Raw genomic sequence first — 226,880 nt, forward strand, 5'->3', positions numbered from 1 at the left:
TCCCTTATCGGCTCTTGTGGGGCGAGCGCAGCGTGCGCTCGGTGGCCAACCTGACCCGAGAAGACGGCACCGCGTTTTTCGAAGAGCTGCAACACACGCCGGTGCATTGCGACGTCACCCGTTTTGCCCTGGAGGATGCCAATCAGGCCTTGACGTGTTTGAGGGCCGGCCAGTTCAAGGGCGCAATTGTCCTCACGCCCTGACGTTTGACCTGACCGCCACAATGCTGCCCGGCACCGAGTACAGCGCACGCTCCGTGTTACTGCCGATCAATCGGTCGATGCCCACCCGGTGCACGGTGCCCATCACGACCACATCCGCCAGGTATTGCTCGACGAATTCACTGATCACCGGCACAGGCAGGCCCATGACAAAGTGCCGTCGCTCAGGTGGCACACCGTAGCGATCCGCCAGGGTGACAAAAGCCTGGTGCAAGGATTGGCGCAGCTCCTCGATATAATCCACGCCCCAGCCACCCCCGGCCAGCGGCGCGTCGCCGTTGAAGGCTGGCGACAAGTCATAGGCGTAAAGCAGATGCAGCGGAGCGTCGCATTGCAGCGCGAGGGCGTTAGCGGTCTGGATGATGGTGTCATTCAAGCCATTGATTTGAGTTAAAGGGTCGAACGGGTCCACCGCCGCCACGACCCGGTGCGGCAAGCCGTAACGCGTCTGGTTGACCAGGTGCACGGGGACCGGACTCTCGCGCAGCAAGTGGCAATCGAGCGGCGTGATGAATACCCGTTTGAGCAGCGGTTCGAGGGTGACGTCCTTGATCAGCAGATCCGGTTTGAAGTCTTCGATCGTTTTCAGAATATCCAGCAGCGGATGGGTGGTGAACACCACGTCAACCGTCACCTTCAGCCCCATCTCGTCAAGCCGGTCGCCCTCGTCGGCTGCCCAGCGACGAAAGCGGCGCAAATAGCCCTGATACCTCGCATCGTCGATCTTGTCTTCCCACAAATGCACCACCGGTGCCGGCTCGACAAAGGCCCGCACCGCCAGCTCGGCGCCGCTCGCCCTGGCCAGCGCGACGGCCCGCAGCATGGCGGGGGACTGATGCAGGGTTTGGTCGGCGATCAGCAACAGACGTTGATATTGGCCCATCACACACCTCGGCTCGACACCGGTCGTTGAACGCCGGCAGGTGTCCAAGACTGCGCTCGTTACGCCCTCCTCCAGGTTGATTTACATCAAACATGAGCCAATGAATGCCTGCCGTCGCGAGTCTCTGATCCAGATCAGGTTCTGGCACCGCCAACGGCGTAGAAAGGAAGTAACCGAACGGCTCGTCACCGTGCGCCCACCTTTCAAACCAGATGGAGGATCACACCATGCTGACTGTCAAAGACCACAATGACCGAGCCGCTGCTGCCTACGCCGCAGTCACCGGTAAATACTGGATTGAAGCACTCAAGGATGGACGTCATGTGCTGATCCGGCCGCTGGCGGAAAAAGACCGCGAGCGCGAACTCGCCTTTATCAAGCGGCTGTCGCCCGAGTCCCGGCACATGCGCTTTCTCGCGCAGATCAACGAGCCCGGTGCGGCGATGCTCAACCAACTGATGGACACCGATAACAAACAGCGCACGGCCTACATTGCGCTGGTCCACGAAAATGGCCAACTGATCGAGATCGGTGTCAGCCGTTACGCCGCCACGGGCGAGCATGAATGTGAATGCGCCGTGACCGTCGCTGATGAATGGACGCACCTGGGTCTGGGCTCTTTGTTGATGGAGCATTTGATCAAGGCCGCGCGCAAGAACGGTTTCCGCCAGATGTATTCGGTGGACGCCTCCAGCAATGCGCCGATGCGCGACCTGGCCAAAGCGCTGGGTTTCGAGACGCACAATGATCCCGATGACACCCGTCAGGTCATTCATCGTCTTTCCCTGTAAAAAATTGCCCCGCGATGTTCCGGCCAACGGTTCATCGCGGGGCGATCCAGCCTTCAGGATTGCAGGACCCTGCCCGGTTTGATGGCCAGCACGCTGCAAGGCGCCCGATGCAACAATTGCTCGGCCGTGGTCCCCAACAGTTTGTTCAGCCCCTTGTGCTGCACCGTCCCCATCACGATGACATCGGTGTGGTGATCAGCGGCAAACTCACAAATGCTCGTCAGCGGCACGCCTTCGATGAAGTGACGATTCTGCGGCGCTATGCCGTGGCGCTCGGCCACTGCCGCAAACGCTTCGTGCTGGGTCGTTCCCAGGGTTTCGTATATCCCGACGGCCAATGGCAGCGCACCGAAGCCAATGTCCTGGGCGTACACGGCCGTCCAGTCATATACATGCACCAGCTCAAGCGCCGCACCACATACACTGGCCAGCTTCGCCGCGGCGTCGATAATCTGGTCGTTGAACACGTGGTCCTGATCCTTGCTGCGTAACACATCGATGATGGCCAGCACGTTGCGCGGCCTAGGGTTGAGGGCGTTGGTCACCAGGTGCACCGGCACCGGGCAATCGCGCAACAACTGCCAGTCCAGCGGGGTAAAAAAGACCCGCTTCAACGCCGACTCTTCCTGCGCATCCTTGATGATCAACGCCAAGGGCATCTCGTTGACGAAGTGCATGATCTCCTCGTAGGGATGCTGCACCCAGACCACCTCGCTGGTCACCTCGACCCCGTGTTTACTCATCAATCCGGCTTGCTCGGCGAGCCATTGCCGATGGGTTTGCAAATACCCGTCCCGGGCCACGTTGACCTGTTCTGGGGCAAACAGACCGGCCACCGCCAGGGCCTGCAAATAATCGAACGCCACAATGTGCAACGGCATCTGCATGGCGAGCGCCAACGCAGCTGCCCGGTCGAATGCCGGGGTGCGGGTCATGACTGAAGGAGCAATCAACAGTAAACGCTGTGTCTGCGACATGGTGCACCTCGGTACGCGGTCATCTTCATGGAAGGGACAGACCTGCAGAATGTGGCTTCCGGCCCCCCAGCGGCTTGATCTTTATCAATGACCCGGCGCGAAGCACCTTAATGCAGCAACATGCCCGCCCACATAGCCAGCGTCAGCAACACCTGGCCGGGAATCACGTACGCGGCGAATCGCCGCCCGCCGCTGACCCAGGCCACCAGGCATTTGCTCAAGGAGTTGCTGCTGACCGCGATCAGCGCAGGGCCAGCAATGGCGTCGAACGGCAACTGGCCCGATTTGGCCAGGGCGGCAATGGACGCCGTCGAGGCGTGCGCATCGGCGAATCCGGTCAAGGTGGCCGTCAGCATTACCCCCACCTCGCCGAAATGGCTGAGCATCACCGACGACACAAAGGTGATCCCGGTCATCATCAGCGTGACCATCAGGGCCAGCTTGAGGTTGAACGCGCCACCGACCTTGAACGGCTGGTTAGCGCCGCTCGCAGACCTTGGAAACATCAGGCAAACCCCATACAACGCAACGGCGGCGGCCCCGCACAACAGCGGCCCCCACATAGGTCGCAACAGACCGGTGTCAACCGCCCCCAGAATCAGGCCGACCTGCGTGACAGTGGCCAAATTGGACAGAATCGCTGCCGCGCTCAGGACTTTGACATTGTCCGGTTCCTTGCTGACCAGATGCCCCATGGCCGCAATGGTCACGGTGCTGGACGCAAACCCGGAGGCAATCGCACTGACCGCATAGCCGTAGTGCGTACCCAGCGCCCGGACGGCGATATGCCCCACCGCGCCCACCGCCATCAGCAACACGGTCAGGGTGCAAATGGTGCGCGGATTGATGGCGGCGTAAGGACCGATGAAACGGTCTGGCACCAGCGGCAACAGCACCAGCGCAGCAATCAACAGCACCAGGCCGTCGCGCATTTCCGCTTCGGTCAATTGGCTGCGGGCAAAGTGGTGCAACTTTTGACGGTAGGCCAGCAGCCCCGCGATCACCACGCCAATGGCAATCGCCAGCTCCGGCGCGGTGCCACATAACGCGCCCAGTACCAGCACCGCAAGCAATGCCACTTCACTGGTCACGCCAGGATCATTACTCGGACTGCGCCAGTACGCCACGGTGATCAGCAATGCCAGACAGATCGCCATGATTCCCAGCAGCAAGCCACCTCCGACCTGCATCGCCCCATAGCCCAACAGCGCCGTAATGGCGAAAGTGCGCAATCCGGCACAGGCCCGGCTATCCCCTCGTCCCTTGCGCCGTTCACGTTCAAGACCGATGAGCATGCCGATCCCCAGCGCAGCCGCCGCACCGGTCATGCCGAGGGTTTCATTCATTGGACTCTCGATCCGGGGTGAGCCCCGGCCCACCTACGCTCAGTTCACGCCAGATTGCGCCGTACTGATCAAGCATAGATTGATCATGATCAACCCCGTCGAGTATCGACCTTGCGACCGCACGTCCGACCTTCCCGCTTCACAGGCGCCGGCTTGACAAAGATCAAGCTGCAATTCCCGGTCAACGGCAGTATCGGCATCAGGTACACGCGCCAACTAACCTTCGCGGCCTGTTCCGGCCAGCGTCTGAGTGATGACCCTAGGGAGAATTGTCATGTCCGAGCAATCACGTTTCATGCTGGTCGTCTCGCCCCTGATGGAAAACAGCCCCGCGTTCGACCGGGCCGCCGCACTGGCCAAGGCTGAAGACGCAGCGCTGCACATCGTCGCCTTCGATTACCTGGAAGGCTTGGCGACCGCCGGCCTGGTCAACGATCAAGCGCTGGAGCAGATGCGCCTGGGGTACATCGAGCGCCACCGTCAATGGCTGGAAGAACAGGCCCGCCCCCTGCGCCATATTGGCGTGACCGTCACCACAGAAGTGGTCTGGGTCGAAAAACCGCTGCAGGAAATCCTGATCCATCTCAAGGAACAGCCCATGGCCCTGCTGATCAAGGCACTGGAACATGAATCGCTGCTGTCACGGATGATGTTTACGCCCCTGGATATCCATTTGCTGCGCGAATGCCCGGTGCCGCTGCACTTTGTCAGTCATATGCAGCACGCCTTGCCGCGCAGGATCGTCGCGGCGGTCGACCCTTTCCATCGTGACGGTCAGTACGAAGGCTTCAACGACCGGATCCTGCATGAAGCGGTGAAGCTGGCAACGGCGTGCAACGCCCGGCTCGACGTGGTTTACGCCTATGACTTGTCTTCGATCGGCGCCGATGAATTCGGCTTCGACAATGCCTCCGGATTCTTCTCCTCGACCACCGCCAAGACCCTGTTCGACGCCCAGGGCGAAGCCTTCAACGACCTGGCCGAGCGCAATGGTATCCCACCCGGGCAACGACACATGGTCATGGGCAACCCGGCCAAGGTCCTGGCCAGTTATGCCGATGCCTACAACACCGACGTGATCGTCATGGGGCGGGTTGGCCATCGCGGCATAGGCCGGCTGATTGGCAGCACGGTAGAACACTTGCTGTACAAAATGCCATGCAGCGTCTGGGTGGTTTCGCCCGAAGTGCTCAGCGACTGAAACCCTGCGAACCAGGGCTGCCGTGTCCAACGGCAGCCCATTTGTGTAAATCGCCCCAGGCCACTTTGTATTCCATTGGTCGAAACATCCTTGCTCTGTAGATTCAATGTAGATAGTTTTGAGTCTATGGAATCAGAGTGAGGTATCACACATGGCAGTCCCACTCCGGGAACAGGCACTCACCAAAACCCAATGCGTGACAGGCCTGCGTGCAGCCGTCGGCATCCTCGAAAAATGGCGCGCCTCCAGCGAGCAGGCCTGTCGCATCCTGCGCATTTCCCGCAGCACTTATACCCGCGCCCGGCAGCGCGATCCCTCGTGGTCCGTGGCGCTGGATTCAGACCAGATGCAACGCATCAGTTTCGTGCTCAACACCCACGCCGCACTGCGCCTGGTCTTCGATAACCCGGATAACGTCTACGGCTTCGCGTCGATGGCCAACCACAACGAGTTTTTCAATGGCCGCAGTCCGCTGGAGATCATGGCTCAGGGCGACATGATTTCCTTGTATGAAACCTTCAAGCGCATCGACGTGCTGCGCGGTGCGCAATGGTAACGGTGAACGAACTGGCAGAATTGGCCGGCGAGCAGCTGCAGGCTTATCGATTGGTCAATTCGAAGTTTCCACCGATCGCGATGTTCGATGACGTGGCGGATGCGGACGAGTTTGAGGTGCTGTATCAGATTCAAGCGTTGACGAATCCAAGGCTGAAAAATGAAGTGGGTCATCTTGAGTTGATTGCCCGGGATCAGATCCCGTTCGGCATTCCTGGCTGTTCTTACGCGACAGCGCCTTTTACCCACATCAACCCGGCGGGTTCGCGGTTCAGCGATGGCAGTTTTGGGGTGTTGTACCTGGCGGACTCCATGGAAACGGCGTTGGCCGAGGTGCGGCATCACCAGAGCCTGTACTGGTCGAATGTCCCGAGCCTCAACTATGAGCGGTTTGTGTTCCGGGGGCTGTCCTGCTCTTTCGTGGATGCAGCGATGAGAGATGCTGCGTCCATTGCGCTGACCGATCCTGTTTATGACCCTGACGATTACACCGAGTCGCGGCGTTTGGGGAGGTCAGTCAAAGAGGCGCGCTGTCCGGGCATTCGTTACCACTCGGTGCGGATGCAGGGCAGTTATTGCTGGGCGCTGATGACGCCGAGACCGGTTTTATCCATCGTTCAGGCGGCGCATTACGAAATGGTCTGGAATGGTCAGATGACGAGTGTCAATAAGATCAGCGAAGCCTGAGGCGTCTAAACCGGTGCTTTCGCACTCATTACCGGCGTCGATAGTCACCATCGACTCAATGAAGTTCTCATAAAAAATCCGCGGCGTAAGATCGGCTCCATACCAAACAACTACACCCCGGAGCACACCATCATGAAACGCCAAATCCTTCTCAGCATCGCTTTCTCGGTTTTCGCAGTTAACGCTTTCGCCGCTTCTTCTGCTCACCCGGTTGTCGCTGAAGGCGGCTCGGATCGTCTGATTGAAAGTCGTGTTGCCGAAGGTGGCTCCGACCGTCTGATTGAAAACCGCGTTGCTGAAGGTGGTTCTGACCGCCTGATTGAAAGCCGCGTCGCTGAAGGTGGCTCCGACCGTCTGATCGAAAACCGGGTTGCTGAAGGTGGGTCGGATCGTCTGATTGAAAACCGCGTTGCTGAAGGTGGTTCGGATCGTCTGATCGAGAACCGTGTTGCTGAAGGTGGCTCGGATCGTCTGATCGAGAACCGGGTTGCTGAAGGTGGTTCGGACCGCTTGATCGAAAGCCGCGCTGTATAAATGAATGGTTTCACCGAAGTCCTCGACGAAAAGCCCGGCCTCATCAGCCGGGCTTTTTTACGCTCTGGAGCCAGCACTTACCCTGGTGAGGTTTGGCTTCGCGCTGGTGTGTCTCAATACTGCGCTCGTAGCGTTGGGCGCCGGATTGCTGAGTGGATGGGCATTCCAATGAGCAGCGTGCGGATTAGCCTGATTACGCTCTGGACAGGCAGATTGCGCAGCAATCAACCGCTGCGTTAATCCACAATGAACAACTTGGCACCCGTGGTGCTGAAAGATCGATGCCCTTCTGCGTTGTTGCCCACCTGATAGCTCATCCCTGCGGTGAGCGTGAACTGGCGACCGTCCTCCAACTCAGTGTGCAACTCACCTTCCAGACACAACAGGATATGACCTCTCCAGCACCAGTGATCCGCCAGGTAGCCGGGGCTGTATTCGACCATCCGCACACGGGTCGAGCCAAACTGGCAGGTTCGCCAATGGGCGGTACCCGTCTCACCCGCATATTGGACAGGTTCGACAGTCGACCAGTCGGTCGTACCAAAGGGAATAGCCGTCAGATCCATGGTTACCTCATCAATGAAAGAGTGTCTGTAGACCGTACCCATCCAGTGGTACTTTCGATAGACACAGATACCTCGCATTCATGAGATACAGACGTCCGCTTTAGCATGATCGCCAGAGCGGTATCGCGGTTTTGTCATCCCCAAACGGAACGTCGGCGCCTTTTAAAGCGCCGATCTCTCCCGCTACACCGGTTTGTTCAGTGCAGCATCGATCATCAGACGCACGCCCCGCAGCACTTGGGCCGACACTTCAGGCCGCGCCTTCGACGTAGCACGCGCAACCGAGAGGGCGCCCACCATCGCGGCGACGATGCCCATGGCGGTGGCCAGCGCGTCGACGTCAGGATTGTTGGCGGCGACCCTGCGCTCAAATGCCCGCACCAGTACCATGTAACCCTCGGTGAACTTCACGCTGATCGCAACATCCTGACGGCCGATTTCGCTGGCAGACGCGGCCATTGCGCAGCTCTCGGCGTAGTTGTCGAGGCTGTCCACAGCCAGATAGTCGGACAGGAAACGCTCCAGGTCCGGCTCGCCATCGATCGTGCCCGTATAGAGCTTGGCATTGCCCTGCTCCAGGCTCCACGCCAGTGCCTCGGCGGCGAGCGCTTCCTTGGAGGGGAAGTGCGCGTACAGCGCGCCGTGGGTCAGGCCGGCCGATTTGCTGATCTCGGCGACGCCCACACCGTCGATCCCTTTCTCGCGAAACAGACGACTGGCGGTCTCCACCAGCGCGGCGCGATTGGCTTCTGATTTTTCTTTCGAGATTTTCATAATGAGGCTCCTCTGCGCTCATCCTTGCACACTATGATTGCGATCACAATTAACCAATTACCCTTGCCTGACTGGAATATATTACGGACAGAATATTTATGTTGACTTTAATAAATGCGACCACCATTATTAATCCAATGATTGCGAGCGCAATCTTACAGGGCGATAACCGCTCATCCAACCGGAGTACATCTCATGAAAATAAAAAATTCCGTAGCCTTCGTGACCGGCGCCAACCGCGGTCTGGGCCTCGCGTTCGCAAAAGAGCTCGTGGCGCGCGGTGCGAGCAAGGTCTACGCCGGAGTGCGCAACCCTGAAGGCGTCAACATTGCGGGGGTGATTGCCATTCGCCTTGACGTCAGCGACCCGGCATCGGTAGCCGCGGCGGTGGCCCAGGCAGGCGACGTGACGCTGCTGGTGAACAATGCCGGCATCGCCCGCCTTCTGCCATCGATGCTCGATCCTGGCCTGGTGGAAGCCGCTCGCGAAATCTTCGAAACCAACTATTACGGCGTCATGCACGTCAGCCTGGCCTTCGCCCCTGTACTTAAAGCCAACGGCGGCGGCGCGATCGTCAACGTACTGTCGGATGCGGCCTGGGTTGCCGCGCCGTTCCTGTCCGCCTACGCGGCATCGAAAGCGGCTGCATGGAGCTTCACCAACTCGCTGCGCATTGAACTCCAAGGCCAGGGCACCAGCGTGCAAGGCCTGCATGTGGGCTTTATCGACACCGACCTGACCCACGGTTTTGACGTACCGAAAGTCCAGCCATCCGACGTTGTGATCCAGTCGCTGGACGGCGTGGAAGCCGGCGTGAAAGAAGTGCTCGCAGACACAGGCACACGCGCCATAAAGGCCAGCCTGTCGACTGATCAAGCGGCTTACCTGAATCCCGAAACCGTCGCGTAAGGAGCCCACCATGCACCTCTTCCAGCGACTGACCCTCGGGGCTGTCTTTGCCTTCTCGATCAGCGGCGCCATCGCAGCGCCGGCGGCCACACATAACAGCGCACCCAATCAATTCGTCGAAGCTGACGGCGTGCGGTATGCCTATCGCCAGTTCGGCGCGCAGACGGGCGTGCCTGTCATCTTGCTCCAGCACTTTCGCGGCAACATGGATTACTGGGACCCGGCTTTGACCGATGGCCTGGCACAGCAACGGCCGGTCTACCTGTTCGACAATGCCGGCGTGGGCCTCAGTAGCGGCGAAACACCTGATTCGTTCGAAGCCATGGCCGATCACGTCGCTGCCTTTGCTCGCGCACGCGGGTTGACGCAGGTCGATGTGCTTGGCTTCTCAATCGGCGGCATGGTGGCGCAGGAAGTTGCGTTGCGTCATCCGCAACTGGTGCGCCGGCTGATCCTGGCGGGAACGTCGCCGCGTGGCGGGGTCTCGGGACATGATCCCCGGGTTCCCGGTATTGCGTTGCGCGAATCGATCGCCACACAGGAAGAAACTGCTTACCTGTTCTTCGATCCGGCGCCAGCAAGCCAGCAGGCGGCCCGGGATTTCTGGGACCGGCGTCACCAGCGCACGGAAGGCCTCGACAAGCTCAGTTCGATGAAGGTCATCGCGGCCCAAGGCGCGGCGCTGGGCAAGTGGAGCGTTCCCGGTGACGGCACTTTTTCGCAATTGAGCCAGATCACCCAACCGACCCTGGTGGTCAACGGCAGCAAGGACGTGATGGTGCCCACCGAGAACTCCTACACGCTGCAACAGCATATTCCGAACGCCAAGTTGCTGATCTATCCAAGTTCGGGGCACGGCGCATTGTTCCAGTACGCCAACGATTTCGTGCAGCAAGCCAATGCCTTCCTGGACCAGGCCGAATCCCATCGCTTTCGAAAACCCTTGAACGACACGCCGTCGCGCTAAGGAAATCCAATGTAGTCCCTTGTTTTATTGCCCCTAATCCCCCCTGGAGTTACGACCATGTCAGCACTATCGTCTGCGGCGTTCCGTCGCTGCTTGTTAGCTGTTTCAGCAACCGCTGGTGCCTTGGCACTGGTCGCCCTCGTCTCGCCCTCTTACGCCCGGGCCGCAACACCGCCTGTGGCCGCCGCCACCGTTGAGAAGGACAGCGCCATTCGTCCTTTCAAGGTGAACATTCCTGAAGACGCGGTGGCTGATCTGCGCAAACGCGTACTGGCGACCCGTTGGCCCGACCGCGAAACGGTCAATGACCAATCTCAGGGCGTGCAGCTTGAGAAACTGCAGGCACTCGTGGGCTATTGGGGGACGCAATACGACTGGCGAAAAGTTGAAGCCCAACTCAATGCCTTGCCGATGTTCGTGACCAACATCGACGGCCTCGACATCCAGTTCATCCACGTCAAATCGAAACATCCCAACGCCCTGCCGCTGCTGCTCACCCACGGCTGGCCCGGTTCGATTCTGGAACTGACCAAAGCCATCGGCCCGTTGACCGACCCGACGGCCTACGGCGGTCGCGCCGAAGATGCCTTTGACGTGATCATTCCTTCGATGCCCGGCTATGGCTTCTCGCAGAGACCTACCGATGGCGGCTGGGGTCCCGACCGTATCGGCGTGGCGTGGGACGTGTTGGTCAAGCGCCTGGGCTACAAGCGTTACGTGTCGCAAGGTGGCGACTGGGGATCGGTGATCGCCGACGCCATGGGGCGCCAGGCACCGCCCGGCTTGCTGGGGATCCACGTGAACATGCCGGCCACCGTGCCTGCCGATGTCGCCAAGGCAATCAACGACGGCACCTCGCCTCCCGCCGGTCTGTCGGCCAAGGAGACCGCGGCCTATGAGTCGCTGAAAACCTTCTTCGGCAAAAATGCGGCTTACGGCGCCATGATGAGCACCCGGCCACAAACCGTCGGCTACGGTTTGTCGGATTCACCCGCAGGCCTGGCCGCGTGGATGTTCGACAAATTCAACCAGTGGACCTACAGCGGCGGCGATGCAGAAAAATCCCTGACCAAGGACGAGATCCTCGACGGTATTTCACTGTATTGGCTGACCAACAGCGCGATATCCTCCGCTCGCCTGTATTGGGAAAACAACACCAACAACTTCAACGCCGTTGAACAGAAGACCCGGGATATCAAGATCCCTGTCGCGGTGACCGTGTTCCCCGGCGAAATCTATCAGGCGCCGAAAACCTGGACCGAACGCGCCTATCCCAACCTGATCTATTTCAACGAAGTGGATAAGGGCGGCCATTTTGCGGCCTGGGAACAGCCTGAACTGTTCGCCAAAGAACTGCGCGCCGCCTTCCGCTCCTTGCGCTAAATACTACGCTGCACGGGCCTGCCCATCGTCCTGATGGGCAGGCCGCACTATCGATTGGCATCTTAAAAGACATGGATCAGGCCTAATCGGTGTCATTCAGAAGAAGGCCGCGAGCTCGTAGCTTTGCGCTTGCGTCGAGCCTCTTCATCCTCCGCCAGAGCCTGACGAACCAGCGCCCGAGCCGCCCAGGCGGCGGCGTCGAGTGATTCTTCGACACTCGCGCCACTGATATCGCGCACGGCGATCAACGCCTCTGTACCGATGACTATCGACAGCGCCTGCTTCAGCCGCTTGCGCGCCCGGGGTGAGAGCACGTCCTTCAGCGAGTCGACAATCGGCTCGATGTAGCGCTGTTCGCGGTACACGCCCATGTCAATTTGTTGGGATGGGTGTCGATGGCCCTGTTCGGGATCATCGGCACTGCACACCCGTCCATCATCGAGGGACGCATGGCCGCCACGCAGTTCTGGATGTACAACGTTGGCGTCCCGGTGTTGCTCGGCGCACTGACGCTGCGGCTCAAGGGTTTCCCGTCAGTCGAGCCGTTGATTGGCGTCGCCTCAATTCTCATTGGCTGCAGCGTGCTGCTTTTTGTCTGGCTGGTGTTCTCGCGCATCGGTGTGAGGCAGCACCCGAATCGCGCCTGTCTTGACGCACAAAACACGTAGCCGCTTTGGGCAGCGTCGGTGCGCGGTGAATCCGCCCCGGATCGATGGCTGCCCTGAGCTATTGGCAACTGTTCAGGTCTGCACGTCGGGCATCAACTGCCCCACAGCGAACTCATGACCCGCACCGGTGATTGGAAACCGGGAAACTTTCGCACTCAGGATCCACCACTGTGTATCATCGGCGCAGGCCGATGCTGCCCGCCGCTCGCTTCCGAAAGGAAAGGTGAAAGCATTTCTTCTCCCCCCAAATCCTGTCGCAACTCTTGAGAGTCGAGGTTTGGCAACGCGAGCACCAGAATACCTCGGCTACAGGAGGAACGATGTTTTCAATCGAACAAGCCAAACAGATGGCCAAGAGGCTACGTACCTCGCTTGAGGCGCGCAATCAACAGGCGTCTCACTCAACGGCGCTTGAACTGGTAGCGCATCAATTGGGTTTCAAGGACTGGAACACCGCGTCTGCGATGCTCCCCCATGAACCGACCCAACCCGTCATTACATTCGAAAAAGCCGTCCCGATATTGCGGATGTTCGACGAAACCAAGGCGCGCGAGTTTTACCTTGATTTTCTAGGGTTCAGCGTCGAATTCGAGCACCGATTCGAAGCAGATCTGCCGCTATACCTGGGAATCAGCCGCAACGGCCTGCAACTCCATCTTTCCGAACATCATGGCGATGCGAGTCCGGGATCGACCGTCTTTGTCCCGATGCAAAATATCGACCTGCTGCGCGACGAATTGCAGGGCAAGCGCTACGGGTACGGTCGGCCGGATATCGTTCAGCAAGGCTGGGGGCAAGTGCTGGAAGTCTATGACCCATTCGGCAATCGAATCCGGTTCTGCCAAAGCTGATCCTGCCTGGCGGGCTGGGGTGACCCAGCCTGCTTCAAGGTCAGTCGATCTGGGTACTTGTCCTATGCTCTATCTAACCCACAACGCCAGACACTGACATGCCCGCCCCCGAATCCACCCTCCTCGACAGCTGGCACCACAACGCCCATTCCTGGATCGAAGCCATCCGCAGCGGCGCCATCGAAAGTCGCCTCACGGTCACCGACCAGGCGATCCTGCTGGCGGTGCTAGGTCGCCAACCGGAACGCGTGCTCGACCTGGGCTGCGGCGAAGGCTGGCTGTTGCGCGCATTGGCTCAACGGGGCATTGAGGCGATCGGTGTGGATGGCGATGGGACGCTGGTCGAGGCGGCGCGGGCGGCAGGCGCTTCATCGGTGCAGGTGGCGAGCTATGACGAGTTGGTGGAAGCGAAGGTGGACATCGGCCGCGACTACGATCTGATCTGCGCCAACTTCGCCCTGCTGCACCAAGACATTATCCCGCTGCTCGCCGCCATGAACGCCCTGCTCGCCCCAGGCGGCGCGCTGGTGATTCAGACGCTGCATCCGTGGGCCGTGGCGGCGGGTGACTATCAGGACGGTTGGCGAGAGGAGACCTTTGCCGGATTCAAGGGCCAGTGGCGACCGATGCCGTGGTATTTCCGCACTCTGTCCAGTTGGCTGAATGCGCTGGACATGGCCGGTTTTCGTCTGGCCAGCCTGCAAGAACCGCAGCACCCGCAAAGTTCGGTGCCGCAGTCGTTGCTGTTGGTGGCCGAGCCGCGCCAGTGAGTGCGGGTCGGGGCGCTGTTCAGACAGTCGACTGAACAACCGTCGCCTGCCGCCCTTTGAACGCCAGCCCGAAGCAGAAAAATATCACCAGGGCGAACCCGGCCGGGAACAACCAGATGCTCTTCCAGTCATGGCTGCCCGTCAGCGCAAAGTGGTCGGTAACCTGCCCCGCGACCCAGAATCCGATCAGCATGCCCAAGCCGTAGGTCGCCAGGGTAATCAGGCCTTGGGCCGAACTTCTGAAGCGTTCCGGTGCTTTGGCGTCGGTGTAGATCTGGCCGGACACAAAGAAGAAGTCGTAGCAGATGCCGTGCAGGGCAATGCCGGTAAACAGCATGAACGCCAGGTCGCCGTTGTTACCGTAGGCGAACAACAAGTAGCGCAAAGCCCACGCCAGCATGCCCACCAAGAGCGCAAGCTTGATCCCGAAGCGGTGAATGAACAGCGGCAGAAGCAACATGAACAGCACTTCGGAAACCTGCCCGATGGCCATTTTTGCCGTTGGGTTGGTCACGCCGATTTCCGCCAGGAACGGATTGGCATTCTGGTAATAAAACGCCAGCGGAATGCAGATCAGAATGGAGGCGATGAAGAACACCAGATAGCTTCGGTCCTTCAGCAAGCTCAGGGCATCGAGCCCGAGCATTTGCTTGAGGCCGCTGCGGCCCTCTTCGGGTTTCAGTGGCGCGGTGCGCGGCAAGGTGAAGCTGTAGAGGCCGAGCACCAGAGAGGCAATCGCCGACATCAGAAAGGTGTTGCGCAGCCCGCCTGAGGAAATCATCGCCTGGGAATCCCAGGCAAACACAAAACTGATGACCACACCGGCCACGATCCAGCCGATGGTGCCCCACACGCGGATGCGGGAGAACTCGAGAGCCGGGTCACGCATCTGCCGGAACGCCACTGAATTCACCAGTGCCAGAGTCGGCATGTAGATCATCATGTAGGCCAGCACGTACGGGTAAAACGTGCTGAAGTCCGGCGCGCGATACAGCTGATAAAGCAACACGGCGCCCACCAGGTGCAGCACCGCGAGAATGCGTTCGGCATTGAAGAATCGGTCGGCGATCAAGCCGATCACAAAGGGCGCGAGGATCGCGCCCCAGGACTGGGTCGAGAACGCCATGCCGATCTGGCCGCCGCTGGCGCCGAGGTTACTGGCGAGGAACGTACCGAGGGTGACGAACCATCCGCCCCAGATAAAGAATTGCAGGAACATCATGGCGCTCAATCGCGCGGTCATCGTGGACATAACAGTCACCGTCTTATTGTTTTTTTTGTTGGAGAGAGGAGCAAACAACGTTGTGATCAGGCGTCGGGCAACCCCAACAATCGTCGATTGAAAGCTGCGTCCGACTGCACGCTGGCGAAATCATCAAAAGCCTTCTGTGTCTTGGTGATCATGTGCTGCTCGATAAACGCCGCCCCTTGCGCAGCGCCCTGGGCGGAATCCTTGAGGCAACACTCCCACTCGAGCACGGCCCAGCCGCTGAAGTCGTATTGAGTCAATTTGCTGAAGATCGACTTGAAATCGATCTGGCCATCGCCCAGCGAGCGGAAACGCCCCGGCCGCTCGACCCAGCCCTGATAACCGCCGTAGACGCCCGAACGGGCATCGGGCCGGAACTCGGCATCCTTGACGTGGAACATGCGGATCCGCGCGTGGTAGCGATCGATGAAACCGAGGTAGTCCATTTGCTGCAGCAGCAGATGGCTGGGGTCATACAGAATCGCGGCCCGTGGATGGTGATCCACCGCCTCCAGAAAGCGCTCGAACGAGGCGCCGTCGTGCAGGTCTTCGCCGGGGTGGATTTCGTAGCACAGGTCGACACCCGCCTCCTCGAAGCAATCAAGAATCGGCAACCAGCGCTTGGCCAGTTCGGCAAAGCCTTGTTCGACCAACCCGCTCGGGCGTTGCGGCCATGGGTAGACATAGGGCCACAGCAGCGCGCCGGAGAAGGTCGCGTGGGCCTTCAACCCCAAGCGCTGACTGGCGCGGGCGGCGAGTTTCAATTGCTCGATCGCCCACTCGGTGCGCGCTTGGGGCTGGCCGCGTAAATGCGCCGGGGCAAAGTCGTCAAACAAGGTGTCGAACGCCGGATGCACCGCCACCAATTGGCCTTGCAGGTGCGTCGACAACTCGCTGATCTCGACGCCTGCTTTAGCGCAGACGGTTTTCAATTCGTCGCAGTAATCCTGGCTGTCGGCGGCGCGAGCCAAGTCGATGTACTGCGTGCCCAGGGTCGGCAATTGAATGGCTTTGTAGCCTTGGGACGCCGCCCACTGGGCGATATTGGCCAGTGTATCGAACGGCGCTTCGGCGGACATGAACTGCGCGAGGAAGATCCCCGGGCCGCGCAGGCCTGCTTGAGATGAAGGGTTCACGGTTGAGTGCTCCGGGTTCATTGAGGGCAGACCAGTTCGGTCCATTTCGTGTCGCCACGATGATTGGCAATCACCGCTTCGATGAAGGCCATGCCACGCAGCCCGACATCGATGCCCGGTACGCCGGGGGCTTCGTTGCCGTAGACGTTGCTGCGGATCGCGTTGGCGAAATCGCCGTAGAGGTTGGCCATGGCTTCCAGATAGCCCTCGGGATGCCCCGCCGGCAAACGCATGCGCCGAGTCGCGGCGTCGCACAACCAAGGTTGGCCGACACCGGAACGCAGCACGCGCATGGGTTGATCCAGGGAACGATGGATCAGGCTCGCCGGTTCTTCCTGACGCCATTCCAGGCCGCCCTTGTCGCCGTAGATGCGGATCTTAAACGGGTTCTCTTCGCCCGCGCAGACCTGGCTGGCAATCAACACGCCACTCGCGCCGTCGGCCATCTTGAACAGCATCGCGGCGTCATCGTCCAGTTGCCGACTGGCGATATGGGTATTCAACATTGCGCACAGGTGCTGGATGGGTTGGTCCGCGACGAATTCGGCCAATGAAAAGGCATGGGTGCCGATATCGCCGATGCAGCCGCCCAACCCGGACTGCTCGGGCAGATCGCGCCAGCCGGCCTGCTTGTTGCCCTGCCCCGCCACATCCTCGCTCAACCAGCCTTGGGGGTACTCGACAATCACTTTGCGCACGGTGCCGATCACGCCTTCGCGCACCATCTGCCGCGCCTGCCAGACCATCGGATAACCCAGGTACGTGTGGGCCAGGCCATAGAGGCAATCGCTGTGCTCAAGCACAGCCTTGAGCGGCAGCAGCTCGGCCAGATTCAACGCCGCCGGTTTTTCGCTGAACACATGAAACCCCGCGCTCAGCGCCTGGCTGGCAATCGGGGCGTGCAGGTGATTGGGGGTGACAATGATCAGCAGCTCCATGCGCTGGTCGGCGGGCAGCGCGCGCTCGACCTCCAGCATCTGCCGCCAGTCGCTGTAGCAGCGCGATGCGGACAACCCCAGCGCGGCACCGGTGTCCTGATTGTTGCGGGCATCGCGGCTGAACGCGCCACACACCAGTTCAAAACGACCATCGAGCCCGGCAGCCTGGCGGTGGGCCTGCCCGATGAAGGCACCCTCCCCGCCACCGACAAAGCCCATTCTTATTTTTGCCACTGGAACAGTCATCGCAATTCTTCTCTGTTTGAGGCGGCTTCAGACGGCTTTAAAGGGATGAAACCTCAAGCCGATGTAACCGGTTACATCGTGACGGAAATTTAGGCCCTGATTGACGAGGTGTCAAACCCCAAATCAATCGCCAGGAAAATTTCAGGGTGGCCTCGACCTGCGCTAAGCTCGCCGCTGCACAGTTCGATAACGAGGTGGTCTTGTCCAATATCCGCGAAGTAGCCAGGCTGGCCGGTGTTTCCGTCGCCACGGTGTCCAGGACGCTGAAGTCGCCTGAGCGCGTGCTCCCCGACACGCGCGACAAGGTCAACGCCGCCGTGGAAAAAGCCGGTTATCGACCAAACCTCATGGCGGTGCAATTTCGTTCGCGCAGAACCGGCAACCTGGTGATTCTGGTGCCGACTGTCGCCAACACCTTTTTCGCCAAGGTGATCAGCGGCGCGCAACAGGCCGCCCAGCTCGCCGGTTATCGGCTGTTGCTGTGCGACACCCAGGGTCGGGAAGAGATCGAACGGGAATTTGCCGAATTGGTGTACGCCCATCAAGCCGATGGCGTGATCCAGCTGCGCGCCTATGACCCTTTCGAAGCGCCCTTCCCCAGCGCCGAATTGCCGCCAATCGTCAATGCCTGCGAGGTGATTCAGGGCGGCCGTCACCCCACCATCAGCCTCGACAACCGCGCGGCCGCCAAGGCCATGACCGAGCATCTGATCGAACTCGGCCACCGCCGCATCGGCCTGATCAAAGGCCCGAAAAGCAGCCCGCTGACCCGCGATCGCGTGGCCGGTTATCAGGACGCCTTGCATCAGGCCGGGATCGCGTCGGACCCCGCGCTGATCTGCCATGGCGATTTCAGTCTCAAGGCCGGCGATGACGGTGCCGCCGCGATGCTGGACTTGCCCGACCGCCCCACGGCGCTGTTTTGCGAAAACGATGAAATGGCCATCGGAGCATTGAAACGCATCAAGCAACAGGGCCTGCGAGTGCCAGAGGACATTTCATTGGTGGGTTTCGACGACATCCCTTTCGCGGCGTACTGCGATCCGCCCCTGACGACCATCTCGCAACCCGCCGAAACCTTCGGCCAGAAAGCCGTGGAGATGTTGATTGCGCTGATCGAGAAGAAACCGATCGAGCAACGGCATGTGGTGTTGCCGTTTGAATTGACGTTGCGCAACAGCACGGCGGTGGTCAGGGAGCGCTGACACTCGCAGGGTCAGAGCACCGCCGCATGCTCAAAAAAATGGAAACCTCACGCATTCGGTGGAACCTAGCCGGAGCGCCAGCCTCGGATATATAAATCTGCGTGGGTGAACACATGGCTACCGAGGCGACGTTACTGCGCCAACGCAAGGTGCTCGCCGAGTTTGGCGAACTGGCGTTGGTCTCAGACAATCTTGAGCACATCCTCGACGAAGCGTGTCGTTTGGTCGGGGAAGCGCTAGAAACTCATCTGTCCAAGTTCATGTTGCTGCAAGAAGACGGCGTCACGTTCGTGGTGCGAAACGGCGTTGGCTGGACCCCGGACGTGGTCGCAAAGGTACGGGTTCAAGCCTGCGAAGGAAGCCCGGAGCGGTTTTCACTGGACACAGACGCCCCGGTTATTTCGACGGATATTTCGACAGAAACTCGCTTCCGCTATCACGATTTTCAAAAGAAAAACGGGGTAAAAGCCTTCGTAAACGTTCTGGTGTACGGGGCCACGGAGAACCGTCCTTTCGGCATCTTCGAGGTCGACAGTCGAAGCCCTCGCCAGTTTACGGACAGCGACATCGATTTTCTTCGTGTCTACAGCAACCTGCTCGGCGCGGTGTTAAAGCGCTCCAACACCTTGCAGGCCATGCGTTCAACGGAAGAACGATTGCGTGAAAGCGAAAGGCACTACCGGATCGCGGCGGAACTCAATCCGCTCTGGCCCTGGACGGCGGACAAGGGCGGCACACTGACCTCCATTGATCAGCGCTGGTACGAATACACCGGGATGACCTCGGCAGAGACATTAGGGCATCAATGGGCTAAAGCTGCTCACCCTGAGGACCGGGAATCTCTGGAGAACCTCTGGAGTCGTTCCCTGACCACACTGGAGCCGTTCGACACGCAAGTGAGGCTGCAAAAAAACACCGGGGAATATCGCTGGTTCAGAACCCGGGCACTGCGCAGCTTCGACGCTGCCGGACAAAATGAACAGTGGTATGGAACCATCGAGGATATCGACACCCGGGTGCAATTGGAGGGCGCGCTTCGAGACTGGAACGACTTGCTTGAGGACCGAATTGCCCAGCGGACGGCTCAGCTTGAGGCCGAACAGCAAGAACGCGCAATGACCGAATCCAAGCTTCGGCAAAGTCAGAAAATGGAAGCGGTTGGCCAACTGACTGGCGGCATCGCCCATGACTTCAATAACTTGCTGGCGGGCATTATCGGCAGCCTGGAGCTGTTGCAACGACGTATCGATGCGGGTCGCTTCGATGAGCTGACTCGCTATGCCTGCGTGGCGATGACCTCAGCCTCCAGAGCCGCTGCACTAACGCAACGTCTGTTGGCGTTTTCGAGACAGCAATCACTCCAGCCTGAACTGCTCGAACCCCGGACAGTGGTGGCGGGACTCGATGAAATGATTCGGCGCTCAGTCGGCCCCAGCATCATCGTCGAATGCTCCTTTCGCGCAAACGATCGCATCCGCTGTGACCTCAACCAACTGGAAAACGCACTGCTTAACCTCGCGATCAATGCCCGGGATGCCATGCCCAATGGCGGCACCCTGAATCTGGGGGTCGATCGATGCGTCATCGATCAGGCATCGTCTACCGAGAAAATGGTGCCGTCAGGCGCGTATGTCACGATATCGGTGACGGACTCAGGCACGGGCATCAGCGCGGAGAATTTATCGCGCATTTTTGACCCGTTCTTCACCACCAAGAAAATCGGCGAAGGCACGGGCCTGGGCCTCTCGATGATTTACGGCTTCACCCAGCAATCCGGTGGGCAGGTCAGGGTTCACAGCAGCCTGGGTGTGGGTACGACAGTGACGATGTTCTTTCCAGTGGACAACTCGCAGCCTGCCCGGAACACAGCCGACCCGGATGAGACTCAAGCATCGGAGCCATTCGGCCACAATGAAACCATCCTGCTGGTGGACGATGAAACGGCCATTCGGCAAATGGCCTCGGAGTTCTTGTCCGACATGGGCTATCGGGTCATTGAAGCGGTCGACAGCGTCTCAGCCTTCAGACAAGCGGAAAAGCTGGACCACATCGATCTGCTGCTCACGGACATCGGCTTGCCCGGACTGATGAACGGGGTCGCCCTGGCGGCGGAGTTCAAGGCGAAATACCCGAAACTCAAGGTGCTGTTCATCACCGGATTTGCCGGTGGTTCGAACCTGGTTTCCGTTGATTCGACGACCCGGCTACTGACCAAGCCGTTCAGCCTGAACGACCTCGGCCAGCGCGTGCGCTCGCTGGTCAGCGCAGGTGCATAACTGAATGCCAGGCTAAGGAACCGCGGGATTGAGCGCACCGGCTGTCCAGTTTTCCTGTCAGCGAGCGGATATCACGCCAGCTCACCGCGCATAAGACTAGGGTGAATGAGCAGTCCCATTAATGAGCTGGAGTTCTTCGCATGTCTTATGACGCAAGCATCAACCAACGTTTCAAGGATGAAACCGATGGGCTGACCAGCGAATACTGGGTGGAATCCTTGGCGGACGGTACGCCCCTGCTGATTCGCGAATTGGCAGAAACCGATCGAGACCGGGATCTGGCCTTTTTCAACGAGCTCGGCAAAGGCAAACCGCATTTTCATTTTCTGGCCTCGTTCAGCAATCTGGTCGAACCCCACGACCAGCTCATGGATATCAACCTGAACAATCGCATGGCCTACCTTGCGCTGGCATACGAGGGCAATCAGCTCATTGAAGTGGGTACGGCGCGTTACGGGGCGTACGAAGGCGACGCCCATTGCGAGTTCGCTGTGGCGGTGGTTGAACGCTGGCAACGACGAGGCGTCGCCAAGGCGCTGTTGCAACATTTGATGGACACCGCCACACGCCAGGGCTTCAGCAAAATCTCGTCGATGGATTCCTCCGGTAACGAGGCGATGCACGGCCGGGCAGTCCATATGGGATTTACCAGCAAAAACGACGACCAGCACGGGCCGCAGATTTTTCATGAGTACGTTCTGGCGCCTTAGCTTTATCCTGCGATTCGCGCAGCGTGTCCTTTCGCGTGTCGCGCGAATCCGATCCTGATGCCCACCAACATGGCGGCATCGCATTGCTCGACAGGGCACGTTTGCTCATGCCGTTCGCTTGAGTCCGCTGGACCCGGAAATATTCAGGATGCAGGTGGGCACGTCGCTCGCGATTGCCCGAGTGACCGCGGCCCTCTTGCAGCGTTAAAATCCGCCGGGTTTGGTTCCCCTGTTTGAGGAAGACCCCGTTATGTCCAGTCTCGACACCTCCCTGCAAGACAGCGCCGCGCCTGAAGGTGTTTGCTATGGCTGCGGCAGCAGCAACCCGCACGGGCTCCACATCAAGAGTTTCTGGGATGAGGACGGCGTGCATGTCTTGGCTGAGCACGTGCCTGATCCCATGTATTGCGGCTGGCCGGATCTGGTGTACGGCGGGTTGATTGCGATGCTGGTCGACTGCCATTCAAACTGGACAGCGATGGCTTATCACTACCGGACGGAAAACCGCGAAGTGGCCAGCCTCCCTCGCATCAATTGCGTCACCGGCAACCTCGGCATCAAGTTCATCAAACCGACACCGATGGGCGTACCGCTGACCCTGCGTGCCCGGGTGGAAGGCGATGTCGGGCGCAAAACCCGTGTGATCTGCGAGGTCTACGCCGGGGACGTGCTCACGGCGGTTGGCGACTCGGTTTTTGTACGCGTGGATACCGGGCAACTGGCGGCTGCGGCGCATAGTCGGTAGTTGGTTTCTACGCACTAGAGACAGTTCCGTCGCGGACCTCGTCAGAAAATCGGAATCATTGAGCATCCCGTCGCAATCACGAAAGTCGCCCTGATGCTGACGATAAAAGTTATGCGCGGCGCTTCGAATGTGGGCTTTAATGTCCGTGCCTATGGGCAACCACATTAGCTTCGACGCCCTCCGAAAGTGAATGCGCCGAACGGCGGATTCAGGTTGCCATGCATTTGTCTAATCAAGGAAGAAACGACATTGAAAATAGCTTTTGCCGCCCTGCTGTTGACCTCGTTGACGACCATCGCACTCGCTGAAGAGAACCCTGTCGGATTCCACTCCTCCACACTGGCAGACTCGCAGAATAACCGTGCACTGGAGATGGTCGTCTGGTACCCCAGTGCAACGACCGCCGCTACGCAAATGATTGGCGATGATGTGGTGTTCGTCGGGGCTTCTGCCGTTCGTGACGCACCGAGCTGCTGGCAAGCATCCACTGTTGGTGCTCTCCCATGGGTACAGGGGTAACTGGAGTAACCAGGTCTGGCTTGCCAGTGCTCTGGCTCAAAGGGGTTACATCGTCGCCGCCATCAATCACCCTGGCACCACCACTCATGACCGTAGCCCTCAAGCAGCGGCACAGTTATGGCAGCGGCCCGTTGATTTGACTCGAGCCATTGATAGCGTCACGACTCAACCTGAGAAATTCGGCTTGGTCGCCGATGGCCGAATTGCAGTGGTGGGCCATTCACTCGGCGGCTGGACCGCCCTTGAGATCGCCGGATCTCGCTTCGATCCAGACCGCTTCGCCAACGACTGCAAAGCCCACCCACAGTTAGCAAGCTGCACCGTCTATGGAAAGATGAACCCCGCAAGCACCTCAAAATCAAAGGCCGCGTTGACCGCCGATTGGCGCGATAAACGCGTCACCGCTGTGGTTACATTGGACTTGGGCCTTTCACGGGGCATGACCGACGAAAGCCTGGCCGCGCTGTCGGTACCAGTGCTGGTGATCGCTGCCGGCGTACCGTCGCGCGACCTTCCCGCCGAGCTGGAGTCTGCCAACCTGGCCAAACGCCTGCCTGCGGCGTCAAGCCGTTACGTCGAAATCAGTGACGCAAGCCACTTCAGCTTCTTGTCGGTGTGCAAACCTGGCGCAGAGGTACTGCTCGAAGAGGACGTACCCGGCGATGGCATCATTTGCCGGGATGGCGACGGCGCTCGCCCACGTGGGGTGATCCAACAGCAAGTTACATCGCTGATCGACGAGTTTCTTCAGTCCTCAATCTACAAAATAGGGGCTAAATGCAAACGGTGTGATCAAGTGACCAAAAAAGCATCAATGAATCAAGGGTAATGTCACTATAAACTCGCTTCCCTCCCCTTCTCCCGTACTTGTGCCGGTCACCGTACCACCGTGGGCTTCGATCAACTCACGCACCACCGTCAGACCAATGCCCAGGCCTGCTCCATTGAAACCAACCGCGTGAACATCCTGTACAAAGGGTTCAAAGATGAACGGCAGCGCCTTGGAAGTTATACCGATGCCAGTATCGCGGATGCGAATTTCGAGCAGGTCGGCTTCGGCGGTAACTGTAAAGATGACTGCGCCATCCGCCGGCGTGTACTTGGCTGCGTTGCCCAGCAGATTGCCAAGAATTTGAGTGAGGCGTGCCCGATCGCCGTTCACCATCAGTGCGCACTCCGGCAGTTCCGAGCTGAAATGCAAGTTGTGAGCGACCATGACCGGGGTACAGATGTCTATGGCCTCATGGATGATCTGAGCCATATCGACAATGTGGCAATCAAGGCGAAACTTGCCGGTGCTGGCGCGGGCGATGTCGAGCAAGTCTTCCACCAAACGGGACATCTGCTTCACCTGACCTTCGATCAACATCTGCATGCGGGGCAACTCTTCGCTTGGCACACGCACTAGCCTGCCTGCAATCATGCTGATGGGGGTCAGAGGATTTCGCAGTTCGTGGGCCACCATGTTGAGGAAGTTGCGTTGCTGCTCCAGCGCATGTTCCGCTGCAACCTGCAGGTCTTGTGCGCTAAGCGCGGCTATCACCAATTGTTCGTTGGCTTCGCGCATCTCCAGGTACATTTGCTGCTCTGATTGAGCGAATTTCGGACTTTCAGCATCCGACTGCGCCGACAGAATTGCCAGCACCAACTGCTGGTTGGCTTCGATCAGTTGCTCGACCTGCTGGCTATCGACGAGATGGGTACTGGCTTGGTTGAGTTCCTTATGCACTGCCGCGAGCACCGCCCGCGCCGCAACCGTTTTGCGGCCGAGCAGGAACAGTTCGCGTGCTGCAGTGGCTATCGCTTGCTCATTGTTGCCGTCGGCTTCACTCATGTTATTTTGCTCATCCTTCGACTGTGCCCAAACGCTGCTGGGTAGGTCGTCCCCCAAGCAATCCTTCTTTATCCGGCAACATTTCCCCGATCTGCAAACCGTCATTGTCGATGCGATACAGCCGCAGTTCATCGGAGTGAGCGCTGGCCCGAACTTTGACCACGGCCATGATGCGTAACAAGCGACTCTGCACTTCAATATAGCGCTGGACGATGATTGCGTCGGTGAGAAATGCCGTGCCGTAAGGACTGAAGCGCAGGTCGGTGTAGCGGTCTTCCAGCTCTGAGGTCAACAACACGCTGACGCCCACGCTGGTCAGCGCCGTGACCATGCGCGACAACGATTCGCGGAAATCTTCGCGGAAGGTCGGCGCCAGCGCCAGTTCGAAGCCGGACAGCGAATCGATGACCACGCGAGTGGCGTTCAGGCGGCTGATCTCACTCAACAGCAGCTGGACGATTTCGTCGATGGACAAATCCGGTGCACGGCTGTCCACCAGAGCCACCTGCCCGCTCTGAATAAGACCCGCGAGGGTGGCGTTCCGGGAGTGATTGGGTCTTTGTTCGAACACCGCGATGACGCCAGTTTCGCCATTGCGCGCGCCTTCGGCCAGGAAGGTTGACGCCAGGATGCTTTTGCCCGAACCCGACGGCCCGGCCACCAGCAAGGAGTATCCACGGGGCAAGCCACCGCCGAGCATCTCGTCGAGTTGCGGTACGCCCATTTTCAGGCGCTGAATCGGAAACTTCAGTGGCGCTTCAACCCGGTTGAGTGGGGGCGGCGCGAAGACCTTGATGCCGGAGGCGGCGATACGGAAGGTGTGCAGCCCCGGCAGCGTCGGCTGACCGCGCATCTTCATGATCTCCATCTTGCGCACCATGGAGTTGCGCTGGACGCTCTGACGCAGCCAGATCAAGCCATCAGCGACGGTGAAAATCGGATTGGTATCGGTTTCGGTGAAGTATTCGCCGATCAAGAAGGTTGTTGCCTGCCAAGTGGTCATTAACATGCCCAACTGCTGAACGAACTGCGGCAAGTTATTATTGGGGTTGTCCTGGGTCTGGCTCGCCAGCACCACCGAACGGAACGAGTCGACGAACACCAGCGACGGAGAGTACGCCTCAACCTCAGCCACGATGCGCCGTAACACTTCGTCCAAATCCCCAGCCAAGGTGTCATTGGCCAAGTTGATGTAACGGATCGACTGATTGATCGCTTCGTTGTCGAAAAAGTCGAATTGCTGCTGGTAACGCAGCATCTTCAACGGCGGCTCGCCGAGCACGGTGAAGAACAGTGCCGGGCGCTCGGGCGTCGCCAGGGCGAACATCATTTGATGCGCCAGGGTGGTTTTGCCACAGCCAGGCGGGCCGGCGATCAGGTTGAACGAAAACTCCGGCAATCCCCCGCCCAGCACCTCGTCCAGTCCTGGCACTCCGGTGGCCAGACGGTTGATAGTCACTTTGGTGCTCATGGCGAATTTTCCTGCGCAGATGTGTCGCTCAAAGAAGGATTCCACACGTCACGGAGCAAGCGTGCGGTGAGCGAAGGCCCGATCAGCGTAGTCAGCAGTTGGTAGAAGGTGGTGAGCAGCACTTCACCAAAAAACAAGGCATCTTCTTCGCTTTCTGAAACGAGTTCAGAATTTAGAACATTCAGATCCAGCGCGGTTTGCACACGATCAGATATATGAGCCACACACGGGTGTTGGGAGGCGCACAGATGAAGGCTGCGCCGGTAAAGCGCGGCAACCCCTTGCTGGCCAATAATGGGGGTGAGGGCTGCATCCATACTCTGCAAGGTTGAGACAATCGCTTGGGCGATCCTTGCAGTATCAGCATTAGGGCCAACCCGGTGCGCCAGAGAAGCTACGATCTGGCGGCTCTCTTCGTTTAGCGCGGACATGGCTAACTGATTTCTGATGGACAGAGCCCGATGGTACACCCTATAACGAATCAGAGAGACTCAATTGACTAGAGACTATCGTTACTGTCATTTCCAATGATTTATCAGCCGTATGGGATGCCATCAGGTTTACGAGGACGAATTGCTATCGCGGCACAACCACCAGAAGCCTTGCTACTACGAGACGAGTTGGGCGCACGACTGCTGATCAGACCTTCGCCTGCTTCAACCATTGATTGACCCACTCGCAGTCAAACGCCGTCGGATCGAACCCATCATCCTCATACAACTCCGACATTGCCTCGTGCTCAGGGTGATTCGGATCCGCCACTATCACAAAACCCCTTGCACATTTACGCAGCACTGATACCGAATGCACTCTTAGTACTTGCACTCGCTAAGTGATCATTGGAAATGCGCTACATGATTTAACATGGTCAGCGCATCCACTCCCCTTCAGAGCGTCCCGTCCCGCACCCACCGCCTGACCTCGGCTTGTATGGCATAAGCCGGCGCCTCCACCGCATTGAAATCTTGTGTATATCGCTGGGCAAACCCTTCAACCCCCCATTCCTGATACTGCTGCACATGCTTGAGTTCGTGGGCCCAGAGCGCGATGTTCTCTTCAGCGGTTTGCGCATCCCTGAAGAGGATGATGTCAATCAGCGTCACGGCGCCGACATCGGGGTTTTGCAGCACGGCGGTGGCGGCGTTGAATTGTCCGTTGTCGCTGACTTTGTAGCGTGCGGCATCGAGGACGCGGGGGTCGTACCAGCGCAGCAGTTTCTCCCGGATGTGCGGTGGAATGGGTTGAGTTCCGTTGACGGCCGCATCAGCACGAGCTTGGGTCAGCCACATCGCCAGGGCCGGTGACGCGATCTGGTAGATGTCATCAGGCAGAGGGCCCAGCAGCGGCCCCAGATCTGGGAGGCAGATACATTCGTCCAGGCACACTTGTTTCTCGCCAGCAGGGCAGGCGTTGTCCTGGGCTGGCACTTCGAGCGTCAGGTAAAGAACGAACAGCGCCACCAGGCGCGTGGTGATGGGCGGCATTGGGCGCTCCTGGGGCGGACGCTGCGCGAGATAGTTTCAGCGTAGTCCCATTGTTGTCCTCCTTACCTCCGCCTGGAATCGCCGTTGGCCCGCAGTATTGAACTCACACATCATTCGCATCGTCTAGCGCATAAGGAGGGCCAACGCGTACCCCCACACACCCTGTTCATTTCAAGGACATTGCCATGACTGCAACCTTCATGAACAACTCGCCAGTTGCGACCGGTGCCGTGCAAGCCCTGATGTTTGAACGCAACGAATGGGTTCCCAACAACCCGCGCCTGCCGGTACTCATTTACCCCAACGCGATTGCCGTTCAGGGCGATGACCCCGCGGCGCTGTTCGAGCAAACCTTCAGCGCCAATGGCTGGCCACCTCATTGGCGAGACGGGGTTTACAGCTACCACCACTACCATACCGAAGGTCATGAAGTGCTTGGCATCGTCAGCGGCAAGGCCCGGTTAATGCTGGGCGGCCCGGATGGACAGGTACTTGAAGTCAACGCTGGCGACGTATTGCTACTACCGGCCGGCACCGGTCACTGCAATTTGGGTTCCAACGCAGACTTTCTGGTCGTGGGTGCTTATCCGCCGGGTCAGCAGGCCGATATCTGCCGCGAGGCGCCCACCAAGGCTCAACTGACGAGCATCGATACGTTGCCATTTCCCGATCAAGACCCGGTGCAAGGCTCACAGGGCGCAGTGCATCAGTATTGGGCTGGGCAGCGTTGACAGGCCGGGGGCAATCACGAACGGTGCGGACCTTTGCGCTGAAGACTTTGAAGCCGTAGGGGTAAATCCGTTCCGCATGCCACAGTCTCTTAGCAGCCTGCCCTCTATGAAAGCTCAAAAGAGAGTCCACCCCGCCAGCCGCCTCAGGGACGAGCTGATTGGGCGGCAACTGGCGAAGTGAACACATAGACAATAGCTGCCCCTACTGAACCTGCCCCACTCCGTCCATCTAATATCCCTGCTCGACCGCATCGTTTGTACGCTGTCTCTACTACGGTTATTCCACGACCGCTTTGCAACCGAGGAGCGCAGTGCATGTCCAGAATCTTCTCTCTGATGTTCGCCGTCCTGGTCCTCTGCGCCAGCCAGGCGATGGCGGACACCCTCAAGATCAGCGTGATCGGCGCCGGCAAGGTCGGCGGTACGCTGGGCACGCTATGGGTAAAGGCCGGGCATTCGGTGATGTTTTCGTCACGCCACCCCGAGGAGTTGGCGGACCTGGTCAAGGCGGCCGGTCCCAATGCTCAGGCGGGCACGGTCGGCGATGCGGCGACATGGGGCGATGTGATCGTATTGAGTGTTCCCTACGGCGCAATGCCAGTGCTATCCGAACAGCTGAAAGGCAAGCTGGACGGCAAAGTGCTGTTCAGCACCAGCAACCCCTTCAGCGGTCGAGACGGAGACATCGGGCGCAAGGCGCTGGATCTGGGCGTCGCCTCGGCAGACCAGCAATATTTGCCCGGCGTGCACCTGGCGCGAGCGTTCAACGCCATTGGCTCTGCCTCAATGAAAGACCTGTCGGGCAAAGACAAGGCGCTTCCCGTTTTCGCCGACGATGCCCAGGCGCGGGATGTCGGTGCCCGGTTAGTGCGTGATGCTGGATTTGTACCGGTGTTGTTCCCGCTGGCGCGAGCCAATGAAGGTTTGCCGGGCGGCCCGCTCAGCGGAGTCTGGACTGAGGCCGATCTGAAGCAAAAGCTGGGACGTTAGCGCAATGCCGGACTGAAGCTCACTGCATGTTGAAACCGACACAGGCCCGGGCCCAACACCGTCTAATCTCAATAGAGCAGGACCCAGACACGCCTCTTGATACAGGGGAAACGGGATGATCGTTAGAAAAGCAGCACGCCAATGTTCGCCATGGCTCATCCCTTCCCTGCTCGCCATCAGCCTGGCGCTAATCGCAGGATGTTCAGGCAAAGCTTCCACTGCTCACTATTCGGCCTCAAACGTCGGCTCGGCCTGCTATGCCAAAGCGCTCCCCACCGCCGGCGAAGGCGGCCTGGCCTGGGGCTCCACCTTGAGCATGGCGCGCCAAAAATCCCTGAATAATTGCATTCGCTATGCCGGCCGATCCGGCGGCACGCCGAATACCTGCCAAGTGGTGTTGGCGGAGTGCAGGAATTGAAACCTACGCGAACCCGAGGAACGACAGGATTACCACGACGACCACGACTAACCCGACGATGTAGATGATGTTGTTCATGAAACCCACCTCTCAACCAGAATAGGACTGCGGCACGAGGGCTTACACCTACACGGTAGTGCAGCTTTGCCCGCAATGCCATTGAGCTAGGGCCGATGTTGGGCAATCACAGCGGCCTGAAGCTTTCCACGCTGGACCTGGTCACGCAGCGAGTCACTTGGCGCTGTCTTCAACTCCAGCACCACATTGGGCCAGGCGGCGGCGAACGTCGGCAGGATGTCGCGGATGACATGGGCGGCATATTCCTGCGCTGCCGCGCTGCTGAAAAATGCCGGCATCGGTCTTCTGGCCATGGCCGGCTATCTGGCCGGCGTCATACAAGGCATCGCTCTGGGTGTGCCGGCGGGCCTTTCGGCGCTGTTCGCTAACCTGCTGCCGATGGCAAATGGTGTCAGGGATGGCGGTGTCCGGGGTTGGAATCTGGATGGTGGTGCAGTCGGAGGCTCGGCAGGTTCGGCGGCAAAACTGATGGATATTTCGGGTTGGAAATGGCGCTTGCTGACAGGCTGAAAATCGGCCAAAAGCCGACCTTGCAGGCCAGATAGTCACTTTTGCGCTGCTATGCTGACAACACCTGTTTCTGCACTAGAGACGATTAACATGGCAGCACTAGGCAAACACCCCCCGTTCACGTTCAAGGCTATGGCCTGTTCCGCTGGATTTTTCCTTGCCGCTTGGGGCGCCATAAAGCTGCTCGCCCCTTACTACGACCTGCCATGGATGGCAGATACCACGAGCTGGCTGCTACGTTTGCGGGATTGGATTTTACTGGAAACGCCAATGCCGAATTGGTCGCTGCTGATAATTATCGCGATTTTAATCAGCACCCTGTCTGTAGCGATTTACTACGCCCGCCACACTGATGGAGATTACGACGAGTTACATGAAATAGAGCGAAAAGTTTACAAGATGAACAACCCTCAGTTTCCACGACTGACAGATAACCAAACGCTACTGATGGAAGCGTTGGCCTATCATGCAAACTTCAGAAAAATTGCAAACTTAAACTCAATTTGCAAACTTGTCTCACTCAGCACATTAGAAGTTGAAGCCGGGCTGAAACAACTCCAAGCCAAACGTCTCGTAAAGCAAAAAGTGACACGCGGTACGTTTGGTGCCACCACTTTTGAACTTACCTTGGCAGGTAAGGATTATTCGTTAGAGCGATTTGAGCTGACGTAGCATCGACACACGGGACGAAGCCTAGAGGTGAGAATACCGGCAGGTACCTCAGTGGGCAGGCGCAAACTCGCCCCCTCGGGAGGGGATTTAGAGAAACGCTTTGAACGGCGCGCTATTCTTTTATCTGGGGGACACCCTCACCTTCAACACCTTTATCGTGATCGTGGTCCTGATTTCGGCTCTTGGCGTCGAAGGCCCGGCAGTGAACCAACTGTCGACAATCGTCCTGAGCGCTCGTGTGTGCCAGTCTCTGGTTCACGTATGCCATGTGCAAACCGATGCGTTCGTGGCGGTTCGTTTTGCCTTTTTCAGCGTTCAGATGGTGTGTTTTTTCGCGCTGATAGTCATGGCCGCTTACTACGGGATGTGACGAGCATCGCTCTACGATCGCACCGCACCCCAAGCCCTTTGAACTAGTCTGCGCTGTCACCCACGACGGTGGGCGTCGCAGCCGTACCCGCCAATAGGCCGCCATCGATGTTGAACTCACTGCCGGTCATGTACGTCGCTTCATCCGAGGCGAGTAGCAGTGCCAGTGCCGCAACCTCTTCGGGCATCCCGAACCTTCTAAGTGGAGTATCTCGAACCAGTGCGGCCATTCGCTCTTGACGATCGACGCCTGTGCCCAACATGGGCTCCCACATGGGTGTGAGGATGGCCGCTGGATGAATCGAGTTGCACCGAACGTTCAGACCTTGCTCGGCACAGTAGAGCGCCACTGTCTTTGTGTGGTTACGCACTGCGCCTTTGGACGAGGCATAAGCCGCGGCGCCAGGAATGCCGACCAAGCCTGATCGAGAGGAGATGTTGATAATGGACCCTGCCCCATGCTGCCGCATGGAGCGAATGGCGTACTTGCAACCGAGGAATACACCATCGAGATTGGTTTGATGCACTGCGTGCCAGTCCTCCAGACGCGCATGCTCCGGGTCGTGTCGAACGAAGCCTCGCTCAAATCCGGTGATCCCCGCGTTGTTCACCAATACATCCAGCCTGCCGCGCGCCTTCAGGATTTGCGCCGTCACTCGCTGCCAGTCTTCTTCCCGACGCACATCAAGGTGCAGATAGCTGGCGTGATCACCGAGCGAGTCTGCAACGACTTTGCCGAGTTCGTCGTTGATATCAGTGACATAGACAAAGCAATCCTCCTGCGCGAAGAGTCGCGCAATCGCCGCACCAATCCCTTGGGCCGCCCCGGTAACAATCGCAGTCTTGGACGTGAGTTTATTAGCCATAGTAATGCGGTAACTCCCTTGGGTCGTTTTCATGCCCGGCCACCTCAGCCATTTTTGCACTCAGAGCGGCGGGCGATTATGTGCGGGCCAGGAGGTTTAGAAGCCCTCCTCTTCAAGTCCTGTCGTGAGTCAAGACGATCTGCACCGTTCTCAATACGTTCAGAAGCCACGGGCGTGGGATCAAAGGCAACACTGTGTCCACTCCCAACGTAAACCGCGCTGGGTTTGAATCCCCACACTATTGGAAGCCTGAATCATGCCTACCTTGAACATTGAGAACTCCAGAACGAACGGCGTCGCTCAGAAATTTTCGCTCGGGGCTAGAACCACGGCGATCGGTACCTACGGTGCTTACGCTGCACTGGCCATTATTTACTTCTGGTTTGGCGGCATGAAATTTACGCACTATGAAGCCGAGGGCCTGGTGCCGCTGGTGAGCAACAGCCCTTTCCTGGGTTGGGTCTACAACATTTTCAGTGTCGATACGTTCTCCAGTCTGCTCGGCATCCTGGAAGTCTCGATCGGTGTGCTGATTGCAGGCCGCCTTCTGTCACCCAAGCTGTCGTTGATCGGTGGTGCGTTGTCTGCCGGGCTGTTTTTCACCACCTTGAGCTTCATGTTCTCGACACCCGGTGTGATTGAACCCGGCCTCGGTTTCCCGGCCATTTCGGTTGCGCCCGGTCAGTTTCTCCTGAAAGACATCGGGTTGCTTGCCGCCTCTGTGTTCGTGGCCGGCCATTCCCTGACTGCGCTGGAAAACCGATAAAACGATGATGTGTCCTCCCGGAATGGCCTGAAACCGCTCGATGTTTTCAGGCCATTTTCCCTTCACCCTCTCCTGTCGAATCCTTCATCCAGTCCCGGGGGCTGTAGCCCGTCTTGCGCCGAAATGCGCGGGCAAGCGCCGAAGGACTTTCATAACCGACCTCAGCGGCAATCAGCGTAATCGGTCGCCCTTCACGCAAACGCTTCTGCGCCAGACTGATACGCCAACTCAACAGATAATCGGCCGGTGTCTGCCCGATGACGGCCCGAAAATGCACGGCATAGGCCGCTCGCGACATGTTCGACTCGCTCGCGAGTTCGGCAATCGACCAGGGACGATGAGGGGCGTTGTGTATCTGGACCAGCGAGCGCGCCAGGCGCGAATCGGCCAGTCCGGCCATCAATCCGGTGTGCAACTGGTGGTGATCGAGCAGATGCCGAAACAACAAGATGATCAGCAGTTCGAACAAGCGATCCAATGCGGCCTCCCTGCCACAATGTCCGCCCCCAGCCTCAACGAACATCCATTTCAGCGTATCGGCCAGCATCGGTAGCTCATCCAGGGGCAGCACCAACAGATCGGGTAACGAAGCCGACAACGGGTTATCGACACCGCCCTCAAACTCCATTGACGCACACAAAAGTTGAGCCCCCTCGGGTTCACCGGCGAACAGTTGATGGCGGCGCGCGCGTGGCAGAAAAATCAGACTGGGCCGGGTCAGCCGCACGTCCTTGCGATCGAGTCCCAGCAACGTGACGGCACCGGCCTGAAGCAGATGAATATGACCGCGCTGGTCAGCACCATCATATGCCGCCATGCCGCACAGCTTGCCGTTGTAGAAGAGGTTTGCGCGCACGCCGAACTGCGACAACAAGGTAGACAAGCGATCCATGGGCGAACTCTTGGCGAGGTGTAGACGCGAAGTAGCATATCACTGACGGTTTGCACTCCGATTGGGCTCGTTCTCCACTCGACGCTCAATGAAACGACCGGCCTGACTCGCTTAGTGCGGTTCATTTAAGCGCAGACACTCACATTTGTGGCGAGGGGATTTATCCCCGTTCGGCTGCGAAGCAGTCGTAAATCCAGACAACTTGGTCTGTCTGAACGGACGCGGGGGGCCGCTTCGCAGCCCTACGGGGATAAATCCCCTCGCCACAGGTTCTTGCTCGCCTGAAGATTGTCTTAAGTGCACAGCGTTTCGGCCTGACCCTCCGGGCTCTTGTACATCACTTGCAACACCGCTCCCCAACCCGGCAAAAACACGATGCCGTAATCTCCACATCAGCCCGGGCCATGGCCAGGTCAAGCCGGGGCTTGGCCGCCGCGGCTTCAGCGTCCCGCCCCAGGCGTTTCAGGCATTCCACATAACCGTGGAGGCTCCACACATTGTCCAGATGCCAGGACGCACGGCTGAGTGTGTTATCCAGGCCGAGATCGGCCCGATAGGCCTGCAAGGCTTCTTCTACCCTGCCCTGCTCCAGAAGCAGCGCGCCCAGTGCGTGCCGGACCGGTTGCATCCAGCCCCACGGCTCGTCATAAGGAAGGTTGTCGTCCAGCGCCAGCGCCTCGCGCAGGTGGGCGAATGCGCTGTCGTGGTTGCCTTTGCGGTACTCGATTTCGCCGCGCAGCATAGCGCCGGCCACCGCCAGGATATCGAGGCAGGTGTTGTTGAAGATGTAGCGGGTTGGCGGCACTCGGGTCAGTGCATTGATGAACAGCTGCTGTTCGTTTTCTGCCGCGACGACATGCCCGCAAGCCGCGTGCGCCACGCCTCTGGCGTAATGCAGCATCGCGGTGGTCACGCAGTACAGTGCCTGGTCGTTCGGCAGCGGCGTGGCGAGTATGTCCAGCCATTTGCCGAAACGGATCTGTACGTGGACCTTCATCGACACGAAACCTTCCAGCCAGTCAGCCATGGGCGGCTGCTTCACGCGCAGCAGTTCTTCCTTGATGGTCGCGGTCAGTTGATCGGCGGCGTCCGAGGCCGGTTGGTACTGCCCGAGGAACATCGCCGAGTAAAGTTTAAAGTGGTAGTTGTGGCTTCGGTACAGGGTGTAGAAATTGATGGGGCCTTCTTGTTGCAGGTATTTGGTGTCGGCCTGGATCGCCCGGCTGTTGGTGATCATGGCCCCACGGTAATCGCCACAAAGCACGTCGATGTGCGACGGCATGTGACGCAAATGCCCGGCGTCCGGCACCAGGTCGCGCAGGACATCGCCAGCGCGCAACGCCCTCTCCGGGTAAGGCGACATTTCCATGGCATGGACGTACATGTGCAGCACGCCCGGGTGCGGCGCATCGCCGTGCTGCTCCATCCGCCCGAATGCTGTCTCCAATACAGCCACCGCCTCCAGCGTGTCGGCGCCCGGTGCCGGCGTGCCGGTTTTCAGGTCCCATAATTGCCAGGGCGTGCGGTCGATCAGCGCTTCGGCAAACAGCGCAACGACGTCGGGATCATCAGGAAAGGTTTTGTAGACATCGCGCATGGCCGCCGCGTAGGCGTCGTTCCAGGCGAAGAGCTGCTCAAGACTGGCCGCCTCATCCGCCTGGTAGCGCTTTTCCAGCGCCCGGATCAGCGCCTGCTCCACCGGCTTTGCCCCGTCGAGATGCGCCAGCGCGGCGTGCGTCGCCAGCCGGGCGTGGGCCACGGCGTCTTTCAACTCTTGTTCGATGAACGCATCCCAGCGCTTGTTGTAGTTGGGGCCGGAGGCGTAGGCGATGCCCCAGTAGGCCATCGCGCACCCGCTGTCGTTTTCGATGACTTTGTGGAAACAGCGAATGGATTCGTCGTGGTTGTAGCCGTAGCACCAGATCAGACCGCGGTCGAACCAGAGCTGGGCTTGGGGCGAATGGGTAGTTATCGGACGGCTGTAGGTGCCCAAATCGTAATAGTCATGCATCGGTTTATCCTCTCGACCAGAGCATGAAACCTCGCAGGAAATGCTTGTAGACGGGGACGGATGAAGCGGCCTGATTTCCTGGAGACCGTTGATAGCTGAGGAGGTAAAGCATAGCCCTGCGATCGTGGGTGAGTTATGCAGCCGACGACAGGTTTGCGACGGCTGATATTCCGGGTTTGTGGAGTAAATGAAACGGGCTCCGGCTTTTTTGGCTTTTACCAGCTGCCGTAAGGGATGCCGTATTGGCTGATGTAGCGCTTCGCCTTGTCGCTGACGGGATAGGCATATTGCCCTTGGCTTTTGCCTTGGTCCGGGCCCATCGGTTCTATCTCTGCTTGCGCCCGAGCGACCTTGACGGCCTTCATGCATTTATCCGCTACCCACACTTGGACAACTCCACCGGGTGCCACGCCAACATAAACCAGCGCGACATTACCTGCGGGCTCATCCGGTGATGCAGGGCAAGGTTCTTTCCAGGTAGCGCGCATGATTTGTCGGGCCTCTTCTGGAATATCGACCCATACTCGGTACGTTTGGGGTTCGACTATCGACTGCCAGCGAACAAATATACGTTTGGGTAATTCGGCACCAACCACCTCACGAATGCCTCCGGTTATTTCGCCCCACCCTCGAGCGGACTCTGTACTGTTCTCTGGCTCTCCACCCGCTGCCGTACCGCCCCCTGTACGGTGGAACAGCTTACCGTTGATGTCTTCAACCGCGCTGTCTTCGACCCAAGCTTTCATGTAGTACGGCTCGTTGAAGCTGAGGCTCCACCACTTTCTCGTGAGTTCCGTTTCGGGTGATACAAGGTTTGTAGCTTGGCAGCCTGAAACCAATAGCAGTCCCAACAACATTCCCAAGACACGCATCAAAACGTTCTCCAGCTTGAATCCTGCACGTGGGGATGACGCACGCGCACGCCATCTGCGGTGGGCGCATTGGTGTAGCGGAGATCTACGCCACGCTCTCGACTTAATCCTATTGGATTGCTCCAGTTGGCTGACATATGGATGTAATGCAATTTGAGCGCTTGGTCTTCTGTGGCAGTGACTTCGTAGCTACCACCAAGAAATCTGTCTCGGAGAGCTTGGAGCTCCGACGGAACAGAGTACTGAGAGGTTTTTGGTATATCGATGAACTGCACACCCTTCTCCTTCGCCAATTTATGCATCAAATGCAGATACACCACTGACAGCTTGCCACTGACCGAACGCTTTAACTGCAAACCTGCGTACGCTCGGACCTGCTTGAACCCGGTGCTCTGCTCTGCCTTCGGCAAGAGGCTCTGTTTCGGAGTCACAATTTCCAGCATTGTCTCCGGCCAGCCGTTGGCGATCCACTTGGCTTTTTGCTGCTGGGCGTCACGATAAATTGAAGTGGTTCGAATATCTGCTCCCTCTCGTATCGTAAGGGCCTGCATAGGGCTGACCAGCACACACTCCTCCACTTCCTCCCGATAACCTCCACCGATATCCGAATGCACGCCTGGAACAGATATTTCTGTGTGTGCGGGAATGACCGTGCTTAACGCGAAGTTGGCTCGAATTTCATCTCGCGCGGTCAACTGAACAACATCGGTAAAGTATTTTCGATCAAGGTAGAGTTTGATCCCCGGCGCTATCGGGCTCTGGATGCTACCAATGTTTGTGACCCCCGCGATCGAGGGGACGGTATCGAAGAGTCCGATAAACCCCATGATGATTTCGCTGTTGTACTGGCCACCAAAACTGGAGCTGAAGCCCCTAGGGTTGCTACGCAGCACTTCGCCCAAAGGCCCTTGTTTGCAACGTACGATTTCATTGGCGAAATGTCGGGCAGCGGCAGCACCTCGACTGAATCCAAAGGTGTCGAACGTGAGCGATGTGATCTCGCTACCGGGGTTACGATCTGCCACTTCCTTGATCAGTGTTTTCATGGCGACAAACGCTTTTTGCACCTTCCCCGCGACACCGGTATCTCCTCGCCCTGTGGCCGCGGCCCCCATGCTGTCCTCAACGCCTGCATCCGTACCGATCCCATCGACATACAAACTGCGAAGTACGAGTTTGGCTGAAGCATCGCTGCCGGCTACTTCCGATGTCGGATAAAGCTCATAGAGCTTGAAGACATTACTGACATCGTTGCCATAACTGCCTTCAGGATCCGCCATATATGGCTTACAACTCGCATCGACATCCGCTGGCTGGATCGGATGATGTGCGCCGCAAAGCAGCCCCGAGGCCGAATTGCCGGCATTGTTCAGCGTCCCGTCAAAGAACACCCCAATGCGCAACGCGACCCTGATTTTTTCTTTCGCAGGCGCCGGTGCCTTGCCGTGTTTCTCGTATTCCGCCCAGCGCTGGGCATGGATGTCGACGGGTTTGGCTTCGTCGTATCGATAGTTTTTCGGGGGGTTGGGGACGTATCCACTCATTCCTTGATCACCTGGCTCCTTGGTACAGCGGGCGCTGAGGGTGCCACTGTGGATCCAGTGAAGCAATGCATAGCCAGAGGCCATCACCCACTGAAACTGAGTGTTGTCCATACATTGCCGTCGTCGATAGTCACCATCAATTCAATGAAGTTCTCATAAAAAATCCGCGGCGTAAGATCGGCTCCATACCAAACAACTACACCCCGGAGCACAAAATCATGAAACGCCAATTCCTTCTCAGCATCGCTTTCTCGGTTTTTGCAGTTAACGCTTTTGCCGCTTCTTCTGCTCACCCGGTTGTCGCTGAAGGTGGCTCGGATCGTCTGATTGAAAGTCGTGTGGCTGAAGGTGGTTCGGATCGTCTGATCGAAAACCGCGTTGCTGAAGGTGGTTCCGACCGTCTGATCGAAAACCGCGTTGCCGAAGGTGGTTCTGATCGACTGATCGAAAACCGCGTCGCTGAAGGTGGTTCCGACCGTCTGATCGAAAACCGCGTTGCCGAAGGTGGTTCTGATCGACTGATCGAAAACCGCGTCGCTGAAGGTGGTTCTGACCGACTGATTGAAAGCCGCGCCGCATAAATGATTGGTTTCACCGCAGTACTCAACGAAAAGCCCGGCCTAATCAGCCGGGCTTTTTCGTGCACCACGCTATTTCAACTATCCACGCACATGGATAGTCATGACAGCTTTAGCGGCTATTGATCCTCTTTTCAGTCTATTAGCATCAACAGCAGGTAGAAGCCTCTACCTGCCATGAACTTGAACAGAGGATCAAAATGAACAAGCCCGAGTTTTTTGTTACGCCCGGCTATGGGGAAACCCTGCTCAATGCATTGCATTACTCTCAAGCGCTAAGAATCGGCGATCGAGTTGAGACTTCCGGCCAGGGCGGTTGGGATGACGATCTGCAGATCCCCGAATCGATCGAGGACGAGATTGTTCAGGCGTTTCAAAACCTGGAGCGAACCCTGGCGACGGCAGGTGCCGGTTGGGAGCATGTGGTCCACGTCAATTCTTACCATGTCGCAGGTTTCCCTCCGATAGTTAACGAGACGATGGCCAGGCTATATCGGCATTACATGCCCAACCACGCTCCCATCTGGACGCAACTCGGAGTCGCGTCACTTGGACTGCCAACGATGCGCATTGAAATCCGCGTTACCGCCATTGTTCCTTGAGTTTCAATGAGCGGGCGACGCCTCTCGGAATGTCTGAATCACCCAATCGATAAAAACCTTCAGCCGGGCATTTTGATGTCGATTGGGTGGATAGAGGACATGAAACGGCATGGCGGGTCGAGACCAGTCTTCCAAAACGGCCACTAACTCGCCGGCGTCCAGACAAGGCTGAACGATGCGCCTGAAGTGCTGCCCGATACCCAGGCCCGCGAGCATCATTTCTTTAAGGCCATTACCGTCATTCGTCGAGAATTCGCAGTCACCGACTTCATATCGTTGAGTGCCGTTCTCGAAAATCAAGGGTTCCGGTTTCCCCGTCGTGGCAAAGAAGTAGCCTGCCTGAACATGGTTAGTCTGGAGATCATTCGGGGTAGAAGGCATCCCCATGCGTTCGAGGTAAGCGGGGGCCGCGCAGGTGACGTAGTGAAGGTCGACAAGCTTGCGCCCGATCATCGTCATGTCATCCAGTTCACCGGCACGAATCACGCAATCCACGCCCTCGCCGACGATATTCACTGGTCGGTCGCTGATGCCTAAAGCAACGGTGATATCGGGATACTCGCGATGAAAATCAGGCAACGCGGGTATCAGCAGGCAATTGGCGAATGAGGCTGGCGCATCAATCCTCAGATGCCCGCCAGGCTTGAGTTTTTTACCACGGACGGCGGTGTCCACGGAATCTAGTTCTGCAATCAGGCGCATTGAATGACTGTAGTATTCCAGCCCGTCCGATGTGGCGGCGACTGCGCGGGTAGTTCGGTGCATCAGCTTGATGCCAAGGTGCTTTTCGAGGTCGGTGATCAACTTGCTGACCGTCGAACGTGGAAGCGCCAGTTGGTCGGCAGCCCGGCTGAAAGATCCTGTTTCCACAACACGTACAAAAGCACGCATTGCTAAAAGTTGATTCACTGTGGTCTACCCGCTTGATGATGAACATCCAGCCTTACTGTCCATGAATCTGCACATTGATGACTGAAATCAGTAGGTTTGTTCTGCGTTTGAGTCTAACTCAGCAGGCGCTCCAAGCGTTGTATGCTTGGCGTCCGCTTGTGATACACATCACCTGATTGAAAATACGAGTTCTAATGAGGTTTTGCTTATGCCCTGCTCCCCACGCATCCCGCAGCTGCTGACTTGCGCCCTGATCGGTTTACTCGCTGGCGGCGCACAGGCGAGCACGCCCTCCCCGGCACCCGCCAGTTTGCAACCGCTGCTGGTGACGATGAACGAGCGTCTGAACATTGCTGATCTGGTGGCGCTGACCAAGTGGGACAGCGGCAAGGCGATTCAGGACAGTGTCCGCGAAGCACAAGTCATCTCCAATGCCAGGAAGTTGGCCGTTAAACGAAAACTGGACCCGGAACAGGTCGCCGAGTTGATCGCTGCACAGATTGAAGCCAACAAACTGGTGCAGTACGGGCTGCTCGCGAACTGGCGAGCGGCCGGCAAGGCGCCGGACACACCGCGTCCGGACCTCGCCAAGCAGATCAGGCCTCAGCTGGATGAGCTGCAAAGTCGCCTGCTGCAGCAATACGCCGACTTCGCGCCCTTTCGCAAAGACCCGAACTGCCCGGACTGGCTGGGCGAGGCGCGAGCCGGCCTGATCAAGGATCAGCTGCATGGTCAGGCATTGATACGCGCTACCGGGGAGCTGTGTGTCGCGGATCAGTGACAGGGCGATGCCCGTTTCGGTCAGCCATTGACTGCATCAATAGTCACCATTAACTCAATGAAGTTCTCTTAAAAACTCCGGGGCGTAACATCAGCGCCATACCAAACAACTACACCCCGGAGCACAAAATCATGAAACGCCAATTCCTTCTCAGCATCGCTTTCTCGGTTTTTGCAGTTAACGCTTTTGCCGCTACTTCTGCGCACCCGGTTGTCGCTGAAGGCGGCTCCGACCGTCTGATCGAAAACCGCGTTGCCGAAGGTGGCTCCGACCGCTTGATCGAAAACCGCGTTGCTGAAGGTGGTTCCGACCGCTTGATCGAGAACCGCGTCGCTGAAGGTGGCTCCGACCGTCTGATCGAAAATCGCGTTGCCGAAGGTGGCTCCGACCGTTTGATCGAAAACCGCGTCGCTGAAGGTGGCTCTGACCGTTTGATCGAAAACCGCGTCGCTGAAGGTGGTTCTGACCGTCTGCTCGAAAACCGCGTCGCCTGAATGAATGGCTTTACAGCGGTACCCAACAAAAAGCCCGGCCTAACCAGCCGGGCTTTTTCGTGAGCTACTTTTAGTACATTCGCATAGCCTCCAGTCGATCTTCGCGGCACTATTCAAGTCTTGCGGCAAGCCATCAGGCGACACTGCATGTGCCACACCGGAGCGTTTTACAGAACAACAAAAATACAGGAATTGAAAATGTCTGAGCTGAACCTGCATCCCAACGCCGCAAAATCCCTGAGCCAATGGCACGACATGATCCTCAAGGGCGACTTGAGCGCCCTGCCCGAATTGTTGGACCCACAAGCAATATTTCGCTCGCCCATGGCTCACAAGCCCTACCCGGGAGCGCCCGTGGTCTCGATGATTCTCAACACGGTCGTCAAAGTGTTTGAGGATTTTACCTACCACCGCGAACTGTCAACCGCCGACGGCCTGAGCGTCGTTCTGGAATTCAGCGCCAAAGTCAGCGGCAAAGAGCTGAAGGGCATCGACATGATCCGGTTCAATGAACAGGGGAAAATCGTCGAGTTCGAGGTAATGGTCCGCCCATTCAGTGCCTTGCAAGCGTTGGGAGAGCAAATGGGACAACGCCTTGGCGCTTATCTGGCGGCCAGTAAAGCCTGATTGCGTTGCATCGTTCGCAGGGAGGTGCTGCGGCCTGGCACCTCGCTTGCGGGTACCGATCGCGATCAAGGCGCGGCAACCCGGAAGAACTGATTGTCGGGCCGCGCCCTTGGTTCCAGATCCCGGACTATCCTTTCATGCGGTCGCCGCACTTCCCTTGCTCCGCGGCGACGTCTGAGCAGTCCCCTTGTGTCTCCTGATCTGGAGGTCTCCCATGAGCGATAGCACCGAAGTCACGTCCTTCACCGGCTGGGCCGCAATGGTCGCCGGCGCGCCACTGGAGCGTTACAGCTACGACCCCGGTCAATTGGGGGATGAGGAGGTGGAAGTTGCGGTGGAATATTGCGGCGTCTGCCACTCCGACCAGTCGCTGATCGATAACGAATGGGGCGTCAGCAGCTACCCTTTTATCCCTGGCCACGAGGTGGTCGGCAGCATTGTGCGAGTGGGTGCGCAGGTCCGCGGTCTTCAGGTGGGGCAACGGGTGGGCATCGGCTGGTACAAGGGCAGTTGCATGCATTGCTCATCATGCATCGGCGGCGCCCACCATCTGTGCGGCACCGCCAAACCCACCATCATCGGCAGCAACGGCGGTTTTGCCGACCGCGTGCGTTCGCACTGGGCCTGGGCGCTGGCGATACCGGGTGAACTCGACCCGTCGATGGCCGGGCCGCTGTTCTGCGCCGGTTCGACGGTGTTCAACCCGCTGCTGGAATTCGGTGTCAAACCCACTGATCGGGTCGGCGTGGTGGGCATCGGCGGCCTCGGTCATCTGGCGCTTCGCTTTCTCAACGCCTGGGGCTGCGAGGTCACCGCATTTACCTCGTCGTTGAACAAGACCGACGAAGCCCGGCGCCTCGGCGCGCACAACGTCGTCGCCTCGACCGACAGCGACTCGCTGAAAGCCATTGCCGGCACCCTGGATTTCCTGCTGGTGACGGCCAACGCCAACCTCGACTGGACGGCCATGCTCGCCACCCTGCGCGGCAAGGGGCGCCTGCACTTTGTCGGCATCGTGCCCGACGCTATTCCCGTGCATGTGTTCAACCTGATCCCCCAACAAAAGACCCTGTCCGCCTCGCCGGTCGGCTCGCCGAGTACCACGGCGACCATGCTGGAATTCTGCGCACGTCATCAGATCCTGCCGCAGGTCGAGCTTTTTCCCATGAGCCGGGTCAACGAAGCGATCGATCACCTGCGCAGCGGCAAGGCGCGTTACCGCGTGGTGCTGGATGCGAGCAAATGAGGGACTGACGCTGATATGGATAACCAGGCACCCGAGCCTCAATCCATCGACAGCCTCATCCCCAGCAGCACCCGCTAATCACCCCTTGCAGTTCTTACGCAGGAGTTGGCAATGATCCCCAGACATTCGCTTGCAACCCTGATGATCAGCGCAAGCCTGTGCGGCTGCACCATTTCAACCGACCATGGCGTGTCTGTCCCGCTGGTTGCCACCCGACAGAACACCGGGCAGATCGGCAATGTAACGCTGACAAGCTGGGACAAACAAACCGGGCTCAGCTTCTTCATCAGTGGTGCTCCAAGCGGAGCGACCCTGCCCTTGCGTCTCTACAGCTTCATTCATAAAGGCAGCTGCCAGCAACCCGGGCCAGTGGCCTTTGCAATGAACGACAAGGTCAATACCAAGCGCGAAGCGGTACGCGGCTGGTCGTTCTCAAGAAGCGCACCGATCGCCCTGCCGGATCTGCTTGCCGACGAGTATTACATCGTCGTGCGAACGGCTCCGGCGAATGGCAACGTCGATATTTTTTGCGGCGATATCAGGCCGGCTGGCGCAGTGAAGTAGCCACTGGAGAGAATGCGATAACGGGGCGGATTCATTGTTTTGAGTCAGTCGGGGGCGCCTCATCCCCTGCATTCGAAACGGCTTATTCCCTGTCTTTCGTAGTACGGATCAGGTTGTCCCGCAATTTCACAATGGCTTGCTGCATTTGCACGAATTCGTCGGGATCAAGACCGGTTTGCGGGAAGCCTTCTTCCGTAAGGCCTTCACGCAGTTTTCGTCCCTCGTTTGTGAGGCTGATGCGTACCTGGCGCTCGTCTTCCGGGTCGCGCTGGCGTAGCAAGTAACCCATCGCTTCCAGTTTCTTCAGGATTGGCGTGAGGGTGTTGGATTCGAGGAACAGCTTTTCGCCGAGGCTCCCTACAGTCTGGTTGTCTTCTTCCCACAGCACAACGAGGGTGATGTATTGCGTGTAGGTGAGCCCGAGCCGTTCGAGCATTGGCTTGTAAGCCTTGCCGAAAGCGAGGTTGGAGGAATAGACCGCAAAACACAGGAAGTCGGAAAGCTTCAAGTCGAGGGCAGCTGTCTTTTTGGTGGGTTTCATGAGCATTCTCTGTGGCCAAAGACGGATAGACTGCAAGATTCGACTATACATCGCATGCGATGGTATCGGAAGTGCTCGCTGCGTCGTCCGTCCTAAACACTGTGATGGCCGACGACTGGTTCACCGATGCCCCTGGGTTGCTCGGTTCGGATCACTTTCACGTGATCCGAACCGAGCCATTCTGATCATTACAAGATCAGTTCTTCGATGCCTGTGGGTTTGGTACTTACCTCAGCGATTTAAATCCGGCCCGGACTTCCTGCGAGAACAGCGCCGGCTGCTCCCACGCAGCAAAGTGCCCGCCTTTGGAAAGTTCGTTGTAATGCACGAGTTTGGGATACGCCTTCTGCGACCAACTTTTCGGCGCCGTATACAGTTCATCAGGAAACACACTCACCGCGACCGGGATGTTGACGCCCTTGACGGCAAAGAATGTTGACTTGTTTTCCCAATAGAGCCGCCCCGAGGAAACGGCCGTCTGGGTCAGCCAGAACAACGTGATGTTGTCGAGGACGTCATCCGGTGTGAGGCCTTCCGGTTGCCCGTCAATGGATCGCGCAATCATCTCGTAGCTTTTAGGATCATGATCAAGCATGAAGGCCGCCAACCCAACCGGTGAATCATTGAGGCCTGTCAGCGACTGCGGCCGATCCCCCATCATGATGGCGTAACCGATGTGCTTGTACGTATTGGCGAGTTGATCGGCCGCGCGCTTCTCTTCTTCAGAAAGACCATTGGGTACAGGCTCGCCGCGAAATAACGCCGCATCCAGTTCAGGCGGGATGACGCCGGGCATGTTCGAATGAATACCGATCAAGCCAGGTGGCGCCTTTACAGCCATCAGGTCGACAACGATAGAACCCCAGTCGCCACCTTGCGCGCCATACGTTGTGTAGCCGAGACGCTTCATCAACTCGATGTAGGCATCGGCGATACGATCGGGATTCCAACCGGGCCCGGTCGGTTTCTCCGAGAAGCCGTAACCCGGCATCGATGGAATCACCAGGCTGAACGCATCGGAGGCACTGCCGCCATGCGCGGCAGGATCGGTGAGTGGCCCGATGACTTTCATCAACTCGATCACCGACCCGGGCCAGCCGTGCGCCATCAATAGGGGTAGCGCATTCTCGTGTTTTGAGCGGACATGAATGAAGTGGATATCCAGGCCATCAATATGGGTGATGAAGTTTGGAACGGCGTTTATTTTCGATTCGATTACCCGCCAGTCATATTGGGTCGCCCAGTGCCTTGCCAGTTTCTGGATCGTCGCCAGTTGTACACCTTGGGAGGAATCATTGACTGTTTCCTTGTCCGGCCATCTTGTTGCTTCTATCCGTCTACGCAACTCTGCAAGTTCAGACTCTTTGGCGCTGAAATGAAAGGGCCGTATTTCAGCGGAAACACTATCGGCTTTTGTTGGAGTATTGGTCATAGCGTCAGTCCTGGTTGATAAACCGAGTAACCCTAGCGGTGCAGCGGCACAGGCCACTGCAGCAGCGCCGCAGAAGTTACGTCTGGTCAGGGAAAGTAGTTTTAGAGTTTTTGGCATACAGGCTTCTACGTCGCGAAGTCACACGCGGGCCGTATTTTTCAAACACGGGACAATAACGACAAATAGGTATCTATCGCGGGAGCTGTAACAAACCTGAGCGGTGTTTTTTATAGCCTGGGAAACAAAGCAGGAAGTTTAATTACGCCGACTTTTTCAATGTTGCTCATCGATGACTCCTTGAGATTTTTATTGAGATTCAAATAGCAGAAAATCACGTAACTATTTGACAGGACTGATTTTATAGGCGCGATCAAGCGGTCGAGAAGAACGGAAAAAGCGATCACCTTCGGTTTTTCCGCCCACACCGCTCGTCGCCAAGGCGCAACGTCCGCTTTGACATCACCAGGTCTTTGGGAGAATATTTATGCATCGCATGCGATCTAATCGATTACGATAACAAGCCATCACAACATTGCCGTTTGGAGATCCAGCCATGAACACCGGAAGCAGCCGCACCCTGTTGAGCAACACCCATCACGCTTCCCGTGGCCACAACGGCAACAACTGGATCACGGCTTCATGAAGCTGATCCAGCTACGAGCGTTCTGCTCAGTGGTCGACAGGGGCAGCTTTCGTTCCGCGGCGCGAGAACTGGACGTTGCCCAAAGCACGCTGACAGAGTCGGTTCAAAGTCTGGAAAGAGAGCTCGGGGTCACCTTGTTGATGCGCTCCAATCAAGGCATCAGCCTGACCCTGGCCGGCAAGGTTTTCCTGACCCGGGCACGCTCGATCATTCTCGATTGCGATCGCGCGGTACAAGACGTCCGCCAGTGGAATGGAACGCCTGAGGGCCAGATCGCCTTGGGTGTCACAGCGGAACCCATGGCTGCGTGCTTGATGCCGGTCTTCAGCAGTTTTACCCACCGTTTTCCTAACGTGCAGCTGCACGTCGCCAGCGGAAAGACCCGTATGCTGATCGAGATGATTCGCGCTGGCCGGCTCGACTTTGTGATGGGTCCACTGAGTCCCGACGTCTTCGATATAGACCTGAACATCGAGCGGCTCTACAGCTCGAAAACCAGCGTCATTGCGCGTAAGGGCCATCCCTTGGCGAGTGCTCGATCAGTGCGCGATTTGGCCGATTGCCAGTGGATCAGCGTCCGGCCGGCGGGAGTCGTCGGCAGCGCGGAGAACCATCTGATCGAGCGGTTCAAAGCCCACGGCTTACCGCCACCGAAGATCGCGATCACGACCGAATCGCTGCTGGAACTCCTGCACATCATTTCCGAGACGGATTACCTGACCCTGGAGCCCGGCATGCTTCCCGGCATGAAGCTGTTTTCCTCATCGCTTATCAGCATTTCGATTCCGGAGCTGTTGGCGTCGTGTGAGGTGTGTCTGATCAGCCGCCGGGTGTCACCCTTGACCCAAGTCACGCAGGAACTGACCAGCATGCTGATTTCGTACTCGCGCTTGCGTCACCGAGCCAAAGGGTGAGCCGCTTTTCTTATTTACTTTGACGCATGACGAGGATCGTCACGGCTATCAATATACTCAAGCCCCAGCGGACCTGTTCCATAAACCTGAGAGATGTACTCCCCCGACCTGGCCCAATGAAAATGCGGAGTATTGGCCGGGAGCACCACTACACTGCCCGGGCCATAAGCGACCAGTTTGTCCGGATCAAACACAGAACCGAAGCCGATATAAAACACACCGGCCACTACGGTGTAGATACGGTCTTCAGGATGGGTATGGGGCATTAATTTCGTGCCGTTCGGCACTTTGACTCGCACAACGTAGGGGCCTGGCTTGGCAGGATCACCGACCAGGACAGCCAGTTTTACTTCTTTCGGAAACGCCGCAAAACTACGCCACTCCACGTCTTCGTTATACAAAGCGCCGGTTTTACCCAGCGGTAAGGGTTGTGCTTGGACAACCGATATTGCTGCACCCACGACAAGAAGCGTTGTCAGGCAAGCAGTTTTCATCATGCTCTGAATCATGAGAGGCACCCTGAGAAAAAATGTCCTCTCTAATGTAGTTGTCGCCCCCTGTTGTGATAATGCCGCCGATGCGCATTTCAGTTGATACGCTATGTAATCAGTTCAATAACCGGGTCGAGCCATGGCCCCGGTCGCAAGAATTTGAAATGCACGGCATTGCTCGACAGAATGGCGCCCCGATTCGGCCAACGTGCCGGACGCTCGTGGTGAAAAGGGGTTGCGGTTGAACGAACAGACATTGTCCATGCGCCTGGAACGCGTGGCGGCGCATGTACCCGCCGGTGCACGCCTGGCCGATATCGGCTCGGATCACGGCTACCTGCCGGTGGCGTTGATGCGCCGGGGCGCCATCGCGTCGGCAGTGGCCGGCGAAGTGGCGTTGACGCCGTTCCACTCGGCCGAACGCACCGTGCGCGAAAGCGGCCTGGACCCGCACATCACCGTGCGCCTGGCCAATGGCCTGGCGGCCATCGAGCCGGAAGACCGGATCACCGCGATCAGCATCTGCGGCATGGGCGGCGAGACGATCCGCGACATCCTCGACAGCGGCAAGGCGCATCTGAACGGCCAGGAACGCCTGATCCTGCAGCCCAACGGCGGCGAGCAGCCCCTGCGCCAATGGCTGATGGACAACGGCTACCGCATCCTCTGCGAGGAACTGCTGCGGGAAAACCGCTTCTTCTATGAAATCATCGTCGCCGAGTGCGCCGGACCGGTGATATACACCGCCGAGGAACTGTACTTCGGCCCGCTGCAGATGCAGGCACGCAGCCCGGCGTTCCTGGTCAAGTGGCAGCGCATACTGCGCCACAAGCAGCAAACCCTGACCCACTTCGCCCGAGCGCGGCAGGCTGTGCCCGAGGAAAAGGTGCAGGACGTCGCCCGGCAGGCCCGATGGATCACCGAACTGCTGGCGTGAAACGGGTTTAGGGATTGTACGAACAGTCGCCGAGCGTCGATCAGGCAAGGCATTATTCAAGAATTTCAAGCTGAGCGAAAAACATGAATCGTCAGAAAAAAATAAAGCAGTTGTTAAAGGCCCACGCCAAAAAGGCCAGTGCCAAATTGGCACCTCAAAGCAAGTCTAAATACATCAGTAAAGCCGACCGATTGAAACTGGCGGCTGAATCCAGTGACGACTCAATCGTTGTCGCTGAGAGCTGATTGATGTGTCGTAAGTACCACCGGGCCGTCCCCGATCATTACAAATCTGTCGAGAACAAGACTGCAAATTTCCGACGACGGCCCAGTCGCGTTAAAGCCACAAACTTTTAGTACCGGTATTACTCATGCCAACGGCACTGTCAGGGTCATCATGTTCGCCTGTAGCAAAAGCTGCCCCCTCAATGTGATAGACCGTCGGTTCTTCCGAAAAATATTCCTGTAAGCCCATCATGAACACCCGATGGTCTTCACTCTCTTCGAAGCCTGGCGTGTGATCCTCGAGTGAAGCCCAGCGCACGATCAGGTTGAATAGCTGCGGGGTTTCGATGCCTTGCGCGAGCAAGTGGCCGCCGTAACCCTTTGCGCGGGTGAGCAAAGGAGCAACCTCGGCAAATGCACACCTGAACTGTTCAATGCGTTCTTTGTGGACGGGGAGCAAAGCGATCTCATAAATCATGGCGTTCCTCTGATATGACTTAAGCGGTTAAAAGTACGCACTTACGAGATGAGCGATGGCTCGACTGCAATCGCGATTTTTCCTTGAATGCCGTTATTGGGACTCTCCAACCGGGCATGGGCGAGCGCAATGTCGGCAAGCGAATAGACAGCGCCAACGTGTGGCCGCAGCTGACCGCGCTCCACCAATGCGCTCAGCTCATCCAGCTTGCCGCGGTTCTGTCTTGTGAACACGAAGTGATAACTGGCGTTCTTGCCCCAGGCCTGAACGACGTTTTGTGGCTGTGCGATGTCCACAATCGAGACAACGCGGCCAAGTTGTGCGAGCACGTCGGGGCTACGCGACAGTGTGTTGCCGCCAATGGTGTCGAACACGACATCGACTCCACGGCCACTCGTTTCCCGCATGATGGCGTCGACATAATCCTCCTTTTCATAGTCGATGATCACGTCGGCCCCCAAGCTTCGTACAAATTCAATGTTTGCTTCGCGCACGGTCGTGAACACTCTTGCTCCCATGGCTTTTGCCATTTGGATCGCCACATGACCGACGCCTCCCGCGCCGCCATGTATCAGAATGCTTTCCCCCACTCTGAGCGACGCACGCACGATCAGTGCTTCCCACGCGGTACCGCCAACCAAGGTCAGGCTTGCCGCCTCAAGATGGCTTAGCGAGGCAGGCTTCTTCCCGATAATGTTTTCGGCCGCAACGTGGTACTCGGCATAACTTCCTGGCCCGTCGAATATTTGTGGGGTGTACCAGACTTCATCTCCCGGAGCGAAGGACGTCACACCCGGCCCGACTGCTTCGACAACGCCCGATACGTCGTGTCCGGTAATGGCCGGCAGTTGTACCAGGTCGGGATAATCGCCACGTCGAACCTGGTAATCCAACGGATTGATGGAGGTTGCGTGTACCCGCACCAGGACTTGTCCCGCACGCGGCACTGGCTTGGGCACCTCGCGAAGTTCGAACGATTCCGGGCCGCCAAAAGATTTAAGTATCAGCGCTTTCATTTTTGATCCTCGTTTCGACAAAAAGGGATATCGAGATTTCTCGATATCATGTGGTAAAAAAAATAACAGTTCTTTCTCTACGGCGAGAATCCTCACCGATGCTGCGGGTACTCGGACGTGACTCGCCCCGTGTGCTATGTCATTGCAAATCCTCATTTCGATAAAAAGGGATATCGGGATTTTTCGATATCACGTGGCAAAAAATTACAGCTCTTTCCCTATGATCTCCGCTAGAACACGGATGGTTGCTTCATTTCGCTTGTAATAGGTCCACTGACCGATGCGCGTGACGTCGACCAAGCCCACCCGTTGCAGAGTTGCAAGATAATCAGAAACCGTTGACTGCGACAGCCCGACGCCTTCTTGAATACTGCTGACGCAGACTCCCACCGTATGAACGTCCCCTTCATCCTGCGGAGGGAAGTTCTTGGCTGGGTCCTTCAAACCTTTCAGGATTTCAAGGCGCGTACGGTTCGAGAGAGCTTTGAATATTTCGAGTAATTCCATGCCGCGATGATATCGGCATTTCCCGATATGTCAATGTGCGAATGCAGTCTGGATGACAGACGGTTGGCCGCGTTGGTTTGATGGCCGCGCCTGAAGGCCGTCAGCGTCCAGACGTTGAAAGCGAGCGCCTGCATGTTTAACGCCGTTGTTTAACGACACTCCGCGTTACCTCCCAAAGGCTACAAATCCTTGCGCCGTTGCCTACGGTTACGCCAGAATCCGCCGGCTTGTGCGTCCGTGGCCCGGGCCTTATCGTTTCCCTGTCGCTGAAAAACAGCGATCGGGTTTGGTAGCCCGTTGTCCGCATGACGCATAGCTTCACTTTATGCAAATGCCTTTTTGGCATTCGTTTTATGGTGGCCATGCGCAGGGCGCCCTCGGGCGCGCCGGATTTTCCATGTGGGCCGGTCTACCAACCTTCGTATGGCCGCCACCCTTCGTTTGGTAGCGAGGGTGATGGCTCCAATAATCCATATGGAGTTTCATCAATGTTCAAGATCACACCCAACCCACCGGACACCGATCCGGCCTCCCCCTACGAAACCCTCGACTCAAGAAAACTGCACGAAGCCGCCGAACGCGCGCTCGATTTCTACCTCAATCCGGCGGCGCTCATGAACACTCCACGCAAACCCAGCACCATTTTCATGATTGCCCCGGATGTCGACGACGAAACCTTGCTGGTTCAAGCATGTGAGTCGATGGCGTCGGCCAGTGTCATGGCCAGCGATATCGCGGGGTTGGTGGAGGGCTCCCACCGCAACACCTTGCTGGCGCTTCAGCAGGTCATCATGCTCGGGGAATTGGCGGTGAATCGGATGCTGGATAACCTCGTTCCACCGACGTAATCACTGAACCCGGCACAGTGAAGGCATTGCACCTTCACTATGCCGGTGCTGAACGCTGTGCCGACAAACATTCACTTTCTCTCAGAGGCAGGTTCATGACTTCCAACCTGGCAGTCTCGAAACTATCAGGTCCGTGGTGTGGCGATGCTCCCACAGGACTGATGCAGCGTTGCAGGGATGCATGGGGTACACCTCTCGCAAAATTGAATGATCTTATGGTCGCCACTTTTTTGAATCAGGGCATCGCTGTGACACCCATGCTTGCCGAGGCAAAGCGACGCCTGGAAGCACAGGAACGAGATGACACCGAGTATTTCGACGGCCAGCTTCTCGAAGCTATACAACGCGTGGAATCTGGCCAGTGATTCATACCTGCGGGTTAAAGCGGTTGGCATGCAGGGTTGCTTCGGGTCGATAGCGGCACTTCATGACAGGTCGTTCTCGGCCAGAAGCAGCCGGTCGCGAAGGGCTGGCCCAAAGCCAAGCAGCAAACTGGACAGGTACATTTGCCCTGATCGCCAGCTTACGTAAAGCAAGGTAGTGGAGATTATCCATTGATTTTCGCGTTAATTAGCCGCTCCCTTTACCGCCTTGCTGCCGGAAGTAAGCTCCAACCAAACATGCAGTCAGAAACAGGAGAAACTCTTAACTGGACGACATTGCAGATGAACATACCCGCGCCCTGCCCGCGTTCTTCGCTTCGTAGAGTTGCTTGTCCGCAGCTTCTATCAAAGCCTCGAATCCTAGTTCGCCAGTGGGCGTCAATGTTGCGACACCTAGAGAGATTGTCAGCACGCGATCGACATCAGAAGCAGAATGTTCGATGCCCAATATCCGAACACGTTCCTGCATTCTTTCTGCAATCTCGACCGCACCAGAAAGAACTGTATTGGGCAGAACGCAGGCGAACTCTTCGCCACCATACCGAGCGACCAGGTCATAGGGCCGTCTAACCGTTTCAGATAACGTTTGGGCAACGGATTTCAAACAGTCATCTCCAGCCTGGTGTCCGTACCGGTCGTTGTAGCGTTTGAAATAGTCGACATCCACCAAAATGAGCGATAGCGGCTTTTGCTCTCGAAAGCACTGACGCCAATCCGCCAATATGTCCTCATTAAATTTGCGTCGATTGGCCACCCCGGTAAGACCATCTATCAACGCCATGGAACGCAGCAGATCGCTCTGTAGTTTCAGGGTTAGATGTGTTCGCACACGTGCTCTGACAATGGTGGTATTGATGGGTTTGGTGATGAAGTCCACCGCGCCAAGCTCCAGACCCAGCACCTCATCTGACTCCTGCTGCTGTGCGGTAATGAAGATGATGGGGATGCCTTGGGTCGTAGGGTCAACCTTGAGTCGACGGCATACTTCATGCCCATCCATACCCTTCATGACCACGTCCAGCAGAATCAAATCGGGCAGTTGGGCCTGGCATACGCTGATTGCCTGCTCACCGCTGGTGGCCATGAACACATCACAGTCCTCACGAAATAGCTCATGAAGTACCCGGATATTAGTCGGTTGGTCGTCGACAATAAGGAGTTTTGGACGGTTAAAGGAATGTGGCAACCAAGTTTGCATCGATTGTTCCATCAGGCAGATCTCAACAGGTCACGACCAATCGGCATCGCAGCGGAAAAGTCTAGCGACTGCACCTTGGCAACAAGTTCGTCGAACTGTGGGCGCAGGGATTGCGGCGTTTTTGACGCCAATGCGTCTGCCAGCTCTATGGCTTGAAGGTTCCCCGCTTCCAACAACAGCAAAACCTCCTCCAGGGACTCTCTCCATTGCGCCGGTGCCATGGAATCTTCGTCAGTACTGCTTTTTGCACGCGGGCCCTGACCAAAATCGACATTCATTTGCTCCAGGCTTTGTTGCAGCAACCTGCTTAATTCGTCAAACCATGTTGGGTCTACAAAGATGCTCGCTACAGACGCTGCATCTCCGTGTCTTAGTGTGTGTTCCAGGTTGCCGGCCAGGAGCGACACCGCCTTGGCACCCATAGTGCCGCTGCTACCTTTAATGGTATGGAGTACAAACGCGGCCCCTGATGCATCTTGCCGCTGGATCTGATCGCGCAACTGGACAAGCTGTTTTTCCATCTCTGGGCCAAAGGTGCGTAGCACCTTGCGGATCAAATCGAGGTCACCCCCAAAGCGGTCAATAGTTGATGCACGAGACTCTATAACGCCTTCTCCTGTATTGACTTGCCCCAAGGTTAAAGATGCCTGGCTATCTTCACGGCCTGATTGAAAGAGCAGCGTTACGACGAGTTGTTCCAGGTCTATGGGTTTGCCAACATGATCATTCATCCCCGCAGCAAGACAGGCTTCACGGTCGGTATTGGAGACATTTGCGGTCATCGCCACAATCGGCAGTGTTGCAAAGCGTGGGTTCGATCTAATGCAACGAGTCGCCTCCAAGCCATCAATATCTGGCATCTGGATATCCATTAGTACGACGTCGAAGGACACACGCTCATTCATCACCTTGCTCACACCTTCCAGCCCGCCTTCAGCCAGTGTCACCTGCGCACCTTCCCTTGTCAGTAACTCATCGGCTACCTGGCGATTGAGCATGTTGTCTTCCACCACCAATAGCCGTAGCCCGGCCAGACGCTGCGGCCTGTCAAACGTTGATCGAGGTACGAGGGACTGCGGCAAGTTTTTGCCCTCGAGCGCTCGCTGAACAGCGTCGGCTAGCTGCTTGGGAGTGACCGGTTTGGTGAGAAAACCCACGAAGGGGGCGTCTCCCGCCTGGTGGGCGTCGGCCAATACTTCGCGGCCGTAAGCAGTGATCATAATGACCATCGGAGGTGGCACACCGTTACCCTGCTGATGGATCAACTGCGCAGCGCTCAGCCCATCCATATCGGACATCCGCCAGTCCATCAGTACCACGTCGTAGGCTTCGCCTCTCGCCTTGGCGTTTTTCACCCATTCCACTGCTTGCGTGCCACCGCTCACGAGGTCGGCCTGCCACCCTAATGCATGAACGGTTCGCGACAGCAATTCACCCGACATGGCGTTGTCGTCAACGATCAGAATCCGTAAGGACACATCGACTCCAGTACAGGCAGATCTCAGCAGTGACGTCGGCGCTACATCCAGAGTTATATCGAACCAGAAACGACTCCCGACACCTTGCTTGCTCTCCACTTGAAGTTCACCACCCATCAAGGTGACCAACCTTTTGCAGATCACCAGGCCCAGACCTGTACCACCAAAACGCCGGGAAGTTGAAGCCTCGGCCTGAGTGAAACCTTCAAAAATGCGCTGAAGTTGTTCCGGGCTGATACCGATGCCAGTGTCAGAAACGGCGATGCGCAAGCTCACAGCATTTTCCGTGCGCCTCAGTTGTTCAACGCTGACCACGACTTGGCCTTCCAAGGTGAACTTGAGGGCATTACCCGCCAGGTTGATCAGTACCTGTTGCAGTCGCAGGCTATCGCCGATCAGGTCGTTGGGTAAATTGGAGTCCAGGTCGAACATGACCTCAACCTCCTTATCGCCCTGGTTACCTGTCAGCACAACGGCGAGGTCACGCATGAGCGGTTCAAGCTCGAACGGGTGCACATCGAGTTGCAGCTTGCCCGCCTCAATCTTGGAATAATCGAGAATGTCATTGAGCAAGCCCAGCAGTGATTTCGCAGCGGTCTGCGCTTTGGTCACATAATCGAGTTGGCGACCATTCAGGTCAGTGTTCTGCACCAACTGCAACATACCCAACACGGCGTTCATCGGTGTGCGTATTTCATGACTCATGTTGGCCAGGAAGGCAGACTTGGCCGCACTCCCTGCATCGGCCTGTTCCTTGGCGTGAAGCAGATGTGACTCTAGCTCGCGTTGGACAGTGATGTCCCGATTGATCCCGGTCACACGCAATGCCGCACCGTTCGGGCTGCGTTCAATCTGCGCGCCGGCCTGTATAAAGCGAATCTGACCGTCCGGGCGAACGACACGAAAAATCGTGTCATACACATCAGTCCCCTCGACGGCGGCATTCAGTTTTGCAGCCGCTGCAACGACATCCTCAGGGTGAACACGTGAGTACCAGTGCATATAGCTCAGACCCGTATTGCGCAACGTCAGTGGCTGCCCGTAGAACTCGAACATACGGTCATTCCACTGCAAGTTATTGTCCGCCAACGTCCAAGACCAGACGCCCAATTCGGCCACTTCAGCAGCCATCACCAGTTGATCGTGCACCGCCATCAGTTCGCTGCGTTGTTCCAGTGTCGTCTTCAGGCTCGCAGCCAGTTCCTTTTCAGCTGCTTTACGTTCGGTAATGTCTACCGCAATACCCAGGTAACCGCTCAATACCCCATCGGTATCGCGCATGGAGGTGACCACTAGCGTGACAGGAAACCGCGAGCCATCCTTGTGTGCGTAAGTCCACTCTCGGATTTCTGCGCCTTCAAGCTCAGGTTTATGGGTAAGCACACGGAAACCGTCGATAGTCTGAGCGTACTCCTCGCTCAGCTCAACGCCACGTGCAGCGACTTCCTCTGGGACATGGAAGAGCGCCGGGGTGTCTTTGCCTACTAACTCTTCGGCGTCATAACCCAACAAGTGCTCGGCACCTTTGTTGAACACACGGATAACGCCATCGAGATCCGTCGCAATGATCGAAACCTCAGTAGCCGAGCGTAGCACCGTGTCCAACAACAGATTGAGATGCCGCAACTCGGATGTTCGTTGCGCAACCTGCTCTTCCAGGCTGGAGTTGAGTTCAAGAATTCGAGCCTCTGCCACTTTTTTCGCCGAGATATCCCTTAACGTCTTGGACGCCCCAATGACGCGACCACCCTCGCCATAAATGGGGGAGATGCTGACGGAGACATCGATCAGTCGCCTGTCTTTGTGATGGCGTTGCGTATCAAAGCTGCCGATACGCTCACCCGCCCTGATGCGCGCAAGGATACGAGCTTCCTCTGTGACAAGCTCCAGAGGAACAATCAAATTGGCCAGTGTCTGGCCCACGGCCTCCTCGGCGGTAAAACCAAAAAGGTGCTCGGCGCCTTTGTTCCAGTTGGTGACGACGCCATCGAGGTTTTTTCCAATAATGCCATCGCCCGAGCTTTCAACGATGGAAGCCAGCCTTGCCTGCTCGACAAATATCTGCCGCCGACGTTGACGGCTGACACTCACGACACTCGCCAAGGTCGCTAGAAGAAGCGTGAGAAAACCACCGAAAAACAGCACAACTTTTGGTGAAACCTGATGCAGGCGCTGGATGAACAGCGAATTTGCGTCGAGTTCGATTTGCCACCGCCTTCCGTATACCTCGCGCTCCAGCTGATGGGTCATCAGCGTTTCACGGCGAGCCGAGTCGTCGGTGCTTTCATAAAACAGCTTCTCTTGTCCTGGGACGGTGATATCCCTTAATCGCAAATGTACCGTCTCATTTTCTATGCGCAGGCCTTTAAGTACCTCCTCGGTCTGCAACACAACATAGCTCCAGCCAAAAGCAGCTGCCTCTCGTTCAGCAGCGGTCACCGGAGTGACTTCACCGCGAAAGATGGGCATCAATACCAGGAAAGACTGCTGCGGTTTTCCCATGGCCTGTACTAACGTGATGGGCCCACTGATCCGTGCCGCACCGCTTTGTATCGAGGATTGTGCCGCCTCTCGCCGCGATGTTTCTGACGCTATGTCCAAGCCAATGGCAGCCCGGTTACCTTTAGCCGGTTCGACATACTGAATAACGTAGCGCTCGCCTGAGTGCGCTGAGAATTGATGGATGGAGAAGTCAGCAGCGCCGTCGGCTCGAGCGTGCTTGAGAAACTCGCTTTCATCGCGCTCCGGTACACGCCTGATAAAACCAAAAGCACTGGCGCCGGGGAACTCGAAAGCGAGGTCACGGGTTCTGTGATATCGGAGAAACACTTCACTGCTAATGCCATACTCGCCCGCTGTGAGCACAGCGCCACGAGCGCCTCGCAAACCGTATTGGTAAAGATTGAGGCGCGTTAAAACCAACTCTGCGGCGTCTTCGGTTGCCGCTGCAATCGCTTCTTGCGCCTGCTCTTCGTTGTTACGTTCAAGGATCCAGCCACCCAGAAAGCTTGCCCCTAATCCCACGGCCAGAGTGATAGCTACTCCCCAGTTCAATGCAAAAAACCTATGCTTTCTCACCCGCATTGTCCCATCGCAGAAGGCCTTAAAGCCTTCAAGATTAAAGTTCGAACCCAGTTGGGGAACGCGAGATATCCAACCTGCAAGACCCCAATAAGCTAGTTCAGGCCGGCCAATCGTTTAAGCCTTTCAATGTCTGCTTCGGGTTCGCCGTTGTTCACGGCGGCGGCAAGGCGCATCACCACTTGTTCGCGGCGGACTTGCATGGGCGGCAAGGCATAGATAGCACCTACCAGTTCACGTAGAACCATTGGTAGCCTCCAGCTTGCTTTCAAGCGAACGGCAAAAGGCGCTGCAAAATCACGAACAGCGTGCGCGAGCGTTTCTTCGGCCACGCTGTTGCCCCGGTTCTCCCATTTCTGAGTTTGGTACAGCACACAGAGTTCGCCCATGCGGTGCAGAAGGGCGGCACTTTGCAGCGGAGCGGGATCCAGACCACATTGTTGAGCCAGAAGAACAGCCCTTTCAGCTAAACGCTCGGCATCATCCAGATGAGCCTGGATGAAAGTCTTCAGCATGCCGTCAGGTTGAGTATTGGTCTGTCGCAGGGCCTGGCTAATCGCCAGATTCACGCTGGTAAGTCCTCCCAGCCGCGCCAGGGCACTGTTCAAATTCGTGCATGGCTGCCCGAGCCCGAGATATGCGGCACCGTTGGAGGCGGCGATCAAGTGGGCACATAGCGCCGGGTCATACTGCCAATCATTGGCGAGTTCTCTTAAATCCATTGGCGCCCCGCCATAGCCGAGCCGAAGTTTGTCTTTGACCGAGGCCAGTAAAGGTAAGTCCAACTCACCCGCAGACAAACCACTCAGATAACTGATCAGGTCTTCAGTGTTGATAGTGGTGGCTCGTGGGGGCTCATCAAGCGGAAGGAGCGTATCCAGGCATTGTACGACGCGCGAAACCTGAAATGGCTTGGTGAAAAAAGCGCTGATTCTCAGCGATTTTACCGCCAGCACACTGTCTCGATCAGCGCGGCCGGTGATCATGATCAGCGGCGTGTCTTGATCTTTTTCGCGAATTTTCTGCAACAGGTTGACGCCGGGGGCATCCGGTAGATTCCAGTCGGCCATCACCAACTGATAGGTGCCTGGCTGCCAAGCGTCTAAAGCACTAGCGACATCGATAAAGCAATCGACCTGAGCAACCGGACGGATGCTCAACACGAGCTGTTTTAAAAGATCGGATATCCAGGGGTCATCATCCAGAATCATCACTCGCATTCGATAATCCTCACTGGATTGACACGTAACTTAGCAACGCCTTAGTGACTGACTGTCAGCCAACAGCAAACATAGACGTCGTTGAGATCAAGGGGTGAGGTTGTAACCGAGCGATTTTGGGTAAATCACGGCAATTTCCCTTTGGCGGATGGTTAGATGGCATCCTTGAACGGTTGAATCTATTCCTGACCCGCGAACTATACAAGCAAGCAAACAGCTCACAGGTAGTCAGGAGAGCGGGGGTTAGTGCATGAAACGCCGCCATAGCGGAATTGCTTGAGTGATTCCGTCCTGCTGCTCGCTGCCCTAGGCACCCAAAAATGCGCTAACCCCTCTGACTCACGGATCCAAGCAGTCTTGGCTAACGGCTCGAGCGTTTCGGCTGGTTTTACGCCAACATTTATGGACTGTCCTGGCATCTTCCAAGGGAAACACGTCCCGAATGGCTGCAACGGGTCGATATCGGCCCACCACCGACATAACCACTGAACCCGGCGTAACGAAGGCATTGCACCTTCGCCACGCCGGCGCTGAACGCCGCGATGTCAGCTCATCCAGTTACCACCGTCGACATTGTAGGTCTGGGCCACCACATATTCGCTCTCGGGCGATGCGAGGAAAATCGCCATGCCCGTCAGGTCGTCAGCGGTGCCCATCCGCCCAAAGGGCACTTCCTTACCCACGAGTTTTTTCTTCTCACCCAATGGCCGATTTTCATAGCGGGCGAACATTGCATCGACACCGTCCCAATGTTCGCCATCGACGACGCCTGGCGCGATGGCGTTCACATTGATCCCGTGTTTGATCAGGTCCAGGCCTGCGGATTGGGTAAGGCTGATCACGGCCGCTTTGGTCGCGCAATACACACCCACGAGGGCCTCCCCTCTTCGTCCCGCCTGGCTGGCCATGTTGATGATCTTGCCGCCGTGGCCCTGACTGATCATCTGACGTGCCGCTGCCTGCAGGGTGAAAAGCGTTCCAGCGACATTGATCGAAAACAGACGCTCGAAGCTGTCGCGGGTGATCTCGACGATGGGCGCAAGGTCGAACAGTGCGGCGTTGTTGATCAAAATATCGAGTTTGCCTGTCTGCGCGATGACAGCGGCAATGGCCGCATCGATGGACGTCTGGCGGGTAACGTCCATCTCGACAGCGTATGCGTTAGGCCCCAGCTCGGTGGCCGTGGCGTGGGCGCGTTCCAGGTTGATGTCCGCGATAGCGACCGTCGCCCCCTCACGAATGTAAGCCTGAGCAAAAGACCGCCCGATGCCTCGGGCAGATCCGGTGACGAGCGCGCTTTTACCTTCTAGTCGTTTCATTGAGGGTTCATCCGTTTTCTGAAATTCGGTTCGCCCAATCGTGGGCATGGTTGGCGTAGCGGTCAGGCAGCGCGACGCATCAGGGGAGCCAATGCTTTGCCGTGCTCGTCGAACAAGTGGCAATGCAGCACGTCCAGCGCCACCCGGCGCGACTCGCCATAAGCGACCTCGCAGTCGCCATTCACCCGGACTGTGAGCGCTTCACCAGACGTCGCGACGACGTGGCAGAACGTGTCGCTGCCCAGGCGTTCGGTGACGTCGGTGGTGATCGGCAATTGCCCTTGTTCATCCAGACGCAGGTGTTCGGGACGGATACCGACGGTGACTGCGCTGCCCACCATCAAGGTGCTTGCGTCACGGGGGATGAGCAGACGTCGACCGGAGGCCAGCTCGACCTCGACACCCTGATGACTACTGGAAGTCACGGTGGCCTTGAGAAAACCCATTTTCGGCGTGCCCAAAAATCCTGCGACGAACAGGTTGGCCGGTTGGTGATACAGGTCCAGTGGCGAGCCGATCTGCTCGATCCGGCCACCGTTCAGCACCACCACTTTGGTGGCGAGTGTCATGGCTTCAACCTGATCGTGAGTCACGTAGATCATCGTGGCTTGCAGCTCTTTGTGCAGTCGCGACAGCTCCAGGCGCATCTGCACCCGCAGGGCGGCGTCGAGGTTCGACAGCGGTTCGTCGAACAGGAAGATTTTCGGGTTGCGCACGATGGCGCGTCCGATGGCTACGCGCTGACGCTGGCCGCCGGACAACTGTTTCGGTTTACGTTCGAGCATCGGTCCCAGCTCAAGGATGCGTGCCGCTTCGCCGACTTTTTTCTCGACTTCGGCTTTCGGCACGCCGGCCAGGTCGAGGGCAAAGGACATGTTTTTGCGCACGCTCATGTGCGGGTACAAGGCGTAGGTCTGAAACACCATCGCCAGGTCGCGCTTGGCCGGGCTGACTTCGGTGATGTCGCGGCCATCGAGTTCGAGGGTGCCGCCGCTGACTTCTTCCAGCCCGGCGATCAGGCGCAGCAAGGTGGATTTTCCGCAGCCCGACGGGCCGACGAAGACCACGAATTCCTTGTCGTTCACTTCCAGGTCGATGCCCTTGATGATGGAAAAGCCTTCGAAGCCTTTTTGCAGATTCTTGATTTTCAGGTTGGCCATGGTGGCGCTCCTTTGTGCTTATTCTTTGAGGGCTATTTCACGGCGCCAAACGACAGGCCGCGGACCAGTTGTTTCTGACTGATCCAGCCGAAGATCAGGATCGGTGCGCAGGCCAGCGTCGAGACCGCCGACAACTTGGCCCAGAACAGACCTTCGGGACTTGAGTAGGAGGCGATCAGCGCAGTCAGTGGCGCGGCTTTCGATGAGGTCAGGTTCAGCGACCAGAACGCCTCGTTCCAGCACAGGATCAGTGACAGCAGCACCGTGGATGCCAGTCCGCCCTTGGCGATCGGCAGCAGCACGCGGACCATTTCCTGCCACAGGGTCGCGCCGTCCAGGCGTGCGGCTTCGAGGATGTCTTTGGGGATGTCCTTGAAGTAGGTGTAAATCATCCAGACCACGATCGGCAGGTTGATCAGCGTGTAGATCACGATCAGTGCGATGCGCGTGTCAAGCAAACCGAAACTCTTGGCCAGCAGGTAGATCGGCATCAATACGCCCACCGGCGGCAGCATCTTGGTCGAGAGCATCCACAGCAGCGTGCCTTTGGTGCGCTGGGTTTCGTAGAACGCCATCGAGTACGCCGCCGGCACCGCGATCAGCAGGCTCAGGGCCGTGGCGCTGAAGGAAATCACCACCGAGTTCCAGGCGAAGCTGAAGTAATCGCTGCGCTCGTTGATGTGCAGGTAGTTCTCCAAAGTCGGCGTGAAGATGAACTGCGGCGGCGTGGCGAAGGCGTCGATTTCGGTCTTGAAACTGGTCAGCACCATCCAGAAGATCGGGAAGAAGATCAGGATCGCGATGGCCCAGGCCAGGGTGCCGAGCAGCAGGCTTTGCAGACGGCGGGATTGTTGAAGGGTCATGGCGCAGGCCTCAAGTCTTGTCGGTCAGGTTTTTGCCGATCATGCGCACCAGCACGATGGCCGCGATGTTGGCGATCACCACCGCGATCAAGCCGCCGGCGGACGCCATGCCGACGTCGAACTGCACCAGTGCCTGGTTGTAGATCAGGTACGCGAGGTTGGTCGAGGCATAGCCGGGGCCGCCGTTGGTGGTGGTGAAGATTTCGGCGAACACCGAGAGCAGGAAGATGGTTTCGATCATCACCACCACGGCAATCGGGCGGGCCAAGTGCGGCAGGGTCAGGTGCCAGAAAATCGCGATCGGCCCGGCGCCGTCGAGGCGTGCGGCTTCCTTCTGTTCCTGGTCGAGAGACTGCATGGCGGTCATCAGGATCAGGATCGCGAACGGCAGCCATTGCCAGGAGACGATGATGATGATCGACAGCAGCGGGTAATGCGCCAGCCAGTCCACCGGCTGCGCGCCGAACAGTTTCCAGACGTAGGCGAGAATCCCCGACACCGGGTGGAAAATCAGGTTCTTCCAGATCAGCGCGCCGACGGTGGGCATGATGAAAAACGGCGAAATCAGCATCACTCGAACGATGCCGCGGCCGAGGAATTCACTGGCTTCCAGCAGCGCACTGATCAGCACGCCCAGCACCACACTGATCAGCAACACGCTGCCCACCAGCAACAGGGTGTTGGTGGCGCCGGGCATGAACCCGGAGTCGGTCAGGAAGTAGCTGAAGTTCTCCAGCCCGACGAACTCGTTTTCACCGGGATAGAGCAGGTTGTAGCGGATCATCGAAAAGTAAACGGTCATGCCCAGTGGCACGATCATCCACAGCAGCAACAACGCCACCGAGGGACTGACCAGAAACCAGCCGGGATTGGCCAACCGGCTTTTACGCACCGGTTGGGGGATGTCCATGTGAGCTTTGGCAGTTGAAATATTCATGGCATTTAACCGATTAGGACAGACAGACGAAGATCAAAATGTGGGAGCGGGCTTTTGTGGCGAGGGAGCTTGCTCCCGCTCGACTGCGCAGCAGTCGCAAAGCTTTTGGGGGCGCTTCGCACCCCAGCGGGAGCAAGCTCCCTCGCCACAATTTGGATGGCTAGGGGTTATTTGGGATAACCGGCGCGCTTCATCTCGCGTTCGGTGGAGGTCTGTGCGGCAGCGAGTGCTTGATCGACCGACATCTGCCCGGTCAGCGCAGCGGAAAACAGTTTGCCCACGGAAGTGCCTATCGCCTGGAACTCGGGAATGGTGACGTACTGGATGCCGACGTATGGAACCGGCTTGATCGAGGGGTGTGCAGGGTCGGCGTGCTGCATCATCTGCAAGGTCACCTGCGCAAAAGGCGCCGCTTGTAGATAAGCCTCGTTGTACGTGGATTGACGCGTGCCTGGCGGAACATTGGCAATGCCGTCTTTTTCAGCAACCAGTTGAATGTATTCTTTCGACGTGGCCCACGTGATGAACGCCTTGGCAGTCTCTTTATGCTTGGAGGTGGCCGGTATCGCCAACGACCACGCGTACAGCCACGACGAACCCTTGTCGGTCACCTCCGTCGGTGCCGGGGCAAAGCCCACGCTGTCGACGACTTTGCTCTGCTCCTTGTCCGTCGTGAAAGATCCCGCGACGCTGGCATCCACCCAGATCGCGCACTTGCCGCTGTTGAACAATGCGAGGGTCTCGTTGAAGCCATTGCTCGACACACCGGGCGGTCCATACTTTTTCAGGGTATCGACGTAAAAGTGCGCCGCTGCCGTCCACTCCGGGCTGGCAAGTTCAGGCTGCCACTTTTCATCGAACCAGCGAGCACCGAAGGCATTAGCCATAGTGCTCAACAACGCGATGTTCTCGCCCCACCCTGCCTTCCCCCGCAGGCACATGCCGTACTGACCTTTATCAGGTTCGTGCAGCCTGGAGGCAAACTCGCCGAGCTGGGTCCAGGTCGGATGCTCCGGCATGGTCAACCCGGCCCCCTTGAACAGGTCGGTGCGGTAATAAGTGATCGTGCTTTCACCATAGAAAGGCAAGGCGTAGAGCGTGTTGTCGACCGACAAGCCCTGGCGTACCGAGGGAAAGATGTCTTCCAGGTCGTACGCCGGCGGCAGTGCCGTGATCGGCTCAAGCCAATGCTTGGCGCCCCACAGCGGCGTTTCATAGGTACCAATCGTCAGCACGTCGAATTGCCCACCCTGAGTCGCAATATCGGTGGTCAGGCGCTGACGCAGGACATTTTCTTCCAGCACCACCCAATTGAGTTTCACATCAGGGTGCTGCTGTTCAAAAATCTTGGAGAGCCGCTGCATCCGGATCATGTCGCCATTGTTCACAGTGGCGATGGTGACCGTTTCGGCAGCATGACTGACAAGGGCAAAGGACAGGCCGGCGGAAAGGAAAAGCGCTTTCGGGATGTTCATCGTAGTGCTCTCCGCTCCGCGCCTTGGACGACGGGAGCTATTATTTTTGTTGTTAACCATCGCTGGGCAAATACAACTGCGCAGCCAGGGTGGACGGCTTGATTACAACAGCTTGGAAAACCCCGGACAAACGCACAGAGGACGGCAAACCGATACTTTTTTAACCCCGCTTGAAAAACAACCCAACGATCAAAAAAGTATCAGTGCCAGGCAATCCCTGAGCTAGCAAACGCCGGGCATGAAGGCGTATGTTGCTCGCATACGAACAACAAATAACAAAGAAAGAGACCTGCCATGCCTGATAGCCGAGCAGCGCTGTTTGAACAGCGACCCGCCGAACTGGAGGTCATCCTTCCCGAGCCCGATCATTGTTTTCGCTGGTATGAACACGACTACCCCTACTCCCTGGCTCGCTGGAACCATCACCCGGAATTCGAAATCCACCTGATCCGCCAAGGCAGCGGCAAGCTGGTGGCGGGGGATTACATCGGCGCATTCGGCGCCGGTCATGTGGCGCTGATCGGCCCTGACCTGCCCCATGACTGGATAGGCGACCTGGCGCCCGGTGAGTTCCTGGCGGGACGCGATGTCGTGCTGCAATTCGACGGCGCGGCGATTCTGGCCTTGCGTGGGACGATGCCCGAACTGGGCGAGCTTCAGCACCTGTTTGAGCGTGCACGCCGGGGCCTGGAATTCACCGGCGCAACGGCTGTGCAGGCCGCACATCTGCTGGAAGACATTGGCCCTGCTCAAGGGCTCGAGCGCCTGATTCTGTTTCTTCAATTGATCAATGCACTGATGAAAGCGCCCACACAGGACGTCCATTTGCTCGCCAGCGCCTGCTACGCGCCAACCCTGGACGCCCGCGCCTCCGAGCGCATCCACAAGGCTTTTGACTACCTGTTGACTGAGCTCACAGGCGATATTCGCCTGTCGGTGATTGCCCAGCGCCTGGACATGAGCGAACCCGGTTTTTCGCGCTTCTTCAAGCGAGTCACCGGCCACGGTTTCATCGACCTGATGCGCAAGCTCAGGGTTCAACGTGCCTGCCGGCTACTGTTGCAAACCGAGATGTCAGTGGCGGACATCTGCTTTGAAGTGGGCTATGAAAACCTGTCCAACTTCAACCGGCACTTCCGTATCGAAATGGACCAGACCCCGAGTGAATACCGTCGCGGTACGGCGATGACCCTGTTCAATCGCAACGGTCCCCACCCTTCCCTGCCGTTCACCAACGCTCATTGAGTCAGCAATAACAAATAAAAGGAAATGACGATGGTATTGCCTCGCGCAGTCGTATTTGGCGAAGCCCTGACCGACCTTGTCCAGGGCCTTCCCGGGGAGTGGACAGGTTATCCGGGCGGTGCGCCGTGGAACGTCGCCCGAGCGATGAGTCGCCTGGGCGTCAGCACCGCGTTCGCAGGCTCGGTGAGCACGGATTCACTGGGCGATGAAATCGTCCGGCAATCGGCTGCGGCAGGTCTGGATATGCGGTTCCTGCAACGGGCAGACCGCGATCCGCTGGTGGCCATCGTCCCGTCGAGCCGTCCACCACGGTACTTTTTTGCCGGCGACGCCGATCTGTTTTTCGATGCGCAGCAGTTGCCGGACAACTGGATGGTCCACGCTGAAATCTGCCATTTCAGCTGCATCAGCCTGGCCCGCCAACCGCTGGCAGACCAGTTAGTCAACTTGGCCACGCGAGCGAAGGAGGCAGGAAAACGGATCAGCTTCGATCCGAACTGGCGCAACTTGATGGACAGCCACTACCGCGCGCAGACCTTCCCGACGATGACCGCCCTCGCCGACCTGATCAAGCTGTCGGACGAAGACCTTCGGCACCTCTATCCAGGGCTCACCGAAAGCCAGGCCATGGATGAGCTGCGTGGGCTTAACCCGCACGCGCAAATCCTGTTCACCCGCGGTGAGCACGGCATGGTGTTGCACACCCCGGACACTGTTTACGAGCAACCCGCGATTGCGGTGGACGTCGCGGATACGGTGGGGGCAGGCGACGCTTGCATGGCCGGTTGGCTGGCAGCGGACTTGCTGGGCATGGCCGATCCGAGGGAGCGCCTGCAGTTTTCAGCCGCCTGCGCGTCGATATCCTGCCGCCATGCCGGTGCCTATGCGCCTGCGCTGGACGAGGTGAAGCGTTTACTCAACACCTCAGTTTGACGCTCTGACAGAGTTGGCGAAGGCATTGCGCTTTCGCTTCCACCCCGATCAAGTCGCCGGTTGATGACTGGTCCCCGACGCGTCGGCATGTGTGGATCCTTGTCTATAGCACTCATTTTGCAGTGGCCGTCTTGAACTTGGTCCAGGTGCGCATCCGCGCGCGCATGTCGGATTGGGGAATGTCCTTGCCTGGAATCAACCGCGCATAAGTCGCTTCATCGAGGTAGATGTCCGGGTTGTTGCGCATCGTCGCATCGACGTCCTGGCGAGCCTTGGCGTTGGAAGTCGGGTAGCCGGTGAAGTTGCTGATGGCGGCCATGTTTTGCGGGCGCATGACGAAGTTGATGAAGGCGTAGGCGTACTCCGGGTGTCTGGCGTCGACCGGAATCGCCATGGTGTCCATCCACACTGTCGTGCCTTCGCGGGGAACGCGGTACTCGAACCGGGTGTGCTTGCCGGCGCTGTCCGACGTCCGTTGCGCCTGGGTCATGTCGCCGCTGTAGCCGAGGGACAGGCACAGGTTGCCGTTCACCAGATCGGTCACCGGTTGCGACTGGAACTTGCGAATGTACGGTCGCAGTTTCATCAGCAGCTCACTTGCTGCGGCCAGGTCTTCTGGCTTGGCGCTGCGTGGTTCACGCCCCAGGTAATTGAGCACCACCGCCAGCACTTCGTCCGGCGAGTCGATCATCGAGATGCCGCAGTCGGTAAATTTCGCCGCCAGTTCCGGTTTAAACAGCATGTCCAGGCTATTGACCGGGGCGTGGGGCGAACGCTGTTTGATCTGTCCGTCATTGTAGGTCAGGCCGATGGTGCCCCAGGTGTAGGGGACGGTAGCCTGGCTCGACGTTTCATACTGCCTGCGCAGCTTCTGCAAACCGGGTTCGATGTCGTCCATGGCGGTGAGTTTTGAGCGGTCCAGCGTCAGCAGACTGCCGGCGCGCATCAAGCGTTCGGCAACGGTGTCGCCGGGGAAGATCAGGTCATAACCACTGCCGCCGGCGAGCATCTTGGCTTCCAGGGTTTCGCTGCCATCCATGACGTCGTAGATCACCTTGATCCCGGTTTCGGCGGTGAAACTGGCGAGGGTGTCTTCGGCGAAGTAATCGGCCCAGTTGTACAGCCGCAGGGCTTTATCTTCGGCATGCAGCGACGACGAGGCGATTGCCAGTCCCAAGGCGCCGAGCAACAGCTTGTGGGGAATGCGCATGTCAGACTCCTTGAGTGTTCCAGCGTGCATGAAGGTGACGACCGTCCTGACTCAGCAACGCCCCGTACATGTCCGGGCGACGGTCGCGGTAGATGCCCCAGCTCAGGCGCTCTTCGCGCATAGCGGCCAAGTCGAGGCTGTGCACCAGCACGCCACTGCTGTCCCGGTCGGCTTCGGCGAGCAATTTGCCTTTGTGATTGCAGATAAACGACGAGCCGTAAAAGCTCATCTGCAACGCAGGATCTGTGGTCGCCACCTCACGGCCGACGCGATTGGCCGCCACCACCGGCAGGATGTTCGCAGCGGCATGCCCGCGCATGGTCATCTGCCAATGGTCACGGGAATCCAAGGTTTCGCAGCCTGGCTCAGAGCCGATGGCGGTGGGAAACAGCAAGACTTCTGCCCCCATCAACGCCAGGCAGCGCGCGGTCTCGGGGAACCACTGGTCCCAGCAGATCCCCACACCGAGGCGTCCGAACGCCGTGTCCCAGACACGGAAACCGGTGTCGCCTGGGCTGAAGTATTCCTTCTCCTGATACCCGATGGCGTTGGGGATGTGGGTCTTGCGATACACCCCCAGCAAGCGCCCGTCGGCATCGGCCACACTCAGGGAATTGAAGTACGCATTGCCGGCCTTTTCGAACCAGCTCAGCGGCAGCACCACCCCCAATTCTTTGGCCAACGCGGCAAAGCGCTTGAGTACGCCGCTGTATCGATATTCTTCGGCCAACGCCAAATGCTTATGGCTTTGTTCGATGCAGAAATACGGCGTGGCAAACAGCTCCTGCAACAGGATGACCTGGGCACCCTTCGCCGCCGCCTCGCGGACCAATTGCTCAGCCTGATCGAGGTTGTTCGGCAAGTCCCAGGTGCACGGCATCTGGGCGGTGGCAATCGTTAGCAGCGTCATGGCATCACCCCTGCACTGGCCAGGCGGGCTGCTGCTGGGTGATGCAATGCACCCCGCCGCCGCCATGGGCCAAGTGATTGATTCGCACCGGCACCACCTCGCGCCCCGGGAACGCTTGGGCCAACACCTCGGCCGCCGCGTTGTCAGCGTCGATTCCATAGGCCGGCATGATGATTGCGCCGTTGGCGATGTAGAAATTGGTGTAGGAAGCGCAGAACACTTCGGCCTCGGTGTCCACCGCATCAGTGGCTTCATAGAGCTCGATCAGCTCGAACTTGCGGCCTTGGGCATCGGTGGCCAGTTCCAGCGCGCGGCGGTTCTCGCGGGCCACTTCGGCATACACCGACCGCTTGTCGTGGGTGGCATCCACCAGCAACACGCCAGGGCGTGCAAATGCGCAGACGCCATCGACATGGCCGTCCGTCATGTCGCCGGTCACGTAATCCGGATCGCCCGGCAGCCAGATGGTTTTCTTCACGCCCAGCAGACGCTTGAAGATCTCCTCCATTTCAGCCTTGTTCATCCCCGGATTGCGGTTGGGATTGAGCAACACCGACTCGGTGGTGATCAGCGTGCCCTCGCCGTCCACATGAATCGCGCCGCCTTCGTTGCTCAGCGGTGTGCCAAAGCACGGCAAGCCAAGGTGATTGAGTGCGCGGCGTGCCAGGCCTTCATCCAGATCGTGGGCCGACTTGCCGCCCCACGCGTTGAAGCGCCAGCTCACCCCGGCCAGGCCTTGTTGCGGGTGGCAGACGAAGCTTGGGCCGGAGTCACGGCACCAACTGTCGTTCACCGCCAATTCGATCAGCTCGATGTTGGGTCCGCACAGCGCTTGGGCGCTCGCCACGGCCGACGGATCGACCACCATGGTCACCGGTTCGAAACGGGCGATGGCGTTGGCCACCCCGGCAAAATCCTTCTGCACTTGCGCCAGGGTAACGCGCCAACCCGACTCCCAGAGTGCCTGGTTGTGCGGCCAGACCATCCAGGTCGCGGCGTGTTTTACCCATTCTGCCGGCATCCACCAGCCACTGTTTTGAAGTTCGTTCTGCTGCATGACAAGCACCCTTTAGTTAAGTCATTGTGTTCAATGAAAACTGCCTTCGCGGTCTTGGCATGCATGCTACGGCCCTAAAATATGGCCAACAAACGATGGATTTTGTAGAAAAGTGATTAGAGGAACTTATCAATATGCTTAAGCACTGGCCTCCGCTCAGCACCCTTCGCGGCTTTGAAGCCGCCGCCCGCCTGGGCAGTTTTCACAAGGCTGCCGACGAGTTGCACCTGACCCAATCGGCGATCAGCCAGCAGATTCGCACGCTTGAAACGTACCTTGAGCAGCCGTTGTTTTTTCGCAGCGGACGCAGTGTCAGCCTGACCGATGCCGGTCACGATTTGCTCAGCACCACCCAGGCGTTATTGCAGCAACTGGCGGTCGGCATTCGTCGCCTCGGGCAATATCAGAAACCCAATCAACTGGTGCTCAACACCACGCCGACGTTCGCTCGTCATTGGTTGTTGCCACGCCTGGGGGATTTTCGCCGGCAGCATCCGGAGGTCGATCTGTGGATTTTCAGCACCGATGAAGTCCCGGACATGACCACCCAGACCATCGACCTCGCGGTGCGCGACGACATCAGCTCCCAGGCCGAGTGCAGCTTCAAGGTGCTGCACGCCGACCGCCTCTACCCGGCCTGTCACCCGAACCTGTTGGCGGTGCCTGTCGAGCAGCGCACCACCCTTCACGGCGAGCGGGAAATGGACTGGAGTCACTGGGCCGTGGAGGCTGGCATTGATGTCGGACAGAAAGATCAGGGGCTGAATTTCTCCGACCCCGGCCTGCTGCTGGACGCGGCGTGCGCGGGGCTTGGTATTGCGCTGGTCAGCCAACTATTGAGTCGGCCAGCGCGCGATAGCGGACTGTTGCAACCGTTGGTGGAAGGCACCATTCGCGGTCCGAACTGGGCCCTGCTGACTCACCGTGACAGCGAGAACAATCCGTTGGCACGAAGTTTCGTCGAATGGCTGCTGAGTAACCTGGAGGCAGCGAACCAGACGGCGTCCGCACTTGCGACATAAATGGGTGCGCGTCAGTTAGCCAGCCATAAACGTTGGCGAAGTTCCCATTTCACAACAGAACACTCTGCCCACTACTCTTGCGCGACAGCATTTTTAGAAGAAACTTTATTAGTTCAAAAAAAATATTCAGTGTATCGTGACATTATTCAGGCGCCATATAAGTGACTGATGTTTCAGAAAACAACACTGTGAATACGGTCAATCGCGACTGCTATAACCAAACAATAATTCACACGCACCGACGAACGGCGACAAAATAATAAAACACCTATAAATCAATGACTTAAAATACGAACAACAACAAAAAACCAAACTTCTCAAAAAACACAAAACCAAAAAAAGACAGACCATCATTACAAAAGTTTCAAACTTATTTATTAAATAAAAAACCTCATATAACTCTTTAAAACATTCCCCTTCGATGCTAATAATCCCGCCGCTTCCGGGTTTAAAGGCGATACAACCTCTCACATGAAGTGATCATCAGCGCCCACGCTGATCTCCCGGTATTAATCAAAATTCAGATAACACCGCTTGCTCAAGTCTCCATAAAACTTGGGCCTGCATTGTGCTGCGCACTCAAACTGCGCAAGGAAGGCAATCATCGCTCGCCATCATTCAAGGATTAAAATCCTTTCGATCTTCGGTACCCGTCCGGAAGCCATCAAGATGGCGCCGTTAGTCAAAGCCCTCGCTGCGGAACCCGGCATTCATTCGCAGATATGTATCACCGGCCAACATCAAAGCATGTTGAAACAGGTGCTCGATCTGTTCGACCTCAAGGCCGATTACACCCTCGATGTCATGACGCCACAGCAAACGCTCAACTCGTTGACGGCGGCGCTTTACGGGGCGATCGATCCGGTGCTGGAAATGGCCTGCCCGGACCGGGTGCTGGTGCACGGCGACACCACCTCGGCCATGGTCGCCGCGATGGCGGCGTTCCATCGACGCATCCCGGTCGGCCATGTGGAAGCCGGGCTGCGAACCGGTGATATCTACAGCCCGTGGCCGGAAGAAATGAACCGTCGCTGCATCGACCTGGGTGCGGACATGCTGTTTGCGCCGACCCACGAATCGCGCCAGAACCTGCTCGACGAACGCCTGCAGGGTCGCACTTTTGTCACCGGCAATACGGTGATCGATGCGTTGCAGATGACCGCTCGGCGCATTGAGCAGGACGCCGACCTGCGTGCCAGCCTGGACCGGCAGTTCTCGTTCCTGCAGGCCGGCCGCAAGGTCCTGCTGGTCACCGGGCACCGTCGGGAAAATTTCGGCGAAGGCTTCCTGGATATCTGCAAGGCCCTGAGCCATCTGGCCCGGCGCACGGACATCCAGATCGTTTATCCGGTGCACTTGAACCCGAATGTCATGGGCCCGGTCACCGAGCATCTGGGCGACCTGCCCAACGTGCACCTGATCCAGCCGCTGGACTACCTGGCCTTCGTGCGCCTGATGCAACGAGCCCATGTGATCCTCACCGATTCCGGTGGCGTGCAGGAAGAAGCGCCGTCCCTGGGCAAACCGGTGCTGGTCATGCGTGATGTGACCGAACGCCCGGAAGCTGTCGCGGCGGGCACCGTGCGTCTGGTCGGCACTTCGCCGGACTCGATCATCGCCGGCGTCAACGCGCTGTTCGATGACGATCTGCTGTGGCGTCGTTGCTCCCAGGCGGCCAACCCTTACGGCGACGGCAAGGCCAGTGCGCGCATCGTCGATGCCCTGATGGGCCGCCCGGTGGACGATTTCATCGTGGCCAGCCAGTCCTTGCCCAAGTTCCTGCACTACCCGTCAACACAGTCTGTGCCCGAGAAGCATTACCCGGCTTTCACCTCTCGATAAACCAAACCGCTCCTCCCCTTATCAGCTCGAGATCTACCTGAATGAAGTCTTCCGTTGCCATCCATACGGGTGCACTCAGCACCCTTGCCTGTGGTGTGAGCCTGCTCGCGCTCATGCCGACCTTTGCCTTGGCCGCGGACAGTCCGCTCACCCAGGCGATCAACCGGCTCAACGCCGACACCCGGCAAGAGCGTGAGGTGCGCTTGAGCGATCTGGGGATCGACGCACCGATCATCCTCGGCTCCACCGATGCCCGCCGTGAACTGTATCTGCCCGTACCGGCAGGTGTTCCGCTGACGGATGCGACGTTGAACTTCGACGCCAGCTACCTCAATGGCGAAGGTGGCCGCAATACGCTGCTGCTGTCGCTGGACGGTTATCCGGTGCGCGCCGAAGGCCTCAGCGAACCTCAGGGTGACGCCAGCGCCACGCTGGGCGTGGACAAAAAAGCGCGGGACAGCGGCTCTGTGCGCCTGGGCATTGCCTGGTCGTCGATCGTGTCCCGTGTGCTGTGCGAAGACGAACGCGCCATCGGCAACGTCTTGCGCATCGAACCGGACACCCGCCTGACTTACAGCTACGACGCCAGCCAGTTGCGCGACGTCGGCGCAGCGTGGACGGCTTTGCCCGGCAAGCCGGGGATCATGGTCGCGCCCGGCACCTTATCCGCTGAAAGCTACGATTCGGCGTGGCGTCTGGGCGTGGCACTGGAGCGGATTGGCAAGCGCAGTCAAATCCTGCCCTTCCCTGCCGTACAAGACAGCGTCGACCTGAGCGGCCTGCGCATTCCGGCCGAACTGCAAGGTATTCCAGCGTTCGCCAGCCTCAACGGCAAGGGTTCGCACACTTTGGCGAACCCGGCGGAGATTGGCGCATTGCTGGTATTGGGCCAAACGCCGAACGTCCAGGCGGATCTGGCGGTCAACGACCCGCAACTGCTCCAAGCGGTCAATGAATCCCTCGACGCGCTGCAGAGCCAGATCCAGGGCCTCGATGCCACGGCGGCCAACGCGTTCACGCAATGGCGTGAGACGCATATCAATGCCGGCCTTGCTGCCGATGGCACAGACAATGTGCGCCTGGCCTTGGTGGGCACGCGTCCGGTCCTGATGATCGCGCCGCCTGCCACCGGCAAGGCGCTGGCCTTGTTCAGTACCGCCTGGAACAAACTGGCGCGCAGTCGCCAATTGACCATCAGCGAAGCGCTGCTGCCCTTGAGCACCGACGGCCGTGTCGCCCTGTCGCGCCTGGGCGGCAATCCCGGCGCCATCGACGTGCTGGCCAAGTCTGACTGGAGCACGTCATTCCCTCTGGGCAGCGTGGCTTACGACGGGCGCTTGCCGGTCAAGGCTGTGGTCGACGTGTCTGCCGCGCCCGGCGCTTCGGACACTGCGCCGGTGGCCTCGCTGTTTCTCAATGATTACCTGATCGGTGCGCAGCAACTGGTGGCCAACGGTGAAAAACAACGCATCGAAGCGCGCATCCCGCGTTACGCCGTGGGCGCGACCAACGTGCTACGCGTGTCGTTCCAGCGTCAGCCAGTGAGTGATCGCTGCCTGGAAACGCCACAAGCCTTCCCTGTGTCGGTGCTGCCGACCAGCCACATCGTGCTGGAAAAAACCGCGCTGGGTGATGACTTCTCCGGCATGGCCGCGCGCTTTGCCAAGGACACGCAAATCCTGGTGCCGCGGGCCTACCTTGAGCACCCGGCGAGCAGCTTGCCGCAGGTGATTTCGGTCGCCGACGCCGCCGGTGTCTCGCCGCTGCGGGCGCAATTAAAGGTCGTCACTGACCCGAACGCCTCGGTCACGCAGGACAAGGCCTTCCTCGCCTTCGAGCTGCCGATCAAGGACAGCAAGGAGTCGGTGCAGGTCGATGAGCAGGGACGCCTGCGCATCAATCACAAGGATCAGGTGTTGCTTGACGTGCATCCCCTCAACCACTTGGCCTCGCTGCAAGTGGTGGATGCCGGCGGCCAGCGCGGCATGGTTTATCGCGCACTGGGCACCGACACGCCACGCTTCGCCAAACAAATTCTGCTGACCCGCGGCGATGTGGCCATCCTGGGCGACAACGGCGCACTGACCACCTTCGACACTCAAGATCCAAGCGGCAGCCAATTGATCGACAACGAAGAACCCAAAGGCCTCGACGCCTGGCGGACACCGTCGCTGTTGTGGCTGATTCCGGGTGGCATCCTGTTGGTTCTCATCCTGTTGCTGGCTGGCCGTAACGCCCGTCGCAATCGCCAGTAACGGAACCCTTCGATGACGTCGCTTTATTGGCCCTATTGGCTGGCCCACTACTACAGCTTCCTGGAATTCTCGACCATCGTGGTCGCGGTGCTGATCCTGATTTCCAGCCTGGACGATCTGTTCATTGACCTGTGGTACTGGTCTCGCCGTCTGTTTCGCAAGTTCACCGCGGACCGAAAATACCGGCCGCTGACCGCCGAGCAGTTGATGGCCCGGGATGAACAGCCGCTGGCAATCATGGTCCCGGCCTGGCTGGAATATGACGTCATCGCGCCGATGATCGAAAACATGGTGTCGACCCTCGACTACCAGAACTATGTGGTTTTCGTCGGCACCTACATCAACGACCAGCGCACCATTGATGAAGTGGAGCGCATGCGTCGGCGCTACAAGCAGTTGCACCGCGTGGAAGTCCCGCATGCCGGGCCGACCTGCAAGGCCGACTGCCTGAACTGGGTGATCCAGGCGATTTTCCTGCACGAGAAAACCCACGGCATGACCTTCGCCGGTGTCGTGCTGCACGACAGCGAAGACGTGCTGCACCCGATGGAATTGCGCCTGTTCAACTACTTGCTGCCGCGCAAGGACATGATCCAGTTGCCCGTGGTGTCGCTGGAGCGCAACTGGTACGAATGGGTGGCCGGCACCTACATGGACGAGTTCGCCGAATGGCACGGCAAGGACCTGGTGGTGCGTGAAAGCATGACCGACACGGTGCCGTCTGCCGGCGTCGGCACGTGCTTTTCACACCGCGCGTTGCGTGTGCTGGCCGGGGAAACCCAGAACCAGCCGTTCAACACCGACAGCCTCACCGAGGACTACGACGTTGGCGCACGCCTGGCCAAGGTTGGCATGAACGCGATCTTCGTGCGCTTCCCGGTGCAGTTTCGCGTGCTGCGCAAATCCTGGTTTCGCAAGCCTTACGAATCGACGCTGAAGATGCCGTTGTGCGTGCGCGAATTCTTTCCCGATACCTTCCGCACCGCGTTCCGCCAGAAGGCCCGCTGGACACTGGGCATCGGCCTGCAAGGCTGGGAGCAAATGGGCTGGAACGGTTCGCTGGCCAACCGGTATCTGCTGTTTCGTGACCGCAAAGGCGTGGTGACGGCGTTCGTCAGCATCATCGCCTACGTGATTCTGGTACAGCTGCTGGGCCTGATCATCCTGCGCCAGAGCGGCCTGTGGGACGTGAGTTTCCCCACGCCATTCGAAACCAACGGTTTCATCAAATACTTGCTGCTGGCCAACGGTGTCGCGCTGGCCTGGCGCATCGCCCACCGCTGCTATTTCACCACCGTGCTGTACGGTTGGCAGCACGGTTTGCTGTCGATCCCGCGCATGGTCGTGGGCAACTTCGTCAACTTCATGGCTGCGTCACGGGCCTGGCGGATGTTCCTGGTCGGCAAGGTCATGAACCGCAAACTGGTGTGGGACAAGACCATGCACGACTTCCCCTCCACCGACCTGGTCGCTGCCGCACCGCGCAAGCTGGGCAGCGTGTTGCTGTCCTGGCAGGCGATCAACGAAACCGACCTGCAAAACGCCCTCGCCGAACAGAAAACCCGTCACATGCCATTGGGGCGGATCTTGCTTAGCAATGGCTGGCTGGACGACGAGACCCTGGCCGAAGCCATCGCCTTCCAGAACGACCTGCCGCGGGTGTTCGATGTGGCCCACAAGGCACAGGCATCGACCCTTACTTTGGACGATGAATTCGCGCTGCGCTGGCGTGTGGTGCCGGTGGGTTTGAATGCCGACGGCCGAGCACAACTGGCCGTGGCCAGTCCGTTGCCGGCCGAAGGTCTGCAACAGGTCAGCGAAGTACTGGGCAGCGAGCCGTTGCAACTGATTGCCCGGGAAAGCGAAATCGTCGCGCAGTTGCGCCTGATGAACGTGCGCGAAGGCCAGTCGGTACCGGATGCCCGCGCGCCACTGCTGGGTGATCTGTTGATCGAAATGGGCCTGCTGGATCGCGACGTGTTCAACCGCACCATGCTGCAGTACCGCCCGCAGCGTCACGGACGCATCGGCGACTATCTGGTCGACAGCGGCGTGCTGCCCCGCGCCACCATCGAAAAGGCCGTGGCACGTCAGCACAGCCACTACCCTGCGGAGCTACCGGCATGAATCGCCCCTTGCTGACCCTCATGGCTACGGGGCTGAGCCTGATACCTGCGCTGGTTCATGCCCAAACGCTGCCATTGCCGTTGACCGGCCCGGCCTATGTCACCGCCAACGAGGCCTACAGCGCCTACGAGCGCAAAGACTACGACCTGGCCATCGCCAAGGCCCGCGAAGCGTTGCGTCAGCGCGCCGACATCACCCGTTTGAACACGCTGATCGTGCTGGCGCAACGGGACAAGGATCTGCGTGATCATCCCAAACGCTACTCACCGTCACGTCAGGCGCCGGGTTTCGGCGCCGCGGCCCAGGCCTTCAAGGCCTATGATCGCGATGATTTCGGCGCGGCGGCACAGGCTTCGCGCAAAGCCATCGCTCAAGCACCCAAGCGCATGGATTATCGACTGCTGCTGATCGAGTCGTTGCAGCGTCAACAACATCTTCAAGAAGCGGATCAGGCCACCACTCAGGCACTGGCCGTGTTCCCGGACGACGATACGTTGCTGATGCGCCGCGAAGCGATTCGCCGGCAATTGGCGGCGCCGCTGGCCGTCCAAGGTTATCGCGCCCTGGAGCAAGGCCAAGTGCCGTTGGCCGTGGATCAGGCCCGGAAAGCCGTCGCCTGGGCACCGGAAATCGGCGCCAATCAGCAACTGCTGATCAGCGCCCTGCTCGCGGCCAAGGATTACCGAGGGGCCGAGCTGGCCGCCTCCGGCGCACTGGCTCAGGACGATGGCGAAATCGCACCGTGGATTCTGCGCAGCTACGCCCTTGATCGTCAGGGCAAAACAGCGGCGGCCCAGGCTGACCTGAACCAGGCTCTGGCTATCGAGGGTCTGCTGGAAACGGAAACCCGTGACATTCGTTTCTTCGCCGCCGACGCCGCGCTGGCCCATGGCGAGCCTCAGCGGGCGCTCGATCAGCTGCAACCTTTGGCCGACGACGAAAGCGGCGAAGTGGCCCGCCGACGCACGGCCGCCAGAATGGCGCTGCGACAGAAGAACAACGGCTTGAACGCTGTTGCCCAGTTCCCGGCCCCGGCCTTGAACTGTCAGGAAACGGCATTTGGCCTGGTCTGCGATATCTGGCCGGGCAACCAGCGCGACGGCGGAACCGACAAGGCCGGCCAGGCCTACGCCGCACTCGCCAGCAAGGACCCCGCCTCAGCCGTCGTCCTGGCGAATGAAGCCATTGCCCGTGCGCCGCAGAATCCGGCGTATCGGCGGTTGCTCGTCAGCGCCCTGAGTGACCAGAAACGAGTGCCCGAAGCCATTGCGGCAGCCAGTGAGGGCCTCAAGCTCACAGGCGATGACGCGCGGCTGCTGGCCCAACGCGGTCGTCTGCGCCAGCAATCGGGTGACGACGCCGGGGCTCGCGAGGACTTTACCCAGGCCTTGGCGCTAGGCAGCCTGCCTGCTTATGAAGAAGCCAGTTTGTACAGCGCCATCGGCCAGCGTCGAACTGCACGCGAACGGCTGCAACAAGCGCGGGACACGGGCGAACTGGAATCGATGAGCGACCTGCAAATCGCTTACTTGTCGGTCCAGGCTGGCGACGATGACGGCGCCAACGTGTCGTTCCGCAAGGCCGATGTCGACACCCGTCTCACGCCGACCGCCACTCAGGATGCCGCCTATAACGCCATGCGCGTCAGCGAGGACGAGCAAGCCGTCAGCTACTTCAAGCGCGTCATCGACGCAAACAATGCCGGTGAACTGGACCTGTCCCCGCAGCAGCTGTTCGACACCCGTCGCGCCGTGGCCGATGTATCGCGCACCTGGGGTTTGACCAACACCACCAGTTATCGCGGCAACAGCACCAGCAGCGGCCTGAGCTCAGCGCCGAGCGGCGGCAATAGCAGCAATGACAGCCTGCAAAACAGCACCGAACTGTCCTGGCGTCCGTTGGGTTATCGCAACGCACGGTTTGTCGAACTCTACGGACGCGTCACCGACACGCTGTGGAGCAAGAACAGTGATTCGGACACCGGTTTCGATGCACTGCAAGGTGCCGTGGGTGTACGGGTCAAACCCTTTACGTCGCTGAACGTGATGGCCGCCGTCGAGCGCACATTCCCCTTGGGATCGTCGGACGTCGACGGTGACTGGCTGCTGCGTCTGGGCTATGGCGCAAGCGTCGGGACCGATCTGCGGGTCGATGCCTCCAGCTGGTGGACTTCGCAGTTGTTCGCTGAAGCCGGACATTACGTCAACGATTCGCGTGACTATTTCAACAGCGAATGGCAGGTCGGCCGCAGCTATGCCATCGGTGGCGCAGGCTCGCGCTGGGTGACGTTCCCCCATGTAGTCGCCGCGTTCGATTACGACTCGAAGATGAACAGCGGCACCGACGCCGACGGCAAGTCGGACTCATCTTCCGGCAAGGCCGGTGGCATCGGTGTCGGCAACAACGTGCGCTACTGGTTCCGCGAAGATGCGTACAACGCGCCCCGCTCCTATGTCGACTTCTCCCTGCAGTACCGCGTCAAGGTGCTGGGCGATGATCGCGCTCAAGGTGTCTTCGGTCGCCTGACTTACTCCTATTGAGGACTTGCATGAACATTCAATTCTGTTTGTGGCTGGGACTTGGCCTGATCCCGATGGGGGCAAATGCCGCCCCTGAAATTGCCCAGTTGTACGCGCCAAAACTGCCCGAGGGTTCGGCCTGGGTGCGGGTGGTCAACCCCTCCGACACCGCCATGCAGGTCCAGGTGGGCCAGGGCGCGAGTTTCGCCCTTTCCGCCCAGGCCACAGTGGCCAGTCCTTTTCAGGTCGTGGACTCGCGACAGCCGCTGCAAGTGACCGTCAACGGTCGCGAGATACAGGGCCTGAGCACATCGAAAGGTGCATGGGTCACACTGATTCTTGACAGCGACCCGGCACGGACACCCCGCCTGATCATCGATCCACCGCTGCGCGGCAAAGACCTGCGCGCCGAACTCAATATCTACAACCTGGCCAACGGTTGCGAAAAGGCTGGGGTCAAACTGGCTAACCATGCCCCTGTGTTCAATCAGGTGCCGTTCAACGGCCAGGCCCAGCGCACGATCAACCCGGTGCAAGCGACACTGGTTGCCAATTGCGAGCAGAACAGCAGCCTGCCGTTCAAGCTGGCGCCCTTCAAGGCCGGCGATCGTTACAGCCTGTTCCTGGTCGGCTCCCGGCAGGCTCCACGCCTGATCGGCCTTGTCGACCAGACCGCGCCATGACCCTTCAATTGAAATCTCGCTTGCCGGTTCCCGCCATTATTGCCAGTTTGTTATTGAGCCTGTCGGGCTCCGGTGTTGAAGCGGCCTCGGCGGTCATTACCGGGGAAGGTGGCTGGCTGTTCCCGGCCTGGGAAAGCCTGAACAAGGTCGACAACCCCGGCACAGCCCGCAACATTGCGCTGGTGAAACAACTCCAGCAGAACCTTGCCCGGGAACACATCAGCCTGGTCGTATTGGTGGTGCCGATGAAAGCGCCGTTTTATGCCGCGCGCCTGCCCGCCAATCAGCCAATGAGCCCAGCCGTGATGCAGCGCTACGAGCACTTGCAGAGCGACCTGACTCAGGCAGGCCTGACCACGCTGAACATCAAGCCCGTCCTGCAACGCACCGAACACGGCAAACAGACCGCGTTTTACCGCGCCGACTACCACTGGACAGCCTGGAGTGCGGAAAACACCGCTGACGCCACGGCGCAACTGATTACCGAGCGTTACCGCCTGCAAGGCGAACCCGGCGGTGGCGCTGCGCTGGGCGAGTGGTTTGACCGTCGCGCGTTCGGTGACCTGGCGAGCAATTTCCTGCCGGCGATCAAGCGTAAATCGATTGGTCGCGACATTTACACCGTTCGCCATCAGGCCCAGAACGACTTGCTGATCGATGACGCACCGGCACCGGTCCAGGTGATCGGCAACAGCTTCGTCCAGCCTTACCTGGGCTTTACGCAAAAGCTCTCCAATGCCCTGGACCGTCCCGTCGCGCTGACCTGGAATCCTGGCGATGTCGGCCCATGGGCTACGCTGCTGCAATACCTGGAGTCTGCGGATTTCGCCCAACACAAACCGCAAGTGATCGTCTGGCAATTCAACGAGGGCCAATTCCACCTCGGCCCCGATGCCGCAGCTAACTGGAACGCCAAAGGCGTCACCTCGCTGAGCCAATGGCATCAGCGCATCAATAAGGCTCTTCCGTGAACATTCTTGGTTACACCGCCAGTCGCGCGACCGTTGCGGGTCTGTTGTTTGCCGCCATTCTCGGCACCGGGACTGGCGTGCTCTACGTGACGGACAAAAAGGCCCAGACCCCAGGGATCGTCGGCATCGTCTGGCAGCCGGACAACAAGACCGTCGGCATCAACGGCCATTGGGAAAAACTGGGGGCCCGTGAGCTGCTGGTGCAGTGGACCGTCGTCGACGATCAGGCATTCGTTGCCGGTACCGGCCTGCCCAGCGTACCGGTTCTGCCCGATTGGGCACGCATTGCCAAGGCCCCTTGGGCGCAAGACGTCATCCTCGGACTGGCCGGCTATTTCAGCGAAAACCGCTCACGGGACAACATCGAGCAACTGGCGGCAGTCTCGGCACGCATCGCCAAATTGCCGACGCCCTTGCACGTCACCGGCTGGTATTTCCCCGCCGAAGTCGACCCCAGCTGGACCCGCGCCAAAGAGCTGCCCGCCCTGCTGGCCAAGTTACCGCGACCGTTGTGGATCAGCGTGTATGACGGCGCCAACATCGGCCCCGTCGCCACGGCCGAATGGCTCAAGCAGTGGCTGCCGAATGACATTGGCGTGTTCTTCCAGGACGGCGTCGGTGTCTACGCCCGCACCGCACCGGTTGCCAGAACCTACGCCGACGCCTTGCGCCAGCGCCTGGGCAAAGATCGGGTGCGCATCATCGTCGAAGCCTTCCGCCCCAACTTCGGAGGTGGATTCCGCTCCGCGACCGTCGCGGAGCTCAAACCGCAATTGGCGGCCTATGACGGTTATCCGCTGTACCTGTTCGACGGACCGCACTACGTGACGCCTGAGCTGGTGGAGCAACTGGCGCGATAACGTCAGGCCGGGTTAACCCCTGACAGCCGCTTCAATCGCCGCGACGTCGATTTTCCCCATCTGCATCATGGCGTTGAACGCGCGCTTGGCCGCTGCTTGATCAGGGTTGTTGATCGCGTCCGTCAGGACGCGGGGCGTGATCTGCCACGACAGTCCCCATTTGTCCTGGCACCAGCCACAGACGTTTTCCTGGCCGCCGTTTCCGACAATCGCGTTCCACAAGCGGTCCGTTTCGGCCTGGTCGTCGGTCGCCACCTGGAACGAGAACGCCTCGTTATGCTTGACCCCCGAGCCTCCGTTCAAGCCGAGACAAGGAATGCCCATCACCGTGAACTCGACCGTCAACACATCGCCCTGCTTGCCCGCCGGATAGTCGTCAGGCGCGCGAAGAATGGTGTCCACCGCGCTGTCGGGAAACGTCTTGGCGTAGAACGTCGCAGCCTCCAGCGCAGCGCCGTCGTACCAGAGACAAATCGTGTTTTTGCTGACCATTCTGGTTCTCCAGTATTGGGGAGTGAATGATCATTCTAGCTGGCTGATGACTGGAAGCCCGGCTCGGCGCAAACCGCTGACGTGGCGCGAAGTGCAGGTAGCCCCAGAAGCACGACCACCACCATGAAGATCCCCGCGACAATGGCGACACCGAAACCTGCCCGCGCGCCGTAGACATCGATGATAAGACCCGCGGCCACGCCACCGAGCGCTACGCCGATGCTGATGCCCGTCGACATCCACGTCAGACCTTCGGTGATCCGGGACGGTGGAACAATGATCGTACCGAGGTTCATGACCACGACCATCGTTGGCGCAAATGACATGCCGGCCACAAATAGCATCCCCGAGAGGATGTAGACGTTCGGTGAGAAAATCGGCAGTACGCCGGTGACGGCCGTGACCAGTACTCCAACGAAGAACTGTTTTTCAACCGGCAAGGAAAACCTTAACGCGCCGAACGTCAGGCCAGCTATCAGGGAGCCGAGCGCATAGGCGGCCAGAATGAAGCTGGCAGACGCTGGCCAGTCTTGCGCGTTGGCGAAGGCAACCACCGCCACATCGATTGATCCACCAATCGCACCCATCGCCAGCAGCGCCAGGACAATGGTGCGAAGGCCGGGGATCAGCAAAGCCGAGCCTGCGTTCTCCTTGCGGCCCACGACCACCTTCGGTTCTGTCTGCCGTTGCAGCAGAAAAGCTGTCACGCCGATGACCAGCAGCAAGACGGCAACCAGCGGCCCGGCTTCGGCGAAGAAACGGGTGCTCAAACCAATGGCCAGGGGTGGGCCGATAATAAAGGCCATCTCAGTGATAACCGTGTCCAGGGAAAAGGCCGTGTGCAATTGCGGCTTGCCACGGAACAGTTGTGACCAGCGCGCTCTTATCATCGCGGGCATGCTTGGCATCGTGCCCGCCAGTGCAGCAAGGATAAAAAGCAGGACAGGCGGAGCCTTCATATACACCGCAAGTATCAGCGCCAACAACATGCCAACACTGAAAGCAGTCATAAGCGGCAGAACCCGACTTTGACCTCGCCGATCAACGAGTTTCGATACTTGCGGGCCGAACAGCGCATTCGCTAATGTAAAAGTGCCCGCGACTGAACCGGCCAGCCAATAAAGACCCGTCTGCTGCACCAACATGATAATGATGCCGATACCGATCATTGCCTGGGGCAAACGGGCAATGGAGCTCGCGACCACCAACCCCATGACGCCGGGGATTGCGAGCAGTTCGCGGTAGTGATTTGCCATGATGACTCCGTTTTATTATTCAACGTTTATACGTATCCCGCTGCGCGCGATGCAAACCATGAGAGCAGGTTATAGAAAACTGAACGTGCACTTCACCAAGCAGGCAAGCGGCCAGTTACATAACTGTCAACAGAACCCACACGCATGTAGTTGAGCGACGAAGGCAACGTTATTGCAAAATCACGCGAGTGATGCCGCTCGCACAGATGCCGAATAAAACAACGAACTGAAGATAGAGAAATAACTTTTTCCTGCATCCTTGCCTCCCAGAAGTGAGCAACATCACTTCCATTGATTGATTGCCCCTACATCATGTAAGTGCAAACCCATGAACAACTATAAAATCAAACAATAACTGGGGTTTATATTCAGAAAGAACATTCAAGTTACAGCTCTGAAAATCATCGAAACCAAGGGTCTACTCCTGACACATCGAAGTCAACATCGCTTCATCGCGGCACTCAATGAAAGCCCGACCCATCCCGCCGGGCTTTTCATGCGCAAAAATAAATCAGTCCCCGATCAAGGACCGACTGACTTTGTAAACAAGACTCGGCGCCTGCCCCGGTACGTCATCCAGCACGTCGACACGTTGCATGCCGATCTTTTCCAGCACGCCTATCGAGGCGGTGTGGGCAGGCCTGACCAGCGCAAAAACCTCCGGCACCTTCAGCTCATCGAATCCATATTCAAGCGCCGCCCTGCTCAATTCGGTCGCATAGCCTTGCCCCCACGCAGTCACGGCCAATCGATAACCGAGGTTCAGCAGCTCGACTTCACCAAATTTGCGCAGACCCATCCCGCCGAAACCGATAACGCAATCCGGGGAAGCACGGGTGGTAATGGTCCACAGGCCGTAACCGTGTAGGGTCCAGTGGCGAATCCAGTCTTCCAGCAGCGTTTCAGCCTGGTCAATCACAGTCAAAGGCCCGGCCGGGTTGTACTGGTTCGTGGCAGGGTCGCCGTAGATAGCAAACAGGCTGGCCAGGTCTTCGGATCGAGGCGGCCTTAACAGCAATCGCGAGGTGGTTCGTTGCATCGATATTTTTATCCTTGGCGAACGTCGGGACGTCCTACTGCGGCTGAAAGGTCTGAAGATACGCCAACAGGTTTTCGATCTTTTCCGGATCGCTGAGCCCCCAGAAAATCATGCGGGTGCCGGGCACCACTTCCTTTGGATTTTCAAGGTACGCGGTCAGGGTTTCGCGGGTCCAGACGATGCCGGCCGATTTCATGGCGTCGGAATATTGATAATCTGTGCTGCTGCCAGACGGGCGTCCAAAAATGCCATTGAGTTGCGGCCCGAACGAACCACGCGCCGACTCCCCGACCTGATGGCAGCCGCCGCATATTCGCTTGAACAGTGTCGCCCCCGCCTCAGCATCGCCGGCTGCCCGGGCTTGCGCACCGGACAACCCCGCAGTGAGAGCCAGGGCCAGGGCCAGGGTGAGGGCTGCGGCGTTCTTCATGTCCTGCTCCAAATCATCTGTGACCAACCGCTCGGGCATCAGCTCGCACCCGGCTGAAACGTCTTCCTGCAAGCCGGTGGAATATCGAACCGCTACCCGCTGACAGCGGCAAGCGCAGACTCTATCCTGTGCAACCCCGCGATTCCACCGGAGTACCCTTTGCCCCCCCTGACCAACCGCGAGGTTTACCAGCAATTGCGCGATGCCGCGCTGGACGTTCGGCGTCTGATACTCCTTCCCGAACAACCCGAGCCCGGCCACGTGCACGTCGATATCGAAGGCTGGCGCCTGAGCCTCGGTGTCGACGGCACTCGCCTGCTGCATTGCCAACGTTGCCAGAGCCCGGACGGCCGCGAAGGTGAACTGGGCCACTGGCAACGTTACGGCACCGACCCTGTCAGCTTGCTCAGCACTTGGGAACTGGCGCAGATCGAGCGCCTGCTGTGCCTTCGGCACCAGACTTAAAGATCAACAATCACCGTACCGGCAATGCTCTCGGCAAATTCGACACCGAACAGACGACCCGGCGTTTCGAAGCCGGAACGCCGCTCCCCGGCCAACACGCGTCGCGCGGCTTCCACGGCGGCCAACGGTGTGTAGGAGTAGCCGTTTAGGGTCTCGATCCTCGACCGCGCAACCTGCCCATCGGCCCCTGTCACCTCCGCAACCGCACGCGCCCGGTGAGACAAGCGCTCTTGCTCGCTGGGGCCATCGGGAAGCTGTGACAAGTCACCCTCGGGGAAAGCTTCTCCGCTGATGTGAACGAACATGGCGATGTTCGCGATACCCATCGAGCGCCCACCCGTGACCAGATCACCAAACGACAGCGGCGCGCAGAGCACAGGCCCGGCGCCGAAATCGAAGTGACGCGGTTGCGCATCCGGCGCAGGAACGAGTACGCCGTCAACCCGCGCCATCAATCCTGCATCGATGATCTCGCCGACACTGTTGGCCGATCCGCGCGACATGGAGCCTGCAACCTGCAGCGCGATCCGCAGCGACTGCGGATGGTCGACGCGGCGGACAACGTGCATGGCAAGACAGTCCGTGGGGACAACGTCCCAGCCGACGCCGGGCAACAGCATCACGCCGGCTTCCTCACCCAACCGTTCAGCCAGTCGATAAACGTTGATCTCGGCGGTGATGTCGAGATAGTCGACTCCGGCCTCGATACAGGCCCGCATCAAAGGCTCTGCCGTGCGCACAAAAGGGCCGGCGCAGTTCAACAGGACGGTGACGCCGCTCAGTGCTTGCGCCGTTTGAGCGTCTGGCGCGAAGGTGCGATAAGGCACGCTCAGCTGCCGCGCGAGTGCCGCCACCCTTGTCTCGTCGCGACCGGCGATTTCGAAGTCCAGCCCCTCAGCTTTCGCCTGTGCCGCCACCATCCGGCCGGTGTACCCGGTTGCGCCGTAAATCAGCAGCGTGCTCATTGTGGGTGCTGCCAGTTTTTATAGACGAACTCGATGCTGTACCCGTCCGGGTCCAGTACGTTGGCCGCGTAATAGCTCGGGTCGTAATGCAACCGTGCGCCAGGAGCACCGTGATCCGTTGCGCCCGCTTCCATCGCAGCGGCATAGGCTGCATCGACCTCATCCAGGCTGTTCGCAACGAACCCGACATGAGCAGCCCGTCCCTCCACCGCACCTTCACGCAGCCAGAAAAATACGCGGCCCTGTGCGCCGAAACCCTTGAGGTCCGGGTGACCGGGCGGGCCGTCCTTGCCGTCGTAATCCAGCCGGAGAGAGATCCCCAGCGGTGCGAGCGCCGCGATGTAGAAATTGACGGAGCGCCGGGTGTCGCTCACGGAGATAAAAACATGATCAAGCATGGAATGTGCCTCGCTGATTCAAATGACGTAACCGCCGGAAACTTCAATGGACTGCGCGTTGATCCAGCCACTTTCTTCGGACATCAGCGTGGCGATCACACGACCGACATCGTCCGGTTCACCAATGCGACCGAGCGCCGTCTGCGAGGCCAGCAGCGTCTCGAATTCTTCGCTCAAGCCACCCCCCAGTTCGGTGCGAATGGCACCGGGCGAGACGGCGTTGGCACGGATGCGCCTCTCGCCAAACTCCTTGGCCATGTAACGTGTAAGGATTTCCAGCCCACCCTTGAACGCGGCATAGGGCGCCACGCCCGGGGTGACCACGCGTGTCGTCGCGCTGGTCAGGTTGACGATGCTCGCGCCCTCCTCCATCAGCGGCAACAAGGCCTGGGTCAGGAAAAACGGGCCCTTGAGGTGAACATTCATGAGGTCGTCGAACTGCGTCTCGGTGACCGTCTCAATCGGATTGAACAGACCGTGGCCGGCATTGTTGACCAGACCGCCCAGGGTCGTGGCTTGCCAGTTCGATTGCAGCGCCTGCCGTACCGCAGCGACGAACACGCCGAACGTTCCGGCATCGCTGACATCGAGTTCGAGGGCAACAGCTTTGCCACCCTCGGACTGGATGCGTTGAACAACCGAATCGGCCGCTTTCTGGTTGTTCTTGTAGGTCAGGATGACGCCCATTCCGCGCCGGGCACATTGCATTGCGGTGCTGGCGCCGATGCCTCGGCTGCCGCCGGTGATGACGATGACGCTCATGGCTTGCTCCACTGTTAATCAGGTGAGCCACCACGGTAACCACAGAACAACTGGCGGGCGCAGCCGTTACTACTGCAATCCTGCCTGTTTCTGCTTTTTGCTTGCGTCGTGCGTCCCCCTGCTGTCAGATGTCTCCCCATGGAAAATCAACTGAATGAACTCAGGGCTCTTGCCGCAAGGGCCGAAAACAGGCGTACAGAGACTGGAATTCCGCGCGTGGCCATGGTCCAGGGTGCGATCCCCGAACATCAGCTGGCGGCGGTCTATGAACCGATGATCAACCTGATCCTGCAGGGCAGTAAGTCCATGACCGTCGGCGATCGTACGTTGCGGTATGACCCGGCAACCTATTTCGTGATGTCGATCGAACTGCCGGCGGTCGGCAGTGTGCATCCGGCCACAACCGGCGAACCGTATCTCGCCGTCGCCTTGACGCTGGACCCTGTCGTTCTGGCGACGTTGCTGACGGACCTGCCAAAACCTGCCGCACCGCCTGAACAGGAGGCCGGTTTTTCCGTGGCTGCGGTCACGCCCGAGCTGATGGATGCCTGGGTGCGCATGCTGCGATTGATGGACCGGCCGGCGGACATCGCGGCGCTGAGTCCGGTGTACGAGCGGGAGATTCTCTATCGGGTTTTGCAAGGGCCCCACGGCTGGATGCTGCGCGAAATTGCTGCGCCCGATACGGCCATGGCTCGCGTGAGCCTGGCCATCCAGTGGATCCGCCGCGCCTTCGCCGAGCCGCTGCGGGTCGATGAAATGGCCCGGAAAGCGTCGATGAGCGTGTCTGCGTTTCATCGCCATTTCAAAGCCGTCACCACGCTCAGCCCCTTGCAGTATCAAAAACGCGTGAGGCTGCTTCAGGCAAGGACACTGTTGTTGGCGAACGCTAAAAGCGTCACCAGCGCCGCTTTCGACGTCGGCTATGAAAGCGCCACTCAGTTCAGCCGCGACTACGCTCGCGTCTTTGGCTTGCCTCCGGCACGGGATGCCGCGCGGATTCTCGCGCAAATGCGCGGTCTTGCCGAATGAGGGCGCTTGAGCGCCGACGTGTACCACTGACTCTGTTTTACGTCATCGCGCTGGCGAATGCGGGTACCGATCAAAATGGCCATGAAAGCGCCGCCACTGGCACCCACCCGACCATTGCGCATACCATGCGGCGACTTCAAACCGTCAGGTATCGCCCATGATCAAAGCCAGTTTGCGAAGCCACCTGACACTCTGGTTTGCCGGTTTGTCCCTGCTCACGCTGGTGAGTGTGGGTTTCTACGTGGGCCACATCGCCACCGAGCAGATGAAGCAGGCGAGCGGCAATGCGTTGTTGAGCACGGCAAGGTCCGCCGCCGAGCTGTTAGGCGCGCAACTGCATGAACGTCAGCTCGAAGTGTTCCTGCTCAGTCGAGCCCCGCTGTTCAAACATGGCGACCTGGACGATCCGGACATCTTGTCGTCGATGGAGCTGCGTTCGCAGTCCCGCGCCGAGTACGCCTGGATGGGCGTGGCCGACGCCGACGGGCGTGTACGGCAAGCCGTGAACGGCCTTCTGGTGAATCAATCGGTGAAGGAGCGCCCCTGGTTTCAGGCCGGGATGCGCGGTGCCTACACCGGCGATCCGCACGAAGCCGTCTTGCTGGCCAAATTGCTGCCGGGAACCGCCACTGGCGAGCCGTTGCGCTTCATCGATTTCGCCGCACCGATCCGCAATGCCAATGGCCAGGTGATCGGTGTGCTGGGCGCGCATGCCCATTGGAGCTGGGTGACACGGATTGTGGACGCTGCGGTGCTGCGCAAGGACATGACGCCTGAAGTGGAGGCGCTGATCGTCGACCACGACGGCAAAGTACTCTACCCGGAAGCGCTCATGGGGCAACACGTGCCGAACATGCCGCAGGCCCGGGAAAACCATTCCGACACCGCTGGCTGGTCAGTGGGCAATGGTTACCTGACCAGCGTTGTCGCGGTGCCTACCCCTTCAAGCACCGACCTGACGTGGTACATCGCCGTACGGCAACCACTGGATATTGCGCTTCAGCCGGCACGTATCCTGTTCTACAAGTTGCTGCTGTTGGGCGTGATTGCCGCGATCGTATTCGCTTTGGTTGCTTATTACCTGGCGCTGTACCTCAGTCGCCCGATCGAGTTGTTGGCCAAATCGGCCAAACGGGTACAGAACCAACAGCCAGGTGCAACGTTCCCCCAAGACCATCCGGTGCGGGAAATTGCCCAGCTGGGTCAATCCCTTCAGGGCATGACACAGTCCTTGCTCGGCAAGGAACGCGAGTTGCAGGAGGCCAATGCGTCGCTGGAAGCCACCGTCGCGCAACGCACCGCTGCCCTCACCCGGGCCAATGCCGATCTGTTGAAACTGGCCACCCACGATGCGCTGACCGGCGTGTACAACCGGCGGCGATTTGACGAAAAACTGGACGAGTGCAACCTGCTGTTCCAACGCACTGGACGACCGTTTGCGTTGCTGTTCATCGACGCCGACCACTTCAAGCAAATCAACGACACCCACGGCCATGCGATTGGCGATGAGGTGTTGCACCAGCTCGCCCGGCTGATTCAGGACAACACCCGCGCCACTGATTTCGTGGCCCGTTACGGCGGTGAGGAGTTTGCGGTGCTGTTGCCGGAAATCGAGGAGCCGGAGAGCCCCGAGGTCGTTGCCGAGAAGATCCGCGCCGCGATTGCCGCGGCTAGCTTTGCCACGGTCGGGCACGTCACGGTGAGTATCGGCATCGGGCTGGCCGAGTCATCGGACAGCAATACCACCTCACTGATCAAACGTGCTGATCAGCAGCTCTATCAGGCGAAGTGGTCGGGAAGGAACCGGGTGGCTGCGCAGTCCCGCGTGACGGAACGCCACTGACCAAGCAACTCGCTCACCCTGTGGCGAGGGGGTTTAACCCCCGTTGGGTTGCGAATCAGCCCCAAGATCTCGGCACTGTCGAAGATGTTGGGAGCGCTTCGCACTCCAACGGGGATAAATCCACTCGCCACAATTGCGCATCCGCAATCAAGATCGGGTATTGGGCTTACTGAACGTTTTTCAGCTTGACCACATCACCGGAGATTTTGGTGGTGTAACCGGTCAGGACCCAGGCCCAGAACCAGTTTTCCTGCACTTGGGTGTTGATCATTGCGTCGCCGCCCTTGGCTTTGATCGCCGCGTTCTGAGCGCGAACAAAACGGTTGTTCTGCTGGATCGGGATCACGCCGAACAGCAACAGGCCAGTGGCGCTCGCTTCACTGTGACCCAGGACGGTGTATTGGCTGCTTTCATAATGCTGGGTGTTCATCGGTGTGCCGGTGCAACCCGCCAGAACCAGACCGAACAAGGCTACCGCGGCAACTTTACTGAGGTACTTCACTGAAAAACTCCATGAGATGTTGCCCGGGATCCATCTCTCGGGCGGCGCACACTCTAATGGATTAGATGGCCAATTGGTATCAGCTAAAACAGACGATAGCCGCCACATGGGAGACGGCGGCTATCGGTCAGGGAGGATCAAACCGTTTCGGCTCAGCCCTGAGTCACCGCAGCTTGTGGATGCGAAGATGAAACGGGCTCGGGTGCAGGTTCGTCATCCAGCGTGATAAACATCGCCAACACTGGCCCCATCAGCACCACGGCGATGGAAGCACCGAACGCCACCGCCCAGTTGTTCCCCGTGATGTCCAGCAACCAACCGATCACCACCGGCGACACGGCACCGGCCAGGGCCATGCCCGTGAACGTGCATGCGCTGGAGGTCGCGGAATGTTCGTGGGACACCTCGGTGCCGATGACCCAGAGCGGCGAGTCCGCCAATTCCGAGCAAAAGAACGAGAAGCTCAGGCCGCAGGCGCAGATCATCAGGTCGTGGGTGAACAACAGCGGAATCAGGCCAATGATCGAGGCCAGGAAGCCGAAGATGATCAAGTCGCGACGCGAGCGCAGACGGTTGCCGGTGACCTTGAAGCGCCAGTCTGAGAGCATGCCGCCGACTGCGGTGCCGACGGTGCCGCCCAGCAGCACAAAGGTCGAAAACAACGCGGTGTGGGTCAGGTCCATGCCGTAGCGTTGGGTGAAGAACGATGGAATCCAGTTCAAGAAGAACCACAGCACCCAACCATGGCAAAAACAGGTGGCAGCAGCGGGCCAGACTTTACGCAGCATCTGCGGCCAGTTGACCGGTTTGGCCGCCACGGGTGGCAACGGCACAGCGGCAGTGGCTTCGACCAGTTTCTTCGATTCGCTCAGGCTGAAATACATGATGAACATGTAGATCAACGTCACCACGCCGAGAATGACGAAGGTCAGGCGCCACGAGAACTGGATGATCATGAACGTCACGATCAACGGCGCCAGTGCGTTGGCCAGGCGTCCTGACGCATGCATCATGCCTTGGGCCGTGCCGCGCTGGGTGATGGGAATGGCGCGGGCGATCATGCGCGCCGCTGTCGGGTAGATCGGTGCTTCGCCGATCCCGACCACGAAGCGTGCAATCACCAGCACCACCAGACCACTGACCAGCCCCGTGGCAATGGTCGCGGCCGACCAAATGATGCCGTACAGCAACATCGCCTTGCGTGAGCCGATACGGTCACTGAACCAGCCGCCGGGAATCATGAAGCAGCTGTAGGCGATGGCGAAGGCGGAAAACATCATGCCCAGGTTGGTGTTGCTGAAACCCAGCTCCTTACTGATCGTCGGTGCGGCGACGGCCAGGTTGGTGCGGTCCACGTACATGATGAAAGCCATGATGCACAGCAACACGAACGTCAGCGTTGCCCTGCGTTTTTGCGCGAGCGTAGTCGGAATCATTTTTTCCACCTTTTTTATAGTTCTAGTGGGCAGGCGGTCATCCCGGACCGCCTGTCATTGCGTTACTTGAAGAAACCGTGCAGCACCTCGTAGGTCTCGTCCGGGCATTCTTCCTGCAGGTAATGGCCCGAGGGCACAGTGGCGGTCTGAACGATGTTGGTGGCGTAGCGGCTCCAGATTTCTGCGGCGTTATGGTTGCGGCCCACGCCGCCCTTTTCGCCCCAGAGAATCAGCGCCGGGTTGTCAATCCGGCGGCCCGCCTCGAAGTCGGCGGTGTCCATGTCCAGGTCGATGCCGAAGGTCGCGCGGTAGTCTTCGCACATGGCGTGGGTGGTGGCAGGGTTCTTGATGCAGCGGATGTAGTCGGCCAGCGCTTCGGGCCCGAAGAAACTGGTGCCTTGGTCTGTCTTCGACAGTTTGCGGCGGATGAAAAACTCCGGATCGGCGTCCATCATTCGCTCTGGCGTCGGGGCGTCCTGGGTCATGAAGAACCAGTGCCAGGAAAATTTGCCCCACTGGCGCGTGACGTTGTTCAGCAAATAATGCTGCGGCAGCATGTCGACGAAACCGGCCTTGAGCACCTTGTCGCCGTGGTCCAGGCACATGCGATGCAGCACCCGCGCGCCGCGGTCGTGACCGGCGGCATAGAACTGCTCGAAACCCAACGACTGCATCACTTCAACCTGATCCTGGGCCATGGCGCGGAAGGAATAATCCGAGTGATCGCCACCGCCCTCGGGCTTGGAGCTGTCGCCGTAACCGCGCAAATCGGTGCAGACGACGGTGAAATCCCTGGCCAGGCGCGGAGCAATCTTGTGCCAGGACAGGTGATTGAACGGGTTGCCGTGCATCAACAGCAACGGCGGGCCTTCACCACCGACGACGGTGACAATCTCGGCGCCGCTGGTTTTGGTGATGGTCTTGGTGAAATTCTCGAACATGGTGTCAGCCTCGATTCTTTTCTCGATCACGTGGCGGGTATTTAGCGTTTGGCTTTGCGCGCGGCAGCGTTGTCGGCGGCGACACGGAACGCCGCCGCCATGGCGCCAACGTCAGCGATGCCTTTGCCGACGATGTCGTACGCCACGCCATGCGCCGGGGTTGCGTAAACAGTCTTGAGGCCACCGGTCAGGGTCACGCCGGATGAGAAGCCCAGCAGCTTGGTCGCGATCTGGCCCTGGTCGTGATACATGATCACCACCGCATCGAAATCGCCGTTGCGCGCCTTGATAAACACCGTGTCCGACGGGAACGGCCCTTCGCAGGCCAGGCCTTTGAGGCGCAGGGCTTCGAGCGTCGGGCGGATGATCGTGATCTCTTCGTCGCCGAACAGACCGTTCTCGCCGCCATGGGGATTGAGTGCCGCGACGCCGATGCGCGGTGCGTTGTTGCCCAGTGCACGCAACGTGTCGTGGGCCAGTTGCAACGCCCCTTCGATGCGGTCCGGTTGCACCATGTCGACAGCTTTGCGCAGCGCCACATGGGAGGTCACGCGAAAGGTCGAGAACTGCGGGATGATGTTCACTTCGCCGAAGTAACCGACATGTTCGGTCCAGGCCGCAAACATCTGGTGTTCGTCGTGGTACTTCCAGCCACCGCGATGCAGCCCGGCCTTGTTGAGCGGCGCGAAGCAGATGCCATCGAGCTCTCCGGCCAGGGCCATGTCGGTCATGATCTTCAGGGTTTCGCCGGTCAGACGACCCGACTCCGCGTTGACCAGGCCGCGCTCATACAGCGCAGGATCCACGTTGTGTAAATCGATCAAGGGCACGGCCGCCTGGGAATGGTCGGCCTCGCGCAGGTGCACAATCTTCTGGTAGGGAATGCGCTGACCGGCGTCACGCATGCCGAGCTCGAGCACACGCTCGTCACCAATGATCACCACATCCGCCCGCTCACGTGCCTCAGGCGTCGCCAACAGCTTGACGACCAACTCGGGGCCAATGCCGGTGACATCGCCCAGCATAAGTCCAATCAGGGGTTTCATCAGTTTCTCTCCAGTCCAGGCAAGGTGTGTCTTTTATTGTTATGGGCAGCGCCGATGGCGGAACGCAGGCCAACAGTCCGGTGCAACCACTGAGGCCCATCCTAGGCCGACGGGCTGGGGCTTCAAGGTGCGAAACGTGGGGTGGGGGTTCACAGATTGTGGTTTGAGCGGGGGGTGGCCGGAGGTGGCGAAGAAAGATCTTCGGATAGCACCTACGGATGCCGAGGAAGTGTCCCACAAGCGCCTGACACCAAAACGAGGAATATCCTACTTTTGACAGCTTTACAGAGACAAAAAAAGCCCGTTTCAGCCGAAACTAAAACGGGCTTTTCCCCACATCAACGGCCGTTACTTCAGGTCGTCAAAGTGGTCTCGCAGGAACTCGTAAAAGCGAAACGCTTTAAACAATCTCCATACGAGGCTCAGCGTACGCAGCAATAGCTTCATACGTTTTGGCCTCCAGGTTGGGGGCCAAACCTCCAGCGCACTTACCGGATCACGCGTACCTTCGGATATACACGCTAATGTTGTCCGTGAGGCGGCCGGTTGAGTTCCCCCCGAACCATCATTCCGGCACGGGTGCAAAACCGTGTCAGAGGGCGTGAAACCGTTATGTAACTGGCCAAACCTCACAGCCGCATTAGCATGTGAGCGCCGGCATATTAACCTAGAATCTTCAGCGCAGCGGCTGGTCTTTGACGTTCCAAGGCAAAGTGATGACGTGTTTTTGTAAAACGTTATTTCTGTCAGGTTATTTCTATCGCTTAGAACACCGAAATTCTCTAGTGATGCCTGCATATGACGTAAATCAATCAATGCAAAATAACGTTGCAAGGATAAGCAAAGCTTAATACCATGCCCCCACGCTAGTGTTGTCCGTGAGATGCACCAAGCCTCAGCCGCAAACTGGGGCTTACAAAAGAACCGCCCCGCAAAGGCGGTTTTTTTTCGCCTGTCGTTTTTGGACCTTGGCCATGCTGGCTGCGATTCGACCCGCCATATCGCGCGCAGTGGGATCACGATGAATAACCCCACCTCCTTTGCTCTCATTTCACCGTTTTGGCACGCTAGGTCGTTCGCGAAGTGTTGAAGGTGACGGCGGCGTTAATCAGCACCTTCAACGCCTCTTCATCAATCTCATCGCCTTCATGCACATCAATCGCACGTCGGGTATTACCTTCAAGACTGGCATTGAACAACCTTGAAGGATCCTCCAGCGAAGCCCCCTTGGCGAAGGTCATCTTCACGGCGTTCTTGTACGTCTCACCGGTGCAGATGATGCCCGCGTGCGACCACACCGGAACCCGCCACTTCCATTCTTCGACCACGTCAGGGTCGGCCTGCCGGATGAGTGCCCGGACCTTGGCGAGGGTCTCGCCTCGCCAATCACTCAACTCCTTGATTCTCGCGTCTATCAGCGAAGATGCCTCTTCAATCTCTCCGTCATTTGCGCCGATCGCTTCCTTCTTCATCGAGTTGCCGCTCCTTCAGGATGGTTTTCGCCCGCTTCAAGATAGTTGCCGTTTGCCCGCCGTCCAGTGTCGCTGACTGACGGTTTGCGCCCAGGCAATCACCGCCATGCAGAAGAAAAGGGGACGTCTCTATTTTCCGTCCGATCCTGAAGGCGAAGTCCAATTAAACATCGGTGTTTAATCGACATCTCCAGACACTCTCTCAGGCTACACATCCTTGCGCCGTTACCTACGACTGCGCCAGAATCCGCCGGCTTGTGCGCCTTGGACTTGGGACTTATCGTTTCCCCGTCGCTGAAAAACAGCGATGGGGGTTTGGTAGCCCCGGGGTATACGTAAGGTGCTAAGCATCATGATTCGCAGCGTTTGTTCGACTCTGCTTTATGGTGGTCATGCACAGGGCGCTTTCGGGCGCGCCGGTTTCTTACGTCCCGGTCTACCAACCTGAGCATGGCCGCCACCCCTCGTTTGGTAGCGAGAGTGATGGCCTTCATTTAAACGACGTAAGAGGTTTCATCCATGTTCAAACCTACGCCAAATCCACCCGAAACGGACGACGTTTCCCCCTACGAATCCACCGATTCCAAAAAACTCAACGAGGCCGCCGAACGCGCTCTCGACTTTCACTTCCCGTCAAACGCCGACATCAAAGCCACCCCGAGAACGCGCAGTACCCTGTTTTCCGTAGACCCCGAGGCCACGGCCGAAACACTGAGTGTCTACCTGGTCGAGACCCTGGCCTCGGTCGACGTGATGGTGCACCAGTTGGTGGATCACCTGGAGGGCGAGTCGCGCTACGCCCTGCTGGGCATTTCCAACAGCATCATGATGGCGGAGATCACCGCAAACCGGGTGCTGGATAAAATTGATCTACCCAAGTAAGTGCCACTCGCTGTGGTGAATGCGTAACTGACGGTGAGCTGTGCAGCGGTCCCTTTCGGGGTCGCTCACAGCTCCGAGGGATCAACGATGTCGAAACCTTTGCCCCAAGCAGTCAGTGCCTGGCCATCAACCCATGAAGCACCCCGAGCCTCAAACCCGCCTCGGACGGTGTCATCTGGGAGATACCAAAGACCTTGAACGCAGCCAGCATGACCATCAGCCCACCCGGCAAGCTACTCAGGCGATGGGGTTGCAAACCCGCCAACCCGAGCTGATTGACATGCCCCGCTTCAAGCAGGCGTAACGACAAGCGCAGCAGGCCGCCGTAAGTGATTCCGCCTTGGCCTTCGTCATTCAAGCCGTTGGCCTTGAGGACTTTGGCGAGCATCCGCGCGGTGCCTGAAGAACCGATGGACTGCTGCCAACCCAGCGCCCGGTAACGACGTGCGACTTTTTCAAACTGCACAGTGGCGACACGCTCGGCTTCCAGCAGGGCTTGGGCCGTGATGCACCCTCCCTGAAAGTACCGCGCGCCAAAGGTGCCGCTGCCAATGGCAATGCTTTCGGTCAACAGCGGCTGAGTGCCCTGCCCCAGAATCAACTCGGTGGAGCCACCGCCAATGTCCACGACAAGTCGCATACTCGCGGCACTCGGTATCGTGTGGGCAACCCCGGCGTACACCAGCCGCGCTTCTTCATGCCCGGAGATCACGTCGATCCGGAAACCCAGGTGGCGCTCGGCGCTGGTCAAAAACAGCTGCGCATTGTCGGCTTCGCGCACCGCGCTGGTCGCCACGGCCCGCACGCGTCCGGCCTCAAAGCCGCGCAGTTTTTTGCCAAATCGCGCGAGCGCCTGCCATCCCCGATCCAACGCCAGCTCATCCAGCGCGCCGCCCTGGAAGCCTTCTGACAAACGGACGGGCTCGCGCAGGGTTTTGACTTCATGGATCACGATCTGCTGGTTGCGTCTGACCGACTGGCCAATCATCAGGCGAAACGCATTGGAGCCCAGGTCAATGGCCGCAAACAGAGGGGCATCTCCTTTCATGGTGGCGATTCCTGGCAAATTCATCAGCCCTTGGGCGGGGTATTCAAGATGGTTTGTGATGATCCTGCCATGCCTTGGGTGACGCCAAGATGACAGCGCGCTTTATTGACCCCGCCCCTTCATCGTCACTTCTTCGTCATATCCCCCGGCCTAGCATGACCACTTCCACCATCGTCCGGAGTCCTCGCCATGCTTTTAACCAATGACACCCTGGTGCAACGCATTCATCGCGAGCTGCTCGATCACAGTGACGAAGAGCTGGAACTGGAATTACTCGAGGACGGGCACGACCTCAATTCGCTGTTCGAAGAACACGTCGGCGACAACAGCGAAAAGGAAGAAAGACGCCGCTACTTCAGTGAACTGTTTCGCCTGCAAGGCGAACTGGTGAAGCTGCAGAGTTGGGTGGTCAAGACCGGGCACAAAGTGGTGATCCTGTTCGAAGGACGCGACGCGGCGGGGAAAGGTGGGGTGATCAAGCGCATCACCCAGCGGCTCAATCCCCGGGTCTGCCGGGTCGCCGCCCTGCCCGCGCCCAATGATCGCGAGCGCACGCAATGGTATTTCCAGCGCTACGTTTCACACCTGCCGGCCGCGGGTGAAATCGTCCTGTTCGACCGCAGCTGGTACAACCGCGCGGGTGTCGAGCAGGTCATGGGGTTTTGCAATGCCGATCAATATGAAGAGTTCTTCCGCACCGTGCCGGAGTTCGAACGGATGCTCGCCCGCTCCGGCATTCAGTTGATCAAATACTGGTTCTCCATCTCCGATCAGGAACAGCACCTGCGCTTTCTCAGCCGTATTCACGACCCGCTCAAACAATGGAAACTCAGCCCCATGGACCTCGAGTCCCGTCGGCGCTGGGAAGCCTACACCAAGGCCAAGGAAATCATGCTCGAACGCACCCACATCGCCGAAGCGCCGTGGTGGGTGGTGCAGGCCGACGACAAGAAAAAGGCCCGGCTCAACTGCATCAATCACCTGCTCAAGCAGATGCCTTATGAAGAGGTGGAACAGGCGGTGATCCAGTTGCCGGAACGCGAACGTCAAGAAGACTATTCGCGCAATCCGACGCCACCGGAAATCATCGTGCCTCAGGTTTATTGAAACCGGTCAGGCTGCACTGCAGACCCATCGTGCAGCGACAGTCTCTATAGAGGCTGCCGCTTGCGTAAAGACTTTCGCCCTGGCACGCGGGTATGATCCGGGATACCTCCCATGGACCTTCTCTATGCCAGCGTCCACCATTCGCCCCTCCCCCGCGCCCTTGCTCCAGCCAGGCGAAACCGTGGTCTTGTTCGACGGCGTGTGCAAGTTGTGCAACGGCTGGGCAAGGTTCCTGATCCGCCACGACCACGACCGACGCGTGCGGCTGGCCGCAGTGCAATCGCCCGAGGGGCAGGCGCTGCTGGCGTGGGCAGGTTTGGCGCTGGATCAATTCGATACCATGGCGGTGATCCGCGACCGGCACTATTGGGTGCGTTCGGATGCCGTCTTCGAAGTCATTGCCCGGTTGCCCCGCGCCTGGCGCCCGTTAGGACTGTTGCGCGCCTGCCCACGCAGGCTGCGCGACTGGGCCTACGATCGCATTGCGCTGAATCGATACCGGCTCTTTGGGAAGTACGACACGTGCCTATTGCCCAACCCCGACCATGAACGTCGATTCTTGAAAACGCCCACGTGAGCCCCTTGAAACGCACCCACTGGATCGCCCGGGGAAGCCTGGCGTTCATGTTTGCCTATCACGGTCTGGTGCCCAAGTTGCTGTGGCTGAGCCCCGGCGAGCGGACCATGATTCAAGCCCATGGCATCGATCAGGTGGAGTTGTTTGCCTATGCGGCCGGGGTCGTGGAGATTGTCCTGGCCTTATGGTTACTGCTCGCGTCACGCATTGCGTGGCCATTGATCGTTGCCTCGACGGCGTTGGCTGGCTTGCTGCTGGATGTCGCGATTTTCAATCCTTCCCTGCTCAGGGATGCCTTCAATCCCGTCACCCTCAATGTGGCCGGACTGGCGCTGTGTGCGGTGACCTGGAATAGCAGGGGTTGAGCCGTTGTGTGAACCGATCCGCGCGCGGGCCATCTCCCGACCAAAGAATCTTCGGCGCTGAGTGGAAAACTCACCGCTCCCAACGCGAACTCAAGATGACGCTGCAAAGATTCACTCGCTGGAAACCCGGATCCTTGCAGGCAAGGAAATCATCGTTAAAGGTCCCGAACGTGCTGTGGGGCCGATGCTGCAGACCGTGATAAAACGCGTCGATCATCTGATGGGCAAAATCGGTATCGCGAGGATAGGCGGCGATCACCGCTTCGCGTTGCGCGTCTGTGAACAGTTCAAAACCACGCCCCGCTACGTCCATCCCCGCGCCAGCCTGAACCAGGGCGATTTCTGAATGCATGTGCTCTGGAATGCCCGGCGTCGTATGGAGCGCGACGGCGTTCCAGACTTTCTCGATGTCCGCTTCGGCGATGTGATGACCGCGCAAAAAGTCACGCGCGGCATTCGCGCTGTCGACCTCGAAGCGAAGCTGGCTTTCGTGATAGATCGAGGTCAGGCCGAGGTCATGGAACATGGCCGCGACGTAGAGTAACTCCGGATCGAAGGCCAGGCCTTTGCGTTCCCCGAGCAAAGCGCCCCAGAAGTAGACGCGGGTGGAGTGGGAAAACAGCAACTCGCTTTCGGTATCGCGAATGAGCTGCGTCACCTCGCGGGCCATTTTGCTGTCAGGGATTTTCACGCTGAAAATGTCGTTCGTCGCCACGGTTTAACCTCTGTCAGATCGGCCCGGTGATCTTGAAAAGGGTACGCGTCGCTCGGGTTGCAACCCAGCGCCAATGTCGCGAATTTCCAATGCGCCAATCACAGCTTTTTTTGCTGCGCCGCTGTGTATCACAGTGTGTCTGGCTATCCTCTTGATACATCTGTTTTCACCCGGCCCGGGATTCGACACAGGCCAGATACGTCACCGCGTTGAAATGCATTCAAGGTTTCAAGGGGCTCAGCCAGATCCCCTGGCCAACGGCTTGCAACGGAGACATCACCATGAAGATGGCAATGCACAACAAAATCGGCAACACCCGCCGCCGCTTGGTCAGCTCGTCGATCCTGGCGTTCGCCCTGTTCGGCGCGCTCGGCGTGGCCCACGCGCAAACACCTGCCGCCGCACAGCCGGCTGCAACCAAGGCCGAGGCCACTTATTCAACACCCTCTCCGTTCGGCCCGCTGAAGCACATCAAGGCAGGCCTGCTAAATGTGGCCTACGCCGAAACCGGTCCGGCCGACGGGCCGGTGGTGATTCTCCTGCACGGCTGGCCGTATGACATTCACAGCTATGACGAAGTCGCCCCTCTGCTTGCAGCGAAGGGTTATCGCGTCTTGATGCCGTACGCGCGTGGCTACGGCGATACACATTTCCTGTCCGATAAAACCCTTCGCAATGGCCAACCGGCCGCGCTGGCCAGTGACGTCATCGACTTCATGGATGCGCTGAAGATCAAGCAAGCGGTGCTCGGTGGTTACGACTGGGGCGCGCGCTCTGCTGGCATCGTCTCGGCGCTGTGGCCAGAACGGGTCAAGGCGCTGGTGTCGGTCAGCGGCTATCTGATCGGTAATCAGGCGGCCGGCAAGAACCCGCTGCCACCCAAGGCTGAATTGCAGTGGTGGTACCAGTTTTACTTTGCCACCGACCGCGGTCGCGCCGGGTACGAGAAAAACACCCACGACTTCGCCAAGCTGATCTGGCAACTGGCCTCGCCAAAATGGGCGTTCGACGACGCGACGTTCGACCGCAGCGCCAAGGCGCTGGACAACCCGGACCATGTCGAGATCACCGTCTTCAACTACCGCTGGCGTCTGGGCATGGTCCAGGGCGAGCCGCAATACGAGGCGCTCGAACAGAAACTGGCCACCGCGCCATCCATCAGCGTCCCGACCATCACCCTTGAAGGCGATGCCAACGGCGCACCGCACCCTGCCCCCGAGGATTACGCCAAGCGCTTCACCGGCAAATATGAGTTCCGGCTGATCAGCGGCGGCATCGGTCACAACTTGCCGCAGGAAGATCCGCAGGCGTTCGCCAAGGCGGTAATTGATGCGGATCACCTGTGAGGCCGATCTGAACCAGCACCTTTACAGCGACGGCCCGTTTTATTGAACGGGCCGTTTTTTTTGCGCAAGCATTCGCCGGTGGCTCTCTCACTTTTAGATCATTCCAGCAGCGAGATCAGGCGCGGCTCTATGGAGGTTTCAAGCACCTCCAGCAGCGCCAGCGACACCGGCAACTTGAAGCGCCGCCGTCCCGCGCTGCCGGGATTGAGGTAAAGCCGTTCACCGAGCCACTCGATGCGTGGCTTGTGCGAATGGCCGGTGATCACCAGCTTGATGGCTGAATCGAGCAAGGCGGGGACATCGGCGATGTCATGCACCAGCAGCGCCTCCCATCCGTTGAGATCGAAACGAAGAAGGTCGGGGATATTTTCTGCCCAAGGGGCGTCCAGGTCATTGTTCCCACGGACGATGTGCAGCGGCGCGATCGCTCTTAGCTGATCGAGAATGTCAGCGTTGCCGATGTCGCCCGCGTGAATGATCCGCTCGCAACCCGCCAGGGCAGCAAGGGCTTCGGCGCGGAGCAAGCCATGGGTATCGGAAATCACGCCAACTTTCATGTGTGGCTCCGCAGCAGGATCAGGAATCGGAACAGAGTGTAACCCGGTGAGGGCTGCCCCTTGCGTGATCCGAGCCGCCGGCAACGCCTGCTCTACCCACCATCGCTATCAACCTGCCCGGCGTGAACCACTGCCGAGGGAATAGGCAGGGAAATCCGTATAACCCACCTCCCCGCATCGAGTGTAATAAGTGGATCGGTCCGCTTCGGCCAACGGCCAGTCCTGCTTGAAACGCTCAACCAGATCCGGGTTTGCGATGTAGGGCCTGCCGAAGGCGATCAAATCCACCAACCCGGTATCAAGCGCAGCCTGAGCGCTGTTGCGATCAGTAAAGCCGCCGCACCAGATGATTGCGCCAGGAAACACAGCCCGAACCTTGGCCAGCAGTGCGTGGTCGAGGTGGTTCGATTTGAACTCGGCGACCTCCATGTTTTCCTCAGGCATCAGCTCGTAGACCAAGTGCAGATAGGCGACGCCGAGTCGACCCAGACGCTCGGCAACGTACAACAAGGTTTCCTCGGTGCGAGGGTCCGCCGGAATGCCGTTGAACTTGCCGAACGGCGACAGGCGCACACCCACGCGTCCCGGGCCCAATTCACGCACCGCCGCTTCAACCACTTCCAGCAGGAACCGTGTGCGGTTTTCTACGCTTGCGCCTCCATATAAATCGGTGCGCGTGTTGAGCACCGAGTTCATGAACTGCTCGAACAGATAGCCGTTAGCTCCGTGAATTTCGACGCCGTCAAATCCGGCCTCCCGTGCGTGGATGCAGCCTCGGGTGAAGGTGTCGACCAAAGCCATCACTTCCTCAGGCCTCAGACGCCGGGGCTTGCCTGCCGGGATATGGGCCAACTTGCCGTCCGGGCCGTGGGCAAACACTTGCGAGTCAGCCCTTTCCTCGGTCACACCCCATGGCGCCTCGCCGTTCGGCATGAGCGATGGATGGGCCATCCGGCCGACGTGCCACAGTTGCAGAAATATCGTGCCGCCGTTGCGGTGAACCTCATCGGTCACCAGGCGCCAGCCCTGCTGCTGGGCTGGCGTGTAGATGCCGGGGGTCATGGCGTAGCCGTTGCTGGACGGCGCAATGTCCGTTGCCTCGGCGACGATCAGGCCGGCACTGGCGCGCTGCCCGTAGTAGGCGGCCATCAATTCGTTCGGAACATCACCCTGGGACGTGCGCGTGCGTGTCATGGGGGCCATGACCATACGGTTCGTCAGCGCAACGGTGCCTCCAACCAAATGGGATTCAAACAGGTCTATCATGGGTCTTCCTTCGGGTCGGACTGGATCGGAAGGAAAGCGTACTTTTCGGAAGTCGCGCCCATCTACACACCGTTTTGTCAGTGGTGCCAAATGAAGACAATCAATAGACTGCCGGGCTTGCCGATCGAGCGCACGCTGGCAGTGCTCTCCGGCCGCTGGAAGGGGGTCATCCTTCATGTGCTGCTGGACGGACCGCAACGCACCTGTGATCTGGAGAAGCGCATTGTCGGCGTTTCACAGAAGGTGTTGATCGAGCAACTGCGAGCGCTTGAGGAACATGGGATGGTGAGTCGGCAGCCCAGTGCCGAGGATCGTCAGGGGATCGAATACCTGCTCACCCCGCTGGGCGAAAGCCTGCGGCCCATCCTGGAAACGCTGATCGAATGGGGCGTCCATCACGCCACGGAACTCGATGAGGCCCATCGGCTGCTGCCATGTGAGGCGGTTGTTCGGGATCGCACCCACTGACACGTATTTCATTTCAGCGTCTGAGGCTGTTCCTGATCACTGCCTCTGCTAGTCTGCCGGATCCCATAGTTATCAACGCCAGGCTCAAGCAATGTTCAACATCCGTGTTATGACCATGGACGACTATGACGCGGTCATCGACCTCATGAGGCGTACCCCGGGCGTTTCCTTGCGTGATGCCGACTCTCGTGAATCGACCTCGAGGTATCTGGAACGAAACCCCGGAATGAGCTTCGTGGCTGAAGCCGGAGCCGATCTGTGTGGATGCGTCTTGTGCGGACACGACGGCCGCAGAGGCTATTTGCAGCATCTGGTTGTCCGTCCTCAATATCGGCGCCAAGGCATCGCCAATGCGCTGGTAGAGCGCTGTCTTTCGAGTCTTGAAAAACTCGGAATACTTAAATGTCATCTCGACGTTTTCAAGACCAATGGAACAGCTGCCAGCTATTGGCAAAGCCAGGGTTGGCAGCTCAGGTCTGATATCGATCGGTATTCGTTTACCCGATCGGATAATGAGAACGTATGACCGAGTGACACCATTCAATCCCGTGCGCGGTCGCGCGCGCCATCAGCCTTTAACTGGCCCTCCAAAACCTGCACAATCGCCGGCTTTTTTCGCGACAGGAAGTCCCCATGCAACGGATTGTAATTCTGGGCAATGCCGGCAGCGGCAAATCCACCCTCGCCCGCGCCCTCGGCGAACGCATGGGCCTGCCCGTGGTGCATCTCGACACATTGTTCTGGGAACCCGACTGGGTCGAACCCGATGCTGAGCAATTCCGCGCGCGGGTCCGCGAAGCGATCGCACCGGATGCCTGGGTGTGTGAGGGCAACTATGCGCGGCGAACATTCGACCTTCGCCTGCCCCGTACCGACCTGATCATCTGGCTCGATACATCGCGGCTCACCTGTCTCGCCAGGGTAATCATACGCAGCATCATGAACCGCCCTCGCGCTGACCTGCCTGCAGGCTGCACGGAGAAGCTCGACCGGGCATTCCTGACCTTTCTGAACTTCGTGTGGAATTACGATCGTGGCTATCGCCCAGGTATCGAGGCAGTACGACTGGCCATAGGCCCGCAAATTCCTACGGTGCACTTGCGCGGTAACCGGCAGATTGCTGCGTTTCTCGATGACTTGCCCGCAATGTCTGTAACCTCCGTCCCGCCTGAACACCCCGCGCGAACGGGCTGCCTTGACCTGAACGGAGGTCCGGACCAAACAAGCAGTCAGTAATCCCAGAAAGCCGCGACCCAGCGAAAAGCGTTGCCGTCGATGGCCACTCGGCCAACGGAGGGGAATGGCAGGTGCGTGGCGACAAACAGCTCACCGCTCGCCGCCGCCTCTTGCATCAGGCGCACCCGAACGCGGAACGACTCTTCAGGCAGCGTCGACGAGTATGGTCTGGTCGCCGCTGCGCAGCACCAGCACGTTCAGCGGCCAATCGAATGCGTCCGGCCCCAGGTACTGATCCTTGAACCAGGCCGCGCGATCGGCCGGGTCGACATTGGTGGACATCGTCGAGGTCGGCAGAGGCAGCACGCCATCGCTGATCACCAGCACGTCGATCTCGCCGACCCGCAGCGCATAGCGCGAAGAAACCAGCTCCTCGACTCCCGACCCACCCGGGTGTGAGGTGCTTTGCAAGCTTAGGTTTGGCTCCTGCAGGCCGCTGCTTTCCTGATGGGCTCCATCCTTTGTGACGGGGAAGTTCAGATGCGTCGTCATGGTCGTTCTCCGATTGCCTGGCTCAAGAAATCTCGAGCGAAAGCCGCTCTCTCGACGTGAGAGGGACGGATCGCCCAGAAACCGAGTCTGCATCGCGACGCACCGCGCCAGCTACCATACCTGGGTATGGTGCGCTTGCACCTTAGCGTGATCGCTTCATGCAAAAGGGTAGGAGGATGCCTCTACGAAGTTACACGCACTAAGCCGCCGTTTCGCCGCCTTGCGGTTTACCCACGCCATACCTCACGCCCGCCCGAAGCGCATGACGGAGTTTCAGGGCCGGCCGTTCGATGCAGTAGTACGAAACGCAGCTCAACCCGAACGACAGGATCAGAACGGCGGCAACGATAGGCGCGTCGTAGGCAACGGGCCAGAAAGCGCGCAGGAAGTACATCACCACAAAGTGATTCAAAAACACGCCATAGCTGATGTCCCCGAGGAACTCGTCAACCCGGTGAAACTTGAGTTTCGTCAGCACGTACACCGCCGGGATGCCTAACGCGATGCCCGCAGTCACTTCCGCGTTAAATGGCCGACGCTCAATCAGCCCCGCTTCGATCGCCGCAAACATCAAGGCTGCCACCACGGCGGTGCCGGCAGCGATCGCCAGACCCTTCGCTCGCGGTTTGTACAGGTAGCTGCCGCACAGGAACATGAACAAGACGCCCGGCAACAGGCGATAGCCGTACACATCGGTGTTGATGAAACCAAGACAGGCCGTCATGAAAACCGCAACAGACAAGGCAAACGCAATGCCCCGCGCCTTGTAGATAATCAAGAAAGGGATCACGAGGTAGAAACACATTTCAAGCCCCAGCGACCAGCCCGGCGGCAAGATCAGCGACCCTGCAACCCCGAACATGTAGAAACCGAGGGGCACCATGGCAAGACTCTGCGCGATGGTTTTGAAGGTCAGCTCGGCGGCTTGGGGCGTGCCGGGCAGCAGGAAATAGATCACGGCGCAGGATGCCAGGAAGTAGAACAGGAACTGCGGGTAAAGCCGCAAGGCCCGGTCCATGTAGAACAGGCCGATTTTCTCCGGCGCCTTGTAATTGCGCTCGATGAGCGAGGTCATTACGAAGCCGCTGATGATCAGAAAGGAAATCACGGCAACCACGCCAGGGTTAAGCCCCACGAACGTCTTGCCCATATGAGAAACGGCCACCAGAACGGCCAACAACAGACGATAAGCTCCCACCCGGTTCTCCAGACATCCTTATATTTATGGCGCGTAAGCTACGATGCTTTCAGTCCTGAGAACAGGCTTTTTTCGTGGCGCCGGAACCTTCCTTCATCTGCGCGAATCGATCCGGCGATCTCTGCCGTGTGGGACTATTCAGATTCCCCCGGGCAAAAAAAAGCCCCGCAACCGAAACGCGGTGCGGGGCAAAAAATTGGTTGGTTGCGGCCAACCAAAGGAGCGCTTGAAAAACGTTACGGGCCGGGGTCAGATGCAATCCTGGGCGGCGCGTCCAAAACTCGACGGCAGGAAGTTCGAAGCCAGCAAGTGCCGCTCGTAGATGAACACCTTGCCGCCACTGCCGGCCTTGTAGGCTTCCAGCACGTTGTCAGCGGAAATTTTGCTCGGCACCACAATCCGATAGCTGCGCTGGGTCTGCGAGACGGTCGGGTTCAACGCACTTCCCTGCAATTTCGGTACGACGCAGTCGGCGTATTGCGCAGGTGTCTTACGGGTCTGCAGGGTCAGCGTCGGGTCATTCGGTGCAGAAGCGCAGCCGACGAGCAATAAAGAGGCAAACGCCATGGCAGGCACAAATAACGGGCGCATGGATGTCATCCTGAAAATAAAAAGTCCGGTTCATCACGCGTCGGGACAGCATCACCGGCGGTGTTCGATGGGGGGGATTTTCCGGTGATTGCCGACAAAGCAGAAACTGTGTTTCGTGATTGTCACTATTACTTCACGCAATAGTTGCGCGCCGTGCAGACTCGTACACACTCAATCACAACCAAAAATATTGATGAGGCCGCTCCTTGAGAACGTTTGACCTGATCCGCGACGCCGTCCTGCCCGATTTCCGTGACCGGGTGGCCGAGTATCTGATCGAGTACGAAACCGTACTGCTGTGCGAGAACCCGTCCGCCCCGGAGTTAACCCGTGCCACCGCCAATCAGCTGCGCGGTTATTTGCGCGGGTTGAACACCACGCGGGTGTTGGGCATGGCGGAGTGGGAAGAGCTGGATCGGCGGGTGGTGGATACGTGGCTTTTGCCTGACCAATGACAGCTTCGGGGGAGTCGCTTTACTGGCCGGAACGGGTCCTTGATTAGCCCGCCTCAAGACGTGCGCGCACGCGGGTTAAACAGTCTCGGCGTCGTGGTTGCGGCCAGGAATGTGCCCCGGTCATTTGAAAGAACAGTGATGAATCGGCATTAATCCGATGCGAAGAGCGCATGGACACAGAAGTGCCCTTCACAACAGCCGATGCCTTGATACTCTGTGTGCCCCTGATCATGGATCATCAGCACATGGAAGTAGCAGCCCACTTCATCATTCTTGAAACGGAGCATTGGCTGCTCAATCACCACCTGTCGTCGGCGCTTCCCGGCTATCTGATGCTGGGGGCGAAGAATCACGTCAACTCGCTGGCTGAACTTCCCGACGCTGCGCTGGCTGAGTTGGGTGGGCTGATGGCCAACATCCAGAAAACCCTCGAGTTGCAGCTGAAGCCGAAGTGGCTCTACATCAGTCGATTCGGTCACGACCCTCGCTATCCCATCCACTTTCACTTCATTCCGGTGTACGCCTGGGTCGAAGATCTTTTCTGGAAAGATGCCAGGTACCGGCTTTTGCAGACATTCGCCAGCCTCGAAAACGCCCAGTCACTGACGGATGGAGCGGAACTGACACTGTTCATCTGGCGCGAGTTTGGAGAGAGCCTAGAGCCGCCGGAAGCTCAAGGGCCGTCAATCAATCAGCTCATTGATGATTTGCGCCAATCCTTCAATTAGGGGCAGCCCTGTCCGGAAAAAGGCCGGACGCCATCGCATTTGATAAATACTCTCAAATGAGAGTACGACGTATTCCAGAATGTATTGCGTTTGCGTATGATACGAATTCTCAATAACATCAAAATCAAATGTGAGCTCGCATGACCGCCCCCCTCTCTCTGCGTATTCAAAACTCCGTGACGCCGCGCTCGCCTTCGACCCTGCGCCCCCTGGCTCTCGCAGTGCACATGCTGGCAGCCGGTATCGCCATCACTGCGCCCTCCGTGCAAGCGGCGGAACAGACTGAGCAGACAGAGACTGGAAGTGCTGTGACCCTGGCGCCTATCGCGATCACGGAGACGGCCACTCGCGAGCGCAGCGCCGTCACCGAAGATACCCACTCATACACAACTGACGCTGCGCGCACGGCCACGCCGTTGAGCATGTCCCTGCGGGAGACGCCGCAGTCGGTGAGCGTCATCACCCAGCAACGCATACAGGACCAGGATCTGCATACGATCCTCGACGTGGTCAACAATGCCACCGGTGTGTCGGTCAACCGCTACGAGACCAGCCGGGCGCAGTTCAACGCCCGTGGTTTTGAACTCAACTCGTTGATGATCGATGGCGTGCCCACCATTTACGAGCAGCCATGGAGTTCGGGGGAAATTTTCAGCAGCCTGGCCATGTATGACCGCGTTGAAGTCGTACGCGGCGCCAATGGTCTGATGACCGGTGCCGGCGACCCTTCGGCGTCCATCAACATGGTGCGCAAGCGCGCTAACAGCAAAGACCTGAAGGGGTCTGTAGAACTGAGCGCCGGCACGTGGGACACCTATGGCGTCGAGGCCGACGTATCCACGGCGCTGAACGAGGAAGGCACTGTCCGCGCGCGGCTGGTCGGTGAGACCAACGAAGGCGATACGTGGATCGACATGAACTCGAACAAGCGCCAGACCCTCTACGGCACGATGGATATCGACCTGACGCCCGACACCACGCTCTGGTTCGGCTTGAGCCGGCAAGAAAGCAACGCCGACTCGCCGATGTGGGGAGGCCTGCCCGTCTGGTACGCAGACGGCAGCCGTACCAACTGGAGCCGCTCGAAGTCAACCTCCGCCAAGTGGAGCAAGTGGGACACGACCTACGAGACCTACTTCGTCAATCTTGATCACACCTTTGCCAACGACTGGCAAGTCAACCTCAGCTACAACCGTGGCGAGCGCACCGGCGACTCTTCCCTGCTGTACCTGTCCGGCAATCCAGGCAGGAACGGCAGCGCCGGGATGTCTTCGTTCCCGGCGACCTACAAGACCGAAACCACCCAGGACGACTATGGCATCCGCTTCAACGGCCCGTTCTCATTCCTGGGTCGTGAGCACGAATTGGCCTTCGGTTATGTGGACAGCAAGCAGAAGTTCGACGCCGACTCACTCGACGCGCAAACAGGTTTTGACGGCGTTGCCGATTTCGATGCCTACAACGGCAATTTCGCAGAGCCGGTATGGGGCCCGAGGACCGACTACGGCTACAGCGAGACACGCCAAAAAGGACTGTACGCCGCCACCCGCCTGAACGTGACCGACGATTTGAAAGTGATTCTTGGCGCGCGTGAGAGCTGGTACGAGAAGACCAGTGATGACATCTTCTCGGAAGTCAGCAAGACCGATGTCGATCATGAGCTGACGCCCTATGCCGGTATTGTCTACGACCTCACCGACAACCTCTCGGCGTATGCCAGCTACACGGAAATCTTCCTGCCGCAATCGGTACGCGACCGCAGTGGCCAGGAACTGGAACCGATTGTTGGCGAAAGCACTGAATTGGGCCTCAAGGGTGAATACTTCGGTGGCCGCTTGAACGCCTCTGCTGCGATTTTCCAGATCAAGCAGGACAATCTGGGCCAGAACACCGGCGCGCTGATCGATCCTTCAAACCCGGTCGGCGGCTTCGCCTACGAGGCAAGCGAAGGCGCGACCAGCAAGGGTTTCGAACTGGAAGTTTCCGGCGAACTCGCAACGGACTGGAATGCCTCGGTGGGTTACACCCAGTTCACGGCCGAAGATGCCAAGGGCGACGACGTCAACACGCTGTACCCGACCAAGTTGCTGCGCACCTTTACCACCTACCGTCTGCCAGGTGCTTTCAACAAGCTGACCATTGGCGGCGGGGTTAACTGGCAGGACTCGATCTACACCTACGCCGTCAACCCGGCCGGCAATTCCGAGAAGATCCAGCAGGATGCCTATGCCCTGGTCAACCTGATGGCGCGCTACGAATTCACCGACAACCTCTCGGGCCAGCTGAATGCCAACAACGTCACCGACGAGAAGTATTTCGACATCTTCGATGCCTATGGAGCCCTGACGTACGGCGCACCGCGCAGCATTACCGCTTCGGCGAAGTACCGCTTTTAAGGCAGGCTCTCTGCTACCCGAGGCGTGCACCACGAAGAAGACACAACACCGGCCTTGCGCCGGTGTTTGCTTTTTTGATGACAGGCAACCCTGGATTCAGCCGGCCAGTTACACTGACGCTCATGCCAATGTTCGGACTTAAGGGATAGTCAGCTTCATGTGGAAAAGTTGGTTGCAAAGACTCACCGGCAAAACATCCGCCACCGCAGTTGCCCCACGCCTACCAGAGCCACCAGAGACCTCACCCACACGTGATTGGAAGTCGCTTGTCGCGTCATGGAATGGATTCGACCGGGAGGCAGGCTTGCGGGCAGTCAGGTCTTCTCAGTCGGCCGAACGGCTGGCGGCTATTATCGTGCGTATCAACGACTGGGTACCTCAAGTTCGCGAGGCTGCCAGATGCGCTTTCGAAGACTACTTAACGCCAGAATATTCCGCTTCGCTGATCGCTCAAATTCCCGCCATTCTTGCACTTGAACATCGCCAGCGCGAAGATCACAGCGTGACGATAAATAAGCTTGAATCGTTGCTGGCAACACCTGATTGCCTGGTTCAAAGCATGGCAGCCTTCGAAGCTAGCCGTGGCTCCTGCGCGCGGTTGCTTTTCAGGGTGCTCACCAAGACAATGGTTGAAGATGAACTGGAGGCGTTTCTTGTAACGAGCCTTCACCACGTGGATTTCAGCGTGCGTCGGTTAGCGCTTGGCAAGGCAATGGAGCTTCCGCACACATTGGCTCAAAAAGCCATCGCCTTCGGGCTTGGCAGCAACAGCAGCATTCTCAGGAGACTGTCGTTTCTAGAAGCGATCCGATTGCAAACGGACCGAACACAACTGATCAAAGACTTTTTGACGGACCCATCGTCGGCGGCGAGGTCGACTGCGCTATGGGCAGCCAAAAAGTATGACGTCGACCCATTGTCAGTTCTTCAGGCGCATCTGGCTGGCGAGATACCCAGTAAAAAAGCCCAGTGGCTCGGCGTACTCGGGTTGGCGCAATACCTGAACGTGCGTATCCCTGAAGGGTGGATGAGAGCAGCCCTAAGCCAAAACAGTGGTGCAGTTCGTTCGCTCGTCTTGATCCTCGAGGGGGAAGACAGGCCTGCGTTGCTTATCGCTGCGATCGCAGATCCGTCCCGGCCCGTCTTTGAAGCCGGCGTCCACGGCTTGCGCCCTCAACCTTGGAGCATCGTCGAATCGGCATTTACCCACCAGCTCGAAACACTTTGGGTAACGCTGTCCCCCTCTCGACGCCAGGCTCTCCTCGAACTGATGCCCAAATGGACCCAGGCAGGGTTTCTTCTTTATCAGCTTCACCGCAGCCCTTATGAGCCGTCTTCGCTTGAGCAGATAAGGAAGTGGGTCGACGCCCAGCCCTACTCCATCACCGACCGAGAAACTCCGAAAAGAGAGTGTGACCGGATCATTGAACAACTGCGTGCGCTGGAGACAGATCGGAGATTACCTGCAGGGTCCATTGCCAGGCTGACATGAGGGGGGGCTGATGGGCGCTACTGTGAATGCAGGTATTGCGTCCACCTGGGACCAAGACAATAAGTCCTCGTAAAAATGAGCTCGACGGTCCCGAGCCGTTGCTCACGAGCAGACGTCAGTCATCCACTTGGACCTCCATCTGCGACCGACAGTTATGGGCCAGAAGCGAACAACGATCGGTACTACGATCAGTCTTCACGCTCGTGACGCTGACTTGCCAACCCAGTACCGCGCAGCTACTGTCAGCCCTATGAATCAACCACCTATCGCCTTGACCACAACTACCACGACCGCCAAAGGCGGTGCGTGAGAGGTGTCGTGAGCCGATAAGCACGAACTTCAAAGGCCCGCCAGTGATGGACAGGGCCCTTTCTTTTGCCCTTGTGTCGCTGGCTAAAACGCAAGGAAAAGCACTATGTATGCACTGTTGATTCTCGATATGCAGGTTGGATTGTTTCATGGCGCGGATACGCCATGGGCAGGCGAAGCGCTGGTAGACACGTTGAACAATCTATTGAATAAAGCCCGGAGTGCGGGCGCCCCCATTTTTCTCGCCCGCCATATTGGCCCACCTGGTTCGCCAATCGAGCCTGGAAGCCCGTTGACGCAGTTGGTGCAGGAACTGGTGCTGCAGGGCGACGAAGTGATTTTCGAAAAAAGTCGACCCAACGCCTTCACCAAGACAGTTCTTGCCGATCACCTGTGGGCTTGTGGTGCTCAGGGTGTGGTCATTGCCGGAATGAAGACCCAATACTGTGTCGACAGCACCTGCCGCGCCGCACGAGACCATGGTTTCGATGCGGTGCTGATCGCCGATGGTCATACCTGCACGGACACCTTTGCGCTGAAGGCCGAAGAGATTGTCGCTCATCACAATGCGACCCTCGCGGGTCCATTCTGTCGTGTCGTAAACGCTGAGGACTGGTGTTTCTAACCGCCATCGACGGACCGGTCCACGTCAGGGCCGATCCGTCCACGCTGGGTCGTTTTCAGCCCTTTGTGAAAGGCAGAAATCGGCCAAAAGCGGTCAATCGGATTAAACTACACCGAAGTCCTGTCAGAGATTATTTACATGCTGATTGAGTGCCAAAGGTGCGGCCAAGGTTACGTTCGAGCAATGCGGGTTCGCTCTACAAAAATTTTGCTGTGGGTGTGCGAAGAGTGTGAGGCAACGTGGACGAGCCAGACTGAGGTGAATGTCTGTAAATTTGAAGATTACGGAACGTTAATGGCCGGCATTGGCCGCAGTTGTTTATGGTCAGAATTGGAGCCACAGTGAAAAGTTAGTTATCGAGTACTTAATGTCAAATGCCCGCTTTGAGTCGTTTGCGGCCTGTCGCGATGGGCAGAAAACGACCCCTAGGAGACGTTCATACCAGAGATGACAGATCCGTCTCCGCTGGGGGATTGCTCGTGAATCTAAGCGTCAGATTCTTTTTTTGCCAGCCTGATGGCTGTAGTCATATGCGGTACAGCGTAGGCCTTGTACCAATGATTCATTCCTGCAATAGCTTTCTGAGCGGGTGCCGTGTCGGCTGCTCCGACCAATTCCGCACAAGCCTGCGCCATTGAGACAAGAATGCGGGCTGCTTCGGGAACGTAGGGAAGGTCATTTCCAGCCTCATGACGCTCACGAATGATCTGGTAACGAATGTTTTCCGGGAGCGTCCAGGCACTGATTAAAAACTCCTGAACGGAGTAATCAACGCCTTTGATTTCCACGGTCGCGGAGCGATGTACTTCATTGAATCCAGCCGTTTCGATCTGCTCACAGCTATCAATGACAGTGTTCATCATTTCTCGAATTTGTTGCCAATCAGTTTTCATTCGAACTCCTTTTCAATGTTGTCTTTTCAGCAGGATACGTTGAGTGTGTTTCTGTGCACAGGTGAATGGCAGCTTCTGGTCCAGGCCGTGTAAAAACGCATTCGTCACTTTGAAGTCAGCGTTGCTACGTGAAATCTGGCGTCGACCATTTGGTAAGTAGACCTGAAATTTGCATAGGGACGCGATTTTTAGGCTGTTTTCGTCTGCCTACACAGATCGAAAACGTTTTTACACAGCCTCGGCCGATAGCTGCCCGTCATCAGTGGTGCTATCGGGTAATGCTAGATATCAGAATGGGGGCTAGAATGAGCCGAACGGCTTGCGTTGATCTCGCCAAGCTTGAGTAGACGCTGATCGAAGGCGTGCATATTTCAACCATTCGCCCGCAACCAACACGCTTCGTCTCACCCGTACATGTACAAAAGGTCGTCGATCAGCTCTAGCTCCTGCTGCGTGTACTGGACCTTGTTGTACCGTCTAATGTTCTCAAGCACACCTCTGATCGGAACCTGCCGCGAAGGATCCTGTAGTGGTCTAATGAAACCGGACACCCATTTAGGCGAGAATGCTCGCCAGATCGAGGTGTCAGATGACCAAACAACGCCGCTCCTTTACTCCTGAATTCAAGCGCGAGGCTGCCGACCTTGTGCTCAAACAAAACTACAGCTACATCGAAGCCAGCCGTTCACTCGGCATTGGTGAATCGGCATTACGCCGCTGGGTTGACCAGATTCAGAAAGAACATAAAGGCGTCACCCCGCAGAGCAAGGCACTGACTCCGGAACAGCAAAAAATTCAGGAGCTGGAAGCCCGGATTGCTCGGCTTGAGCGAGAGAAATCAATACTAAAAAAGGCTACCGCGCTCTTGATGTCGGAAGATCACGAGCGTTCGCGCTGATTGACCAGTTGAGGGCACATGAGCCGGTTGATTGGCTGTGCAAGGTGTTTGATGTCACTCGCTCGTGTTACTACGCCCAGCGCCTGCGGCGCCGCACGCCGGATGTTGAACGGCTTCGATTGCGTAGTCGCGTAAGTGAGCTGTTCTCGCAAAGTCGCAGCTCTGCGGGCAGTCGCAGCATCCTGTCACTGATGCGTGAAGACGGTGAGCAACTCGGTCGATTCAAAGTGCGTAGCTTGATGCGCGAGCTTGATTTAGTCAGCAAACAACCCGGCTCCCATGCCTACAAACGAGCAACAGTAGAAAGACTGGATATCCCGAACACATTGAACCGCGAGTTCGACGTGCCTGCGCCCAATCAAGTCTGGTGCGGCGATATCACCTACATTTGGGCGCAAGGAAAGTGGCATTACCTGGCTGTCGTCCTGGATCTTTGTACGCGTCGGATCGTGGGCTGGGCGCTGTCGGAAAAGCCAGACGCTGAGCTGGTGATCAAAGCGCTGGATATGGCTTACGAGCAGCGTGGCAGGCCTTCGGATCTGCTATTCCACTCAGACCAGGGATCGCAATATGCAAGCCGACTCTTTCGCCAGCGGTTGTGGCGATACCGCATGCGCCAAAGCATGAGTCGACGAGGAAACTGCTGGGATAACGCACCGATGGAGCGCGTATTTCGCAGCTTGAAAACAGAATGGATACCGACCGTGGGCTATCGAACTGCGCAGGAAGCACAGCGCGATATCAGCCATTTTTTGATGCATCGCTACAACTGGATTCGGCCTCATCAATTCAACGATGGGTTGGCTCCAGCGCGGGCCGAGGAAAAACTTAACGTCGTGTCCGGGATTAGTTGACCACTACAATCCTGAACAATTTCGATCAGACGGTCGTAATCGGGGTCGTTTCCCTTGAGGTATTTTTCAATCGGTTCTTTGAGCGCTACGCGCGCCTCTAGATCGGTTAGCACTGTTACTTCTCCGGCAAGACAGTGACCTCATCCACTTTGATGATAGTGGTAGTTCCTGGTTTCGGAATGAGTCATCGCGCACCACCTGTACCTTAGCCAGCATACGCTTTCGTGAAGCGTTCCAGGTTCGGACTTTTACCATCAAGCTAATATGGGACTTTTACGGTTGGCTCGTCGTCCTTATAGAGTTGCAGCGTGTCGAACTTCAATCGCAGGCAACCATCACTCCATGCAGGGGCGGGGGCAGCACTACGGCCATCAAGCAGATTTGGTATCCATGTGGCGATTCAGTGGTTGCAGAAAACTCTGAATAATAGGGTAAAGGTAGGGAGCCATTCCGGTCTGTGAGATTGTTTCAATCCCCGCGTGTGCTGCGGTGATTACTTTCCATAAGCTAGGAGCTACTGATAAAGTCCCGCAGAAGAATCCAGGGCGTTCAACAATTCCTGAGTTGGAATAGCGTACTGACCGAGGTTCGCCATATCCAGATCCCCCCAGTCTTGATCATCATCAATTTCCAATATCAGCAAATCGATTTTTTTGAGCTGGAAGAAACTAATGATGTCGCGAATCTCTTTCTCGCGTTGCACCTGATCATTTCCATAAAGCCCACCGGCATAGAAGAAGCCCTTATCACCCATGGCAAGTTTCTTCTGAGAGCCAATAAGGGACATTTTGAAGCGTTGGTGAAGAAATGTCGTGGCTTCCACATCACTCGTCGGTGATGCCGCTGCAATGCTTATTTTGGTCATGGTTTAAAAGTCCTCAGAGAACAGAGGGTTAAGGGGTTTGCCCATGGTGTCTTTCTGGTAGTTACCATCGTGCCACCTGTAGAGGTGTCATCGGCGACGTCGCGCACGCGGAGCGTGGTTAGCCCTGACCTATTTTATTTGTTTTTATTTATTTAAATCTTTAAAGGGATTCGAGCTCGGTAGTGCAACCAAGTTTTTTCAGCCTTTGGATTTCTTGTTCGAATGTGTAGTTTGGCAGGTCTTTATTTTGTTTGTCATACTCGTTCCTTAGAAGTCTAAATAGCTTGCCTGTTTTTTCTTTTGTTTTGCTGTCGAGACTGTTAATAAGGTCATAGTTGTCGGCAGATAAAAACTCAAACTTGTGCTTTATTACGTAATAGGCTGTGATGTTCGAAAGTAATCCTGCCGCGTCTTCGTAATTTTCGCCGAGGTACTTTGCATACTCTTCAAATATATTTGTCAGTAAGCTTCGTGCTGCGCTTTGCGTTTTAAGTACGCCGCACATTTCCTGCCAGTTGCTGACATAAAGATGATCGCCCCAATCAGATCCCCTCGCGAAGTAAATGCCGTTTCCCTTGAAAAAATCGGCGATTTCATGCTGATCTAGAGCCGTTTCGAAAGTGGTTTTCATTGAAGCTTTTCCCAGTCATCAAAATTTTTCAACAGCGTTCCCACGTCACTATTATGGGAAACGCTCTCTGATCCGATCAGAGCAGCTTCTTTTGTCCCATTTTTGGTTGCCCCGCCAGGAACCCATTCGTTCGGGTACGCACCATTTTCTTTTCCATTAGGCATTTCATAGCGGAATCTTGGGTCGTCAGGCTTGATTTTAACGATATATATGCCCTCGCCCTCTAGAGTTTTTGCGCCAAGGTTTAGCTCGCTATTTAGCACCCGCCAATCGTTGCCGGCAGCTCGGTATTTCGCGACGACATTTTCCATCTCAGAGGACAGCCCTACAAATTTTCGTTGTGGGAAGCCTGGGAATTTTGAGCCTGTGATCCAGCTTTCGACTACCACGAAGGATCCTCCCTCTTTCGCGAAAAGCTCTCGGTGAGCGCTTATATAATCGTCAGGAAGGTAGTCCCCTGGATTTGGCGGCCGATCCGCTTTGTTCATGTCGATGATTTCGTCGAATTTTTCCTGACTCATTGGCAAATGCTCAGGTTTCTTCGCGTTCGCAGAATTAGTAGGTAGCTTGCAGTCAGGCCCTGGGCAGGTATCACTCAACCCTAACGGATCCACCCACCCGGTAGGGTTAGGCACGTACCGATAGTTGTTCAACCCGCCCGCAAGCTTGATCGGGTCCGGTGTCAAATACCGTCCAGTGCCCGGATTGTAGTAGCGATGCCGGTTGTAATGTAAGCCCGTTTCCGCATCGAAGTACTGACCCTGGAAGCGCAGCGGGTTGTCGATTTCGGCAACGTCGAGGGTGGCGAGGTTGCCATAGGCACGGTATTTCGCCGACCACATGATCTCGCCGCTGTAGTCGGTGAGTTCCTGCGGGGTGCCGAGGTGGTCGAGCTGGTAGTAGAACGGCTCGGCTTTGAGCGGGCCTTCGCCGTCGAGCATTGCCAATGGGCGGAATGACCCCGGTTCGTAGATGTAGCTGCGATAACGGTTGTCGGCGCTTTCGGCGATTAGGCGTTCGCCTTGCCACAGGAATTCTGTGGCGTGGCCATCGACGGCTTTGGCGATACGGCGGCCGAAGGCGTCGTACTTGTAACTTGCGATACTGCCCCCGGGAAGGCTGACACCGACCAACCGATGCTGGCAGTCGTAGCGGTATTCGGTGACGAGCTTTTGCCCGGTTCCGCGGCGCTCACGGCTCAAATTGCCAAAGGCGTCGTAGTCGTAATGGCGATCGCCCTGCATCAGCAGGCGGTTGCCTTTGACGTTGGCCAGGTTCGCGGTCGTCTGGTCGCCCTGACCGAGGAGGTTACCTGCCGGGTCGTGGGCAAAGCTTTCTGGTGTCGTGCCGCGTACGTTGATCAGTCGGTCGAGTGGGTCGTAGTGATAGCTACGATTGCCTTTCCGGCTGTCGTCGATGCCGGCGAGGTTGCCGTTTGCATCGTAAGCGTAGCGACGCTGGAAAAGGTTGCGATCCTGCTGGCTGACGCTGTGAGCTTGCAGTCGGCCTTGTTCGTCGTACTGGTATTGGCTGAGCAACAGCCCTTGTTGGCGCTGCTGTTCGCGACCGGCGCTGAACTGGTGGGTGGTCAAACGCGAGCCATTGAGGTCAATGCTGCTCAGGCGACCGCCGGTTTGGTGGCGATAGTCGAGTTTGCTGCCGTCGGGTAAGCGGCAGTGGCTGAGTTGGCCGAGTTGGTCGTACTCATAACGCAGGGTTCCCCAACCTTGGTGCTCGGTGATCAGGCGGTCTTGCAGGTCGTATTCGTAGGCCAGCGGCCAGTTTCCGTCATCGACGTTAACCAGGCGCCCGAGGGCGTCGTAGCTGTAGTGAATTTCCTCGCCATCGGCCAGGGTTTTCACCAGCAGGCGGCCAGCGGCATCGCGCTGGTACTCGGTAATCAGTTCGCTACCGTCGTCGCCGAACTCCGTTTTCTTTAGCAACTGGCCTTTGAGGTCGTATTCATAAGCGGTACGACGACCGTCGAAGCCGGTTTCCTGCTGGATTAGGCCGTTAGAGTAGTAATCGAGTTGGTAGTGTTCGCCACGTTCGTTTTCGATCTCACTGAGCAGTAGGCGCGCATTGTCGTAGCGATAGCGCAGTTGGCTACCATCCGGATTGATACGACGGCTGACTAGATGCAGGTTATCGGCATATTCGTAGCGGGTGATGCGACCCAGTTCATCGCGCTCGGCAGTGACTTTTCCGTAAGCGTTGTAAGTGAACGCACGGGTTGCGCCGCCTGGCAGAGTGATTTGGGCGAGACGGTTGGCAGCATCCCACTGATACTGGGTGATCGCCCCGTTTTCGTCTTGTCGGGTAATTTGTCGACCCAACGCGTCGTAGCGATACTTGCGCTGCCCACCGTCAGGCAGTTGCTCTTCGAGCAGTTGGCCGAGGTTGTTCCAGCCCAACTGGTGGCGACTGCCGTCAGGGTGACGGATTTCCAGAAGGCGGCCCTGGCGATTGTAGCTGTAGTGGGTCGAGTTGCCGTTCGGGTCGACTTGTTCAGTGATGTCGCCCTGATCGTTACGCCAGTATTTCCAAGTCGCCGGCCCACGGTTCACGACTCGAACAAAACCGTTGTAGTACTCGTAAGTGGTCGGTGCGTCTTCCGGCGGAATAACCGCTACCAAACGGCCTGCTTCGTTGTATCGGTACTCAGTGACGGCTCCGAGTGGGTCTTTTTCCGCAATCAGCCGGCCATTATCGTCATAGATCTTGAGGTGCTCGGCACCACCCGGATCAACCTTGGCAACCAGTCGAGCCTTATCGTCGTGGGCGTAGACCTCCTCGCTGCCATCAGCATTGGTAACCGTGACGCTGCCTTTATCATCCCAAGCATAATGCGCGTCCATCTGAGAGAAGCTTGCCCAGTGGTGGATACAGCGCGCCGATTTACCTTCTTTTTCCCATTCCCAGTAGAAACTTGCGCCACCAGCCAGTTGCCGCTCGAGAATTACGTGTTGGTCGTTGTAGGCATAACGCTCGGCTTCGCCGGCGGCGTTTTTGGCTTCGATCAGGCGGTGCTGAGCATCATAGCTGTAGGTGACCAACGTCTGGACGGTACTCCATGCATCTTCCAGGTTGTCCGCTGGGCTGAACTGCTGATACTCAATGGCGACTATGTGCTTGCGGTCGTAACGGACAAGGAGGCCGCGACCTGCACCGTTATCGACGCGTTTGATTCGCCCGTGAATATCACGGGTGATGTGCAGGCGATTACCGTAATCGTCGCTGATGGCGATCAGCGTGGCGCCTTTACTGTTGTAGCGGAAGTGGTAGAACTGGGTGCGTTCGCCGGCTTGAGTGAGTATCAGCTCTGAGGGCTCATCACCAATAAAAATAGCCGCTTCTGACAGGCTATTGGTGATGGCCGGGCGTTGCGCACTCGGCAACGGAAATGTCGTGACACGGCTCTCGTGGTCGGTCCACACCACCTCGTCGTTGTTGATGTCGACCCGTTGCGCGAGGGCATGGCTCCAGCCGTAGCCGAGACCACAATCGATTTCTGCCGCACTGGTGCGATAGAGTCGTGTCCAACTGAAAGGCAACAGACCGCCGAGTTCACCGTCGGTCAGCGTCAGTAGCTCTTCACCAGTGACCATCGATACAGGGCAACCGTTTGTGCACGTTTTTCTGGTGCAGACGGCACTTTTATCGTCCGGAGTTTTGGACTGAGTCGAAACGTCATCGATCTTCTCTTTTGGCTCCAGAACGTAGTGTTTTTCTACTTTCTTACGGGCAAATACGGAGGCGTTTTTTTCCAGCAGGGTAGGCGTGTCACTGGTGATCGGCACCGGACCCTTGGTGGTTGCCGCAGTCGCCTGTTCGATTTTCAACGCGGCCTTTTTGGCGGCGTTCATCGGTACACCTTGCGCGCTAGCAACAAGAGGTTTCACGGTTTCACCGTGAGCCTTCAACGCGTGCCCTTTGCTCACGGCCAAAAGTCTTTCGCCGAGCTCTTCCAGCATTTTTACCGCTGTGCCGGATTTGACTTTAGCCAGGGTTTGGGTCCCGACACGAATCGCTAGACCGACACCGCCGGTAAGGCAGATCCCTAACACCACGTTGATGAGGAAGGAACTACTGATGGCGGTAATCACTTCTACAAAGACTTGCGGTGGCAACATGCCGACCCACGCGACAATCGCCGAGAGATAGATGAACATCAGCGGTTCGTCGCTGAGAATCAGCAGCCCGGTAGCGATGGCCTCTTTCGACGCTGAATAGAGTTTTTTTACCTCATCTTCAGTCAGGTACTGGGCAAGTTGTTTGGCATATTTAAGGGGATCGGCTAGCAGTTCAAACAGGCTCTTGATGTCATCCCATAAACCTAAAAGCGCTTTCTCGAGACTATCGAGTGCTGACTTCACCAGGATTACCGAACGACCCATGCGGTCAGCTGCCGAGTAGCTCGCCCATTGCGGCTGGAACTTGCCCGACCACTCGCTTTTCAACCAGCCGTCGAGATTGCCGATAACACCCTGGTACGAGGCATACAGCGCCTTGACGTTGCTTTCAGAAACGTCGGGGAAAAAAGTGATTCGGTACATCTGACCCGGCTTACAGCCTTTGATGACTTCGATGCCGCTTGGGCCGATAGTCGTAGTAATTACGGGACCGACGACGTCGTATCCGAACATCGTTTTCTTTACCGGTTCCAGCTTGACCGGTGTATTGCCGATGGGCACGTACCGCGCGCTTTCAAACATATGGATCAGCGTGAAATCGCCCATCAGCGGACAGGTGGCGTAGGTTTCAACCGGTCCCGTCTTGGTCTTGCGCTCAGTGACGCTGACTTCGATCCCCACCTTGAACTTCTGATCGACATCCATTGCCCAGCCTGTCCAGAAGCTGTCAGCCCAGGTCTTGTAGTCACTCAGACAATTATTGAAATCCTTGAGAATGATACTCACGTCAGGCGTCTTGGCATCCAGAACTTGAAGGACCAATTTACCGATGGGATCAATCATGACGTGACTTCCTTTGTCAGCTGAGCAGCAAGACGCTCTGCCATATCTTCTGTGTTGGGTTGTTGGCGCACGAAGCGCTCGACCTTGTGACGCAGGTTACTTTCGGGGAAGGCAAAGAACAGTTCCGGGCAATCCTCTCCCAACCACTGCATCAAGTTGTCGACGACGGTGGTGTGGTCTTTCTCTGCCAGGGTGTCGACTAACGCCTGCGGCACCTCCCACCACGGCCAGGCCTTCGCCGGTGGCACGCCCCTCGGTCCCACGTCCAGTTTCTGGCCATTGATCAGGTAGCGGTCGAACACTGGCAAAACCCCACCAGCCCCGGCACCGAGTCCCTCAAGGATCGGAAGAATATGGCGTCCATCCCAGAACCGAAAAAACACCTCGGTTCCGTCAGGCATGAACACCTGAGTCAAGCTGCGAAGGTGTTCGAACACTACGTCCGGAGTGCTGGTGGACACCGCCAACCAGCCCCAGTCCTGGGCATCGGTTTCAGCAATCCACTGAAGAAAACCCGCGTCGGGTTTCAGCTCGGCGAGGTAGGGCATGACGGGCTGCCAATCGGCGTAAGGCGTGCCACCCCAGATGGGTATCAGTTCCGGTGCCATCTCTTGCTGGTAAAAGGCCTTGAGCGGTTCGGCATCGCTCGCAGCACTGACAATCAGATAGAGACGCTCATCGGCTTGCAACGGCCGTTCAGCCAACCACGCTTGCGGAGTCAACAGATCAGATCGCACAAGCACCTGCCTTACACTTCTCGCACTCTTCACAAAACGGCGCATTGCGCTTCAACGTATTGATCTGCGCCGGCGTCAACACCGCCCCCGCCTTATCCGCATCCGCCTGCTTCAACACCCCCGGCAACAACGGCGCCGCCCCCGTCCCGCTACCCGGCCCGCCCCCGGAGTTCATATTGATCACCGGCCCGCTCATGGTCACGCCGCTGGCGTCGATCTTGATGAAGCTGCCACCGCCCTTGAGGGTCAGTTCACTGCCCGCTTCGAGCACGACCTTCATGCCGCTGCTCAGGTGGATTTCCTGGCCCGCGTCGATGAATTGCCCGGTGCCGATCTTGATGTGCTGGTTCACGCCCACGGTCAGGTGGTCGTTGGCGCGCGCCTCGACTTTGCGGTCGGCGTAGACGGTGTGGTGTTCTTCGGCCTTGAATTCGCTGTAGCTGTTTTGCTCGACGGTGTCGTGGCGTTCGTTGCCGACGCGGATTTTCTGGTCGTGTTCGACGTTTTCGTCCCAGTCGCGCTGGGCGTGCAGGAAGATTTGTTCCTGGCCTTTTTTGTCTTCGATGCGCAGTTCGTTGAAGCCGCCGCCACCCTTGGAGCTGAGGGTTTTGAAGGTGCTGCGGGTTTTGTTCGCCGGCAGCGGGTACGGGACGACGTTTTCCTTGTGGTACAGGCAGCCGCTGATCAGCGGTTGGTCGGGGTCGCCTTCGAGGAAGGTGACGAGCACTTCCATGCCGATCCGCGGGATGGCGATGCCGCCGTAGTGGGCGCCGGCCCAGGCGGAGGAGACACGCAGCCAGCAGCTGGTCTTGTCGTCGGCCTGGCCTTCGCGGTCCCAGTGGAATTGCACTTTGACGCGGCCGTACTGGTCGCAGTGGATCTCTTCACCCTTGGGCCCGGTGACCACGGCGCTTTGGCTGCCGAGGATGCGCGGCTTCCTCTGCGTCAGCGGCGGGCGGTTCGGCACGTCCCACGGCGTGGCCTGGAAGCGGTTGCGGTAACCCTGGTGGAAATCACCCTTGAGGCGGGTGGTGTCGCTGGTCACCGACTCTTCCAGCACTTGCGGCTGTTTGCCTTCGTGCAGGACTTCGGTCAGCAGCCACAGGTCGTTCCATTTGGCTTTCGGGTGTTGGGTCAGGGCCAGGAAGTGGCCGCTGACCAGCAACGGTTGATCGCTTTTGCCTTCGGCGAGTTGGAAGTCGCTACGGTGGCGTTCCAGGTTGCGCTTGGCCAGGTGTTTGCCGCGCTCGCGGTCGATGAAGCGACCGGGGTAGTCGTAGTCTTCGAGGTCGGGCAGGGCGTCGCCGCGGTTTTCGCTTTCCAGCGTCAGGCGCGGTTTTTCGAAGTCGTAGTCGCGGCGGGTGGTGCGGCTGGTGCGGGTTTCCAGGCGCAGGTCGAAGCGCTTGATTACCGGGTTGTTGGCCACCATGCCTGAGTCTTGCTGGTAGGCCACGGGTGCGAGTTTCGGGAACACCGTCTGGTCATCGCCGAACACCAGTTTGTGGGCCATGGCGCTGTGCTGGAAGTGGTAGTGGATACCTTCTTCCTCGCACAGGCGCTGGACAAATTGCAGGTCCGACTCATCGTACTGAACGCAGTAGATGCGCTCGGGATAGATCGCCCCGACTTTGAATTCATAGGCGTTGCTTTGGATGCCGTGCTCTTCAAGGACCATGCCGATGATTTTCGGCACCGTAAGGTTCTGGAAGATGCGTTGGTTGATGCGGTGTGCGAGGTAGGACAGTTGCGGGCGCAGGGTCACCGCGTAGCGGGTCAGGCGTTTACCGGAATCACCCTGGGCGGCGCGATAGATCTGGCCATGGATGCCGCTGCCGTCAGGCGAGAGCTGCAAAAAGGCCGGTTTGTGCAGCAGGGTCTCGAGGTCCAGGGACGGCTGTTCACTGACCAGCTCCACCTCAAACACAAAAGGCTGGCTGATGGCTTCCCGACCTTGCAGAGCAAGCACCTGGAAATCGTTGTCCAGACCTTCAATAGTCAGGGCAAAGTGAGTTTGATTGGCCGGCGCGAACATCCCTTGTTCCTCTTGCAGTGCTGCGGCGTAAACCAATACCCGATCAAAGGATCAGCAGACGCAAATTCTGGAAAGGCGGAAACAACATCGACCAGCAGAGCTGGCCGATGCGTGGAGCGGTCAGCCGCGATTAAGCGACTGGCTGACGCCAGTCATCGGAACCCGAAGTACCGGATACTTCGTGGGTCCAGGTGATTTTGCGGTAGGTGAACTGTACTTCTTCCAGGTGCGTGAAGTGGGAGTTCGACGGATCCTGGCAGTTGTGCATTTTGTTGTTGATGGCGACGATGATCGCGTCTTCCAGTTTGGTGGTGTAGTAGTGCTCTTGGGTCCCTTGGGCCGAAGTACGGAACCACTGGATAACGATTTCGCTCATGCGCTCGCCCGAGGTCAGAGCCGCTTGCAGCAGTGGCGAAGACTTGTCGTAGACCTTGGTGATCACGACTGGCTTGTGAACGCGCTGACCGGTTGGCTGGCCGGACTGTGGGTCACGCGGGATGATTACATCGTGGTTGAAAGCCTGAACCATGACCTGGTCTTCGTGACCTTCCTGGTAGGTGTTGCCAACCGAGTCGGCGGTGAATGCGCCGGCGGTGATCAGACCTTGTTTTTCGCCAGTGACGGACATGTACGCTGGAGTAGCCATGGATGTGCTCCTTGCTGAATAAAGTAAGAGTGCCCGGGAGGCGGTATCGCCCGGTGGGTGCCTGACTGTTATCAAGGTCCGTGCCAGAAATATTGAGGGCTATGTAAACCGGGGGGATGGCCGAAGTTTTCAATCGCTTAAGTGATTTTGAAGGGAAAAGCCCCCTCAAAGTGCGCAAGAAGTTGCGCAGTAGTGCGCAACTTCTTGCGCACCTGGCTGGAGGCCTTGGCGGGCTTGTCGCTCAGCGATGCAGTAGGTTTTTTTGCGAAATAACTGCGCAACTTCTTGCGCATAATGGCGATTAGTCATCAGTGGGTGATGATGGTAGCCAAGCTGTTGCCGCTGGCCGTGCATTGACTTGATAACGGCTGTCCTGCCGGCTGAAAACTGTCCCAAGTATTCAATTTGTGCCCACTAGCTTTCGAGTAGGAGGACACGGCTCACCGGACTCGAAATCAGCAACCTGTCCTAGATCAAATCACGATCGACAGGGTCGGTCAGTTTCAATCCGTGCCGAGCCCCTCACCACAGACAGCAATCGGCCAGAAGCGGTCATTGCGCCCCGAGATTCAGGCATCGGATGATCCAGCACGCCTACACAGCAAATGCCTCAAAATAAATAAAGTCGGACGTCGGCTTGGACAGCGTGGATCAATTTCATAAATACCCTACCGCTCCCAGAGCCTCAATCAAACGCAACAATGCTGGTTTTCGGCTGGTTTTTCGCCGATGCAACACACTTCTGGGTTGCTGAGAGAGCACCAAACCGACACCGGGTCGCCTACCTTCAGCCCGTATGAGGCTTTACGGAGAGTTGCAGTTGACCAAGCGTCAATGGTTTCGTTGAGAGACTTGTGAAACCGCTTCCCATTGGCGCTATAGCTGAAGCTCATGAACTGCGCTCCCTCACTCCCTACAAAGGTTACGTAGCCTCGTACCACTTGGTCCACAGGTATGTCGCCAGCGCTCATAAATTACCTTCTGAGAATGTGCCCGAAATGCAGGGACGACGCGGTCATCCATGTTCCGCTGCCAACATTGATCTGAACTGAGAAATGATCTCTGAAGATAGCCCGGCACTTTCGAATACTGCGCAGGTGAAGCTAACGGGGGCGGCCCCTGGAGCAGTAATGATGCGGTCTGTAATCACAGCTACTGAACTGCTTCGATAAAGTGTGCGGCCTTCATAACTTACGGCATTCTGTTGTAAGAAATCAGCGCTGTTCGAGGTATGAGGAACCGTGTCTAGAAGCCCGGCCCTCGCAAGTGCCAGCGTTCCCCCACAGATACCGGCAATTGCCGCTCCACTTGAACGACTAGCATGAAGAAAGTCTCGAATATCCGGGGCTTCGGCACGTTCCCAGATCATTCCTCCAATGACGACGACAACATCCGGTTTCCAGTCCAGACATTGTTGCAAGCTGCTATCGACAGTTACAGCCAATCCACCCTGCGAACGAAACTGCCCCGTAGCAGAAGCGAAAAACCTGACGTCGATCCCGTAAAACGGGTACGCAGTTCCAGCAATGAAAGCATATTCCCAGTCCGCAAAACCGGGTGTCAGTATCAAACCCACGCGTGCCATCAGTCAGAATCCTCCATGAATGCCAGTAACATATGACGACAACCAATAGACATCAAGGCTGCTTCGGGCCGAGGCTGTGTAAAAACGTTTTCGATCTGTGTAGGCAGACGAAAACAGCCCAAAAATCGCGTCCCTATGCAAATTTCAGGTCTACTTACCAAACGGTCGACGCCAGATTTCACGTAGCAACGCTGACTTCAAAGTGACGAATGCGTTTTTACACGGCCTGGGTCGATTGCAGCCCTTCACGACACATATTGATCAGTCAAAAGCGGTTAATATCGCTCCGCTTCGTCTACCCTCTCAAAGCGCCACGCAGCAATCAGCCTGCGCCCGGCGCATCGTTATTCTTTTGTTCATTCACCGGAGAGCTTCCATGCTCAAGCGTACCCTGGCATTGGCCGTCGGCTTTACCCTGTCTTTTGGCAGCTTGTTGGCGCAAGCCGCCGACACTCTGAAAGTCAGTGCGATTCCCGATGAAGCCCCGACTGAACTGCTGCGCAAGTTCAAGCCGCTAGGCGTTTATCTGGAGCAAAAACTGGGCATGAAGGTCGAGTTCGTGCCCGTGAGCGACTACCCGGCCGTGGTCGAGGCGCTGGCGACCGACCGCATCGATATGGCCTGGCTCGGCGGTTTCACATTTGTGCAGGCGCGCCTGAAGACCGGTAATGCGATTCCGTTGGTGCAGCGCGAACAGGACGCCCAGTTCACCAGCAAATTCATCACCGCCGACCCGAACGTCAAATCCCTCGCCGACCTCAGGGGCAAGACCTTTGCCTTCGGCTCGGTATCCTCCACTTCGGGCAGTCTCATGCCGCGTTATTTCATGCTGAAGGACGGCATCAAGCCGGAAACCTATTTCAGCCGCGTGGGTTACTCCGGCGCTCATGACGCCACCGTTGCCTGGGTCCAGGCCGGTAAGGTGGACGCCGGGGTCCTGAACGCCAGCGTCTGGGAAAAACTGGTCGCCGCCGGCAAGGTCGATACCAGCAAGGTCAAAGTATTTGCGACCACCCCGGCCTACTTTGACTACAACTGGACAGTGCGCGGGACCCTCGACCCGGCGCTGGCGGCGAAGATCAAGGCAGCCTTCCTTGCACTCGATCCGGCGAACCCGAAGGACAAGGAAATCCTCGATTTGCAGGCTGCCAGCCGCTTCATCGAGACCAGTCCTGACAATTACAAAGGCATCGAGGAAGCCGCTCGCGCCGCCGAACTGCTGAAATGACATTGCGTCTGACCCAGGCCAGCCTGACCCACGTCAACGGCGTCCAAGCGTTGCGCGGCGTGAATCTGCACATCGGTGCAGGCGAACAGGTTGCCATTATCGGCCCTTCCGGTGCCGGCAAGTCGAGCCTGCTCAACGTGCTGGCCACCGCGTTGCGACCGGACAACGGCGAACTGCAGGTGCTCGGCGAGCGCGCATGGCATCTGTCTGCCCGGCAGCGCCAGCGTCTGCGCGCGCGCATCGGGCTGATTCATCAATCGCCGCCTCTGCCACCGCGCCAGCGTGTGGTCACTGCGGTGCTGGCCGGTAAACTGGGTCAGTGGGGTTTGGGCAAGAGCTTGCTGAACCTGGTCCATCCGCTGGACATTCCGGGCGCACGCGCGGCGTTGGCCAGGCTCGACCTGGGCGACAAGTTATTCGCGCAATGCCAGCAACTGTCCGGCGGACAGCTTCAGCGAGTGGGCATTGCCCGCGTCTTGTATCAAGCGCCCGAAGTGTTGCTGGCCGATGAGCCGGTTTCGGCGATGGACCCGGTGCTGGCCGAACACACGCTGTCGGTACTCTGCCGCCATGCCCGGGAAAACCAGGTCACCCTGGTCGCCAGCCTGCATGCGGTGGAGCTGGCCCTGGCGCACTTTTCGCGGATCATCGGCCTGCGTGACGGGCAGATCCTGTTTGACCTGGCGGCCAGCGACGTCGACCGCGAGTTGCTCGACAAGCTCTACGCCAACGAGCAACTGCAATCCTCGCCGGTGCCCCCAGTGTCCTTGAGTGTGCAGATCCCCCGATGCTGACGTCTGCCACCCGCGACCCCGCCGCCCTGCCCCGTTTGCTCCTCAGCCTGCTGGCGATTGCCCTGTTGTGGCCAGGCATCCACTTCAGCGAGTTGGACCTCAGCGTTTTAGTGGCGAGTGACAGTCAGAGCGAGATGGGCCGGTTTGTCTCGGCCTTCTGGCCGCCAGCCCATGGCGCGGAATTCATCGAACTGCTGTTGCAAGCCACCCTGCAGACCCTGGCCATCGCCACGGCTGGCATGGCGCTGGCGCTGTTGTTGGCCGTTCCCGCCAGCCTGCTGGCCAGTCGCGCCCTGTCGCTGTCGGCAGCCTCCCGCGCCGGCCGCCCAAACTTCGGCGGCCAGCTGCTGCGTTGGCCGGTACGCGGGTTGTTGATCTTCCTGCGCAGCGTGCCGGAAATCGTCTGGGCCTTGTTGTTCGTGCGCGCCGTCGGCCTCGGCCCCACCGCTGGGGTGCTGGCCATTGCGATTACCTACAGCGGCATGTTGGGCAAGGTCTATGCGGAAATTTTCGAGTCGGTGGACCAGCGCCCGGCCCACGCGTTACTGCGCTCAGGCAGCGGTCGGCTCGCGGCGTTTTGCTACGGGATTCTGCCGAATGTCGCAGCGGAGCTGATGTCGTACACGGTGTATCGCTGGGAATGCGCGATCCGCGCCTCGGTGGTTATGGGTTTCGTCGGTGCCGGCGGTCTGGGACAGCAGATGGATTTGTCGTTGCGCATGTTCGCGGGCGGTGAAGTGGCCAGTCTGTTGCTGACCTTCCTTGTCCTGGTGTTGCTCGCCGATCAACTCAGCCGTCTGCTGCGCTGGAGGCTGACATGAATCGCCTGATCAACCTGGCCCTGCTCCTGTTCATCGGCGCAGCGGTGGTCGGTTCGTTCATCTATCTGGGTATCGACCTCAGCGAGCTCGGCGGCGCCGGCAACCTGAAGCAGATGGGGGCCTATGCACAGCGTTTTCTCAGCCCGGACCTGAGCGCGGGTCATCTGCAAGCCATCGGCCACGGCGCGTTGGAAACCATTGCGATGTCCGCCCTGGGCACCCTGCTCGCGGCAGTATTCGGTTTGCTGTTGGCATTGCCCGCGGCCGGGCGTTTCGGCTGGCCTTTTCAGAGTGCGTCGCGTCTGGTGCTCAATGCCTTGCGCGCGGTGCCGGAACTGGTGTGGGCTGCGCTGATGGTGCTGGCCGCCGGACTCGGTCCCAATGCCGGCACGCTGGCATTGGCCCTGCACACCACTGGCGTGCTCGGCCGGCTGTTTGCCGAAGCGCTGGAAAACACCCCGTCGGAACCGGCCGAAGCCATTCGCCTGCAGGGTGGCAACGCCGTCTGGGCGTTCTGTTACGGCACACTGCCCAACCTGTTGCCGCAGCTGCTGGCCTACACCCTGTACCGCTGGGAAAACAACATCCGCATGGCCAGCGTGCTCGGTTTCGTCGGCGCCGGTGGTTTGGGGCAAATGCTCTATGTCAGCCTCAGCCTGTTTCAGGAAGCTCAAGCCAGCACGGTGATCCTGGCCATGTTGCTGCTGGTGTTTGCCGTCGATTCATTGAGCAGCTGGAGCCGTCAACGCTGGGTCAAGGCCTGATAGCGGGTCTACTCCTCCAAGCGCCCCGTACCCTCACGATCGTTCTCGTAATGTCTCGCGAGCGCAAACGCCGGCAACCAGGACTCGCGACGCACAATCCAGCTTTCGTAGGTTGGCCTCAGTTGGTCAGGGGCATCGAGAGATCCCAGGTTCACTTCGATTTCGTCGTCGGTGCGCGCGAAAACGGACGAGCCGCAGCGCGGACAAAAATGCCGCCCGGCGTAGTCACGTGTTTCGCCCGCGATCTTCACCGCCTCCTGAGGGAATATCGCGCTGGCGTTGAAAAGCGCCCCGTGATGCTTGCGGCAGTCCAGACAGTGACAGAGGCCGACCCGGTAGGGCCGCCCTGACGCCTCGATTCGAACATTGCCGCACACGCAGCCACCGGTGAATCGGTCCATGTTGCGTCTCCTCTGAATCAAGCGGTCGAGTCAGTGAAAATAGCATCTGAACGAATGCAGTGGTCCAGAGACCCTAGCCGCAGGTAAAAGCCGGACACACGCCATCACCCGCGCATAAACCGTTTCACTGTTTCCCTCCGTGCCCGCCTTGGTGCTAAATAGACCACCCAGATGATAAGTCCAGCCCCTGTCGTATTGCCGTGCAACGAGAAATCGATATGAACACCCGTTTTGAGACAAGTGCTGCCCCTGCGCCCAACACCCGGCAAGGCGCAAACACTCACCCCCTTCCCCATCAGCCGTCGGTGGTAACAGCATGATCGAAGTCACCGAAGTGTCCATCGCCCAACTGCGTGCCGCATTGGAGTCTGGTCAAACCACAGCGGTGGAACTGGTCCAGGCCTATCTTGCCAGGATCGACGCCTACGACGGCCCCGACACGCTGACCGCGCTCAACGCGGTGGTGGTGCGCAACCCCGAGGCACTCAACGAAGCGCAGGCCTCAGATGCCCGTCGGGCCAAGGGCCAGACGCTCGGCCCGCTGGATGGCATTCCCTACACGGCCAAGGACAGTTATCTGGTGAAAGGCCTCACCGCGGCCTCAGGAAGTCCGGCCTTCAAGGACCTGATTGCCTATCGCGATGCGTTCACCATCGAACGGCTGCGCGCCGCCGGTGCGATCTGCCTGGGCAAGACCAATATGCCGCCGATGGCCAATGGCGGCATGCAGCGCGGGGTCTATGGCCGTGCCGAGAGCCCGTACAACGCTGACTACCTGACGGCTCCTTTTGCCTCGGGCTCATCGAACGGCGCCGGGACGGCCACCGCCGCCAGTTTCGCGGCCTTCGGGCTTGCTGAAGAAACCTGGTCGAGCGGGCGCGGTCCGGCCTCGAACAATGGCTTGTGCGCCTATACGCCTTCGCGCGGGGTGATCTCGGTGCGCGGCAATTGGCCGCTGACGCCGACGATGGACGTGGTCGTGCCGTACGCCCGAACCATGGCCGACCTGCTCGAAGTGCTCGACGTGGTGGTGGCGGATGATCCCGACACCCGGGGCGATCTGTGGCGGATGCAACCGTGGGTGCCGATTCCGAGCGTCGCTTCGGTGCGCCCCGCTTCTTACGCCGAACTGGCCGTAAAGACCGATGTGCTTGCCGGAAAACGCTTCGGCGTTCCGCGCATGTACATCAACGCCGATCCTGAAGCGGGCACCAGCGAGTCGCCGGGCATCGGTGGCCCGACGGGGCAGAAAATCAACACCCGTCCTAGCGTGATCGGCCTCTGGGAAGAGGCTCGCAAGGCACTAGAAGCGGCGGGCGCCGAAGTGGTCGAGGTCGATTTCCCGTTGGTCTCCAATTGCGAAGGTGATCGTCCGGGCGCGCCGACCGTGTTCACCCGTGGGCTGGTGTCGAAGGAGTTCCTGCACCATGAGTTGTGGGACCTGTCGGCTTGGGCGTTCGATGATTTCCTGCGGGCCAACGGTGATCCGAAACTGAATCGCCTGGCCGACGTCGACGGGCCGCTGATTTTCCCGCACGACCCGGGCACCCTGCCCAATCGCGAAGACGACCTTGCCGCGGGCATGGACGAATACGTGAAGATGGCCGAACGCGGCATCACCCCCTGGGACCAGATCACCACCGTGCCGAACGGTCTGCGTGGATTGGAAGAGACACGTCGGATCGACCTTGAAGACTGGATGGATCGACTGAACCTTGATGCGGTGCTGTTTCCGACAGTGGCTGACGTCGGGCCGGCGAATGCCGATGTCGATCTGCAGTCGGCGGACATCGCGTGGAGCAACGGCGTGTGGGTGGCCAACGGCAACCTCGCCATCCGGCATCTGGGTGTTCCGACGGTGACGGTGCCGATGGGCGTGATGCCCGATATCGACATGCCAGTGGGGCTGACCTTCGCCGGTCGTGCCTATGACGATTCAGCGCTGCTGCGCTTTGCTTCGGCGTTTGAATCGGTCGGCAACAAACGAGTAGTCCCGCCCCGGACTCCGCCGTTGCAGGGCTGAAAAAGCTGCGCATTGGACCTCAGCCGAACAAGCCCCCTCTGGTGAGGGGGAGTTACCCCTGTTGGGTCGCGAAACAGCCCCCTGTGGCGAGGGGATTTATCCCCGTTCGGCTGCGAAGCAGTCGTAAATCCCGACAACTCGGTTTGTCTGGGCGGACGCTGGGGCTGCTTCGCAACCCAACGGGGATAAATCCCCTCACCACAAAAGCCCCTCTCGCCACATAAGTGTGGTGACCGCGCTTAAATGAGCGCCATTTCACTGATGCACGGCGCTTGTGACGTTTCCATCAGCAACTGATCGACAACGTCCGACAGAGCGCTTGGCACATCCTCTCCCCCGCGCAAGGCTCGCGCATAGACGCTGCGCTGCCGGTCTGCACTGGTGCCGTCCTGTAGAATTCGGCGCCCCTGGGCAAACACGTTCTCCACTCCCAACTTCTGCGCCGTATCTCCAAGAATCTGTTGCGCCCTGAACAGCCATTGCCCGGCAGAGAATGGCCGGTCGTAACCTTCCATGATGAATGATGCGTGGATCCCGGACCGTTTCGCCCGCCACCGGTTTTCCTTGAGAATCCACTGCGACGCTTGCGAATAACTCGACCCCGGGCGAGGTTGCTCAATGGCATGGGCCACCAGCAATCGAAACAACGAGACCACGCACAAGACGTCATCCAGGCGCGGACAGGCATCGGTCATGCGCATCTCCAGCGTCGGGTATTTCGCGGCGGGCCGCAGACCCCACCAGCAGTCGCCCGCCTGTTTGATCGTGCCAGTGCGGATCAGCAAGGCGACGTAGGCGTCATAGGCACGTTGATCTTCGAAGAACTCCGGAATGCCCATCCGCGGCCACTCATCACACGCGGTCTGCCGGTAGCTCATGAAGCCGCTGTCGGCGCCGTCCCAGAAAGGTGAAGAAGTGCTGAGTGCCAACAACAACGGCATCCACGGCAAGACTTCGTTCATCACCTGAATACGGTCCACGTGCGCCGGCACTTCAACATGCACGTGCAGGCCGGACAGCAAGCTGCGCCTTGCCACGCGCTGGTAGTCTTCAAACAGTTGAAGAAAGTGCGGATGGTCCGTGGCCTGTTGCAAACGCCAATCCGCCAACGGATGGCTACCGGCACTGAGCAATCCCAGACCGTACAATTCGAGCGTTTGCCGCAACCTGGTGCGCGCCGAAAACAGGTACTCGGTTGCTTGTGCGATGCTGGTAAAGATCGGGGACGCGACTTCGATTTGGGCCTTGAACATCTCATGGGCAAAACACTCGCCCAACACCGCCTGGCACGCCTCAATCGAAGCGTCAGAAGGGTTCTCGGCCATGCGCCGGGTGTCGAGGTTGGTGATGAAGTATTCCTCTTCAATGCCAAACTTCAGGTGTCTGTTCATCGCTTCACCCCTCGCCTTGCGCCCTTGAATATAAGCCTAGCCCAACGCCGTATCGAGAAACATCATGAGCCCGAAACCCAGCATCAGGCCCAGCGTCGCCGGGGTTTCGTGACCGTTACGGTGTGTCTCGGGAATCACTTCATGGGAGACGACGAAGATCATCGCGCCCGCCGCCAGGCCCAGGGCAATCGGGTAACCCAGCGCGAAGCCCGTGGAAATGCCGAGGCCCACGACCGCCCCTAACGGCTCCATCAGCCCTGAGCCGACCGCGATCAGCGCCGCTCGCAATGTCGAGATCCCAGTCACTCGCAGCGCCAATGCAACGGCCAATCCCTCGGGGATGTCCTGGATGGCAATCGCCGTGGTCAATGGCAAACCTACCTTCATGTCGCCATTGGCAAAACTGACGCCGATGGCCATGCCTTCCGGCAAGTTATGCAGCGTGATAGCCAACACGAACAGCCAGACCCGATTGATGCGCTGCGCTTGCGGCCCTCTGCGCCCGATCTTCTGGTGCTCATGGGGGACAAAGCGATCCAGCCCGATCATCAGTGCCACACCCAGGCCCAACCCCAGGACCACGACACACGCCGCCAGCAGCTTGTTACCGCAAATGGCCAGCGCCGCCGCGATGCCCGGCAGGATGAGCGAGAAAGAACTGGCGGCGAGCATCATGCCGGCGGCGAACCCCAGCATGATGTCCTGGGTCCGTGCGGCAATGTCGCGCAAGACCACGGCTAACACCGCGCCGAGCGCGGTCGCGGCGAAACCCGAGACGCCGCCCAGGAACGCATACTTCAGGTTGACGCTGTCCGCCCCGGTCAAGGCGCTGTACCCGCTGACCAGCAGCAAAATGGTGACCCCCACCAAGGTCGACCAGAACAGAATACTCGGCCAACGGCTGCTTTTTCCTGGGTCAAACCAGGCACGCCATGGTGCTTTCACGGGCGAAGAATGTTCCGACATAAGGACACCTATTTTCCGTTGGAACGCTACGCCACACAAAAACCACGCCGAGAGGGACACTCACCCGGTGAAAGCCCCAATGCGCCGCCCACAGTTATCTGAAGGTGCCGCGCCTGAGAAAATTTTAAAAAGATTGATCGCTCGCGACGGGCGGCATCGGAGAGGTGTTTTTGCGCGGTTTTATCACCAGTCGTCGGCGCTCAATCAATCGATTCAAACTTTTGTCTGCCGGCAGATCTCCACTGCAGTCACGAGCGTTTTCATCGTACAGCGGTCTGTGCAAATCGAAAGAAAACGGGAGGCCTGTGTCAGACCTCCCGCTGTTTTTTGCCGCCCTTTATGAAGCACCTGATTACGATGTGCCCAAACCTCGGGACAGATCGGCTGGCGTATCTGAAGCTGCGCGGTACTCCCCTTGCGGTTTCGCTTCTACGTCCGAGTGATCGGTGGTTTTGGTCACGGTATCGCGCACGGCTTCGAACCCTTCCCTTGCCTGCTGCTTTACCTTGTCGGTCAGCCCGGCGCTGGTTTTGCCCATGTAGCGTTGCTCGGTCGCTGTCGAAGGCAATGCCGCGCCCAGCATGGCGCCCAAGGCGATCCCTGCTGCGGCGACCATCAGCGGTTGTTCCTTCAACAACTGACTGAACTGAGTGCCCAGCACCTGTGTACTGCGCACCAATCGGTCACTGGCGTCATGCACGGCATGACTGATGTTGTCGGTGGCAGCCCCCAGGTTGTCGCCCAGATGTGCTGCCTTGCCTTTGACGTTCTCATAACTCTCCTTGAGTGTGTCCGCCGTCTGGTGCAAATGGTCACGCGCACTGTCGATGCCGTCAGCCAGACCGTCGGCCCATTCTCCGACGGTGTTCTGATCCGGGCCCACGCGATAGCCTGGGCGCGGTGACGGTGGCCGATTCTGGCTCATCATCAACCACAGCAAACCGACAGATGTCAGCACGGCGGGAACCGGATTATTACGAACGCTGGTTCCCAGATTGCTCAGGAAGGTGGTGCCGTTGCTCTGCATCAGCGACAGCGCCTGATCGAACATCTGACCTGGGGTGAACTTGCTTTCCAGCGCATCGACGATGTTGCCGATACTCGCCCGCTGCGCATCGATTTCACGCTCGATGGTTTCCGGGCTTTTTGCCGCTTCGGTGTCGAATTCACTGTTCATGAGACTTTCCTCCGCAACGCTTCCTGGTCTTTGTTCAAGGCATCCAGCGTGCGATCAGGCTTGAAGTGGGACGGCTCGAACTGTTTTTTCCCGGACTGCAGCATGGCGTAACCGACGATCATCACCACCACGCCGACAATCAGCGCCGCCAGCCACGGCGCCATCACGGTGCTAAGGCCGTAGACCGCAGACATCAACAAGATGATGAACCCCGCCAACAGGACAATTGCACCTCCCGCAACCCCGGCAATGCCGGCTTTCAGCGTCGTGAGACTGGCTTGAAGTTCGGCTTTGGCCAGCGCCAGTTCCTTGGTGAACAGCGCGGGCACTTCACGGGATAACTGACGTAACAGGCCGACGACCGAAGCGTCATGTTCAGGTGCGGGCACCGGTCTTGAGCCTGGAAAATCCGGATCTTCTCTGTTCATCACAGTGCTCCGTTGAAGGTTGTCGAACCCGGTGTCGAGGTCGTCGCGAAGTTCGAAGGGTGGTCTTGCTCGCTCGGTGTCGCCGGTGTATTGCCGGGGCTTTGATCGGTGCGTGGCGCCACGGAGGTTTCATAGGGGCGTTGCGCACCAAAGCCGCCTGACGGTGGCATCGAGTGGCCGGCTGCCGGGTTGTCGGCATCGGTGAATGTGGCCGCTGGAGAACTGCCAGCTTTGAGGAACCGCGACAGGCCGAAGCCCAGCGCGATGCTGCCGGCGATGAACAGCCCTGGATTGCTGCGGGCCAGCTCGGCGCCGTCATGGAGCAGTTGCTCGGCACTTTTGCCGCGCAGGTTTCCGGCCAGGCCGCTCATGGATTCCGCCATGTCGGCCAGGTAGTCGGACATGCCAAGGGTGTCCTTGCTTTCGAGTTCGGAGACGACTGATTTCGCGCCCTTGGCCAAGGCCTCGATCTGATCGGCGGCGGTGTCGCGGTATTGTCCGAACTGTGCATCCGCTTGTTGTCGGGCACCCTCAATTGCCTCCGTCACGTCCTCCTTCAAGTGCTGGTAGCCTGGCTCCGGCCCTGGGGAGTTGGGCTGGTCTGGCTGACTCCCGGTGGTGCTGTCTGAAGTATTCATGTCGTCCCTCGCCTTCTGTTTTTTAGTCAAGCGTTCCGGGAGTTCGCAGTGAGTGCCAGGCTCCCTCACTGCAGATGACGAAGGGGGGTGATTCGGAGTTCCAATGGAATGATGAGTGATGTGTTCAGTTCGTCGGCTGGCAACTTTTGATGTGAACCTGAGGGGGCATATCCGTTATTTCGGTAACGGCGGCTTAGGGTTCCGCCCTTACGGCGGGCTGCCCACTGCGCAGAACCTCCACTCGGCCTCTCGAGGGGCGACTACCGCCACAGCACCGCGAGGCGGCCTTCGGGCCGACCTGGCTCTTCGTGCGTATGCATTTCCCTGTGGGAGCTAGCCTGCTAGCGATGGACGTTAACGATTATGCGTGCGGTCTGAATGAACGCGGTGTCTGGACATCCATCGCTAGCAGGCTAGCTCCCACAGGGGATTTTTGGCGGGCATGACATGAGTGTTCACCGCCGATGACCGGGACGGACAACAGGTCGGCTATCAGGCCGCCTCGCTTTGGTTTTTGATCCTGATCTGCCCCGTCGGAAGGCCGAGCGGAGGTTCTGCGCAGTGGGCACCGCGGCAGGGATGCCGCGGTAGCCGCCCCCGGCCATGGATGGCCGATGGCGGCGGGCCCACGGAGCAGGACCGGAGCGAGGGCATGCCGAGCCTAGGCGAGGCACCGTACGTCAGGGGCGAAAGCGTTTGGTTACTTTGCGCTCTTCAAAGTGACCCGCCGTAAGGGCGGAACAAATAGCCGCCATTACTCCAAAAACGGATATGCCCACCACCCAAAACCGTCACAACAACGAAAGCGTGTAGTTAATGATGAACCGATTCTGATCCACATTCCGCCCCGCATCCGTATTCGACTTGCCATTACGCAAACTGAACCCAAGCCCCTTGAGCGACCCCGATTGCAGCACGTAATCAAGCGTCATATCACGCTCCCACTCAGACTGATCCCCCGCATTTTGCGCCTTGATCCCCGTCCCCTTCAGATACGCGATCGTAGCCTTCAACCCCGGCACCCCCAACGGCGCGAAATCATAGCTGTACTGCCCAAAATTGGTCTCCTCACCCGCCCGGGCAAAGCTCTGGATCATCCGGTCCGTAGGCAGATAAACGCTACCACCACCCGCCCCCTTATCAATCAGGCTGCCCTGGTTCGGCTGTACAAAGTTGCTGCCATCACCCACCCGCTGATGCCCCACCGACACCGCATGACCACTGTTCGCATAGGTAACCATCGCCACCCAGGTGTTGTTGTCGATCTCACCGTTGTTATCCTCGGTAAAACCCGACACCCGATACCCTTGCGCCCTGCCCGCCGCAGAACTGTTGGCACCGGTCGACGTGGTACGGAAATAACGTAAGTCAGTGGTAAAGGAGCTTTTGCCATCGATCGGCAGCACATGGGTCAGGCCGAAGAAGTTCTGGTTGTAGAAGTCTTCCATCTGCGCAAAGTAATACTGCGCCTTCAAGTCCTTAGTGACGTTGTAGTCACCCCCGGCGAAATAGAACTTGTTGCTGTCCTGAGTGCTGCCCGCCACCGACAGTCCAGTGCGGTCAGTCGAAGCACGACCGACCGCGTGTTCAAGCACACCACTGGTCAACATCAGGCCATCGATGTCGTTCGAAGTGACCTGCGCACCCGTGAACGATTGCGGCAACACCCGGGCATCGTTCGAGATCAGGATCGGCAACTTCGGCAGCAGCGTGCCATAGCGAAATTCGGTTTTTGAAATGCGCATCTTCGCCGTCGGGCCAAAGCTGCTCCAGGCATCCGCTGCACCGTCGCCATCGGACGGGATCATGCCGCTGCCGTTGTGGCGCCTGGTGCCACTGTCCAGGGTAACGCCGAGCAACGCCTGGGCATCGACCCCGAACCCGACCCGGCCTTGAGTAAACCCGGACTCGTAACGCAAGACAAAACCCTGCGCCGCCTCCTCGGTTTTCGAAGGCTCGGCCGCGCCGTCGCGGTTGTCGCTGTTGAAATACAAGGTGCGCATCGACAGGCTGGCTTTGCTGTCTTCGAGAAAACCATGGCCGGCAGAGTCGGCTGCCTGTGCGCACATCGAACCGGTGGCCAACAAAAGTGCGGTGGGGATTGCTCGCTTGAACATACGGTGCTCCAGGGTGATTTTTTATTTTTTTGAGTTCTTATGCGACCGCGATCCACCCCTGGCACCCAACAGCGGCGCGCACAATCACGCGCTCCATGGGTGACCATGAGCCTTGAGGGAAGCGATCGGAGTGTTCGAGTTAGATCAAGTAAGAGAGACCCACGGTCAGCGCAAACGCCACCACCGAAATAATGGTCTCAAGCACGGTCCAGGTCTTGAACGTCTGGGCAACGGTCATGTTGAAGTATTCCTTGATCAACCAGAAGCCGCCGTCGTTGACGTGGGAAAAAATTACCGAGCCGGCGCCGGTCGCCAGCACCAGCAGCTCCGGATGCGGATAACCCAGACCGATGGCCACCGGCGCCACGATCCCCGAGGCGGTGGTCATCGCCACCGTGGCAGACCCGGTGGCAATGCGCATCAACGCCGCAAACAGCCAGCCCATGATCAGCGGCGACAAGTGAAACTCATCGGCCAGGCTGACGATCTGGTTGGTGACGCCGGCATCCACCAGAATCCGGTTCAAGCCACCGCCGGCACCGACCAGCAAGGTGATGCTGGCGGTCGGTGCCAGGCATTCGTTGGTGAACTTGAGGATCGATTCGCGGTTGAAACCCTGGGCGATGCCGAGGGTCCAGAAACTCAGCAGTGTCGCCAGCAGCAGCGCGATCACCGAGTTGCCGATGAACAGCAGAAACTGGTTGAAACCGCTGCCTGGTGTGGAAATCAGGTTGGCCCAGCCACCGATCAGCATCAGCACCACCGGCAACAGAATGGTCGCCATGGTGATGCCGAACCCCGGCAGGCTGTCACGCGGTTCGCGGTCGAGAAACTGGCGTTCCAGCGGGTTCTCCGCCGGCAGTTGAATGCGCGGCACGATGAATTTGGCGTACAGCGGACCGGCAATGATCGCGGTCGGAATGCCGATCAGAATCGCGTACATCAACGTCTGCCCGACCGACGCCCCATACACCTGCACCGCCAGCATTGCCGCCGGGTGCGGCGGCACCAGCGCATGCACCACCGACAAGCCGGCGACCATCGGCAAGCCGACCATCAGGATCGACACGCCGACCCGGCGCGCCACGGTAAAGGCGATCGGCACCAACAACACAAAACCGACCTCGAAGAACAGCGGCAGCCCGACCAGAAACGCGATGCAGACCATGGCCCAGTGCGCATTCTTCTCGCCGAACCGGTCGATCAAGGTGCGCGCCACCTGCTCGGCACCGCCGGACTCGGCCATCATCTTGCCGAGCATGGTGCCCAGCGCCACCACCAGCGCGATGTGTCCCAGGGTCTTGCCGACCCCGGCCTCGTAGGCGCCGACCACGCCGGACGGCGGCATGCCCGCCAGCAAGGCGAGGCCGATGGACACGAGGGTGATGACAATGAACGGATTAAGTCGGTAACGGGCGATCAGAACGATCAGGGCAATGATGGCGATGGCGGCATACACCAGCAGCCAATAGCCGAAGGACAGGGTCATGCGGTACTCCTCGAAAGGGTCACGTCGAATGGGTTGTGAAACTCATAAAACATTTCGAGGCGTGATTTTCAAACGAGGCGAAACTAATTTTCGTAGAGGGATAAGGGTTGTCGCGCAGAGGCATGAAGCCTCGGTGTTTTTGAAACTGGGTCAGGCGGATTTTCATCACGCCTGACCCAAAACGTCAGGCTTTGGCGGCCATCGCGGTGACTTCCACGCGCATGCCTTCGACCGCCAGCGCGGCCACACCGACGGCGGCACGAACCGGCCACGGCTTGGCGAAAAAGCGTTTGTAGACTTCGTTGAACGCCGCGCGGTCGGCCATGTCGGTGAGGTAGATGGTCAGGTGCAGAACCCGGTCCATGGAACTGCCGGCGCCTTCTAGCGCGACCTTCAGCGCCTGCAACGTGCATTCGCTCTGCAGCGTGATGTCGCCCAGTTCCAGGCTGCCGTCGGCGCGGGTGGGAATCTGCGTGGAGACCAGAATGCCGCCGAAGCCGGTGACGTCGGAGGAGATGGAATCCGCGTCAGGATCAGGAGTAAACGCGATGTCTTGGTTTGCCATGGGGGATCTCGTGCTTGAGGAGGTAAAGAGGCGGTCGATGCCTTTTGCGCGGACAGTTTACAGCCCGCAGGCTGGAATGCGTGCGCGGCGGCCCCCAGGAAAAAATCTCGAACTCCCTCCCAGGTGCTGCATCCAATGTGTAGGTCAACGGAGGTACGCACGATGAACAACGATGACAGTGTCAGTGACACCGAAAGGGATCGCAAAGACAGGGACGCCGAAGAGGTCGATGAAACAACGCCTCCCGAAGAGAATGAAGCCGAGGCGCTCCAACGGAAAATAGACGAGATAGAACGCAAAGTCGCGGATGGGAACTAGCGTGAAGGCCATCCCCGCGTGTGTTCAGCGGGGATGGCCGCATGCTCCGCACCTAGTTCGGGTCCAGCAACCCGCCACTCCAGTTGCGCGAAATCCGGCTTCCGGTGAATTTCGCGACCACCATGCCCTGTGACACCAGCCGGTCCCGATAGCGAGTGACCATCCGCCCCGCTTGCTCGGCCACCAGCACCACTTCGGAAGACGGATCACCGGGCCGTCGCAGAATCCGCGCAAACCGTTGCCCTTCCTCGACGAAATCACCCAGTTCCTTTTCAAAGATCAGCACCCCGGGTTGCGGCGCGAGGATAGTTTCCATCTGCCCCATTTGCATCACTTCGACGGGCCAGTCAGCGGGTGACAGCGCTTCGTCGATGACCCCGTAACTGCACAGCCAAGCGTACAGTCCCGCGGCATCCTGCTCGGCCAATCGATCGCTGACATCGCCCTGCCCGCGCAACTCCAGGGTCGCGGCCATGCGCTGGTCGGTGACGCCATCGCGCAACCAGGGCGCAATGATGGTTTCTTCGAAGGAGCCGTCGCCGCCGTCCTCCCAGATGATCGCCACGTCCATTTTCATCGCCGCTGCCAGTTCGCGGCCACGGGGCCAGAAACGGCGGTGCACGTAGAGGTACGGCAAGGCTTCGTCATCGGTGTGCAGGTCGAGCATCACATCCGCCGTGGCCGCCAGTTGCACCAGTTTTTTCTGCCATTCCTGGACGTTGGTCGAGGGTTGTTCCATCGCGGCTGAAAGGTCGAATGCGCGGTTGAAGTTATGCCCGGTCGCGTCGTGAAAGCGACCGAGAATCCGCCCTTGGCGAAACTGCCCGATGCCCAGTGGATTGGCTTGCGGCACCACGGTCACACGGCCCTTGAGCCGGCCCTCCGCCTCGGCGACCTGAAGCCGTTGCATCAACAGATGCAGCACCAGCATCCCGGCGATTTCGTCGGCATGCACCCCCGCCTGTAAATGCACCGTCGGCCCGCTGCCGTCGCCCTCGAAGCGCCAGGCGCCGACTTGCACCGCGTCGCCGTTGTTGTTGCGAACACCGAACGAAATATCCTGCGCCATCTGCTTGTCCTCCCCCGTCTTGACCGTTAAAAACCGATGCATCGCTGCCGACACTGGAGATTGAACGCACGTTCAACTAAGCTCGCCAGCCTGGCACTGCACCCAAGGATTCCCTTGTGACCACCCCCCCTCCTAAAAACCGTCGCGCAGAACCCGATGAGCGTCGCGAAATGCTGGTGGCCGCCACCTTGCGTTGCCTGGTCCGTGACGGGCATGCCGGCATTTCCGTGCGCCGCATTGCCACGGAGGCCGGGGTGTCCGTCGGACTGCTCAATCACCATTTCGGCAGCATCGATGCGCTGATCGCCGACACTTATCAGAAGATCGCCAGCGAACTGACCACCGCCCTGCTCCAGGAAATCCAGCAGGCCGGCACGCCCGCCGAAAAGATGGACGCGTTCCTCAGCGGCTCTTTTTCGCCTCGGGTCATGGACCCTCAGTTGTTGGGCGCCTGGGTGGTGTTCTGGAGCCTGATTCGTCACTCCGAACACGTCAGCCAGTCCCACGAAAAAAGCTACAGCGCGTATCTCGATCTGCTGCGCCAGTTGCTGGATGACATGGCCGCCAGCGAAGGTTTTGTGATCCACGACACCCGTCTGGCCGCCATCGGTTTATCGGCGATGCTCGACGGACTCTGGATCGAGTGGTGCCTCAACCCCGAAACCTTCAGCCCCGCCAACGGCCTCCACATCTGTCGTTGCTGGATAAAGGGGCTGCGTCACGGAGCATTCAGCACCGACGACGTCCTGTGACGGGTGACGTCCGAAGATCATCGCCAGGGTGCCGCTGACCGCGATCAGCCCGGCACCGATCATCAGCGACACATCCATCAGCGTGCCCCAGATCAGGCTTGACAGCAGGAACGCCCAGATCAATCCGGTGTATTCGAACGGCGCCAGCAAAGTGGCGGTAGCTCGCTGAAAACTGGCGAACAGCAGGAACTGACCGATGCCGCCCACCAGCCCAGCAACCAGCATGCCCAGCCACGCCGGGGTCGGTGCCGGGGTAAATGTCCAGGGCAATGCGACGGTCATGCACAGCACAAACACCACGTTGGTGATCAGCATCTGCTCCAACACTGATGTCTGGTCATCCACCTGGCGCAACTGAATGTAAGTGAACGCCCAGCACATCGCCGCCAGCAGCGTCAGCACGATCGGCCACGGATCGGCGATGTTGCTCGGGCGACAGGCGATGATCACCCCGACAAACCCGAGGATCAGGGAAAACCACTGCCAGCCGCTGGCCCGTTCCTTGAGAATCACCGCCGCCAGCACCGTGACCATGATCGGCGCGGAAAAATACAGGGTGGTCATTTCCGCCAGCGACAGGTCCCGGGCGGCCGTGTAATACAGCAGCCAGGCGACAATCGACAGCAAACCGCGCACCACCAGCAAGCGTCGGCTCGGCGAACGCCAGGCCCGCTGGACCAGGCGCAGACGCCCCGCCAACAGACACGCGACGACCACCACCAGGCTGCGCCAGAACAGGATGGTGACCACCGAATAATCGGCCACCAGCCACTTGATGACCGCGTCCTGCAACGTCAGGAACGCGTACCCCAGGGTGCACAGGCCAATGCCCTGCAGCGACCGGTCGACGACCTGCGACGTGCTCATTACACCGACCTGCGCACGGGCGTCCCGCGCCGTTCGGCCAAGGCAAACAGCGCCTCGATCAGGAACGTCAGGCAGACATAGACCCCGGCCACCAGCAACAGCGGCTCATAAACCTGCAGGGTTTGCGCCCGCACCACGTTGGCGGCGCCCAGCAGATCGACAATCGCAATCGTCGAGGCCAGGGCTGTGGATTTCAGCAACATCACGGTCTCCCCGGCCAGTGTCGGCAACAGCAACCGCAGCGCCCGAGGCAGGCGCACCCGCAGCAGCGATTGACGCGGGGTCATGCCAAACGCCGAGGCCGCTTCCATCTCGCCTTTGGGCACCGCCAACAGACCGCCGCGAATCACTTCGCCGACATAGGCCCCCACCGATACCACCAGGGCGAACACGATGTACCAGTAGCCATCACGCAAATATGGCCAGAGAAAACTGCCGCGTATCAGCGGGAACTGCGCAAACAGGCTGCCGAGACCGTAGTAGAAAATGTAGATCTGGATCAGCAACGGCGTGCCGCGGGTCACGCTGGTGTAGAACAGGCTGACCTTGGCGATCACTTTGTTTTTCGAGATCCGCGCCAGCGCCACCAGCACCGCCAGCGCAAAACCGAACACGCTGGAAATCAACAGGATGGTGATGGTCGTTTGCAGCCCCCGGCCCAACAGCGCCGCGTATTCAACTATCCACGCTGGAATCATTTCATTCACTCAGCCAAAGGCATCCAGCGACGAATACGCCGCTCGAGCCGTCCAGACAGGTAGTTGGACACCAACGTCACCGCGTAATACAACGCTGCAGCCGTGAGGTAGAACAACAAGTAATGACGCGTCGAACCCGCCCCTTGCTTGGCGGTGTACAACAGCTCATTGGTGCCGACCACGCTGATCAAGGCGCTGTCCTTGATCAGGTTGATCCACAGGTTGGCCATCCCGGCCATGGCATACGGCGCCATGATCGGCAGCGTGACGCGGCGGAACAGGCCGAAACCGCTCAGGCCGAACGCCTTCGCCGCCTCGATCTGGCCGAAGGGAATCGCCTGGATCGCCGCGCGGAAAATCTCCGAGGCGTAGGCGCCCTGCACCAGTCCCAGCACCACGATGGCGGCCAGCGGACCGCTGACATTCACGGTGCCGTAGCCCATCTGGGTCATCAGCGAATTGAGGAGCATGGAGCCGACGTAGTACAGCAACAGGATCAGCAGCAACTCCGGAATCGCGCGGAACAAGGTGGTGTAACCGCGCATCAGCGCAGCAATTGGTTTTGGCGCGCCGAGCTTCAGGCAGGCCACCACCAGACCGATGAACAGCCCGAGCACAAAGGCCCCGGCCGATATTTGCAGGGTCATCCAGAGCCCCTTCAACAGCGCACCGCCCCATCCTGTTTCGCTGAAGTTGATCAATTCGAACATGGCTGGCATTTCAGTCTCCGGTTAGCGCAATCACTGTCTGACGCAATCCCCTGTGGGAGCGGGTTTGCTCGCGAAGGCGGCCTGACATTCAGCAAAAATGTCGACTGACCCACCGCTTTCGCGAGCAAGCCCGCTCCCACAGGGATCTGTGTTCAGATCAGAACGCGGGTTTCACGCTGGTACCGAAGTAGTGCTGGGACAGGTCGTCATAGTCTTTGCTGGCCAGTAAAGAGGAGATGGCCTTGTCGAGTTTGGCCTTGAGTTCGGCGTCATCCTTGCGCAGACCGGCGCCCACGCCCTTGCCGAAGATCGGGTCATACGGCACGGCGCCCAGGTACTCGAGGTTGCTGTTGCGGGCATCCAGGGTCTGGACGAAAGCCGCCATGGCCGTACCGTCCGCCATCATCAGGTCGATGCGCCCGGCAATCAGATCGGCGTTGGCCGAGTCTTGGGTGTCGTAATACTTCACGTCAGCGATTTTTTCGTAGTACTGCTTGAGGTAGCTGGCGCTCACCGTCGAGTTCTGCACACCGATGATCTTGCCCTTGAGGTCATCCGGATACTTTTTCACCGACGCGCCTTTGGGCCCGACAATCGCAATCACAGAGTCGTAATACGCTTTGCTGAAGGCGATCTGTTTTTCCCGTTCTTCTGTCACCGACATCGAAGAGAAAATCACGTCGATCTTCTTCGCCAGCAACGACGGAATGATCCCGTCCCACGCCACTTCCTTGATCTCGCACTCGGCTTTCATTTCGCTGCACAGCTTGTGGATCAGGTCGACTTCAAAACCTTTCCATTCACCGTTGGCCTGCTTCTCGGTGTACGGCGGATAGGGTTCCGCTGCGACCGCGAACCTGATCGGCTGCGGCTGAGTTTGAGCTTGGGCCGCGCTCATACCAGCCAGCAACACGCAGGCCACGCCCGTCATCCAGTTTGCCAAACGTCGATTTCCCATGATTTTGCCCCGTCTTTTTATGATGTTTTCAGCGAGTCTGATGAGCGTTGACGAACTGCCGGCAACGCTCGCTGCGTGGGTGTACGAACACTTCGTCCGGCGAACCGGTTTCCTCGATCAGCCCTTGGTGCAAGTAGGCGACTTTGGAAGATACATCGCGGGCAAACGCCATTTCATGAGTCACCAGAATCATGGTCCGGCCTTCTTCCGCGAGGGAGCGGATCACCCGCAGCACTTCGCCGACCAGTTCCGGGTCGAGTGCCGAGGTGGGTTCATCGAACAGCATGACCTTGGGCCGCATGGCCAAGGCCCGGGCGATGGCCACCCGTTGTTGCTGTCCCCCGGAAAGAAACGCCGGGTACTCGTTGCGCTTGGCTGATAGCCCCACGCGTTCGAGCAAGGCTTCAGCCCGCTCGGTGGCCTCCGCACGGCTTTCACGCAGGACCTGGGTCGGCGCTTCGATGAGGTTTTCCAGCACCGTGCGATGGGGCCAGAGGTTGAAGTTCTGGAACACCATGCCCAGGCTGGAACGGATGCGCACCAGTTGCTTGGCATCCTTCACCAGCGGTGCACCGGGACGGTCGAAGTTCAGGTGGATGCTTTCGCCATCCACCAGAATGCGCCCCTGGTCCGGCACTTCGAGCATGTTGATGCAGCGCAGCAAAGTACTTTTGCCCGAGCCGCTGGCACCGATCAGCGAGATCACATCGCCTTCACGGGCCGTCAGGGAAACGCCTTTGAGCACCTCGATATTGCCGAAGCGTTTGTGCAGGCCATCGACCTCAATCATGGTCTTGGCCTTGACCGGTTCAGCAATCGCTTCGCAGGTGACACGGCTGATCACCGGGCGCGGCGCTTCACCTTTCAACACCAGGACAAAATCGCGGATGCGCTGGCAGGCTTGGGCCAGTCGTTCTTCACCCAGGGTGAATGAGAGCCGCACAAAGCCTTGGGCCGGCTCGCCGAAAGCGGCCGCGTCCAACACCGAGACGCGCGCCTCACGCAACAGCCGCCAGGCGAACTCCAGAGAAGTCAGGCCGGTTTCTCGCACGTCCACCAGCACGAACATGCCGGCATCGGGGTTGAGCACTGAAATGCCCGGGCACTCCGACAGGCTGGTCACCACCAGATCGCGGCGACGCCGATAGATGTCGCGCATGCCGTGGGTCACGTCTTCATGGGCCTGAACCGCCTTGAGCGCGGCCTCCATGACAAAGCCCGGCAAGCCGTAAAGCATGCTCAACACCAGGGTTTCGGCATGCGCCACGAGGGCTTCATCGGCGACGATCCAGCCGGTACGCCAGCCGGTCATGGCGTGGGATTTCGACAGACTGCCGACCACCACGCAGCGCTCGGCCATGCCCGGCAATGCCGCCAGGCTGAGGTGTTCGCGTTCGAAGGTCAGGCTCTCATAGACCTCGTCCACCACGACCCACAGGTCATGCTGGATGGCGAGGTCGGCAATGGCTTGCAGCTCTTCGCGGTTGAGCACCACGCCGGTGGGGTTATTTGGATTGGAGAAGAACAGCGCCCGGGTGCGCGGGGTGATGGCCTTGGCCAGCACGGCGGCATCGAGGCGAAAACCTGAATCCGCCGCGCACGGCACCCGAACCAGCGTGGCGCCGGAAGCCTTGAGCGTCGCCTCGTAGGTCACGTACATCGGGTCCAGGGCAATCACTTCGTCGCCGGTATTGAGCAGGCACATCGAGGTGATGAACAGCGCGTTCTGTGCCCCCGCCGCGATGATCACGTTGGGTGCCGTCACCTCGCGGTCGAACAGCAAGCTGTATCGGGTGGCGATGGCTTCTCGCAACGCCTGGCGCCCGGCGATTTCGGTGTAGTGCGTGTCCCCTTCGCGCAACGCATGAATCGCGGCATCAGTGATGAAGTCGGGGGTGGGAAAATCCGGATCGCCAACGCTGAGAATGATCACATCCTCACCACGGCGTTGGGCTTCAAAGGCCGCATTGTGAATATCCCAGGCGGCAACGCCGTCGCCTGAAATCCGCTCAACAAAGGGTGAAAACCGCATGCCAGTGCCTCGTTCGAATAGAAGAAACGCAAGCCCGCGCTACCAGCCGGGGAGGTGGAACGAACATAGTCGAAGCTGAACACTCGTTCAACAGAAAAGTGACCAGGGTTCGCGTTCAGCGTAAACAGGTCGTTTTTACGACAGTCGTGCCGTTTCCAGGCCGACAAAACGAAAGGCTTCGACAAGCGGCTCGCCGCCGTCGACAAGACGTTTAAAAGCCAGTTGCTAGCCATCTGCCATCAACCGATAATCCTGCCCCCGCAAACACTCACGCAAGGAAACGCCGTGAAAAAGTCCCTACTGTTAGTCCCCCTGTTCGCCCTGCTGCTGCAAGGTTGTGGCGTGACCATGACCCGTTATGAGCCGAGCTTCGAAAACGTCCAACAGCTCAAGCAGACACCACCCCTGCAATCGATCAGCAATGCTCAGGTCAAGGCAGATGCCGGTCAGGGCTCGTTGACTGTCCGGGCCAACCCGATCAGCTCGCCGAGTGGCAGCATCACGCAACATATACAGGATGCCATTACCGAAGAGCTGGGCCGGGCGGGCCTGCTGAACCCGCAAGCTCAGCGACATCTGGATGTGTTGGTGGTCAAGAATGAGCTGACTGCAGGCATGGGCACCGGAACGGGCCAGCTTGCGGCGCGCTTTACGTTGCTCAAGGGTAATGAGGTGGTTTACGACGCGACCAAGGATGTCAGCCGCCAGTGGGACAGTAGCTTTTTCGGCGCCATCGCGATTCCCAATGCCGCCAATGCCTACAACCCGATGGTTCGTGATTTGCTGAAGACGTTGTACAGCGACCCGCAGTTCATTCAAGCCCTCAAGTAAGGGCAAAAAAAGAGCCGCTCATGCGGCTCTTGTTTTTTGTCAGGCTCGCGGCACGTTTGCATCGAGTGCCGAGTACTTCAGGCTTTTGCTCTCGACCACCTGCTTGAGCAACGCATTGACCTGGCGGCTGAAGGTATCGGTGATTGCCTCTTTCGGGGTGTTGGCCATCAACGGCACAAACCAGATGCCCATCCAGGTGTTGATCCCGTCATGGTTGCTCGCGTTGGTCAGCGTTTGCCCTTGCGAGTCGAGTGTCTCCAGGCTCATGGTGTATTGGTCGGTCGCCATGGTCGGAATGACGGTAAACGTCAGGCCGCTGATAAAGGCCATGACCAGCTGACCACCGCCCGGTGGATGGTTGTAAACCTTCAAGCGCAGGTTGTAATCACCCGGCTGTTTCTGGAACTCGTCCAGCGTGACACGGCCGAACAGACCGGAATCGCTCAGCACTTTTTGCAGTTCGGGTTTTAGCATGTCGCGTGCTTGCGGCATTTCGACGGCTGAAGCGCTTTTCGGCTCGCCTTGATAGAAATCGAAGTCTACATAGACGTTCGGTTTGTTCGAATAACTGGACATCGACGGCAGGTTGACCGGAGCGACTTCGTCTTTGGTGAAGCTGGCGCAACCACTTAGCCCGAGCACCAAGGCCAACCCTAGAACTTTCCCAAATTGCATGACAACTCCCTTAAATGATGGCATAGCGCCTCCATGCGGGAGGCTGGCCGCGATTCTAGAGCGTTGTCAGCGATTGTAAAAGGCCATCACTTAAAAACGAGCTGCCTCACGCCCACCCTTCCAGCCGCAACGTGGCCCTGACCAGACGCTGCTCTTCGCTTTCGATTTCCCTGAGGTTCTCGCAGATGCTCTGGATGTGCGCGATGGCGGCCTTGCGCGCCTGCTCGGGCATGCGACCGGTCACGGCGTTGTAGAGCCGGGCGTGCTGCCGGTCGATCTGGCGCTTTTGCGGTGCGCGGTGGTAGAGGTTGTTGACCGAGGCGAACACCGTGTTGAGCAGCAAGTCCGTCAGCGAGCGCAAGGTTTGCACCAGCACCGGGTTGTGCGAGGCCTCGCAAATCGCCAAGTGAAAGGCATGATCGAGCCGCGCGTGTTCGCTCGCTTCCATCGACCGCGTGTGAGCATCGAGCAAGGCTTCATAGCTGCGGGTGATGAGGACAAAATCCGCCTCGGTGCCCCGTAAGGCGGCCAGCCGAGCGGACTCGCCTTCCAGCAGGCTGCGCACCTCGAACAAATCGTAGAGCGTGCGCGGTTGCGAGCTGAACAAATGCATCAGCGGCGATGCGGCGCCCTGACCCGACAGATCCGCGACAAACGATCCCTTGCCCTGCTCCGTCTTGATAATCCCCCGGGCACGCAGCAATTTCAGGCCCTCGCGCAGCGCTGTGCGCGAGACGCCGAGCTTTTCGGTCAGGCGCCGTTCCGAGGGCAACAGCTGCCCGGTCTTGAGGACCCCGTCCACGATCAGGCGCTCTATGCGTTCACAGACCACGTCTGCGACTTGAGGATTGCGGGTCACTTGCGCACTGTCCATCGAGCCTCCAACTGGTATGACCAGCGTTGCCGGCAAAACCCGACACGTTCGAATACAACTCTAACTGCCTGTTTAGACGCTTATTTTTTCCATGAACTCGGAAATCACCGCCAAGGAACTGGTTCGACCACTCAAACAACCCATGGACAGTAGGACGCGTCAGGCCAATGATGCAAGCGAGCTTTCACCGGAAACAGGCCTCTAATAAAAACAACGGAGGGTCGTGAACTGCCTATGAACATCCTCTACGATGAGCGCGTCGACGGCGTTCTGCCTGATGTCGACCGAGCGGCACTGCTCCAGGCACTGCGCGCTCGCTTGCCAGGCCTGGAAGTCCTGCATCAGCAGGAAGAACTCAAGCCGTACGAATGCGACGGACTTTCCGCTTACCGCACCACGCCGATGCTGGTGGTGCTGCCGCGCCATCTCGACGAAGTCCAGGGCGTGCTTAAACTCTGCCATGAATTTCACGTCCCGGTGGTCGCTCGCGGCGCCGGCACCGGGTTGTCCGGCGGTGCGTTACCGCTGGAGAAAGGCGTGCTGCTGGTGATGGCGCGCTTCAATAACATCCTGCACATCGACCCCGCTGCCCGTACCGCACGGGTCCAGCCGGGTGTGCGCAACCTGGCAATTTCCCAGGCCGCCGCGCCGTTCGGCTTGTACTACGCGCCGGATCCCTCCTCGCAGATCGCCTGTTCCATCGGCGGCAACGTCGCCGAAAACGCCGGCGGCGTGCATTGCCTGAAATACGGCCTGACCGTGCACAACCTGCTCAAAGTCGACATCCTCACCGTCGATGGCGAACACCTGAGCCTGGGCTCCGAAGCGCTCGACTCCCCGGGTTTTGATCTGCTGGCGTTGTTCACCGGTTCCGAAGGCATGCTCGGGGTGATCACCGAAGTCACGGTCAAACTGCTGCCCAAACCGCAAACCGCCAAGGTGCTGCTGGCGGCGTTCGATTCCGTTGAAAAAGCCGGTCGCGCCGTGGGCGATATTATTGCCGCCGGCATCATTCCCGGTGGCCTGGAGATGATGGACAACCTGGCGATTCGCGCCGCCGAAGACTTTATCCACGCGGGGTATCCGGTCGACGCCGAAGCCATTCTGCTGTGCGAACTCGATGGCGTCGAAGCCGACGTTCACGATGACTGCGACCGCGTGCGCCAAGTGCTGGAACAGGCCGGCGCCACCGAAGTGCGCCAGGCAAAAGATGAAGCCGAACGCGTGCGCTTCTGGGCCGGGCGCAAGAATGCGTTCCCGGCGGTGGGTCGCCTCTCGCCGGATTATTACTGCATGGACGGGACGATTCCGCGCCGCGAGCTGCCCGGCGTGCTGCAGGCGATTGCCGCACTGTCGGCCGAATACGACCTGCGCGTGGCCAACGTTTTCCACGCCGGCGACGGCAACATGCACCCGCTGATTCTGTTCGATGCCAACCAGCCCGGCGAACTCGATCGCGCCGAAGCCCTGGGCGGCAAGATCCTCGAATTGTGCGTGAAAGTCGGCGGCAGTATCACCGGCGAACACGGGGTCGGCCGCGAGAAAATCAATCAAATGTGCGCGCAGTTCAACAGTGATGAGTTGACCCTGTTTCATGCCGTCAAAGCCGCGTTCGATCCGGGCGGTCTGCTCAATCCGGGCAAGAACATTCCAACCTTGCACCGCTGCGCCGAGTTCGGCGCGATGCATGTCCACATGGGTCAGTTGCCCTTCCCGGACCTGGAGCGCTTCTGATGCGCAGCGAACACGATATCGATGACAGCGCCAGCCTGCTGGAGCAGGTCAACCTGGCTCTGCAAAACGCCATCCCGTTGCGCATCCAGGGCTCCAACAGCAAAGCGTTCCTGGGCAGGATCGCGGCGGGAGAAGTCCTCGACACGCGCAGCCACCGCGGCATCGTCAGCTACGACCCGACCGAACTGGTAATCACCGCACGCTGCGGCACGCCACTGTCTGAATTGGCCGTGGTGTTGGACGCGGCGCAGCAGATGCTGCCGTGCGAACCGCCCTCCTTCGGTGACGGCGCTACCGTGGGCGGAATGATTGCCAGCGGGTTGTCGGGACCGCGGCGTCCGTGGTCAGGATCGGTCCGGGACTTCGTCCTCGGGACACGGGTCATCACCGGCCACGGCAAGCATCTGCGCTTCGGCGGCGAAGTCATGAAAAACGTCGCCGGCTACGACCTGTCGCGCTTGATGGCCGGCAGCTATGGTTCGCTGGGTGTCATTACCGAAGTCTCGCTCAAGGTCCTGCCCAAACCTCGGCAATGCTTGAGCATCAGTCTGGAAATGGACAGTGATCGTGCCTTGCTGCGCCTCGCCGAATGGGGCCAGCAACCGCTGCCGATCAGCGCTGCGTGTCACGACGGTCAGCGCCTGCACCTGCGGCTTGAAGGTGGCGAAGGCTCGGTGAAAGCAGCGCATGACCGCTTGGGTGGCGAGTTGCTGGAGGGTTCGTATTGGGCGGATCTCAACGAACATCGGTTGAGTTTCTTTGATGAAGACCAGCCGCTCTGGCGCTTGTCCGTCCCGCACAACACCCCTCGGCTTTCCCTGCCCGGCCTGCAAATGATCGACTGGGGCGGCGCCCAGCGCTGGCTCAAATCAGATGCAGAAGCGGCGTTCATTCGCAAGGTCGTCGATGAAGTCGGCGGGCATGTGACCTGTTACAGCCACGGTCTGATCGACAGCCCGTTCCAACCGCTGCCCGCAGCACTGATGCGCTACCACCGCAACTTGAAGGACCAACTTGATCCCCGGGGCCTCTTCAACCCCGGTCGCCTGTACGCGGAGCTTTGACCCATGCAGACCACCTTGAGCGAACAGGCCCGCCAACTGCCCCGCGCCGAAGAAGCCGAGAGCATTCTGCGCACCTGCGTGCATTGCGGCTTCTGCAATGCCACCTGCCCGACCTATCAACTGCTCGGCGATGAACTGGACGGACCGCGCGGGCGCATCTACCTGATCAAGCAAGTGTTGGAAGGCAACGAGGTCACCCAGAAGACTCAACAACATCTGGATCGCTGCCTGTCATGCCGTAATTGCGAAACCACCTGCCCCTCGGGCGTCGACTATCACAACTTGCTCGACATCGGCCGCGCGGTGGTCGATGCAGCGGTGCCGCGCTCACTCGACCAGCGCTTGTTGCGCGAAGGCCTGCGCGGCATCGTGCCCAATCCGGGGCTGTTCAAAGCATTGGTCAGCAGCGGCCAGGTGTTCCGTGCGCTGCTGCCCAACACGCTGCGAGCCAAGTTGCCGCGCCATGTGTATCCGGCCAAACAACATCCGACCGCCCGCCACGCGCGGCAAGTGCTGATGCTTGAAGGCTGCGTGCAGCCGAGTCTGTCGCCGAACACCAACGCGGCCACCGCGCGTGTCCTGGATCGACTGGGGATCAGCGTTATGCCGGCTCGCGAGGCCGGGTGCTGCGGCGCGGTCGATTATCACCTGGACGCGCAAGCGGCCGGCCTTGATCGCGCGCGCCGCAATATCGACGCGTGGTGGCCGAGCATTGAGCAAGGCGCCGAGGCAATTGTGCAAACCGCCAGCGGTTGCGGCGCCTTCATCAAGGACTACGGCCACCTGCTTAGCGCCGATCCGGCGTATGCCGAGAAGGCCAGGAAGGTCAGTGCGTTGGCCAGGGATCTGGTTGAAGTACTGCGCGACGAGCCGTTGGAAAAGCTCGGCATACACAGCGATCAGCGCCTGGCATTTCATTGCCCCTGTACCTTGCAGCACGCACAAAAGCTCGGCGGAGCGGTTGAAGCGCTGCTGACGAGGCTGGGTTTCAACCTGACGTTCGTTCCTGATGGTCATCTGTGTTGCGGCTCGGCGGGCACCTATTCGTTGACCCAACCGGAGCTGTCCCGGCAACTGCGCGACAACAAACTCAATGCGCTGGAAAGCGGTCATCCCGAAGTCATTGTCACGGCCAATATCGGCTGTCAGTCGCACCTCGACGGGGCGGGCCGAACCCCGGTCCGGCACTGGATCGAGCTGGTCGAAGCCGCGTTGCCCCCATCGAGCCCCGGAGTATTCCCATGAAAAGCAAAGCCGTACTGAGCCAGACCGAAGTCAGCCGGATTCTCAGCGCCGCCCGCAGTGAAGCGCAGAACAATCAATGGGCCGTGACCATCGTGATTGTCGACGATGGAGGCCATCCTCTGGCCCTGGAACGCCTTGACGGTTGCGCGCCGATCGGCGCCTACATCGCCACCGAAAAGGCCCGCACTTCCGCCCTTGGCCGGCGTGAATCAAAGGGTTATGAAGAGATGGTCAACGGAGGACGGTCCGCGTTTTTGTCGGCGCCGTTGCTGACTTCCCTTGAAGGTGGCGTGCCTATTATTGTCGACGGTCAGGTGATTGGCGCAGTGGGTGTGTCTGGCGTGAAAGCCGAGCAGGATGCGCAAGTGGCCAAGGCCGGGGCGCAGTGCCTGAACTGAGAAAACCAGATCACACCGCAGAACCCTGTGGGAGCGGGCTTGCTCGCGAAGGCGGCAGCACAGTCAACATTGATGTCGACTGATACACCGCTTTCGCGAGCAAGCCCGCTCCCACAGGAGGTTACGCTTAACTGACCGATATCGAACTATTCGCTTGTCTATTTACGCGCCAACTTGTACCGCACGCACTCCTCATAAAAACTCTGCCGGACATCCGCCGGCTTGAATCGCGACTTGCTGTCGTAGGTCTGCTCGGTGATGCCCATCGCCATCATGCGCATCCACGCCTTGTTGAATTTGTACGCCTGAATCTTCTGCCGGGCGGCATACAGCGAGACCCCGGCCAGCTTCAGTTCCTGGGCCCTCGCTGCCGTTCCCGCTCCCCAGCTGCACATATACCGATCATTGGAGGCCAGTTCCTTGGCCTGGGCAGTGGCTGCAACGCTGGCCAGGGCAAACGAGATCATCGTGACAAATACACTTCGCAATTGCATTCCGCCTAACCACCTGAAAATGAAGTGATTTTGGCGACAACTTTGAAGCTGCGGGGCCAGCAAAATGCCTCTTTTGCCCGTTAACGGTGGATCGCTTCACACGGTTGCCTGGCTGCCTGAACCCTGTGACGCCGACAAACTGCTGGACTGCATCAAGACCACCCTCCTCCCGCTAATACCTTGGTATATCTTCCGCGCACTGAAGTATGACTTTGCTGAACCGATGTAGAAGTGCGCCCAGCAGACTCCGTCAATACCCTGCACTCACAGCGGACGACTGCCGTCCCGCCAACTTGAAAAACACCTTCAAGACTATTGACCACTCTTTTCAGGAACAAATCATGAAACAGCAAATTCTGGTTATCGGTGCGGGGTTCGGTGGTGTATGGAGTGCATTGAGCGCCGCACGTCTGCTGGACATGCACGACCATAACGACGTGGACATCACCTTACTGGCGCCTCAGGCGGAATTGCGCATCCGTCCCCGCTTCTACGAACCCGACGTGCACAAGATGTTCGCCCCGCTGGACGCACTGTTCGACTCGGTCGGCGTACGTTTCGTCAAAGGCATGGCCGAGCGCATCGACGAGCAGGCAAAGACCGTCAGCTACCGCGATGAAGCGGGTCGCGAGGGAGCGTTGAGCTACGACCGTCTGGTGCTGGCGGCCGGCAGCCAGTTGGCCCGTCCGAAAGCAGTGCCAGGCCTTGCCGAGCACGCCTTCGACGTGGACCAGATCGAAGCCGCCGTGCGTTTGGAAAACCACATCAAATCCCTCAAGGACAAGCCGTACAACGTTGCCCGCAACACGGTGGTGGTCGCCGGTGGCGGCTTTACCGGAATCGAGACCGGCACCGAGATGCCGGCACGCCTGCGGGCTGTGCTGGGCGATGACCAGGACGTACGCGTGATCATCGTCGACCGCGCGCCGCAGATCGGTGCGACGTTGGGTGACGGCATTCGTCCGTCGCTCATCGAGGCCTCCGAACACCTGGGCGTCGAATGGATCGTCAACGCGAGTGTTGCTGCGGTGGACGCCAACGGCGTTACCCTCGCCGATGGCCGCCACATCGAGGCGCAAACGGTGATCTGGACCGTCGGTTTCCGCGCCAGTCCGCTGACCGAACATCTGACCAGCGATCGCGATCCGCAAGGACGCCTGCACGTCGATGAAAACCTGAAAGTGTTGGGCCAGAAGCATGTCTATGCCGCCGGCGACGTCGCCTATGCCGCCACCGACGACCTTGGCAATTTCGCCGCCATGTCGTGCCAGCATGCGATCGCCCTGGGCCGTCACGCCGGGAACAACGTTGCTGCGGATCTGCTGGGCGTCGCGCCAACCCCTTACCGTCAACCGAAATACGTGACCTGCCTCGACCTGGGTGCCTGGGGCGCGGTGTTCACCGAAGGCTGGGATCGCCAGCTCAAACTGGTCAAGGACGAAGCCAAGGAGCTCAAGACGCAGATCAACACCCAGTGGATCTACCCGCCAGCCGCTGATCGGGCCATTGCTTTGGCAGCGGCTGACCCGATGATTCCGGTGGCCTGAAGACCTGGCCTGAACCTGGCGCCCGCGACAACATCGCGGGCGTCTTCGTTTTTGCACCGTAAAGCCTGCTGCCGGACATGAATCGGCCATACACGGGCAGTCATGGTTTAAGCTCCGTTTGAAGTGTTCTCCGGACAAAAACTTCATGCGCTTAAACCTGAAGGTTCGTATGCCCTCCTTGCTACCATTCCCGAATCAATCGCGCCGCCGCCCGTGCCTGCGATCGCTGCTGTTGCTGAGCTTCATCGTTCCTGGCATGGCCAGTGCCGAGCCAAAGCCGGAACACATGGTCTATCTGCGCACGATTGACCCCACCATCGAGCAAGACATCCGCTACGCCAGCGCCCACAACTTCACCGGACACCCACTCGACGGTTACACCGCTGCCGAATGCCTGCTGTCGCTGGACACCGCCCAGGCCCTCGCCCGGGTGCAACAGGCACTTCAAAAGCAAGGCTACGGTTTGAAGGTGTTCGACTGCTATCGACCCAGCCGTGCGGTGGCCGATATGGGCCGCTTCGCGACTGAGCCGGGAGACCCGCGCAAGGCCGAGTTCTATCCGCGCGTGGACAAGCAGGACTTCTGGCGACTGGGGTATGTGGCGCGGGTGTCGAATCACTCCAGAGGCTCAACCGTCGACCTGACGCTGACCGGCCCCAAGGCACCATCCGCCGACACCTGGACACCCTCGGCCGCACAAGTCGATTGCACCGCGCCGTATGCCCAACGCTGGCACGACGGCGCACTCGACATGGGCACCGGGTACGATTGCTTTGATGAGCGCGCGCATACCGCCAACCCGACCATCAATGCGACCGCAAAGGAAAACCGTCAGCGACTCAGCAGCGCCATGGAAAAAGAGGGATTTGCCGGGTACTCGAAAGAGTGGTGGCACTTCACTTTTGGTGGCGAGGGAGCGACGAAGAACGTGATGGATTTTCCCATTACGCCGCTGAGTGCCAGCGAAGTGCTGGACACCAGCCGCCAACTGATTGTGGTCACCACAAAAAACTGGGATGACATTCAGGGCAATGCCCAGCGTTATGAGCGGGTTGGGGGAAGCTTTCGAAAAGTCGGTGACGGGTTTGCGGTGGTGGTCGGCAAGAACGGAATGGCCTGGGGCAAGGGTCTGGGCAACGTTGAGCCCGGTGAAGGACCGGTCAAACGTGAAGGAGACGGGAAAGCGCCTGCGGGGATATTCAAGCTTGGAACGGCGTTCGGCTACGACACGACGGGCAATACAAAACTGCCTTATCTCGCGCTGACATCAACCACTGAATGCGTGGATGACAGCAAATCCGCACGTTACAACGAACTGGTAGACGGCGCGGCGACAGCCAAGGACTGGAACAGCTCTGAGCGGATGCGCAAAGAGGATGGCTACCGCAAAGGCATCTTTATCGAGCACAACACGCCGGCGTCACCCGGTGGCGGTTCGTGCATTTTTTTCCATATCTGGCGCGGTCCTGACTCACCTACGTTGGGGTGTACGGCGATGGGTCAGGGGGATATTTCGCGGTTGTTCGAGTGGCTGGATCCTCGTGAGTCTCCGGTGTTGGTGCAAATGCCTGAGGGGCAGTATGAGCAATGGCGTGGACGCTGGAAGTTGCCGCAGCATTGATAGAACAGGTGAATCGAGTGCTGAGTAACCACGTCCCAGTCGAGTAAGCGCGGAGCCCCTGCAGCTGCCGTTGTAGCGAGGAGGCTTGCCCCCGTTGGGCTGCGAAGCGGCCCCCTGTATTCCTTCAGGCGCACGCAGCTTGAAGGATTGACGACTGCTGCGTAGACGAACGCAGCCTCGCAAGCTCGGCAGCTGCTACAGGTCAAGGGCGTTCGGGATTACATCACTTATGCCACACCACGCTTGGCCTGCTGCTCCAGATGCACTTGCAGCTGCGGATCAATCTTCAGTGCAGCCGCCAGCTCATCCAGATAGTTGCGCTCGGCATCCTGCTGATCGTCCACCAGCATCACACTGGCCAGGTACATCTCTGATGCCATGCCAGGATCCGTTGCCGACTGCGCCACATCGGCAGCATCCAGCGGCCGGGCAACTTCGTCATCCAGCCATTGCTGCAGCTGCGGGTCGTCGGTGTGGCGGCCAATTTCGGTGCTGATCATCTGCTTCTCGGATTCATCGATCCGGCCATCAGCCTTGGCCGCCGCAATCAACGCGCGCAGGATCGCATGGCTGTGGTCCTCGACTTCCGGGCCGGACAACAAGTCGACCGTGCGCGGTGCCTGTTGCGGCGCAGCCGCCTGACTGCGTTGCCACGCCTGATACGCCTGGAAGGCCATCATCCCGAGGGAAGCCAGGGCCGCATAGTTGGTGCCGCCACCCGCGCGGGTCCGGGTCGCACCGCCCATGGGCGAAGCGCCTCCCAGCAGGCCACCGAGCAATCCACCCAGTCCGCCGCCACCCATGGCTGAACCGCCGCCACCGCCCAACAGGCCGCCCAGCAACCCGCCAAGCCCGCCGCCGATGCCGCCCTGAGCGGATGCGCCACCCTGTTGCGCCCCGGAGCCCTGGCCGGCCCGCAGGAGTTGTTCGAGCAAATCGCTGGTGTTCATGACGACGTCCTCATCGATGGGAGTGACCCGGTCTGGCAACAATAGTCCTCGCTACTGAATGCGCCACCACCGTTTGGCTGACATGACACAGACCCGACTGGCGAAGAAAACGAAACCATCCTCAGCCGAGCAAGAACCCTGTGGTGAGGGAATTTATCCCCGTTGGGTCGCGAAGCGGCCCCCAGCGTCCTTTCAAAGAGACTCAATTGTCCGGATTTACGACTGCTTCGCAGCCGAACGGGGATAAATCCCCTCACCACAAAGGCAGATGTGCCTGAAGCGCCGTGTTTAAGTGGAAAGCCTTGCGGATTAATCCGAAGTATTTCTTGCCGGCCCAGCTAAGATTCACTGACGGTGAACCTTATTCCCGGATTTCCGGTCGATACCTGCAACCGAACCGGTTTGCCGCCGCCCTTGATAACGAGGGTGATGACTGGCTTGCTTCACTTTCTGGAGAACGCCCCCGTGATATCCACCCTACACATCGCCAGGCTCAAAGCATGGGGCGCCCATGGTTTTACCGCCACCGGCGTGGTCACTGCCTTCCTCGCCACCCTCGCCCTGCTGGAGAACCAGGCCACCAACTGCCTGCTGTGGCTGGGCGTGGCCCTGATCGTCGACGGGCTGGACGGTGCCCTGGCACGCAAGGTCAATGTGCAGTCGGTGCTGCCGAGCTTCGATGGGTCGATCCTCGATCTGGTGATCGACTACCTGACGTATGTGTTCATCCCTGCATTATTCATCTATCGCTACATCCCGTTGCCGGACTACACGCTGCTGCTGACCGTGTCGCTGATTCTGGTTTCGTCGCTGTTTTGCTTCTGCAACGTCAACATGAAAAGCAAGGACAACTACTTCCAGGGCTTCCCCGCCGCGTGGAACGTCGTGGCCCTGTGCCTGTACATCATCGCCCCGTCGCCGTGGATTACCTTCCTGACCGTCATCGGCCTGGCCTTGCTGACCGTAACGCGGATGAAATTCCTGCACCCGTTCCGCGTGCGCAAGTTCATGCCGATCAACATCGCCGTGACCGCCATCTGGTTGCTGTGCAGCTTGTCGCTGGTGGTGAACCATCCGGTGGTCAACCCGATGGTGATGGGGCTTTGGCTGCTGATGTCGGCTTACTTTCTCGGCATCTGCATCTGGCGCACCGCCATGGAGTGGTTTGACGGATCGCGTCACAAGTAACGCGGTATGGCGATCCATATCGTAAGACTTGGCTCACCCCGCCTGCCTGATGAAGGGCTGCGGATCGGCACGGTACGCCGCCCACCTCGCGGGGTACCGAAGGCCGAGTTTGCCAGTCGGGATTTTTATGATGTGTGGCAGCCGCTGCTGTCGCCCAGCGCCGAACTGGTTGCAGAAGCCAAAGCCGCCGAGGATAAGAAAGCCTGGGAGGCCTTTCGGCGCAAGTTCAAGGCCGAAATGAACCACTCGGCGCCCAGTCAGTTGCTGGATCTGCTGGCCGCCCTCTCCCATCAAACCTCACTGGCGGTCGGGTGTTATTGCGAGGAAGAGGCGCATTGCCACCGTTCCGTATTGCGCGAGCTGCTTGAAGCGCGCGGCGCCAAGATTGCCTAGCTCCCCCTGTGGGAGCGGGCTTGCTCGCGAAGGCGGCGTGTCCGATACATCGTTGTAGACTGATGCACCGCTTTCGCGAGCAAGCCCGCTCCCACAGGGGGAATTGAGTGTTCAAGGGATTGAGATACCACTATGAGACCGCAAATACGGCCCGCCACCCCAGCAGACGCACCCGCCATCAGCCAGGTCATCATCCAGTCGCTACGCCAGTCCAACGCCCAGGACTACTCCCCCGACATCATCGCGCAGGTGGAAAAGAGCTTTTCCATCGAATCCGTTCGCACGTTGTTGAGCCAACGACAGGTCTTCGTCGCAACGATCGAAAATCGTGTCGTGGCCACGGCCAGCCTTGATCGCGATGTGGTGCGCAGCGTATTTGTCGACCCCGCCCATCAAGGACGCGGCCTCGGAAGGCAATTGATGGCAACCATAGAGTGCATCGCCACCGAAGCGAAAATCGAGGTCTTGCGCGTCCCCTCCTCCATCACCGCAGAAGCCTTTTACTTCAAGCTGGGCTTTCGCAAGGTCCGCGATGAATTCCACGGTGCCGAGCGCACCCTAATAATGGAAAGGCGCCTCCCCGCCCTGCGACCGTCATAAACCCCAACCTGCGCCGCGCTGACGGACGGGATCTCGATCATGGTCAATACTCAAGGATTGAATGACTGCTGTCTCTTCGTTCATCCACGGGAGGTTCGCCATGTCTGGTCAATCACGCTTCATGCTGGTCGCCTCGCCACTGATGGAACACAGCCCCGCCTTCGACAGGGCCGCGGCGCTGGCCAAGGCTGAAGACGCGGCGTTGCACATCGTGGCTTTCGATTACCTGGAAGGTTTGGCCACGGCGAGCCTGGTCAACGAAAAGGCCTTGGAACAGATTCGCCTGGGCTACGTCGATCGACACCGCCAATGGCTCGAAGAGCAGGCCCGCCCCTTGCGCAAGATCGGGGTCCACGTCACCACCGAGGTGGCATGGGTCGAAAAGCCGCTGGAAGAAATCCTGATTCACCTCAAAGAGCAGCCGATGGATGTGCTGATCAAGGCACTGGAGCACGAATCGCTGCTGTCGCGGCTGATGTTCACTCCGCTCGATGTGCATTTGCTGCGTGAATGCCCGGTGCCGCTGCATTTCGTCAGCCATGCCATTCACGCCCTGCCACGCCGGATCGTCGCAGCGGTCGATCCTTTCCATCGCGATGATCACTACAAAACCTTCAATGACCGGATCCTTCACGAAGCGGCGAAACTGGCGAGTGCCTGCAACGCCGAGCTGGACGTGGTGTACGCCTATGACTTGTCATCCATCAGCGCCGACGAATTCGGCTTCGACAACGGTTCGGCATTTTTCAATTCGGGCAAGGCCAAGACCCTGTTCGACTACCAGGAAGACGCCTTCAACGAATTGGCCGAGCGCAACGGCATCGCGCCCGAGCAGCGGCACATGATCATGGGCAATCCGGCCAAGGTATTGACTCGTTATGCCGATGCCTATGACGTCGATGTGATTGTCATGGGCCGGGTCGGCCATCGCGGCTTGGGTCGGTTGATCGGCAGCACGGTGGAGCACCTGCTGTACAAAATGCCGTGCAGCGTGTGGGTGGTGTACACCGAGCGGGTGGATGAGTGAGCCCTTGAACACACCACATATCCCTGTGGGAGCTAGCCCGCTAGCGATGGCGGAGTGCCAGGCAACATCATTGTCGATTGACACTCCGCCATCGCTAGCAGGCTAGCTCCCACAGAGGTTGTGTGTGCTGCCGGGTCAGCGCCGGGTGATCACCACTTCGAGGTATTCACTCGGCACCACCAGCGATTTCTCTCCCGCCCTGTTCATCTTGTTGATCAGTCCGGCAAGGTCGCTTTCCAAGGCCTGGCCACTTTCGGGAGGCAGCGCCGCGAAGGCTTTGTGGACCGGGCCGTACCAGGTGCGGAAAGTGTCGATGAAGTGCGCCGCCGAGCGATAGCGGAAGTTGAAAGTACGGCGCGTCACCTGGACCTGGAAGTCGCGCTCATCGAAGTGCGTGTGCAACCAGGCTTCGGTTCCCCAGTTTGAAGGCGGTTGCGCGCCTGCTGGTGGCGGCAGATGCCGACCCAGGGTCTTGAACATCTGGCCGACGAAGCCTTCCGGCGTCCAGTTGGCCAAACCGATGCGGCCGCCGGGGCGACACACTCTGGCCAGTTCCGAAGCCGCTTTGGCCTGGTCCGGCGTAAACATCACACCGAAGGTCGAGAGCACGGCATCGAAGCTGGCGTCTTCGAACGGCAGCGCCTCGGCGTCGGCGACCTGAAAGGTCACCTCCAGGCGTTCGGCCCGGGCCCGGTCTTCGCCGCGCTCCAGCAGCGCCGCCACGTAGTCGGTCGAGGTGACGTTGCAGCCCCGGCGTGCAGCAGCGAGCGTCGCATTGCCGTTACCGGCGGCCACGTCCAGCACACGCTCGTCGCAGAGCAAGTCACAGGCTTCGGCCAGTTGCTCGCCGACAATCTGCAAGGTGGTGCCGATCACGGCATAGTCACCGCTGGCCCAAGAGGCCATCTGGCGGTTTTTCAGGGCAATGAGATCAAGGGGGGTACTCATTAATTCTGCTCCGTAAGGATTGGAACGCTGTCCCGGCTTATTCCGCCGTGGTCGGATCGATAATGTTGGTGACCTGGGAAATTCGGTTGGCCGGGAATCCGCTCTGCCTGGCGTGCTCCTGGATCAGCGCTTCGCTCGGCGAGATGTACACGCAGTACAACTTGTCGCCCGTGACATAACTCTGAAGCCACTGCACCTCTGGCAAATCGCGCAACGCCCGGCAGGACCTTTGCGAAGCCGCTTTCAAATCCCTTTCTGACAGTGTTCCAGCACCTGGAATCTCGCGTTCTATGACGAACTTCGGCATGGCAACCTCTCATTCTTGTTATTGATGACAGGGTCGGCAGTGGCCCTGTAGGCAAACTATCGCTCTGCGCCACGCTGGCGTCCTGCCCGATCGTCGGGCAACTCTGTCCGATCGTCCGGAGAATGCACGTTCGAAGGCGACACGCTCACAATCAGGAAGCCCCAGCCGCACGGAAAACCACCATGGACGCCCTGTCCCAAACCCTGCGCGTCGTCCGCCTGGTCGGTGCGATTTTCATCAATGCCAGGTTCACGGCGCCCTGGTGCTACCAGTCGCCCAGTGCCGACACCGCTGCCCCGTTTCTGGAGCCCGGCGCCGAGCGGGTGGTGATCTTTCACTTGATCACCGAAGGCGAATGCTACGTCGAGATGGGCAACGCTCCGCCGCTGCGGCTGACCGCTGGCGATGTGGTGGTATTCCCTCAGGGCGACGCCCATCGCATGAGTTCGCAACCCGGGCTGACGCCGGTCGCCGGCAAGCGCCTGGACGTGGTGCTGGCGCGCCGTCCACGACAATTGAGCTACGGCGGTGGAGGCGCGGTGACGCGTCTGGTGTGCGGTTATCTGGCGTGCGATACGCGGTTGGCGGGCATGTTGCTGACCGGGTTGCCGGCCGTGGTCCGGGTCAATGTGCGTGGCTCGAATGCGGGTATCTGGCTGGAATCTTCCGTCCGTTATGCACTGGCCGAAGCACGCTCACCCAGGCCCGGCGGCGAAGGTGTGCTGGCGAAACTGGCCGAGGTGCTGTTCATCGAAGTGCTGCGCCTGTACATGAACGAGCACGGTGAAGGCCGGACCGGATGGCTGGCGGGTGTGAGCGACCGGATTGTCGGTGCCGCCCTGAACGCATTGCACAAAAAACCCTGTCACGCCTGGACCCTGGATGAACTGGCGCGGACCGCCGGCACGTCCAGGTCGGTATTGGCGGAGCGCTTTGCGCAATTGGTGGGGAGTTCGCCGATGCAGTATTTGACGCAATGGCGGATGTTGCTCGCGGCCAACCTGTTACGCAGCAGTAACAGTTCGTTGATGCGGATTGCCGAAGAGGTGGGGTACCAGACCGACACGGCGTTCAGCCGGGCCTTTCGTCGAGAGTACGGAGCACCACCGGCAGCCTGGCGGCGCAATCAGGAGAAAAAACCAATGGCCCACGGCGCGCAGCCTGTGAGCCATTGATGTCGCGGGTTACGCGGAAGGTGCCTTGGCCTCTTCCAGCAGTTGCTGAATCATTTTCTCCTGGGTTTCGTAGGCGCCTTCACCGAAGTGGGTGTAACGCACCTGGCCCTTGGCGTCGATCAGGTAGTGAGCGGGCCAGTACTGGTTGTCGAAGGCGCGCCAGATCGCGTAGTTGTTGTCGATGGCCACCGGGTAGGTAATGCCGAGCTCTTTGACCTGATCCTTGACGTTGTCGATGATGCGCTCGTAACCGTATTCAGGGGTGTGGACGCCGACGACCACCAGGCCATCCTTCTCGTACTTCTTCGCCCAATCCTTCACGTACGGCAAGGTGCGCTGGCAGTTGATGCAGTCGTAGGTCCAGAAGTCCACCAACACCACTTTGCCTTTGAGCGAGTCATTGCTCAACGCTGGCGAGTTCAGCCATTGCACGGCACCGGACAGTGACGGCATAGGGCCTTGGGCGTTGTCCATGGAGTCGGCCTTGACCTTGCTGACGAAGTAATCGACGACTTTCGGCACGGTTTCCATCACGCCTTTTTCGAGGCTGCTGACGCCTTCGGACGAGGTGCTGGCCAACAGTGTCCGGTCGGCACCGGTGGAAATCACCGCCACGGTGGCCAGCACGGCAACACCGGCACCACGACGCAGCCAACCGGTGACCGGAATCGAGGCTTTCAAGCGATTGACCAGGCCGCGACCGGCGAAGAGCAAGGTGCCCAGCGACAACGCGCTACCCAGGCCGTACGCCAACAGCAACAGGCTGGTCTGGGCGTTGGCGCCTTGCAGCATGGCGCCGGTGAGAATTACGCCGAGGATCGGTCCGGCACACGGTGCCCAGAGCAGGCCGGTAGCGACGCCGATCATGACCGAACCCAGCGGGCCGGACATTTTGCGGGTGTCGGGGTCGAGGCGATTGCCCAGCGCCACGAAGGGACGGGCCATCCAGTCACCGACACGGGCGGAAATCAGCGACAGGGCAAACAACCCCATCACGAAGAGCGCGACGTGGCGACCGGTGTTGTTGGCTTGCACCACCCATTCGCTGCTGACCACGGCCAGGCTCGAGATCAGGGCGAAGGTCAGGACCATGCCGCCAAGGGTGAGCAGGATCGAGGAACGTGTGCGTTTGACACCGGCGAACAGAAACGGCACGACCGGGAGGATGCAGGGACTGAGGACGGTCAATATGCCGCCCAGGAAAGCGATGAGAAACATGGTAATCACCTTGAAAATAGAGAGTGACGACACACCACCCATCCCCTGTGGGAGCGGGCTTGCTCGCGAAGAGGCCAGTACATTCAAAATTAATGTCGACTGACACTCCGCTTTCGCGAGCAAGCCCGCTCCCACAGGGGATTGGCGGTGAGCTCAAAACAGTGTTCGGGCTTCAGGCCGTCTGGTTATCCAGCAAATGCCCTTGCGGCGTCCGGCTGGCGCCGTTCTCTGCAACCAGCTGACCCTGCGGCGTACGGCTTGCACCGTCCTCGGCCAGGAAGGCATGGCCGCCCTGCTCCGCCACCGGCGTCAGCTGGAAGCAGGTCGCGCTGCCGCAGCTTTTCTGTTCAACCGCGGCATTGGCATGGGCCGCCGCACCGGCTACGGAGAAAGCAACAGCGGTCAAATAGCGAGTGACGTTGTTCATGGTGTTCTTCCTGTTTCAAAGGGGATTGGCAATCGGTCAGCGAAGAACTCAGTTGTCCGCGTTGCAGCCGTCAGCAAACTTGCGGTAATCGAGCACCTGGGTGTGCTGCTGGGAATCCAGGTAGGTCAGCTGGGCATTCACAATCCCGCAGGAAGGCGCGGCGTCCTCTTTCAGCGACACTACTTTCTTGATGTCCAGGTGGGTGCCGTAGGTGTAGGTTTTGGCGCTGACATCGGCAGCTTCGGCGCGGGCCGACAAGGTGCAGATGTTCAGGGCGGCAAACAAACAAGCGGCGTAGATGGCTTTGGAGTTCATGGTGATTTCCTCAAGGCTTCAATGGGTAGATCGTTCAATTGAGAAGAGGCGGTGTGGGTTGCCTCGATGGAACCCATTAGAAGCTCGCGAGGTATCTCGTCTGTGTCGAAAACAGACCCGTGTAAATCGGTACGTATCAAAGCCGGCCCCTGATACAGAGCGATACAAAACCCCCGGAAAATCGTATTTTTGCGTTCGCGTGTATCCGCTGCCACGCCAGATACACTGCAATACAAAGGGCTGCGGGCGAGCAGGCAAAGGCTCGATAGACTGCGCAACATCCCCCATTGATAGAGGCTTGGCCCCATGGAACACGTCGATCACATTCTCATCGTGGACGATGACCGCGAGATCCGGGAACTGGTAGGCAACTACCTCAAGAAGAACGGCCTGCGCACCACGGTCGTCGCCGACGGACGTCAGATGCGCACCTTCCTTGAGTCCACGCCGGTGGACCTGATCGTGCTCGACATCATGATGCCGGGCGACGATGGCCTGATGCTCTGCCGCGAGTTGCGCGCCGGCAAACACAAGGCCACGCCGGTGCTTATGCTCACCGCCCGCAACGACGAAACCGACCGCATCATCGGCCTGGAAATGGGCGCCGACGATTACCTGGTCAAGCCATTCGCCGCCCGTGAATTGCTCGCACGGATCAACGCCGTACTGCGCCGCACGCGGATGCTGCCGCCGAACCTGGTAGTCACTGAAAGCGGTCGCCTGCTGGCGTTCGGCCGCTGGCGCCTCGACACCTCGGCCCGGCACTTGCTGGATGAAGACGGCACCATGGTCGCGCTCAGCGGCGCGGAATATCGGTTGCTGCGAGTATTCCTCGATCACCCTCAACGGGTGCTCAATCGTGACCAACTGCTGAATCTGACCCAGGGCCGCGACGCCGATCTGTTTGATCGCTCCATCGACTTGCTGGTCAGCCGTTTGCGCCAGCGCTTGCTGGACGATGCCCGCGAACCGGCCTATATCAAAACCGTGCGCAGTGAGGGCTACGTGTTTTCGCTGCCGGTGGACGTGCTCGGTGCGCCGTCATGAACCTGTCGCTTCGTTGGCCACGCACCCTCGCCTCACGGTTGTCGCTGATCTTCCTGGTCTGCCTGATCCTGGCGCAGGCGCTGTCCTTCGGCGCGCAGTATTACGAGCGTTACGAAAGCGCGAAAAACACCATGCTCGGCAACCTCGAAACCGACGTCTCGACCTCCATTGCCATCCTCGACCGCTTGCCGGCCGAAGAACGCATGAGCTGGCTGCAACAACTGAACCGTCGCAATTACAGTTATCTGCTCAATGAAGGGTCGCCGGGCACCCGCATGGAAGACATGCCCATCGCGATGACCTCGATCAAAGACGCCATCGGCAAGGATTACCCGATGACTGTGACCGACATTCCCGGCCCGCAAAAGCACTTCCAGGTCCACCTTAAACTCGCGGACGGCAGCCCCGTCACCATCGATGTGCGTCCGGCAATGGTGGCGCTGTCGCCGTGGTTACCCATCGTGTTGTTGGGTCAGTTGGCGCTGATGATCGCCTGCACCTGGCTGGCCGTCAGAATCGCTATCCGCCCCCTCACCCGCCTTGCCGAGGCGGTGGACAACCTTGATCCCAACGCCCACGCGGTGCACCTGGACGAAAAAGGCCCGACCGAAGTTGCCCACGCCGCCATCGCCTTCAATTCGATGCAGGCGCGCATCGCCGCGTACCTGAAGGAGCGCATGCAACTGCTGGCGGCGATTTCTCACGACCTGCAAACCCCGATCACCCGCATGAAACTGCGCGCCGAATTCATGGACGACTGCATCGAGAAAGACAAATTGTGGAGTGACCTCGGCGAGATGGAGCACTTGGTGCGCGAAGGCGTGGCGTATGCCCGCAGCGTGCACGGCGCCACCGAAGAAAGCCGCCGCACCGACCTGGATTCGTTCCTCGACAGCCTGGTGTTTGACTACCAGGACGTGGGCAAGGACGTGCAGCTCAGTGGCAAATGTGGCGCGGTAATCGACATCCGGCCGCATGCCTTGCGGCGGGTGCTGGTCAACCTGACGGATAACGCACTGAAGTTCGCCGGGGCCGCTGAACTGAAGGTGGAAGCGAAAAAAGACAGCCTGTCGGTGAAGGTCATGGATCGCGGGCCGGGCATTGCCGAAGAGGAACTGGCCCACGTGATGGAACCGTTTTATCGGGTAGAGAATTCGCGCAACCGCAGCACCGGCGGCACCGGTCTGGGGCTGGCGATTGCACAGCAATTGGCGTTGGCGCTCGGGGGATCGTTGACGTTGAGCAATCGTGAAGGCGGCGGGTTGTGTGCGGAGTTGAAGCTGCCGGTACGACCAGGCAGTCAGTAAACAGACCCAAAGGCCAAGGAAAGCCTTTATATTGTCGGCACCGTCGCGTCACACGCGGCGGTGGCGCACCCGATAGAAACCGACACTTATATGGATATTGGCGAATGGATGACAACAGAAGGCCCATCAAGACGCGCTCTGCGGGCTGGGCGAAACACATCACCGACCTCCTGGTGAAAAGAAACATCTCCCCCAATCAGATCTCCGTCGCCAGCATCGCCTTTGCGCTCGCCGGGGCGGTGGCATTGAATATTGATAACGGGCTCATCGGCTCGATCCTCTGCGCTGTCGGCATTCAATTGCGCCTGCTGTGCAACCTCTTCGACGGGATGGTAGCGATCGAGGGCGGCAAGAAATCCGACATCGGCAGCCTCTACAACGAATTCCCCGACCGCATTGCCGACAGCCTGCTGATCGTCGCGCTGGGGTATGCCATCGGCTACGCCGATCTTGGCTGGTTCGCGGCGCTGGCCGCGGCACTGACGGCGTATGTCAGGGTGTTCGGCGGCTCGATTGGCCTGAAGCAAAGCTTCATCGGCCCCATGGCCAAGCAGCATCGCATGGCCGTGATGACCGTGGCCCTTCTGTTGAATGCCGTCGAAGCCAGCGTTTATGCCACTCACTACGTGCTGTTGATCGCGCTGGTCGTCATCGCTGTCGGTTCAGCCGCGACCTGCGTCACGCGCACGCTGGCCATCTCGCGCCAGCTCAAGGGGAATGCTCATGTGGATCAGTAACGCGCTGATTTCTGTTCTTCGCTTCCTGATCGGCGTCACCGCCCGATGGGAAAGCCCGCCGGACCTGACACGCCAGCGCATCTATTTCGCCAATCACTCCAGTCACATGGACACCCTGGCGATCATCGCCGCCCTGCCACCGGAAGCCCGGGTGAACGTGAAACCGGTCGCCGCCGCTGATTACTGGGGGAAGAACAAATTTCTGTCGTACATCTCGCAGAAAGGCCTGAATGCGGTGCTGATCGAGCGCAATCCGGCGCCCGGCGTCAATGTGCTAGAGCCGATTTTCGATGTGGTGCGTGCCGGCCATTCGATCATCATCTTCCCGGAAGGCACGCGCGGCAGCGAGGCGTTGCCCGGCCCTTTCAAATCGGGTCTGTACCGCTTGGCCGAGACATTCCCCGAGGTCGACCTGGTGCCCATTTACCTGGAAAACCTGCATCGCTCCATGCCAAAAGGCAAACACGTCCCGCTGCCCATCATCTGCACGATCCGTATCGGCGACCCGTTGCCACGGATCAGTGGCGAGGAAAAACAGGTGTTTCTGGATCGGGCGCGTGAAGCGATTGTGAGGTTGGCGGAATGAATCTTGACCAAAAGTTCTTGTGGTTCTTCGGCGCCATTGCCGTCCTGTTGGCGATCGCTTCGATCATCGGCCGGATTCTGGCCAGGCGCGCTAAATCAGAAAGCTCGATGTCGACCATCGAAAACCTCAACCAGCGGGTGAATGCCTGGTGGGGCATGGTCATCATCTTCTTCGTGTCCTACCTGTTGGGCGGCAACGCGACGGTCATCCTGTTTGGTTTCATTTCACTGTTCGCGCTCCGGGAATTCATCACCCTGACGCCGACACGGCTTGGCGACCATAACGCGCTTTTCTCGGCGTTTTTCATTCTGATTCCGCTGCAATACGTGCTGATCGGCACCCACTGGTATTCGCTGTTCACCCTGTTGATTCCGGTGTACGCGTTCCTGCTGTTGCCGGCGATTGCGGTGCTGAGCCAGGACACCGACGCGTTCCTGGAACGGGCAGCCAAGATCCAGTGGGGGGTGATGATTTGCGTCTACTGCATCAGCCACGCACCCGCTCTGTTGCTGCTGGACCTGGAAGGCTTCAAGGGGCAGAACGCGCTGCTGCTGTTCTATCTCGTGTTCGTCGTGCAGTTGAGTGATGTGTTGCAGTACGTATTCGGCAAGCTCTTCGGCAAGCACAAGGTTGCACCGCTGGTGAGTCCGTCGAAAACGGTGGAAGGCTTGGTCGGTGGCGGTCTGTCCGCGACGCTGATTGGCGGGTGCATGTTCTGGATGACCCCGTTCAATTTCTGGCAGTCGCTGCTGATGTCGCTGGTGATCGTGGTGATGGGTTTTCTGGGTGGGTTGGTTATGTCCGCCATTAAACGCAGCCTGAGCGCGAAGGATTGGGGGACCATGATCAAGGGGCATGGCGGCATGCTGGATCGGATGGATTCGATTTGCTTTGCGGCGCCGATCTTCTTTCACCTGACGCGATATTTCTTCTCCGCCACATAAATATCCATTCACACCACTAAACCTGTGGGAGCGGGCTTGCTCGCGAAGGCGGTGTGTCAGTCGACAGTGATGTTGCCTGACACGACGCCTTCGCGAGCAAGCCCGCTCCCACAGGGTCAAGTGGTGTTTGGGGGGATTGCATTCGGTCAGGCAATTACGCCAACAACCCCTTCCCCGTGCATCTGCCGCAACAACGCCGCGCCACTGGCCATAAACTCAGGCGATCCAGCAGCCCCCGCCTCCATCGCCAGCCCTTCCAGCTGCGCCTGCCCGTCCAGCTCGGGAAATTCCTCGACCCGCTGCAACAACCGCCACGCCAACGCGCCCCTCCCATGTCAGATGCCTTAAGTAAGCGTGACTACCGGCCCCGACTAGACCTCCGCGAGTTCCTTTATGCGCGGTAGCAGCCATCAACAGCGCAAGGAAGCAACGGTTGAAAAGCGAATTCGAATAAGTCGACTTCGCACCTACCGTTCGTCGGAACTGTAATTTCTGACAGTTGATACCCCTCAACCAACAAGCAATTCTATTATCGACAAGAGTCAATCGCACCCCCTCTACACTGACATCTTACGCACTTGGTGAAAACAATGAGCAAAAAAATGGAAGTTGTTGCCTCAGCCCAAACCAGCTTTGGTATTTATAATTGGGAATCTAATGAAAAACTCTCCTTAACTCCTCCTCTCTATCAAAAGCTCCTTTTCCCCGAGGGTATTCAATATGAAATTATCGATGAATGGGGCATTGGCGTTGGTGGCGGCCTTCTGAGCACCAGCACTCGCAAGGACAAATATAATGCTCGAATCGGCTACATACCGATATCCCAAAGTATATTATTAGAAGCAACATCAACCAACTGCCAATTCGACTTAGCAAAACAGGGCGACCAAATCACTTACAGCTCTTCGACTCAAGATGGAACGATTAAATGCTCCTATGTCCTTTACGAGGACATCGTCGGCGCCGTAATGCTTATGATTAAAGACTCATCTTTAGAGCATCACGAACAAAAAAAAATCCCGGAAAGCCGACATAGCACGCACTATATAACTGAAAACGAATACGCGATTACAGAAGGAAAATACAGCAAAGGATCAAACTCAATAACAATCCAAAATACAGAAATGTTTTCATTCTTGCAGAATGTAAACTTGTATTTTCCCAACCCCATCTACCAGTTAATAGGAGGCACACTGACGGAGATCAGTAGCTTACCAATTGACAGCATGGGAAAGTTCGGAGGCTTTTTTTCATTAACCAACAATACTGCAAACCTCTACCCCGAGGGAACAACAGTAATTACAGTAGAAGATGGACTCTCCGAAGGTTCTGCGACTATTGAATTCAATCACAACCTTGAAACGAAAACAGTAAAAATTACCGTAATCTCACACACCAGCAAAGTATGCGACTTCAGAGACTTGCGCGAAGTCGGCTATGATTTTCCAAACACGCTGTGTTTCGCTTTGTAAAGCACCGCACACAACCAAAGAACCATATCTACTCTTCAAAAATCTACTGCATGCTTAGAGGCTAAACGAAATATTTAACAACATTAACTTTCCAGTTAATGTTGTTAAATGATCGTTCTCACTCGCGTGAAAACGAGTAACCCAGAACTTCTTCCTCCTGCATCTGCCGCAACAATGCCGCCCCACCCTCCATAAATTCTGGGGACCCAGCGGCCCCCGCTTCCACCGCCAGCCCTTCCAGCTGCGCCCGCCCGTCCAACTCAGGAAATTCCTCGATCCGCTGCAACAACCGCCACGCCAACGGGCTCAGCTCGGAAAATTTCACACTCCAGTCCTCGGCCCGACGCACCAACAATAAGGTGGGTTGAGGCGGTGCAATGTCCGGCTGATGATCCGGCCCCACCAGCTGCACCGGCCACGCATAGGCCAACGGCCAGGCCAGCGGCGACACCTGCAGCGGTCGCTCCAGGATCAACGCCACATCACTCGGCGCCAACGGCTCCGCCTCGGACTGCTGCAATGCCATTTCAACCCACTCGTAATGCGCCAGTTCCACCATGAACGGCGGCCACTCGCGCTCACCTAACGCCTGCGGTCCGGAGGCCAGGAACTCGACAAACTCCTGGGCGATTTCGCCGAATTTCGGGGTGCGCGCGCGGTAGTCGCGCAGAAAGATTCGCACCAGCGAACGCCAGTGCTCATCACCGAGAATCTTGATCAGCACCGGAAAGGTCCCGCTGAGCAACAACGACAGGTTGGAAAAAATCAGGTCGCGGTAAACCTGTGCCCGCGCCACATTCATCCCGGCCGGTGGCGCGCAGTGATCGGGATCGCGCAGGTACTGGCCCAGTGTGGATTGCTGGTGATGCAACGAGTGTTTAACCACGGTTCACCCCCTCAGCCTGCAAACGGCGAATAGTCTGCAATTCAGCCACCAGTTCGGAGAACGCCGGGAAGTTGAAATCCCGCTCCAGCAGCGTCGGTTGTGCGCCAAACCGGGCGTAAGCCTGGGCCAGCAACGACCACACCACTGGTTTCACCGACGCGCCATGGGTGTCGATTTTCAACGTATCGGACTCATCGAAGTGCCCGGCCACGTGCATCGCCACCACCCGGCCCGAATCGATGCCGGCCAGAAAGTCCTGCGGATCGAACCCATGGTTGATCGAGTTGACGTAGACGTTGTTGACGTCCAGCAACAGGTCGCAATCGGCTTCACGCAGGACCGCGTTGGTGAAGGTCACTTCGTCCATGTCCTGCTGGGGTGCGGCATAGTAGGACACGTTTTCCACCGCCAGGCGCCGACCGAGAATGTCCTGGGCCTGGCGAATTCGAGCGGCAACGTGATGCACCGCTTCTTCGGTAAACGGCAACGGCAACAGGTCGTAAAGATGACCGTCATCGCTGCAATAACTCAGGTGCTCGCTGTACAGCGGCACGTTGTAGTGATCGAGGAACCCCCGGACTTCCTGCAAAAACCCGACGTCCAGCGGCGCCGGTCCACCCAGCGACAGCGATAAGCCGTGGCAGGACAACGGAAAACGCTCGGCCAGGGCACGCAACGCATGACCGTGGGCACCGCCGATGCCGATCCAGTTTTCCGGGGCGACTTCCAGAAAATCGAAATCGCCGGTACGGGCGGCCTGGAGGTCTTTCATTAATCCGCGACGCAAGCCAAGCCCGACGGTCGCTTTCGCTGAGGTGATGGAGGTCTGCATGATGTCGATCTCGAAGGTTGCCAGTTCGGAATCACAGTTAACCCAAGCGGTGTATCGGGGCTGTGTTGCGCAGCGGCAGAAAATCGCAGCGCTTGTATCGCCAGCGGGTCTGTACACACTTCGGTACAGACCCTTTGGCAGGCGTTACGCCAGGTCGTATTTCTCGCGCACCAGATGACCGATGCCGATGCGATCGAGCACGTCCATCGGGCACAGGAAGGTCACGCGGACGGTGCCCGGCAAGCGACTGATATCGATCGAGCCGGTGATGGTCGCTCGGTTGAGCACTTCGTCATACGGCAGGCCGGTGACCGAAGCGGCGCGTTTCAAACCGTTCTCGACGGCGACGTTGAGGTTCTCGCCGCTGCCGATAAAGGTGATGGGACCGCTCTGCTCGATGTCGTGCTGCCCCCAACGCTCACCCAGTTCGCGGACTTTCTGCCGCTGTTCGGCATTCATCGGCCGCGCCATGGGCGGCAGATCGTCGAGGTTTTGCAGGAGGATCGGCCCTTCCAGCGTCAGGTTTTTCACCACTTGCACCACCACTTCGGTTTCCCCGGAGCAATCGGTGGCGTGCCCGGCGATTTCGCCGTTGCCCTGCTGGGCGTGCATGTCGCCCATGTACACACCGGCTCCCGGCACTTTCACCGGGCAGATCAGCACGCAGCCTTCACGGATCGAGTTGGTGTCCATGTGGCCGTCAGTCTTGGCCGCGTGCAGCTCTTCGCGGGTCATGCCGAAACGGTGAGGCGCGTTGATCAGGTATTGGCCGAAATCGGCGCAGTTGTGCGAATCGGGCAAGTCACGGGACGGCGTGGTACCGATGTTGCCGAGGAACGGGCGCATGTGCGCGGCAACGCCGGGAATGTCGGCGCGGGCCAGGGACAGGATCGAGTGCTGGGCGGCGAATTCCGGCAGGGCTGACATTTGCGAGGCATTGCCGGCCAATCGGTTGGCGACGTCCTGATTGACGGTCAGGCTGACCTGGTTCTGCGCATCGAACACGATCACGTAGCCATGGCTGAAGCGAAACGCGCTGACTTCGGCGCCGCAGTTGTTACAACGAATCGACTCCTCGCCAATGCCTTCGACATGACTGGCCGGGTGGTCGGTGCCGCACTTGGAGCAGAACTTGGCGACGAACGGGTCGCCGTTGTATCGCCCCTCCACGAAGCTCATCACCCCGGACGAGGTCGCCAGCGAAGTGACGCGCATACTTTTGATTTTGATCGCTACGGCGTCGCCGACTTCGGCTCCGGTGATGGCCACCGGTTGCGTCACTTCGTGGCCCCCCTCAAAGGCCGGCGTGATCATCGGACCCCAGCAGCCCGGCGGCGTGCCGGTGATCAGGGTGCCGCCATCGGCCAGAGGTCCGAGCATCGGTTGGCTGGGGCCGATGAGGCCGTTGGTGTACTGATCGACTCGCAGGTGGTTGACGGCAGTGGGTTTCAGGTCGGTTTCAGGCAGGAGCGTGGTCATTATTGTCCCCTTGGCGGAGTCACGAGCGAAGACGGCCGCCTGGTGCGACGACCCTAAAAGTGCCTCGACAGCCCCGGTATCCGGGCACTGGACAGCCTTTACAGTTCATCGCAGGTTTGTATCTGGTCTGTGTTCGGCAGTGCCGCGGTATTGAGGGGAACTGTATCGGGACGGCGGTTGGATACAGTGCGATACACACCGCAAATCCCTGTGGGAGCGGGCTTGCCCGCGATAGCGGTGTGTCAGGCAACAAATATGCTTGATGTGCCGGCCTCATCGCGGGCAAGCCCGCTCCCACAGGGTTCCGCGTCAAACCAGAGATCGCATACACATGTGGGCTTTCGTCGCTCCAGGCCGCGGCGCACGGGGCTCGGACTAAACTTAATGCACGCAGGACGTGCAGAGCGTCCTGTTCATTCCCACGACCACCGCCCAGGGTGAACGCCTCGAAAAGCAAGGCCTCTGGACCGTGATCCTGCTGAAGGAGCACACGTGATGGACGAGGCCAGACTCAATGATTTCATGGGCAAACTGGTGAACGACATGGGCGGCGCGGCGATGCTTGCCAACGTCATCCTCGGCGAAGAGCTTGGCCTGTACCGGGCCATGGCCGACAGTCAGCCGATCACCCCCGAAGCACTCGCCGACAAGACCGGCTGCAATCCCCGCCTGTTGCGCGAATGGCTCAGCGCCCACGCCGCTTCCGGTTACATGGAGCACGAGAGCGGCCAGTTCCGCCTGCCCGAAGAGCAAGCGCTGGCATTGGCCATCGAAGATTCGCCGGTTTACATCGCAGGCGGTATCGGGGTGGTCGCGTCGTTTTTCCATGACAAGGACAAACTGGTCAACGCCATGCGCGGCAACGGCGCCCTGGCCTGGGGCGATCACCATCCGTGCATGTTCAGCGGCACGGAGCGGTTCTTCCGGCCCGGTTACAAGGCGCACCTGATCGCCGAGTGGCTGCCCGCCCTCGACGGCGTGGTCGCCAAATTGCAGTCCGGCGCCAAAGTGGCGGACATCGGCTGCGGTCACGGTGCATCAACGGTGATCATGGCCCAGGCGTTCCCGGACTCACGGTTCGTCGGTTTCGACTACCACGCACCGTCCGTCACCGTCGCCACCCAACGCGCCGAAGAAGGCGGCGTTTCCGGCCGCGCGCGGTTCTTCCAGGGCACCGCGAAAAGCTTCCCCGGCGACGACTATGACCTGGTCTGCTATTTCGACTGCCTGCACGACATGGGCGACCCGGTGGGTGCGGCAAAACACGCGTATGAGGCGCTGAAACCGGACGGCACGGTGCTGCTGGTGGAACCGTTCGCCAACGACTCGCTCGACGATAACGTCACCCCGGTTGGGCGGCTGTTCTACGCCGCGTCGACCTTCATTTGCACCCCGAACTCGCTGTCTCAGGAAGTCGGCCTCGGGCTCGGCGCTCAGGCGGGTGAGGCACGGTTGCGCAAGGTCTTTACCGAAGCCGGATTCAAGAGTTTCCGGCGGGCGACGGAAACGCCGTTCAACCTGATTCTGGAGGCGCGTAAGTAATCCCTGGACCTGTGGCGCATGGCTTGCGGGTGATGGCGTTTTTGAAATCGCCTTCGCCGGCAAGCCGCGCTCCTACAGGGTGATCGGCAATGCTACTCTGCAGACACTCAAGGCCTTGCGGAGTGTTGAACATGCTCGACGAACAAATCGACCGACTCCAGCGATTGATGGCCGAGCAGCCATTCATGGTGCTGACCGGCGCCGGCATCAGCACCCCGTCGGGCATTCCGGACTACCGCGACAATCAGGGCGTGCGGCGCGGCCGGCAACCGATGATGTATCAGGAGTTCCTGTCGGCCCCGGAATCACGGCGCCGTTACTGGGCGCGGGCGATGCTCGGCTGGCCGCGTGTGCGCCAGGCTCAGCCGAACGTGGCCCACGAAGCCCTGGCCAGTTTGCAAAGCAGCCAGCAGATCAGCGGGCTGATCACCCAGAACGTCGACACCCTGCACGATCAGGCCGGCAGCCATGATGTGATCGAACTTCACGGCAGCCTGCACCGGGTACTGTGCCTGGACTGCGGACAGCGCAGCGAGCGGGATTCGATTCAGCAACTGATGGAAGCGCAGAATCCCTATCTGGCCGGGGTCGATGCGGTGCAGGCACCGGATGGCGACACGTTGCTGGATCCGGCGTTCGAGGCGCGGTTCCAGGTGCCGCATTGTCCGCATTGCGCGGGTGAAAGGATGAAGCCGGACGTGGTGTTTTTTGGCGAGAATGTGGCGCAGGTGACGGCGGCCAAGGCCATGGCGGCAGTGGAACAGGCTGCAGGGTTGTTGGTGGTGGGGTCTTCGTTGATGGCGTACTCGGCGTTTCGCTTGTGCCGGGTGGTGGCGGATCAGGGAAAGCCGTTGATGGCGATCAATCTGGGCAAGACCCGGGCAGATGACCTCCTGGATATGAAGATTGAGGCATCGTGCGAACAGCTGTTGCCCTTGCTGGCTCAGCGCCTGACCACTTAATGACTGACGAAACCCAATCCCTGTGGGAGCGAGCCTGCTCGCGATGAGGCCAGCACCTTCAACATTGATGTCGCCTGATACACCGCCATCGCGAGCAGGCTCGCTCCCACAGGGGATTGTGATCAGGGCATGGACACTTGTTGGCCCAGGTTCTCGGCTTTCAGGATATCGAACAACGCCTGCGCCGCCGCCGACAGCTCCACCCCAGGCTTGGTCAGCACCCCGATCGCCCGTTCCACCACCGGGTCGCGCAAGGTAATGCACCGCGCACCCAATTCGCGCATCTGCCCGGCGCACAACGCCGGCACGGCGCTCACGCCCAATCCGCTGGCGACCATGCGCCCGACCGTCGCCAACTGATGGCTTTCAAATTCCACCGGCAACTTCATCCCCCGGGCCTGCAAGTGTTCTTCCAGCATCACCCGAACCGTCGAGGGGCGCTGCAAGGTAATGAACGGTTCCTTGAGCAAAGTCTGCCAATCAATGTCTTGCCGTTCGGCCAACGGCGAATCGTCCGGCACCACGGCAACAAAACGGTCCATATACAACGGCGTGAACTCCAGGGATGAACTCTGGCTCGGCTCAAACGCCACCCCCAGTTCCACCTGTCGGTCGCGCACCATTTCCAGCACTTGCTCGTTGATCACGTCGTTCACCGTGACGTTGACCTTGGGATACCGGGCGCGAAAGGTCTTGAGGATCGGCGGCAGCAGATTGCCGGCAAACGATGGCATCGCCGCCAGGGTCACGCGTCCGCGCTGCAGGGTGAAACGCTGGCGCAGTTCATCCTCGGCGTTGTCCCAGTCGGCAATCAGCCGGCGCGCCAGCGGCACCAGGGATTCGCCTTCTGCCGTCAACGCCACATTGCGCGTGTTGCGGGTGAATAACCGGCCGCCCAGCCCCTCTTCCAGGGCCTTGATCGTCAGGCTCAAGGCCGATTGCGACAGGTGCAACCGCTCGCAGGCCACGGCGAAACTCAGGCTCTGGGCGACGGCCAGGAATGCGCGGATCTGCTTGACTGTCATGACCGCTGGCTCCAACGTAGTACAGATGACTGATTAGTGAGTTTTATCTATCAATCAACCTTAAAAATCAACTTAACAAATAAATCCTCCAGCGAGACACTCCTACCCCATACGGCTAGCCAGCCGCCCACAAAGAATAAAAGAGGTGCATATGGCAGGTTTCGACAAGCGCGTGAGTTCCTATGAAGAAGCTCTGGCAGGTCTTGAAGACGGCATGACCGTGATCGCCGGCGGCTTCGGCCTGTGCGGGATCCCGGAAAACCTGATCGCCGAGATCAAGCGCAAAGGCACCCGCGACCTCACCGTAGTTTCCAACAACTGTGGCGTCGACGGTTTCGGCCTTGGCGTTCTGCTGGTAGACCGGCAGATCCGCAAGGTGGTGGCCTCCTACGTCGGCGAGAACAAACTGTTCGAAGACCAATTGCTGAAAGGCGAAATCGAAGTCGTCCTGACCCCGCAAGGCACCCTGGCCGAAAAAATGCGCGCAGGCGGTGCCGGCATCCCGGCCTTCTTCACCGCCACCGGCGTCGGCACGCCCGTTGCCGATGGCAAGGAAGTGCGTGAATTCCATGGCCGCAAGTACCTGATGGAAGAATCCATCACCGGTGACTTCGCCATCGTCAAAGGCTGGAAAGCCGACCACTTCGGCAACGTCATCTATCGCCACACCGCCCAGAACTTCAACCCGCTGGCCGCCACCGCCGGCAAGATCACCGTGGTCGAAGTCGAAGAAATCGTCGAACCCGGCGAGCTGGACCCGTCGCAGATCCACACCCCTGGCATCTACGTCGACCGGGTCATTTGCGGCACGTTCGAGAAGCGCATCGAACAGCGCACCGTGCGTAAGTGATCCCCAGCCCCCGGACCTGAAGGAAGAATAACAATGGCACTTTCCCGCGAACAAATGGCTCAACGCGTCGCCCGCGAAATGCAGGACGGCTTTTACGTGAACCTGGGCATCGGCATTCCGACCCTGGTTGCCAACTACATTCCTGAAGGCATGGAAGTCATGCTGCAGTCGGAAAACGGCCTGCTCGGCATGGGTCCTTTTCCTACTGAAGAAACCATCGATGCCGACATGATCAACGCCGGCAAACAAACGGTGACCGCGCGTATCGGCGCTTCGATCTTTTCCTCGGCCGAGTCCTTCGCGATGATTCGCGGGGGTCATGTCGACCTGACCGTGCTGGGTGCTTTCGAAGTCGACGTGGAAGGCAACATCGCCTCGTGGATGATCCCCGGCAAACTGGTCAAGGGCATGGGCGGCGCGATGGACCTGGTGGCCGGCGCAGACAACATCATCGTCATCATGACCCACGCGTCCAAGGACGGTGAGTCCAAGCTTCTGTCCAAATGCAGCCTGCCGCTGACCGGCGCCGGATGCATCAAGCGTGTGCTGACCGACCTGGCTTATCTTGAAATCGAAAACGGCGCGTTCATTCTCAAAGAACGTGCGCCGGGCGTCAGCGTCGAAGAGATTGTCGCCAAGACCGCCGGTAAACTGATCGTGCCGGATCACGTTCCGGAAATGCAGTTCGCTGCTCAGTGAGGAATCATTCCATGCAAGACGTCGTTATTGTTGCCGCCACCCGTACCGCCATTGGCAGTTTCCAGGGGGCCTTGGCGAGCGTTTCCGCCGTTGATCTCGGTGCTGCGGTGATCCGTCAGTTGCTGGCGCAAACCGGTCTGGACGTAGCTGAAGTCGATGAAGTGATTATGGGCCAGGTGTTGACCGCCGGCGCCGGGCAAAACCCTGCGCGCCAGTCCGCGATCAAGGCCGGCCTGCCCTTCACCGTGCCTGCGATGACCCTGAACAAGGTCTGTGGTTCGGGCCTGAAAGCGCTGCACCTGGCCACTCAGGCGATTCGCTGCGGCGATGCCGACGTGATCATTGCCGGCGGCCAGGAAAACATGAGCCTGTCCAATTACGTTATGCCGGGCGCTCGCACCGGTCTGCGCATGGGTCACGCGCAAATCGTCGATACCATGATCAGCGACGGCCTGTGGGATGCGTTCAACGATTACCACATGGGCATTACCGCCGAGAACCTGGCCGAGAAGTACAGCCTGACTCGCGAGCAACAAGACGCCTTCGCCGCGGCCTCCCAGCAGAAAGCCACGGCCGCCATCGAAGCCGGGCGTTTTGCCGACGAGATCACGCCGATCCTGATTCCACAGCGCAAGGGCGATCCGGTCGCCTTTCAGGTTGACGAGCAGCCACGGGCCGGCACCACCGCCGACTCCCTGGGCAAACTGAAATCGGCCTTCAAGAAGGACGGTTCGGTGACGGCCGGCAACGCCTCGTCCCTGAACGACGGCGCCGCCGCCGTGATCCTGATGAGCGCTGAAAAAGCCAAGGCCCTGGGCCTGCCCGTGCTGGCGAAAATCGCCGCTTACGCCAACGCGGGCGTCGATCCGGCGATCATGGGCATCGGCCCGGTCTCGGCGACGCGTCGCTGCCTGAGCAAGGCCGGCTGGTCGATCGACCAACTGGACCTGATTGAAGCCAACGAAGCCTTCGCCGCGCAATCCCTGGCGGTGGCCAAGGACCTGGAATGGGACTTGAACAAGGTCAACGTCAACGGCGGCGCCATCGCCCTCGGTCACCCGATTGGTGCATCGGGCTGCCGTGTGCTGGTGACCTTGCTGCACGAAATGATCAAGCGTGACGCCAAGAAAGGCCTCGCCACCTTGTGCATCGGTGGTGGTCAGGGCGTGGCTTTGGCGATCGAACGGGCGTAAAGCGTTCAACAGACTGCGCGGGGACCCACGAAGAGCCGCGCGGTCTGGTAACACCCCCGGTGCGACTCACGTCGCACCGGGTCCCAAACAAAGCCGCTCCTACAGGGGGTGTTGCGTTGTGTCAGGGGAATTTAACCAGGTTCAGCGTAGGCAACGGTCCACCCGGAAACTGCGCCAGTCGCGCGCCGACACTCAACTCCCCAAGATCAATCCCGAAGAAGCCCAATCGCTCGGTCAACCCGATCACTTGAGCGTTCGCCTCGGCGTCATCGCCCGAAACAAACAGCACCCGCTGCCCGCCCTCCGCTGCCGGATCGCTTTCCAGCAACCGCGCCGCCAGATGATTGAACGCCTTCACCACCCGCGCCCCGGGCACCCATTCGGCAAACACTTCGCTGGACGTACGCCCCTGCAAATCCACGGCTTTGAACGACGGCGCCTCGATCGAGTTGTTGGCGTCGATGACGATCCGCCCGTCAAAATCCGGCAGGCCCGCCAATGCCGTCGGCAATTTCGACCAGTTGACGGCGACCAGCACAATGGCTTGTGCGGCCGCTTCTTCACGGGTTCCTGCACGAGCCGTTGGCCCGAGTTCTTCCACCAGCGAAGCCAGTGTTTCTGGCCCACGGCTGTTGGCGATAACGATCTCAATGCCTTTGCGTGAAAGCGCTCGGGCAAAGGCTGAGCCAATGGCGCCGGCGCCGATGATTCCAATTTTGATCATGAATGGTTCACTCCGAGGGGTTGTCGTTGGAGTGAATACTGAGCTTGCCATTAGGACTTTATTAGACGGTAATGCCTTGAATCATCTTCAAGCATTGCTATCAGGTGCCAGCCATGGAAACCCTTGCCAACCTTGAGTCGTTTGTCCGCAGCGCCGAGACCGGCAGCTTTTCTGCCGCGGCCCGCTTGCTGGCGCTGACGCCCGCCGCCGTCAGTCGAAATGTGGCGATACTCGAACGAAACATCGGTGTGCGGCTGTTCCAGCGCTCGACCCGAAAACTGTCGCTGACCGAGGCTGGCGAGCGTTTTGTGGCGAGCATCGGCGGCAACCTGCAAGCATTACAGTCGGCGATCAGCGCGATGAGCAGCGATCAGGGCGAGCCGGCCGGGGTACTCAAAGTCAGCCTGGCGCCGACGTTTGGCATCGATCATGTGCTACCGCTGTTGCCGGAGTTCCTCAAGCGTTACCCGCTGATCAAACCGGAATGGCACTTCGAAAACCGTCAGGTGGAACTGATTGCCGAGGGCTATGACGCGGCCATCGGCGGTGGTTTCGAGTTGACGCCCGGGGTCATCTCCCGAACCTTGGCGGCGGCGCATGTCGTGGCAGTGGCATCACCGGCCTATATGGCGGGACGCACGCCGCCCGACAGTCCGCCGGACTTGCACCGATTGAACGGCATCGTGATGCGCGGCACCCGCACCGGACGGATTCGGCAGTGGGTCATGCAGGATGGTGCGGGCAATGAGGCGCAGGCGATTTTGACCGAGAACATCGTGCTCAACGACCCGGCCGCCATGCGTGAGGCGGCGATCCTCGGCCTGGGCGTGTCGCTGCTGGTGTTGCCGGACGTCGCGGCGAATATCCAGCGCGGCGAACTGCTGCGCCTGCTGCCCGAGTGGCACGCCGACGCTGGGCCGATCTCGTTGTACTACCCGAGCCGGACGTTGATGCCGGCCAAGACCCGGGTGTTTATTGATTTTGTGGTTGAAGCGTTTCAGAAGTAGACCGCGTTATCGTTCATCGCGGGCAAGCCCGCTCCCACAGTGGATTTGTGTCGTACATCAAACCTGTGGGAGCGGGCTTGCCCGCGATGAGGCCAACCCAGTCACCCGAGAAACTGGAAGATCAACCAGCTATTCGCCCCACTGATCACCACAAACAACCCCCACGCCAACACCCGCGTCGGCCAGCGGTTCACAAACGGCCCCATCAGCTTGTGATCGTTGGTCATGCGAATCAGCGGATACAACGCGAACGGCAACTGCAGACTCAACACCACCTGACTCAACACCAGCAACTTGCCAATCGCGTTATCACCCATCAACCAGACCCCGATGAACGCCGGGATCAACGCCAGCCCGCGCGTAATCAGCCGCCGTTGCCAGCAAGGGAGCCGCAGGTTCAGATAGCCCTCCATGATCACCTGCCCGGCGATGGTTCCGGTAAAGGTCGAACTCTGCCCCGAAGCCAGCAACGCCACCCCGAACAACACGCTGGCCAAGGCGCCGCCCACCAGCGGATCGAGCAAGTGATAGGCGTCCTGGATGTCCACCACATCGGTGTGCCCGCTCTTGTGAAACGCCGCTGCGGCGAGGATCAGGATCGCCGCATTGACCAGCAGCGCCAGCGCCAGGGAGCCAATGGTGTCGATGCGCGCCAGTTTGACCGCGTCCTGCTTGCTGGCCAGGTCCTTGCCGATCATTCGGGTCTGCACGATCGAGGTGTGCAGGTACAAGTTATGCGGCATCACCGTGGCCCCGAGGATGCCGATGGCCAGGTACAGCGGCGCGGCATCGCCGATGGCTGACAGGGACGGTGTAAAACCACGGGCCACGTCCGGCCAGTACGGTTTGATCAGCAGCAACTCGACGAAGAAGCACACGCCGATGGTGCTCACCAGCACCAGCATGATCGCCTCCAGCCGGCGGAAACCACGGTTTTGCAGGGCCAATACCAATAGCGTGTCAAACGCGGTCAGCGCGATGCCGACGGTCAGCGAACAGCCCAGCAGCAGATGGAACGCCAGGGCACAACCGAGTACTTCCGCCAGGTCAGTGGCGATGATCGAGATTTCCGCCAGCACCCATTGGGTCCGCGCGGTCCGCGTGCTGTAGCGCTCCCGGGACAGTTGCGCCAGGTCACGACCCGTGGCGATGCCCAGGCGCGAACACAAACATTGCACCACCATCCCCGCCAGACTCGCCAGCAGCACCACGAACAACAGGCTGTAACCGAACCGCGAACCCGCCTCGATGGCGGTCGCCCAATTGCCCGGGTCCATGTAACCGATGGACACCAGTAAGCCTGGACCGGCAAAGCGCAGCATGCGCTTGAAGAATGAGGCGCTCGGGTCAACGGCAACGCTGCCCGCCACTTCCGGCGGGCAAAACGGCGCAGTGCCGACTTTGGGCAAACTGAATTTCACGCAAACATCCGTCGACAGGTGGAAAAGCGCAGCTTAGACGTTTCAGCCTGTGCGCCCAAGGGCAAAAATGCCCGGGTATCAGGCGCCGTGTCGGCGGAAGAACAACGTCACCTGGCCTAACTCAATGCCGAACTTGGTCATGGCGGAGCGATTGGCCATGGTGTTTGCGTCCAGCAAGTACATCCAGTCATCGAAATGCACCTGGTAGACCTTGTCGTCCACCGGCAGGCTGAGTTCATAGCGCCAGTGCAAAGCGTTGCCGGCCACCTCACCGCGGGACTCGCCGACCACATCGCCGGCCGTGCCGCGCCAACGGCCTGGACCGTCAGGGTACAACGTCCAGACGCGGGTCTGTTTCGTGCCGTCGCTGTAGGTAAAGGCTTCATGCATGATCAGGTTCTGGCCGTCCATTCGACTGTTGATCAGCACATGAAAGCGTTTGATCACCTCGCCCGAGCGTTTCTGGAACATCCCCCAGCCATCCACTCGCCCGACGAAGAACCCAGGCAGATCGAGTTTGGGGGTTTGCTCGCTGTAACGCTGCACATCAACGCTGCAACCGGCCGGGCAGACGAACAACACCAGCAGCAGTTTCTTCAGCATGTCATGCACCTCAAGGAGTAGCGCTGCCCAGCAACTGCTGGCGCAACTCGGGATTACGCGTACGTGGGTCGAGCCAGATAGCGAAAAAGGCCCGAGCGAATTGCGGGTCTTTCACTTCGTGTTGCGGCTGCTGGCCGACATAGAACCGCGCGCCCTGCCCCGGCAAATAAATGCCAGTAATGCGGGTGCCGGCTTTTACATCGACGAACGACTGTTGCATCTGCACCTTCCAGCGCTCGAGCTGCTCGGTGCTGACCGAGGCGCCGGACAATCGCTTGATTTCATTGACACTGGCCTGCACCAGATCATCGCGGGAAATGCTGCGTTGATAGATCAGTTCCAGGGCAAACGGCTGGTCCAGCGCCAATGGCCGTGCCGCACTCCAGAGCCGGGCGTTATAGACATCAAACCCGAACACCCGAAACTCGCCGGCGCCGATGATCTGCGCGCCGGGCAATGCCTCCTGCCAATTGGCCAGGGCCTGGGTGCCTAACAATCCCAGCAACAACACACTGTGGTGCAGGCGAAATCGGGGTCTGTTCATCGCGTTCTATTCACCGTGGGCATCTGCTAAAAACTTATACGCAAAGTATCTATTTGTACAATTATTTGGCCGCACGCTTTGTATACAAACCCCCTTCATTTCTAGAGCAATCCAACGTCCGCGATGCTAACGTTGGCGCCTCACTCAGGTCGGAGACACGTGCGTGCTGATGCTTAAACTGCTGGTGATCCCAGGCTTTCTCTTGTTGATTTCCCTCGCGGGCAAACGCTGGGGCCCAAGCGTGGCCGGTTGGCTGTCGGGTTTACCGGTGGTGGTCGGGCCGATTCTGTTCTTCCTCGCCATCGAGCAAGGCGAAGTGTTCGCCGCGCAGTCAGCGACGGCAGCGTTGTCGGCCATGTTCGCGATGATCGCCTTCTGCGTGACCTACGCCCAGGTCGCTCAACGGGCGGGATGGCCATGGGCGTTGATGATTTCACTGTCGGTCTGGGCCGCCGTGGCCGTGGTGCTGTCGCTGATCCCACCCTCGCTGGTGTTCTCGGTGATCGCGGCCGCCACCGCGCTGCTGGCGGCGCCGTTCCTGTTTCCCAGCGTGCAGCCCATCGTCTCCGGCCCGGCGCCGAAGTCCGACAAACTGCTGCTGCGCATGATTGCCGGCGCCCTGCTCACCCTCGCCGTCACGCTGCTCGCCAGCACCGTCGGCGAAGGCTGGAGCGGTCTGCTCGCAGTGTTCCCGGTGCTCGGCAGCGTGATGGCGGTGTTTTCCCAGCAAACTCGTGGCCCGGCGTTTACGGCCGCGCTGCTGCGGGCGACGGCAACCGGCATGTATTCGTTTGCGGCGTTTTGCCTGGTGTTGGCGCTGGCGTTGCCCGAGATGGGCATGAGCGCCTTTGCGCTGGGGGTTGCGGTGTCCGTGGGAATGCTGGGCATCACCCGGCGCTTGCTGGCGCGACCGGCCAACCCGACGACCGAGGCTGGACGAGCCGCGATCAAACGCTAAGCTCCTTCACATCCCGAGGGCCAGGATGTCGCCCGCTACGTGCTGAAGGAACAGACATGAGTCTCACAACGTCGCTCGTCCGTACTCCTCATTCAGCCACCGCCGTTGGCGTCATCGCGATATTTCTCTGGTCCTGCCTCGCGCTGTTGACCACCCTCACCGAAGGCATTCCACCCTTTGAACTGCTGACGTTGAGCTTTGGCATCGCGTTTGCGGCGAGCCTGGTGATACTGGGTCGACGCGGACTCGCCGGCTTCAGCAGTTGGCGACAACCCTGGGCGGTATGGGTGACCGGCTTCGTGGGCATTTTCGTTTATCACGCGCTGTATTTTTTCGCGCTCAAAGTCGCCCCGGCCGCCGAGGCCAGCCTGATCAATTACCTGTGGCCGCTGTTGCTGGTGCTGCTCTCGGCGTTCTCGGCCGGGGAAAAGCTGCACAAACGGCAAATGCTCGGCGCGCTGCTGGGCCTGGCCGGCACCGCGTTCATCATGCAACAACATGGCCCGGAGACTGGCGCATCGATGCCCATTGCCGGATATCTCGCGGCCTTCGGCTGTGCGGTGATCTGGGCCGGTTACTCGGTGGTCAACCGACAGTTCAACGACGTACCCAGCAGCATCATCGGCGGGATCTGCGGCATGTCGGCCGTGTCCGGCCTGATCTGTCACCTGGCCTTCGAAACCACGGTGCAGCCTGATCTCGGCCAATGGGCCGCGATTGTGGTGCTCGGCCTCGGGCCGGTGGGAATGGCATTTTTTGCCTGGGACCACGCCACCAAACACGGCAGTCTGGCAACGCTGGGAGCGCTTTCCTATCTCGCACCATTGATTTCGACGTTGTTACTGATCGCCGTGGGACGCAGCCATGCCGGTCCGATCCTGATCGTCCCCGCCGTGCTGATTATCGCCGGGGCGGTGATTGCCACGTCGCGAACAAGCGATAAGGCCCCCGCAACGCGTTCGATTGTTCCGAACGAGTAGAGCAACAACCTCGCGCGTCAATCGAACGGGTTTGCTACAGAACCAGGCCTGACACTGCTGTGCTACGAATCGTATTCCATGGGATGATTGCGGCGAATGCGCGATCATCCCTGGAGTTTTCGAATGTCATTGTTGAGTAAAAAAGCCGTTGTCCTGTTACTGACGGCGGCCGCCAGCCTGGGGGCTTTGAATGCCTATGCCGCCAAGGCCACTGCCAGCGACAAAGCGCCTGCACAAGTCGTCTCGATGCTCGGCGGCAAGTTCAAGTTCACCCTGCCCAAGGGCTTCATCGCCAACCCGTTGCCCGCCGGCGACGCGGCGACCGGTACCGCCGGGGCCACGGGCACCATGTACACCAATGAGGCCACCAAAACCGTGGTGATCGCCGCTGAAAACACCATTCCCGGTGGCGCCAACGTCAAGGACAACGACGGTCCGTTCCTCGACTCCGCCGCGGCCGATTTCGCCACCGAACAAGCCAAGGCACTGCCGGACTTCACCAAGCTCAGCGAAAAAAGCCTGACCCAGAAAGGCACCGGCCTGGGGCTGAGGCAGATCGACAGCACCGCCACCCAGGGCGGTGGCAAAACCCTCGACACCACGCTGATGGCCGCGTCCAACACGCGCATGGCGATCGTTCAGGTGATTTCCCGCCTCAGCGACAATGGCGGTCACGAGACGCTGGTCAAACAGATCGTCACCGGCAAATAAGCTTCAAGGGTTAAGACGCTGTAACCAGGCGCTCAAATCCTGCATCTCGGTGGCGCTGATGCTGTGACCGACGCCCGGGTAGGCATGAAACTCAGGCTTGAGTGACAGGCTCTGTAACAGGCTGTTGGCGTCGGTGCCGTCGATGTAGGGCAGGCGTTTGTCTGCCGTGCCGTGACCGATAAAGATCGCCAGTTTCCGGCGTTTTTCATCCGGTTTGAGTTCGGACCTGAGCACCGGCAGAATCCGCCCGCTCAGCGCCGCGATCCCGCCCACAGCCTCGGGATGACGCAACGCCACCTCGTAGGACATGATCGCGCCCTGGCTGAAACCGACCAGGAACACCTTGTCGGGTTCGGTGTGATATTTCTTCGCCGCCTGTGCGATGAACTCCAGCAACACCTGGCCGCTGGCCTTCAGATCATCGGTTTCACCGTTGTAGGCCCCGCTGCCCTTCTCGCGAAACCACTTGTAACTGCCCTCCTCCATCACCATCGGCGCCCGCACCGACAGGTAGTTGTACTGCGTCGGCAATTCATTCTTGATGTCGAACAGATCCTCCTCGTTACTGCCGTAACCGTGGAGGAAAATCACTAGGGGCTGGTGGCGGGATTCGGGGTTGGCCTGCTCAAGATATTTGAGCGGCAGATCGGTGTGCAGCGGGGTTTCAGCGTGGACGTTGGCCGAGGCCAGCAATGTCAGCAGAGCGAGAAACTTCAACATAAACCTTCCTTCACAGAGCGCAGGATTCGGGGGGAGCCTAACACTGTGAAGCTTGCCGGGGGATTTTCGGTGTGGCTGATGCCTTCGCGAGCAAGCCCGCTCGCACAGGGGAATGCATTCCAAATGTGGGTCCGGGCTTGCTCGCGAAGAGGCCCGGCAAGGCACCGAAGATTCTGCAGCTAATCGTTGACCAGTTTCCCCACCCTAATCGGCTCACGCCCCGCCACTTTCGCCTGCCACGTGCCCGGCTGCGTATACCGCCCGCGATCAATCGCGAACAACACACCGCGGGTCCCGGCGCGCACGGTGGTGACGCGGTCGCTCAGCGGATCAACCACCTCAAACAATGCATCGCCCTGCTCCACCCACTCCCCCGAATCACGCAGAAAACTCACCACCCCGTGATGCGGCGCGAACAGGTATTCGGTGCCCTCGAACGGCATGCCTTCGCAGCATTCGCTCGGTGCCTCTGGCCAGGTGCCGGCGATGAAGCCCTGCTCGGCGAGAAACCCGAGAATCGCCTCGCAATTGGCCTGGGCCTGATCCACCCGGGTGTCGCCCATGCTGCCCAGTTCCAGCGTCGTCGCCAGGTTGGCCGGGGGAATCGCCGCCTCGGGGAAAGCCCGCGCCAGGCGCAACCATGGCGAAGAACAGGACTCATCGAATGAACTGCCGCCGGAATCTTCACACAGCAACGCCACCCCGGCCTTCAGGCGCGCCGCCAGTGATTGCCACTGCGGCCAGTGTTGCGGCAAGGCGTAGAGATGAATCGCCGCATCGAAATCGCAATGCAGGTCCAGCGTGATGTCCGCGTCGCACGCGTGGCGCAGCAGCAAGCGGTGCATGGCTTCCAGCTGCGAGGCCGGTGCCGGCAAGTCGTCGAGGACCTGGCCCATGGTCTGGCGAATCAGCGCGATGTTAGCCTGCGCATCGTGACCCAACCGGTCGCCGATCAACGCGGCCACCGGGGTGCTGAGTTCGACGAAGGCGCGGTTGAAGTTCTTGCCGCTGCCCAGCTCGAAGCGGCCCATGTGGCTGCCTTGCAAGTGCTGGTCAAGGCCGATCGGATTGGCCACCGGCACCAGTTCGATCACGCCCTGCAACTGGCCCTGGGTTTCGAGTTCGGACAGACGCTTTTTCAGCTCCCAGGCGGTACGCATCCCGGGCAACTCGTCGGCGTGCAAGCTGGCCTGGATATAGACCTTGCGAGTGCCGGCGCCATAACGAAACACGCTGAGGGTGCGTTCGGTGCCCAGATGGCTCCAGGGCAGAGGATGGTCGATGCGTTGCATGGAGACTCCGATATAAGGGGCACTGAAATACAGGGGATCTCATTTCAACAGAGAGAGCGCATAAAAAAAGTGGCAACCGCGTCAACGGTTGCCACTTTTTTGAACGGCTTGATTAATGGCCGTAAACGTCAAAGTCGAAGTACTTGTCTTGCACTTGCTTGTACTTGCCGTTGGCGCGGATTTCGGTGATGGCGGTGTTGAATTTGTCCGCCAGAGCGGTATCGCCCTTGCGCACAGCGATACCGGCGCCGCCGCCGAAGTACTTGGCGTCTTCGTAGGTCGGGCCAACGAAAGCGAAGCCTTTACCGGCGTCGGTTTTCAGGAAACCGTCGTCCAGGTTGACCGAGTCGGCCAGCAGCGCGTCAACGCGGCCGGAAACCATGTCCAGGTTGGCTTCCTGTTGGGAGCCGTAGCGAACCAGGTTGATACCGGCCGGCACCAGCACTTCAGTGGCGAAGCGGTCGTGGGTACTGGCGCGCAGCACACCGACTTTCTTGCCCTTGAGCTCGGTCAGCGGGTCCTTGATGTCGGTGCCGGCCTTCATCACGAAACGTGCCGGGGTGTGGTAATACTTGATAGTGAAATCGACGTTCTTTTTGCGATCGTCAGTGATGGTCATGGACGACAGGATCGCGTCGATTTTCTTCACTTTCAGTGCCGGGATCAGGCCGTCGAACTCTTGTTCGACCCAGGTGCACTTCACTTTCATCTGCTCGCACAGCGCGTCGCCGATATCGACGTCGAAACCGGTGAGTTTGCCGTCAGGGGTTTTCATCGAGAATGGCGGGTAACCGGCTTCGATACCGATGCGGATCGGCTTGGCGTCATCGGCCACGGCGGTCAGGGACAACATCGACAGTGCCAGGGCACCAAACATCACTAGCTTCTTCATTTATAACTCCTGTGTGCGGAGGCTTTTATTGGCAGCTTTCGAATGACTTTCGGTCGGTGAAGATCGAAGTGGCCGGCAGTCTAGAGCGGCTTTCACAGGGCAAATTGTGTTTAAGCGACAAATACTTATAGAAAAGTGGCCAAGAAATTCAAAGCCCTTGAAGCGTGCGCCAAGGCGGTGCAAGGACTGTAGGACAAGCCCTTTTTTCAGACAAAACCTACACGCAAAAACTACAGAGAGTACCGATGCCAATGTTGAACCTGATCCAGCATCACCCCGCCGAAGGTCCTGGTGCCATTGCTCATTGGGCGAAGTCCCGAGGGGTGACGCTGAACGTCTTTCGCGCCGACCTCGGCCAATTACCGCCAGTGAGTGCGGCGCCCGTGATTGTGTTGGGCGGGCCTTATGAATCCAACGCCGGGCCGGCGTGGCTGGAAGCAGAACGGCAATGGCTGGCGGCGAGCCTGGATCAGGGCACGGCAGTGTTTGCGATTTGTCTGGGGGCGCAGTTGCTGGCGCTGAGTCTGGGCGGGAAAGTGCGGCGGATGGAGCGGACCGAAACCGGCTGGACCACCGTGACGTTCACCGATGGCCAGGCGCTGAAGGTGCTGGAGTGGCACGAAGACGCGATCGACCTGCCGCCCAATGCGCAATTGCTGGCCAGCAGTAATCACTGTGAACAGCAGATATACCGCGTGGGGCCTACGCGGGTGGGTTTGCAGTTTCATCCGGAGTGGAATGCGGAATCGGTGGCGATGCTTAATGCGCACTTTGGAGAAGAGTCGCCGTTGCCTCGCGGGGAACCGGACAGCGCCGCCCATGCAGCCGTGTTCGAGTGGTTGCAGGTGACACTGGATGAGTGGTGGGATTCTGTGGCGAGTAGGCCTTTGTAGCAAAGGAGCTTTTGTGGCGAGGGAGCTTGCTCCCGCTGGAGTGCGGAGCGCTCCCAAAATCTTCGACAATTGCCAAGATTGTGGGGCTGCTGCGCAACCCAGCGGGAGCAAGCTCCCACGCCACAATGTGTTCAGCGGTGTCTGAATGTCAGCATTCGCAACCGATGGCGGTGGTGGCAGGCCGTTGCTCCACAACACTCAATTGCAGCCCTTCATCCAGCCACCCGGTCACGCCGCCAATCATTTCCTTGACCGGGTAACCCAGCGCCGCCAGTTTCACCGCCGCCTTGTGCACGCCGTTACAGTGCGGCCCGGCGCAATAGACCACAAACAAAGTGGAGGTCGGGTAATCCGCCAGGCTCTCGGCGGTGAGCAGTCGTCCTGGAATGTTGATCGCGCCCGGCACATGCCCGCGTTCGAACGCCAACGGTCCACGCACGTCCACCAGGACAAAATCCACTTCGCCGGCCTGTTGGCTGCCGTACACGTCGGAACAATCGGTTTCATAGGTCAGACGGTTGCTGAAGTGCATCAGGGCAATGGCCGAAGGGGCTGCGGGAATGGCGCGGACCAGGCTGGACATGGGGCTGTACTCCAAAGTCTTGAGTGGGTGTGAGAAGACTTTATCCGCCCGACGCTTGCGGCTACAGTGGCGCACAAGACACTCACCGGGAACTTTCCGCCAAATGCAGCCTAACCCTGGATTGGTCGCGATTCTGGCCTACGACGGCCTCTGTACCTTTGAATTCGGCATCGCCGTGGAGATCTTTGGCCTGGCGCGGCCGGAGTTCGATTTCCCTTGGTATGAGCATCGTATCGTCGCGGTGGATCAGGGCCCGATGCGCGCCATGGGCGGCATTCAGGTGCTGGCCGATGGCGGTATGGAACTGCTTGAAAACGCCCGCACCATCATCATTCCCGGTTGGCGCGACCGTACCGAGCCGGTGCCGGAACACTTGCTCGCCGCCCTGCGCCAGGCCCATGGGCGGGGGGCGCGGTTGCTGTCGATCTGCTCCGGCGTGTTTGTGCTGGCGGCGACCGGCCTGCTGGACGGTCACGGCGCCACCACGCATTGGCGCTACACCACCGAGTTGGCCGAACGCTTTCCGAACATTCTGGTGGACCCGGACGTGCTCTACGTCGACTCCGGTCAATTGATCACTTCTGCCGGCAGCGCGGCGGGGATCGATGCATGCCTGCACCTGGTGGCGCGGGATTTCGGCACTCAGGTGGCCAACTCGGTGGCGCGGCGGCTGGTGATGTCGCCGCAACGCACCGGCGGTCAGGCGCAGTTTATTCCTACGCCCGTCAGTCCTACGCCGCGCAGCGATTTGTCTCGCGTCATGCAATGGGCCCGGGAGCGTTTGCATGAACCACTGGAGGTTCGCGAATTGGCGAGCGAGGCGGCCATGAGTGAACGGACCTTTCTGCGCCGGTTTACCGAAGCCACCGGCATGCCGCCCAAGGCATGGTTGCAGCATGAGCGGTTGGCGCGGGCGCGGGAGTTGCTGGAAAGCACCGGGCAAAACACAGACCAGATTGCCGAGCAATGTGGGTATCGGTCGGTGGAGAGTTTTCGGGTGGCGTTTCGTGGGGTGGTGGGTGTGCCGCCGTCGGTGTATCGGGAGCGGTTTGGGCGTGGGGTCAACGCGATTATCTGAGGTGTGTTTTAGGGCCCCTTCGCGAGCAAGCCCAGACACCTCCGTCCTCAAGGCTTACGCAACAGGTACGTATCCATAATCCACCCGTTTGCCACTCGCGCCGCCTTGCGCACTCGCTCGATCTCATCCGCCACATCCTTGAGCTTGCCGCTGATCAAAATCTCATCCGGCGTCCCCAAATAAGCCCCCCAGTAAATCTCCGTCTCCGGGTCCGCCACCCGATGGTAGGAATCCTCGGCATCGAGCATCACCACCAGGCTGTCGGCATCGCTCACCTGCCCCGCCGCCAGGCGTCGGCCGGTGGTGATTTCGATCGAGCGGCCAATGCGATTCAGCGGCACCTTATGCTGCGCCGCCAACGCCTGGACGCTGGTAATGCCGGGGATCACTTCATACTCGAACGCACAGCGGCCCGAGGTCAGGATCGCCTGCAAAATCCGCAGGGTGCTGTCGTACAACGCCGGATCGCCCCACACCAGAAAACCGCCGCACTGGTCGTCGGATATTTCCTCATTGATCAGCCGCTCGAAGGTCTGTTGCTTGGCGAGGTTCAGATCTTCAACGCTGGTCTTGTAGTCCACTTCCCCGCGCTCGCGCTCCGGGCTGTGGGCCTCGACGAAGCGGTAGTTGTGCTCGGTGATGTAGCGCTCGCAGATCTCACGGCGCAGGTCGATCAATTTGTCTTTGCTCTGGCCCTTGTCCATCAGGAAAAACACGTCGACGCGGTTCAGCGCCTTCACGGCCTGCATTGTGATGTAGTCGGGGTTGCCGGCACCGATGCCGATGACCAGAAGCTTTTTCATCAAATGACTCCTTCAAGCAAACGCAGCCGCCAGCGGCCGGTGAACCGCAACTCGATGGCCGATAACGGTTCGACATCGATCAGGTTGAACGCCTTGGCCTGCAACACCTGGGTCAATGCGGCGCGAATGACAAAGGGATGGGTGATGGCAAGGAAATGCCCCGGTGTTGCCTCAAGGGACTTGAGCCACTGCGCCACGCGCACGGTGAGCTGCGCGACCGACTCACCGCCATGGGGCGCCGAGGTCGGGTCATCGAGCCAGGCCTGGAGCGCCTCGGGTTCGGACTTTTGCAGGTCATTGATCCGCGCCCCGCTCCACCGTCCGAAGTCGCAATCCCTCAGTGCCGCGATGATTTCAACATCATTGCCAAACAACTCGGCCGTCTGCTGCGTACGCAACTCCGGCCCGCAGAGCAGCCGTGGCGTCTCCTCGAACTGGCCGCTACGCGATCCCTTCGCCCATTGACCATAAAATTCCAACGGCTCATTCGTAGGAAAACTCGCCAATTTTTGTGCGACGGTTCGCGCGTGGCACATCAGGGTCAAACGGGTTGCCTGCACGGATTATCACCCTGTCGATGAAATGGAAGACGGCACGATGCCGCCGTTAATGACGCAATTGTGCCGCAAGAACCGTGATCCAGGGCGTTTCCTTTGATCCAGCTATCACGGAGATACAACCTCGACCAACCAATGAATTTAGGCAATCTCTGACACGTTTGCGGGCGATGGACTACAACGCCAGTCGACTTCCATGTAGCCCCCAGCGCACAGGCTTTTCGCCTCATTCTGGCCCCTGAAAAACCCATGGAAAAATTCACTAGACATGTAGCGCGCACTACATAAATACTGTTTTAGCAATTTATGAAACAAAACCGACACACCCATCCAGCAGGAGCCCGGATGCCCTCTCTCAGAGACCTGATCACCGATCCCGGCCTGGACCTTACGCCGTCGGAACGCAAAGTCATTCGTGCCTTATTGGACCAGTACCCCCGTAACGGGCTGGGGCCGATGTCACGTTTGGCCGAACATGCCGGTGTCAGCGACCCCACCATCGTGCGGCTGGTGAAAAAACTGGGTTTCAGCGGTTACGCCGATTTTCAGGACGCCCTGCTCAGCGACATGGACCACCGCCTGCGGTCCCCCAGCGCCTTGTTACAGCTTCGCTCTCATCTTCAGAAAGGCGACGCCTGGAGCCATTATCTGGCGGACAGCCATCGGGCGCTGGTGGAAACCCATGCACTGACCCAGCCCGAAGACGTGCGGATTCTGGTGGAATGGCTGCTCGACACCCGCCATCAGGTTCACTGCTTTGGCGGACGCTTCAGCAGTTTCCTCGCCAGCTATCTGCTCAACCATTTGCGCCTGCTGCGCCCGGGCTGCTTCGCCCTGGAAGACAACGCGCAACTGCCGGACCGGCTGTTCGACGTGCAGCGCCAGGACGTGGTTCTGGTGTTCGACTATCGCCGCTACCAATCACAGGCCCTGCGCGTGGCCAACGCGGCGAAAAGCCGAAATGCCCGCGTGGTGTTGTTCACTGATATCTATGCTTCACCGCTGCGAGAAATGGCTGACCTGATTATCAGTGCGCCGGTGGAATCGGTGTCGGCCTTCGACTCCATGGTGCCGGCGCTGGCCCAGGTCGAGGCGCTGATTGCCTGTCTGACCCTGCGCAGCCCGGAGCTGGCCGATCGCCTGGAAGGCATCGATGCCCTGCGGACCGACTTCGACACCCACCTGCTGGAGGATAAATAAGGATGTTCACGCTCCCCCATCACTCGCCCCGCGACTTGCCGTTCACTGCCAACCACACCGCGCTGTTGCTGGTAGACATGCAACGGGCCTGGCTCGAACCGCAGTTCGACCCGCACCTCAACGGACCGGATGGCGAATACTTCCTGACCCGCACCCACATGCAGGTGGTGCCCAATCAACGCCGGTTGCTCAGTGCATTTCGCAGCGCACGGCAAAACGTCCTGCACACGATCATCGAAAGCCTGACCGCCGACGGCCGCGACCGCTCGCTGGACCACAAGCTCTCGGACATGCACTTGCCCAAAGGCAGCGCATCGGCGCGGATCATCGACGACCTGACGCCTGTCGAAAACGAAATCGTTCTGCCCAAGACCTCCTCCGGGGTCTTCAACTCCACCAACATCGACTACGTGCTGCGCAATCTTGAGGCGCGGCACTTGATCATCGCCGGCATCGTCACCGACCAGTGCGTGGACATGGCCGTGCGTGACGCCGCAGACCGCGGCTACCTGGTGACGCTGGTGGAAGATGCCTGTGCGACCTACACGCCGCAGCGTCATCAAGCCTGCCTGAACGCGATCAAGGGTTACTGCTGGATCACCGACACCCAAACCGTGCTCGGCCGATTGCAGGAGATGCCAGCATGAGCGAACGCCTGTCGCCGCTGCCCATGACCACCATCGTCACCACCGACCTGATCGGCGTGACCCGTGGCCGCTCGTTCCCCACCGATGAACTTGAACACTACGTGGCGACGGGTTGCGGCTGGGTGCCGGCCAACAGCGCCCTGACCCCGCAAGACGTCATCGCCTCCACCAACCCGTGGGGCGCCTATGGCGATCTACGCCTGATTCCCGACCTGAGCAGCCGGGTGACGGTGAGCAATGGCCCGGATGCCAAGGCCCCGGCATTGGACTTCATTCACGGCGACATTCGTGAAACCGATGGCCGCCCGTGGGGCGCCTGTCCGCGTACGCTGTTGCGCAATGAAGTGGAGCGTTATCGCGCCGAACAGGGCTTGCAGGTCAACGCCGCGTTCGAACATGAATTCAACCTGGGCAGCGGCAAGGCCGATCAGCTGGCGTTCTCCCTTGAGGCACAGCGTCAGGGCGCCGAGTTCGGTGGCTGGCTGCTCAGCGCCCTGCGCGCCGGCGGCGTCGAACCGGAAATGTTCCTGCCCGAATACGGCAAGCATCAATACGAAATCACCTGCCGCCCCGCCCTCGGTGTAGCGGCGGCGGACCGTGCGGTGAACGTGCGCGAGATTACTCGCGAGATCGCCCGGCAGATGGACCTGGACCTGAGCTTCGCGCCGAAGACGTCCGAGCATGCCGTGTGCAACGGCGTGCACCTGCATGTGAGCCTGCTGGACCTGGACGGCCAACCGCTGATGTACGACGCCGACACGATCAATGGCCTGTCGACTCTCGGCCAGCACTGGGCCGCCGGCATCCTGCATTACTTGCCGGCGCTGTGCGCGTTTACCGCGCCGACACCGGTGTCCTATGAACGATTGCAGCCGCATCACTGGAGCGCGTCCTACGCCTGCCTCGGCCAGCGCAACCGCGAAGCGGCGCTGCGGATCTGCCCGACCGTGAGCCTGGGCGGCAAATCCGTGGCAGCGCAATACAACCTCGAATTTCGCGCCATGGACGCCACGGCTTCGCCGCACCTGGCCATGGCCGCACTGCTGATTGCCGGTCGCCTGGGCATCGAACAACGCCTGGCCTTGAATGCGATTACCGATGAAATCCCCGATTCCCTGAACGAAGAGCAACGCCAGGCCCGCGGCATCGTCACCCTGCCCGCGTCCCTTGCCCAGGCGCTTGAGTGCCTGCGCAACAGCGAAGCGCTGATCGAAGCCCTGCCGAGTGAACTGATGGACACCTGGATCGCCCTTAAAACCGAGGAACTGACGCTGACGGAACAGCTGTCGCCCGCCGAACGCTGTGAGCACTATGCACGCCTGTACTGAATCCGCTGAACTCGGTCTCTTTACCGAGCCCGCGTACACCCTGAGCCGCGAAGACTCGACACACCCGTTGATTCTGGTGTGCGAACACGCCAGCCGTTTTATCCCGGCCAGGTTGAATGACCTGGGCTTGAGTCATGCAGCGGCGCGCGAGCATATCGCCTGGGACATTGGCGCGCTGGCACTGGCGCAAGGTTTGTCCCAGGCACTGGGAGCAACACTGCTGGCGGCCAATTACTCGCGGTTATTGGTTGACCTCAACCGCCCGCGCCATGCCCCGGACAGTATCCCGGCGCACAGCGAGATCTATCAGATACCGGGCAATCAGGATCTGGACGAGGCCACGCGCGAGTACCGCCGCGAATGCCTGTTCAAACCGTTTCATGCCCGGCTGCAAACCTTGATCGACCAGCGTGTCGCGCAAGGGCGGCCGGTTCGGGTGGTCGGCATTCACAGCTTCACCCCGATTTACCACGGCCAGCCACGCGCGCTGGAAGCCGGCGTGCTGTTTGGTGAAGCCAAGGGCTACGCCCAACGATTGATTGACGGGTTGAGCCAGCACCCCTTGAAGGTTGCCGGAAACGAGCCGTACAAAATCAATCCGCTGGGCGACATGACGGTGCCGGTGCATGGCGATGCTCGGGGATTGGAGTCGGTGTTGATCGAAGTGCGCAACGACCTGTTGCGCACCCCTGAAGAGGTCAGTCGCTGGACAGATTACCTGGCGCCACTGCTGTAAAAAATCGCGTAAAACCTGCAGCAAGCAGCTGCTTTCATCCCAAGGAGTAGGGCTTCATGGAAATAGAAGAATTCGGCTACAAGCAAGAGTTGAAACGTAGCCTGTCACTGACCGACCTGGTGGTGTACGGGATGATCTTCATGATCCCCATCGCCCCGTTCGGAGTGTACGGTTATGTCAACGCCGAAGCGCCCGGGATGGTGCCGCTGGCCTACATCATCGGCATGGTCGCGATGCTGTTCACCGCCCTGAGTTACGGCAGCATGGCCCGGGCTTTTCCGATTGCGGGTTCGGTGTATTCCTACGCACAACGCGGCCTCAACCCGCATGTCGGGTTTATCGCCGGATGGCTGATGCTGCTCGATTACCTGCTGATTCCACCGTTGCTCTACGTTTACGCGGCCATGGCGCTGAATCACCTTTATCCGGACATTCCCAAGGTCGGTTTCATCCTGGCGTTTCTGGTCAGCGCGACGTTCGTCAACCTGCGGGGCATCACGTTTACCGCCCGCATGAACATCGTGTTTCTGCTGGCGCAGCTGGTGGTGCTGGGGATCTTCCTGTTCTACGCCTGGAATGCGCTGCATAGCGGCGGCGGTAACGGTCAGCTGACCCTGGCGCCGTTATACAACCCCGACACCTTCAATTTCGCCCTGCTGATGCAAGCGGTATCGATTGCGGTGCTGTCGTTCCTCGGTTTCGATGCGATCTCCACCCTCGCCGAAGAAATCAAGGGCGATCCGGGCCGCAGCGTCGGCAAGGCAGCGTTGATCACCCTGGTGGTGATGGGCGTGATCTTCGTCGTGCAGACCTGGATTGCGACAGATCTTGCGGCCGGCATGGGCTTTACCTCCGCCGACACCGCGTTCTATGAAATCGCCGAAATCGCCGCAGGCAGCTGGCTGGCGACCCTGACGGGCGTGGCCACGGCGCTGGCCTGGGGCGTAGCGGTTGCCATCACCTCGCAAGCGGCGGTATCGCGCCTGCTTTTCGGCATGGCCCGGGACGGCAAACTGCCGAAAGTGCTGGCCAGGGTTCACCCGAAACACAACACCCCGTACCTGAGCATCTACCTGGTGGCCGTGTTGTCTCTGGTGATTTGCTACCTGTTCATCAACTCGGTGGACACCCTCACCTCGCTGGTGAACTTCGGCGCGTTGAGCGGTTTCATGTTGCTGCACCTGACCGTGATCAATTACTACTGGCGTCGGCAGAAGTCCGGCCAGGTGATCCGTCACCTGATCTGCCCGGTGATCGGCTTCATCATCGTCGCGGCCATCATGTACAACATGGGCGTCGATGCACAAAAACTCGGTCTGATCTGGATTGCCCTGGGCCTGGTGTACCTGTTTTTCCTGAACAGGCTCGGCGCCAGCACGGCGTTGCCCGATCCGAGCAACGGCTGACAAGAAAAAGAGCGGCGCCTGACAAGAAATCAGGCGACCGCCGATTTAACGCGTGGAAACCGACAGTGATAGTCAGGTTTGGCACACACCGCCGAACCCTTTGATACAGGAGTACATCCATGCTGGTCTTACGCCCAGTCGAGTTAACCGACCTGCCCCAGTTACAGCAACTGGCGCGCGACAGTCTGGTCGGTGTCACGTCCTTGCCGGACGACACTGAACGCCTGCGACTAAAGATACTCGACTCCTGCGCCTCGTTCGACAAAGACGTCGAGGTGCATGGCCCGGAGAATTATTTCTTCGTACTGGAGGATCTCGCGGCCCGGCGTCTGGTGGGTTGCTCGGAAATCCTTGCCACCGCCGGCTTCAACGAACCGTTCTACAGCTTGCGCAACCGTCACTTCACCAGCGCTTCCCGAGAGCTGAACATCGAACACGGCGTGCCGGCGTTGTCGTTGTGCCAGGACCTCAGCGGCCACACCTTGCTGCGGGGTTTTCATATCGACACGGCACTGGTGCGCACAGCGTTTTCGGAATTGCAGTCCCGGGCGCGCCTGTTGTTCATCGCCGCCCATTCGCAGCGCTTTGCCGAAGCGGTGATCACCGAGATCGTCGGTTTCAGCAGCGAGGAGGCGCAGTCACCGTTCTGGGATGCGCTGGGCAAGCATTTCTTCGATTTGCCCTACGCCGAGGCCGAGCGGCTCTGCGGTCTGGAGAGCCGGACTTTCCTCGCCGAACTGATGCCGCAATACCCGATCTACGTGCCGATGCTGCCCCAGGCTGCACAGGATTGCATCGGCCGGATTCACCCCGACGGCCAGGAGGCCTTCGATATCCTTGAGCGCGAGGGATTTGAAACCAACAGCTACATCGACCTGTTTGACGCAGGCCCGACGCTGTATGCGCGCACCTCGAACATTCTCTCCATCGCGCAAAGCCAGATCGGTACGGTGCAGTCGGCTTCGTCCATTGAGGCGAGCGGCCGTTACCTGGTGAGCAACGATTCGCTGAAGGATTACCGCGCCATCGTCGCCGAGCTGAGTGTCCAGGCTGGGCAACCGGTAGGGTTGAGCGTCGAGATGTGCGCCGCCCTGAGCGTGACCGATGGCAGCCCGATCCGGCTGATTGCCCTGTGAGCATCACCCGGCCTCGTGCCCAACGACAGCGCCCGAACTGGCGCGAAGAAGGAGCTGCATCATGATTGTCCGTCCGGTTCACGTCACCGACCTGCCCGCCTTGATGGACCTGGTGCAACAGGCCGGCCCCGGCTTCACCACCCTGCCGGCCAACGAAGAGCGTCTGGTACACCGGGTGCGCTGGGCCCAACGGACCTTCGCCGAACAGGTCGAGCGTGCGGATGCCGATTACCTGTTCGTGCTGGAAGATGACGATCAGCAAGTGGTCGGCATCAGTGCCTTGGCCGGCGCCGTTGGCCTGCGTGAGCCCTGGTACAACTATCGGGTCGGGCTGACGGTCAGTTCGTCGCCGGACCTGGGTATTCAGCGGCAGATTCCGACGCTGTTCCTGAATAATGAAATGACCGGCCAATCGGAAATCTGCTCCCTGTTTCTGCGTCCCGATCAACGCCATGGCAGCAATGGTCGGCTGCTGTCGCTGGGACGATTGCTGTTCGTGGCCGAGTTCCCGCACCTGTTCGGCGACAAGCTGATTGCCGAACTGCGCGGCAGTGCCGACGAACACGGCTGTTCGCCGTTCTGGGACAGCCTGGGCCGGCACTTCTTCAAGATGGACTTCAGCCACGCCGATCACCTGTCGGGGCTGGGCAGCAAACCGTTCATCGCCGAACTGATGCCACGCCAGCCGCTCTACACCTGCCTGCTCACCGAACAGGCCCAGGCCGTCATCGGCAAGGCACACCCGAACACCGAACCGGCGTTGAAGATCCTCAGCGCCGAAGGATTTGTGCATCAGGGCTACATCGACATCTTCGACGCCGGCCCGGTGATCGAAGCCCCGGTCGCGAAAATCCGCACCGTGCGCGACAGTCAGCCCCTGGTATTGGCCATCGGCACGCCTGACGAACAGGCCCCGGTGTGGCTGATCCACAACCGCCGCCTGGAAAACTGCCGCATCACCACCGCCCAGGCCCGGTTGGTGGGCAACAGCCTGATCGTCGACCGACTCACGGCCAAACGCCTGCAATTGCAACCGGGGAATTCGGTGCGGGCGGTGTTGTTGCCCAATCGACAGCAGCAGGCTGTGGCGGCCTGATCGCCACCACTACTGTGGCGAGGGAGCTTGCTCCCGCTGGGCTGCGAAGCGGCCCCAAAAAACCAGCTCCCCCATTTATCTGGCATACCGCATTCGCCAATTGACGACTGCTGCGCAGCCGAGCGGGAGCAAGCTCCCTCGCCACAGGTAAACCTCCTCGCCACAACCCTCTTCACCACAGACACACCTCCTGGCCACAAAGGGTCCGCGTCTATCTGAGCCACCCCGCAAATTCGTCATCATCTTCCCCTCGTCCGCGTGATAGCCTTTTGTTCCTTCGGCGTTGACACCTTTGCTCAAGCCTTTCCATTCCTTTGTATTGGTGGAACTCATATGTCCAGGCTTTCTCATCAAGATTTGCGCCGTAACTTCCGCGAGCTGTTTGCTTCCAACACCTGCTATCACACGGCGTCGGTTTTCGACCCGATGTCGGCCCGCATTGCCGCTGACCTGGGGTTTGAAGTGGGTATCCTCGGTGGCTCCGTCGCCTCGTTGCAGGTGCTGGGTGCCCCCGACTTCGCCTTGATCACCCTCAGCGAGTTCGCCGAACAGGCCACGCGCATCGGCCGTGTCGCCCAATTGCCGGTCATCGCCGACGCCGACCACGGCTACGGCAACGCGCTCAACGTGATGCGCACCATCGTCGAACTGGAACGCGCCGGCATCGCCGCGCTGACCATCGAAGACACCCTGCTGCCAGCGCAATTCGGCCGCAAATCCACCGACCTGATTGGCGTGGCGGAAGGCGTCGGCAAGATTCGCGCGGCACTGGAAGCCCGGGTCGACTCGGAAATGGCGATCATCGCGCGCACCAACGCCGGGATCCTGCCGGTTCAGGAAGTCATCAGCCGTACCTGCCATTACCAGCAGGCCGGTGCGGACGGGATTTGCATGGTGGGCGTGCGGGACTTCGATCACCTCGAACAGATTGCCGAACACCTGAGCGTGCCACTGATGCTGGTCACCTACGGCAACCCTCTGCTGCGTGACGACAAACGCCTGGCGGAACTGGGCGTGCGGGTGACCATTGATGGTCATGGCGCGTACTTCGCAGCGATCAAGGCGACCTACGACAGCTTGCGCGAACAGCGGCAGATCTTTACCCAGGCGTCGGACTTGAGCGCTACCGAGTTGACTCATACCTATACGCAGCCTGAGGAATACATCCGTTGGGCGGAAGAGTTTATGAGTGTGAAGGAATAGCCCGTTCAGCGCGTCTGACGGTGTGAACCGAGCCGACGCCATCGCGAGCAGGCTCGCTCCCACAGGGGATTTTTAGTGGACGCATGATTTGTGTACGCCTGCAATCCAATGTGGGAGCGAGCCTGCTCGCGATGGTGTCAGTTCAGGCACCGCTATATCGCTGACAACAGTGTCAGTCAGCGCTTGGCCAACTCCATGATCATCCGCGACAACAGATAAATCCGCGGCGCCACGCTTTCTACTTCTGCGTACTCTTCAGGCGTATGAATATTGCCGCCAACAATCCCGAACCCATCCAGCGTCGGCGTGCCCACACCGGCTGAGAGGCTGGCATCCGCTGCCCCGCCACTGCCTTCTTCCGTCAACTTGCGCCCGATCTCACCGTAAATCCCCTGGGCCATGGCCATCAGCCGATCCGATTCCGCCGTCTGCGGCATCGGCGGCAGACCGCGTTGTAGCGTGGTGGTGACTTCGGTGTCCGCAATGAGCTTGTCTTTGGAAACCCGCGCCAGGTCCTTCTCGATCCGGTCAAACTCTTCCGGTACCGCCGCCCGCACGTCAGCCTTGGCGGTGGCCTGATCCGGAATCACGTTGGTGCGGTCGCCCGACTTGATCACCGTGAAGTTGATGGTGGTTTTCTTCTCGGCGTCGCCCAGTTTGCCGAGCTGCAGAATCTGGTGCGCCGCTTCCATCGCCGCGTTGCGGCCCAGTTCCGGCGCGACACCGGCGTGGGCGGCTTTGCCTTTGACTTCCACCACCGCCGTTGCGCTGCCTTTGCGCCACACCACCAGCCCATCCGCCGGGCGGCCCGGTTCGAGGTTGAGGGTCACGTCGTGAGCTTTGGCGGTTTTCTTGATCAGGTCGGTGGCGATGTCCGAGCCGGTTTCTTCGCTGGCGTCAAGCAGGAAGGTAATTTGCGCGTAATCCTTGAAGTGGAGGTTTTTCAGGACTTTCAGCGCGTAGATCCCGGCGACGATGCCGCCCTTGTCGTCCATCACGCCCGGCCCGTAGGCACGGCCATCCTTGATGTGGAACGGGCGCTCGGCGGCCGAGCCTTCCTTGAACACGGTGTCCATGTGCGCCATCAGCAGGATTTTCTCCTTGCCGGTGCCTTTGAGGGTGGCGATCACGTGGCTGCTTTTGTCCGGTGTGTTCGGCACCAGTTCGATGCTGAAGCCGAGTTTTTTCAGCTCGTCGATGGCGATGTCGCGTACTTGCGTCAGACCGGGTTCATAGCCGGAACCGGAGTCGATGTTCACCAGTCGTTCCAGCAATTTCAGGGCTTGCCCCTTGTACTGTTCGGAATCGGCGTGGACTTGTTTGTGGGGTTCGGCAAAGACCGCCGGGGCGAATACGCCGAGGGCGAGGGTCAGGCCAAGGCTGGTGGCCAGCAGGGAACGAGGGAGATTGAGCGTCATGAATCGGTCCTTGTTTCGTGTCGGGGAACCGAAACCCTACCTCACTGAGCTGCTTGGCTCTATGCCGAATGCGACCCCAACAGAACTGGCACACCGCAATTCCCCTGTGGGAGCGGGCCTTTGTGGTGAGGGGATTTATCCCTGTTGGGATGCGAAGCAGCCCCAGTTCTGCCATTGCGTTTTTCAGGCACGCCGCGTTCAGCGGTTTACGACTGCTTCGCAGCCGAACGGGGATAAATCCCCTCGCCACAAAAGCCCTTTAGCCACATAGGTTCGTTCCCACAGGGATGTTTGCGGGCTTTCAGACCGGGTCGAGCAGTTCGTGCTGGGGCTTGCCGCCAGTGCGGCTAATGACGCGATTGCGGCCGGTGCTCTTGGCTTCGTAGAGCGCCTGATCGGCATCGTTGAGCCACAGGGTGGCGTCGGTGTACGCCGGGTTGAAAGCGGCCAGGCCAATGCTCAGGCTGACTTTCAGCGCCGGGTTCTGCTCGTAGCCCAGGGTGGCGAAGCGATCACGCAAGGCGTCCATGGCCGCCACCGCGCTGTTGAGGGGCAAATCCGGGAGCAGCACGCAGAATTCGTCACCGCCATAGCGCCCCGCCACATCAGTCGCCCGCAGGTTCTGCTTGAGCATTTTGCTCAGTTGTCGCAACACGATGTCCCCGGCGACGTGGCCGTAGGTGTCATTGATGGTCTTGAAATGGTCGATGTCGATCAGCGCAATCGCTCCACCCTGCTGCTGGCGTCGGCACCGCTGGAATTCAACTTCCAACTGGTCTTTCCACGCGCCATGGTTCAGCAGGCCGGTGAGGCTGTCGGTCCGGCTCAGGGCCAGCAGTTCGCGTTTTTGCCGGCCAAGGGTGGTGGCCTGGCGGAAGCAGATCCAGCCCAGCGCCAATGGATACAGGATCAGCAGGGGCAGACAAGCGTAAAGCTGCAAAGGACTGGTTTGAGGGACAAAGGCCGGGGTGAACACCAGCATGCCGACACCCATCCCGAGAATCTGCGCGGCCGTGCCCACCAGCAGGAACCGCAAACCGCCGATCGCCACGTTGTTCATGGCCATCATGGACAGCGTCGCCGCGCTCGGCAGGGGATTGAAGTGCATGGCGGCGACCCAGAAGCCACCGAGAAAGGCGTCGACCAGAATGTTGCGATGTTCGGCGTGAAAAGGCACCTTCGCCCGACGCGCCCATTGATAGGCAACATGCGGCCAGAGCACGCCATTGAACAGCATCAGCCCCCAGACCCACGGCGCCGGGCCGAGCGGATACATCGCCGCGCCTACGCACAACAGCCCCAGCACCAGGCCCAGGGTTCGCGATGTATAGAGCCTTCTGGCCAGTGAAAGTCCTTTTCCTCCCGTATTTCCCATAAGGGCCTCTGCGTCACAGAACGGAACCTGACCACACACGGGTTGCGGGTGTGCTAGGAGTCTATCAGGGCAACGTTAAATAGCCATCACCGGCGGGCAGCCTGAATCCTGCGCAGTTTGTGAGAGCGTGGCTTGCCCGCGAAGCTTTTGGCGGCGTTGAGGGCCCCTTCGCGGGCAAGCCACGCTCCCACAGGTGATGTGTGCAATGTTTGGGCTATACATGAAGAGAGGGTTGGATAAACACGGATAAAAAAGGAGGCCCATGCAGACCTTTCAAGTGTTGATCATCGGCAGCGGTTTTGGCGGTCAGTGCGCGGCGATCAATTTGCTCAAGGCAGGCATCGACGATTTTCGCCTGCTGGAACGACGGGACTTTTTTGGCGGCACCTGGTGCCAGAACACCTACCCCGGCGCGGCCGTCGATGTGCCCTCGCCACTCTATTCACTGTCCTTCGCCCCTTACCGCTGGACGCAAATGTTCGCCGATCAGGCTGAACTGCACCACTACACCCAGTACGTGGTGGAGCACTTCGGCTTGCGGGACAAGGTTGAACTGCAAGCCAATGTCGAGCACATCGAATGGGATGCCGACGGCCAACGCTGGGCGGTGCACACCGGCGCCAAAGGCACGTTTTACGCGCAGTTCCTGATCAATGCCACGGGGCCGCTGAGCCAACCCGTTGTCCCGCACTTCGAAGGTCAGGAACGCTTTCAGGGCAAGACGTTTCATACAAACAACTGGGATCACTCCTTCGACTATCGCCATAAACGTGTCGCCATCGTCGGCAGCGGCGCCAGTGCGGCGCAGGTTATTCCGACCATTGCCCCCGACGTCGAGCACCTGCATGTGTTCCAGCGCACGCCGCATTGGGTATTGCCACGGGCCGACCGTACGTTTGGTCCCTTCCAGCGTTGGCTGCTGGGCCTCAAACCGGCGTACAAACTGCTGCGCTGGATGCTCTACTGGCAGTTCGAAACCCGGGTGATTGCCTTCAAATACTCGAAACCGGCGATCCGCATGGTCCAGCAACACGCCCTTCGCTTCCTCAAGCGCCAGGTGCCCGACCCGCAATTGCGCCGAAAACTGACACCGGACTTCACCATCGGCTGCAAGCGCGTGATTGTCTCAAGCACCCTTTACCCGGCGCTAGGCCGCCGCAACGTGACGCTGCACAGCCGCGAACAAGGCATCGCGTCCATCGACGAAACCGGCATCGTCACCCAGGACGGCCAGCACATCGACCTGGACCTGATCGTCTGGTCCACCGGGTACGACGCCACCGACGGGGTGATTTCCTACCCGGTCACCGGCAAAAACGGCACCCGACTCAAAGACGTCTGGGCCCAGTACCCGCGGGCTTATCTGGGCACCAGCCTGCCGGACTTTCCCAACCTGTTTATCGTCACCGGGCCCAACACCGGCATTGGCCACACCTCGGCGCTGTTTATTATCGAATCACAGATGAATTACATCCTCGATTGCATTCGCACGCTCAAGGAACAGGGTTTGCGCAGCATTGAAGTGCGTCCCGAGGCAGAACGTACCTACACTGAGATGATCCACCGCGAAATGGAGCGCACCGTCTGGAAGTCCGGGGGTTGCCACAGCTGGTATCAAAGCAAGAGCGGTCATGTGATTGCCATGTTTCCGGGGTTCAGTTTCAGCTATCACCGGTTGACCCGGACCCTGAAACCCGCTGACCACATTTTGTCCTGAACACGTAAAAGGAAGATGCCTGATGCTTGTGTTGGTTGTCCTTATCGCGGTTTTTGTAGCCTGGAGCTGGCTGAGTTATCCGGCCATCGGTTACTGGCTCTATGACCTGAACATGGCCATGGAGGCCAAGCTGTATCGGCTGCACAAAATCGTCGTACCGATCACGGAAATGACCGTCTCGACCTGGCAAGGCGGGCCGTACGAAGCGTCCAGCAGTGTGCTGATGCTGCACGGCTACAGCGCCGACAAGAACGTCTGGCTGCGCTTCGCCCGGCACTTTGTCGGCAACTATCGAGTCATCATCCCCGACATCGCCGGCCATGGCGAAACCGGGTTCAAGGCCGGTGGCGGCTACGACATTCCGCTGCAGGCCAAGCGGATGATCCAGCTGCTGGACGTGTGCGGGGTCGAGAAAGTCCATGTGATCGGCAACTCGATGGGCGGCTACATCGCCGCGTGGCTGGCGGCGACTTACCCGGACCGGATTGCCTCCGTCGCCCTGATCGACCCGGCTGGCGTCACCGCCCCCGAGGCCAGTGACCTGGAGCGGCATCTGGCCAAGGGGCACAACCCGTTTCTGATTCACTCACGGGAAGAATTCCGGCGTCTCTATGCCATGACCATGGCCGAACCACCGTGGGTGCCCGGCGTGGTGCTGGATGCTATTGCCCAGCGTTATGAACAGAGTCGCGATGAGCTGGAAGAAATCTTCAACGACTTCCGCGCCAGCCCGCCGATGGAGCCCAAACTGCCCGACATCAAGTGCCCGGCGCTGCTGCTGTGGGGGCACAAGGACCGCTTGATCGATGTCAGCAGCGTGGCCGTCTGGAGTAAAGGCATCGCGGATTTGCGCGTGGACATCTGGGACCACATTGGCCATATGCCGATGGTCGAACAACCGGCCAATACGGCGCGGTTGTATGGAGAATTCCTGGGGTCGCTGCGCTCGGAAAGCCGTTCGCACCTGTAACCCCCAGCCTTTAGCAGCTGCCTTGTGGTGAGGGGATTTATCCCCGTTCGGCTGCGAAGCAGTCGTGAATTCAGACAACGCAGTGCATCAGACAGACCGTGCGTTCAGGTTTTGCGACTGCTTCGCAGTCGAACGGGGATAAATCCCCTCGCCACAAGTTGGCAACTGCAGCCAGTTGTGCGTCAGTCCTTGGCAGAATGAAGTCCGTAAGATTCTTCGTTTGTCGGCGTTGCAGAAGGCTGCGATCTTTTCCCACATCCTTCTCGTTACCGCGCCAGGAATTTTTTTCATGAACCACCCAAGCTTCGTCAGCCCTGACCTGATCCGCCAACGCTTCTCTAAAGCGATGTCCGACATGTACCGCGAAGAAGTGCCGCTGTACGGCGCGCTGATGAATCTGGTGGAGCAGACTAACCGCCATGTGCTGGACAGCGATCCGCAGGTGGCCCGTCAACTGAACAGCACCGGCGAAATCGAGCGGCTGGACCTGGAGCGCCACGGCGCGATCCGCGTCGGCACTGCGGGAGAACTGGCCACCCTCGCCCGGCTGTTCGCGGTGATGGGCATGCAACCCGTGGGCTATTACGACCTGACCCCGGCCGGCGTGCCGGTGCACTCCACCGCGTTTCGCGCCGTGCACGAAGCCGCCCTGCAAGTCAGCCCGTTCCGGGTGTTCACCTCACTGCTGCGCCTGGAACTGATCGAAGACCTGGAACTGCGTGCCTTCGCCCAGTCGATGCTGGATAAACGCCAGATCTTCACCCCGACCGCCCTTGCACTGATCGACCGCGCCGAAACCGAGGGCGGTCTGACCGAACAAGAGGCCCAGAACTTCGTCGAACAGGCGCTGGAAACCTTTCGTTGGCACCACAGCGCCACCGTCACCGCCGAGCAGTACCAGAAACTCAGTGCACAGCATCGCCTGATCGCCGACGTGGTGGCGTTCAAAGGCCCGCACATCAATCACCTGACACCGCGCACCCTGGACATCGACATCGTCCAGGCGCAGATGCCCGCCCACGGCATCACGCCCAAAGCCGTCATCGAAGGTCCGCCCCGCCGCCAGTGCCCGATCCTGCTGCGCCAGACCAGTTTCAAGGCGCTCGACGAGCCGATCGCTTTCACCGATCAAGCCGAGACGCGTGGCAGCCACAGCGCGCGATTCGGTGAAATCGAGCAGCGTGGCGCCGCGCTCACTCCAAAAGGCCGGGCGCTTTATGACCGTTTGCTCAACGCTGCCCGCGATGAACTGAAGGACTTTCCCAACGAGGCCAATGCCGCACGCTACAACGCGCTGATGGCGCAGCACTTCAGCGAATTCCCTGACACCTACGAAGGCATGCGCCAACAGGAACTGGCGTACTTTCGCTACTTCCTCACGGAAAAAGGCCAGACGGCAGATGAGCTGAAATCGTTACCGCTGGAAGAACTGCTCAGCGGCGGCTATTTGCGGGTTGAACCGTTGGTGTACGAGGATTTTCTGCCGGTCAGCGCGGCGGGGATTTTTCAGTCGAACCTGGGGGATGCAGCGCAGGTGAATTATGGCGTGCATTCGAACCAGCAGGCGTTTGAACAGGCGCTGGGGCGGCCGACCATTGACGAACTGGGTTTGTATGCCGAGACGCAGCGGCGTTCGATCGAACAGTGTTTTGCCGCGTTGACTCCCGCTATCTAAGGCGCGACACGGACCTGTAGCAGCTGGCGAAGCCTGCGTTCGGCTGCGAAGCAGTCGTAAACCGGTAAACGCGGTTTATCTGACGAACCGCAGCGCCTGATTTCACGACTGCTTCGCAGCCGAACGCAGGCTTCGCCAGCTGCTACAGGTCCGGTGTTTAGGCCAGTTTTGCCAACAACGCCTCAGCCGCAGCCTCGGACGACGCCGGGTTCTGGCCGGTGATCAGCAGGCCATCGGTGAGCACATAACTGGCCCAATCCGCGCCCTTGGAATACTCACCGCCCTTCTCCTTCAGCATGTCCTCCACCAGAAACGGCACGACCTTCGTCAGTTGCACCGCCTCTTCCTCAGAATTGGTGAAACCCGTGACTCGCTTGCCTTTGACCAATGGCTGGCCATCCGCACCTTTGACATCACGCAACACACCCGGCGCATGGCAGACCGCCGCGACCGGTTTGCCCGCCTTGATGAACGCTTCGATCAGCGAGATCGAATAGCTGTCTCCGGCCAAGTCCCACAGTGGACCGTGACCGCCGGGATAAAACACGGCGTCGTAATCCTCGGGTCTGACGGTGCTCAATACAGCCGTCGAAGCCAATGCGGACTGCGCCGCGGAATCTTTGCGAAAGCGATCAGTGGCAGCCGTCTGCGCGTCCGGCTCGTCGCTTTTCGGGTCCAGCGGCGGCTGACCACCCTTGGGCGAGACCAGGGTCAGTTGAGCGCCGGCGTCCTTGAACGCAAAGTACGGTGCGGCGAATTCTTCCAGCCAGAAGCCGGTTTTCTTACCCGTATCACCCAATTGATCGTGGGACGTTAAAACCATCAGGATTTTCATGTCGTTCTCACTCCACTTCCAGGTTGTTCGGACGCTCGACGGCGCTGTTTTTATGGACCACCCAGCCCGTCGATTCGTTGCACCGGATGCCACATGCCTTTCAGTGATGGCGCAAAGCCTTGCTGCGCAAGAAGTTGCGCACCCCTTGTGTCGAATGGCCTTCGCGAGGCGCTGATCGCCCGGCCTGTCAGGCCTTCCAGTCGAGTGCGCAAGAAGTTGCGCAGTGGTGCGCAAGTTCTTGCGCACATTCCTTCGTATTGCTGATTGGCTATCTTTTCAAGGTTCTACAAACAACCACAAACACCTGATTTATATAGCTTTGTTCATTTCTGGCACGGACCTTGATAACAGTCAGGCACCCACCGGGCGATACCGCCTCCCGGGCACTCTTACTTTACTCAGCAAGGAGCACATCCATGGCTACTCCAGCGTACATGTCCGTCACTGGCGAAAAACAAGGTCTGATCACCGCCGGCGCATTCACCGCCGACTCGGTTGGCAACACTTACCAAGAAGGTCACGAAGACCAGGTCATGGTTCAGGCTTTCAGCCACGACGTGATCATCCCGCGTGACCCACAGTCCGGCCAGCCAACCGGTCAGCGCGTACACAAGCCAGTCGTGATCACCAAGGTCTACGACAAGGCTTCGCCACTGCTGCAAGCCGCTCTGACTTCCGGCGAGCGCATGAGCGAAATCGTTATCCAGTGGTACCGCACTTCGGCTCAAGGTACCCAAGAGCATTACTACACCACCAAACTGGAAGACGCGATCATCGTCGCCATCAACAACAAAATGCACAACTGCCAGGATCCGTCGAACTCGCACTTCACTCACCTGGAAGAAGTGCAATTCACCTACCGCAAAATCACCTGGACCCACGAAGTATCCGGTACTTCGGGTTCCGATGACTGGCGTATGCCGGTCGCCTAAGTCAGGCTGACCGTCACAAGCATCGGCCAGCTCTGCTGGTCGATGTTGTTTCCGCCCTTCCAGAATTTCGCGTCCGTTGACCCGGTTTCCGGGTGTCAGCGCATGCCGCAGCACTGCACGAGGAACAAGGGATGTTCGCGCCGGCCAATCAAACCCACTTTGCCCTGACCATCGAAGGTCTTTCCAGCGACTTTCAGGTCTTATCCCTGCAAGGTCGGGAAGCCATCAGCCAGCCTTTTGTGTTTGAGGTGGAGCTGGTCAGTGAACAGCCGTCCCTGGACCTCGAGACCCTGCTGCACAAACCGGCCTTCTTGCAGCTCTCGCCTGACGGCAGCGGCATCCATGGCCAGATCTATCGCGCCGCCCAGGGTGATTCCGGCAAACGCCTGACCCGCTACGCGGTGACCCTGCGCCCGCAACTGTCCTACCTGGCGCACCGCATCAACCAGCGCATCTTCCAGAACCTCAGCGTGCCGAAAATCATCGGCACGGTCCTCGAAGAGCACGGCATCCAAAGCAATGCCTATGAATTCAAAGTCGGGGCGATCTATCCCGAGCGCATTTACTGCGTTCAGTACGATGAGTCGGACCTGCAATTCATCCAGCGCCTGTGCGAGGAGGAAGGTATCCACTACCACTTCCAGCACAGCGCCACGGCCCACAAACTGGTGTTCGGCGATGACCAGACGGTGTTCCCGAAACTCGCACCCGTGGCCTACCAGCAAGACTCCGGCATGGTCGCCAACAACCCGGTGATCAAGCGCTTCGACCTGCGCCTGGAAACCCGCACCAGCCGCACCACCCGCCGCGACTACGACTTCGAAAAGCCGCGCCTGACCCTCGAAAGCGAAAACCGCGGCGACGCCCTGCCCGACCTCGAAGACTACGACTACCCCGGTCGCTTCATCGACCGCGAGCGCGGCAAACACCTGGCCAAGCGCAACCTGGAACGCCACCGCAGCGACTTTCAGCTGGCCGAAGGCAAAAGCGATCAACCGTTGCTGGTCAGCGGCCACTTCCTGGCCCTGACCCAACACCCGAAAGCCAAATGGAACGACCTGTGGCTGCTGACCGAAGTCCTACATGAAGGCAAACAACCGCAGGTGCTGGAAGAGTCGGTGACCAGCGACACCACCCGCCTCAAGGGCGATTTCCACCAGGGTTACCGCAACCGCTTCCAGGCCACGCCATGGGACGTGCCGAACCGCCCGCCGCTGACGCAAAAGAAGCCGCGCATCCTCGGCAGCCAAAGCGCCGTGGTCACCGGACCTAAAGGTGAAGAGATCCACTGCGACCAGTACGGCCGCGTCAAAGTGCAATTCCACTGGGACCGCGAAGGCCAGGCCGACGACAAGACCAGCTGCTGGCTGCGCGTCTCCTCCGCCTGGGCCGGCGCCCACTACGGCGGCATCGCCATCCCGCGGATCGGCATGGAAGTGCTCGTCACCTTCCTCGAAGGCGACCCCGACCAACCGCTGATCAGCGGCTGCCTGTACCACAAGGAAAACGTCGTCCCCTACCCGCTGCCGGCGAACAAAACCCGCAGCACCTTCAAAACCTTGAGTTCCAAGGGTGGTGGCGGCTTCAACGAACTGCGCATCGAAGACAAAAAAGGCCAGGAACAAATCTTCCTGCACGCCCAGCGCGACTGGGACGAAAACATCGAACACGACCAGAAAATCCGCGTCGGCAACGAACGCCACGACACCGTCGAGAAAAACAGCTACAGCGAATTCAAGGCCGAAGAACACCACACCGTCTACGCCGACCGCAAAGTAGAGGCACGCGCCAACGACCACCTGACCGTGGGTGTGAACCAGCACATCAAGATCGGCACCGGTCAGTTCATTGATGCCGGCCAGGAAATCCACCTGAGCAGCGGCATGAAAGTCGTGTTGGAAGCCGGCAGTGAACTGACCCTGATCGGCGGTGGCAGCTTTATCAAGATCGATGCTGGCGGCGTGACGCTGAGTGGGCCGGTGATCAACATGAACTCCGGGGGTGGGCCGGGTAGCGGGACGGGGGCGGCGCCGTTGTTGCCGGGGGTGTTGAAGCAGGCGGATGCGGATAAGCCAGGTATGCCTATCGAGGCATTGGTAAAACAGAACATGGTGTTCAGGCAGACACCGTCGGGGGTTTGTGAAGTCTGCGAGGCAGCAAAAGCAGCACAAGAGGTGCAGAAATGACCAACAGCAATTGCCGCTATGGATTTCTGCTGATGGATGGTGCGCATTTGGAAGATGCTGTGGCTTGGCTCTATCAAAAATACCCAAGCCACCAGCCGATGCCCCTGCTGCTCGGAACGCCTTACGAACCCATTGCCGAAGCTGGGCCCATACTGCTCGACGCCCCGATGGGTAGTCCCGCTTATCAAGCGTGGTCGCATGCGGACGGAAACCTGAGTAACGGGATATGGCTGCAAACTCAGCAATCGGCTAGCCAAGTATTCAATACGTTACAACGGCGCATCCGAATCTACTCACCGGATCGACGAGAATTTTGGCTGCGCTTGGGTGATGCAACGCCGATGCGTCAAGCGTGGCTTGCAGGCGCGGTCTGGCCAATCGGGTTTTGGCATGGGATTGATTGCGTGTGGGTCAATCATGAAGGCAGTGCAAAACGTGCGTGGGCTAATGAAACACCCAAGGAAGATTGTGCCCCCATCGATAGCGGCATCAACGCGCAGATCGTTTTAACCTGGCCGTTGCTTGAGGCATTGGCTTCTGACACCGATACATCACAGGAAGTCGTGTAATGACCCAACCTGCGCCTGCAAAACCAGAATTCAAACCGGCCGGCTGCCCATTACTCACCGCCGTGATACCACTACGTTACGCCATTGGCCCAACGCCCAGCCTTGATGTCAGCGCAATGAATTTGCCGCCGCTCAACGGCAACTTTCCCGAGCTGGGTGACAAGAACGCGGTTACTCGTGGCAAGCCACTGAATTATGTCGCGCGCTTCCTCCGCAACGGTTTCCTCTACGTATGGCAAACCTCCCCGGCAAAGCTCGTCGAGTTCACTGTCGAAAATACGACGCTGCAAGAAACCGTGCGCGGCGGAAAAGTCATCGATAAGAGTAAAAAACCTTATTTGATGCTGCCAGCTGGGACACCGGCGATGCTCGCTTGGTCGCCAACGCAGTGGACCGATCAACAGTTCGCGGCTGCTAAATCAAAAGCCAGCACCCGCACGCGGGTGATGCGTGCGTTTACACCTGGCGCCGCCCCCGCCAGCGGTAAAGCAGAGGGCATCTACGACTTCATTGGCGATTACAAAGAGCCGGAAGGTTTTCAATGGAGTTGTGAGTCCTCTACCAAAAATGCACCCAAATGGCAGCCAACATTGGAGTCGATGAAACGCTGTGAGCAGCAAGCATATGTCATTGCTGATGATGCGTGGGGTGTCTGGCACGACCTGGCTTTGCTAATCCGGACACAGCAAAAAACTTTTGAGGATCTGCGTAAAAAAAGTGCTGAAGACTGGGCCATTGCTGGAACTCTAAAATCAATGGGAGAAAATGATCCAAAGCTCAAACAACTGCTACCCGGTGCAACTCGTTATTCAGAATTGCAAAAAATCTGGACACAGCAAGAATCTGCGGAAAAGCAATTTACCACTGATATAAGACGTCACTCCATACTCTGGGACGACTGGTTCAAAACAAGACGCAGCAAAGGTCCTTCCTCGCTAGATACCGCGGCTGGTCATTACGACATTACTAATCCTGCAAAGCGTGTCGAGCTTGAATTGAACTTTGCATCCGCCTGCTTAGGAGCATCTATTTGCAGCGTCAGCGCTAAATCTATAGGGGAAGCGCTAGACCCTCAAAAGGAGACAACGGGTAGTCCCTGGTTGCTTTGGGCATTGCTAGGATTGGGTCAGCGACTTGGCATTGGAGAAGTGAAATCACTTGTCGATGTATCGGATGGCATAAGAGATAACACCGCCAACATTGGCAAGGTCGCGGCAAGCATGGGCAGAGCACTGGATCTGTCGGCGATGATTAACAATGTGGCGAACAAACTGACGCTTCGAAATCCCGCTCCCGCGACAGAGGCCCTTTTTGTTTCATTGGCACCTGTCGCAGGAATCGAACTGCATAACAATTCCAAACCTCCGAGCAGCGTAGCCAAACTCTTTATGGGAGCAGTTTTAGGCCGAAGCGGTCAGCGAATGGAAACTGCTCAAGTAACGAATAAGCAGATTGGCGAGTGGTTGAGCGACCTGATGGAAACCCGTCCAGCGAAGCCAATCGGCAAACTGAATTTAACGCCAGTAGCGTCTGCCATTCAGGATGCTCTACCCTTTTTTATTTTGGTACCAGCAGCGTCAACCACCACTGGTGGAAGTAAGCTTCCATCCATTTCCGGATTGGTCAACCCGGAAACCAATCTAAAAAGTCTCCTTGATCTGAGTAAGGATGGACTAAACAAGGCACCTGTAAAGTGTGTTGTGGCACTAATGGCTGGTATCAATTTTGGCTGGAGCATAGCAGCGCTTGCCAAAGAACAAACAGCGAAAAACTACATCAGCTTCGCTGGATCTATCGTTGGATCTGGCGCAGCTCTGACCGCAGTCTGGCAACGGGTAGCTGAGGTAAATTGGGAGTCCATTGTGGCGTCAACTGGCAAAGAATCTGTCAGTTCACGCGTGGCTTTGACCAAAGTTATGGGATTGGCTGCGAACGCGGCAATTTTGCAATCAATTGTGTCTGGCCTTGATGTGATCGTATACGGAATCGAAGCTTTGGATGCGTTTCGATCGGGGGATTTTGATACAGCCGGCATCAACGCTGGACTTGGTGTGGCCTCTGGTGCAAATCTTGCGGTGTATGTTCAGACCTTCAGGGCTGTCCGCGCCGCGAGAGCGGCCGTGATCCTAGGTGAAGCAGCGGCAGTTGGTGGCGCTGTAAGCCGAGGCCCCCATCTAGCTCTCACAGCACTTGGGATATCAATTTTAATAATAGGAGGGTTGTGGGCACGTCTTTATACCCAAGACACTCCGTTAGAAAAGTGGATTAAGGGTACAAAATACGGATCAAGTCCTGCAGAATGGTCAAAAAGTTATGAAGAATCCATGTTGGAACTTTACAAAGTCATTTTCCCTATTAGCTTCGACGCTTATCGGCTGAACGAGCTGAATCCGTATAGGGGTATGGTTGAAAGCACCTATTTAATCCTCCGATTGCCTGGTAAAAACACGCTTACCGATGACATGATAATCTTCGAAGGGGAAGAGGTTTGGGGAGGGATTTTCGGCTATGGAGGAAAGCGTGAAAAAGTCAAATGGACCGGAAATAGTTTCGACCGACACGAAGGTACACGTGTAAAAACAGAAGCTGGTGTCGCAACGTACAGACGCGTTTACCATACGGATCAAGAAGGTAGAGCATTGAATAGCATTAGCGGCAAACTGTCCTACTCACCGATGGAGGGGATGACCTTACCCTCCATCGAAATTAAGGATATAGCATGGCTTTGAAAGATATCATTCAAGAAGCGCGTACCAAATATGGCGAAGCGTCCAGTGTCGTTCTGACGGCAAATGAGCCCACCGGGCAAGCTCCGATGGAGCTCTTTATTACAGATGAACATACAGAAAACTATTTATCACTAAAAACCAGCTCCGATACTGATCGTGGTCTGATCACTGGGTTGATGGCCCTAGGAGCTGTTCCTTGCCTACTCATGGCTATTTGGTTTTTTTCTACAGGAAAAATTGAGGGCGGAGTAAACGGCCTTTTAGTTGGTATGCCGATGCTTCTGATTCCATTTTTCTGGGAAATTCTCCGCCCACTCCCTCTACCGGTATTGTTTAACCGACGCACTAAAGAGATTTATTTCGACAATAACGGCGAACTATTTCACTCACCATGGAATGTAGCCCAAGCTGTTGCTTGCGAGTTTCAGATGATCGGCCCTTATACAGCAGGAATAAACAATGCATCTCTTGAAGTGGTCGTCCAACAATTCGACAATCCTCAAAATATGCTCATGGTTAGTCTTGGCAGCCCCACAGGAAAAACACTCGACATGCAAAAAGGATTTTGGGAGTACATCCGATCCTACATGAATAACGGGCCTTGGTTTGACAAAACCGGTACTCACAGCCAGTCTGACGCCTTCGTTAAAAGCCAGCTAGAAGCAAATTTAAAGCAATCTGAATTTCTAAAACACACACGTCAGACTATTGCTGAAAAAAGATCCGCCTCCGCAGGAAGAAACTACCTTAGCGGTATTGATTTTGTAATGCTTTTAGCAAACTTATTCTTTTATCCTTCAAGTCGCATTCAAGATTTCACCTACAGCATTGCCAAACGTAGGTCCCGTAATCGCTGGCCGAAAATCGTACTTGAGCGTTTACAGTCAGATGGGCCAACTACGAAACTGACTGATATTGAGAAGAGGAAATAAAAATTAAGCGACGCTCTGTAGTTATCCGACTTTTCGATTGACTTTGCATGCCATCCAAACCTGAACAGCAGGTCGAACTTGACTTCAGAGATCATCGCCCCATAGCGGGAGATACTCGTCGCTTTGCCACAGGTGAAGCATTATTCCTCTCCCCGCTTCCGGTACCAACGGGCAACGCGCCCATGGATTTTGGCGGAAGTTTTGTTGAGGTGAATGACACATTCCTCGACGTAGGCAGTAGTAATTTCGGCAAGGCTTTCCAAGCTAGGGCAATGATTGGGCTCGGTATGATGTTCATTTTCTCATGCCTGATTGTTCTGCCTTTGCTTGCAGGATCTACTACCTGGGGAAACCCATTTTCCGAGTCCTTTTGGGACAGAACAGCAGGCATGTTCCATTTCGGTGTGACCTTTAGTATTTGGGGAGGAGGAATAGCGGCGCTCTTGGGTACTTACGTTATCTTGAGCACTACCAGAGCGAAGTCGCGCACCCGCCCTATTAGATTCAACCGCCAACGTAGTGAAGTCTGTTTCTTTCCCGAATGAAAAATAGGGGACAGATTTATTTTCTACGCAATCACGAAAATAAATCTGTCCCCTTTTGGTTTTTTCAACCTCGACGACCAACAAAACTGGATGCTGCATAGCTGCTGGGGCAAAGAGAATAAAAACTGGGATATGGATGCCCACAAGCAAGGCCTGGCGGAGTCCAATCTCAGACCAGTTATTACTGACTTAGGTCTTAGCGAAAAAAACAAGGGAACTACTCCCGTACGCACACTGCTCTTGACATTCCCAGGATTAAGCTTAGAAGAACTAAAAGAGCATCCAATTCGGGTTCAAGCTGAGCTATCTGCGCAACTGAATCGTAACGCCGCAGATGTGGGTATTGATGTCAGAGATGGATTAAGCTTAGCAAATATTAACCCCCTTATCGCTCGGCTCGTCGTACCTGAAAACTGGTGCGGTGAGCAATCTCAACTTAAACTGCGATTGAGTGTTCAGCCTGACATTGCGAATGCCCCCCTGAAAGCTACGGACGAATACCTGTATTACCCCGTATCTTTAAGTTTTCTTGGGGCTGGAAAAAATAGCGTCGTTAATGGCGAGCCATCCGTCCAAGCCAGTCGAACACCATTGCAGTGGGTCGACGTGAAACCGGAGCATCTACATGCTTGAAAACAAATATCATCGGCTGCCTCACGCAGGTGATGTCGAGAGAGAACCGGGGACTGAGATAGTCTATTTATCACCAAAACCGGTACCGACCGGAGTGCTACCTTTCAGTGCGCGCCAACTGCACCGCTATGCCAATGAAGTTTTCTTAGACTTTGCCATCTCCCGAGGAAGTTTTGAGTTTATGGCCCGAGCAGGAATTGGGGCGGTGATGTTCCTGTTAATTTTTCTTTTTTTTACAACGGGGTTTGGGTCTTGGATAAGAAGAGATGTAGAGCCGTTTTGGAGTAGTTGGCTTGATTTCTTTACAAGCATTGCGGTTTGGGGTTTTGTGGGAGCACTTGCAACTCTTTACCTTTGCGTATTTTTCTTTGCAATTCGCCAAGCCAGCAATCAACCTCCCATACGCTTCAATCGCCAACGTCGGGAAGTTGTTTATGTTCCCAAGAAGGGAATGTCCCCTCGTTATGTGCCGTGGGAAGAGGTTATCGCGAGCGTTTCAGTTAGCAAGCTGATCACTCAATATGCTGTAATCCCCGAGTTCAAACTAATGATCGGACTTCGCGACAAAAATGGCGATGTGCTTTGGGTCAGTGTTCCAAGTGGAAATTTGAACCAAGCCATAGCTGAGTGGGAGGCCATACGTGTCTATATGGAGGAAGGGCCTCAAGCGTTACCCATGGAGCAATCAGATGAATTCGAAGCAGGATCAGTCGCGTATTTCCATATGTGTAGACAAGGATACCGTTCTCATCATTCATTCCTACGGTATATCTGGGGATTTTTGATTATTCAGTTTTTCAGTGGCTGGACGATACCTTGTTACATCGCAGCCTGGATCAATAACCGCCCCAAAGCCGCCTTCCCTAAAGAAATCCTGGAATGGTCAAGACCTCTCCCCCTCGAGCAACACGCTATGCCAAGCGAAGCGTTGCTCAAGGAGAGCGCCGAAATCAGGAAGGCCTTCGCCAAAGGTCAGAACCTGTTGGATTACTTCAAGGTGAAGTTTGCAGAGCCATCTCGCGAGCCCGAGTCCATCAATTGATGAATAGTGCCTTTGACGATAAATACGACCGACTTCCTCACGCCGGAGACTTCGAAAAAAAATCCGGCATTGAAGTGGTTTATATTTCGCCACGGCCCATCCCCACAGGAATGCCACCGTTTAGTGCACGTCAACTGCATCGTAATGCGAACAAAACTTTTCTGGACTTCGCTATCGGGCAAGGTAATTTTGAATTTATGGCACGAACCGGCATCGGCTCAATAACGCTAATCGTGACATTATTATTCTTTTTCTCGGGATTTGCGTCTTGGATTAGAAGATATGAAGAACCTTTCCTTTATGCTTGGTTGAAATTTTTCTTCAACCCCGTGCTGTGGTCGATTATCGGAGCAATCTCTCTAACATACATTTATTTTTTCTTTCAGGCAGCTCGCCAAGTATCTATTCACCCACCCATCCGTTTCAATCGAGAGCGTCGCGAAGTTGTATTTATCCTAAAAAAAGGCGACAAACCGCGCTTTGTACCTTGGGAGGAAGTCATTGTTTGCGTATCTGTTGGAAAGCTCATTACTCAATATTCAGTAATGCCTGAATTTAAATTACTGATTGGCTTAAGAGATGCCAACACAGGTGATGTGCTGTGGTCTGTGATCCCCAGTAGCAACTTGAGTCTTGCCGTTTCTGAGTGGGAGGCAATTCGTGTCTATATGGAGGAAGGAATGGTTTCCTTACCACCAGATCAATCAGATGAGCTTGAGGAAGGTACTGTCGATTTTTTCCATCTATGCCGTCGCAGCTACCGTGCGGATCACTCCTTCG

The 226,880-nt window shown here is 58.8% G+C and carries 217 protein-coding genes and 9 pseudogenes (2 of these 226 only partly in view); 119 read left to right on the top strand and 107 right to left on the bottom strand.

Annotated features, from left to right (window positions below):
* Nucleotides 1-203, top strand: partial view of a zinc-dependent alcohol dehydrogenase family protein gene (locus tag ACA053_RS16890; RefSeq protein WP_497393165.1) — the 3' portion only. 781 nt of this gene lie to the left of the window's left edge; the window shows 203 of its 984 coding nt (coding positions 782-984); its start codon lies off the left edge, out of view; its stop codon occupies nt 201-203.
* Here ACA053_RS16890 and ACA053_RS16895 read toward each other — a convergent pair.
* Nucleotides 193-1,104 (bottom strand): universal stress protein, encoded by a 912-nt coding sequence (locus ACA053_RS16895; RefSeq protein WP_497393166.1) that lies wholly within the window; start codon nt 1,102-1,104, stop codon nt 193-195. The two genes, ACA053_RS16890 and ACA053_RS16895, sit on opposite strands and share 11 nt — an antisense overlap.
* Nucleotides 1,105-1,331: 227 nt before the next feature.
* Between ACA053_RS16895 and ACA053_RS16900 the strand changes: the two genes are divergently transcribed.
* On the top strand, nt 1,332-1,895 hold the full coding sequence (locus ACA053_RS16900; RefSeq protein ID WP_109632498.1) for a GNAT family N-acetyltransferase: 564 nt from the start codon (nt 1,332-1,334) through the stop codon (nt 1,893-1,895).
* A 53-nt stretch (nt 1,896-1,948) separates the two neighbouring features.
* On the opposite strand, the gene ACA053_RS16905 is transcribed toward ACA053_RS16900, so the two are convergent.
* Nucleotides 1,949-2,872 carry a universal stress protein gene (locus ACA053_RS16905; RefSeq protein ID WP_497393167.1) on the bottom strand — a complete coding sequence of 308 codons (924 nt, stop codon included), beginning with the start codon at nt 2,870-2,872 and terminating at the stop codon, nt 1,949-1,951.
* A gap of 107 nt (nt 2,873-2,979) precedes the next feature.
* Nucleotides 2,980-4,218 carry an MgtC/SapB family protein gene (locus ACA053_RS16910; RefSeq protein ID WP_109632502.1) on the bottom strand — a complete coding sequence of 413 codons (1,239 nt, stop codon included), beginning with the start codon at nt 4,216-4,218 and terminating at the stop codon, nt 2,980-2,982.
* Nucleotides 4,219-4,492: 274 nt separating this feature from the next.
* Between ACA053_RS16910 and ACA053_RS16915 the strand changes: the two genes are divergently transcribed.
* The 4 genes from ACA053_RS16915 (at nt 4,493) to ACA053_RS16930 (ending at nt 7,195) form a co-directional block, all read left to right on the top strand.
* Nucleotides 4,493-5,419 (top strand): universal stress protein, encoded by a 927-nt coding sequence (locus tag ACA053_RS16915; protein ID WP_109632504.1) that lies wholly within the window; start codon nt 4,493-4,495, stop codon nt 5,417-5,419.
* Between the two features lie 151 nt (nt 5,420-5,570).
* Complete coding sequence (locus tag ACA053_RS16920) at nt 5,571-5,975, top strand: antitoxin Xre-like helix-turn-helix domain-containing protein (RefSeq protein ID WP_497311856.1); 405 nt, start codon at nt 5,571-5,573, stop codon at nt 5,973-5,975.
* Nucleotides 5,969-6,661 carry an RES family NAD+ phosphorylase gene (locus ACA053_RS16925; RefSeq protein WP_497393168.1) on the top strand — a complete coding sequence of 231 codons (693 nt, stop codon included), beginning with the start codon at nt 5,969-5,971 and terminating at the stop codon, nt 6,659-6,661. Before ACA053_RS16920 ends, ACA053_RS16925 begins: the two co-directional genes overlap by 7 nt.
* Nucleotides 6,662-6,793: 132 nt before the next feature.
* Nucleotides 6,794-7,195, top strand: a complete 402-nt coding sequence (locus ACA053_RS16930; protein WP_497311858.1) for a hypothetical protein — start codon at nt 6,794-6,796, stop codon at nt 7,193-7,195.
* Between the two features lie 236 nt (nt 7,196-7,431).
* Here the strand turns inward: ACA053_RS16930 and ACA053_RS16935 are convergent, their stop codons facing one another.
* Together ACA053_RS16935 and ACA053_RS16940 are read right to left on the bottom strand one after the other, a co-directional pair.
* A complete protein-coding gene (locus tag ACA053_RS16935; RefSeq protein WP_497393169.1) occupies nt 7,432-7,761 on the bottom strand; it encodes a DHCW motif cupin fold protein in 330 nt (109 codons plus the stop codon).
* 183 nt (nt 7,762-7,944) lie between these two features.
* Nucleotides 7,945-8,535 carry a TetR/AcrR family transcriptional regulator gene (locus ACA053_RS16940; RefSeq protein ID WP_497393170.1) on the bottom strand — a complete coding sequence of 197 codons (591 nt, stop codon included), beginning with the start codon at nt 8,533-8,535 and terminating at the stop codon, nt 7,945-7,947.
* Between the two features lie 195 nt (nt 8,536-8,730).
* Between ACA053_RS16940 and ACA053_RS16945 the strand changes: the two genes are divergently transcribed.
* From ACA053_RS16945 to ACA053_RS16955, 3 genes are read left to right on the top strand one after another with little or no spacing between them, the layout of a single operon-like run.
* The gene (locus ACA053_RS16945) at nt 8,731-9,444 is read left to right on the top strand and encodes an SDR family oxidoreductase (protein ID WP_497393171.1); all 714 of its coding nucleotides are present in this window, start codon (nt 8,731-8,733) and stop codon (nt 9,442-9,444) included.
* Between the two features lie 10 nt (nt 9,445-9,454).
* Nucleotides 9,455-10,411 (top strand): alpha/beta fold hydrolase, encoded by a 957-nt coding sequence (locus ACA053_RS16950; RefSeq protein WP_497393172.1) that lies wholly within the window; start codon nt 9,455-9,457, stop codon nt 10,409-10,411.
* 57 nt (nt 10,412-10,468) lie between these two features.
* Nucleotides 10,469-11,794, top strand: coding sequence for an epoxide hydrolase family protein (locus tag ACA053_RS16955; RefSeq protein ID WP_497311868.1), 1,326 nt, complete (start codon nt 10,469-10,471; stop codon nt 11,792-11,794).
* A gap of 92 nt (nt 11,795-11,886) precedes the next feature.
* On the opposite strand, the pseudogene ACA053_RS16960 reads toward ACA053_RS16955, so the two are convergent.
* Nucleotides 11,887-12,153 (bottom strand): annotated as a pseudogene (locus ACA053_RS16960) (TetR/AcrR family transcriptional regulator); the annotation flags it as partial.
* On the opposite strand from ACA053_RS16960, the pseudogene ACA053_RS16965 reads away from it, so the two are divergent.
* The 3 genes and pseudogenes from ACA053_RS16965 to ACA053_RS16975 all read left to right on the top strand — a co-directional run.
* Nucleotides 12,136-12,462: pseudogene (locus tag ACA053_RS16965) on the top strand (hypothetical protein); the annotation flags it as partial. The pseudogenes ACA053_RS16960 and ACA053_RS16965 sit on opposite strands and share 18 nt — an antisense overlap.
* Nucleotides 12,463-12,782: 320 nt before the next feature.
* Complete coding sequence (locus ACA053_RS16970) at nt 12,783-13,313, top strand: glyoxalase superfamily protein (RefSeq protein ID WP_497393173.1); 531 nt, start codon at nt 12,783-12,785, stop codon at nt 13,311-13,313.
* 98 nt (nt 13,314-13,411) lie between these two features.
* Nucleotides 13,412-14,083 carry a class I SAM-dependent methyltransferase gene (locus ACA053_RS16975; protein WP_497393174.1) on the top strand — a complete coding sequence of 224 codons (672 nt, stop codon included), beginning with the start codon at nt 13,412-13,414 and terminating at the stop codon, nt 14,081-14,083.
* Between the two features lie 19 nt (nt 14,084-14,102).
* Here ACA053_RS16975 and ACA053_RS16980 read toward each other — a convergent pair whose 3' ends face one another.
* From ACA053_RS16980 to ACA053_RS16990, 3 genes are read right to left on the bottom strand one after another with little or no spacing between them, the layout of a single operon-like run.
* On the bottom strand, nt 14,103-15,335 hold the full coding sequence (locus ACA053_RS16980) for a nucleoside permease (protein WP_497393175.1): 1,233 nt from the start codon (nt 15,333-15,335) through the stop codon (nt 14,103-14,105).
* A gap of 56 nt (nt 15,336-15,391) precedes the next feature.
* Complete coding sequence (locus ACA053_RS16985) at nt 15,392-16,489, bottom strand: sugar phosphate isomerase/epimerase family protein (RefSeq protein ID WP_497396190.1); 1,098 nt, start codon at nt 16,487-16,489, stop codon at nt 15,392-15,394.
* Entirely contained in the window at nt 16,486-17,625 is a 1,140-nt protein-coding gene (locus ACA053_RS16990; RefSeq protein ID WP_497396192.1) for a Gfo/Idh/MocA family protein, read from the bottom strand. Before ACA053_RS16990 ends, ACA053_RS16985 begins: the two co-directional genes overlap by 4 nt.
* A 227-nt stretch (nt 17,626-17,852) precedes the next feature.
* Between ACA053_RS16990 and ACA053_RS16995 the strand changes: the two genes are divergently transcribed.
* The 5 genes and pseudogenes from ACA053_RS16995 (at nt 17,853) to ACA053_RS17015 (ending at nt 23,936) form a co-directional block, all read left to right on the top strand.
* Nucleotides 17,853-18,857 carry a LacI family DNA-binding transcriptional regulator gene (locus tag ACA053_RS16995; protein WP_497311876.1) on the top strand — a complete coding sequence of 335 codons (1,005 nt, stop codon included), beginning with the start codon at nt 17,853-17,855 and terminating at the stop codon, nt 18,855-18,857.
* Between the two features lie 113 nt (nt 18,858-18,970).
* Nucleotides 18,971-21,133 carry an ATP-binding protein gene (locus ACA053_RS17000; protein WP_497393176.1) on the top strand — a complete coding sequence of 721 codons (2,163 nt, stop codon included), beginning with the start codon at nt 18,971-18,973 and terminating at the stop codon, nt 21,131-21,133.
* 140 nt (nt 21,134-21,273) lie between these two features.
* Nucleotides 21,274-21,843, top strand: coding sequence for a GNAT family N-acetyltransferase (locus ACA053_RS17005; protein WP_497393177.1), 570 nt, complete (start codon nt 21,274-21,276; stop codon nt 21,841-21,843).
* Nucleotides 21,844-22,093: 250 nt separating this feature from the next.
* Nucleotides 22,094-22,588, top strand: coding sequence for a PaaI family thioesterase (locus ACA053_RS17010; RefSeq protein WP_109632531.1), 495 nt, complete (start codon nt 22,094-22,096; stop codon nt 22,586-22,588).
* Nucleotides 22,589-22,837: 249 nt separating this feature from the next.
* Nucleotides 22,838-23,936, top strand: a pseudogene (locus ACA053_RS17015) (alpha/beta hydrolase family protein).
* On the opposite strand, the gene ACA053_RS17020 reads toward ACA053_RS17015, so the two are convergent.
* The 4 genes from ACA053_RS17020 to ACA053_RS17035 all read right to left on the bottom strand — a co-directional run bounded on the left by ACA053_RS17020 (nt 23,919) and on the right by ACA053_RS17035 (nt 27,896).
* Complete coding sequence (locus ACA053_RS17020) at nt 23,919-24,941, bottom strand: sensor histidine kinase (protein WP_497393178.1); 1,023 nt, start codon at nt 24,939-24,941, stop codon at nt 23,919-23,921. The pseudogene ACA053_RS17015 and the gene ACA053_RS17020 overlap by 18 nt on opposite strands.
* A 10-nt stretch (nt 24,942-24,951) precedes the next feature.
* Complete coding sequence (locus tag ACA053_RS17025; RefSeq protein ID WP_497393179.1) at nt 24,952-26,412, bottom strand: ATPase domain-containing protein; 1,461 nt, start codon at nt 26,410-26,412, stop codon at nt 24,952-24,954.
* Nucleotides 26,409-26,843: a hypothetical protein gene (locus ACA053_RS17030; protein WP_497393180.1), complete on the bottom strand. Its 435-nt coding sequence runs from the start codon at nt 26,841-26,843 to the stop codon at nt 26,409-26,411. Before ACA053_RS17030 ends, ACA053_RS17025 begins: the two co-directional genes overlap by 4 nt.
* A 456-nt stretch (nt 26,844-27,299) precedes the next feature.
* Entirely contained in the window at nt 27,300-27,896 is a 597-nt protein-coding gene (locus ACA053_RS17035) for an eCIS core domain-containing protein (protein ID WP_497393181.1), read from the bottom strand.
* A 185-nt stretch (nt 27,897-28,081) separates the two neighbouring features.
* On the opposite strand from ACA053_RS17035, the gene ACA053_RS17040 reads away from it, so the two are divergent.
* The 3 genes from ACA053_RS17040 (at nt 28,082) to ACA053_RS17050 (ending at nt 30,035) form a co-directional block, all read left to right on the top strand.
* The gene (locus ACA053_RS17040; protein WP_497393182.1) at nt 28,082-28,627 is read left to right on the top strand and encodes a cupin; all 546 of its coding nucleotides are present in this window, start codon (nt 28,082-28,084) and stop codon (nt 28,625-28,627) included.
* 315 nt (nt 28,628-28,942) lie between these two features.
* On the top strand, nt 28,943-29,617 hold the full coding sequence (locus ACA053_RS17045) for an NADPH-dependent F420 reductase (protein WP_497393184.1): 675 nt from the start codon (nt 28,943-28,945) through the stop codon (nt 29,615-29,617).
* Nucleotides 29,618-29,735: 118 nt separating this feature from the next.
* On the top strand, nt 29,736-30,035 hold the full coding sequence (locus ACA053_RS17050; protein ID WP_497396194.1) for a hypothetical protein: 300 nt from the start codon (nt 29,736-29,738) through the stop codon (nt 30,033-30,035).
* Between the two features lie 176 nt (nt 30,036-30,211).
* Here ACA053_RS17050 and ACA053_RS17055 read toward each other — a convergent pair.
* Nucleotides 30,212-30,358 (bottom strand): annotated as a pseudogene (locus tag ACA053_RS17055) (LysR family transcriptional regulator); the annotation flags it as partial.
* Between the two features lie 7 nt (nt 30,359-30,365).
* On the opposite strand from ACA053_RS17055, the pseudogene ACA053_RS17060 reads away from it, so the two are divergent.
* The 3 genes and pseudogenes from ACA053_RS17060 to ACA053_RS17070 all read left to right on the top strand — a co-directional run.
* Nucleotides 30,366-30,498 (top strand): annotated as a pseudogene (locus ACA053_RS17060) (EamA/RhaT family transporter); the annotation flags it as partial.
* 215 nt (nt 30,499-30,713) lie between these two features.
* A complete protein-coding gene (locus tag ACA053_RS17065; protein WP_109632547.1) occupies nt 30,714-31,295 on the top strand; it encodes a hypothetical protein in 582 nt (193 codons plus the stop codon).
* Nucleotides 31,296-31,446: 151 nt separating this feature from the next.
* Nucleotides 31,447-31,665, top strand: a pseudogene (locus tag ACA053_RS17070) (MAPEG family protein); the annotation flags it as partial.
* Between the two features lie 43 nt (nt 31,666-31,708).
* Here the strand turns inward: ACA053_RS17070 and ACA053_RS17075 are convergent.
* Nucleotides 31,709-32,530, bottom strand: coding sequence for an SDR family oxidoreductase (locus ACA053_RS17075; RefSeq protein ID WP_109636116.1), 822 nt, complete (start codon nt 32,528-32,530; stop codon nt 31,709-31,711).
* Between the two features lie 256 nt (nt 32,531-32,786).
* On the opposite strand from ACA053_RS17075, the gene ACA053_RS17080 reads away from it, so the two are divergent.
* The gene (locus ACA053_RS17080) at nt 32,787-33,296 is read left to right on the top strand and encodes a YkgB family protein (protein ID WP_109632549.1); all 510 of its coding nucleotides are present in this window, start codon (nt 32,787-32,789) and stop codon (nt 33,294-33,296) included.
* Nucleotides 33,297-33,342: 46 nt separating this feature from the next.
* Here the strand turns inward: ACA053_RS17080 and ACA053_RS17085 are convergent, their stop codons facing one another.
* From ACA053_RS17085 to ACA053_RS17100, 4 genes are all read right to left on the bottom strand, one after another.
* The gene (locus ACA053_RS17085; RefSeq protein ID WP_497311895.1) at nt 33,343-34,188 is read right to left on the bottom strand and encodes a helix-turn-helix transcriptional regulator; all 846 of its coding nucleotides are present in this window, start codon (nt 34,186-34,188) and stop codon (nt 33,343-33,345) included.
* A gap of 337 nt (nt 34,189-34,525) precedes the next feature.
* Nucleotides 34,526-36,199 carry a tetratricopeptide repeat protein gene (locus tag ACA053_RS17090; protein ID WP_497393186.1) on the bottom strand — a complete coding sequence of 558 codons (1,674 nt, stop codon included), beginning with the start codon at nt 36,197-36,199 and terminating at the stop codon, nt 34,526-34,528.
* Nucleotides 36,200-36,414: 215 nt separating this feature from the next.
* Nucleotides 36,415-37,071 (bottom strand): DUF2931 family protein, encoded by a 657-nt coding sequence (locus ACA053_RS17095; RefSeq protein WP_497393187.1) that lies wholly within the window; start codon nt 37,069-37,071, stop codon nt 36,415-36,417.
* On the bottom strand, nt 37,071-38,615 hold the full coding sequence (locus ACA053_RS17100; RefSeq protein ID WP_497396197.1) for a T6SS phospholipase effector Tle1-like catalytic domain-containing protein: 1,545 nt from the start codon (nt 38,613-38,615) through the stop codon (nt 37,071-37,073). Before ACA053_RS17100 ends, ACA053_RS17095 begins: the two co-directional genes overlap by 1 nt.
* A 218-nt stretch (nt 38,616-38,833) precedes the next feature.
* Between ACA053_RS17100 and ACA053_RS17105 the strand changes: the two genes are divergently transcribed.
* Nucleotides 38,834-39,196, top strand: coding sequence for a hypothetical protein (locus tag ACA053_RS17105; RefSeq protein ID WP_497393188.1), 363 nt, complete (start codon nt 38,834-38,836; stop codon nt 39,194-39,196).
* A 197-nt stretch (nt 39,197-39,393) separates the two neighbouring features.
* Nucleotides 39,394-39,795 carry a RidA family protein gene (locus ACA053_RS17110; protein ID WP_497393189.1) on the top strand — a complete coding sequence of 134 codons (402 nt, stop codon included), beginning with the start codon at nt 39,394-39,396 and terminating at the stop codon, nt 39,793-39,795.
* A gap of 3 nt (nt 39,796-39,798) precedes the next feature.
* Here the strand turns inward: ACA053_RS17110 and ACA053_RS17115 are convergent, their stop codons facing one another.
* Complete coding sequence (locus tag ACA053_RS17115) at nt 39,799-40,704, bottom strand: LysR family transcriptional regulator (protein WP_497393190.1); 906 nt, start codon at nt 40,702-40,704, stop codon at nt 39,799-39,801.
* A gap of 190 nt (nt 40,705-40,894) precedes the next feature.
* Here ACA053_RS17115 and ACA053_RS17120 point away from each other — a divergent pair, with 190 nt between their 5' ends.
* The 5 genes from ACA053_RS17120 to ACA053_RS17140 all read left to right on the top strand — a co-directional run bounded on the left by ACA053_RS17120 (nt 40,895) and on the right by ACA053_RS17140 (nt 44,398).
* Entirely contained in the window at nt 40,895-41,467 is a 573-nt protein-coding gene (locus tag ACA053_RS17120; protein ID WP_497393191.1) for a chorismate mutase, read from the top strand.
* 131 nt (nt 41,468-41,598) lie between these two features.
* The gene (locus ACA053_RS17125; RefSeq protein ID WP_109632563.1) at nt 41,599-41,961 is read left to right on the top strand and encodes a hypothetical protein; all 363 of its coding nucleotides are present in this window, start codon (nt 41,599-41,601) and stop codon (nt 41,959-41,961) included.
* A gap of 198 nt (nt 41,962-42,159) precedes the next feature.
* Nucleotides 42,160-42,588: a nuclear transport factor 2 family protein gene (locus tag ACA053_RS17130; protein WP_109632565.1), complete on the top strand. Its 429-nt coding sequence runs from the start codon at nt 42,160-42,162 to the stop codon at nt 42,586-42,588.
* Nucleotides 42,589-42,802: 214 nt separating this feature from the next.
* Nucleotides 42,803-43,834, top strand: coding sequence for an NADPH-dependent aldehyde reductase Ahr (gene ahr / locus ACA053_RS17135; protein WP_497393192.1), 1,032 nt, complete (start codon nt 42,803-42,805; stop codon nt 43,832-43,834).
* A 141-nt stretch (nt 43,835-43,975) separates the two neighbouring features.
* Nucleotides 43,976-44,398, top strand: a complete 423-nt coding sequence (locus ACA053_RS17140) for a hypothetical protein (RefSeq protein ID WP_497393193.1) — start codon at nt 43,976-43,978, stop codon at nt 44,396-44,398.
* Between the two features lie 82 nt (nt 44,399-44,480).
* Here the strand turns inward: ACA053_RS17140 and ACA053_RS17145 are convergent, their stop codons facing one another.
* Both ACA053_RS17145 and ACA053_RS17150 read right to left on the bottom strand, forming a co-directional pair.
* Nucleotides 44,481-44,939 carry a MarR family winged helix-turn-helix transcriptional regulator gene (locus ACA053_RS17145; protein WP_109632571.1) on the bottom strand — a complete coding sequence of 153 codons (459 nt, stop codon included), beginning with the start codon at nt 44,937-44,939 and terminating at the stop codon, nt 44,481-44,483.
* Nucleotides 44,940-45,165: 226 nt separating this feature from the next.
* Nucleotides 45,166-46,371 carry an epoxide hydrolase family protein gene (locus tag ACA053_RS17150; RefSeq protein ID WP_497393194.1) on the bottom strand — a complete coding sequence of 402 codons (1,206 nt, stop codon included), beginning with the start codon at nt 46,369-46,371 and terminating at the stop codon, nt 45,166-45,168.
* A 639-nt stretch (nt 46,372-47,010) separates the two neighbouring features.
* Between ACA053_RS17150 and ACA053_RS17155 the strand changes: the two genes are divergently transcribed.
* Complete coding sequence (locus ACA053_RS17155) at nt 47,011-47,928, top strand: LysR substrate-binding domain-containing protein (protein ID WP_497311915.1); 918 nt, start codon at nt 47,011-47,013, stop codon at nt 47,926-47,928.
* Between the two features lie 14 nt (nt 47,929-47,942).
* Here the strand turns inward: ACA053_RS17155 and ACA053_RS17160 are convergent, their stop codons facing one another.
* Entirely contained in the window at nt 47,943-48,437 is a 495-nt protein-coding gene (locus ACA053_RS17160; RefSeq protein WP_497311917.1) for a cupin domain-containing protein, read from the bottom strand.
* A gap of 223 nt (nt 48,438-48,660) precedes the next feature.
* On the opposite strand from ACA053_RS17160, the gene ACA053_RS17165 reads away from it, so the two are divergent.
* Together ACA053_RS17165 and ACA053_RS17170 are read left to right on the top strand one after the other, a co-directional pair.
* A complete protein-coding gene (locus tag ACA053_RS17165; protein WP_497393195.1) occupies nt 48,661-49,356 on the top strand; it encodes a tRNA (adenine(22)-N(1))-methyltransferase in 696 nt (231 codons plus the stop codon).
* Between the two features lie 83 nt (nt 49,357-49,439).
* Nucleotides 49,440-49,601: a DUF2986 domain-containing protein gene (locus tag ACA053_RS17170; RefSeq protein ID WP_497311921.1), complete on the top strand. Its 162-nt coding sequence runs from the start codon at nt 49,440-49,442 to the stop codon at nt 49,599-49,601.
* Nucleotides 49,602-49,692: 91 nt separating this feature from the next.
* On the opposite strand, the gene ACA053_RS17175 is transcribed toward ACA053_RS17170, so the two are convergent.
* From ACA053_RS17175 to ACA053_RS17185, 3 genes are all read right to left on the bottom strand, one after another.
* Complete coding sequence (locus ACA053_RS17175) at nt 49,693-50,058, bottom strand: antibiotic biosynthesis monooxygenase family protein (protein WP_109632583.1); 366 nt, start codon at nt 50,056-50,058, stop codon at nt 49,693-49,695.
* A gap of 41 nt (nt 50,059-50,099) precedes the next feature.
* Complete coding sequence (locus ACA053_RS17180; RefSeq protein WP_497393196.1) at nt 50,100-51,074, bottom strand: zinc-dependent alcohol dehydrogenase family protein; 975 nt, start codon at nt 51,072-51,074, stop codon at nt 50,100-50,102.
* Between the two features lie 204 nt (nt 51,075-51,278).
* A complete protein-coding gene (locus ACA053_RS17185; protein ID WP_109632588.1) occupies nt 51,279-51,581 on the bottom strand; it encodes an ArsR/SmtB family transcription factor in 303 nt (100 codons plus the stop codon).
* 488 nt (nt 51,582-52,069) lie between these two features.
* On the opposite strand from ACA053_RS17185, the gene ACA053_RS17190 reads away from it, so the two are divergent.
* Complete coding sequence (locus ACA053_RS17190; RefSeq protein WP_109632589.1) at nt 52,070-52,429, top strand: DUF6124 family protein; 360 nt, start codon at nt 52,070-52,072, stop codon at nt 52,427-52,429.
* 95 nt (nt 52,430-52,524) lie between these two features.
* Entirely contained in the window at nt 52,525-52,794 is a 270-nt protein-coding gene (locus ACA053_RS17195; RefSeq protein WP_497393198.1) for a hypothetical protein, read from the top strand.
* Nucleotides 52,795-53,074: 280 nt separating this feature from the next.
* On the opposite strand, the gene ACA053_RS17200 is transcribed toward ACA053_RS17195, so the two are convergent.
* The 8 genes from ACA053_RS17200 to ACA053_RS17235 all read right to left on the bottom strand — a co-directional run bounded on the left by ACA053_RS17200 (nt 53,075) and on the right by ACA053_RS17235 (nt 65,543).
* Nucleotides 53,075-54,010, bottom strand: a complete 936-nt coding sequence (locus ACA053_RS17200; RefSeq protein WP_497393199.1) for a diguanylate cyclase — start codon at nt 54,008-54,010, stop codon at nt 53,075-53,077.
* An 11-nt stretch (nt 54,011-54,021) separates the two neighbouring features.
* On the bottom strand, nt 54,022-58,572 hold the full coding sequence (locus ACA053_RS17205; RefSeq protein WP_497393201.1) for a PAS domain-containing hybrid sensor histidine kinase/response regulator: 4,551 nt from the start codon (nt 58,570-58,572) through the stop codon (nt 54,022-54,024).
* Nucleotides 58,573-58,664: 92 nt separating this feature from the next.
* Nucleotides 58,665-59,789 carry a response regulator gene (locus tag ACA053_RS17210; protein WP_497393203.1) on the bottom strand — a complete coding sequence of 375 codons (1,125 nt, stop codon included), beginning with the start codon at nt 59,787-59,789 and terminating at the stop codon, nt 58,665-58,667.
* Between the two features lie 545 nt (nt 59,790-60,334).
* Entirely contained in the window at nt 60,335-61,108 is a 774-nt protein-coding gene (locus tag ACA053_RS17215; RefSeq protein ID WP_497393204.1) for an L-iditol 2-dehydrogenase, read from the bottom strand.
* A 62-nt stretch (nt 61,109-61,170) separates the two neighbouring features.
* Nucleotides 61,171-62,268, bottom strand: coding sequence for an ABC transporter ATP-binding protein (locus ACA053_RS17220; protein ID WP_497393205.1), 1,098 nt, complete (start codon nt 62,266-62,268; stop codon nt 61,171-61,173).
* 32 nt (nt 62,269-62,300) lie between these two features.
* Nucleotides 62,301-63,131 (bottom strand): carbohydrate ABC transporter permease, encoded by an 831-nt coding sequence (locus ACA053_RS17225; protein ID WP_462010068.1) that lies wholly within the window; start codon nt 63,129-63,131, stop codon nt 62,301-62,303.
* Between the two features lie 10 nt (nt 63,132-63,141).
* The gene (locus ACA053_RS17230; protein ID WP_497393206.1) at nt 63,142-64,068 is read right to left on the bottom strand and encodes a carbohydrate ABC transporter permease; all 927 of its coding nucleotides are present in this window, start codon (nt 64,066-64,068) and stop codon (nt 63,142-63,144) included.
* A gap of 167 nt (nt 64,069-64,235) precedes the next feature.
* Nucleotides 64,236-65,543, bottom strand: a complete 1,308-nt coding sequence (locus ACA053_RS17235) for an ABC transporter substrate-binding protein (RefSeq protein ID WP_109632600.1) — start codon at nt 65,541-65,543, stop codon at nt 64,236-64,238.
* A gap of 294 nt (nt 65,544-65,837) precedes the next feature.
* On the opposite strand from ACA053_RS17235, the gene ACA053_RS17240 reads away from it, so the two are divergent.
* Both ACA053_RS17240 and ACA053_RS17245 read left to right on the top strand, forming a co-directional pair.
* Nucleotides 65,838-66,788: a cupin domain-containing protein gene (locus tag ACA053_RS17240; RefSeq protein ID WP_497393207.1), complete on the top strand. Its 951-nt coding sequence runs from the start codon at nt 65,838-65,840 to the stop codon at nt 66,786-66,788.
* Between the two features lie 30 nt (nt 66,789-66,818).
* The gene (locus ACA053_RS17245; RefSeq protein ID WP_497393208.1) at nt 66,819-67,721 is read left to right on the top strand and encodes a carbohydrate kinase family protein; all 903 of its coding nucleotides are present in this window, start codon (nt 66,819-66,821) and stop codon (nt 67,719-67,721) included.
* A gap of 112 nt (nt 67,722-67,833) precedes the next feature.
* On the opposite strand, the gene ACA053_RS17250 is transcribed toward ACA053_RS17245, so the two are convergent.
* The 3 genes from ACA053_RS17250 to ACA053_RS17260 are packed head-to-tail and all read right to left on the bottom strand — an operon-like array spanning nt 67,834 to nt 70,898.
* Nucleotides 67,834-68,931 (bottom strand): extracellular solute-binding protein, encoded by a 1,098-nt coding sequence (locus ACA053_RS17250; protein WP_497393209.1) that lies wholly within the window; start codon nt 68,929-68,931, stop codon nt 67,834-67,836.
* 1 nt (nt 68,932) lies between these two features.
* Entirely contained in the window at nt 68,933-69,841 is a 909-nt protein-coding gene (gene aguB, locus ACA053_RS17255; protein ID WP_497393210.1) for an N-carbamoylputrescine amidase, read from the bottom strand.
* Nucleotides 69,842-69,845: 4 nt separating this feature from the next.
* Complete coding sequence (locus ACA053_RS17260) at nt 69,846-70,898, bottom strand: agmatine deiminase family protein (protein WP_497393211.1); 1,053 nt, start codon at nt 70,896-70,898, stop codon at nt 69,846-69,848.
* 134 nt (nt 70,899-71,032) lie between these two features.
* On the opposite strand from ACA053_RS17260, the gene ACA053_RS17265 reads away from it, so the two are divergent.
* The 8 genes from ACA053_RS17265 to ACA053_RS17300 all read left to right on the top strand — a co-directional run bounded on the left by ACA053_RS17265 (nt 71,033) and on the right by ACA053_RS17300 (nt 83,177).
* Nucleotides 71,033-71,920, top strand: coding sequence for a LysR substrate-binding domain-containing protein (locus tag ACA053_RS17265; RefSeq protein WP_497393212.1), 888 nt, complete (start codon nt 71,033-71,035; stop codon nt 71,918-71,920).
* Between the two features lie 603 nt (nt 71,921-72,523).
* The gene (gene wecB / locus ACA053_RS17270) at nt 72,524-73,762 is read left to right on the top strand and encodes a non-hydrolyzing UDP-N-acetylglucosamine 2-epimerase (protein WP_109636119.1); all 1,239 of its coding nucleotides are present in this window, start codon (nt 72,524-72,526) and stop codon (nt 73,760-73,762) included.
* A gap of 41 nt (nt 73,763-73,803) precedes the next feature.
* The gene (locus ACA053_RS17275; RefSeq protein ID WP_497311937.1) at nt 73,804-76,017 is read left to right on the top strand and encodes a hypothetical protein; all 2,214 of its coding nucleotides are present in this window, start codon (nt 73,804-73,806) and stop codon (nt 76,015-76,017) included.
* Between the two features lie 12 nt (nt 76,018-76,029).
* Nucleotides 76,030-78,144, top strand: coding sequence for a glycosyl transferase family protein (locus tag ACA053_RS17280; RefSeq protein WP_497311939.1), 2,115 nt, complete (start codon nt 76,030-76,032; stop codon nt 78,142-78,144).
* Nucleotides 78,141-80,684 carry an NfrA family protein gene (locus ACA053_RS17285; protein ID WP_497393214.1) on the top strand — a complete coding sequence of 848 codons (2,544 nt, stop codon included), beginning with the start codon at nt 78,141-78,143 and terminating at the stop codon, nt 80,682-80,684. The genes ACA053_RS17280 and ACA053_RS17285 overlap by 4 nt, the downstream gene beginning before the upstream one ends.
* Before the next feature lie 8 nt (nt 80,685-80,692).
* On the top strand, nt 80,693-81,346 hold the full coding sequence (locus tag ACA053_RS17290) for an alginate O-acetyltransferase AlgF (RefSeq protein ID WP_497393215.1): 654 nt from the start codon (nt 80,693-80,695) through the stop codon (nt 81,344-81,346).
* Nucleotides 81,343-82,317, top strand: coding sequence for an alginate O-acetyltransferase AlgX-related protein (locus ACA053_RS17295; protein WP_497393216.1), 975 nt, complete (start codon nt 81,343-81,345; stop codon nt 82,315-82,317). Before ACA053_RS17290 ends, ACA053_RS17295 begins: the two co-directional genes overlap by 4 nt.
* On the top strand, nt 82,314-83,177 hold the full coding sequence (locus tag ACA053_RS17300) for an alpha-amylase family protein (protein WP_497393217.1): 864 nt from the start codon (nt 82,314-82,316) through the stop codon (nt 83,175-83,177). Before ACA053_RS17295 ends, ACA053_RS17300 begins: the two co-directional genes overlap by 4 nt.
* A gap of 12 nt (nt 83,178-83,189) precedes the next feature.
* On the opposite strand, the gene ACA053_RS17305 is transcribed toward ACA053_RS17300, so the two are convergent.
* From ACA053_RS17305 to ACA053_RS17320, 4 genes are all read right to left on the bottom strand, one after another.
* Complete coding sequence (locus tag ACA053_RS17305; protein WP_497311949.1) at nt 83,190-83,669, bottom strand: VOC family protein; 480 nt, start codon at nt 83,667-83,669, stop codon at nt 83,190-83,192.
* Between the two features lie 35 nt (nt 83,670-83,704).
* The gene (locus tag ACA053_RS17310) at nt 83,705-84,925 is read right to left on the bottom strand and encodes an MFS transporter (RefSeq protein WP_497393218.1); all 1,221 of its coding nucleotides are present in this window, start codon (nt 84,923-84,925) and stop codon (nt 83,705-83,707) included.
* A gap of 511 nt (nt 84,926-85,436) precedes the next feature.
* Nucleotides 85,437-85,964 carry a GNAT family N-acetyltransferase gene (locus ACA053_RS17315; RefSeq protein ID WP_109632624.1) on the bottom strand — a complete coding sequence of 176 codons (528 nt, stop codon included), beginning with the start codon at nt 85,962-85,964 and terminating at the stop codon, nt 85,437-85,439.
* Nucleotides 85,965-85,998: 34 nt separating this feature from the next.
* Entirely contained in the window at nt 85,999-86,394 is a 396-nt protein-coding gene (locus tag ACA053_RS17320) for a c-type cytochrome (RefSeq protein WP_497393219.1), read from the bottom strand.
* A gap of 159 nt (nt 86,395-86,553) precedes the next feature.
* Here ACA053_RS17320 and ACA053_RS17325 point away from each other — a divergent pair, with 159 nt between their 5' ends.
* A complete protein-coding gene (locus ACA053_RS17325; RefSeq protein ID WP_497393220.1) occupies nt 86,554-86,859 on the top strand; it encodes a DUF7693 family protein in 306 nt (101 codons plus the stop codon).
* Here ACA053_RS17325 and ACA053_RS17330 read toward each other — a convergent pair.
* The 3 genes from ACA053_RS17330 to ACA053_RS17340 are packed head-to-tail and all read right to left on the bottom strand — an operon-like array spanning nt 86,856 to nt 88,984.
* A complete protein-coding gene (locus ACA053_RS17330) occupies nt 86,856-87,824 on the bottom strand; it encodes a saccharopine dehydrogenase family protein (RefSeq protein ID WP_497393221.1) in 969 nt (322 codons plus the stop codon). The two genes, ACA053_RS17325 and ACA053_RS17330, sit on opposite strands and share 4 nt — an antisense overlap.
* Nucleotides 87,821-88,222: a VOC family protein gene (locus ACA053_RS17335; RefSeq protein ID WP_497393222.1), complete on the bottom strand. Its 402-nt coding sequence runs from the start codon at nt 88,220-88,222 to the stop codon at nt 87,821-87,823. The genes ACA053_RS17330 and ACA053_RS17335 overlap by 4 nt, the downstream gene beginning before the upstream one ends.
* Nucleotides 88,223-88,240: 18 nt before the next feature.
* Nucleotides 88,241-88,984 (bottom strand): SDR family NAD(P)-dependent oxidoreductase, encoded by a 744-nt coding sequence (locus ACA053_RS17340; RefSeq protein WP_109632631.1) that lies wholly within the window; start codon nt 88,982-88,984, stop codon nt 88,241-88,243.
* A gap of 138 nt (nt 88,985-89,122) precedes the next feature.
* On the opposite strand from ACA053_RS17340, the gene ACA053_RS17345 reads away from it, so the two are divergent.
* Together ACA053_RS17345 and ACA053_RS17350 are read left to right on the top strand one after the other, a co-directional pair.
* On the top strand, nt 89,123-90,016 hold the full coding sequence (locus ACA053_RS17345) for an AraC family transcriptional regulator (RefSeq protein WP_497393223.1): 894 nt from the start codon (nt 89,123-89,125) through the stop codon (nt 90,014-90,016).
* 157 nt (nt 90,017-90,173) lie between these two features.
* Nucleotides 90,174-91,859, top strand: a complete 1,686-nt coding sequence (locus tag ACA053_RS17350; protein WP_497393224.1) for a sensor domain-containing diguanylate cyclase — start codon at nt 90,174-90,176, stop codon at nt 91,857-91,859.
* 166 nt (nt 91,860-92,025) lie between these two features.
* Here ACA053_RS17350 and ACA053_RS17355 read toward each other — a convergent pair whose 3' ends face one another.
* The 5 genes from ACA053_RS17355 to ACA053_RS17375 all read right to left on the bottom strand — a co-directional run bounded on the left by ACA053_RS17355 (nt 92,026) and on the right by ACA053_RS17375 (nt 97,256).
* A complete protein-coding gene (locus ACA053_RS17355) occupies nt 92,026-92,361 on the bottom strand; it encodes a hypothetical protein (protein WP_109632637.1) in 336 nt (111 codons plus the stop codon).
* Between the two features lie 152 nt (nt 92,362-92,513).
* Nucleotides 92,514-93,797, bottom strand: a complete 1,284-nt coding sequence (locus tag ACA053_RS17360; RefSeq protein ID WP_497393226.1) for an MFS transporter — start codon at nt 93,795-93,797, stop codon at nt 92,514-92,516.
* A 62-nt stretch (nt 93,798-93,859) separates the two neighbouring features.
* A complete protein-coding gene (locus ACA053_RS17365; protein ID WP_497393227.1) occupies nt 93,860-94,738 on the bottom strand; it encodes an alpha/beta fold hydrolase in 879 nt (292 codons plus the stop codon).
* 41 nt (nt 94,739-94,779) lie between these two features.
* Nucleotides 94,780-95,784 carry a PdxA family dehydrogenase gene (locus tag ACA053_RS17370; RefSeq protein WP_497393228.1) on the bottom strand — a complete coding sequence of 335 codons (1,005 nt, stop codon included), beginning with the start codon at nt 95,782-95,784 and terminating at the stop codon, nt 94,780-94,782.
* A gap of 1,067 nt (nt 95,785-96,851) precedes the next feature.
* Nucleotides 96,852-97,256, bottom strand: a complete 405-nt coding sequence (locus ACA053_RS17375; RefSeq protein ID WP_497311968.1) for a DUF1801 domain-containing protein — start codon at nt 97,254-97,256, stop codon at nt 96,852-96,854.
* 519 nt (nt 97,257-97,775) lie between these two features.
* On the opposite strand from ACA053_RS17375, the gene ACA053_RS17380 reads away from it, so the two are divergent.
* Nucleotides 97,776-98,138 (top strand): DUF6124 family protein, encoded by a 363-nt coding sequence (locus tag ACA053_RS17380; protein WP_109632647.1) that lies wholly within the window; start codon nt 97,776-97,778, stop codon nt 98,136-98,138.
* A 112-nt stretch (nt 98,139-98,250) separates the two neighbouring features.
* Here the strand turns inward: ACA053_RS17380 and ACA053_RS17385 are convergent, their stop codons facing one another.
* On the bottom strand, nt 98,251-99,186 hold the full coding sequence (locus ACA053_RS17385) for a Ppx/GppA phosphatase family protein (RefSeq protein WP_497393229.1): 936 nt from the start codon (nt 99,184-99,186) through the stop codon (nt 98,251-98,253).
* A gap of 189 nt (nt 99,187-99,375) precedes the next feature.
* On the opposite strand from ACA053_RS17385, the gene ppk2 reads away from it, so the two are divergent.
* From ppk2 to ACA053_RS17400, 3 genes are all read left to right on the top strand, one after another.
* Nucleotides 99,376-100,293 carry a polyphosphate kinase 2 gene (gene ppk2, locus ACA053_RS17390; protein WP_109632650.1) on the top strand — a complete coding sequence of 306 codons (918 nt, stop codon included), beginning with the start codon at nt 99,376-99,378 and terminating at the stop codon, nt 100,291-100,293.
* A gap of 124 nt (nt 100,294-100,417) precedes the next feature.
* Nucleotides 100,418-100,870, top strand: a complete 453-nt coding sequence (locus ACA053_RS17395; protein WP_497393231.1) for a thiol-disulfide oxidoreductase DCC family protein — start codon at nt 100,418-100,420, stop codon at nt 100,868-100,870.
* Complete coding sequence (locus ACA053_RS17400) at nt 100,867-101,235, top strand: DoxX-like family protein (protein ID WP_497393232.1); 369 nt, start codon at nt 100,867-100,869, stop codon at nt 101,233-101,235. Before ACA053_RS17395 ends, ACA053_RS17400 begins: the two co-directional genes overlap by 4 nt.
* A gap of 70 nt (nt 101,236-101,305) precedes the next feature.
* Here ACA053_RS17400 and ACA053_RS17405 read toward each other — a convergent pair whose 3' ends face one another.
* The gene (locus tag ACA053_RS17405; protein WP_497396199.1) at nt 101,306-101,905 is read right to left on the bottom strand and encodes an HD domain-containing protein; all 600 of its coding nucleotides are present in this window, start codon (nt 101,903-101,905) and stop codon (nt 101,306-101,308) included.
* Nucleotides 101,906-102,231: 326 nt separating this feature from the next.
* Between ACA053_RS17405 and ACA053_RS17410 the strand changes: the two genes are divergently transcribed.
* Nucleotides 102,232-103,296 (top strand): alpha/beta fold hydrolase, encoded by a 1,065-nt coding sequence (locus tag ACA053_RS17410; RefSeq protein ID WP_497393233.1) that lies wholly within the window; start codon nt 102,232-102,234, stop codon nt 103,294-103,296.
* A gap of 98 nt (nt 103,297-103,394) precedes the next feature.
* Here the strand turns inward: ACA053_RS17410 and ACA053_RS17415 are convergent, their stop codons facing one another.
* Both ACA053_RS17415 and ACA053_RS17420 read right to left on the bottom strand, forming a co-directional pair.
* The gene (locus ACA053_RS17415) at nt 103,395-103,853 is read right to left on the bottom strand and encodes a metallophosphoesterase family protein (RefSeq protein ID WP_497393234.1); all 459 of its coding nucleotides are present in this window, start codon (nt 103,851-103,853) and stop codon (nt 103,395-103,397) included.
* Nucleotides 103,854-103,961: 108 nt separating this feature from the next.
* On the bottom strand, nt 103,962-105,119 hold the full coding sequence (locus ACA053_RS17420) for an alkene reductase (RefSeq protein WP_497393235.1): 1,158 nt from the start codon (nt 105,117-105,119) through the stop codon (nt 103,962-103,964).
* Between the two features lie 90 nt (nt 105,120-105,209).
* On the opposite strand from ACA053_RS17420, the gene ACA053_RS17425 reads away from it, so the two are divergent.
* The 3 genes from ACA053_RS17425 to ACA053_RS17435 all read left to right on the top strand — a co-directional run bounded on the left by ACA053_RS17425 (nt 105,210) and on the right by ACA053_RS17435 (nt 106,823).
* On the top strand, nt 105,210-105,587 hold the full coding sequence (locus ACA053_RS17425) for a winged helix-turn-helix transcriptional regulator (protein ID WP_497393236.1): 378 nt from the start codon (nt 105,210-105,212) through the stop codon (nt 105,585-105,587).
* A gap of 91 nt (nt 105,588-105,678) precedes the next feature.
* Nucleotides 105,679-106,113, top strand: a complete 435-nt coding sequence (locus tag ACA053_RS17430; protein WP_497393237.1) for a GNAT family N-acetyltransferase — start codon at nt 105,679-105,681, stop codon at nt 106,111-106,113.
* Nucleotides 106,114-106,220: 107 nt separating this feature from the next.
* Nucleotides 106,221-106,823 carry a P-loop NTPase family protein gene (locus ACA053_RS17435; protein ID WP_497393238.1) on the top strand — a complete coding sequence of 201 codons (603 nt, stop codon included), beginning with the start codon at nt 106,221-106,223 and terminating at the stop codon, nt 106,821-106,823.
* Here the strand turns inward: ACA053_RS17435 and ACA053_RS17440 are convergent.
* From ACA053_RS17440 to ACA053_RS17450, 3 genes and pseudogenes are all read right to left on the bottom strand, one after another.
* Nucleotides 106,817-107,315: pseudogene (locus tag ACA053_RS17440) on the bottom strand (hypothetical protein). The gene ACA053_RS17435 and the pseudogene ACA053_RS17440 overlap by 7 nt on opposite strands.
* Nucleotides 107,316-107,514: 199 nt before the next feature.
* Nucleotides 107,515-108,513 (bottom strand): acyltransferase family protein, encoded by a 999-nt coding sequence (locus ACA053_RS17445; RefSeq protein WP_497393239.1) that lies wholly within the window; start codon nt 108,511-108,513, stop codon nt 107,515-107,517.
* Nucleotides 108,514-108,762: 249 nt separating this feature from the next.
* Nucleotides 108,763-109,104: a hypothetical protein gene (locus ACA053_RS17450; protein ID WP_497393240.1), complete on the bottom strand. Its 342-nt coding sequence runs from the start codon at nt 109,102-109,104 to the stop codon at nt 108,763-108,765.
* A gap of 206 nt (nt 109,105-109,310) precedes the next feature.
* Here ACA053_RS17450 and ACA053_RS17455 point away from each other — a divergent pair, with 206 nt between their 5' ends.
* The 5 genes from ACA053_RS17455 to ACA053_RS17475 all read left to right on the top strand — a co-directional run bounded on the left by ACA053_RS17455 (nt 109,311) and on the right by ACA053_RS17475 (nt 115,109).
* Nucleotides 109,311-109,559, top strand: a complete 249-nt coding sequence (locus ACA053_RS17455; RefSeq protein ID WP_497393241.1) for a hypothetical protein — start codon at nt 109,311-109,313, stop codon at nt 109,557-109,559.
* A 245-nt stretch (nt 109,560-109,804) separates the two neighbouring features.
* Entirely contained in the window at nt 109,805-110,287 is a 483-nt protein-coding gene (locus ACA053_RS17460) for an HIT family protein (RefSeq protein ID WP_497396201.1), read from the top strand.
* 140 nt (nt 110,288-110,427) lie between these two features.
* Nucleotides 110,428-112,683, top strand: a complete 2,256-nt coding sequence (locus ACA053_RS17465; protein WP_109632667.1) for a TonB-dependent siderophore receptor — start codon at nt 110,428-110,430, stop codon at nt 112,681-112,683.
* Nucleotides 112,684-113,038: 355 nt separating this feature from the next.
* Complete coding sequence (locus ACA053_RS17470) at nt 113,039-114,175, top strand: hypothetical protein (RefSeq protein ID WP_497393242.1); 1,137 nt, start codon at nt 113,039-113,041, stop codon at nt 114,173-114,175.
* 415 nt (nt 114,176-114,590) lie between these two features.
* Nucleotides 114,591-115,109, top strand: coding sequence for a cysteine hydrolase family protein (locus ACA053_RS17475; protein WP_497393243.1), 519 nt, complete (start codon nt 114,591-114,593; stop codon nt 115,107-115,109).
* Between the two features lie 485 nt (nt 115,110-115,594).
* Here the strand turns inward: ACA053_RS17475 and ACA053_RS17480 are convergent, their stop codons facing one another.
* On the bottom strand, nt 115,595-116,002 hold the full coding sequence (locus ACA053_RS17480) for a hypothetical protein (RefSeq protein ID WP_497393244.1): 408 nt from the start codon (nt 116,000-116,002) through the stop codon (nt 115,595-115,597).
* 589 nt (nt 116,003-116,591) lie between these two features.
* Between ACA053_RS17480 and ACA053_RS17485 the strand changes: the two genes are divergently transcribed.
* Nucleotides 116,592-117,754 (top strand): IS3 family transposase gene (locus ACA053_RS17485; protein ID WP_109627876.1). Its coding sequence is split into 2 segments (ribosomal slippage): nt 116,592-116,847 and nt 116,847-117,754, totalling 1,164 coding nucleotides; the frame shifts between segments, so codons are not numbered across the junction.
* A gap of 514 nt (nt 117,755-118,268) precedes the next feature.
* Here ACA053_RS17485 and ACA053_RS17490 read toward each other — a convergent pair.
* The 8 genes from ACA053_RS17490 to ACA053_RS17525 all read right to left on the bottom strand — a co-directional run bounded on the left by ACA053_RS17490 (nt 118,269) and on the right by ACA053_RS17525 (nt 129,226).
* Nucleotides 118,269-118,619, bottom strand: a complete 351-nt coding sequence (locus tag ACA053_RS17490; RefSeq protein WP_497393245.1) for a hypothetical protein — start codon at nt 118,617-118,619, stop codon at nt 118,269-118,271.
* A 160-nt stretch (nt 118,620-118,779) separates the two neighbouring features.
* A complete protein-coding gene (locus ACA053_RS17495) occupies nt 118,780-119,250 on the bottom strand; it encodes a hypothetical protein (RefSeq protein WP_497393246.1) in 471 nt (156 codons plus the stop codon).
* The gene (locus ACA053_RS17500; protein ID WP_497393247.1) at nt 119,247-124,226 is read right to left on the bottom strand and encodes an RHS repeat-associated core domain-containing protein; all 4,980 of its coding nucleotides are present in this window, start codon (nt 124,224-124,226) and stop codon (nt 119,247-119,249) included. The genes ACA053_RS17495 and ACA053_RS17500 overlap by 4 nt, the downstream gene beginning before the upstream one ends.
* Nucleotides 124,223-124,963 (bottom strand): DUF4123 domain-containing protein, encoded by a 741-nt coding sequence (locus ACA053_RS17505; protein ID WP_497393248.1) that lies wholly within the window; start codon nt 124,961-124,963, stop codon nt 124,223-124,225. The genes ACA053_RS17500 and ACA053_RS17505 overlap by 4 nt, the downstream gene beginning before the upstream one ends.
* Nucleotides 124,953-126,995 carry a type VI secretion system Vgr family protein gene (locus ACA053_RS17510; protein WP_497393249.1) on the bottom strand — a complete coding sequence of 681 codons (2,043 nt, stop codon included), beginning with the start codon at nt 126,993-126,995 and terminating at the stop codon, nt 124,953-124,955. Before ACA053_RS17510 ends, ACA053_RS17505 begins: the two co-directional genes overlap by 11 nt.
* Nucleotides 126,996-127,125: 130 nt before the next feature.
* Nucleotides 127,126-127,641: an Hcp family type VI secretion system effector gene (locus ACA053_RS17515; RefSeq protein ID WP_017338154.1), complete on the bottom strand. Its 516-nt coding sequence runs from the start codon at nt 127,639-127,641 to the stop codon at nt 127,126-127,128.
* A 137-nt stretch (nt 127,642-127,778) separates the two neighbouring features.
* Nucleotides 127,779-127,934, bottom strand: a complete 156-nt coding sequence (locus ACA053_RS17520; protein ID WP_497393251.1) for a hypothetical protein — start codon at nt 127,932-127,934, stop codon at nt 127,779-127,781.
* Nucleotides 127,935-128,656: 722 nt separating this feature from the next.
* Nucleotides 128,657-129,226, bottom strand: a complete 570-nt coding sequence (locus ACA053_RS17525; protein ID WP_497393252.1) for a DJ-1/PfpI family protein — start codon at nt 129,224-129,226, stop codon at nt 128,657-128,659.
* Nucleotides 129,227-129,602: 376 nt separating this feature from the next.
* On the opposite strand from ACA053_RS17525, the gene ACA053_RS17530 reads away from it, so the two are divergent.
* From ACA053_RS17530 to phnE, 4 genes are read left to right on the top strand one after another with little or no spacing between them, the layout of a single operon-like run.
* Nucleotides 129,603-130,454, top strand: a complete 852-nt coding sequence (locus ACA053_RS17530) for a putative selenate ABC transporter substrate-binding protein (protein WP_497393253.1) — start codon at nt 129,603-129,605, stop codon at nt 130,452-130,454.
* On the top strand, nt 130,451-131,248 hold the full coding sequence (locus tag ACA053_RS17535; protein ID WP_497393254.1) for a phosphonate ABC transporter ATP-binding protein: 798 nt from the start codon (nt 130,451-130,453) through the stop codon (nt 131,246-131,248). The genes ACA053_RS17530 and ACA053_RS17535 overlap by 4 nt, the downstream gene beginning before the upstream one ends.
* Nucleotides 131,242-132,069 carry a PhnE/PtxC family ABC transporter permease gene (locus tag ACA053_RS17540; protein WP_109632724.1) on the top strand — a complete coding sequence of 276 codons (828 nt, stop codon included), beginning with the start codon at nt 131,242-131,244 and terminating at the stop codon, nt 132,067-132,069. Before ACA053_RS17535 ends, ACA053_RS17540 begins: the two co-directional genes overlap by 7 nt.
* Complete coding sequence (gene phnE, locus ACA053_RS17545; protein ID WP_497311999.1) at nt 132,066-132,833, top strand: phosphonate ABC transporter, permease protein PhnE; 768 nt, start codon at nt 132,066-132,068, stop codon at nt 132,831-132,833. The genes ACA053_RS17540 and phnE overlap by 4 nt, the downstream gene beginning before the upstream one ends.
* A gap of 8 nt (nt 132,834-132,841) precedes the next feature.
* On the opposite strand, the gene ACA053_RS17550 is transcribed toward phnE, so the two are convergent.
* Nucleotides 132,842-133,234, bottom strand: coding sequence for a GFA family protein (locus ACA053_RS17550; protein WP_497393255.1), 393 nt, complete (start codon nt 133,232-133,234; stop codon nt 132,842-132,844).
* A gap of 316 nt (nt 133,235-133,550) precedes the next feature.
* On the opposite strand from ACA053_RS17550, the gene ACA053_RS17555 reads away from it, so the two are divergent.
* Nucleotides 133,551-135,257: an amidase gene (locus ACA053_RS17555; protein WP_497393256.1), complete on the top strand. Its 1,707-nt coding sequence runs from the start codon at nt 133,551-133,553 to the stop codon at nt 135,255-135,257.
* Between the two features lie 239 nt (nt 135,258-135,496).
* Here the strand turns inward: ACA053_RS17555 and ACA053_RS17560 are convergent, their stop codons facing one another.
* From ACA053_RS17560 to ACA053_RS17595, 8 genes are all read right to left on the bottom strand, one after another.
* Nucleotides 135,497-136,648, bottom strand: a complete 1,152-nt coding sequence (locus ACA053_RS17560) for a carboxylate-amine ligase (RefSeq protein ID WP_497393257.1) — start codon at nt 136,646-136,648, stop codon at nt 135,497-135,499.
* 36 nt (nt 136,649-136,684) lie between these two features.
* Nucleotides 136,685-137,614 carry a ZIP family metal transporter gene (locus ACA053_RS17565; protein WP_497393258.1) on the bottom strand — a complete coding sequence of 310 codons (930 nt, stop codon included), beginning with the start codon at nt 137,612-137,614 and terminating at the stop codon, nt 136,685-136,687.
* A gap of 352 nt (nt 137,615-137,966) precedes the next feature.
* Nucleotides 137,967-138,791: a DUF3618 domain-containing protein gene (locus ACA053_RS17570; RefSeq protein ID WP_497312009.1), complete on the bottom strand. Its 825-nt coding sequence runs from the start codon at nt 138,789-138,791 to the stop codon at nt 137,967-137,969.
* Nucleotides 138,788-139,219, bottom strand: a complete 432-nt coding sequence (locus tag ACA053_RS17575; protein WP_497312011.1) for a phage holin family protein — start codon at nt 139,217-139,219, stop codon at nt 138,788-138,790. Before ACA053_RS17575 ends, ACA053_RS17570 begins: the two co-directional genes overlap by 4 nt.
* A complete protein-coding gene (locus ACA053_RS17580; protein WP_497312013.1) occupies nt 139,219-139,857 on the bottom strand; it encodes a hypothetical protein in 639 nt (212 codons plus the stop codon). The genes ACA053_RS17575 and ACA053_RS17580 overlap by 1 nt, the downstream gene beginning before the upstream one ends.
* 791 nt (nt 139,858-140,648) lie before the next feature.
* Nucleotides 140,649-141,974, bottom strand: coding sequence for an OprD family porin (locus tag ACA053_RS17585; RefSeq protein ID WP_497393259.1), 1,326 nt, complete (start codon nt 141,972-141,974; stop codon nt 140,649-140,651).
* A gap of 139 nt (nt 141,975-142,113) precedes the next feature.
* Nucleotides 142,114-143,463 carry a GntT/GntP/DsdX family permease gene (locus ACA053_RS17590; protein WP_109627859.1) on the bottom strand — a complete coding sequence of 450 codons (1,350 nt, stop codon included), beginning with the start codon at nt 143,461-143,463 and terminating at the stop codon, nt 142,114-142,116.
* A 184-nt stretch (nt 143,464-143,647) separates the two neighbouring features.
* Nucleotides 143,648-144,028: a RidA family protein gene (locus tag ACA053_RS17595; protein WP_109632739.1), complete on the bottom strand. Its 381-nt coding sequence runs from the start codon at nt 144,026-144,028 to the stop codon at nt 143,648-143,650.
* 162 nt (nt 144,029-144,190) lie between these two features.
* Here ACA053_RS17595 and ACA053_RS17600 point away from each other — a divergent pair, with 162 nt between their 5' ends.
* Complete coding sequence (locus tag ACA053_RS17600; protein ID WP_178082311.1) at nt 144,191-144,346, top strand: hypothetical protein; 156 nt, start codon at nt 144,191-144,193, stop codon at nt 144,344-144,346.
* Nucleotides 144,347-144,398: 52 nt separating this feature from the next.
* Here the strand turns inward: ACA053_RS17600 and ACA053_RS17605 are convergent, their stop codons facing one another.
* Nucleotides 144,399-145,415 carry a M14 family metallopeptidase gene (locus ACA053_RS17605; RefSeq protein WP_497393260.1) on the bottom strand — a complete coding sequence of 339 codons (1,017 nt, stop codon included), beginning with the start codon at nt 145,413-145,415 and terminating at the stop codon, nt 144,399-144,401.
* Nucleotides 145,416-145,585: 170 nt separating this feature from the next.
* Here ACA053_RS17605 and ACA053_RS17610 point away from each other — a divergent pair.
* Nucleotides 145,586-146,071 (top strand): annotated as a pseudogene (locus ACA053_RS17610) (TetR family transcriptional regulator C-terminal domain-containing protein); the annotation flags it as partial.
* On the opposite strand, the gene ACA053_RS17615 reads toward ACA053_RS17610, so the two are convergent.
* The 5 genes from ACA053_RS17615 to ACA053_RS17635 all read right to left on the bottom strand — a co-directional run bounded on the left by ACA053_RS17615 (nt 146,027) and on the right by ACA053_RS17635 (nt 151,432).
* Nucleotides 146,027-147,034: a DMT family transporter gene (locus tag ACA053_RS17615; protein ID WP_109632744.1), complete on the bottom strand. Its 1,008-nt coding sequence runs from the start codon at nt 147,032-147,034 to the stop codon at nt 146,027-146,029. The pseudogene ACA053_RS17610 and the gene ACA053_RS17615 overlap by 45 nt on opposite strands.
* On the bottom strand, nt 147,034-147,732 hold the full coding sequence (locus tag ACA053_RS17620; protein WP_109636133.1) for an ABC transporter permease: 699 nt from the start codon (nt 147,730-147,732) through the stop codon (nt 147,034-147,036). Before ACA053_RS17620 ends, ACA053_RS17615 begins: the two co-directional genes overlap by 1 nt.
* Nucleotides 147,733-147,737: 5 nt before the next feature.
* Nucleotides 147,738-148,451, bottom strand: coding sequence for an ABC transporter permease (locus tag ACA053_RS17625; RefSeq protein ID WP_109632746.1), 714 nt, complete (start codon nt 148,449-148,451; stop codon nt 147,738-147,740).
* Nucleotides 148,452-148,599: 148 nt separating this feature from the next.
* A complete protein-coding gene (locus tag ACA053_RS17630) occupies nt 148,600-149,400 on the bottom strand; it encodes a transporter substrate-binding domain-containing protein (protein WP_497393261.1) in 801 nt (266 codons plus the stop codon).
* Nucleotides 149,401-149,428: 28 nt separating this feature from the next.
* Complete coding sequence (locus tag ACA053_RS17635; protein WP_497312023.1) at nt 149,429-151,432, bottom strand: aminotransferase class I/II-fold pyridoxal phosphate-dependent enzyme; 2,004 nt, start codon at nt 151,430-151,432, stop codon at nt 149,429-149,431.
* Between the two features lie 285 nt (nt 151,433-151,717).
* Here ACA053_RS17635 and ACA053_RS17640 point away from each other — a divergent pair, with 285 nt between their 5' ends.
* Nucleotides 151,718-152,263: a hypothetical protein gene (locus tag ACA053_RS17640; RefSeq protein WP_497312025.1), complete on the top strand. Its 546-nt coding sequence runs from the start codon at nt 151,718-151,720 to the stop codon at nt 152,261-152,263.
* A 39-nt stretch (nt 152,264-152,302) separates the two neighbouring features.
* On the opposite strand, the gene ACA053_RS17645 is transcribed toward ACA053_RS17640, so the two are convergent.
* Together ACA053_RS17645 and glcC are read right to left on the bottom strand one after the other, a co-directional pair.
* The gene (locus ACA053_RS17645; RefSeq protein ID WP_497393262.1) at nt 152,303-152,938 is read right to left on the bottom strand and encodes a hypothetical protein; all 636 of its coding nucleotides are present in this window, start codon (nt 152,936-152,938) and stop codon (nt 152,303-152,305) included.
* Nucleotides 152,939-153,044: 106 nt separating this feature from the next.
* A complete protein-coding gene (gene glcC, locus ACA053_RS17650) occupies nt 153,045-153,812 on the bottom strand; it encodes a transcriptional regulator GlcC (protein ID WP_109632754.1) in 768 nt (255 codons plus the stop codon).
* 234 nt (nt 153,813-154,046) lie between these two features.
* On the opposite strand from glcC, the gene glcD reads away from it, so the two are divergent.
* From glcD to ACA053_RS17670, 4 genes are read left to right on the top strand one after another with little or no spacing between them, the layout of a single operon-like run.
* Nucleotides 154,047-155,546 (top strand): glycolate oxidase subunit GlcD, encoded by a 1,500-nt coding sequence (glcD, locus tag ACA053_RS17655; RefSeq protein ID WP_497393263.1) that lies wholly within the window; start codon nt 154,047-154,049, stop codon nt 155,544-155,546.
* Nucleotides 155,546-156,610, top strand: a complete 1,065-nt coding sequence (gene glcE, locus ACA053_RS17660; RefSeq protein ID WP_497393264.1) for a glycolate oxidase subunit GlcE — start codon at nt 155,546-155,548, stop codon at nt 156,608-156,610. The genes glcD and glcE overlap by 1 nt, the downstream gene beginning before the upstream one ends.
* A gap of 3 nt (nt 156,611-156,613) precedes the next feature.
* The gene (gene glcF / locus ACA053_RS17665; RefSeq protein WP_497393265.1) at nt 156,614-157,855 is read left to right on the top strand and encodes a glycolate oxidase subunit GlcF; all 1,242 of its coding nucleotides are present in this window, start codon (nt 156,614-156,616) and stop codon (nt 157,853-157,855) included.
* Nucleotides 157,852-158,253 (top strand): heme-binding protein, encoded by a 402-nt coding sequence (locus ACA053_RS17670; protein ID WP_109632761.1) that lies wholly within the window; start codon nt 157,852-157,854, stop codon nt 158,251-158,253. The genes glcF and ACA053_RS17670 overlap by 4 nt, the downstream gene beginning before the upstream one ends.
* Nucleotides 158,254-158,411: 158 nt before the next feature.
* Here the strand turns inward: ACA053_RS17670 and ACA053_RS17675 are convergent, their stop codons facing one another.
* Complete coding sequence (locus tag ACA053_RS17675; RefSeq protein ID WP_371922084.1) at nt 158,412-158,720, bottom strand: hypothetical protein; 309 nt, start codon at nt 158,718-158,720, stop codon at nt 158,412-158,414.
* 368 nt (nt 158,721-159,088) lie between these two features.
* Between ACA053_RS17675 and ACA053_RS17680 the strand changes: the two genes are divergently transcribed.
* Nucleotides 159,089-160,294, top strand: a complete 1,206-nt coding sequence (locus ACA053_RS17680; RefSeq protein ID WP_497393266.1) for an NAD(P)/FAD-dependent oxidoreductase — start codon at nt 159,089-159,091, stop codon at nt 160,292-160,294.
* Between the two features lie 169 nt (nt 160,295-160,463).
* The gene (locus tag ACA053_RS17685) at nt 160,464-161,915 is read left to right on the top strand and encodes a M15 family metallopeptidase (RefSeq protein ID WP_497393267.1); all 1,452 of its coding nucleotides are present in this window, start codon (nt 160,464-160,466) and stop codon (nt 161,913-161,915) included.
* A 227-nt stretch (nt 161,916-162,142) separates the two neighbouring features.
* Here the strand turns inward: ACA053_RS17685 and ACA053_RS17690 are convergent, their stop codons facing one another.
* Nucleotides 162,143-162,865, bottom strand: coding sequence for a tellurite resistance TerB family protein (locus ACA053_RS17690; RefSeq protein WP_497393268.1), 723 nt, complete (start codon nt 162,863-162,865; stop codon nt 162,143-162,145).
* Nucleotides 162,866-163,330: 465 nt separating this feature from the next.
* Between ACA053_RS17690 and pcsA the strand changes: the two genes are divergently transcribed.
* The 4 genes from pcsA to ACA053_RS17710 all read left to right on the top strand — a co-directional run bounded on the left by pcsA (nt 163,331) and on the right by ACA053_RS17710 (nt 166,073).
* Nucleotides 163,331-164,053, top strand: coding sequence for a phosphatidylcholine synthase (gene pcsA / locus ACA053_RS17695; protein WP_109636136.1), 723 nt, complete (start codon nt 163,331-163,333; stop codon nt 164,051-164,053).
* Nucleotides 164,054-164,059: 6 nt separating this feature from the next.
* The gene (locus ACA053_RS17700) at nt 164,060-164,446 is read left to right on the top strand and encodes a DUF488 domain-containing protein (RefSeq protein WP_497393269.1); all 387 of its coding nucleotides are present in this window, start codon (nt 164,060-164,062) and stop codon (nt 164,444-164,446) included.
* Nucleotides 164,447-164,578: 132 nt separating this feature from the next.
* Nucleotides 164,579-165,046, top strand: coding sequence for a GNAT family N-acetyltransferase (locus ACA053_RS17705; protein ID WP_497393270.1), 468 nt, complete (start codon nt 164,579-164,581; stop codon nt 165,044-165,046).
* Nucleotides 165,047-165,146: 100 nt separating this feature from the next.
* On the top strand, nt 165,147-166,073 hold the full coding sequence (locus ACA053_RS17710) for a universal stress protein (RefSeq protein ID WP_497312045.1): 927 nt from the start codon (nt 165,147-165,149) through the stop codon (nt 166,071-166,073).
* A gap of 135 nt (nt 166,074-166,208) precedes the next feature.
* On the opposite strand, the gene ACA053_RS17715 is transcribed toward ACA053_RS17710, so the two are convergent.
* Nucleotides 166,209-167,021 (bottom strand): class I SAM-dependent methyltransferase, encoded by an 813-nt coding sequence (locus ACA053_RS17715; RefSeq protein WP_497312047.1) that lies wholly within the window; start codon nt 167,019-167,021, stop codon nt 166,209-166,211.
* A gap of 37 nt (nt 167,022-167,058) precedes the next feature.
* Nucleotides 167,059-167,328, bottom strand: a complete 270-nt coding sequence (locus tag ACA053_RS17720) for a DUF4242 domain-containing protein (protein WP_497312049.1) — start codon at nt 167,326-167,328, stop codon at nt 167,059-167,061.
* A 182-nt stretch (nt 167,329-167,510) separates the two neighbouring features.
* Here ACA053_RS17720 and ACA053_RS17725 point away from each other — a divergent pair, with 182 nt between their 5' ends.
* Complete coding sequence (locus tag ACA053_RS17725) at nt 167,511-168,503, top strand: AraC family transcriptional regulator (RefSeq protein ID WP_109632775.1); 993 nt, start codon at nt 167,511-167,513, stop codon at nt 168,501-168,503.
* Nucleotides 168,504-168,512: 9 nt separating this feature from the next.
* On the opposite strand, the gene ACA053_RS17730 is transcribed toward ACA053_RS17725, so the two are convergent.
* The 3 genes from ACA053_RS17730 to ACA053_RS17740 form a co-directional block, all read right to left on the bottom strand.
* Complete coding sequence (locus ACA053_RS17730) at nt 168,513-169,721, bottom strand: cytochrome c biogenesis protein DipZ (RefSeq protein WP_497312052.1); 1,209 nt, start codon at nt 169,719-169,721, stop codon at nt 168,513-168,515.
* Between the two features lie 172 nt (nt 169,722-169,893).
* The gene (locus ACA053_RS17735) at nt 169,894-170,148 is read right to left on the bottom strand and encodes a hypothetical protein (protein ID WP_497312054.1); all 255 of its coding nucleotides are present in this window, start codon (nt 170,146-170,148) and stop codon (nt 169,894-169,896) included.
* Nucleotides 170,149-170,196: 48 nt separating this feature from the next.
* Nucleotides 170,197-170,463 (bottom strand): DUF2790 domain-containing protein, encoded by a 267-nt coding sequence (locus ACA053_RS17740; RefSeq protein WP_497393271.1) that lies wholly within the window; start codon nt 170,461-170,463, stop codon nt 170,197-170,199.
* 306 nt (nt 170,464-170,769) lie between these two features.
* Here ACA053_RS17740 and ACA053_RS17745 point away from each other — a divergent pair, with 306 nt between their 5' ends.
* The 5 genes from ACA053_RS17745 (at nt 170,770) to ACA053_RS17765 (ending at nt 175,084) form a co-directional block, all read left to right on the top strand.
* Nucleotides 170,770-171,510 carry a response regulator gene (locus ACA053_RS17745; RefSeq protein ID WP_109632782.1) on the top strand — a complete coding sequence of 247 codons (741 nt, stop codon included), beginning with the start codon at nt 170,770-170,772 and terminating at the stop codon, nt 171,508-171,510.
* Entirely contained in the window at nt 171,507-172,817 is a 1,311-nt protein-coding gene (locus tag ACA053_RS17750) for an ATP-binding protein (RefSeq protein WP_109632784.1), read from the top strand. The genes ACA053_RS17745 and ACA053_RS17750 overlap by 4 nt, the downstream gene beginning before the upstream one ends.
* A 104-nt stretch (nt 172,818-172,921) precedes the next feature.
* Nucleotides 172,922-173,554, top strand: a complete 633-nt coding sequence (locus tag ACA053_RS17755; protein WP_497312056.1) for a CDP-alcohol phosphatidyltransferase family protein — start codon at nt 172,922-172,924, stop codon at nt 173,552-173,554.
* Nucleotides 173,541-174,140, top strand: a complete 600-nt coding sequence (locus ACA053_RS17760) for a lysophospholipid acyltransferase family protein (protein ID WP_497393272.1) — start codon at nt 173,541-173,543, stop codon at nt 174,138-174,140. Before ACA053_RS17755 ends, ACA053_RS17760 begins: the two co-directional genes overlap by 14 nt.
* Complete coding sequence (locus tag ACA053_RS17765) at nt 174,137-175,084, top strand: phosphatidate cytidylyltransferase (protein WP_497393274.1); 948 nt, start codon at nt 174,137-174,139, stop codon at nt 175,082-175,084. The genes ACA053_RS17760 and ACA053_RS17765 overlap by 4 nt, the downstream gene beginning before the upstream one ends.
* A 146-nt stretch (nt 175,085-175,230) precedes the next feature.
* Here ACA053_RS17765 and ACA053_RS17770 read toward each other — a convergent pair.
* Nucleotides 175,231-175,404 (bottom strand): annotated as a pseudogene (locus ACA053_RS17770) (HvfC family RiPP maturation protein); the annotation flags it as partial.
* A gap of 282 nt (nt 175,405-175,686) precedes the next feature.
* Here ACA053_RS17770 and ACA053_RS17775 point away from each other — a divergent pair.
* Entirely contained in the window at nt 175,687-176,556 is an 870-nt protein-coding gene (locus ACA053_RS17775) for a hypothetical protein (RefSeq protein ID WP_497393276.1), read from the top strand.
* 118 nt (nt 176,557-176,674) lie between these two features.
* On the opposite strand, the gene ACA053_RS17780 is transcribed toward ACA053_RS17775, so the two are convergent.
* The 3 genes from ACA053_RS17780 to ACA053_RS17790 all read right to left on the bottom strand — a co-directional run bounded on the left by ACA053_RS17780 (nt 176,675) and on the right by ACA053_RS17790 (nt 179,753).
* Nucleotides 176,675-177,442, bottom strand: a complete 768-nt coding sequence (locus tag ACA053_RS17780) for an HvfC family RiPP maturation protein (RefSeq protein ID WP_497393277.1) — start codon at nt 177,440-177,442, stop codon at nt 176,675-176,677.
* Entirely contained in the window at nt 177,435-178,274 is an 840-nt protein-coding gene (locus ACA053_RS17785) for an HvfB family MNIO-type RiPP peptide maturase (protein WP_497393278.1), read from the bottom strand. Before ACA053_RS17785 ends, ACA053_RS17780 begins: the two co-directional genes overlap by 8 nt.
* 144 nt (nt 178,275-178,418) lie before the next feature.
* Nucleotides 178,419-179,753, bottom strand: a complete 1,335-nt coding sequence (locus tag ACA053_RS17790; protein ID WP_497393279.1) for an acetamidase/formamidase family protein — start codon at nt 179,751-179,753, stop codon at nt 178,419-178,421.
* Between the two features lie 495 nt (nt 179,754-180,248).
* Between ACA053_RS17790 and ACA053_RS17795 the strand changes: the two genes are divergently transcribed.
* Nucleotides 180,249-181,295, top strand: a complete 1,047-nt coding sequence (locus ACA053_RS17795) for a class I SAM-dependent methyltransferase (RefSeq protein WP_497312067.1) — start codon at nt 180,249-180,251, stop codon at nt 181,293-181,295.
* 131 nt (nt 181,296-181,426) lie between these two features.
* Nucleotides 181,427-182,257: an NAD-dependent protein deacetylase gene (locus ACA053_RS17800; protein ID WP_109632800.1), complete on the top strand. Its 831-nt coding sequence runs from the start codon at nt 181,427-181,429 to the stop codon at nt 182,255-182,257.
* A 122-nt stretch (nt 182,258-182,379) separates the two neighbouring features.
* Here the strand turns inward: ACA053_RS17800 and ACA053_RS17805 are convergent, their stop codons facing one another.
* Nucleotides 182,380-183,282, bottom strand: a complete 903-nt coding sequence (locus ACA053_RS17805) for a LysR family transcriptional regulator (RefSeq protein WP_497312071.1) — start codon at nt 183,280-183,282, stop codon at nt 182,380-182,382.
* A gap of 151 nt (nt 183,283-183,433) precedes the next feature.
* On the opposite strand from ACA053_RS17805, the gene ACA053_RS17810 reads away from it, so the two are divergent.
* From ACA053_RS17810 to ACA053_RS17820, 3 genes are read left to right on the top strand one after another with little or no spacing between them, the layout of a single operon-like run.
* The gene (locus tag ACA053_RS17810) at nt 183,434-184,132 is read left to right on the top strand and encodes a CoA transferase subunit A (protein ID WP_497312073.1); all 699 of its coding nucleotides are present in this window, start codon (nt 183,434-183,436) and stop codon (nt 184,130-184,132) included.
* Nucleotides 184,133-184,165: 33 nt separating this feature from the next.
* Entirely contained in the window at nt 184,166-184,831 is a 666-nt protein-coding gene (locus ACA053_RS17815) for a CoA transferase subunit B (protein WP_054051104.1), read from the top strand.
* Nucleotides 184,832-184,842: 11 nt separating this feature from the next.
* Complete coding sequence (locus tag ACA053_RS17820; protein ID WP_497393280.1) at nt 184,843-186,024, top strand: acetyl-CoA C-acetyltransferase; 1,182 nt, start codon at nt 184,843-184,845, stop codon at nt 186,022-186,024.
* 121 nt (nt 186,025-186,145) lie between these two features.
* Here ACA053_RS17820 and ACA053_RS17825 read toward each other — a convergent pair whose 3' ends face one another.
* Nucleotides 186,146-186,748 (bottom strand): NADPH-dependent F420 reductase, encoded by a 603-nt coding sequence (locus ACA053_RS17825; RefSeq protein ID WP_497393281.1) that lies wholly within the window; start codon nt 186,746-186,748, stop codon nt 186,146-186,148.
* 113 nt (nt 186,749-186,861) lie between these two features.
* Between ACA053_RS17825 and ACA053_RS17830 the strand changes: the two genes are divergently transcribed.
* The gene (locus tag ACA053_RS17830) at nt 186,862-187,755 is read left to right on the top strand and encodes a LysR family transcriptional regulator (RefSeq protein ID WP_497393282.1); all 894 of its coding nucleotides are present in this window, start codon (nt 186,862-186,864) and stop codon (nt 187,753-187,755) included.
* A gap of 101 nt (nt 187,756-187,856) precedes the next feature.
* Here ACA053_RS17830 and ACA053_RS17835 read toward each other — a convergent pair whose 3' ends face one another.
* The 3 genes from ACA053_RS17835 to ACA053_RS17845 all read right to left on the bottom strand — a co-directional run bounded on the left by ACA053_RS17835 (nt 187,857) and on the right by ACA053_RS17845 (nt 190,323).
* Complete coding sequence (locus ACA053_RS17835) at nt 187,857-189,176, bottom strand: Nramp family divalent metal transporter (protein WP_497312081.1); 1,320 nt, start codon at nt 189,174-189,176, stop codon at nt 187,857-187,859.
* Between the two features lie 78 nt (nt 189,177-189,254).
* Nucleotides 189,255-189,779, bottom strand: a complete 525-nt coding sequence (locus ACA053_RS17840; RefSeq protein WP_497393283.1) for a DUF3833 domain-containing protein — start codon at nt 189,777-189,779, stop codon at nt 189,255-189,257.
* A gap of 10 nt (nt 189,780-189,789) precedes the next feature.
* Nucleotides 189,790-190,323: a chalcone isomerase family protein gene (locus ACA053_RS17845; protein ID WP_497393284.1), complete on the bottom strand. Its 534-nt coding sequence runs from the start codon at nt 190,321-190,323 to the stop codon at nt 189,790-189,792.
* 163 nt (nt 190,324-190,486) lie between these two features.
* Between ACA053_RS17845 and ACA053_RS17850 the strand changes: the two genes are divergently transcribed.
* The 3 genes from ACA053_RS17850 (at nt 190,487) to ACA053_RS17860 (ending at nt 192,972) form a co-directional block, all read left to right on the top strand.
* Entirely contained in the window at nt 190,487-191,281 is a 795-nt protein-coding gene (locus ACA053_RS17850; RefSeq protein WP_109632816.1) for a hypothetical protein, read from the top strand.
* Between the two features lie 56 nt (nt 191,282-191,337).
* Nucleotides 191,338-192,261, top strand: coding sequence for an aromatic amino acid exporter YddG (gene yddG / locus ACA053_RS17855; protein WP_497393285.1), 924 nt, complete (start codon nt 191,338-191,340; stop codon nt 192,259-192,261).
* 123 nt (nt 192,262-192,384) lie between these two features.
* On the top strand, nt 192,385-192,972 hold the full coding sequence (locus ACA053_RS17860) for a hypothetical protein (RefSeq protein WP_497312089.1): 588 nt from the start codon (nt 192,385-192,387) through the stop codon (nt 192,970-192,972).
* Between the two features lie 3 nt (nt 192,973-192,975).
* Here ACA053_RS17860 and ACA053_RS17865 read toward each other — a convergent pair whose 3' ends face one another.
* The 3 genes from ACA053_RS17865 to ACA053_RS17875 all read right to left on the bottom strand — a co-directional run bounded on the left by ACA053_RS17865 (nt 192,976) and on the right by ACA053_RS17875 (nt 195,876).
* A complete protein-coding gene (locus tag ACA053_RS17865) occupies nt 192,976-193,692 on the bottom strand; it encodes an alpha/beta hydrolase (RefSeq protein WP_497393286.1) in 717 nt (238 codons plus the stop codon).
* Between the two features lie 179 nt (nt 193,693-193,871).
* Entirely contained in the window at nt 193,872-194,984 is a 1,113-nt protein-coding gene (locus ACA053_RS17870; RefSeq protein WP_497393287.1) for a succinylglutamate desuccinylase/aspartoacylase family protein, read from the bottom strand.
* 112 nt (nt 194,985-195,096) lie between these two features.
* Nucleotides 195,097-195,876, bottom strand: coding sequence for an ABC transporter substrate-binding protein (locus ACA053_RS17875; RefSeq protein WP_109632824.1), 780 nt, complete (start codon nt 195,874-195,876; stop codon nt 195,097-195,099).
* Nucleotides 195,877-196,121: 245 nt separating this feature from the next.
* Here ACA053_RS17875 and ACA053_RS17880 point away from each other — a divergent pair, with 245 nt between their 5' ends.
* Nucleotides 196,122-196,769, top strand: coding sequence for a type 1 glutamine amidotransferase (locus ACA053_RS17880; RefSeq protein ID WP_497393288.1), 648 nt, complete (start codon nt 196,122-196,124; stop codon nt 196,767-196,769).
* Nucleotides 196,770-196,917: 148 nt separating this feature from the next.
* Here the strand turns inward: ACA053_RS17880 and ACA053_RS17885 are convergent, their stop codons facing one another.
* On the bottom strand, nt 196,918-197,352 hold the full coding sequence (locus ACA053_RS17885; RefSeq protein ID WP_497393289.1) for a rhodanese-like domain-containing protein: 435 nt from the start codon (nt 197,350-197,352) through the stop codon (nt 196,918-196,920).
* A 103-nt stretch (nt 197,353-197,455) separates the two neighbouring features.
* On the opposite strand from ACA053_RS17885, the gene ftrA reads away from it, so the two are divergent.
* Entirely contained in the window at nt 197,456-198,430 is a 975-nt protein-coding gene (gene ftrA / locus ACA053_RS17890) for a transcriptional regulator FtrA (RefSeq protein WP_497312097.1), read from the top strand.
* A gap of 47 nt (nt 198,431-198,477) precedes the next feature.
* On the opposite strand, the gene cobF is transcribed toward ftrA, so the two are convergent.
* Together cobF and ACA053_RS17900 are read right to left on the bottom strand one after the other, a co-directional pair.
* The gene (cobF, locus tag ACA053_RS17895) at nt 198,478-199,233 is read right to left on the bottom strand and encodes a precorrin-6A synthase (deacetylating) (protein ID WP_497393290.1); all 756 of its coding nucleotides are present in this window, start codon (nt 199,231-199,233) and stop codon (nt 198,478-198,480) included.
* The gene (locus ACA053_RS17900) at nt 199,233-199,793 is read right to left on the bottom strand and encodes a histidine phosphatase family protein (protein ID WP_497393291.1); all 561 of its coding nucleotides are present in this window, start codon (nt 199,791-199,793) and stop codon (nt 199,233-199,235) included. The genes cobF and ACA053_RS17900 overlap by 1 nt, the downstream gene beginning before the upstream one ends.
* 342 nt (nt 199,794-200,135) lie before the next feature.
* Between ACA053_RS17900 and ACA053_RS17905 the strand changes: the two genes are divergently transcribed.
* The 8 genes from ACA053_RS17905 to ACA053_RS17940 all read left to right on the top strand — a co-directional run bounded on the left by ACA053_RS17905 (nt 200,136) and on the right by ACA053_RS17940 (nt 208,542).
* The gene (locus ACA053_RS17905; RefSeq protein WP_109632836.1) at nt 200,136-200,990 is read left to right on the top strand and encodes a MurR/RpiR family transcriptional regulator; all 855 of its coding nucleotides are present in this window, start codon (nt 200,136-200,138) and stop codon (nt 200,988-200,990) included.
* A 2-nt stretch (nt 200,991-200,992) separates the two neighbouring features.
* Nucleotides 200,993-201,637, top strand: coding sequence for a cysteine hydrolase family protein (locus ACA053_RS17910; protein WP_109632838.1), 645 nt, complete (start codon nt 200,993-200,995; stop codon nt 201,635-201,637).
* On the top strand, nt 201,634-202,965 hold the full coding sequence (locus ACA053_RS17915; RefSeq protein WP_497312104.1) for a glutamine synthetase family protein: 1,332 nt from the start codon (nt 201,634-201,636) through the stop codon (nt 202,963-202,965). Before ACA053_RS17910 ends, ACA053_RS17915 begins: the two co-directional genes overlap by 4 nt.
* Nucleotides 202,949-203,701, top strand: coding sequence for an N-formylglutamate amidohydrolase (locus tag ACA053_RS17920; protein ID WP_497393292.1), 753 nt, complete (start codon nt 202,949-202,951; stop codon nt 203,699-203,701). The genes ACA053_RS17915 and ACA053_RS17920 overlap by 17 nt, the downstream gene beginning before the upstream one ends.
* Before the next feature lie 56 nt (nt 203,702-203,757).
* Nucleotides 203,758-205,107 (top strand): APC family permease, encoded by a 1,350-nt coding sequence (locus ACA053_RS17925; protein ID WP_497312106.1) that lies wholly within the window; start codon nt 203,758-203,760, stop codon nt 205,105-205,107.
* A 119-nt stretch (nt 205,108-205,226) separates the two neighbouring features.
* Nucleotides 205,227-206,243, top strand: a complete 1,017-nt coding sequence (locus tag ACA053_RS17930; protein WP_497393293.1) for an arginine N-succinyltransferase — start codon at nt 205,227-205,229, stop codon at nt 206,241-206,243.
* 61 nt (nt 206,244-206,304) lie between these two features.
* Nucleotides 206,305-207,339 carry an arginine N-succinyltransferase gene (gene astA / locus ACA053_RS17935; protein WP_497312108.1) on the top strand — a complete coding sequence of 345 codons (1,035 nt, stop codon included), beginning with the start codon at nt 206,305-206,307 and terminating at the stop codon, nt 207,337-207,339.
* A gap of 333 nt (nt 207,340-207,672) precedes the next feature.
* The gene (locus ACA053_RS17940) at nt 207,673-208,542 is read left to right on the top strand and encodes an isocitrate lyase/PEP mutase family protein (RefSeq protein ID WP_010455567.1); all 870 of its coding nucleotides are present in this window, start codon (nt 207,673-207,675) and stop codon (nt 208,540-208,542) included.
* Between the two features lie 176 nt (nt 208,543-208,718).
* On the opposite strand, the gene ACA053_RS17945 is transcribed toward ACA053_RS17940, so the two are convergent.
* A complete protein-coding gene (locus ACA053_RS17945; RefSeq protein ID WP_497393294.1) occupies nt 208,719-209,960 on the bottom strand; it encodes a M20/M25/M40 family metallo-hydrolase in 1,242 nt (413 codons plus the stop codon).
* A gap of 301 nt (nt 209,961-210,261) precedes the next feature.
* Entirely contained in the window at nt 210,262-211,335 is a 1,074-nt protein-coding gene (locus ACA053_RS17950) for a diguanylate cyclase (protein ID WP_497393295.1), read from the bottom strand.
* Between the two features lie 262 nt (nt 211,336-211,597).
* Here ACA053_RS17950 and ACA053_RS17955 point away from each other — a divergent pair, with 262 nt between their 5' ends.
* The 3 genes from ACA053_RS17955 (at nt 211,598) to hglS (ending at nt 215,697) form a co-directional block, all read left to right on the top strand.
* A complete protein-coding gene (locus ACA053_RS17955; RefSeq protein WP_497393296.1) occupies nt 211,598-213,052 on the top strand; it encodes a flavin-containing monooxygenase in 1,455 nt (484 codons plus the stop codon).
* 22 nt (nt 213,053-213,074) lie between these two features.
* Complete coding sequence (locus ACA053_RS17960; RefSeq protein ID WP_109632851.1) at nt 213,075-214,022, top strand: alpha/beta fold hydrolase; 948 nt, start codon at nt 213,075-213,077, stop codon at nt 214,020-214,022.
* A 289-nt stretch (nt 214,023-214,311) separates the two neighbouring features.
* On the top strand, nt 214,312-215,697 hold the full coding sequence (gene hglS, locus ACA053_RS17965) for a 2-oxoadipate dioxygenase/decarboxylase HglS (RefSeq protein WP_497393297.1): 1,386 nt from the start codon (nt 214,312-214,314) through the stop codon (nt 215,695-215,697).
* 157 nt (nt 215,698-215,854) lie between these two features.
* Here the strand turns inward: hglS and ACA053_RS17970 are convergent, their stop codons facing one another.
* Nucleotides 215,855-216,532, bottom strand: a complete 678-nt coding sequence (locus ACA053_RS17970) for a type 1 glutamine amidotransferase domain-containing protein (protein ID WP_109632854.1) — start codon at nt 216,530-216,532, stop codon at nt 215,855-215,857.
* A 416-nt stretch (nt 216,533-216,948) separates the two neighbouring features.
* On the opposite strand from ACA053_RS17970, the gene ACA053_RS17975 reads away from it, so the two are divergent.
* The 9 genes from ACA053_RS17975 to ACA053_RS18015 form a co-directional block, all read left to right on the top strand.
* Nucleotides 216,949-217,464: an Hcp family type VI secretion system effector gene (locus ACA053_RS17975; protein ID WP_010455578.1), complete on the top strand. Its 516-nt coding sequence runs from the start codon at nt 216,949-216,951 to the stop codon at nt 217,462-217,464.
* A gap of 131 nt (nt 217,465-217,595) precedes the next feature.
* On the top strand, nt 217,596-219,650 hold the full coding sequence (locus ACA053_RS17980) for a type VI secretion system Vgr family protein (RefSeq protein ID WP_497393298.1): 2,055 nt from the start codon (nt 217,596-217,598) through the stop codon (nt 219,648-219,650).
* Nucleotides 219,647-220,219, top strand: coding sequence for a DUF4123 domain-containing protein (locus ACA053_RS17985; protein WP_497393299.1), 573 nt, complete (start codon nt 219,647-219,649; stop codon nt 220,217-220,219). Before ACA053_RS17980 ends, ACA053_RS17985 begins: the two co-directional genes overlap by 4 nt.
* On the top strand, nt 220,219-222,948 hold the full coding sequence (locus ACA053_RS17990; RefSeq protein WP_109632858.1) for a toxin VasX: 2,730 nt from the start codon (nt 220,219-220,221) through the stop codon (nt 222,946-222,948). Before ACA053_RS17985 ends, ACA053_RS17990 begins: the two co-directional genes overlap by 1 nt.
* Nucleotides 222,939-223,880 (top strand): hypothetical protein, encoded by a 942-nt coding sequence (locus tag ACA053_RS17995; RefSeq protein ID WP_109632860.1) that lies wholly within the window; start codon nt 222,939-222,941, stop codon nt 223,878-223,880. Before ACA053_RS17990 ends, ACA053_RS17995 begins: the two co-directional genes overlap by 10 nt.
* A 47-nt stretch (nt 223,881-223,927) precedes the next feature.
* Nucleotides 223,928-224,425: a hypothetical protein gene (locus ACA053_RS18000; RefSeq protein WP_497393300.1), complete on the top strand. Its 498-nt coding sequence runs from the start codon at nt 223,928-223,930 to the stop codon at nt 224,423-224,425.
* Between the two features lie 90 nt (nt 224,426-224,515).
* Nucleotides 224,516-225,058, top strand: a complete 543-nt coding sequence (locus ACA053_RS18005; RefSeq protein WP_497393301.1) for a hypothetical protein — start codon at nt 224,516-224,518, stop codon at nt 225,056-225,058.
* Nucleotides 225,051-226,100 carry a DUF6708 domain-containing protein gene (locus ACA053_RS18010; RefSeq protein WP_497393302.1) on the top strand — a complete coding sequence of 350 codons (1,050 nt, stop codon included), beginning with the start codon at nt 225,051-225,053 and terminating at the stop codon, nt 226,098-226,100. Before ACA053_RS18005 ends, ACA053_RS18010 begins: the two co-directional genes overlap by 8 nt.
* A protein-coding gene (locus tag ACA053_RS18015; protein ID WP_497393303.1) for a DUF6708 domain-containing protein crosses the window boundary here: on the top strand, nt 226,100-226,880 show its 5' portion. Its footprint extends 281 nt past the window's final position; only the first 781 of its 1,062 coding nucleotides appear in the window; it begins with the start codon at nt 226,100-226,102; its stop codon lies off the right edge, out of view. The genes ACA053_RS18010 and ACA053_RS18015 overlap by 1 nt, the downstream gene beginning before the upstream one ends.

It is taken from the genome of Pseudomonas sp. LBUM1672 (genome assembly GCF_059695655.1).

Bases quoted from the DNA above. Each gene is read 5' to 3' on its own strand.
- ACA053_RS16895 (WP_497393166.1), bottom strand. From the start codon at position 1,104: ATGGGCCAATATCAACGTCTGTTGCTGATCGCCGACCAAACCCTGCAT.
- ACA053_RS16900 (WP_109632498.1), top strand. From the start codon at position 1,332: ATGCTGACTGTCAAAGACCACAATGACCGAGCCGCTGCTGCCTACGCC.
- ACA053_RS16905 (WP_497393167.1), bottom strand. From the start codon at position 2,872: ATGTCGCAGACACAGCGTTTACTGTTGATTGCTCCTTCAGTCATGACC.
- ACA053_RS16910 (WP_109632502.1), bottom strand. From the start codon at position 4,218: ATGAATGAAACCCTCGGCATGACCGGTGCGGCGGCTGCGCTGGGGATC.
- ACA053_RS16915 (WP_109632504.1), top strand. From the start codon at position 4,493: ATGTCCGAGCAATCACGTTTCATGCTGGTCGTCTCGCCCCTGATGGAA.
- ACA053_RS16920 (WP_497311856.1), top strand. From the start codon at position 5,571: ATGGCAGTCCCACTCCGGGAACAGGCACTCACCAAAACCCAATGCGTG.
- ACA053_RS16925 (WP_497393168.1), top strand. From the start codon at position 5,969: ATGGTAACGGTGAACGAACTGGCAGAATTGGCCGGCGAGCAGCTGCAG.
- ACA053_RS16930 (WP_497311858.1), top strand. From the start codon at position 6,794: ATGAAACGCCAAATCCTTCTCAGCATCGCTTTCTCGGTTTTCGCAGTT.
- ACA053_RS16935 (WP_497393169.1), bottom strand. From the start codon at position 7,761: ATGGATCTGACGGCTATTCCCTTTGGTACGACCGACTGGTCGACTGTC.
- ACA053_RS16940 (WP_497393170.1), bottom strand. From the start codon at position 8,535: ATGAAAATCTCGAAAGAAAAATCAGAAGCCAATCGCGCCGCGCTGGTG.
- ACA053_RS16945 (WP_497393171.1), top strand. From the start codon at position 8,731: ATGAAAATAAAAAATTCCGTAGCCTTCGTGACCGGCGCCAACCGCGGT.
- ACA053_RS16950 (WP_497393172.1), top strand. From the start codon at position 9,455: ATGCACCTCTTCCAGCGACTGACCCTCGGGGCTGTCTTTGCCTTCTCG.
- ACA053_RS16955 (WP_497311868.1), top strand. From the start codon at position 10,469: ATGTCAGCACTATCGTCTGCGGCGTTCCGTCGCTGCTTGTTAGCTGTT.
- ACA053_RS16970 (WP_497393173.1), top strand. From the start codon at position 12,783: ATGTTTTCAATCGAACAAGCCAAACAGATGGCCAAGAGGCTACGTACC.
- ACA053_RS16975 (WP_497393174.1), top strand. From the start codon at position 13,412: ATGCCCGCCCCCGAATCCACCCTCCTCGACAGCTGGCACCACAACGCC.
- ACA053_RS16980 (WP_497393175.1), bottom strand. From the start codon at position 15,335: ATGTCCACGATGACCGCGCGATTGAGCGCCATGATGTTCCTGCAATTC.
- ACA053_RS16985 (WP_497396190.1), bottom strand. From the start codon at position 16,489: ATGAACCCGGAGCACTCAACCGTGAACCCTTCATCTCAAGCAGGCCTG.
- ACA053_RS16990 (WP_497396192.1), bottom strand. From the start codon at position 17,625: ATGGGCTTTGTCGGTGGCGGGGAGGGTGCCTTCATCGGGCAGGCCCAC.
- ACA053_RS17000 (WP_497393176.1), top strand. From the start codon at position 18,971: ATGGCTACCGAGGCGACGTTACTGCGCCAACGCAAGGTGCTCGCCGAG.
- ACA053_RS17005 (WP_497393177.1), top strand. From the start codon at position 21,274: ATGTCTTATGACGCAAGCATCAACCAACGTTTCAAGGATGAAACCGAT.
- ACA053_RS17010 (WP_109632531.1), top strand. From the start codon at position 22,094: ATGTCCAGTCTCGACACCTCCCTGCAAGACAGCGCCGCGCCTGAAGGT.
- ACA053_RS17020 (WP_497393178.1), bottom strand. From the start codon at position 24,941: ATGAGTGAAGCCGACGGCAACAATGAGCAAGCGATAGCCACTGCAGCA.
- ACA053_RS17025 (WP_497393179.1), bottom strand. From the start codon at position 26,412: ATGAGCACCAAAGTGACTATCAACCGTCTGGCCACCGGAGTGCCAGGA.
- ACA053_RS17030 (WP_497393180.1), bottom strand. From the start codon at position 26,843: ATGTCCGCGCTAAACGAAGAGAGCCGCCAGATCGTAGCTTCTCTGGCG.
- ACA053_RS17035 (WP_497393181.1), bottom strand. From the start codon at position 27,896: ATGCCGCCCATCACCACGCGCCTGGTGGCGCTGTTCGTTCTTTACCTG.
- ACA053_RS17040 (WP_497393182.1), top strand. From the start codon at position 28,082: ATGACTGCAACCTTCATGAACAACTCGCCAGTTGCGACCGGTGCCGTG.
- ACA053_RS17045 (WP_497393184.1), top strand. From the start codon at position 28,943: ATGTCCAGAATCTTCTCTCTGATGTTCGCCGTCCTGGTCCTCTGCGCC.
- ACA053_RS17065 (WP_109632547.1), top strand. From the start codon at position 30,714: ATGGCAGCACTAGGCAAACACCCCCCGTTCACGTTCAAGGCTATGGCC.
- ACA053_RS17075 (WP_109636116.1), bottom strand. From the start codon at position 32,530: ATGGCTAATAAACTCACGTCCAAGACTGCGATTGTTACCGGGGCGGCC.
- ACA053_RS17080 (WP_109632549.1), top strand. From the start codon at position 32,787: ATGCCTACCTTGAACATTGAGAACTCCAGAACGAACGGCGTCGCTCAG.
- ACA053_RS17085 (WP_497311895.1), bottom strand. From the start codon at position 34,188: ATGGATCGCTTGTCTACCTTGTTGTCGCAGTTCGGCGTGCGCGCAAAC.
- ACA053_RS17090 (WP_497393186.1), bottom strand. From the start codon at position 36,199: ATGCATGACTATTACGATTTGGGCACCTACAGCCGTCCGATAACTACC.
- ACA053_RS17095 (WP_497393187.1), bottom strand. From the start codon at position 37,071: ATGCGTGTCTTGGGAATGTTGTTGGGACTGCTATTGGTTTCAGGCTGC.
- ACA053_RS17100 (WP_497396197.1), bottom strand. From the start codon at position 38,615: ATGAGTGGATACGTCCCCAACCCCCCGAAAAACTATCGATACGACGAA.
- ACA053_RS17105 (WP_497393188.1), top strand. From the start codon at position 38,834: ATGAAACGCCAATTCCTTCTCAGCATCGCTTTCTCGGTTTTTGCAGTT.
- ACA053_RS17110 (WP_497393189.1), top strand. From the start codon at position 39,394: ATGAACAAGCCCGAGTTTTTTGTTACGCCCGGCTATGGGGAAACCCTG.
- ACA053_RS17120 (WP_497393191.1), top strand. From the start codon at position 40,895: ATGCCCTGCTCCCCACGCATCCCGCAGCTGCTGACTTGCGCCCTGATC.
- ACA053_RS17125 (WP_109632563.1), top strand. From the start codon at position 41,599: ATGAAACGCCAATTCCTTCTCAGCATCGCTTTCTCGGTTTTTGCAGTT.
- ACA053_RS17130 (WP_109632565.1), top strand. From the start codon at position 42,160: ATGTCTGAGCTGAACCTGCATCCCAACGCCGCAAAATCCCTGAGCCAA.
- ahr (WP_497393192.1), top strand. From the start codon at position 42,803: ATGAGCGATAGCACCGAAGTCACGTCCTTCACCGGCTGGGCCGCAATG.
- ACA053_RS17140 (WP_497393193.1), top strand. From the start codon at position 43,976: ATGATCAGCGCAAGCCTGTGCGGCTGCACCATTTCAACCGACCATGGC.
- ACA053_RS17145 (WP_109632571.1), bottom strand. From the start codon at position 44,939: ATGAAACCCACCAAAAAGACAGCTGCCCTCGACTTGAAGCTTTCCGAC.
- ACA053_RS17150 (WP_497393194.1), bottom strand. From the start codon at position 46,371: ATGACCAATACTCCAACAAAAGCCGATAGTGTTTCCGCTGAAATACGG.
- ACA053_RS17155 (WP_497311915.1), top strand. From the start codon at position 47,011: ATGAAGCTGATCCAGCTACGAGCGTTCTGCTCAGTGGTCGACAGGGGC.
- ACA053_RS17160 (WP_497311917.1), bottom strand. From the start codon at position 48,437: ATGATTCAGAGCATGATGAAAACTGCTTGCCTGACAACGCTTCTTGTC.
- ACA053_RS17170 (WP_497311921.1), top strand. From the start codon at position 49,440: ATGAATCGTCAGAAAAAAATAAAGCAGTTGTTAAAGGCCCACGCCAAA.
- ACA053_RS17175 (WP_109632583.1), bottom strand. From the start codon at position 50,058: ATGATTTATGAGATCGCTTTGCTCCCCGTCCACAAAGAACGCATTGAA.
- ACA053_RS17180 (WP_497393196.1), bottom strand. From the start codon at position 51,074: ATGAAAGCGCTGATACTTAAATCTTTTGGCGGCCCGGAATCGTTCGAA.
- ACA053_RS17185 (WP_109632588.1), bottom strand. From the start codon at position 51,581: ATGGAATTACTCGAAATATTCAAAGCTCTCTCGAACCGTACGCGCCTT.
- ACA053_RS17190 (WP_109632589.1), top strand. From the start codon at position 52,070: ATGTTCAAGATCACACCCAACCCACCGGACACCGATCCGGCCTCCCCC.
- ACA053_RS17195 (WP_497393198.1), top strand. From the start codon at position 52,525: ATGACTTCCAACCTGGCAGTCTCGAAACTATCAGGTCCGTGGTGTGGC.
- ACA053_RS17200 (WP_497393199.1), bottom strand. From the start codon at position 54,010: ATGCAAACTTGGTTGCCACATTCCTTTAACCGTCCAAAACTCCTTATT.
- ACA053_RS17205 (WP_497393201.1), bottom strand. From the start codon at position 58,572: ATGCGGGTGAGAAAGCATAGGTTTTTTGCATTGAACTGGGGAGTAGCT.
- ACA053_RS17210 (WP_497393203.1), bottom strand. From the start codon at position 59,789: ATGCGAGTGATGATTCTGGATGATGACCCCTGGATATCCGATCTTTTA.
- ACA053_RS17215 (WP_497393204.1), bottom strand. From the start codon at position 61,108: ATGAAACGACTAGAAGGTAAAAGCGCGCTCGTCACCGGATCTGCCCGA.
- ACA053_RS17220 (WP_497393205.1), bottom strand. From the start codon at position 62,268: ATGGCCAACCTGAAAATCAAGAATCTGCAAAAAGGCTTCGAAGGCTTT.
- ACA053_RS17225 (WP_462010068.1), bottom strand. From the start codon at position 63,131: ATGACCCTTCAACAATCCCGCCGTCTGCAAAGCCTGCTGCTCGGCACC.
- ACA053_RS17230 (WP_497393206.1), bottom strand. From the start codon at position 64,068: ATGAATATTTCAACTGCCAAAGCTCACATGGACATCCCCCAACCGGTG.
- ACA053_RS17235 (WP_109632600.1), bottom strand. From the start codon at position 65,543: ATGAACATCCCGAAAGCGCTTTTCCTTTCCGCCGGCCTGTCCTTTGCC.
- ACA053_RS17240 (WP_497393207.1), top strand. From the start codon at position 65,838: ATGCCTGATAGCCGAGCAGCGCTGTTTGAACAGCGACCCGCCGAACTG.
- ACA053_RS17245 (WP_497393208.1), top strand. From the start codon at position 66,819: ATGGTATTGCCTCGCGCAGTCGTATTTGGCGAAGCCCTGACCGACCTT.
- ACA053_RS17250 (WP_497393209.1), bottom strand. From the start codon at position 68,931: ATGCGCATTCCCCACAAGCTGTTGCTCGGCGCCTTGGGACTGGCAATC.
- aguB (WP_497393210.1), bottom strand. From the start codon at position 69,841: ATGACGCTGCTAACGATTGCCACCGCCCAGATGCCGTGCACCTGGGAC.
- ACA053_RS17260 (WP_497393211.1), bottom strand. From the start codon at position 70,898: ATGCAGCAGAACGAACTTCAAAACAGTGGCTGGTGGATGCCGGCAGAA.
- ACA053_RS17265 (WP_497393212.1), top strand. From the start codon at position 71,033: ATGCTTAAGCACTGGCCTCCGCTCAGCACCCTTCGCGGCTTTGAAGCC.
- ACA053_RS17275 (WP_497311937.1), top strand. From the start codon at position 73,804: ATGAAGTCTTCCGTTGCCATCCATACGGGTGCACTCAGCACCCTTGCC.
- ACA053_RS17280 (WP_497311939.1), top strand. From the start codon at position 76,030: ATGACGTCGCTTTATTGGCCCTATTGGCTGGCCCACTACTACAGCTTC.
- ACA053_RS17285 (WP_497393214.1), top strand. From the start codon at position 78,141: ATGAATCGCCCCTTGCTGACCCTCATGGCTACGGGGCTGAGCCTGATA.
- ACA053_RS17290 (WP_497393215.1), top strand. From the start codon at position 80,693: ATGAACATTCAATTCTGTTTGTGGCTGGGACTTGGCCTGATCCCGATG.
- ACA053_RS17295 (WP_497393216.1), top strand. From the start codon at position 81,343: ATGACCCTTCAATTGAAATCTCGCTTGCCGGTTCCCGCCATTATTGCC.
- ACA053_RS17305 (WP_497311949.1), bottom strand. From the start codon at position 83,669: ATGGTCAGCAAAAACACGATTTGTCTCTGGTACGACGGCGCTGCGCTG.
- ACA053_RS17310 (WP_497393218.1), bottom strand. From the start codon at position 84,925: ATGGCAAATCACTACCGCGAACTGCTCGCAATCCCCGGCGTCATGGGG.
- ACA053_RS17315 (WP_109632624.1), bottom strand. From the start codon at position 85,964: ATGCAACGAACCACCTCGCGATTGCTGTTAAGGCCGCCTCGATCCGAA.
- ACA053_RS17320 (WP_497393219.1), bottom strand. From the start codon at position 86,394: ATGAAGAACGCCGCAGCCCTCACCCTGGCCCTGGCCCTGGCTCTCACT.
- ACA053_RS17330 (WP_497393221.1), bottom strand. From the start codon at position 87,824: ATGAGCACGCTGCTGATTTACGGCGCAACCGGGTACACCGGCCGGATG.
- ACA053_RS17335 (WP_497393222.1), bottom strand. From the start codon at position 88,222: ATGCTTGATCATGTTTTTATCTCCGTGAGCGACACCCGGCGCTCCGTC.
- ACA053_RS17340 (WP_109632631.1), bottom strand. From the start codon at position 88,984: ATGAGCGTCATCGTCATCACCGGCGGCAGCCGAGGCATCGGCGCCAGC.
- ACA053_RS17345 (WP_497393223.1), top strand. From the start codon at position 89,123: ATGGAAAATCAACTGAATGAACTCAGGGCTCTTGCCGCAAGGGCCGAA.
- ACA053_RS17350 (WP_497393224.1), top strand. From the start codon at position 90,174: ATGATCAAAGCCAGTTTGCGAAGCCACCTGACACTCTGGTTTGCCGGT.
- ACA053_RS17360 (WP_497393226.1), bottom strand. From the start codon at position 93,797: ATGATTCCGACTACGCTCGCGCAAAAACGCAGGGCAACGCTGACGTTC.
- ACA053_RS17365 (WP_497393227.1), bottom strand. From the start codon at position 94,738: ATGTTCGAGAATTTCACCAAGACCATCACCAAAACCAGCGGCGCCGAG.
- ACA053_RS17370 (WP_497393228.1), bottom strand. From the start codon at position 95,784: ATGAAACCCCTGATTGGACTTATGCTGGGCGATGTCACCGGCATTGGC.
- ACA053_RS17375 (WP_497311968.1), bottom strand. From the start codon at position 97,256: ATGAAGAAGGAAGCGATCGGCGCAAATGACGGAGAGATTGAAGAGGCA.
- ACA053_RS17380 (WP_109632647.1), top strand. From the start codon at position 97,776: ATGTTCAAACCTACGCCAAATCCACCCGAAACGGACGACGTTTCCCCC.
- ACA053_RS17385 (WP_497393229.1), bottom strand. From the start codon at position 99,186: ATGAAAGGAGATGCCCCTCTGTTTGCGGCCATTGACCTGGGCTCCAAT.
- ppk2 (WP_109632650.1), top strand. From the start codon at position 99,376: ATGCTTTTAACCAATGACACCCTGGTGCAACGCATTCATCGCGAGCTG.
- ACA053_RS17395 (WP_497393231.1), top strand. From the start codon at position 100,418: ATGCCAGCGTCCACCATTCGCCCCTCCCCCGCGCCCTTGCTCCAGCCA.
- ACA053_RS17405 (WP_497396199.1), bottom strand. From the start codon at position 101,905: ATGGCCCGCGAGGTGACGCAGCTCATTCGCGATACCGAAAGCGAGTTG.
- ACA053_RS17410 (WP_497393233.1), top strand. From the start codon at position 102,232: ATGAAGATGGCAATGCACAACAAAATCGGCAACACCCGCCGCCGCTTG.
- ACA053_RS17415 (WP_497393234.1), bottom strand. From the start codon at position 103,853: ATGAAAGTTGGCGTGATTTCCGATACCCATGGCTTGCTCCGCGCCGAA.
- ACA053_RS17420 (WP_497393235.1), bottom strand. From the start codon at position 105,119: ATGATAGACCTGTTTGAATCCCATTTGGTTGGAGGCACCGTTGCGCTG.
- ACA053_RS17425 (WP_497393236.1), top strand. From the start codon at position 105,210: ATGAAGACAATCAATAGACTGCCGGGCTTGCCGATCGAGCGCACGCTG.
- ACA053_RS17430 (WP_497393237.1), top strand. From the start codon at position 105,679: ATGTTCAACATCCGTGTTATGACCATGGACGACTATGACGCGGTCATC.
- ACA053_RS17435 (WP_497393238.1), top strand. From the start codon at position 106,221: ATGCAACGGATTGTAATTCTGGGCAATGCCGGCAGCGGCAAATCCACC.
- ACA053_RS17450 (WP_497393240.1), bottom strand. From the start codon at position 109,104: ATGCGCCCGTTATTTGTGCCTGCCATGGCGTTTGCCTCTTTATTGCTC.
- ACA053_RS17460 (WP_497396201.1), top strand. From the start codon at position 109,805: ATGGAAGTAGCAGCCCACTTCATCATTCTTGAAACGGAGCATTGGCTG.
- ACA053_RS17465 (WP_109632667.1), top strand. From the start codon at position 110,428: ATGACCGCCCCCCTCTCTCTGCGTATTCAAAACTCCGTGACGCCGCGC.
- ACA053_RS17475 (WP_497393243.1), top strand. From the start codon at position 114,591: ATGTATGCACTGTTGATTCTCGATATGCAGGTTGGATTGTTTCATGGC.
- ACA053_RS17480 (WP_497393244.1), bottom strand. From the start codon at position 116,002: ATGAAAACTGATTGGCAACAAATTCGAGAAATGATGAACACTGTCATT.
- ACA053_RS17490 (WP_497393245.1), bottom strand. From the start codon at position 118,619: ATGACCAAAATAAGCATTGCAGCGGCATCACCGACGAGTGATGTGGAA.
- ACA053_RS17495 (WP_497393246.1), bottom strand. From the start codon at position 119,250: ATGAAAACCACTTTCGAAACGGCTCTAGATCAGCATGAAATCGCCGAT.
- ACA053_RS17500 (WP_497393247.1), bottom strand. From the start codon at position 124,226: ATGATTGATCCCATCGGTAAATTGGTCCTTCAAGTTCTGGATGCCAAG.
- ACA053_RS17510 (WP_497393249.1), bottom strand. From the start codon at position 126,995: ATGTTCGCGCCGGCCAATCAAACTCACTTTGCCCTGACTATTGAAGGT.
- ACA053_RS17515 (WP_017338154.1), bottom strand. From the start codon at position 127,641: ATGGCTACTCCAGCGTACATGTCCGTCACTGGCGAAAAACAAGGTCTG.
- ACA053_RS17520 (WP_497393251.1), bottom strand. From the start codon at position 127,934: ATGCGCAAGAAGTTGCGCAGTTATTTCGCAAAAAAACCTACTGCATCG.
- ACA053_RS17525 (WP_497393252.1), bottom strand. From the start codon at position 129,226: ATGGCACGCGTGGGTTTGATACTGACACCCGGTTTTGCGGACTGGGAA.
- ACA053_RS17530 (WP_497393253.1), top strand. From the start codon at position 129,603: ATGCTCAAGCGTACCCTGGCATTGGCCGTCGGCTTTACCCTGTCTTTT.
- ACA053_RS17535 (WP_497393254.1), top strand. From the start codon at position 130,451: ATGACATTGCGTCTGACCCAGGCCAGCCTGACCCACGTCAACGGCGTC.
- ACA053_RS17540 (WP_109632724.1), top strand. From the start codon at position 131,242: ATGCTGACGTCTGCCACCCGCGACCCCGCCGCCCTGCCCCGTTTGCTC.
- phnE (WP_497311999.1), top strand. From the start codon at position 132,066: ATGAATCGCCTGATCAACCTGGCCCTGCTCCTGTTCATCGGCGCAGCG.
- ACA053_RS17550 (WP_497393255.1), bottom strand. From the start codon at position 133,234: ATGGACCGATTCACCGGTGGCTGCGTGTGCGGCAATGTTCGAATCGAG.
- ACA053_RS17555 (WP_497393256.1), top strand. From the start codon at position 133,551: ATGATCGAAGTCACCGAAGTGTCCATCGCCCAACTGCGTGCCGCATTG.
- ACA053_RS17560 (WP_497393257.1), bottom strand. From the start codon at position 136,648: ATGAACAGACACCTGAAGTTTGGCATTGAAGAGGAATACTTCATCACC.
- ACA053_RS17565 (WP_497393258.1), bottom strand. From the start codon at position 137,614: ATGTCGGAACATTCTTCGCCCGTGAAAGCACCATGGCGTGCCTGGTTT.
- ACA053_RS17570 (WP_497312009.1), bottom strand. From the start codon at position 138,791: ATGAACAGTGAATTCGACACCGAAGCGGCAAAAAGCCCGGAAACCATC.
- ACA053_RS17575 (WP_497312011.1), bottom strand. From the start codon at position 139,219: ATGAACAGAGAAGATCCGGATTTTCCAGGCTCAAGACCGGTGCCCGCA.
- ACA053_RS17580 (WP_497312013.1), bottom strand. From the start codon at position 139,857: ATGAATACTTCAGACAGCACCACCGGGAGTCAGCCAGACCAGCCCAAC.
- ACA053_RS17585 (WP_497393259.1), bottom strand. From the start codon at position 141,974: ATGTTCAAGCGAGCAATCCCCACCGCACTTTTGTTGGCCACCGGTTCG.
- ACA053_RS17590 (WP_109627859.1), bottom strand. From the start codon at position 143,463: ATGACCCTGTCCTTCGGCTATTGGCTGCTGGTGTATGCCGCCATCGCC.
- ACA053_RS17595 (WP_109632739.1), bottom strand. From the start codon at position 144,028: ATGGCAAACCAAGACATCGCGTTTACTCCTGATCCTGACGCGGATTCC.
- ACA053_RS17600 (WP_178082311.1), top strand. From the start codon at position 144,191: ATGAACAACGATGACAGTGTCAGTGACACCGAAAGGGATCGCAAAGAC.
- ACA053_RS17605 (WP_497393260.1), bottom strand. From the start codon at position 145,415: ATGGCGCAGGATATTTCGTTCGGTGTTCGCAACAACAACGGCGACGCG.
- ACA053_RS17615 (WP_109632744.1), bottom strand. From the start codon at position 147,034: ATGAGCACGTCGCAGGTCGTCGACCGGTCGCTGCAGGGCATTGGCCTG.
- ACA053_RS17620 (WP_109636133.1), bottom strand. From the start codon at position 147,732: ATGATTCCAGCGTGGATAGTTGAATACGCGGCGCTGTTGGGCCGGGGG.
- ACA053_RS17625 (WP_109632746.1), bottom strand. From the start codon at position 148,451: ATGCCAGCCATGTTCGAATTGATCAACTTCAGCGAAACAGGATGGGGC.
- ACA053_RS17630 (WP_497393261.1), bottom strand. From the start codon at position 149,400: ATGGGAAATCGACGTTTGGCAAACTGGATGACGGGCGTGGCCTGCGTG.
- ACA053_RS17635 (WP_497312023.1), bottom strand. From the start codon at position 151,432: ATGCGGTTTTCACCCTTTGTTGAGCGGATTTCAGGCGACGGCGTTGCC.
- ACA053_RS17645 (WP_497393262.1), bottom strand. From the start codon at position 152,938: ATGCAATTTGGGAAAGTTCTAGGGTTGGCCTTGGTGCTCGGGCTAAGT.
- glcC (WP_109632754.1), bottom strand. From the start codon at position 153,812: ATGGACAGTGCGCAAGTGACCCGCAATCCTCAAGTCGCAGACGTGGTC.
- glcD (WP_497393263.1), top strand. From the start codon at position 154,047: ATGAACATCCTCTACGATGAGCGCGTCGACGGCGTTCTGCCTGATGTC.
- glcE (WP_497393264.1), top strand. From the start codon at position 155,546: ATGCGCAGCGAACACGATATCGATGACAGCGCCAGCCTGCTGGAGCAG.
- glcF (WP_497393265.1), top strand. From the start codon at position 156,614: ATGCAGACCACCTTGAGCGAACAGGCCCGCCAACTGCCCCGCGCCGAA.
- ACA053_RS17670 (WP_109632761.1), top strand. From the start codon at position 157,852: ATGAAAAGCAAAGCCGTACTGAGCCAGACCGAAGTCAGCCGGATTCTC.
- ACA053_RS17675 (WP_371922084.1), bottom strand. From the start codon at position 158,720: ATGATCTCGTTTGCCCTGGCCAGCGTTGCAGCCACTGCCCAGGCCAAG.
- ACA053_RS17680 (WP_497393266.1), top strand. From the start codon at position 159,089: ATGAAACAGCAAATTCTGGTTATCGGTGCGGGGTTCGGTGGTGTATGG.
- ACA053_RS17685 (WP_497393267.1), top strand. From the start codon at position 160,464: ATGCCCTCCTTGCTACCATTCCCGAATCAATCGCGCCGCCGCCCGTGC.
- ACA053_RS17690 (WP_497393268.1), bottom strand. From the start codon at position 162,865: ATGAACACCAGCGATTTGCTCGAACAACTCCTGCGGGCCGGCCAGGGC.
- ACA053_RS17700 (WP_497393269.1), top strand. From the start codon at position 164,060: ATGGCGATCCATATCGTAAGACTTGGCTCACCCCGCCTGCCTGATGAA.
- ACA053_RS17705 (WP_497393270.1), top strand. From the start codon at position 164,579: ATGAGACCGCAAATACGGCCCGCCACCCCAGCAGACGCACCCGCCATC.
- ACA053_RS17710 (WP_497312045.1), top strand. From the start codon at position 165,147: ATGTCTGGTCAATCACGCTTCATGCTGGTCGCCTCGCCACTGATGGAA.
- ACA053_RS17715 (WP_497312047.1), bottom strand. From the start codon at position 167,021: ATGAGTACCCCCCTTGATCTCATTGCCCTGAAAAACCGCCAGATGGCC.
- ACA053_RS17720 (WP_497312049.1), bottom strand. From the start codon at position 167,328: ATGCCGAAGTTCGTCATAGAACGCGAGATTCCAGGTGCTGGAACACTG.
- ACA053_RS17725 (WP_109632775.1), top strand. From the start codon at position 167,511: ATGGACGCCCTGTCCCAAACCCTGCGCGTCGTCCGCCTGGTCGGTGCG.
- ACA053_RS17730 (WP_497312052.1), bottom strand. From the start codon at position 169,721: ATGTTTCTCATCGCTTTCCTGGGCGGCATATTGACCGTCCTCAGTCCC.
- ACA053_RS17735 (WP_497312054.1), bottom strand. From the start codon at position 170,148: ATGAACAACGTCACTCGCTATTTGACCGCTGTTGCTTTCTCCGTAGCC.
- ACA053_RS17740 (WP_497393271.1), bottom strand. From the start codon at position 170,463: ATGAACTCCAAAGCCATCTACGCCGCTTGTTTGTTTGCCGCCCTGAAC.
- ACA053_RS17745 (WP_109632782.1), top strand. From the start codon at position 170,770: ATGGAACACGTCGATCACATTCTCATCGTGGACGATGACCGCGAGATC.
- ACA053_RS17750 (WP_109632784.1), top strand. From the start codon at position 171,507: ATGAACCTGTCGCTTCGTTGGCCACGCACCCTCGCCTCACGGTTGTCG.
- ACA053_RS17755 (WP_497312056.1), top strand. From the start codon at position 172,922: ATGGATGACAACAGAAGGCCCATCAAGACGCGCTCTGCGGGCTGGGCG.
- ACA053_RS17760 (WP_497393272.1), top strand. From the start codon at position 173,541: ATGTGGATCAGTAACGCGCTGATTTCTGTTCTTCGCTTCCTGATCGGC.
- ACA053_RS17765 (WP_497393274.1), top strand. From the start codon at position 174,137: ATGAATCTTGACCAAAAGTTCTTGTGGTTCTTCGGCGCCATTGCCGTC.
- ACA053_RS17775 (WP_497393276.1), top strand. From the start codon at position 175,687: ATGGAAGTTGTTGCCTCAGCCCAAACCAGCTTTGGTATTTATAATTGG.
- ACA053_RS17785 (WP_497393278.1), bottom strand. From the start codon at position 178,274: ATGCAGACCTCCATCACCTCAGCGAAAGCGACCGTCGGGCTTGGCTTG.
- ACA053_RS17790 (WP_497393279.1), bottom strand. From the start codon at position 179,753: ATGACCACGCTCCTGCCTGAAACCGACCTGAAACCCACTGCCGTCAAC.
- ACA053_RS17795 (WP_497312067.1), top strand. From the start codon at position 180,249: ATGGACGAGGCCAGACTCAATGATTTCATGGGCAAACTGGTGAACGAC.
- ACA053_RS17800 (WP_109632800.1), top strand. From the start codon at position 181,427: ATGCTCGACGAACAAATCGACCGACTCCAGCGATTGATGGCCGAGCAG.
- ACA053_RS17805 (WP_497312071.1), bottom strand. From the start codon at position 183,282: ATGACAGTCAAGCAGATCCGCGCATTCCTGGCCGTCGCCCAGAGCCTG.
- ACA053_RS17810 (WP_497312073.1), top strand. From the start codon at position 183,434: ATGGCAGGTTTCGACAAGCGCGTGAGTTCCTATGAAGAAGCTCTGGCA.
- ACA053_RS17815 (WP_054051104.1), top strand. From the start codon at position 184,166: ATGGCACTTTCCCGCGAACAAATGGCTCAACGCGTCGCCCGCGAAATG.
- ACA053_RS17820 (WP_497393280.1), top strand. From the start codon at position 184,843: ATGCAAGACGTCGTTATTGTTGCCGCCACCCGTACCGCCATTGGCAGT.
- ACA053_RS17825 (WP_497393281.1), bottom strand. From the start codon at position 186,748: ATGATCAAAATTGGAATCATCGGCGCCGGCGCCATTGGCTCAGCCTTT.
- ACA053_RS17830 (WP_497393282.1), top strand. From the start codon at position 186,862: ATGGAAACCCTTGCCAACCTTGAGTCGTTTGTCCGCAGCGCCGAGACC.
- ACA053_RS17840 (WP_497393283.1), bottom strand. From the start codon at position 189,779: ATGCTGAAGAAACTGCTGCTGGTGTTGTTCGTCTGCCCGGCCGGTTGC.
- ACA053_RS17845 (WP_497393284.1), bottom strand. From the start codon at position 190,323: ATGAACAGACCCCGATTTCGCCTGCACCACAGTGTGTTGTTGCTGGGA.
- yddG (WP_497393285.1), top strand. From the start codon at position 191,338: ATGAGTCTCACAACGTCGCTCGTCCGTACTCCTCATTCAGCCACCGCC.
- ACA053_RS17860 (WP_497312089.1), top strand. From the start codon at position 192,385: ATGTCATTGTTGAGTAAAAAAGCCGTTGTCCTGTTACTGACGGCGGCC.
- ACA053_RS17865 (WP_497393286.1), bottom strand. From the start codon at position 193,692: ATGTTGAAGTTTCTCGCTCTGCTGACATTGCTGGCCTCGGCCAACGTC.
- ACA053_RS17870 (WP_497393287.1), bottom strand. From the start codon at position 194,984: ATGCAACGCATCGACCATCCTCTGCCCTGGAGCCATCTGGGCACCGAA.
- ACA053_RS17875 (WP_109632824.1), bottom strand. From the start codon at position 195,876: ATGAAGAAGCTAGTGATGTTTGGTGCCCTGGCACTGTCGATGTTGTCC.
- ACA053_RS17880 (WP_497393288.1), top strand. From the start codon at position 196,122: ATGCCAATGTTGAACCTGATCCAGCATCACCCCGCCGAAGGTCCTGGT.
- ACA053_RS17885 (WP_497393289.1), bottom strand. From the start codon at position 197,352: ATGTCCAGCCTGGTCCGCGCCATTCCCGCAGCCCCTTCGGCCATTGCC.
- ftrA (WP_497312097.1), top strand. From the start codon at position 197,456: ATGCAGCCTAACCCTGGATTGGTCGCGATTCTGGCCTACGACGGCCTC.
- cobF (WP_497393290.1), bottom strand. From the start codon at position 199,233: ATGAAAAAGCTTCTGGTCATCGGCATCGGTGCCGGCAACCCCGACTAC.
- ACA053_RS17905 (WP_109632836.1), top strand. From the start codon at position 200,136: ATGCCCTCTCTCAGAGACCTGATCACCGATCCCGGCCTGGACCTTACG.
- ACA053_RS17910 (WP_109632838.1), top strand. From the start codon at position 200,993: ATGTTCACGCTCCCCCATCACTCGCCCCGCGACTTGCCGTTCACTGCC.
- ACA053_RS17915 (WP_497312104.1), top strand. From the start codon at position 201,634: ATGAGCGAACGCCTGTCGCCGCTGCCCATGACCACCATCGTCACCACC.
- ACA053_RS17920 (WP_497393292.1), top strand. From the start codon at position 202,949: ATGCACGCCTGTACTGAATCCGCTGAACTCGGTCTCTTTACCGAGCCC.
- ACA053_RS17925 (WP_497312106.1), top strand. From the start codon at position 203,758: ATGGAAATAGAAGAATTCGGCTACAAGCAAGAGTTGAAACGTAGCCTG.
- ACA053_RS17930 (WP_497393293.1), top strand. From the start codon at position 205,227: ATGCTGGTCTTACGCCCAGTCGAGTTAACCGACCTGCCCCAGTTACAG.
- astA (WP_497312108.1), top strand. From the start codon at position 206,305: ATGATTGTCCGTCCGGTTCACGTCACCGACCTGCCCGCCTTGATGGAC.
- ACA053_RS17940 (WP_010455567.1), top strand. From the start codon at position 207,673: ATGTCCAGGCTTTCTCATCAAGATTTGCGCCGTAACTTCCGCGAGCTG.
- ACA053_RS17945 (WP_497393294.1), bottom strand. From the start codon at position 209,960: ATGACGCTCAATCTCCCTCGTTCCCTGCTGGCCACCAGCCTTGGCCTG.
- ACA053_RS17950 (WP_497393295.1), bottom strand. From the start codon at position 211,335: ATGGGAAATACGGGAGGAAAAGGACTTTCACTGGCCAGAAGGCTCTAT.
- ACA053_RS17955 (WP_497393296.1), top strand. From the start codon at position 211,598: ATGCAGACCTTTCAAGTGTTGATCATCGGCAGCGGTTTTGGCGGTCAG.
- ACA053_RS17960 (WP_109632851.1), top strand. From the start codon at position 213,075: ATGCTTGTGTTGGTTGTCCTTATCGCGGTTTTTGTAGCCTGGAGCTGG.
- hglS (WP_497393297.1), top strand. From the start codon at position 214,312: ATGAACCACCCAAGCTTCGTCAGCCCTGACCTGATCCGCCAACGCTTC.
- ACA053_RS17970 (WP_109632854.1), bottom strand. From the start codon at position 216,532: ATGAAAATCCTGATGGTTTTAACGTCCCACGATCAATTGGGTGATACG.
- ACA053_RS17975 (WP_010455578.1), top strand. From the start codon at position 216,949: ATGGCTACTCCAGCGTACATGTCCGTCACTGGCGAAAAACAAGGTCTG.
- ACA053_RS17980 (WP_497393298.1), top strand. From the start codon at position 217,596: ATGTTCGCGCCGGCCAATCAAACCCACTTTGCCCTGACCATCGAAGGT.
- ACA053_RS17985 (WP_497393299.1), top strand. From the start codon at position 219,647: ATGACCAACAGCAATTGCCGCTATGGATTTCTGCTGATGGATGGTGCG.
- ACA053_RS17990 (WP_109632858.1), top strand. From the start codon at position 220,219: ATGACCCAACCTGCGCCTGCAAAACCAGAATTCAAACCGGCCGGCTGC.
- ACA053_RS17995 (WP_109632860.1), top strand. From the start codon at position 222,939: ATGGCTTTGAAAGATATCATTCAAGAAGCGCGTACCAAATATGGCGAA.
- ACA053_RS18000 (WP_497393300.1), top strand. From the start codon at position 223,928: ATGCCATCCAAACCTGAACAGCAGGTCGAACTTGACTTCAGAGATCAT.
- ACA053_RS18005 (WP_497393301.1), top strand. From the start codon at position 224,516: ATGCTGCATAGCTGCTGGGGCAAAGAGAATAAAAACTGGGATATGGAT.
- ACA053_RS18010 (WP_497393302.1), top strand. From the start codon at position 225,051: ATGCTTGAAAACAAATATCATCGGCTGCCTCACGCAGGTGATGTCGAG.